Annotated in this window: 192 protein-coding genes, 1 pseudogene and 2 riboswitches (2 of these 195 running past the window's edge); of the genes and pseudogenes, 101 read left to right on the top strand and 92 right to left on the bottom strand. The window is 69.5% G+C overall.

All coding sequences use genetic code 11. The annotated features are described in order from the left end of the window. Nucleotides 1-2,754 carry the 3' portion of a vitamin B12-dependent ribonucleotide reductase gene (locus tag BJY20_RS02300; protein ID WP_185990047.1) on the top strand. 141 nt of this gene lie to the left of the window's left edge, so 2,754 of the gene's 2,895 nt are visible here — the last part of the coding sequence; its start codon lies off the left edge, out of view; its stop codon occupies nt 2,752-2,754. Between the two features lie 341 nt (nt 2,755-3,095). Here the strand turns inward: BJY20_RS02300 and BJY20_RS02295 are convergent, their stop codons facing one another. The 3 genes from BJY20_RS02295 to BJY20_RS02285 all read right to left on the bottom strand — a co-directional run bounded on the left by BJY20_RS02295 (nt 3,096) and on the right by BJY20_RS02285 (nt 6,909). After that, complete coding sequence (locus BJY20_RS02295; protein WP_185992416.1) at nt 3,096-6,179, bottom strand: DEAD/DEAH box helicase; 3,084 nt, start codon at nt 6,177-6,179, stop codon at nt 3,096-3,098. 84 nt (nt 6,180-6,263) lie between these two features. Beyond that, on the bottom strand, nt 6,264-6,656 hold the full coding sequence (locus tag BJY20_RS02290) for a (deoxy)nucleoside triphosphate pyrophosphohydrolase (RefSeq protein WP_185990046.1): 393 nt from the start codon (nt 6,654-6,656) through the stop codon (nt 6,264-6,266). Between the two features lie 49 nt (nt 6,657-6,705). Then, nucleotides 6,706-6,909: a hypothetical protein gene (locus BJY20_RS02285; RefSeq protein ID WP_185990045.1), complete on the bottom strand. Its 204-nt coding sequence runs from the start codon at nt 6,907-6,909 to the stop codon at nt 6,706-6,708. A 98-nt stretch (nt 6,910-7,007) separates the two neighbouring features. Here BJY20_RS02285 and BJY20_RS02280 point away from each other — a divergent pair, with 98 nt between their 5' ends. Continuing rightward, entirely contained in the window at nt 7,008-8,654 is a 1,647-nt protein-coding gene (locus BJY20_RS02280; protein ID WP_185990044.1) for an HNH endonuclease signature motif containing protein, read from the top strand. Between the two features lie 31 nt (nt 8,655-8,685). Here BJY20_RS02280 and BJY20_RS02275 read toward each other — a convergent pair whose 3' ends face one another. Then, the gene (locus tag BJY20_RS02275) at nt 8,686-10,143 is read right to left on the bottom strand and encodes a cellulase family glycosylhydrolase (protein ID WP_221935221.1); all 1,458 of its coding nucleotides are present in this window, start codon (nt 10,141-10,143) and stop codon (nt 8,686-8,688) included. A 101-nt stretch (nt 10,144-10,244) separates the two neighbouring features. On the opposite strand from BJY20_RS02275, the gene BJY20_RS02270 reads away from it, so the two are divergent. Further along, on the top strand, nt 10,245-10,715 hold the full coding sequence (locus BJY20_RS02270; protein ID WP_185990042.1) for a hypothetical protein: 471 nt from the start codon (nt 10,245-10,247) through the stop codon (nt 10,713-10,715). A 172-nt stretch (nt 10,716-10,887) separates the two neighbouring features. Here the strand turns inward: BJY20_RS02270 and BJY20_RS02265 are convergent, their stop codons facing one another. After that, nucleotides 10,888-11,661 carry a hypothetical protein gene (locus BJY20_RS02265; protein WP_185990041.1) on the bottom strand — a complete coding sequence of 258 codons (774 nt, stop codon included), beginning with the start codon at nt 11,659-11,661 and terminating at the stop codon, nt 10,888-10,890. Nucleotides 11,662-11,844: 183 nt separating this feature from the next. Here BJY20_RS02265 and BJY20_RS02260 point away from each other — a divergent pair, with 183 nt between their 5' ends. Both BJY20_RS02260 and BJY20_RS02255 read left to right on the top strand, forming a co-directional pair. Continuing rightward, nucleotides 11,845-13,551: an NERD domain-containing protein gene (locus tag BJY20_RS02260; protein WP_185990040.1), complete on the top strand. Its 1,707-nt coding sequence runs from the start codon at nt 11,845-11,847 to the stop codon at nt 13,549-13,551. An 8-nt stretch (nt 13,552-13,559) separates the two neighbouring features. Continuing rightward, the gene (locus BJY20_RS02255) at nt 13,560-14,015 is read left to right on the top strand and encodes a DUF2510 domain-containing protein (RefSeq protein WP_185990039.1); all 456 of its coding nucleotides are present in this window, start codon (nt 13,560-13,562) and stop codon (nt 14,013-14,015) included. Between the two features lie 12 nt (nt 14,016-14,027). Here BJY20_RS02255 and BJY20_RS02250 read toward each other — a convergent pair whose 3' ends face one another. The 3 genes from BJY20_RS02250 to BJY20_RS02240 all read right to left on the bottom strand — a co-directional run bounded on the left by BJY20_RS02250 (nt 14,028) and on the right by BJY20_RS02240 (nt 16,366). After that, a complete protein-coding gene (locus BJY20_RS02250; protein WP_185990038.1) occupies nt 14,028-15,401 on the bottom strand; it encodes an L-serine ammonia-lyase in 1,374 nt (457 codons plus the stop codon). Between the two features lie 153 nt (nt 15,402-15,554). Continuing rightward, nucleotides 15,555-15,854: a HepT-like ribonuclease domain-containing protein gene (locus tag BJY20_RS02245; RefSeq protein WP_185990037.1), complete on the bottom strand. Its 300-nt coding sequence runs from the start codon at nt 15,852-15,854 to the stop codon at nt 15,555-15,557. 53 nt (nt 15,855-15,907) lie between these two features. Next, nucleotides 15,908-16,366, bottom strand: a complete 459-nt coding sequence (locus tag BJY20_RS02240) for a helix-turn-helix domain-containing protein (protein WP_185990036.1) — start codon at nt 16,364-16,366, stop codon at nt 15,908-15,910. A 98-nt stretch (nt 16,367-16,464) separates the two neighbouring features. On the opposite strand from BJY20_RS02240, the gene BJY20_RS02235 reads away from it, so the two are divergent. After that, the gene (locus tag BJY20_RS02235; protein ID WP_185990035.1) at nt 16,465-16,896 is read left to right on the top strand and encodes a hypothetical protein; all 432 of its coding nucleotides are present in this window, start codon (nt 16,465-16,467) and stop codon (nt 16,894-16,896) included. A gap of 3 nt (nt 16,897-16,899) precedes the next feature. Here the strand turns inward: BJY20_RS02235 and BJY20_RS02230 are convergent, their stop codons facing one another. Beyond that, entirely contained in the window at nt 16,900-18,405 is a 1,506-nt protein-coding gene (locus tag BJY20_RS02230) for a carboxyl transferase domain-containing protein (protein WP_185990034.1), read from the bottom strand. 41 nt (nt 18,406-18,446) lie between these two features. Between BJY20_RS02230 and BJY20_RS02225 the strand changes: the two genes are divergently transcribed. The 8 genes from BJY20_RS02225 to BJY20_RS02190 all read left to right on the top strand — a co-directional run bounded on the left by BJY20_RS02225 (nt 18,447) and on the right by BJY20_RS02190 (nt 28,570). Next, a complete protein-coding gene (locus tag BJY20_RS02225; protein ID WP_185990033.1) occupies nt 18,447-18,815 on the top strand; it encodes a hypothetical protein in 369 nt (122 codons plus the stop codon). After that, the gene (locus BJY20_RS02220; RefSeq protein ID WP_185990032.1) at nt 18,802-19,221 is read left to right on the top strand and encodes a hypothetical protein; all 420 of its coding nucleotides are present in this window, start codon (nt 18,802-18,804) and stop codon (nt 19,219-19,221) included. Before BJY20_RS02225 ends, BJY20_RS02220 begins: the two co-directional genes overlap by 14 nt. A 75-nt stretch (nt 19,222-19,296) precedes the next feature. Beyond that, nucleotides 19,297-19,409, top strand: a riboswitch (SAM riboswitch). Nucleotides 19,410-19,424: 15 nt separating this feature from the next. Then, nucleotides 19,425-20,744: a bifunctional o-acetylhomoserine/o-acetylserine sulfhydrylase gene (locus tag BJY20_RS02215; protein WP_185990031.1), complete on the top strand. Its 1,320-nt coding sequence runs from the start codon at nt 19,425-19,427 to the stop codon at nt 20,742-20,744. A 114-nt stretch (nt 20,745-20,858) separates the two neighbouring features. Further along, nucleotides 20,859-21,155: a hypothetical protein gene (locus tag BJY20_RS02210; protein ID WP_185990030.1), complete on the top strand. Its 297-nt coding sequence runs from the start codon at nt 20,859-20,861 to the stop codon at nt 21,153-21,155. After that, complete coding sequence (locus BJY20_RS02205) at nt 21,155-22,309, top strand: hypothetical protein (RefSeq protein ID WP_185990029.1); 1,155 nt, start codon at nt 21,155-21,157, stop codon at nt 22,307-22,309. Before BJY20_RS02210 ends, BJY20_RS02205 begins: the two co-directional genes overlap by 1 nt. 139 nt (nt 22,310-22,448) lie before the next feature. Next, on the top strand, nt 22,449-23,714 hold the full coding sequence (locus BJY20_RS02200) for a GNAT family N-acetyltransferase (protein ID WP_185990028.1): 1,266 nt from the start codon (nt 22,449-22,451) through the stop codon (nt 23,712-23,714). A 31-nt stretch (nt 23,715-23,745) separates the two neighbouring features. Next, the gene (hrpA, locus tag BJY20_RS02195; RefSeq protein WP_185990027.1) at nt 23,746-27,573 is read left to right on the top strand and encodes an ATP-dependent RNA helicase HrpA; all 3,828 of its coding nucleotides are present in this window, start codon (nt 23,746-23,748) and stop codon (nt 27,571-27,573) included. 82 nt (nt 27,574-27,655) lie between these two features. After that, nucleotides 27,656-28,570: a PAC2 family protein gene (locus BJY20_RS02190; protein ID WP_185990026.1), complete on the top strand. Its 915-nt coding sequence runs from the start codon at nt 27,656-27,658 to the stop codon at nt 28,568-28,570. Here the strand turns inward: BJY20_RS02190 and BJY20_RS02185 are convergent, their stop codons facing one another. Beyond that, nucleotides 28,571-30,241, bottom strand: a complete 1,671-nt coding sequence (locus BJY20_RS02185) for a DNA polymerase (protein WP_185990025.1) — start codon at nt 30,239-30,241, stop codon at nt 28,571-28,573. It lies immediately after the preceding gene. Nucleotides 30,242-30,356: 115 nt separating this feature from the next. Between BJY20_RS02185 and BJY20_RS02180 the strand changes: the two genes are divergently transcribed. From BJY20_RS02180 to BJY20_RS02150, 7 genes are all read left to right on the top strand, one after another. Next, nucleotides 30,357-31,100 carry an EcsC family protein gene (locus BJY20_RS02180; protein ID WP_221935219.1) on the top strand — a complete coding sequence of 248 codons (744 nt, stop codon included), beginning with the start codon at nt 30,357-30,359 and terminating at the stop codon, nt 31,098-31,100. Nucleotides 31,101-31,149: 49 nt separating this feature from the next. Further along, the gene (locus BJY20_RS02175; protein WP_185990024.1) at nt 31,150-31,563 is read left to right on the top strand and encodes a YkvA family protein; all 414 of its coding nucleotides are present in this window, start codon (nt 31,150-31,152) and stop codon (nt 31,561-31,563) included. A gap of 89 nt (nt 31,564-31,652) precedes the next feature. Beyond that, nucleotides 31,653-32,771, top strand: a complete 1,119-nt coding sequence (locus BJY20_RS02170) for a ScyD/ScyE family protein (protein WP_185990023.1) — start codon at nt 31,653-31,655, stop codon at nt 32,769-32,771. Nucleotides 32,772-32,889: 118 nt separating this feature from the next. Next, entirely contained in the window at nt 32,890-34,086 is a 1,197-nt protein-coding gene (locus BJY20_RS02165; protein ID WP_185990022.1) for a DUF4192 domain-containing protein, read from the top strand. A 59-nt stretch (nt 34,087-34,145) separates the two neighbouring features. After that, nucleotides 34,146-34,255: riboswitch (SAM riboswitch) on the top strand. Nucleotides 34,256-34,270: 15 nt separating this feature from the next. Next, complete coding sequence (gene metX / locus BJY20_RS02160; protein ID WP_185990021.1) at nt 34,271-35,413, top strand: homoserine O-acetyltransferase MetX; 1,143 nt, start codon at nt 34,271-34,273, stop codon at nt 35,411-35,413. A 107-nt stretch (nt 35,414-35,520) separates the two neighbouring features. Continuing rightward, nucleotides 35,521-35,922 (top strand): universal stress protein, encoded by a 402-nt coding sequence (locus BJY20_RS02155; RefSeq protein ID WP_185990020.1) that lies wholly within the window; start codon nt 35,521-35,523, stop codon nt 35,920-35,922. 209 nt (nt 35,923-36,131) lie between these two features. After that, nucleotides 36,132-37,823 carry an RNA polymerase sigma factor gene (locus tag BJY20_RS02150; RefSeq protein ID WP_185990019.1) on the top strand — a complete coding sequence of 564 codons (1,692 nt, stop codon included), beginning with the start codon at nt 36,132-36,134 and terminating at the stop codon, nt 37,821-37,823. A gap of 87 nt (nt 37,824-37,910) precedes the next feature. Here BJY20_RS02150 and BJY20_RS02145 read toward each other — a convergent pair whose 3' ends face one another. From BJY20_RS02145 to BJY20_RS02135, 3 genes are read right to left on the bottom strand one after another with little or no spacing between them, the layout of a single operon-like run. Continuing rightward, complete coding sequence (locus BJY20_RS02145; protein ID WP_185990018.1) at nt 37,911-40,205, bottom strand: transglutaminase TgpA family protein; 2,295 nt, start codon at nt 40,203-40,205, stop codon at nt 37,911-37,913. Beyond that, nucleotides 40,202-41,410: a DUF58 domain-containing protein gene (locus tag BJY20_RS02140; protein ID WP_185990017.1), complete on the bottom strand. Its 1,209-nt coding sequence runs from the start codon at nt 41,408-41,410 to the stop codon at nt 40,202-40,204. Before BJY20_RS02140 ends, BJY20_RS02145 begins: the two co-directional genes overlap by 4 nt. A gap of 3 nt (nt 41,411-41,413) precedes the next feature. Further along, nucleotides 41,414-42,376 carry an AAA family ATPase gene (locus BJY20_RS02135; protein ID WP_343062743.1) on the bottom strand — a complete coding sequence of 321 codons (963 nt, stop codon included), beginning with the start codon at nt 42,374-42,376 and terminating at the stop codon, nt 41,414-41,416. A 357-nt stretch (nt 42,377-42,733) separates the two neighbouring features. Here BJY20_RS02135 and mraZ point away from each other — a divergent pair, with 357 nt between their 5' ends. From mraZ to BJY20_RS02030, 21 genes are all read left to right on the top strand, one after another. Further along, on the top strand, nt 42,734-43,165 hold the full coding sequence (mraZ, locus tag BJY20_RS02130) for a division/cell wall cluster transcriptional repressor MraZ (protein WP_185990016.1): 432 nt from the start codon (nt 42,734-42,736) through the stop codon (nt 43,163-43,165). A gap of 153 nt (nt 43,166-43,318) precedes the next feature. Beyond that, nucleotides 43,319-44,362, top strand: coding sequence for a 16S rRNA (cytosine(1402)-N(4))-methyltransferase RsmH (rsmH, locus tag BJY20_RS02125; RefSeq protein ID WP_185990015.1), 1,044 nt, complete (start codon nt 43,319-43,321; stop codon nt 44,360-44,362). Then, nucleotides 44,359-44,898, top strand: a complete 540-nt coding sequence (ftsL, locus tag BJY20_RS02120; protein WP_185990014.1) for a cell division protein FtsL — start codon at nt 44,359-44,361, stop codon at nt 44,896-44,898. Before rsmH ends, ftsL begins: the two co-directional genes overlap by 4 nt. A gap of 37 nt (nt 44,899-44,935) precedes the next feature. Continuing rightward, nucleotides 44,936-46,984, top strand: coding sequence for a peptidoglycan D,D-transpeptidase FtsI family protein (locus tag BJY20_RS02115; RefSeq protein WP_343062741.1), 2,049 nt, complete (start codon nt 44,936-44,938; stop codon nt 46,982-46,984). Between the two features lie 11 nt (nt 46,985-46,995). Beyond that, nucleotides 46,996-48,552 carry a UDP-N-acetylmuramoyl-L-alanyl-D-glutamate--2,6-diaminopimelate ligase gene (locus BJY20_RS02110; protein ID WP_185990013.1) on the top strand — a complete coding sequence of 519 codons (1,557 nt, stop codon included), beginning with the start codon at nt 46,996-46,998 and terminating at the stop codon, nt 48,550-48,552. Then, nucleotides 48,549-49,952 (top strand): UDP-N-acetylmuramoyl-tripeptide--D-alanyl-D-alanine ligase, encoded by a 1,404-nt coding sequence (locus BJY20_RS02105; RefSeq protein ID WP_185990012.1) that lies wholly within the window; start codon nt 48,549-48,551, stop codon nt 49,950-49,952. Before BJY20_RS02110 ends, BJY20_RS02105 begins: the two co-directional genes overlap by 4 nt. Then, nucleotides 49,949-51,034, top strand: a complete 1,086-nt coding sequence (gene mraY / locus BJY20_RS02100; RefSeq protein ID WP_185990011.1) for a phospho-N-acetylmuramoyl-pentapeptide-transferase — start codon at nt 49,949-49,951, stop codon at nt 51,032-51,034. Before BJY20_RS02105 ends, mraY begins: the two co-directional genes overlap by 4 nt. After that, entirely contained in the window at nt 51,031-52,545 is a 1,515-nt protein-coding gene (gene murD / locus BJY20_RS02095) for a UDP-N-acetylmuramoyl-L-alanine--D-glutamate ligase (RefSeq protein ID WP_185990010.1), read from the top strand. Before mraY ends, murD begins: the two co-directional genes overlap by 4 nt. A 1-nt stretch (nt 52,546) precedes the next feature. Then, the gene (gene ftsW / locus BJY20_RS02090; protein ID WP_343062740.1) at nt 52,547-53,833 is read left to right on the top strand and encodes a putative lipid II flippase FtsW; all 1,287 of its coding nucleotides are present in this window, start codon (nt 52,547-52,549) and stop codon (nt 53,831-53,833) included. Continuing rightward, nucleotides 53,830-54,942 carry an undecaprenyldiphospho-muramoylpentapeptide beta-N-acetylglucosaminyltransferase gene (murG, locus tag BJY20_RS02085; protein WP_185990008.1) on the top strand — a complete coding sequence of 371 codons (1,113 nt, stop codon included), beginning with the start codon at nt 53,830-53,832 and terminating at the stop codon, nt 54,940-54,942. The genes ftsW and murG overlap by 4 nt, the downstream gene beginning before the upstream one ends. Then, the gene (murC, locus tag BJY20_RS02080) at nt 54,935-56,383 is read left to right on the top strand and encodes a UDP-N-acetylmuramate--L-alanine ligase (protein ID WP_343062739.1); all 1,449 of its coding nucleotides are present in this window, start codon (nt 54,935-54,937) and stop codon (nt 56,381-56,383) included. The genes murG and murC overlap by 8 nt, the downstream gene beginning before the upstream one ends. A 10-nt stretch (nt 56,384-56,393) precedes the next feature. Beyond that, nucleotides 56,394-57,167 (top strand): cell division protein FtsQ/DivIB, encoded by a 774-nt coding sequence (locus BJY20_RS02075; protein ID WP_185990006.1) that lies wholly within the window; start codon nt 56,394-56,396, stop codon nt 57,165-57,167. Between the two features lie 150 nt (nt 57,168-57,317). After that, nucleotides 57,318-58,667: a cell division protein FtsZ gene (gene ftsZ / locus BJY20_RS02070; protein WP_185990005.1), complete on the top strand. Its 1,350-nt coding sequence runs from the start codon at nt 57,318-57,320 to the stop codon at nt 58,665-58,667. A gap of 33 nt (nt 58,668-58,700) precedes the next feature. Continuing rightward, nucleotides 58,701-59,432 (top strand): purine nucleoside phosphorylase YfiH/LACC1 family protein, encoded by a 732-nt coding sequence (locus BJY20_RS02065; RefSeq protein ID WP_343062738.1) that lies wholly within the window; start codon nt 58,701-58,703, stop codon nt 59,430-59,432. After that, nucleotides 59,429-60,133, top strand: coding sequence for a YggS family pyridoxal phosphate-dependent enzyme (locus BJY20_RS02060; protein WP_185990004.1), 705 nt, complete (start codon nt 59,429-59,431; stop codon nt 60,131-60,133). The genes BJY20_RS02065 and BJY20_RS02060 overlap by 4 nt, the downstream gene beginning before the upstream one ends. Nucleotides 60,134-60,178: 45 nt before the next feature. Then, nucleotides 60,179-60,652 carry a cell division protein SepF gene (locus tag BJY20_RS15825; RefSeq protein ID WP_246297086.1) on the top strand — a complete coding sequence of 158 codons (474 nt, stop codon included), beginning with the start codon at nt 60,179-60,181 and terminating at the stop codon, nt 60,650-60,652. A gap of 42 nt (nt 60,653-60,694) precedes the next feature. Then, nucleotides 60,695-60,970, top strand: a complete 276-nt coding sequence (locus BJY20_RS02050) for a YggT family protein (protein WP_185990003.1) — start codon at nt 60,695-60,697, stop codon at nt 60,968-60,970. A gap of 73 nt (nt 60,971-61,043) precedes the next feature. Then, entirely contained in the window at nt 61,044-62,129 is a 1,086-nt protein-coding gene (locus BJY20_RS16255; RefSeq protein ID WP_221935216.1) for a DivIVA domain-containing protein, read from the top strand. Between the two features lie 206 nt (nt 62,130-62,335). Continuing rightward, nucleotides 62,336-62,944, top strand: coding sequence for a TraR/DksA family transcriptional regulator (locus tag BJY20_RS02040; protein ID WP_185990002.1), 609 nt, complete (start codon nt 62,336-62,338; stop codon nt 62,942-62,944). Continuing rightward, on the top strand, nt 62,917-63,516 hold the full coding sequence (lspA, locus tag BJY20_RS02035) for a signal peptidase II (RefSeq protein WP_185990001.1): 600 nt from the start codon (nt 62,917-62,919) through the stop codon (nt 63,514-63,516). The genes BJY20_RS02040 and lspA overlap by 28 nt, the downstream gene beginning before the upstream one ends. Beyond that, complete coding sequence (locus tag BJY20_RS02030; RefSeq protein WP_185990000.1) at nt 63,509-64,444, top strand: RluA family pseudouridine synthase; 936 nt, start codon at nt 63,509-63,511, stop codon at nt 64,442-64,444. Before lspA ends, BJY20_RS02030 begins: the two co-directional genes overlap by 8 nt. A 4-nt stretch (nt 64,445-64,448) precedes the next feature. Here the strand turns inward: BJY20_RS02030 and BJY20_RS02025 are convergent, their stop codons facing one another. The 3 genes from BJY20_RS02025 to BJY20_RS02015 form a co-directional block, all read right to left on the bottom strand. Beyond that, nucleotides 64,449-64,667, bottom strand: a complete 219-nt coding sequence (locus tag BJY20_RS02025) for a helix-turn-helix domain-containing protein (RefSeq protein WP_185989999.1) — start codon at nt 64,665-64,667, stop codon at nt 64,449-64,451. Continuing rightward, nucleotides 64,667-65,218 carry a hypothetical protein gene (locus tag BJY20_RS02020; protein WP_185989998.1) on the bottom strand — a complete coding sequence of 184 codons (552 nt, stop codon included), beginning with the start codon at nt 65,216-65,218 and terminating at the stop codon, nt 64,667-64,669. Before BJY20_RS02020 ends, BJY20_RS02025 begins: the two co-directional genes overlap by 1 nt. An 89-nt stretch (nt 65,219-65,307) precedes the next feature. Continuing rightward, nucleotides 65,308-66,840, bottom strand: a complete 1,533-nt coding sequence (locus tag BJY20_RS02015) for an AMP-binding protein (RefSeq protein WP_246297085.1) — start codon at nt 66,838-66,840, stop codon at nt 65,308-65,310. A 195-nt stretch (nt 66,841-67,035) separates the two neighbouring features. Here BJY20_RS02015 and dnaE point away from each other — a divergent pair, with 195 nt between their 5' ends. Both dnaE and BJY20_RS02005 read left to right on the top strand, forming a co-directional pair. After that, entirely contained in the window at nt 67,036-70,647 is a 3,612-nt protein-coding gene (gene dnaE / locus BJY20_RS02010) for a DNA polymerase III subunit alpha (protein WP_185989996.1), read from the top strand. Next, the gene (locus BJY20_RS02005) at nt 70,644-72,836 is read left to right on the top strand and encodes a S9 family peptidase (RefSeq protein WP_425484112.1); all 2,193 of its coding nucleotides are present in this window, start codon (nt 70,644-70,646) and stop codon (nt 72,834-72,836) included. Before dnaE ends, BJY20_RS02005 begins: the two co-directional genes overlap by 4 nt. 13 nt (nt 72,837-72,849) lie before the next feature. On the opposite strand, the gene BJY20_RS02000 is transcribed toward BJY20_RS02005, so the two are convergent. The 8 genes from BJY20_RS02000 to BJY20_RS01965 are packed head-to-tail and all read right to left on the bottom strand — an operon-like array spanning nt 72,850 to nt 82,437. Then, nucleotides 72,850-73,719, bottom strand: coding sequence for an enoyl-CoA hydratase-related protein (locus tag BJY20_RS02000; RefSeq protein WP_185989995.1), 870 nt, complete (start codon nt 73,717-73,719; stop codon nt 72,850-72,852). Continuing rightward, nucleotides 73,706-74,332, bottom strand: coding sequence for a TetR family transcriptional regulator (locus BJY20_RS01995; RefSeq protein ID WP_185989994.1), 627 nt, complete (start codon nt 74,330-74,332; stop codon nt 73,706-73,708). The genes BJY20_RS02000 and BJY20_RS01995 overlap by 14 nt, the downstream gene beginning before the upstream one ends. Then, nucleotides 74,329-75,111 carry an enoyl-CoA hydratase family protein gene (locus BJY20_RS01990; protein ID WP_185989993.1) on the bottom strand — a complete coding sequence of 261 codons (783 nt, stop codon included), beginning with the start codon at nt 75,109-75,111 and terminating at the stop codon, nt 74,329-74,331. The genes BJY20_RS01995 and BJY20_RS01990 overlap by 4 nt, the downstream gene beginning before the upstream one ends. Next, on the bottom strand, nt 75,108-77,138 hold the full coding sequence (locus BJY20_RS01985; protein ID WP_185989992.1) for an ATP-binding protein: 2,031 nt from the start codon (nt 77,136-77,138) through the stop codon (nt 75,108-75,110). The genes BJY20_RS01990 and BJY20_RS01985 overlap by 4 nt, the downstream gene beginning before the upstream one ends. Nucleotides 77,139-77,145: 7 nt before the next feature. After that, nucleotides 77,146-78,744 carry an acyl-CoA carboxylase subunit beta gene (locus BJY20_RS01980; protein WP_185989991.1) on the bottom strand — a complete coding sequence of 533 codons (1,599 nt, stop codon included), beginning with the start codon at nt 78,742-78,744 and terminating at the stop codon, nt 77,146-77,148. Beyond that, nucleotides 78,741-79,910 carry an acyl-CoA dehydrogenase family protein gene (locus tag BJY20_RS01975; protein ID WP_221935215.1) on the bottom strand — a complete coding sequence of 390 codons (1,170 nt, stop codon included), beginning with the start codon at nt 79,908-79,910 and terminating at the stop codon, nt 78,741-78,743. The genes BJY20_RS01980 and BJY20_RS01975 overlap by 4 nt, the downstream gene beginning before the upstream one ends. Then, on the bottom strand, nt 79,907-81,667 hold the full coding sequence (locus tag BJY20_RS01970) for an acyclic terpene utilization AtuA family protein (protein ID WP_343062736.1): 1,761 nt from the start codon (nt 81,665-81,667) through the stop codon (nt 79,907-79,909). Before BJY20_RS01970 ends, BJY20_RS01975 begins: the two co-directional genes overlap by 4 nt. Beyond that, entirely contained in the window at nt 81,664-82,437 is a 774-nt protein-coding gene (locus BJY20_RS01965) for a TIGR03084 family metal-binding protein (protein ID WP_185989990.1), read from the bottom strand. The genes BJY20_RS01970 and BJY20_RS01965 overlap by 4 nt, the downstream gene beginning before the upstream one ends. A gap of 78 nt (nt 82,438-82,515) precedes the next feature. Between BJY20_RS01965 and BJY20_RS01960 the strand changes: the two genes are divergently transcribed. Genes BJY20_RS01960 through BJY20_RS01945 form a run of 4 tightly spaced genes read left to right on the top strand, consistent with a single transcriptional unit; the run spans nt 82,516 to nt 87,707 of the window. Then, nucleotides 82,516-83,661, top strand: a complete 1,146-nt coding sequence (locus tag BJY20_RS01960) for an acyl-CoA dehydrogenase family protein (protein WP_185989989.1) — start codon at nt 82,516-82,518, stop codon at nt 83,659-83,661. Next, entirely contained in the window at nt 83,661-85,220 is a 1,560-nt protein-coding gene (locus BJY20_RS01955) for an acyl-CoA synthetase (RefSeq protein ID WP_185989988.1), read from the top strand. The genes BJY20_RS01960 and BJY20_RS01955 overlap by 1 nt, the downstream gene beginning before the upstream one ends. A gap of 21 nt (nt 85,221-85,241) precedes the next feature. Then, entirely contained in the window at nt 85,242-86,066 is an 825-nt protein-coding gene (locus BJY20_RS01950) for an SDR family oxidoreductase (protein WP_425484111.1), read from the top strand. 36 nt (nt 86,067-86,102) lie between these two features. Further along, nucleotides 86,103-87,707, top strand: coding sequence for a class I adenylate-forming enzyme family protein (locus BJY20_RS01945; RefSeq protein ID WP_185989986.1), 1,605 nt, complete (start codon nt 86,103-86,105; stop codon nt 87,705-87,707). Between the two features lie 6 nt (nt 87,708-87,713). Here BJY20_RS01945 and BJY20_RS01940 read toward each other — a convergent pair whose 3' ends face one another. The 5 genes from BJY20_RS01940 to BJY20_RS01920 all read right to left on the bottom strand — a co-directional run bounded on the left by BJY20_RS01940 (nt 87,714) and on the right by BJY20_RS01920 (nt 92,413). Beyond that, the gene (locus BJY20_RS01940) at nt 87,714-88,796 is read right to left on the bottom strand and encodes a glycoside hydrolase family 183 protein (RefSeq protein WP_185989985.1); all 1,083 of its coding nucleotides are present in this window, start codon (nt 88,794-88,796) and stop codon (nt 87,714-87,716) included. A gap of 95 nt (nt 88,797-88,891) precedes the next feature. Next, nucleotides 88,892-89,497, bottom strand: a complete 606-nt coding sequence (locus BJY20_RS01935) for a response regulator (protein WP_185989984.1) — start codon at nt 89,495-89,497, stop codon at nt 88,892-88,894. Next, complete coding sequence (locus BJY20_RS16345) at nt 89,494-90,636, bottom strand: histidine kinase (protein ID WP_185989983.1); 1,143 nt, start codon at nt 90,634-90,636, stop codon at nt 89,494-89,496. The genes BJY20_RS01935 and BJY20_RS16345 overlap by 4 nt, the downstream gene beginning before the upstream one ends. Continuing rightward, nucleotides 90,633-91,391, bottom strand: a complete 759-nt coding sequence (locus BJY20_RS01925; RefSeq protein WP_185989982.1) for an ABC transporter permease — start codon at nt 91,389-91,391, stop codon at nt 90,633-90,635. Before BJY20_RS01925 ends, BJY20_RS16345 begins: the two co-directional genes overlap by 4 nt. Then, nucleotides 91,388-92,413 (bottom strand): ABC transporter ATP-binding protein, encoded by a 1,026-nt coding sequence (locus BJY20_RS01920; protein WP_185989981.1) that lies wholly within the window; start codon nt 92,411-92,413, stop codon nt 91,388-91,390. The genes BJY20_RS01925 and BJY20_RS01920 overlap by 4 nt, the downstream gene beginning before the upstream one ends. A gap of 165 nt (nt 92,414-92,578) precedes the next feature. Between BJY20_RS01920 and BJY20_RS01915 the strand changes: the two genes are divergently transcribed. The 3 genes from BJY20_RS01915 to BJY20_RS01905 are packed head-to-tail and all read left to right on the top strand — an operon-like array spanning nt 92,579 to nt 95,165. Next, nucleotides 92,579-92,944: a hypothetical protein gene (locus tag BJY20_RS01915; RefSeq protein WP_185989980.1), complete on the top strand. Its 366-nt coding sequence runs from the start codon at nt 92,579-92,581 to the stop codon at nt 92,942-92,944. Nucleotides 92,945-92,979: 35 nt separating this feature from the next. Further along, nucleotides 92,980-93,855 (top strand): MOSC domain-containing protein, encoded by an 876-nt coding sequence (locus BJY20_RS01910; protein WP_185989979.1) that lies wholly within the window; start codon nt 92,980-92,982, stop codon nt 93,853-93,855. Nucleotides 93,856-93,881: 26 nt separating this feature from the next. Beyond that, nucleotides 93,882-95,165: an MFS transporter gene (locus BJY20_RS01905; RefSeq protein WP_343062735.1), complete on the top strand. Its 1,284-nt coding sequence runs from the start codon at nt 93,882-93,884 to the stop codon at nt 95,163-95,165. A 9-nt stretch (nt 95,166-95,174) separates the two neighbouring features. On the opposite strand, the gene BJY20_RS15810 is transcribed toward BJY20_RS01905, so the two are convergent. Then, nucleotides 95,175-95,585, bottom strand: coding sequence for an excalibur calcium-binding domain-containing protein (locus tag BJY20_RS15810; protein WP_185989977.1), 411 nt, complete (start codon nt 95,583-95,585; stop codon nt 95,175-95,177). Beyond that, nucleotides 95,582-96,430: a GmrSD restriction endonuclease domain-containing protein gene (locus tag BJY20_RS01895; protein ID WP_185989976.1), complete on the bottom strand. Its 849-nt coding sequence runs from the start codon at nt 96,428-96,430 to the stop codon at nt 95,582-95,584. The genes BJY20_RS15810 and BJY20_RS01895 overlap by 4 nt, the downstream gene beginning before the upstream one ends. Before the next feature lie 151 nt (nt 96,431-96,581). On the opposite strand from BJY20_RS01895, the gene BJY20_RS01890 reads away from it, so the two are divergent. Then, nucleotides 96,582-97,337 carry a prolyl oligopeptidase family serine peptidase gene (locus BJY20_RS01890; RefSeq protein ID WP_185989975.1) on the top strand — a complete coding sequence of 252 codons (756 nt, stop codon included), beginning with the start codon at nt 96,582-96,584 and terminating at the stop codon, nt 97,335-97,337. A gap of 51 nt (nt 97,338-97,388) precedes the next feature. Here the strand turns inward: BJY20_RS01890 and BJY20_RS01885 are convergent, their stop codons facing one another. Beyond that, on the bottom strand, nt 97,389-99,245 hold the full coding sequence (locus BJY20_RS01885) for an endonuclease/exonuclease/phosphatase family protein (protein WP_185989974.1): 1,857 nt from the start codon (nt 99,243-99,245) through the stop codon (nt 97,389-97,391). An 81-nt stretch (nt 99,246-99,326) separates the two neighbouring features. Here BJY20_RS01885 and BJY20_RS01880 point away from each other — a divergent pair, with 81 nt between their 5' ends. Continuing rightward, entirely contained in the window at nt 99,327-100,076 is a 750-nt protein-coding gene (locus BJY20_RS01880) for an alpha/beta hydrolase (RefSeq protein ID WP_221935214.1), read from the top strand. Here the strand turns inward: BJY20_RS01880 and BJY20_RS01875 are convergent. From BJY20_RS01875 to BJY20_RS01850, 6 genes are all read right to left on the bottom strand, one after another. Beyond that, nucleotides 100,063-101,283, bottom strand: coding sequence for a kynureninase (locus BJY20_RS01875; protein ID WP_185989973.1), 1,221 nt, complete (start codon nt 101,281-101,283; stop codon nt 100,063-100,065). The two genes, BJY20_RS01880 and BJY20_RS01875, sit on opposite strands and share 14 nt — an antisense overlap. Then, a complete protein-coding gene (kynA, locus tag BJY20_RS01870) occupies nt 101,280-102,128 on the bottom strand; it encodes a tryptophan 2,3-dioxygenase (protein WP_185989972.1) in 849 nt (282 codons plus the stop codon). Before kynA ends, BJY20_RS01875 begins: the two co-directional genes overlap by 4 nt. Nucleotides 102,129-102,184: 56 nt before the next feature. After that, a complete protein-coding gene (locus tag BJY20_RS01865) occupies nt 102,185-103,513 on the bottom strand; it encodes an MFS transporter (protein ID WP_185989971.1) in 1,329 nt (442 codons plus the stop codon). A gap of 64 nt (nt 103,514-103,577) precedes the next feature. After that, nucleotides 103,578-104,417, bottom strand: a complete 840-nt coding sequence (locus tag BJY20_RS01860) for an urea carboxylase-associated family protein (RefSeq protein ID WP_185989970.1) — start codon at nt 104,415-104,417, stop codon at nt 103,578-103,580. A gap of 141 nt (nt 104,418-104,558) precedes the next feature. Next, entirely contained in the window at nt 104,559-105,122 is a 564-nt protein-coding gene (locus BJY20_RS01855; protein WP_185989969.1) for a cob(I)yrinic acid a,c-diamide adenosyltransferase, read from the bottom strand. 15 nt (nt 105,123-105,137) lie between these two features. After that, nucleotides 105,138-105,908, bottom strand: a complete 771-nt coding sequence (locus tag BJY20_RS01850) for an FAD-binding oxidoreductase (protein ID WP_185989968.1) — start codon at nt 105,906-105,908, stop codon at nt 105,138-105,140. A 71-nt stretch (nt 105,909-105,979) separates the two neighbouring features. Here BJY20_RS01850 and BJY20_RS16250 point away from each other — a divergent pair, with 71 nt between their 5' ends. The 3 genes from BJY20_RS16250 (at nt 105,980) to BJY20_RS01835 (ending at nt 110,226) form a co-directional block, all read left to right on the top strand. After that, nucleotides 105,980-108,706, top strand: a complete 2,727-nt coding sequence (locus BJY20_RS16250; protein ID WP_185989967.1) for a helix-turn-helix transcriptional regulator — start codon at nt 105,980-105,982, stop codon at nt 108,704-108,706. 59 nt (nt 108,707-108,765) lie between these two features. Further along, the gene (locus tag BJY20_RS01840; protein ID WP_185989966.1) at nt 108,766-108,957 is read left to right on the top strand and encodes a hypothetical protein; all 192 of its coding nucleotides are present in this window, start codon (nt 108,766-108,768) and stop codon (nt 108,955-108,957) included. Between the two features lie 192 nt (nt 108,958-109,149). After that, nucleotides 109,150-110,226 (top strand): NADH:flavin oxidoreductase, encoded by a 1,077-nt coding sequence (locus tag BJY20_RS01835; RefSeq protein ID WP_185989965.1) that lies wholly within the window; start codon nt 109,150-109,152, stop codon nt 110,224-110,226. Between the two features lie 15 nt (nt 110,227-110,241). On the opposite strand, the gene BJY20_RS01830 is transcribed toward BJY20_RS01835, so the two are convergent. Next, nucleotides 110,242-111,444, bottom strand: a complete 1,203-nt coding sequence (locus BJY20_RS01830; protein WP_185989964.1) for a Fic family protein — start codon at nt 111,442-111,444, stop codon at nt 110,242-110,244. A gap of 80 nt (nt 111,445-111,524) precedes the next feature. On the opposite strand from BJY20_RS01830, the gene BJY20_RS01825 reads away from it, so the two are divergent. Beyond that, entirely contained in the window at nt 111,525-112,895 is a 1,371-nt protein-coding gene (locus BJY20_RS01825; protein WP_185989963.1) for an MFS transporter, read from the top strand. Nucleotides 112,896-112,913: 18 nt separating this feature from the next. Here the strand turns inward: BJY20_RS01825 and fahA are convergent, their stop codons facing one another. The 7 genes from fahA to BJY20_RS16245 form a co-directional block, all read right to left on the bottom strand. Further along, nucleotides 112,914-114,140, bottom strand: a complete 1,227-nt coding sequence (gene fahA, locus BJY20_RS01820; RefSeq protein WP_185989962.1) for a fumarylacetoacetase — start codon at nt 114,138-114,140, stop codon at nt 112,914-112,916. A 50-nt stretch (nt 114,141-114,190) separates the two neighbouring features. Beyond that, nucleotides 114,191-115,027: a hypothetical protein gene (locus tag BJY20_RS01815; protein ID WP_185989961.1), complete on the bottom strand. Its 837-nt coding sequence runs from the start codon at nt 115,025-115,027 to the stop codon at nt 114,191-114,193. Then, complete coding sequence (locus BJY20_RS01810; protein ID WP_185989960.1) at nt 115,024-116,244, bottom strand: homogentisate 1,2-dioxygenase; 1,221 nt, start codon at nt 116,242-116,244, stop codon at nt 115,024-115,026. The genes BJY20_RS01815 and BJY20_RS01810 overlap by 4 nt, the downstream gene beginning before the upstream one ends. A 41-nt stretch (nt 116,245-116,285) precedes the next feature. After that, a complete protein-coding gene (locus BJY20_RS01805; protein ID WP_185989959.1) occupies nt 116,286-117,851 on the bottom strand; it encodes a GntP family permease in 1,566 nt (521 codons plus the stop codon). A gap of 55 nt (nt 117,852-117,906) precedes the next feature. Continuing rightward, on the bottom strand, nt 117,907-120,240 hold the full coding sequence (locus BJY20_RS01800) for a cytochrome P450/oxidoreductase (protein ID WP_185989958.1): 2,334 nt from the start codon (nt 120,238-120,240) through the stop codon (nt 117,907-117,909). A 172-nt stretch (nt 120,241-120,412) separates the two neighbouring features. Continuing rightward, nucleotides 120,413-121,093 carry an IclR family transcriptional regulator gene (locus BJY20_RS01795; protein ID WP_185989957.1) on the bottom strand — a complete coding sequence of 227 codons (681 nt, stop codon included), beginning with the start codon at nt 121,091-121,093 and terminating at the stop codon, nt 120,413-120,415. Nucleotides 121,094-121,198: 105 nt separating this feature from the next. After that, nucleotides 121,199-121,324, bottom strand: coding sequence for a hypothetical protein (locus BJY20_RS16245; RefSeq protein ID WP_281366008.1), 126 nt, complete (start codon nt 121,322-121,324; stop codon nt 121,199-121,201). Between the two features lie 169 nt (nt 121,325-121,493). Here BJY20_RS16245 and BJY20_RS01790 point away from each other — a divergent pair, with 169 nt between their 5' ends. Next, nucleotides 121,494-121,766 carry a hypothetical protein gene (locus tag BJY20_RS01790; protein ID WP_185989956.1) on the top strand — a complete coding sequence of 91 codons (273 nt, stop codon included), beginning with the start codon at nt 121,494-121,496 and terminating at the stop codon, nt 121,764-121,766. A 282-nt stretch (nt 121,767-122,048) separates the two neighbouring features. Beyond that, nucleotides 122,049-123,605, top strand: coding sequence for a M20/M25/M40 family metallo-hydrolase (locus BJY20_RS01785; RefSeq protein WP_185989955.1), 1,557 nt, complete (start codon nt 122,049-122,051; stop codon nt 123,603-123,605). A gap of 36 nt (nt 123,606-123,641) precedes the next feature. Here BJY20_RS01785 and BJY20_RS01780 read toward each other — a convergent pair whose 3' ends face one another. Further along, nucleotides 123,642-124,238, bottom strand: coding sequence for a TetR/AcrR family transcriptional regulator (locus BJY20_RS01780; protein WP_185989954.1), 597 nt, complete (start codon nt 124,236-124,238; stop codon nt 123,642-123,644). Nucleotides 124,239-124,373: 135 nt separating this feature from the next. Here BJY20_RS01780 and BJY20_RS01775 point away from each other — a divergent pair, with 135 nt between their 5' ends. Genes BJY20_RS01775 through BJY20_RS01760 form a run of 4 tightly spaced genes read left to right on the top strand, consistent with a single transcriptional unit; the run spans nt 124,374 to nt 128,498 of the window. After that, nucleotides 124,374-125,459 carry a phosphotransferase family protein gene (locus BJY20_RS01775; protein WP_185989953.1) on the top strand — a complete coding sequence of 362 codons (1,086 nt, stop codon included), beginning with the start codon at nt 124,374-124,376 and terminating at the stop codon, nt 125,457-125,459. Continuing rightward, nucleotides 125,452-126,264 (top strand): SDR family NAD(P)-dependent oxidoreductase, encoded by an 813-nt coding sequence (locus BJY20_RS01770; protein ID WP_185989952.1) that lies wholly within the window; start codon nt 125,452-125,454, stop codon nt 126,262-126,264. The genes BJY20_RS01775 and BJY20_RS01770 overlap by 8 nt, the downstream gene beginning before the upstream one ends. A gap of 36 nt (nt 126,265-126,300) precedes the next feature. Then, nucleotides 126,301-127,506, top strand: coding sequence for an acyl-CoA dehydrogenase family protein (locus BJY20_RS01765; RefSeq protein WP_185989951.1), 1,206 nt, complete (start codon nt 126,301-126,303; stop codon nt 127,504-127,506). 29 nt (nt 127,507-127,535) lie between these two features. Then, nucleotides 127,536-128,498: an ERCC4 domain-containing protein gene (locus BJY20_RS01760; protein ID WP_343062734.1), complete on the top strand. Its 963-nt coding sequence runs from the start codon at nt 127,536-127,538 to the stop codon at nt 128,496-128,498. Nucleotides 128,499-128,512: 14 nt separating this feature from the next. On the opposite strand, the gene BJY20_RS01755 is transcribed toward BJY20_RS01760, so the two are convergent. Continuing rightward, nucleotides 128,513-129,904, bottom strand: a complete 1,392-nt coding sequence (locus BJY20_RS01755) for an ATP-binding protein (RefSeq protein ID WP_185989949.1) — start codon at nt 129,902-129,904, stop codon at nt 128,513-128,515. Between the two features lie 10 nt (nt 129,905-129,914). Further along, the gene (locus BJY20_RS01750; RefSeq protein ID WP_185989948.1) at nt 129,915-131,600 is read right to left on the bottom strand and encodes an FAD-dependent oxidoreductase; all 1,686 of its coding nucleotides are present in this window, start codon (nt 131,598-131,600) and stop codon (nt 129,915-129,917) included. Nucleotides 131,601-131,727: 127 nt separating this feature from the next. Here BJY20_RS01750 and BJY20_RS01745 point away from each other — a divergent pair, with 127 nt between their 5' ends. After that, a complete protein-coding gene (locus BJY20_RS01745; protein ID WP_185989947.1) occupies nt 131,728-132,195 on the top strand; it encodes a hypothetical protein in 468 nt (155 codons plus the stop codon). Between the two features lie 119 nt (nt 132,196-132,314). Here BJY20_RS01745 and BJY20_RS01740 read toward each other — a convergent pair whose 3' ends face one another. The 3 genes from BJY20_RS01740 to BJY20_RS01730 are packed head-to-tail and all read right to left on the bottom strand — an operon-like array spanning nt 132,315 to nt 134,278. Then, a complete protein-coding gene (locus tag BJY20_RS01740; protein ID WP_185989946.1) occupies nt 132,315-132,689 on the bottom strand; it encodes a HepT-like ribonuclease domain-containing protein in 375 nt (124 codons plus the stop codon). Further along, on the bottom strand, nt 132,689-133,162 hold the full coding sequence (locus tag BJY20_RS01735; RefSeq protein ID WP_185989945.1) for a nucleotidyltransferase domain-containing protein: 474 nt from the start codon (nt 133,160-133,162) through the stop codon (nt 132,689-132,691). The genes BJY20_RS01740 and BJY20_RS01735 overlap by 1 nt, the downstream gene beginning before the upstream one ends. A gap of 42 nt (nt 133,163-133,204) precedes the next feature. Continuing rightward, a complete protein-coding gene (locus BJY20_RS01730) occupies nt 133,205-134,278 on the bottom strand; it encodes a sigma-70 family RNA polymerase sigma factor (RefSeq protein ID WP_185989944.1) in 1,074 nt (357 codons plus the stop codon). A 536-nt stretch (nt 134,279-134,814) separates the two neighbouring features. Between BJY20_RS01730 and BJY20_RS01725 the strand changes: the two genes are divergently transcribed. Next, a complete protein-coding gene (locus BJY20_RS01725; RefSeq protein ID WP_185989943.1) occupies nt 134,815-135,303 on the top strand; it encodes a hypothetical protein in 489 nt (162 codons plus the stop codon). A 79-nt stretch (nt 135,304-135,382) separates the two neighbouring features. On the opposite strand, the gene BJY20_RS01720 is transcribed toward BJY20_RS01725, so the two are convergent. Together BJY20_RS01720 and BJY20_RS16240 are read right to left on the bottom strand one after the other, a co-directional pair. Then, a complete protein-coding gene (locus BJY20_RS01720) occupies nt 135,383-136,066 on the bottom strand; it encodes an IS5 family transposase (RefSeq protein WP_281366007.1) in 684 nt (227 codons plus the stop codon). A gap of 49 nt (nt 136,067-136,115) precedes the next feature. Then, nucleotides 136,116-136,292, bottom strand: a pseudogene (locus BJY20_RS16240) (transposase); the annotation flags it as partial. 60 nt (nt 136,293-136,352) lie between these two features. On the opposite strand from BJY20_RS16240, the gene BJY20_RS01715 reads away from it, so the two are divergent. The 3 genes from BJY20_RS01715 (at nt 136,353) to BJY20_RS01705 (ending at nt 141,020) form a co-directional block, all read left to right on the top strand. Continuing rightward, nucleotides 136,353-137,588, top strand: coding sequence for a PucR family transcriptional regulator (locus tag BJY20_RS01715; protein WP_185989942.1), 1,236 nt, complete (start codon nt 136,353-136,355; stop codon nt 137,586-137,588). A gap of 124 nt (nt 137,589-137,712) precedes the next feature. Beyond that, nucleotides 137,713-139,299 (top strand): GMC family oxidoreductase, encoded by a 1,587-nt coding sequence (locus tag BJY20_RS01710; protein ID WP_185989941.1) that lies wholly within the window; start codon nt 137,713-137,715, stop codon nt 139,297-139,299. Continuing rightward, nucleotides 139,296-141,020 carry an aldehyde dehydrogenase family protein gene (locus BJY20_RS01705; RefSeq protein WP_185989940.1) on the top strand — a complete coding sequence of 575 codons (1,725 nt, stop codon included), beginning with the start codon at nt 139,296-139,298 and terminating at the stop codon, nt 141,018-141,020. The genes BJY20_RS01710 and BJY20_RS01705 overlap by 4 nt, the downstream gene beginning before the upstream one ends. A gap of 133 nt (nt 141,021-141,153) precedes the next feature. On the opposite strand, the gene BJY20_RS01700 is transcribed toward BJY20_RS01705, so the two are convergent. After that, nucleotides 141,154-142,398: a Fic family protein gene (locus BJY20_RS01700; protein ID WP_185989939.1), complete on the bottom strand. Its 1,245-nt coding sequence runs from the start codon at nt 142,396-142,398 to the stop codon at nt 141,154-141,156. A 176-nt stretch (nt 142,399-142,574) separates the two neighbouring features. Here BJY20_RS01700 and BJY20_RS01695 point away from each other — a divergent pair, with 176 nt between their 5' ends. After that, on the top strand, nt 142,575-143,219 hold the full coding sequence (locus BJY20_RS01695) for an alpha/beta hydrolase (RefSeq protein ID WP_185989938.1): 645 nt from the start codon (nt 142,575-142,577) through the stop codon (nt 143,217-143,219). A 2-nt stretch (nt 143,220-143,221) separates the two neighbouring features. On the opposite strand, the gene BJY20_RS01690 is transcribed toward BJY20_RS01695, so the two are convergent. The 3 genes from BJY20_RS01690 to BJY20_RS01680 are packed head-to-tail and all read right to left on the bottom strand — an operon-like array spanning nt 143,222 to nt 146,273. Further along, nucleotides 143,222-143,998, bottom strand: a complete 777-nt coding sequence (locus BJY20_RS01690) for a DUF1295 domain-containing protein (protein WP_185989937.1) — start codon at nt 143,996-143,998, stop codon at nt 143,222-143,224. Beyond that, nucleotides 143,995-145,251 (bottom strand): SAM-dependent methyltransferase, encoded by a 1,257-nt coding sequence (locus BJY20_RS01685; RefSeq protein ID WP_185989936.1) that lies wholly within the window; start codon nt 145,249-145,251, stop codon nt 143,995-143,997. The genes BJY20_RS01690 and BJY20_RS01685 overlap by 4 nt, the downstream gene beginning before the upstream one ends. A 23-nt stretch (nt 145,252-145,274) precedes the next feature. Beyond that, on the bottom strand, nt 145,275-146,273 hold the full coding sequence (locus BJY20_RS01680; protein ID WP_185989935.1) for an MBL fold metallo-hydrolase: 999 nt from the start codon (nt 146,271-146,273) through the stop codon (nt 145,275-145,277). A 256-nt stretch (nt 146,274-146,529) separates the two neighbouring features. Here BJY20_RS01680 and BJY20_RS01675 point away from each other — a divergent pair, with 256 nt between their 5' ends. The 3 genes from BJY20_RS01675 (at nt 146,530) to BJY20_RS01670 (ending at nt 147,888) form a co-directional block, all read left to right on the top strand. Next, nucleotides 146,530-146,910 (top strand): hypothetical protein, encoded by a 381-nt coding sequence (locus BJY20_RS01675; protein WP_185989934.1) that lies wholly within the window; start codon nt 146,530-146,532, stop codon nt 146,908-146,910. A gap of 70 nt (nt 146,911-146,980) precedes the next feature. Beyond that, nucleotides 146,981-147,112: a hypothetical protein gene (locus tag BJY20_RS16235; RefSeq protein ID WP_281366005.1), complete on the top strand. Its 132-nt coding sequence runs from the start codon at nt 146,981-146,983 to the stop codon at nt 147,110-147,112. Between the two features lie 5 nt (nt 147,113-147,117). Continuing rightward, complete coding sequence (locus BJY20_RS01670; protein WP_185989933.1) at nt 147,118-147,888, top strand: enoyl-CoA hydratase/isomerase family protein; 771 nt, start codon at nt 147,118-147,120, stop codon at nt 147,886-147,888. A gap of 41 nt (nt 147,889-147,929) precedes the next feature. Here the strand turns inward: BJY20_RS01670 and BJY20_RS01665 are convergent, their stop codons facing one another. Next, a complete protein-coding gene (locus BJY20_RS01665) occupies nt 147,930-149,057 on the bottom strand; it encodes an acyl-CoA dehydrogenase family protein (protein WP_246297084.1) in 1,128 nt (375 codons plus the stop codon). Nucleotides 149,058-149,287: 230 nt separating this feature from the next. Between BJY20_RS01665 and BJY20_RS01660 the strand changes: the two genes are divergently transcribed. Continuing rightward, entirely contained in the window at nt 149,288-149,878 is a 591-nt protein-coding gene (locus BJY20_RS01660; RefSeq protein ID WP_185989931.1) for a TetR/AcrR family transcriptional regulator, read from the top strand. 21 nt (nt 149,879-149,899) lie between these two features. Here the strand turns inward: BJY20_RS01660 and BJY20_RS01655 are convergent, their stop codons facing one another. Continuing rightward, nucleotides 149,900-150,904: an asparaginase gene (locus tag BJY20_RS01655; protein ID WP_185989930.1), complete on the bottom strand. Its 1,005-nt coding sequence runs from the start codon at nt 150,902-150,904 to the stop codon at nt 149,900-149,902. Nucleotides 150,905-150,953: 49 nt separating this feature from the next. Between BJY20_RS01655 and BJY20_RS01650 the strand changes: the two genes are divergently transcribed. After that, complete coding sequence (locus tag BJY20_RS01650) at nt 150,954-152,081, top strand: alanine racemase (protein WP_185989929.1); 1,128 nt, start codon at nt 150,954-150,956, stop codon at nt 152,079-152,081. Between the two features lie 16 nt (nt 152,082-152,097). On the opposite strand, the gene BJY20_RS01645 is transcribed toward BJY20_RS01650, so the two are convergent. After that, entirely contained in the window at nt 152,098-152,862 is a 765-nt protein-coding gene (locus BJY20_RS01645; protein WP_185989928.1) for an alpha/beta fold hydrolase, read from the bottom strand. 160 nt (nt 152,863-153,022) lie between these two features. On the opposite strand from BJY20_RS01645, the gene BJY20_RS01640 reads away from it, so the two are divergent. Then, nucleotides 153,023-153,940: an NADP-dependent oxidoreductase gene (locus BJY20_RS01640; RefSeq protein WP_185989927.1), complete on the top strand. Its 918-nt coding sequence runs from the start codon at nt 153,023-153,025 to the stop codon at nt 153,938-153,940. Between the two features lie 72 nt (nt 153,941-154,012). On the opposite strand, the gene BJY20_RS01635 is transcribed toward BJY20_RS01640, so the two are convergent. Beyond that, on the bottom strand, nt 154,013-154,600 hold the full coding sequence (locus BJY20_RS01635; RefSeq protein WP_185989926.1) for a TetR/AcrR family transcriptional regulator: 588 nt from the start codon (nt 154,598-154,600) through the stop codon (nt 154,013-154,015). Nucleotides 154,601-154,679: 79 nt separating this feature from the next. Between BJY20_RS01635 and BJY20_RS01630 the strand changes: the two genes are divergently transcribed. Then, entirely contained in the window at nt 154,680-156,236 is a 1,557-nt protein-coding gene (locus BJY20_RS01630; RefSeq protein ID WP_185989925.1) for an MFS transporter, read from the top strand. Between the two features lie 101 nt (nt 156,237-156,337). After that, nucleotides 156,338-157,726 (top strand): HNH endonuclease signature motif containing protein, encoded by a 1,389-nt coding sequence (locus BJY20_RS01625; protein ID WP_185989924.1) that lies wholly within the window; start codon nt 156,338-156,340, stop codon nt 157,724-157,726. Between the two features lie 126 nt (nt 157,727-157,852). Here BJY20_RS01625 and BJY20_RS01620 read toward each other — a convergent pair whose 3' ends face one another. The 8 genes from BJY20_RS01620 to BJY20_RS01585 form a co-directional block, all read right to left on the bottom strand. Next, a complete protein-coding gene (locus tag BJY20_RS01620; RefSeq protein ID WP_185989923.1) occupies nt 157,853-158,590 on the bottom strand; it encodes a dienelactone hydrolase family protein in 738 nt (245 codons plus the stop codon). Between the two features lie 57 nt (nt 158,591-158,647). Continuing rightward, entirely contained in the window at nt 158,648-159,763 is a 1,116-nt protein-coding gene (locus tag BJY20_RS01615) for a glycerate kinase family protein (RefSeq protein WP_185989922.1), read from the bottom strand. Nucleotides 159,764-159,766: 3 nt separating this feature from the next. Continuing rightward, complete coding sequence (locus tag BJY20_RS01610) at nt 159,767-160,792, bottom strand: ArsA family ATPase (protein WP_185992406.1); 1,026 nt, start codon at nt 160,790-160,792, stop codon at nt 159,767-159,769. Next, on the bottom strand, nt 160,783-161,040 hold the full coding sequence (locus BJY20_RS01605; RefSeq protein ID WP_185989921.1) for a cory-CC-star protein: 258 nt from the start codon (nt 161,038-161,040) through the stop codon (nt 160,783-160,785). The genes BJY20_RS01610 and BJY20_RS01605 overlap by 10 nt, the downstream gene beginning before the upstream one ends. Further along, nucleotides 161,037-162,743 (bottom strand): carbon starvation CstA family protein, encoded by a 1,707-nt coding sequence (locus BJY20_RS01600; protein ID WP_185989920.1) that lies wholly within the window; start codon nt 162,741-162,743, stop codon nt 161,037-161,039. The genes BJY20_RS01605 and BJY20_RS01600 overlap by 4 nt, the downstream gene beginning before the upstream one ends. Before the next feature lie 127 nt (nt 162,744-162,870). Further along, entirely contained in the window at nt 162,871-164,271 is a 1,401-nt protein-coding gene (locus BJY20_RS01595) for an SPFH domain-containing protein (protein ID WP_221935213.1), read from the bottom strand. Further along, complete coding sequence (locus tag BJY20_RS01590) at nt 164,268-165,944, bottom strand: SPFH domain-containing protein (RefSeq protein ID WP_246297083.1); 1,677 nt, start codon at nt 165,942-165,944, stop codon at nt 164,268-164,270. Before BJY20_RS01590 ends, BJY20_RS01595 begins: the two co-directional genes overlap by 4 nt. Nucleotides 165,945-166,268: 324 nt before the next feature. Further along, the gene (locus tag BJY20_RS01585) at nt 166,269-166,556 is read right to left on the bottom strand and encodes a sulfurtransferase TusA family protein (protein WP_185989919.1); all 288 of its coding nucleotides are present in this window, start codon (nt 166,554-166,556) and stop codon (nt 166,269-166,271) included. A 126-nt stretch (nt 166,557-166,682) separates the two neighbouring features. Here BJY20_RS01585 and BJY20_RS01580 point away from each other — a divergent pair, with 126 nt between their 5' ends. Together BJY20_RS01580 and BJY20_RS15785 are read left to right on the top strand one after the other, a co-directional pair. Beyond that, nucleotides 166,683-167,315, top strand: coding sequence for a DUF6318 family protein (locus BJY20_RS01580; protein WP_185989918.1), 633 nt, complete (start codon nt 166,683-166,685; stop codon nt 167,313-167,315). Continuing rightward, nucleotides 167,312-168,259, top strand: a complete 948-nt coding sequence (locus BJY20_RS15785; RefSeq protein ID WP_246297082.1) for a hypothetical protein — start codon at nt 167,312-167,314, stop codon at nt 168,257-168,259. The genes BJY20_RS01580 and BJY20_RS15785 overlap by 4 nt, the downstream gene beginning before the upstream one ends. 15 nt (nt 168,260-168,274) lie before the next feature. On the opposite strand, the gene BJY20_RS01570 is transcribed toward BJY20_RS15785, so the two are convergent. Further along, the gene (locus BJY20_RS01570) at nt 168,275-169,195 is read right to left on the bottom strand and encodes an NADP-dependent oxidoreductase (RefSeq protein ID WP_221935212.1); all 921 of its coding nucleotides are present in this window, start codon (nt 169,193-169,195) and stop codon (nt 168,275-168,277) included. A 127-nt stretch (nt 169,196-169,322) separates the two neighbouring features. Here BJY20_RS01570 and BJY20_RS01565 point away from each other — a divergent pair, with 127 nt between their 5' ends. Next, nucleotides 169,323-170,237, top strand: a complete 915-nt coding sequence (locus tag BJY20_RS01565) for a haloalkane dehalogenase (RefSeq protein ID WP_185989917.1) — start codon at nt 169,323-169,325, stop codon at nt 170,235-170,237. A gap of 41 nt (nt 170,238-170,278) precedes the next feature. Here the strand turns inward: BJY20_RS01565 and BJY20_RS01560 are convergent, their stop codons facing one another. Next, the gene (locus BJY20_RS01560) at nt 170,279-170,671 is read right to left on the bottom strand and encodes a nuclear transport factor 2 family protein (protein WP_221935211.1); all 393 of its coding nucleotides are present in this window, start codon (nt 170,669-170,671) and stop codon (nt 170,279-170,281) included. A 161-nt stretch (nt 170,672-170,832) separates the two neighbouring features. Here BJY20_RS01560 and BJY20_RS01555 point away from each other — a divergent pair, with 161 nt between their 5' ends. Next, nucleotides 170,833-171,684, top strand: coding sequence for a 3-hydroxyacyl-CoA dehydrogenase (locus tag BJY20_RS01555; protein ID WP_185989915.1), 852 nt, complete (start codon nt 170,833-170,835; stop codon nt 171,682-171,684). Between the two features lie 43 nt (nt 171,685-171,727). On the opposite strand, the gene putP is transcribed toward BJY20_RS01555, so the two are convergent. Beyond that, a complete protein-coding gene (gene putP / locus BJY20_RS01550; protein WP_185989914.1) occupies nt 171,728-173,251 on the bottom strand; it encodes a sodium/proline symporter PutP in 1,524 nt (507 codons plus the stop codon). A gap of 330 nt (nt 173,252-173,581) precedes the next feature. On the opposite strand from putP, the gene BJY20_RS01545 reads away from it, so the two are divergent. The 9 genes from BJY20_RS01545 to BJY20_RS01505 all read left to right on the top strand — a co-directional run bounded on the left by BJY20_RS01545 (nt 173,582) and on the right by BJY20_RS01505 (nt 183,024). Next, the gene (locus BJY20_RS01545) at nt 173,582-174,799 is read left to right on the top strand and encodes an alpha-hydroxy acid oxidase (RefSeq protein WP_185989913.1); all 1,218 of its coding nucleotides are present in this window, start codon (nt 173,582-173,584) and stop codon (nt 174,797-174,799) included. A gap of 41 nt (nt 174,800-174,840) precedes the next feature. Then, on the top strand, nt 174,841-176,013 hold the full coding sequence (locus BJY20_RS01540) for an ABC transporter substrate-binding protein (RefSeq protein WP_185989912.1): 1,173 nt from the start codon (nt 174,841-174,843) through the stop codon (nt 176,011-176,013). A gap of 39 nt (nt 176,014-176,052) precedes the next feature. Beyond that, nucleotides 176,053-176,928, top strand: coding sequence for an ABC transporter permease subunit (locus BJY20_RS01535; RefSeq protein WP_185989911.1), 876 nt, complete (start codon nt 176,053-176,055; stop codon nt 176,926-176,928). After that, nucleotides 176,929-178,623, top strand: a complete 1,695-nt coding sequence (locus BJY20_RS01530; protein WP_185989910.1) for a branched-chain amino acid ABC transporter ATP-binding protein/permease — start codon at nt 176,929-176,931, stop codon at nt 178,621-178,623. Then, nucleotides 178,620-179,327 (top strand): ABC transporter ATP-binding protein, encoded by a 708-nt coding sequence (locus BJY20_RS01525; protein WP_185989909.1) that lies wholly within the window; start codon nt 178,620-178,622, stop codon nt 179,325-179,327. Before BJY20_RS01530 ends, BJY20_RS01525 begins: the two co-directional genes overlap by 4 nt. A gap of 177 nt (nt 179,328-179,504) precedes the next feature. Continuing rightward, nucleotides 179,505-179,822, top strand: coding sequence for a hypothetical protein (locus BJY20_RS01520; protein ID WP_185989908.1), 318 nt, complete (start codon nt 179,505-179,507; stop codon nt 179,820-179,822). Between the two features lie 77 nt (nt 179,823-179,899). Then, complete coding sequence (locus BJY20_RS01515) at nt 179,900-181,297, top strand: hypothetical protein (RefSeq protein ID WP_185989907.1); 1,398 nt, start codon at nt 179,900-179,902, stop codon at nt 181,295-181,297. Between the two features lie 40 nt (nt 181,298-181,337). After that, complete coding sequence (locus BJY20_RS01510; RefSeq protein WP_185989906.1) at nt 181,338-181,730, top strand: hypothetical protein; 393 nt, start codon at nt 181,338-181,340, stop codon at nt 181,728-181,730. Between the two features lie 124 nt (nt 181,731-181,854). Further along, nucleotides 181,855-183,024, top strand: a complete 1,170-nt coding sequence (locus BJY20_RS01505) for a PD-(D/E)XK nuclease family protein (protein ID WP_185989905.1) — start codon at nt 181,855-181,857, stop codon at nt 183,022-183,024. 6 nt (nt 183,025-183,030) lie between these two features. On the opposite strand, the gene BJY20_RS01500 is transcribed toward BJY20_RS01505, so the two are convergent. The 3 genes from BJY20_RS01500 to BJY20_RS01490 all read right to left on the bottom strand — a co-directional run bounded on the left by BJY20_RS01500 (nt 183,031) and on the right by BJY20_RS01490 (nt 185,457). After that, nucleotides 183,031-183,699: a DUF6308 family protein gene (locus tag BJY20_RS01500; RefSeq protein ID WP_185989904.1), complete on the bottom strand. Its 669-nt coding sequence runs from the start codon at nt 183,697-183,699 to the stop codon at nt 183,031-183,033. Nucleotides 183,700-183,852: 153 nt separating this feature from the next. Continuing rightward, nucleotides 183,853-184,653, bottom strand: a complete 801-nt coding sequence (locus BJY20_RS01495) for a GIY-YIG nuclease family protein (protein WP_185989903.1) — start codon at nt 184,651-184,653, stop codon at nt 183,853-183,855. A gap of 96 nt (nt 184,654-184,749) precedes the next feature. Further along, on the bottom strand, nt 184,750-185,457 hold the full coding sequence (locus tag BJY20_RS01490; RefSeq protein WP_185989902.1) for an NUDIX hydrolase: 708 nt from the start codon (nt 185,455-185,457) through the stop codon (nt 184,750-184,752). Between the two features lie 75 nt (nt 185,458-185,532). On the opposite strand from BJY20_RS01490, the gene BJY20_RS01485 reads away from it, so the two are divergent. From BJY20_RS01485 to BJY20_RS01475, 3 genes are read left to right on the top strand one after another with little or no spacing between them, the layout of a single operon-like run. Then, on the top strand, nt 185,533-186,327 hold the full coding sequence (locus BJY20_RS01485) for a T3SS (YopN, CesT) and YbjN peptide-binding chaperone 1 (RefSeq protein WP_185989901.1): 795 nt from the start codon (nt 185,533-185,535) through the stop codon (nt 186,325-186,327). After that, nucleotides 186,327-187,898, top strand: coding sequence for an ADP-ribosylglycohydrolase family protein (locus BJY20_RS01480; RefSeq protein ID WP_185989900.1), 1,572 nt, complete (start codon nt 186,327-186,329; stop codon nt 187,896-187,898). Before BJY20_RS01485 ends, BJY20_RS01480 begins: the two co-directional genes overlap by 1 nt. Nucleotides 187,899-187,902: 4 nt before the next feature. Next, nucleotides 187,903-189,300 carry a hypothetical protein gene (locus BJY20_RS01475; RefSeq protein ID WP_185989899.1) on the top strand — a complete coding sequence of 466 codons (1,398 nt, stop codon included), beginning with the start codon at nt 187,903-187,905 and terminating at the stop codon, nt 189,298-189,300. Between the two features lie 162 nt (nt 189,301-189,462). Here BJY20_RS01475 and BJY20_RS01470 read toward each other — a convergent pair whose 3' ends face one another. Both BJY20_RS01470 and BJY20_RS01465 read right to left on the bottom strand, forming a co-directional pair. Continuing rightward, nucleotides 189,463-191,592 carry a hypothetical protein gene (locus BJY20_RS01470; protein ID WP_185989898.1) on the bottom strand — a complete coding sequence of 710 codons (2,130 nt, stop codon included), beginning with the start codon at nt 191,590-191,592 and terminating at the stop codon, nt 189,463-189,465. A gap of 17 nt (nt 191,593-191,609) precedes the next feature. Beyond that, nucleotides 191,610-193,115, bottom strand: a complete 1,506-nt coding sequence (locus tag BJY20_RS01465; RefSeq protein WP_221935210.1) for a sigma factor-like helix-turn-helix DNA-binding protein — start codon at nt 193,113-193,115, stop codon at nt 191,610-191,612. Between the two features lie 320 nt (nt 193,116-193,435). On the opposite strand from BJY20_RS01465, the gene BJY20_RS01460 reads away from it, so the two are divergent. Next, a complete protein-coding gene (locus BJY20_RS01460) occupies nt 193,436-194,179 on the top strand; it encodes a hypothetical protein (RefSeq protein WP_185989896.1) in 744 nt (247 codons plus the stop codon). 183 nt (nt 194,180-194,362) lie between these two features. Here BJY20_RS01460 and BJY20_RS01455 read toward each other — a convergent pair whose 3' ends face one another. From BJY20_RS01455 to BJY20_RS01425, 7 genes are all read right to left on the bottom strand, one after another. Beyond that, entirely contained in the window at nt 194,363-197,542 is a 3,180-nt protein-coding gene (locus BJY20_RS01455) for a helicase (protein WP_185989895.1), read from the bottom strand. Next, nucleotides 197,539-199,329, bottom strand: a complete 1,791-nt coding sequence (locus BJY20_RS01450) for a phospholipase D family protein (protein WP_185989894.1) — start codon at nt 199,327-199,329, stop codon at nt 197,539-197,541. Before BJY20_RS01450 ends, BJY20_RS01455 begins: the two co-directional genes overlap by 4 nt. Continuing rightward, on the bottom strand, nt 199,316-200,533 hold the full coding sequence (locus BJY20_RS01445; RefSeq protein ID WP_185989893.1) for a DUF6361 family protein: 1,218 nt from the start codon (nt 200,531-200,533) through the stop codon (nt 199,316-199,318). The genes BJY20_RS01450 and BJY20_RS01445 overlap by 14 nt, the downstream gene beginning before the upstream one ends. An 8-nt stretch (nt 200,534-200,541) precedes the next feature. Further along, nucleotides 200,542-201,327 (bottom strand): GIY-YIG nuclease family protein, encoded by a 786-nt coding sequence (locus BJY20_RS01440; protein ID WP_185989892.1) that lies wholly within the window; start codon nt 201,325-201,327, stop codon nt 200,542-200,544. Then, nucleotides 201,324-206,774, bottom strand: coding sequence for an AAA domain-containing protein (locus tag BJY20_RS01435; protein WP_185989891.1), 5,451 nt, complete (start codon nt 206,772-206,774; stop codon nt 201,324-201,326). Before BJY20_RS01435 ends, BJY20_RS01440 begins: the two co-directional genes overlap by 4 nt. A gap of 18 nt (nt 206,775-206,792) precedes the next feature. Further along, nucleotides 206,793-208,052, bottom strand: a complete 1,260-nt coding sequence (locus tag BJY20_RS01430; protein WP_185989890.1) for an exonuclease domain-containing protein — start codon at nt 208,050-208,052, stop codon at nt 206,793-206,795. Between the two features lie 575 nt (nt 208,053-208,627). Continuing rightward, nucleotides 208,628-213,445 (bottom strand): type ISP restriction/modification enzyme, encoded by a 4,818-nt coding sequence (locus tag BJY20_RS01425; RefSeq protein WP_185989889.1) that lies wholly within the window; start codon nt 213,443-213,445, stop codon nt 208,628-208,630. Nucleotides 213,446-213,585: 140 nt separating this feature from the next. Here BJY20_RS01425 and BJY20_RS01420 point away from each other — a divergent pair, with 140 nt between their 5' ends. From BJY20_RS01420 to BJY20_RS01410, 3 genes are all read left to right on the top strand, one after another. Beyond that, nucleotides 213,586-216,366 carry a hypothetical protein gene (locus tag BJY20_RS01420; protein ID WP_185989888.1) on the top strand — a complete coding sequence of 927 codons (2,781 nt, stop codon included), beginning with the start codon at nt 213,586-213,588 and terminating at the stop codon, nt 216,364-216,366. Further along, on the top strand, nt 216,366-217,868 hold the full coding sequence (locus BJY20_RS01415) for a hypothetical protein (protein WP_185989887.1): 1,503 nt from the start codon (nt 216,366-216,368) through the stop codon (nt 217,866-217,868). The genes BJY20_RS01420 and BJY20_RS01415 overlap by 1 nt, the downstream gene beginning before the upstream one ends. Before the next feature lie 827 nt (nt 217,869-218,695). Continuing rightward, the gene (locus BJY20_RS01410) at nt 218,696-219,319 is read left to right on the top strand and encodes an LON peptidase substrate-binding domain-containing protein (RefSeq protein WP_246297081.1); all 624 of its coding nucleotides are present in this window, start codon (nt 218,696-218,698) and stop codon (nt 219,317-219,319) included. A 14-nt stretch (nt 219,320-219,333) separates the two neighbouring features. Here the strand turns inward: BJY20_RS01410 and BJY20_RS01405 are convergent, their stop codons facing one another. Next, nucleotides 219,334-220,563 (bottom strand): MFS transporter, encoded by a 1,230-nt coding sequence (locus BJY20_RS01405; protein ID WP_185989886.1) that lies wholly within the window; start codon nt 220,561-220,563, stop codon nt 219,334-219,336. Nucleotides 220,564-220,743: 180 nt separating this feature from the next. Between BJY20_RS01405 and BJY20_RS15780 the strand changes: the two genes are divergently transcribed. Continuing rightward, nucleotides 220,744-222,000: a DDE-type integrase/transposase/recombinase gene (locus tag BJY20_RS15780; RefSeq protein WP_185989885.1), complete on the top strand. Its 1,257-nt coding sequence runs from the start codon at nt 220,744-220,746 to the stop codon at nt 221,998-222,000. Nucleotides 222,001-222,252: 252 nt separating this feature from the next. Next, complete coding sequence (locus BJY20_RS01395) at nt 222,253-222,561, top strand: putative quinol monooxygenase (RefSeq protein ID WP_185989884.1); 309 nt, start codon at nt 222,253-222,255, stop codon at nt 222,559-222,561. Between the two features lie 33 nt (nt 222,562-222,594). Here BJY20_RS01395 and BJY20_RS01390 read toward each other — a convergent pair whose 3' ends face one another. Beyond that, a complete protein-coding gene (locus tag BJY20_RS01390) occupies nt 222,595-223,413 on the bottom strand; it encodes a methyltransferase domain-containing protein (RefSeq protein ID WP_185989883.1) in 819 nt (272 codons plus the stop codon). 99 nt (nt 223,414-223,512) lie between these two features. On the opposite strand from BJY20_RS01390, the gene BJY20_RS01385 reads away from it, so the two are divergent. Beyond that, the gene (locus BJY20_RS01385) at nt 223,513-224,982 is read left to right on the top strand and encodes a CDP-alcohol phosphatidyltransferase family protein (RefSeq protein WP_185989882.1); all 1,470 of its coding nucleotides are present in this window, start codon (nt 223,513-223,515) and stop codon (nt 224,980-224,982) included. Here the strand turns inward: BJY20_RS01385 and BJY20_RS01380 are convergent. Genes BJY20_RS01380 through BJY20_RS01360 form a run of 5 tightly spaced genes read right to left on the bottom strand, consistent with a single transcriptional unit; the run spans nt 224,952 to nt 229,221 of the window. Beyond that, on the bottom strand, nt 224,952-225,638 hold the full coding sequence (locus BJY20_RS01380; RefSeq protein WP_185989881.1) for a RibD family protein: 687 nt from the start codon (nt 225,636-225,638) through the stop codon (nt 224,952-224,954). The two genes, BJY20_RS01385 and BJY20_RS01380, sit on opposite strands and share 31 nt — an antisense overlap. Next, on the bottom strand, nt 225,635-226,711 hold the full coding sequence (locus BJY20_RS01375) for a lysylphosphatidylglycerol synthase transmembrane domain-containing protein (protein ID WP_343062733.1): 1,077 nt from the start codon (nt 226,709-226,711) through the stop codon (nt 225,635-225,637). The genes BJY20_RS01380 and BJY20_RS01375 overlap by 4 nt, the downstream gene beginning before the upstream one ends. A gap of 55 nt (nt 226,712-226,766) precedes the next feature. After that, on the bottom strand, nt 226,767-227,816 hold the full coding sequence (locus tag BJY20_RS01370) for a glycosyltransferase (protein WP_185989879.1): 1,050 nt from the start codon (nt 227,814-227,816) through the stop codon (nt 226,767-226,769). Continuing rightward, a complete protein-coding gene (locus BJY20_RS01365) occupies nt 227,813-228,220 on the bottom strand; it encodes a 6-pyruvoyl trahydropterin synthase family protein (RefSeq protein WP_185989878.1) in 408 nt (135 codons plus the stop codon). The genes BJY20_RS01370 and BJY20_RS01365 overlap by 4 nt, the downstream gene beginning before the upstream one ends. Then, complete coding sequence (locus BJY20_RS01360; RefSeq protein WP_185989877.1) at nt 228,217-229,221, bottom strand: NAD(P)-binding protein; 1,005 nt, start codon at nt 229,219-229,221, stop codon at nt 228,217-228,219. The genes BJY20_RS01365 and BJY20_RS01360 overlap by 4 nt, the downstream gene beginning before the upstream one ends. 65 nt (nt 229,222-229,286) lie before the next feature. Between BJY20_RS01360 and BJY20_RS01355 the strand changes: the two genes are divergently transcribed. Continuing rightward, nucleotides 229,287-230,686: the 5' portion of an LTA synthase family protein gene (locus BJY20_RS01355; RefSeq protein WP_185989876.1), read on the top strand. Its footprint extends 307 nt past the window's final position; only the first 1,400 of its 1,707 coding nucleotides appear in the window; it begins with the start codon at nt 229,287-229,289; the stop codon falls past the right edge of the window.

The following is a 230,686-nucleotide window of genomic DNA, read 5'->3' as shown; positions in this document are numbered from 1 at the left end:
AACTGGAAGACCGGCGCGACGATCTTCGAGCAGCGCGGAGTCGAGTTCCCCGACTTCTGGTCGCTGAACGCCTCGACGATCGTCACGACGAAGTACTTCCGCGGCGCTCTCGACACCCCGCAGCGCGAGACCGGCCTGAAGCAGCTCATCGACCGTGTCGTGCTCACCTATGTCAAGGCCGGCAAGGACAACGGGTACTTCGCCACGGACACCGACGCCGAGATCTTCGAGCACGAGCTCACCTACGCCCTGCTCCACCAGATCTTCAGCTTCAACTCCCCGGTGTGGTTCAACGTCGGGACCAAGAGCCCGCAGCAGGTCAGCGCGTGCTTCATCCTCTCCGTCGATGACTCCATGGACTCGATCCTGGGTTGGTACAAGGAGGAGGGCTTCATCTTCAAGGGCGGCTCCGGTGCCGGCCTGAACCTCTCGCGCATCCGCTCCTCCAAGGAGCTGCTCTCCTCCGGTGGCACCGCCTCCGGCCCGGTCTCCTTCATGCGTGGTGCCGACGCCTCCGCGGGCACGATCAAGTCCGGTGGCGCGACCCGTCGCGCGGCGAAGATGGTCGTCCTGGACGTCGACCACCCGGACATCGAGGAGTTCGTCGAGACGAAGGCCAAGGAGGAGCACAAGATCCGTGCGCTGCGTGACGCCGGCTTCGACATGGACCTCGGCGGCTCGGACATCACCTCCGTGCAGTACCAGAACGCGAACAACTCGGTGCGTGTCAACGACGAGTTCATGCGCGCGGTCGACGAGGGCACCGACTTCGGTCTGAAGTCGCGCACCGACGGCTCGGTCATCGAGAGCGTCGACGCCCGCGAGCTGATGGGCAAGATCGCCCAGGCCGCGTGGGAGTGCGCCGACCCGGGCATCCAGTACGACGACACGATCAACGACTGGCACACCAACCCCGAGTCGGGCCGGATCACCGCGTCCAACCCGTGCAGCGAGTACATGTCCCTGGACAACTCCTCCTGCAACCTCGCCTCGCTGAACCTGCTGAAGTTCCTCGGTGACGACGACACCTTCGACGCCGAGCGCTTCCAGAAGGTCGCGGAGCTGGTCATCACCGCGATGGACATCTCGATCTGCTTCGCTGACTTCCCGACCGAGGCGATCGGTGACACCACGCGTGACTTCCGCCAGCTGGGCATCGGCTACGCCAACCTCGGTGCGCTGCTCATGGCGACCGGTCACGGCTACGACTCCGACGGCGGTCGCGCCCTCGCGGCGTCGATCACCTCGCTGCTGACGGGTGCCTCCTACAAGCGCTCCGCCGAGATGGCCGGCATCGTCGGGCCGTACGCCGGTTACGCCCGCAACGCCGACGCGCACAAGCGGGTCATGCGCAAGCACCAGGCGGCCAACGACGAGATCCGCACGCTGCACACGATGGACCGCTCGATCCACCAGCAGGCCACCAAGGCCTGGGATGCGGTCGTGAAGGTCGGGGAGAAGAACGGCTACCGCAACGCGCAGGCGTCGGTGCTCGCCCCGACCGGGACGATCGGCTTCATGATGGACTGCGACACCACGGGCATCGAGCCGGACTTCTCGCTGGTGAAGTTCAAGAAGCTCGTCGGTGGCGGCTCGATGCAGATCGTCAACCTGACGATCCCGCGTGCGCTGAAGTTGCTCGGTTACACCGAGGAGACCTCCGAGGCGATCGTGGAGTACATCGCCGACAAGGGCCACGTCATCGACGCCCCGGGTCTGAAGCCGGAGCACTACGAGGTCTTCGACACCGCCATGGGTCAGCGCGCCATCGCGCCGATGGGTCACGTGCGGATGATGGCTGCGGTGCAGCCCTTCCTCTCCGGCGCGATCTCCAAGACGGTCAACCTGCCGGAGAGCGCCACGGTCGAGGAGATCGCGGACGTCTACTCCCAGGGGTGGAAGCTCGGCCTGAAGGCCCTGGCGGTCTACCGCGACAACTGCAAGGTCGGTCAGCCGCTGTCTGATGGCGGGTCCACGGCGAAGGGGGCCAAGGCCGACGCGGAGGCCGCTGCGGCCGGCGCGGCGGAGAAGGTCATCGAGTACCGCCCGCTGCGTCGTCGCCTCCCGAAGCGTCGCGCCTCGCAGACCACGAGCTTCGCCGTGGGTGGGGCCGAGGGGTACCTGACCTCGGGCACCTACGAGGACGGTGAGCTGGGCGAGATCTTCCTGAAGTTCGGCAAGCAGGGCTCGACCCTGGCCGGCCTGATGGATGCCTTCTCGATCGCGATCTCGATCGCGCTGCAGCACGGTGTCCCGCTGGAGACCTACGTCGAGAAGTTCACCAACCTGCGCTTCGAGCCGGCCGGCATGACGGACGACCCGGACGTGCGGATGGCGCAGTCGATCATGGACTATGTCTTCCGTCGTCTGGCGCTGGACTACCTGGACTTCGACACCCGGTCCTTCATGGGCATCCACACCGCCGATGAGCGCTCGCGCCAGCTGGAGACCGGCTCGTACGCCCCGTCGTCCTCCGACGATGACGAGGACTACGACGACGAGTCCTACAGCCAGACCGTGGCCACCAAGGAGACCAAGCCGGTCGCCAAGGAGGAGTCGAGCGACAACTCCGGCAGCGGCAGCGCCTCCACCCGCGAGGCCGACGCCACGGTCCACTCCTCGGCCGAGCTGATGGAGAAGCTCCAGGGCAAGGCCTCGGACGCACCGATGTGCATGACCTGCGGGACCAAGATGCGCCCCGCCGGCTCCTGCTACGTCTGCGAGGGTTGCGGCTCGACCAGCGGTTGCAGCTGATCGACTGAATAGACGTCGGGCCCCGGTTTCCTACAACCGGGGCCCGACAGCAGGAGATGAGCTCCTGTCCCTCTCTGGGGTTGCCAGGATCACTCATCCCTGCTCGTCACACAAGTACGAGCGCGGAAGGAGGTGAGACTCATGGCTTACAAGAGTGCTAAGTCTGGACGCTTCATCACGAAGAAGCACGCCAAGTCCAGCCCGAACACCACGTACAAGCTCGGGAACTCCGGGAAGAAGAAGGGTAAGTAGACCCTCTGAGTGGCCGGCCTCGATGGCTCTTCGTCGAGGCCGGCCACGCTTCTGTTCTCTGTCCGCCATGACTTGCAATGGACGCAGTCCTATGAAGCGGCAGCTGCTGTGAGGTAGATGCTCTGGGGAAGCAGGTTGTGCAGTCGCCAGGTGAAAGCGATCGGTCGCTCTCCCTTGTGGCTCACATAGGAAGCCGGCCCCAGGAAGACATACGGAACGCCTCCGCCGAAGTCATTGACCTTGCTGTCCCTCGCGAACAGCAGAATATGGGTGCCCTCGGACTCGTGATTGATGTACCGCTGGCCCGTTGCTGATCGCACGGTGGTGCTGGACTGCGACTCCCAGTGGAAGAGCTCTGGACTGATCGCATAGTCCCGATACATCGTCGTCGGCGAGTAGTCCGCCTCAGACTTCTTGAGCGTGATGAAGAAGGCGTCGGAGTCGATCTCGGGGGAGTGCAGGACACCTTCACGGAAGCTGTTGGGGGCGCGTCCGCCCAAGGACGCGTACCGAAGCGCTGCGACGGCTTGCTCGCGCGTGTACCGACCGTGCACGCGCAGTGGCAGGTGGCCGATGTCTCCGATGAGTGGGCGCGTGACGTGAGTTGCGTGGTCGAGTCCAATCTCGATCACCTGCCGAAGGTCGTTGCGCACGTTCGCTTCGTCCCGCAGAGCCCGCAGCCCTGCGTCATAGGTCGTGAAGCCACCCCCTCCCGTCCAGAGCGAGAAGAAGAGCATCCGGCCGAACTCCTGCATTCGCGAGCTGGCTGCACCATAGGCAGGTGCGTCGTCACTCAGCCACGTCAGATAGGCCTGTGCACGCTCGGGGTCGTCGACGTGCGTAAACGCCCGGACGCGCTTGAGAAGCAAGTGTTCCTGGGGGCCGGCTGGCGCTGTCGGTAGGTCTGCGTCGCGTCGTAGGCGCGTCCACGACCGGTCAGCTTTGACGACATCTGCCAGATCGACGTTGGTCTCGTTGAGATAGGTCGAGAGTTCATCGGTGGGGTGCTTCTTCAGCTCGGCCGCGAGAGCCTTCCATCGAGTCGTCAGCTGACCCTTGAGGTTGTCGAGGACGACGTCCTGCGTCTGTTGGTCCAGGACGATCTGGCAGCCAGACGGCAAGAACGGGAACCCCTTGTCGACCTGGTCGGCGAGCCCCTTACGGGTACTGCCGGTCATGGCCCGGAATCGGTCTGCGAACCGGAATGACTTGTTCTGGTGACCAACGAAGTCCAGCGCAGTCAGGACCGCCTTGTCATCGGCCCGACGGAGCCCTCGGCCCAGCTGTTGCAGGAAGACCGTGGCCGACTCGGTCGGGCGGAGAAACAGCACGGTATCGACAGACGGCAGGTCGACGCCTTCGTTGAACATGTCGACGGTGAAGACAACGGCCAGTCGACCTGCACGCACGTCAGCCAAGGCCTCAGCGCGATCGGCGCTCCTGGGGTTGCTCGTCACTGCCGCTGCAGGGATGCCGGCGTCTGTGAACACTCGCGCCATGTACTCGGCATGCGCTACCGAGACGCAGAATCCGAGGGCCTTCATGGTTCGTGGGTTGACGATCTTATCGCGGACGGCTTGCAGGATCAGCGCCGCTCGGGCGTCATTGCCGGTGTAAACCCTCTCCAGCTCCTCCGTGCTGTACGCGCCTCGCTTCCAGGTAATGGCACTGAGATCGGTGCCGTCTGCAATGCCGAAGTAGTGGAACGGGGAGAGCAATTCCGAGGCCAAGGCATCCCACAACCGAAGTTCAGCGGCGATTCGGCCATCGAAGAATGTCTGGGCGACATCCGTCCCGTCGGCTCGCTCCGGTGTGGCTGTCAGGCCGAGCAACTCGGATGGCTCGAGGTGATCAAGGAGCGTGCGATAGGTGCGTGCCTGAGCGTGATGGAACTCGTCGATGACGACGACCTCGAAGTGGCCTGCAGGGATGCTGCTGACCCCGTACGAGTTGAGCGACTGCACCGAGGCGAAGACGTGCTCCCAGCGTTCGGGGCGAGCCCCGCCGACGTAGAGTTCACCGAAGTCTTGGTCGCGGAGCACCTCCCGGTAGGTCCGCAGGCTCTGCGTCAGGATCTCCTGTCGGTGAGCCACGAAGAGAAGCCGAGGAGCACGCCCTTCGCTCTGGCTCAGACGGCGATAGTCCAGTGCCGCGAGCACTGTCTTGCCTGTACCGGTGGCTGCAATGACGAGGTTGCGGTGGCGGTCGTGGACGACCCGCTCGACGTCCAGGGCCTCCAACATCTCAGCTTGGTAGGGGAAGGGCTGCACGTCGAGCCCGGAGATCGAGATCGTGACCTGATCGGGCTTCTTGCCGCTTCCCGATGCGAGGAGGAGAGCATCGTCGAGTCGGTCGCGGTCCCGGTCCGGGTCATAGTCCTCGAACGAGCTGTCGTTCCAGTAGGTCTCGAATGTGGCTTCGAACTTGTGCATCAACGCAGGGGTTGCGACCGAGGAGAGCCGGACATTCCACTCAACGCCATCGAGGAGCGCAGCCCGCGAGAGGTTAGAGGAGCCGACGTAGGCGGTGTTGAAGCCCGTTTGGCGGTTGAACAGCCAGGCCTTCGCGTGGAGGCGTGTGCGGAGCGAGTCGTACTGGATCTTCACCTCGGCGCCGAATTGGTTCACGAGACGATCGAGAGCCTGGCGTTCTGTGGCACCCATGTAGGTCGTGGTGATGACGCGAAGGGGGATCCCTCTGTCGTGCAGTCGCCGCAGTTGAGGTTCCAGCAGCCGTAGTCCGTACCACTTCACGAAGGCGATGAGTAGGTCAACCGAGTCGGCAGTCTCTAGCTCGGCGCGCAGTTCAGAACCCAGGCTGGGCTCACCGATCGAGTTTGTCAGGAGCGCTGCGTCAGAGAGGGGAGTGGACGGACGATCTGGCGCGACGTACTCCACACCGGGACCTGCTGGTCGGTGGAGGAAGTGAAGCTGGCGGCTACCGGAGCCGAGCAGATCAGTCACATTGCCCAGCTGAGCGAGGATCCGATTGACGATCTCGCGCCTTTGCGCTGGATCCTTCTCATCACGGAGGGCACGTTCGACGGCAGTGCGGACATGGCGTGCCAGAACGTGCGGCTCATCCCCACTGTCGACGTCGTAGATCAGACGGGTGTCGTCGGGACGCTCAGCGAGCAACTTCTCGAGTCGAGCAGTCAGCAGCGACTCGTACATACCCTCGGGAAGCGCATCATTGAAGGTCACGGAGTGGAGCTTGCCAGTGACGGGCGATATCCCGCTGGTGGATACCGTGATTCGTTACATGTACGTCGCCTGAATGAGTTGGACCGCCGGGACATCCGCTGGCGCCCAATCAAGTTGCGACAGGTCCGCCGCTGGCAGCCACCTCACGGCTTGGTGCTCAGTGAGCTCAGGCTCGCCTGTGAGGAGTCGGCAGTAGAAGGTCATCAGCGTGATCAGGGCGAAGTCGTACTCATATCGCGTTGTCGTGATCCGCTCATCGACAGAGATCTGACAGCCCAGCTCCTCGGTGACCTCGCGCTTCAGTGCCTCTGCTGGTGTTTCGCCGGCCTCAATCTTCCCGCCCGGAAACTCCCACATTTCGGCCAAGGGACCGGTCGCTCGCTGGGCGCAGAGGATTCGGTGGTCGGACACGATGACTGCACCGACCACGTCGATGGACTTCTTCATAGATTCCTTCCGGACGTGCGCTGTCAATGAGCTTAGAAGGTCCTGTTGATCAGGCGATGATCGGCTCAACGGTGCTGGTCTCTGACCCCTGCAATGGCCAGTTCAGCTCCTCGACCCACAGCTCAACCACGCCCCAAACTGACTGGGGCGGCTCCGCCACGGTGTATACGGATCCGTCGAAACTGAACTGATCGCCGATCTTGAGGTCGGTCATCAGCACCTCTTCATCACGAGGCGAACGTTCGGAGCTCATGGCCGTCCTTTCCCCCTTCGCCCTGCCACTGCACACCCTGGTGCCTCAGCAGGTCGGACGCCAGTGCGTTGTCACACCCCCCTGACAGACTCGATCACATGTTCGAAGAAGAGCTGGCCCTGGTGGAAGAGTCCTTCCGAGGACTCAGTAGCGCCCGCGAGGGGGTGAGCGCGCGCGGCGGCCGAGCCGACGAGCGGACGCTGACGCAGGTCCTCGAGACCACAGAGCGACTCCGACGGGCGGCCGATGCCTTGGAGCTCTCGGTGATCGGGCAAGCCGTGCGCTGGGGTGAGGAGCGCGGTCCGGACGGGATCCACCGCGCCGTCCACCTGCGCCAGGGCGAGGTCGCAGAGTTCGCTGTCGAGGCGGTCGGCGTCACCCTGCGGGCCAGCACCTTCGAAGCCCGTGATCGGTGCGACCTCGCTGCCCGCGCAGTCACCGACCTGCACGAGCTCGCCGACCTCATCGCCGACGGTCGACTTCGGGAGCGGGCCATGGGCATCGTCGCCAAGGAGACCCGTCTGGCCGAGCCGCACGCCGTCGTAGCCGTGGTCGAGCACCTCCTCGCCCCAATGCGCGGCCGCCCCGACTCGATACGCATCGTCGAGCTGGAGGAGCGCGAGATCCGCAAGGCGTGCCGCCGGATCCTCCAGCGCGCTCAACCCGACCTGCTGAGCGGCGAGAGCAAGCGCAACCGCCGCGAGCAACTGGATGCCCGCTTCAGCGCCGGCCCGGTCGGCACCACCGACCTCCACGCCACCCTCCCCAGCGAGATCGGACTGGCACTGAAGTGCGCCATCGATGAGGCCGCTGCACAACGTCTCACCGAGGACCCGGACCTCACCGCCGGAGCTGCCCGTGCATGGGGCCTGGCCGACCTCGCCCTGAGCGGCGTCGAGGTCTCCGCGCAAGTCCGCCTGGGCATCCCCGTCATCACCTCAGCGGCGTCCCGGATCGCCTTCGCCCCCTACGAAGGGGGCGAACGCGCACACGGTGACCAACTCGGAACGACGATCGGCCAGGACCTGCACGGCCCCACCGCCCGGGAAGGGCGACTCGTCACCGGCGACGGCGCTGATGCGGTCGACGTGATCGCCGAGGAGTGGGCGGGCGACGCCGTCACCTCCCAGGTCCCGGCGTCGCTCGGCCCCAACGGGTCGCCGACATGGGTCAGCGGGTGCGACATCCCCGGCGTCGGCTACATCCCGCCAGACGCAGTGGCCGCCATCGTCAGCAACCTCGAGACGAGGGTCTCCCGAGCCCTCCTCGACGCCCGTACCGGCACCCTTGTCGAGACCTCGAACCCGCGCTACGTCATCACGGACTCGATGCGCGAGTTCGTTGCCGCCCGCGACGAGGTCTGTCGCATGTGGGGCTGCCACCGACGGGTCCGCAAGAGCGGACTCGAGCACGGTGCCGACCTGGACCACGCCACCCCATGGCCCGCTGGTCCCTCCACCCCGGCCAACCTCTCCGGACTCTGCCGCCACCACCACCGGCTCAAGCACTCCGCCCGGTGGACCCACCGCCAGAGCGCGGATGGTACCTCCGAGTGGATCAGCCCGGGCGGCGTTGCTGCCATGACCTTCCCGGCCCAGTGGATCCACACGGAGGACGAAGGGGGAGAGCTGGCCTCGCCCCCTTCGCAGGGGGCGAACATCGATTGGTTGGCGGCCGTCGTCGACAGGGAGCCGTCAGAGAAGACCGATGTCTTTGCTCGGCTCCCGGAGGTGGCGCCCTTCTGAGACAGCCGGATGACCTCGAGACCCGCCAGACCTACGACCCGGCGCGGATGCTGATCTCGCTCGCCTCGGGGTCCATCATCACCTCGAGTACACGACGTGTCCCGTCCCATCCGCTGACCTCGCCACCGTCGACGGTGACCTCGGGCCGACCGGGCCCGGGGGAGAAGTCGTCAGGGAGGTAGACCTCGGCCGTCAGCCCCCCGGACGGTGAGACGTCAAAGGTGAGCTCGTGCTCGTCCGCATCGATCGCACCCACTGCCCCCGCAACCGATCGCGGATAAGGGCGGTCGAGGGCCGCCACGAGGTTGCGGGGCTCTCCCTCCGCGTCGTAGGGGCCCCAGCTGCCCGGGTCCCGGGACCAGTAGGCGACGCCGAACCCGTGGTCGTCGGCCACGTCGTAGACGGCATCGACGTACTCGAGTGCGCCCGGCTTCGTGGTGTCCAGACCGAACTCGCCCAGCACGACGGGCACGTCCCCGAGTCGCTCGGAGGTGCGCAGGGTGTTGGTCAGCCAGGTCTGCACGGTGCCGTCCACCAGCGTCTTGGTGGTGCCGGTGTAGCCACTCCCCAGGTCCATGGGCAGCGGATACAGATGCGGACAGTAGGCGATGCGAGCAGGACCATCCCGCGGGTCGTCGACCGGACCCAAACCCGTTGGGGTGGCCCAGTTGACGCCCATGGCCTGCGGCTCCAGGCACAGCCACGTCGAGTCGTCCACGGTACGGATCGCATCCGCTGCCGACTGGTAAAGCGAAGTGAGCGGACCCGCCTCGAAGGCCGGCCCCTGCAAACTGCCGCCGTACGGCTCGTTCATCAGGTCGTAGGCGATGACGGCCGGCTCGTCGGCGAACCGCTCGGCGACGGCCTCCCACGCGCCCACGTAGTGGGTACGCAGCTCTGGGTGTTCGCCGGTCGTGTTCCAGAAGTTGTCGAAGGCGCGGATGACCCCCGGGTCCAGGTAGTACAGCTCCCACATCTCGTGCTCACCGATCGGGAGCCCATCGCTGTGGGTCGCCCACCCCGGAGCCCCGTTGCCGACAGCGTGACTCGGGACGATCTCGGTGCCGTACAGGTCCTGGTGCATGTCGAGCATCACGTGATAGCCGCGCTCGGCGTACCAGTCCACCCGCTCGGCGACGCCGTCCAGGTACGCCTGGTCGTAGTGACCCGGCTCCGGCTCCACGGCCCGCCACGAGATGAGGAACCGCACGAAGTTCGTGCCCATGTCGGCGTACTCGGCTTCGATGTCGGCAGGTCGTAGGTCCGGCAGACCATCGGGGGCCTGCTTGGCGCTGCCCGCGGTGGAGAACCCGCGCAGGGTGAGGCTGCGCCCCTCCTCGTCGGTGAGAGCGGGGACGTCCTCGGTGGTCGAGAGTGAGCGGGCCCCGGCCAGCGCGCCACCGGCCACGACCAGCGCGAGCACCAGTCCGATCGACCACCAGCGCAGGCGCCGACTGCCCGGACCTCGATCGCGCCTGAGGTGTGCCACGTGGTCTCCTCTCATTCACCACAACCCGCGGATTGAGCCATAGGCTACGGCGTGTGATGGGCGAAGTTGTGGCACAGCGACGGCCGGTGTGGGCAGGCGTCGTGACCCTGCTGGCGGTGGTCGCCGTGCTCGGGGTGCCCACCATCCGGCTGTGGGCCGTCAGTCAGTTCCCGCCCCTCGCCCTGCTCGAGGGCATCCGTCTACCCGGGCCGCTGCCCACGCTCGGCCTGCCCCTGGCCGACGATCCCTCGTGGGCCCACTGGGCGATGCGTTCGCTCGGCGCCCTGGCCATCCCACTCGTCTTCGGCCTGTGGATGTCCCGCTCGCCGCGAGGCCCAGGACGGGTTGCGCTCGGGGCGTGGACGACGACGGTCGTCGCAGTTGTCTTCGGCAGCGTGGTCCACGCCGTCCTGGCGAGCATGTTGCTGGCAGGAGGGTTCCTCTCCTTCCTCCTGACGCTCGGCGGCACCCTGCTCGTCGGCACCGTGATCGGCATGGTCGTCGGGGTGGTCGTTGCCGTGGCCTGCGCGATCGTGTCGCGACGTTCACCACATGGGGTGGGATCTCAGTAATTGCCTCCGCGGCCCCGCCTCCCTCTTCGCCCCTACGAAGGGGGAGACCCTGGATCGATCATTTCGTCCCCTTGGGAGGCGGCGAACGGAGACGAATTGGAGAGAGTCGTCGATAGAGGACCGATAGAGAAGGTCGGTGGAAGCATCGGCAAGGGGACAGAGGTCCTTGGGTCTAATCGGACTCCATGTTGGTGACAGTCGCCCGGGCAGCCTTCTCCAGAGCGTCCGAGCTGGTCGCTCCGCCAACGGACGCCTGGGACAAGGTCACGATGTTGTGCCCAGCGCGAACTACGACCATGTCGAGACCGACTGGCATTCCCTCGGCTGTCCCGGCCATACGGATGGCCGCGGACTCCTCACCCAGATTTGGGAACGACAGGCTGGAGATCTTGAATGTCGTCGTCGTCCCGTCCTCGGTAGAGGTGATCTCCGAGCAGGTGGAGAGGGCATCGAGGACCTTCTTGAAGCTGTCCTCGGGAACCTCGTCTGCGAAGGAGCTGATTTCCACCCCCAGGAAGGGGCCCAGCATCCCTGCGGTGTACGTCTGGGACGCCTTTGCGGTGGGCTCCTCGTCCTGCTCATCGGAGAGATCGTCCATGATCGCCTGACACTTGGCAGGCTCGATCGTTCCCTCCGGCTCTGCGTCGGACTCGGAGTCGTCGGTGAGTGAGTTCTCGGGATCCACGCTCCACCCCGTGGGGAGCGCAGAGACAGGCGGAAGGGCCGCCTTGGCCTCCTTGTTCGTCAGTTCTTGGCCGACAGCGTCCAGCTCGACATCTTCGGTCTCCGAGCGGTCCTCCGCCGCACCCTCTCCCGTGTCGGCGGACGACTCCCCGACGGTCCCCGCTCGATCGGGTGGAGAGTCGCCACAGCCCGCAAGAGCCACTGAAGCAATCAGGGCCACGGCGCATGTGTGCAGGCGTGTCGGTCGAATGACGTCGATCATGTGGTTCGAGCTCCCCCGGGTGGCCGCCAATGGCGAATGTGTGGACGGCTTCTGCCGCCAAGGCAAAGATGCACGTCCGGCATCGCCTGATCCTATGAATAGCCGTGAACCGTGAGGCATTCGTTGTAGACACAAGGGCTGTCGTCGACCGCCCTGACCGGGGGCGCTCGGTACGTTCCTCCCATGGCACCGCAGCTGATCCCGCAGGACCCACGCTTCACGACCGAGTCCGAGCAGGTCGTGTGGGAGAAGCTGCGTGACTCCCTTCGCCCGCAGGACACGCTCATCGCCAACCTGCGGCTCACCGACACCCGCAAGGACCACGAGGCCGACCTCGTCGTCGTCATGCCGGACGTCGGTGTGGTGGTCGTCGAGGTCAAGGGCACCGGGGTGCGCATCGATGACGGCACCTGGACCATCAAGCGCAACGGCGGGAGGAGGACGATCGACCCGGTCGGCCAGGCGCGGGACTCCAAGTACGCCGTGCGCGCGTACGTCGGTTCCGACCGGCGGTGGGCACACTCGTCCCGGACCACGGTGCGGTACGCGCACGCGGTCGTCACCCCCTTCGTCGGTCTCGGTCTGGACTTCGACCTGCCCGACTGCCCTCGGTGGATGATCCACGACCGGGAGGACCTACCCCACCTCGCCGAGCGTCTGGCGGACATCCCACTCGGCTTCGAGACCCACCTGCGTGTGCCGACCGACGACGACTGCGCGGTCATCGTCGACATCCTCACCGCCCGCGGCACCGACGCCGTCCCGTCCGCCGCCGACGAAGCCGACGAGCGGCAGCAACGTGCCGACCGCCTGACCGAGGAGCAGAGCCAGATCCTGCGCGTCACCCGCCTGCTGCGGCGCGTGGAGATCCGCGGTGGTGCCGGCAGCGGCAAGACCGTCCTCGCCCTCACCCAGGCCCGCCAGCTGGCGGCCGGGCGTGACGGCCGCCCGGCCGAGCGCGTTGCCCTGCTGTGCTACTCGATCGGGCTGGCCACCCACTTCAAGCGTGAGGTCGCGACGTGGCCGCACCGCCAGCGCCCTGCCTTCGTCGGGACCTTCGAGGACCTCGCAAACCTCTGGGGCCTGCCCTCCGGCACCCGCGACGAGTCCGACTACTGGGAGCGGACCCTCCCGCTCCACATGGCCGAGCGCGCAGGGGAGCTGCCGCCGGGGGAGCGCTACGACTCCTTCGTCGTCGACGAGGCGCAGGACTTCGCCGAGTCGTGGTGGCGCCCGCTCGTCGCCGCGCTGACCGACGAGAGCGAGGGTGGCCTTTTCATCTACAGCGACGAGAACCAACGCCTGTTCAACCGCTTCGGTCGGCCGCCGGTCCCGCTCGTACCTCTCGTCCTGGACCACAACCTGCGCAACACCAAGCAGATCGCCGAGGTCTTCAAGCCCCTCGCGCCACTGCGGATGCGCCTGGAGGGCGGCGACGGTCCGGACGTCACCTTCATCCCCACCAACCCCGAGGACGCCGTCGGTGACGCCGACGACCAGGTCGACCTGCTCATCGACGAGGGGTGGGAGCCCGGGCACATCGCGCTGCTGACCACCGGTCGCCGTCACCCTGTGCAGGTCGAGCGCCAGGAGGAGCTCGGCCAGGCCGGGTACTGGCGCACCTTCTGGGAGGACGAGGACGTCTTCTTCGGGCACGTCCTCGGGGCGAAGGGGATGGAACGTCGCGTCGTCGTGCTGTGCGTCAACGAGGACGGCACGAGGGAACGCTTCCGTGAGCGGCTCTACGTCGGCCTGTCCCGGGCCACCGACCGGCTCGTCGTCGTGGGCGACCCGGCGGCCATCGCGCACGCGGGGGAGAAGGTGGCCACGACCCTGCACGAGGCGGCGGATACAGTCGACGCTGCACCGCATCAGCAGGCAGGGGAGTAGGGGAAGACGTGAACGAGCACACACCGGGTTGGTACGACCACGAGGGGGAGCGCCGCTACTGGGACGGCGAGCAGTGGACGCACGCCACGTCCGTGCCACAGACCCCCGCACCCGCTACCCCGCCGCAGGGCCAGGTGATGCCCTACGGGCAGCCGGGTGACTACGGGGGCCAGGTGCCCCCCTTCGCTCCCGGGACGATGCCGTTCCCGCGCAAGGAGCCGGCGCTGTCGCTGCTGGCCTCCGTCTTCGTCCCCGGTGTCGGACAGATGATCAACGGTGACATGGGGCCGGGCGTGGCCTTCCTCAGTGCCTACATCGGCGGCTGGGTCCTGGTCGTCTGCCTGGGATGGATCCTCATCGGGTTCATCGGCCTGCCGATCGCCCTCGGCGCCTGGATCTGGTCGATGATCGACGCCTACCAGGGGGCCGTGAAGTACAACCAGATGGCCGGGTACCCCGGCTGAGCCGACCCGCCGTCAGCACTCGATGACGTTGACGGCCAGGCCGCCACGCGCGGTCTCCTTGTACTTCACCTTCATGTCCCGGCCCGTCTCGCGCATGGTCTTCACGACCTTGTCGAGGGAGACGACGTGCGAGCCGTCCCCGCGAAGGGCGGTACGCGCCGCCGTGATCGCCTTCACCGCGGCGACGGCATTGCGCTCGATGCACGGGATCTGCACCAGCCCACCGACGGGGTCGCAGGTCAGGCCGAGGTTGTGCTCCATGCCGATCTCGGCGGCGTTCTCCACCTGGGCGGCCGAGCCACCGAGGACCGCGGCCATCGCGCCTGCGGCCATCGAGCAGGCCGAGCCGACCTCGCCCTGGCAGCCGACCTCGGCGCCGGAGATCGAGGCGTTCTCCTTGTAGACCACGCCGATCGCGGCGGCAGTGAGCAGGAAGCGGCAGATGCCGTCGTCGTCGGCGCCCGGCACGAAGTCGACGTAGTAGCGCAGCACGGCAGGAATGATCCCGGCCGCACCGTTGGTCGGTGCGGTGACCACGCGTCCACCGGCGGCGTTCTCCTCGTTGACCGCCAGCGCGTAGAGCGTCAGCCAGTCCATGCCGCGCAGCGGGTCGTCGCTCGACCCCTCCGCGCGCAGTCGGCGGGAGAGCTCCGGCGCGCGGCGACGCACCTTCAGGCCTCCGGGCAGGACGCCCTCGCTACGCACGCCGTTGTCGATGCACTCCTGCATGACCGACCAGATGTGCAGCAGCTCGGCGCGCACCTCCTCCTCGGTGCGCCAGGACCTCTCGTTCTCCAGCATCACCTGGGCGATCGACAGGCCGGTCTCCTCGCAGATCGCGAGCAGCTGGTCGCCGGTGGTGAAGGGGTGGGCGACCGGTGTCGTGTCCGCGACGACCTTCGTCGAGCCGGACGCGTCCTCACCGATGACGAAGCCGCCACCGACGGAGTAGTACGTGTGGCTGCTGATCGGCTGCTCGTCCTCGCCCCACGCGGTGAAGGTCATGCCGTTGGGGTGCAGCGGCAGGGTCTTGCGCCGGTGCAGCACGAGGTCCTCGTCGCCATCGAAATCGATCTCGTGCTCCCCGAGCAGCGAGAGACGGCCCGACTCGCGGATCTCGCTCAGCTGACCGGCGACCGAGCGCGGGTCGCAGACCTCGGGGCGCTCGCCGGACAGCCCGAGCAGGACGGCGGTGTTGGAGCCGTGACCGTGGCCGGTCGCGCCCAGCGAGCCGAACAGCTCGCCCTTGACCCGGCGGACCTGATCGAGGACACCCTCCTCGCGGAGGGTCTCGCCGAAGGTCACCGCCGCCCGCATCGGGCCGACGGTGTGCGAGCTCGACGGGCCGATGCCGATCGAGAAGAGGTCGAAGACACTGAGTGCCACGGAACGTCACTCCTGGGTGCTCGGGTGGGGGCACGGACGACAGCCGTCATGGGTGGACGACGTGCCGCACATCACACTACCTGCGCTGTCTGGGCGAGGAGGCGGTCCCTGAGGTGCTGGGTCCCACGCACCGCGTGGGCGGAAGTGCTTCCGTCAGGTCGATTTCCCCAAGGCATCGAGCAGGGCGGGGATCCGACGCTCCAAGGCGGCGAACACCAAGCGATCATCCACCTTGTCGTAGTGATGGGCGATGAGGTTGCGCATGTGGGCGAGAGCGATCCAGTCGACGGAGTCGTGAGCCTGCTTGAAGTCTGCCGGCAACTTCTCGGCCACCGTCGCCACCTGGATGAGGATGTGCCGACCGCTGTTGCGCAGCACCCGACCGTGTGGGCTGTCGGCGAGATAGGCGTCGATGCCGAGGCTCACCGTGTAGGCAGCGTCACCGCCGAACATGGACAAGTCATCGAGTCGATGCTGAACGCGTGCGCCGTCGTCCGGGGTGGCGGTCACAGTGCAACAGCCTCGATGGCTCCGCTGCCCGTGACCACGCCGCGCATCCGGGCGTCGACCAGATCCACCGGAAAGGTGAGCAGGGCCGAGAGCTCGGCCTCCAGCGTCAACAGGTCGACGATGTCGTGTCGATCAGTGAAGTCCACCATCAAGTCGATGTCGGAGTCGGTGCGATCGCAGCCACGCGCCACGGACCCGAACACCGTGGGCTCCGGAAGACCCGCACGGGCGAAGATGTCCCGAACCTGCTGGCGTCGTGCGGCCAGCGCCACCGAGGGGCGCATCGCCACAGCGCCATCGATCGCTGCCCGCGACGGTTGCGACGGGTGCCGCCGCCCCGACTCGATTGCGGCGATCAAAGGTTGCTTGACCCCGGACGCTTGGGCGAGGTCCCGTTGCGACATGCTGAGAATCGCGCGTCGCTCGCGCAGAAAGCGTGCATAGTCGTCGGCCATGACCCTATGATAACGCGCCGCGTTATCGAAGGTCGGTCCCGCAGTGGCCTGTGGAAAGCCTCGCGGCGCCCGGGCTCGATGTGGCCATGCTGAAGGGCATGACATTCGACAACCTGCCCAGTGACTGGCCCACCCGACCCCTGACCGACACCGACATCGCACCCGACGTCGTCGACCTCGTCGTGCGCGAGAGCGACCGCGAGACCGGGTGCCTGAGCATCCTGCTCTGCGGCGACGGCGATCGGTTGCTGCAACCCGTCGCGATCACCGATCTCGACGGCGAGCCATACCTGCGACGGCGCGAGGTTTTCGACACCTTCCTCGGCGGCCTCGGCGACGTGCTCAGCGGCATCGTCGTCGCCGTCGGTCGACCGCGCGGTCTGCAGCCCGACGACGAGGCGCGGGCCTGGCACGAGGCGGCGATCGCCTCCTGCCGCGAGCACGACGTCCCGTTGCTGGGCACCTACCTCGCCACCATCCACGGCGTTGTCGAGATGCCGCGGTGGGAGCAGCTGCGGACGGCCGGATGAGGCCTACAGCAACTCGTTGATCTGCTCGGTGATCGCGGCACCGATCGCCTCAGCGAAGCCCTCCGGGTCCTCGTGCGCGGCCGGCTCCTCCGGGACGATGACGTCGACCAGGCCGTCCTGCTGCATCTGGACCGCGCCGACGCGCTGACGGGCGGCGAGCAGGGGAGCGTGGTCGGTGTCCTTGAAGAGGATCGCGCTGGCACCCTCCGGCGGTAGCGGGGAGAGCCACGCGTTGCTCGAGGCGATGACCCGACGGGCGGGCAGCATCGCCAGGGCGCCACCGCCGGTGCCCTCACCGAGCAGCACCGAGACGCTCGGCACCGTCAGTGCGGTCATGTCCGCGATCGAGCGGGCGATCTCCCCGGCCAGCGCGCCCTCCTCCGCGTGCGGGGAGAGGTCCGCGCCGGGGGTGTCGATGACCGTGACCAGGGGCAGCCCCAGCTCTGTGGCCATGACCATCCCGCGCCGGGCCTCGCGCAGCGCGGCCGGGCCCATCGACTCGGCGACCTGGTAGCGCCGGTCCTGCCCGACGAGCACACACGGGCGCCCGCCGAAGGACGCCAGCGCCAGCATCACGCCCTTGTCCGACTCCCCGTACCCGGTCCCGTTGAGCGGGATCACATCGTCCGCGGCGTACCGCAGCAGCTCGCGCACGCCGGGGCGGTCCGCCCGTCGCGTCACCGTGATCGCCGACCACAGCTCGTCGATCTCCTCCTGCGTCGGTTCCGGCCGGGAGGTGAAGGGGGTGACGTGCCAGACCGGGTCCTCACCCTCCGCAGCGGGGGAGCCGGGGGAGGCGTCCCGGGCGTCCGGGTGCGTGTGCCGCTCGGTGGTCGCCGACAGCAGTGTCAGGGCACGTGCAGCGATCCCGGCGAGCTGGTCGGTGGGCACGACGGCATCGACGATGCCCTTCTCGACGAGGTTCTCCGCGAGCTGCACACCTTCGGGGAAGGGCTCGCCGTTGACCGTCTCGTAGACGACCGGACCGAGGAAACCGATGAGCGCCTCCGGCTCGGCGATCGTCATGTGCCCCAAGGACCCCCACGACGCGAAGACCCCACCGGTCGTGGGATGACGCAGGTAGACGAGGTAGGGCAGGCCCGCAGCCTTGTGCGCGACGACGGCCGCGGAGATGTCGATCATCGTCACGAAGGCGGGCGTGCCCTCCTGCATGCGTGTGCCACCGCTGGCGGTCGCGGCGATCAGCGGCAGACGCTGCGTGGTGGCCCGCCGGACCGCGGCGACGATTCGCCCGGCGGCGGCGCGACCGATGGAGCCGCCGAGGAAACGGAACTCACCGACGATCAGCGCGACGTCGTGGCCGTGGATCCGGGCCGACCCCGTGATCACGGACTCGTCGGTGCCGGCGCGCTCGGCGGCCCGCTCCAGCGAGTCCAGGTAGGTCTCGTCCAGGCCGGCGAGATCGAGGGGCCCGTCCCAGGAGAGGAAGGTGTCCTCGTCGACGACCGTGTCGATCAGTTCGTGGGCAGTCAGGCGAGCGGAACTCATGCAGTGATCCTGCCAGTCACCGCGCTGGGTACTCTTTCTCCGTGCTTGTGCCGTTGACCACTGTCGTGCTCGTCGCCGTCGGCGTGCTCGGGGTGATGGCCATGCTCTACATGCTCATCGACCGCCTCGTCGACGACGGGATGCTCCTCGTCACCGCTGTCGTCGAGCTCTCCCTCCTCGTCCTGGCGGTCACCTGCGCCTTCGCGCAGGCCAAGGTCACCGGGACCGGGCAGGGCGCGACGATGCTCGCCTACGCGCTGACCCTGCCGATCATCCCGCCGATCGTCGTCTTCATCGCGCTGAAGGAGAAGACCCGGTGGGCCATGGGCGTCGTCATCGCCGGCGCCTTCACCGTCGGCGTCATGGCCTACCGCATCCTGCAGATCTGGGACCTCCATGGCCCCGCCTGACGTGCGCACCGGCGCGGGACCGGGCCGGGTCGTCGTGGCCGTCTACGCCGTACTCGCGCTCGCCGCGACCGGTCGCTCGGTCCTGCAGCTGACCCAGTACTTCGACCGGGCGCCGCTGGCGTACGTGCTCTCCGCCCTCGCGGCCGTGATCTACATCGTCGCGACCCTGGCCCTGGCGAAGGGGGGACCCACCGGCGCCCGCATCGCCACCGGCGCGATCCTCGTCGAGGCGATCGGGGTGCTGTCCGTGGGCACCCTGTCCTACCTCGTGCCCGAGCTCTTCCCGGACAAGACCGTCTGGTCCCACTACGGGTCCGGCTACGGCTACGCGCCGCTCGTCCTCCCCTTCGTCGGGCTGTGGTGGATCCGCAGGGTCCGGATGGCCCCCCGCAGCGCGGGGGAGTGACCGGGGCCACCCCCTTCGCCCGGGAGGTGAGACGCCCTCTCGCGGACCGGAGCCGGTCTCGTATGCTCGTGGGCAGGTCCAGAGCGTCAGCGACAAGCCCCGGCTCGCTGACCGGCAACCCTCCTCCGCGGTGGGGTGCCCCGGGAGACGACCTGGCCCGTGGCGACCGCCACGGACAAGCGCGCACCACCAGGAGCACAGACATGTCCGACCCGTCCACGTGGAATTTCGAGACCAAGCAGATCCACGCCGGCCAGGCACCTGACCCGACGACCGGCTCGCGGGCGCTGCCGATCCACCAGACGACCTCGTTCGTCTTCCCGGACACCGAGACCGCGAAGAACCGCTTCGCGCTGTCCGAGCTCGGGCCGATCTACACCCGGATCACCAACCCGACCCAGGAGGCGGTCGAGAGCAAGATCGCCGCCCTCGAGGGCGGGACCGGCGCACTGCTGGTGTCCTCGGGCATGTCCGCGACCTCGATGGCGCTGATGAACGTCGCCGAGGCGGGCGACCACGTCGTGGCCAGCGCCGCGCTCTACGGCGGGACGGTCAACCTCTTCAAGTTCACGCTGCCGAAGTTCGGCATCGAGGTCTCCCTCGTGGAGGACCCGAGCGACCTCGAGCAGTGGCAGGCCGCGATCCGGCCGAACACGAAGGCCCTCTTCGGCGAGACCGTCGGCAACCCCAAGGACGTCGTGCTGGACGTTGCAGGAATTGCGGGCATCGCTCATGAGGCAGGTGTGCCGCTGATCGTCGACAACACCATCGCCACCCCCTACAACTTGCGCCCGATCGAGCACGGCGCCGACGTCGTCGTCCACTCCGCGACGAAGTTCCTCGGCGGCCACGGCACCTCGATCGCCGGGGTCATCGTGGACAGCGGGAACTTCGACTACGCCGCCGACCCGGAGAAGTTCCCCGGCTTCAACCAGCCCGACGAGAGCTACCACGGCCTGCGCTACGGCCCGGACCTGGGCGAGGGCGGCGTGCTCGGCGCGAACCTCGCCTTCATCCTCAAGGCGCGCGTGCAGCTGCTGCGCGACCTCGGCCAGGCGGTCTCGCCGTTCAACGCCTTCCTCATCGACCAGGGCATCGAGACGCTCAGCCTGCGGATGGACCGCCACCTGGCGAACACGCGCACGATCGCCGACTTCCTCGGTGGCCACGCGCAGGTCGAGAAGGTCATCTGGGCGTCCCTGCCCACCAGCGCGAGCCACGACCTGGCCCAGAAGTACACGCCGAAGGGAGCCGGTTCCGTCATCTCCTTCGAGATCGCCGGTGGCCTCGAGGCGGGCAGGAAGTTCGTCGAGGGCCTGACCCTGCACAGCCACCTGGCCAACATCGGTGACGTGCGCTCGCTGGTGATCCACCCCGCGTCGACGACCCACTCGCAGGGCCCGGAGGAGGACCGCTTGGCCGCTGGCGTCACCCCCGGGCTGGTGCGTCTGTCCGTCGGACTGGAGAGCTCCGACGACATCATCGCCGACCTCGAGCAGGGCTTCGCCGCCGCGAAGGCCTGACCCTCCCCACGTTCCCTGAGGTGTGAGGCCGTCCACGGCCGAGCCTCGAAGGGCGCCGCGGGGCCTGTGGAGAAATCCACGGGCCCCGCGGCGTTCTTCTCTAGCGTGGTCGACATGGGTGGCTACGGGATCTCGATCGACGGCGAGGGCATCGCCAATCTCGGCGATCGCCTCGGGAGCATCGCCGACCTCCTGGAGGAGGCGGCGACGCGGACGTCGGACGTGGCCGTCTACGGGTTTCCGTCCGGCACCGGCGAGCGCGCCATGGACGGCGTCCTCGGTGATCAGGAACTGGTCCGGGTCGAGGTGTGCGACCGACTGCGTGCGCTGCGCGACCTGGCCCAGGACGCCGGTGGCTGCTTCATCAGCGCCGAGCGGCAGATCGGTCTGCTCTTCCGGGGCACCTCCTGATGGCGCTGCCGCTCTTCCGCACGGAGCAGGGTGAACCGGGCCGGTTGCGCGCCGAGGCTCGCACGTTGGCAGTCCGCGCGGAGGTGATGCGCGAGGCGGCCGCGCGGTTGCACGAGGTCTCGACGAAGGGGGTGTGGGACTCGCCCTCGGGCGCGGCCTTCGCCTCGCGGGTCGGGGAGGTCCCGCAGACCCTGAACCAACTCGCGGGCACGCTGGAGGAGGCCGCACAGGCGATCGTGCCCTACGCGGACCGGCTCGCCGAGTCGCAGGACGTCATGAAGTTGGCGCGCGAGACCTACGACGCGTACGTCACCGAGTCCGACCGTCTCAGGGCGCGGCTGGAGACGATGTCGCCCGAGGACCCGGACTACGCGCGTGCCGACCGGGAGTGGCGGGACGCCGCTGACCAGCGTGAGTTCGCCAAGCGGCGGTACCAACGCGAGGGCGAGGAGGCGACGCTCGATGAGGAGGCCGTTGCCCGGCGCCTCGCGGACGTCGGGCAGGCCTCGACGGACCCGTGGGGATACGACCTCTTCGAGGGGTTGAGTTCTCTCGGTCAGAGCAGGGCCGTCGACAATGTCCTGACCGACTTCGTGCCGGCCTTTCGCCCGATCGCACTGCTGCAGTTCGCTGACCCGATCGGCAAGCTCGGGCTGCGCGCCTTCTACGACCAGGGCAGCTACGCGGGTGCGGCGAAGGCCACCAAGCAGACCCTCTTCAACGTGGTGAAGGTCCCCGTGGGAGCGGGCGCCAAGGTCGACGCCGCCGCGCGGAGAGCCAGACGCGCGAGCGAGACGGCCGCGGCGAAGGCGCGCCGGGGCAACCCCGCCGGAGCATCCGGGAGCGCGCCGACGCGCCTGCGGCACAAGGCCGGGGCCAAGGCCAAGCAGACGACGGCAGGAGCGAAGGTCGGCGCCAAGCACGCCGTCCGGGACGCCTTCGACGACGCCACCGGCATCCGGCTGATCACCAACATGACCTCCGACTGGGCCGCGATCGCCGGATCGGGCCACGTGACCAAGGGCGTGCACGTCCTGAAGTACTCGGTCGCCGCGGCGGACAAGGTGGACAGCACGGTTCGCACGGCCCGCACGACGGCGGGCACGGTCGGGCCCCGCACCACCAAACATGGTGTGTCGCGCGGCGGTTCGTGAGGCATACCTCCACGGACTCCCGGGTTTCCGGGCCTCCGCGATCGCCACGGCCGCGAACTGCCGCGCGACACCCCGTCTAGCACCCTTACCGCCGAAAATGACATTGCCCGAGCGGCCCGAGGGGCGCAGGATCGACGGCATGACCACTCGCGTGACCGTGCACCGGATCGACCCGGACGACCCTGCCCAGGTCGACGCCGTCCTCGACATGGACCAGCTCGTCTGGGCCGACGACCTGCGCACCCCGCGCGAGGTCGCCTTGGCCGACACACCGACCAGAGCGGCGTGGATCGCCCGGGTCAACGGCGAGGCCGCCGGCATCGCTGCGTCCTGGGACGTCGAGCTGTCCGTCCCCGCGGCAGGCGGGGGTGCCTCCCTTCGCCCGGTCGAGGGGCTGACCTGGGTGGGCGTGCACCCCGACCACCGACGCCGGGGCGTGCTCACCGCGCTGATCCGTGAGCACCTGCGCTGGACCCGGGACGAGCAGGGGCGCTCGATCAGCGTCCTCAAAGCCTCCGAGCCGGGGATCTACGGCCGCTTCGGCTACGGCGTGACCAGTTCGACGGTGATGTCCTCCTTCGGGCGCGGCACGACCTTCGCCGCGCCGTCCGCGGTCCGGGAGGTCGCCGACGCGACCACCCTGCGCACGACCACCGCGAGCCCAGACCAGGGGAGGCGCTGGCACGCGTTGGCGAGGGAGTGCGCCCGCACCGGGGCCGGGCACATCGTGCGCAGCCCGCAGGACAGCGAGCGGCTCCTCGCCGACAACCCCGAGAGCAGGGGGACCCGCGAGCCCGCCCGGCTGCTGTGGGCCACCCGCGAGCGCCGCGACGTCGGTGCCGCGTACTTCCACCGCACGCCGAAGTGGACCCACGGGAAACCCGACGGCACCGTCGGCGTCTTCTTCCTCGTCTCCACCGACGCGGGCGCGCGGCTGGCGCTCGCCGAGCGACTCGTCGACATCGACCTGATGGGCACCACCGAGTACTGGGTCGCTCCCGACGACGTCCTCGCCTTGTGGCTGCCCTCGCCCCGGTCGCTCGGTGGCAGCGGGGTGAGCGACAACATGTGGCTGCGGATCGTCGATCTGCCGGCCGCCGTCGCCGAGCGTGGTCACGCCGCTGACGTCGACCTCGTCGTAGAGGTCCGCGACGAGATCCTCCAGGACAACGCCGGCGCCTGGCGCTGGACCTCCACTGGCGCCGACGCTGCCGTCACGCGCACCGATGCCACTGCGGATCTGACCCTCGACATCGGCGACCTCGGCGCGGCGTGGCTCGGTGGCCAGACCCTCGGCGCGCGGGCAGCCGCGGGCTTCGTCACCGAGCACCGACCCGGTGCCGTGGCCGAGCTCGACGCCGCCCTGCGAACGGCCGTCGGCCCGGTCGGGACGATCGACTTCTGACGGGGACGGGAGCGCACGTATCCTGACCCGCATGCCCACCCCCGTCCGTGAACCCCTTGCGGCGGAGGACCTGCACTACCCCCAGGAGCTGCCGGTCGTCGCCCGCAAGGACGACATCGCCGCCGCCCTGCGCGAGCACCAGGTCGTCATCGTCGCGGGGGAGACCGGCTCCGGCAAGACCACCCAGCTGCCCAAGATCGCCCTCGAGGTCGGCCGCGGCACCACCGGCCAGATCGGGCACACCCAGCCCCGCCGCATCGCCGCTCGCTCCGTCGCCGAGCGCATCGCCCAGGAGATGCAGGTCGAGCTCGGGGAGCTGATCGGGTACCAGGTGCGCTTCGCCGACCACAGCAGCGATGCCACCGCGGTGAAGGTGATGACCGACGGCATCCTGCTCAACGAGATGCAGCGCGACCGGGATCTGCGCCGCTACGACACGATCATCATCGACGAGGCCCACGAGCGCTCGTTGAACATCGACTTCATCCTCGGCTACCTGGCGCAGCTGCTCCCGCGCCGTCCGGACCTGAAGGTCATCATCACCTCGGCGACGATCGACCCGGAGCGCTTCGCGGCCAGCTTCGCTGATGAGAGCGGCGAGCCCGCGCCGATCATCGAGGTCTCCGGGCGCACCTACCCGGTCGAGGTGCGCTACCGCCCGCTCGGCGAGCAGGACGGCGACGGCGCCGAGGACGATGATCAGGTCACCGGCATCTGCCGGGCGGTCGAGGAGCTGTGGACCGAGCCAGACCCGGGCGGGCCGCGTGACGTGCTCGTCTTCCTCTCCGGTGAGCGGGAGATCCGCGACGCGCAGGAGGCCCTGACGTCGATGCAGCTGCCCGACACCGAGATCGTCCCGCTCTTCGCCCGGCTGTCTGCGGCCGAGCAGCACCGGGTCTTCTCCTCGCACTCCGGACGCCGGATCGTGCTGGCCACCAACGTCGCCGAGACCTCGCTGACCGTGCCCGGCATCCGCTACGTCATCGACGTCGGGACCGCCCGCATCTCGCGCTACTCCCAGCGCACCAAGGTCCAGCGCCTACCGATCGAGCGCGTCTCCCAGGCCTCGGCCAACCAGCGCGCCGGTCGTTGCGGCCGCATCGCCGAGGGCATCTGTATCCGGCTGTACTCGCAGGAGGACTTCGAGGCTCGGCCCGAGTTCACCGACCCCGAGATCCTGCGCACCAACCTCGCCAGCGTCATCCTGCAGATGACCTCCCTCGGCCTCGGGGACGTCGCCCGCTTCCCCTTCGTCGAGCCGCCGGACGCCCGCCAGATCACCGACGGCGTCCGCCTCCTGCAGGAGCTGCAGGCCTTCGACACCGAGGGCGCCGCTGCCCAGGGAACGAAGGGGGCGAAGTCAGGGCGTCGCGGCGGTGGCCGGCGCCTCACGCCGACCGGCAAGACGCTGGCCCGGCTGCCCGTCGACCCGAAGCTGGGTCGGATGCTCATCGAGGCCGACCGGCTCGGCTGCACCACCGAGGTGCTCGTCATCGTCGCCGCGATGTCGATCCAGGACCCGCGTGAGCGGCCGGTCGACAAGCGCTCGCAGGCCGACCAGCAGCACGCGCGCTTCCGGCAGGAGGGATCGGACTTCGCCGGCTGGTGGAACCTGTGGACCTACGTCAAGGACCAGCAGAAGGCCCTGTCCAGCAGCGCATTCCGCCGGATGTGCAAGCGCGAGTACCTGCACTACCTGCGCATCCGTGAGTGGCAGGACCTGCACTCCCAGCTCGTCCGCGCCGCCAAGCAGCGCAAGCTCGACACCCGGCAGCGCACCGCCGCCCGCGACGGCGAGCCGGACTGGGACACCATCCACCAAGCCCTGCTGACCGGCCTGCTCAGCCACGTCGGCCTGCGCGATCCGGACAAGCGCGACTACCTCGGCGCCCGCGGCGCCCGCTTCTCCATCCAGCCGGGGACGACCAACTTCAAGCGACAGCCCCCCTTCGTCATGGCGGGGGAGCTGGTCGAGACCTCCCGGCTGTGGGCCCGCTCGAGCGCCCGGATCGACCCGGTCTGGGCCGAGCGCGCCGGCGCCCACCTGGTCAAGCGGACCTACTCCGAGCCGCGGTGGAGCAAGAAGGCCGCCTCCGTCCAGGCGAGCGAGCGGGTGACCCTCTTCGGTGTCCCGCTCGTCGTCGGCCGGCCCGTCTCCTACGGGAAGATCGACCCGGTCGTCAGCCGTGAGCTGTTCATCCGGCACGCGCTCGTCGAGGGGGACTGGGACGGCCGCCACGACTTCCTCACCGCCAACCGCAAGCTGGTGCGCACCCTCGAGCAGCTCGAGGAGCGCGCCCGCCGCCGAGACCTGCTCGTCGACGAGGAGGACATCGTCGAGTTCTACGACGAGCGACTCCCCGCGGAGATCGTCTCGGGGGCGCACTTCGACTCGTGGTGGAAGAAGGCGCGCCACGATCAGCCCGAGCTGCTGACGATGACCCAGGAGCGCCTCACCCGCGACGACGCCGAGGCAGTGAGCACGAGCGACTACCCGAAGCGCTGGCGCAGTGACGGCCTCGAGCTCGCCGTCACCTACCAGTTCGAGCCCGGCCAGGAGGACGACGGGGTGAGCGTGCACGTGCCCGTCGCGGTGCTCAACCAGCTGACCCCGGCCGGCTTCGACTGGCAGGTGCCGGGCCTGCGCGCCGAGCTCGTCGCCGCCCTGATCAAGTCCCTGCCCAAGGCCACCCGCCGCCACCTCGTGCCCGCCCCCGACCACGCCCGTGCCGCCCTGGCCGAGCTCGATCCGCACGCCGGCACGTCGATCACCAGCCAGCTCTCCGGCGTCCTGGGCCGCCGCGCCGGACTGCGCATCGACGAGGGGGAGTGGGACTTCTCGAAGGTCCCCGACCACCTGCGCGTCACCTTCGTCGTCGAGGACCAGCGCCGCCGTCGCCTGGGCCGCGGCAAGGACCTCAGCGAGCTCGCCGAGCAGATGGCCGGCCACCTGCAGCAGCGGATGTCGCGCGCAGGCGCCTCCATCGAGCGCACCGGCCTGACCGGGTGGGACATCGACGACCTGCCGCAGACCTTCAGCACCAGGGCGGGCAAGCACACCGTGCTCGGCTACCCGGCGCTGGTGGACGAAGGGAGGTCCGTCGCCCTGCGCGTGCTGCCGGACGAGCAGCAGGCCCGCGCCGCCCACCGCGACGGCGTGCGTCGCCTGCTCCTGCTGAACACGATCCCGCCGTGGAAGCGTGTGCTCGCCCGACTGACCAACGCGCAGAAGCTCGCGCTCGCGGACAACCCCCACGGCTCCGTCCCCACGCTCCTCGAGGACGCCCTCGCTGCTGCCGTCGACGACATAGTCACCCAGCACGTCGACGGGCCGGTGCGCACCGCCGCCGCCTTCGACGAGGCGCTGAAGGCCACTCGCACGCACATCGCCCAGCGGGTGCTGACGATCGTCGCCGAGGTCGAGCCCGTGCTCGCCCAGCGCAGCGAGGTGCTGCGCCTGCTTGAGCGGATGGGCTCCCCGGCCCTGACCGGGACCGTCGCCGATGCCCGCGCCCAGCTCGACGGTCTCGTGCGCCCCGACTTCATCGCGGACACCGGCGTGGCGAAACTGCCCGACCTGCGCCGCTACCTGCGCGGGATCCTCGTGCGCCTGGAGCGCGCCGCCGAGAACCCGCGCCGGGATGCGGGCCACCAGGAGGCGATCGACTCCGTGGAGTCCGCCTACGCCGACCTGCTCGAGGCGTTGGGCCCGCTGCGCCGCCGGGCCCAGGACGTCGTCGACATCGGCTGGATGATCGAGGAGCTGCGCGTCTCCCTCTTCGCCCAGTCCCTGGGGACCGCCTACTCGGTCTCCGCCAAGCGCGTGCGTGCCGCCATCGCCGCGGTCCCCACGGACTGACCGGGCCGCCGTCGGCGCGGGAATGGGTGGAACGCAGGGTTCGTTGACACAATGAGTGATGAATCGACAAGGAGGACCTGACGTGGCCGAGCGCCTCTACCGTTACGAGGTCGACACCGACCCCGCTGCTCTGGAGCCGGGGCCGATGATTGTCGCCTTCGACGGCTTCTTCGACGCCGGGATGGCCCAGCGCCTCCTGGTCGACCACCTCCTGGAGGTGAGCGAGCCGACCGTCGTCGCATCCTTCGACGTGGACGCCCTCGTGGACTACCGCTCGCGCCGGCCGGTCATCACCTTCGACGCCAACCGCTACACCGACTACAACGACCCGGCGCTGCTGCTCTACCACCTGACCGACCGCGACGAGCAGAGCTACTACATCCTCGCCGGGCCGGAGCCGGACTACCGGTGGGAGGCGATGGTCTCCTCCGTGACTGAACTCATGGACGAGGTCGGCATCTCCCTGGCGGTCCACGCCCACGGCATCCCCATGGCGGTGCCGCACACCCGGCCCGTCGGCATGACCGTCCACGGCAGCAACGAGCGCCTCATCGGCGAGCACAAGCCCGTCTTCGGCACCGTGCAGGTCCCGGCGAGCCTGGCCGCCCTGCTCGAGCTGCGGCTGGGGGAGTCCGACCGCGATGCCGTCGGCTTCAGCCTGCACGTGCCGCACTACCTCGCGCAGTCGACCTTCCACGACGCGGCGCTGACCGCGCTCAACGCGATCGTCGACGTCACCGGCCTCAACCTGGCCAACGACGCGCTCGCCGAGGCCGCCCGCGAGGGCCGGCTGCAGATCGAGCGTGAGGTCGAGGAGAACGATGAGGTCCGCGAGGCCGTCCAGGCGCTCGAGCGCCAGTACGACGTGCACCTGCGCGGGCTCGAGCGGCCCAGCCTGCTCGCCGGGGAGGGACAGGACCTGCCCTCCGCGGACCAGCTCGGTGCAGAGTTCGAGGACTTCCTGCGCACCCGGGACGACTCCTCCGACTCCCAGTAGCTACTTCGCCTCGGACCACCGCCGCACGACCGAGGTGTCGGCGACGAAGCGCACCTGCTCGCCGCCCAGCCACCGCCGCGCAGCGTCGGTGAGTGCCTGGTCGACCGTTGCCGCGGCCTGATCGGCATACTCCTGCGGGACGTGGACGAGCAGTTCGTCGTGCAGGCACAGCACGATCCGGGAGCGAAGGGGGCGCACGGCCACCCGTACGGTCGCGGCCCAGGCCTTGAACAGCTCGGCGGCCGACCCCTGGATCACGGCGTTGCGGGCGAAGCGGCCACGGGCCGAGGAGAGCGTGTCCCGCCCGTCATCATCGCTGCCATCTGAACCGGGGATGTCGGTGCGCACCCGCCGGCCACCGAAGGTGTGCACGGGCTCCCCGCGCCGGCCCGCGTCCTGCGCGCGCTGCAGGTGCGCCATCGCCACCGGGTACTCCCGCTCCAGCCCGCGCAGCGCCTGGGCGGCCGAGCCGGAACGCTGGCCGTACATCGCCGCGAGCACCGCGATCTTCGCGACCGAGCGTTCCACCCCCAGCTGCGCGGCGACGGGGGAGTAGAGGTCGTTCTCGCGGGTCGCCGCAGCGAAGGCCCGGTCCCCCGAGACCGCCGCGAGCACCCGCGGCTCGACCTGCCCGAGGTCGGCCCGCACGAAGACCCAGTCCTCGTCGGCCGCGACCGCCGGACGCAGCTCGGCCGGCAGGTTGTGCAGCCCGGCCTGGGCCGTCATCCGACCGGCAGCGCCGTCGCAGGCCGCCCACGCCCCGCGCAGCCGGTCGTCGCTGCCGACGTGCTCGCGCAGCCACCGCCAGCCGTAGGTCGTGGCGATCCGCTCCTGCCGACGCCACTCGAGCAGGGCCGGGACCACCGGGTGGGCACCCACCTGCGCCTCGAGGACCCACTTGCGTGTCGAGGGCACGTCGACGCCGGCGCGGGCGAGCATCGTCTTGACCTGGGCGGGGTTGCGCAGGTCGACGTGACCGGTGCCCGGCAGTGCTGCCAGCACCGGTGCGTCGCGTACCTGCCGGGACGCGAGCTCCTCGGCGACGTCGTGCGGCTCGGGACCGGCCGCCGCGGTGACCAGCCGGCTCGCGGCGGCCCGGTCGATGGGCAGGCCGGCACTCTCCAGCTCGACGCACAGGACCGCGGCAGCCGACTCGGCGCATGCCGTGGCGAGCGCACGAGGACCGGCGGCTCGCCTGACTTCGTGCTGGTGTCGGGCGACCTGCCGGGCCGCCTCCGCGAAGGCGGCGCAGCGCTGCGGCGTCGTCAACCACGCGCCCGAGACGGCGTCCGCGCGCAGGTGCCCGTCCGGGCGGACGAGGTCCTCGGGCGGCAGCTCGTCGGAGAGCAGGTCGAACAGGTCCCCGGTGGGCGCACTGGGCACGTCCTGGGGGTCCAGGCCGTGCGTCGCCGCCCAGGCCAGCTCGGGCCCGGCCGCCCACCCACCGTGGATGAGGCGGTGCACCTCGGCGACGTCCCACGTGCGGTCGAGGCGGGCGCCGGCGCGGATGGCCGCAGCGACGGCGTCGGCGGACCAAGTGACCCACCGCACGGTCGGGTCGAGCGCCTCGACGAGCGAGTTGAGGTCCGTGGTCGGTAGGGCAGGGGAGTGCGGGGGCAGCACGGCGCCCACCCCGTCCACGCCGACCACGACGGCCCCGAGATCCTCCACAGGCAGCGAGGCTACCGGCGTGATCCGACACTCCTTCCCGAGCACGGCTACTGCGAGCGCTGCATGGCAGGATCGACGGCGACACCACTGGCCGGCACCACACGAAGGACGTCACATGGGCCTCACCACCGACGCGCTCGGCATCGGGCGGAGCAAGGGCAAGCACGCATCCCGGGACACCCGCCCGGCCCTGGAGCAGGCCCGGGACCCGCAGGGCCGGTCCGGCGCCAACGGCGCGGTCGTGAAGCTCGTGCAGCAGCTGCTGGACATCGGCATCGACGGACACGGCCGCTTCGACTCGGCCGTCGCCGTCGGTGACGCCGCCCTGCTGAAGTCCGGCGGCAACGCCGACACGGCCATCGACCGGATCATCGCCGACCACATCCGGCTCGCCGGCGCCAGCGGCTTCGTCACCAACCTCGGCGGCTTCGCCACGATGGTCGTCGCGCTCCCGGCCAACGTCTTCGGCTTCTACGTCCTCGCCACACGGATGGCCGCGGCCGTCGCCCACGTGCGCGGCCACGACCTGGCGCGTGCCGAGGTGCGCTCGGCCGCCCTGCTCAGCCTGGTCGGCGCAGACGCCCAGGACCTGCTGGCCAAGGCCGGGATGGCCGCTCCGAGCGGTCGCCTCACATCCTTCGCGACGCAGCAGCTGTCCGGCCCCGCGTTGATGGTCGTCAACAAGGCTGTCGGCTTCCGCATCCTCAGCCAAGCGGGGAAGGGGGTCTTCGCCCGCTTCGGCAAGGCCGTCCCGGTCGTCGGCGGCGCCATCGGCGCCGGTATGGACGTGTGGCTGCTCAAGCAGCTCGCCGACCACGTGCGTGAGGAGTTCCCGCCCGCCGGCGACGCCCGGGCGTGACCACCGCAGGGGTAGCCTGATGGTGACAGTTCACCCCGGAGGTGTCCCGATGCCCGCAGGACCCAGCACGTACCGAGCCGCCCGCCTCGCCCACGCCATGCACGAGGCGTCCGCGACGCCCGGGGCCCCGAGCCTGTGGGCGCGAGCACGCGCCGTCCCGCGGATGGTCCGGGCCGTGCGGTCGGGGCAGTACACCGGCCTGACGTCGACGCGGCTGCTGATGCTGCTCGCCGGGGTCGGGTACATCGTCTCGCCGATCGACCTCGTCCCCGAGGGCCTCCTGCTCGCCTTCGGCCTCGTCGACGACGTCCTCGTCATCGGGTGGGTGGCCACCGTGCTGATGCGCGAGAGCGAGGACTTCATCGCCTGGGAACGCGACGCCGCCGCGTGGGCCGCGCAGCAGGGCCGGGGCCACGACGGCCGGGACGGGCAGACGGTGCCGTCCTACGTGGTCCCGGACTGACGCACCTCTTGCCACGTCCCCCGCAGTAGGACAATCTTGAGGGGCGGACATTCCGTGATCCGATAGTCGCTCAGCAGGGGGCGTTGACGATGGCTCACATTCGCTCAGTTCCGGTCGCACTGGCTGCGTCCGTTGGTATCGGTCTTGGTGCGATCGGCCTCGCGCCGGCGAGTGGGGCGTCATCCGATGGCCCCGTCACCGTCGCGAGTGGGCTCAACAACCCCCGTCAGCTCGCGGTGGGCCCCGGGCAGCGCCTGTATGTGGCCGAAGCGGGCACGAACGATTCCTGCAGCCCGATCTCCGGAGTTGACGAGGCCATCCAGTTCTGTGGGCTGGTGGGCTCCGTGACGCAGGTCAGGGGCGCCACACAGGAGCGGGTCGTGACCGGGCTGCCGACGTTGACCTTCAACGGCGAGCTCATGGGAGCGTCCGACGTCGACGTCCGCGGCAACTCGATCGCGGTGCTGGTGGGCGGCATGGCCATCGGCGCGAGCTCGCGTGATGGTCTGGGCGGGGACTTCGAGAGGTTCGGCACCCTGCAGACCGGGCGCCTGAGCCAGGCCGCGATCACCGGAGCGGATCTCGATGTCGCGGCCGACCTCAACGCGTACGAGGTGGCGAGCAACCCGGACGGCAACACTCCTCCCGACAGCAACGCGGTCGGCTTCGCGGCGCTGGACTCCAAGAACTGGGTCGTCACCGACGCCGGTGGCAACTACCTGCGCGAGGTCGGCAAGCGTGGGGAGAGCACCATCGCCGTCTTCCCGGACGGAGCGGCGGTGCCCAACCCGTTCGGTCCTGGCGAGATCTTGCCCCAGGCGGTCCCGACCGACGTCGCGGTCGGCCCCGACGGCGCGTACTACGTGTCGCAGTTGACCGGTTTCCCCTTCCCGACCGATGGCTCGACGATCTGGCGGGTGACGCGTGATGGGCAGGTGAGCGAGTACGCCACCGGTCTGACGACGGTCACCAGCCTGGCCTGGCAGGGTGACACGCTCTACGCCGTGCAGTACGACGACGTGAACTTCCTGGACGGACAGTTCATCGGGTCGCTGCGGCAGGTGACGCCGGGCGGCTCCGAGCACGAAGCGGTCGCATCGCACCTGTCGGCGCCGTACGGGGTCGCGATCCGTGGCAAGTCCGCCTACGTCACGACCGGCGCGACCTCCTCGGGCGGCGGCGCCGTGGTCCGGGTCGACCTGCGCTGACTCGAGCGGCCCCACCAGCACGGACGGGCATACCCACAGCCGCGATGCGTGCGCCGCGTTTCCCACAGGCCGCGAAGGGGGCCTGTCCTCGGCGGTGGTTCCTCGGCAGATTCGAGGCATGACAACGACAGTTCGCCCCCGTGACCCCGCCGAGCTCGCCGTGGTGCTCCCGTACCAGCTCGGCTACCACCCCGGACCCTCGGTCGTGGTGACCGTCCTGCACGACAAGCGGCTCGGGCTCGTCCAGCGCCATGACCTGCACACCGACCCCGACGGGTGCCGTGAGACCGCCCGGCAGGCGATGGCGATCGTCGCCCGCGAAGCGGCGACCTCGGTGATCGTCATCGCCCACGAGGACGGCGCCGGGGACTCGGCCCCCTTGTCGGAGGCGATGCTCGAGGCCGCTTTGGCCCAGGGACTCCACGTCCACGAGCGCGTCGTGGTGCGCGACGGGCGCTGGTACTCGCCCGACTGCCGGGAGAGCTGCTGCCCCGAGGATGGGCAGCCACTCCCGCGCCCGGAGGACGTGCCGGCGATCGCGGCCTTCGTCCACGCCGGCGTCGCGCCCCTGCCCAGCCGGGAGGCGATCGTCGAGGGCGTGCTGCCCGAGCGGGACGAGGAACGGGCCCGCTCGGTGGGCCTGCACCTGGCCTCGCTCGGGCGCTCGAGCAGCACGCAGACCTTCGGTGGCGGGGCCATCCGGCCACCCGTGCCCTGGACGGATCGGGGCGAGGACGTGCTCGAGTGGTGGACCCGGATCCTCGATCCGCGCCTGCAGGCCACCCCCGTCACCGACTTGGCCGACGAGGCGCTCGCGTGGGTGGCCGCATCGCTCCAGGACGTCGTCTGGCGGGACGCGCTCATGGGCATCCTCTGCCCGGGGGCGATGCCGGTGGCGGAGCAGGTGGGGCCCACCGTGGACGCGGCGGCCCTCGCCGCCCGGTGGTGCCCCTGGGTGCCGGACATCCTCTTCGAGGACGAGCTGGAGGGCCTGCCGCCGGAGGAGATCGAGCTCGCGCTCGCCGGGCCGGGCGACGTCTCGCCCCAGCAGTGGCACCAGGAGGTGCTGGCCGTGCGCTCGCGCCTGGTCGAGCTCACCCGGCTGCTTCCGGCGGGGGCGACGCCGCCGGTCCTGTCCCTGGTCGCCCACCTCGCCTGGTGGGTGGGGGACGGGACGATCGCCGGCATCTGCTTGGAGCGAGCACTCGAGATCGACCCGGACCACCGCCTCGCGGAGCTGATGCTGCGGCTGCTCTCCGCCGGGGTGCGGCCCTGGGACGGCCCCGGTGGCGCGGCTGCGGGGGAGGCTGCCTGAGGGTCCGGTGTGCGGACCCCACTCGATCCTCGTCGCTTCGATGGCTATGGTTGACCACAGGTCATGAGCGCCAGCGTCAAGCCCCGGCTTGCTGGCCGGCAACCCTCCTCGCGACGGGGTGCCCCGGGTGATGACCTGGCTGCACCGTAGGGGTGTGGCAAGGCGAGCCCCGGGAGTCATCATCATGAGCGTGACCACCAGGCCCCCGACGTCCTCGGGTTCCTGGCGAGACGGAGACCACCCCGGCCGCCGGAAGTTCGTCACCATCGGTGACCTCGATCTCGAGTCCGGCGACCGGTTGCCCGACGTGGTCCTCGCGTACGAGACGTGGGGCCGGCTCGACGAGACCGGTGACAACGCGATCCTCGTCGAGCACGCCCTCACCGGAGACAGCCACGTCGTCGGACCGGCCGGCCCCGGTCACCCGACGGCCGGTTGGTGGCCCGATCTCATCGGCTCCGGCGCGCCACTGGACACCGACGAGTTCTTCGTCGTCGCGATCAACGTCCTCGGTGGGTGCCAGGGCAGCACCGGCCCCGGCGCCCGGGCCGCCGACGGACGGGCGTGGGGGAGTCGATTCCCCCGGGTGACCATTCGCGACCAGGTCAACGCCGAGGCGCGACTGGCCGACGAGCTGGGCATTCGCACGTGGCACACCGTCATCGGCGGATCCATGGGCGGCATGCGCACCCTCGAGTGGGTCGCGAGCTTCCCCGACCGCGTCGCCACCGCCGTGGCGCTCGCGGCCAGCGGCTACGCCACGGCCGAGCAGATCGGCTGGAGCCAAGCGCAGATCCTCGCGATCCGCAACGACCCGTGGTTCGCCGACGGCGACTACTACGACCGTGCGCAGGGGCCCGAGGCCGGTCTGGGTATCGCCCGGCGCATCGCGCACATCACCTACCGCAGCGAGCCCGAGTTGCACCAGCGCTTCGACCGTGACGTGCGGGACGAGCCCGCCGGGGACAATGGCCGCCCGCGGTACGCCGTCGAGAGCTATCTCGACCACCACGGCGGCAAGCTCGCCGGGCGCTTCGACGCCAACTCCTACGCCGTGCTGTCCGAGGCGATGAACTCCCACGACATCACTCGCGGGCGCGAGGGGCTGCGCGAGGCCCTCGCCCCCTTCGCCGGCCGTCTGATCGTGGCCCCGGTCGACTCCGACCGGCTCTACCCGCCGCGCCTGTCCGAGGAGCTCGTCGAGGCCAAGCCGGGCGCCGAGCTGGTGACGATCAACTCCCTGGTGGGCCATGACGGGTTCCTCACGGAGGTCGAGCAGGTTGCGGACCTGCTGCGGTCCGTCGTGGTCGCGCCACGCCGGCACTGACCCCACGGATGCGATCGTCACCACGGCACGCGTGAGACAGGTCACGCAGTGGCGGTGTAGCGTTCGGCCAAGATCTTCCACCAGCCAGTCGTTGCGAGGAGCAGAAGATGATCGTCGTCGGTTATGTGTCGACCAAGGAGGGCGAGGCCGCACTCGAGCGGGCCTTCGAGGAGTGCAAGCTGCGCAACGAGGAGCTCACCGTCATCCACTCGGATCGCGGCGGCTCCGGTCTCAGCGGTGAGGCCGCCCGCAAGAACGACAGCGACCTGCGTCGTGTCGGTGCCCGCCTCGAGGACGCCGATGTCAAGGGTGAGGTCCGCGGGCTCGTGCGTGGCAAGGAGCCGGCCGAGGACCTCATCGCCGTCGCCGAGGAGACCGACGCGTCGCTGATCATCATCGGTCTGCGTCGCCGCACGCCCGTCGGGAAACTGATCCTCGGCTCCAACGCGCAGCGTGTCCTGCTCGACGCACCGTGCGACGTGCTCGCCGTCAAGGCAGCCCTCCGCTGAGCGCTGCACGCCACCGCGACCGGGGTGCTTCCGAGGGGGAGGCACCCCGGTCGCTTACACCCTCGGACCACCCTCGTGTGCACGTGCACGGGGGCAACGTTTTATAATGGTGACCGAGCCCAACGCAGAGCGTCCGGGCAAGTCGGGACACAGGGGAGACGCCACCTCCGAAGTGCCCCGGCGGAATCCACCGTGACGAAAGGTTGTTGGTGACTGCTGTGTCCCCACGGTCCGACGGGGCGCAGGGCTCCCTCCCCAAGGAGTTCTCGCACCCAGCGCTCCAGGAGTTGGTGCGCCAAGGACACACCGCAGGGCTGGTCACGCCAGACCAGCTTCAGATTGCATTCAGCGAAGCCAAGATCACCCCCAGCCGGGGTAAGGCCGTCTTGCGTGCGCTCGACGACCAGGGAATTGAGGTTCAGGTGCCAAAGTCCATAGCCGCGAAGAAGACGGCCAAGAAGGCCCCCGCGAAGAAGGCCGCGGCTGCCAAGACGGCGGAGACGCCGGCGGAGAAGTCCACGCCGGCGAAGAAGACGAGCGCCGCGAAGGCCACCACGACGAAGAAGGCCGCCGCGAAGAAGACCACGCCCGCCAAGGCCGCCGAGACGCCGGCGAAGAAGACGAGCGCCGCGAAGGCCACCACGACGAAGAAGGCCGCCGCGAAGAAGACCACGGCCGCGCCGCCGACGAAGAAGGCCGCGACCAAGAAGACCGCTGCGACGAAGACGACCGCGGCCGCCGCGGCAGCCCCGCCGAAGAAGGTCGCGCCCGCCAAGCAGGCTGCCGCGAAGAAGGCCGCGGCCAAGAGCGCCGCCTCCAACCCGACGACCACCACGGCCGAGGAGCCCGAAGAGGGCGAGGATGAGGTCCTGGGCGAAGAGCCCAAGGACTCGTCCAAGGGCAAGCGTGACGAGACCGACGAGAAGGGCGGCTTCGTCATCAGCAACGATGACGACGGCGACGCTCCGGCGCAGCAGGTCGTCACCGCGGGCGCCACCGCGGACCCGGTCAAGGACTACCTGAAGCAGATCGGCAAGGTCGCCCTCCTCAACGCCGAGCAGGAGGTCGAGCTCGCCAAGCGCATCGAGGCCGGTCTCTTCGCGGAGGAGAAGCTGGCCACCGCCGAGAAGATCGACATGAAGTTCAAGCGCGAGCTGTGGTGGATCTCCCAGGACGGCAAGAACGCGAAGAACCACCTCCTCGAGGCCAACCTGCGTCTCGTCGTCTCGCTCGCCAAGCGGTACACCGGTCGCGGGATGCTCTTCCTCGACCTCATCCAGGAGGGCAACCTCGGTCTGATCCGTGCGGTCGAGAAGTTCGACTACACGAAGGGATACAAGTTCTCCACGTACGCGACGTGGTGGATCCGTCAGGCGATCACCCGCGCGATGGCCGACCAGGCCCGCACCATCCGCATCCCGGTGCACATGGTCGAGGTCATCAACAAGCTCGCTCGCGTGCAGCGCCAGATGCTCCAGGACCTGGGCCGCGAGCCCACCCCGGAGGAGCTGGCCAAGGAGCTGGACATGACCCCGGAGAAGGTCGTCGAGGTCCAGAAGTACGGTCGCGAGCCGATCTCCCTGCACACCCCCCTCGGTGAGGACGGTGACTCCGAGTTCGGTGACCTCATCGAGGACTCCGAGGCGGTCGTCCCGGCCGACGCGGTCAGCTTCACCCTCCTGCAGGAGCAGCTGCACTCGGTCCTGGACACCCTCAGCGAGCGCGAGGCCGGCGTGGTCTCGATGCGCTTCGGCCTGACCGACGGCCAGCCGAAGACCCTCGACGAGATCGGCAAGGTCTACGGGGTCACCCGTGAGCGCATCCGCCAGATAGAGAGCAAGACCATGAGCAAGCTGCGCCACCCGAGCCGTTCGCAGGTCCTGCGCGACTACCTGGACTGAGCATCACCACGACGAAGGGGGCGTCCACCATCGCGGTGGGCGCCCCCTTCGCCGTGTCCGGTCGCCGTGTCCGGTCGACGCCGTGCCTCAGCGTCGGCGGACCACGTCGACCAGTCGCTGCGGCAGGGAGAGCCAGGCGTCGACACCGGCGCGGGGCCACAGGGCCGCCTTCAGGCGTGAGCCGGCCATCCGCTGCTGGCGGACCTCGCCGACGATCGAGGAGACCTCGGCGCGGATGTCGGGCAGCTGCTGGTCGGGGCGGCCGTAGCGGGCCCGCTCCACGGTCACCACGACGTGGTCGAGCTGCTCACGGGCCGGCTCGTCGAGGTAGCCGTGACGGCTGACCCAGTCGCCGGCGCGGCGGGGCGTGGCCCCGACCGGCGGGCGCAGGCCCAGGTCGTCCAGTCGTTCGAGCAGGTCCTCCCACTCCGCCTCGATCCGGGTCGGGGCGTCGCCGGCCGTGGCCCGATCACGTCGGCGGGCCAGCCATGCGCTGACCGGCATGAGACCCAGGGCGGCCACGACGAGCAGGAGGCCCAGCAGCCACCTGCGCCAGTGGAAGGTCTCGGCCTCGCCGCCGGGCTGGTCGGTCGCGGTCGGGTCGTCCAGCTGCGGGGACGCCTGCGTCGTCGTGGTCGTGGTCTCGCTCGTGGTCGTTGACTCCGGCGAAGTCGCGGCCCCTTCGCGCTCGAGGGCGATGGAGTACGACGGCACGCTCGCGGCGCGGGCACCCGGGGTCGGCTCGAAGCGCGTCCACCCGACGCCGTGGAAGTACAGCTCCGGCCAGGCGTGGGCGTCGCTCGCGCGGATGACGCGCTCGTCGGTGCCTGCTGCCGTGCCGGGCAGGAAGCCGACGACCACCCGGGCGGGGATGCCGTGGGCACGCGCCAGCAGGGTCATGGTCGAGGCGAACTGCTGGCAGTAGCCGACCTTCGTCTCGAGGAAGGAGAGGATCGGGTCGTCGGGGGAGCCCGGTGGGTCGGGGACCTCGAGGTCGTACGCGAACTGCGACCCACGCAGGTACTCCTGGAAGGCCTGGGCCGCCTTCAGGTCGTCGACGTCCTGCGGGGCGAGCGAGGCGGCCAGCTCCTGGATCGTCTCGGCCGACGCGGGGTCGAGGGCGAGGTTCTCGTCGGCGTGGGCAGCGAGGTCGATCGAGGACCGGGGGGCGCCCGTGCCGAAGTCCTCCTCCTGCGGGTCCAGCTCGAGGTAGCTGCTCGAGTAGCTGCCCGGGGTGCGCTGGACCCGGGCGGAGCCGTCGGTGCCGAGAGCCCAGGGGAGGCCACCGGTGTCGACCTCGGTGAGGTGGAGCGGCAGGGCGATCTGCGGGGCGGCCACGCCATTGGCCTCGACGTCGATGGCGCGCTCCTCCCGGGGGATGCCCTCGTCCGCGGCGGGCGCCGGGGCGGGCAGCTGGAAGCCCTCGCGGGGCTGGGGAGCATCCGAGCGCATCCGCCCGAAGCCGTCCCGGAAGTCCGTGACCACGGCGACCCGAAGCGGCTCCGGCGTCGGGTCGTCGGTCGTGTAGCGCAGCACCGGTTCCTCGCTCGGCGAGGCGAGGCTGCGTTTGAGGTCGAGCTCGGTCGACAGGCGGATGCCGTCGGTCGAGCGGGCCGATCCGGCACCTCCCGCGCCGAGCCCGTCGAGGACGTAGCGCGTGGGCAGGTGGGGCAGGGCCGGCGGGACGAGCACTGCAGCGGCGAGGCAGACCGCGGCCAGTCGGGCGGCCTGCCACCGCAACGAGCGCTCGGCGACGCCCTCGGCGTCGGAGCTGTCCCTCATCAGCGGGACGGCCGTCATCCACTCGCGCAGCTCCCGGTCGTGCTGGTTGGCGACCATCGCCAGCCACAGCACGCCGCCCACGGCGAACCAGCCCCAGGGCAGGGCGCCGCCGGAGTTCGCCGCGGAGACGAGGAAGAGGGAGAGCAGGGGCAACCCCGCAACCGACGGGGACGCGGCCGTCGCTGCCGACATGTCGACGGCCAACCCGACGACCACGACGATGATGACGAGCATGACGCTCACCCCGGGACTCTCCGGCGCGGGAGCGGCGTAGGTGGTGATCGTCTCCCGGGCGTCGTACACGTAGTCCAGCAGGCGCGGCACCGTCCGGGTGGTCGGCACGATTCCGTAGACGGTGGTCCCACCGAGCTGGGTGACCAGGACGTACGCCGTCCCGGCCAGGAGCTGGCCGAGGATGGTCACCCCGGCGCGTCGGGCGAGCCCGCGCAGCACGATGCCGGTGACCATGACGACCAGGACGCCGAGCGCTGCGGTCGGCAGCCAGGCGGATTCCCTGAAGAGCGCCGTCAGCGGCATCGCGACGACGAGGGTGGCCATGGCCGCGAGCGACGCGGCGACGCCGTGCGTCCTGGAGCTCATCGGTGCGCCGCCCGTCCGACCACCAGCTGCTCCCACAGGCGGGGGAGCTGGTCACCGGGGCGCACGACCGAGCTGCACCAGCCACCCAGGGCCAACTGCTGCGCGGTCAGGTCTGCGGCGCCGCTGCTGCCCGCATCGAAACCGCCTCGGTCGATGACCAGCGCCAGACCGTGTGCAGCGCGTGCGGCGCACAGCTCGGCGTCCTGGTGGGCGAGCGCGCCGATCACCGTGACGACGAGCCCTCCGCCGTGCTGGGCGAAGTCCTCGAGTGCCTCGACCATGCTCTGCGCCGATGTCTGCTCCGACGGCTGCACGGCGGCCAGAAGGTCGAGGGCGAGGTCGATGGTCTCCAACGGGACGGCCCGCCCCACCTCGTCGGAGGCGAGGTGGAGATGGACCTCGAAGCGCTCGCCGAGCAGCAGTGCCGTGATGGACGCGGCAGCGGTGACGGCCCATTCGAAGGAGCCGCCGTTGCCGGTCCCGGCATGCACGCGGGCGCGGTCGTCCAGGACGACCAGGGCGCGACGGCGGGCGGGTTCCTCGTCCTGGCGCACCATCGTCTCCCCGGTGCGGGCGGTGGAGCGCCAGTGGATGCGGCGCAGGTCGTCGCCGATCCGGTACTCGCGCACGCCGATGTCGTCCTCACCGTGCAGCGCCATCCGCGGCGACGACGCGGACTCGCCGCCGCTGCCTGCGGGGACGCCTCGGACGGGCAGCAGGGGCAGGGTGCGCGGCAGGACGACGAGCGCGTCCCGGCCGGGGACGGCGACCGAGCGGGTGGCCAGGCCGAAGGGGTCGCTCGTGCGAACGGTCAGCTCTCCGATCGCGTGGTGGCCGCGCACGTGGGAGCGCACCCGGTAGTGCAGCGCGCGCTCCTCGTCCCGACGCAGCCGGGGGATCAGCAGGTGGGGCCGGTCGCCGAGCGCGTAGGCCAGCCCCTCCTCGGCACGCAGCAGGGGGGAGGTGGACCGGCCGGTGTTGCGGACGCGGAGCGTGACGTCGGCGTGCCCGTCGATCGCGACGCGCGCCGGTGAGAGCGAGCGGGTGACCTCGAGTGAGACCGAGCGCCGCGCCAGGAGGGAGGCCAGCAGGGGGAGGGTGACCAGCAGCGCCCCGACCCTCGTCAGGTCGTGCAGCCCGAGGACCATGCCGGCCAGGGCGATGAGCACCCCTGCGCCGACGAAGACACGTCCACGAAGGGTCATCGCTCAGCCGTGGCCGGGCACGCGCGTGCGCGCCAGGATGTCCGCGACGACCTCGGCCGCGGAGCGGCGGGCGAGCTGGGCCTCGCTGCTGAGCAGGAGCCGGTGCTCGAGCACGACGGTGGCCAGCGACTGGACGTCGTCCGGCAGCACGTGGTCGCGGCCGGCGAGGGCGGCGTGCGCGCGAGCGGCCCGCAGCAGGTGCAGGGTTGCGCGCGGCGAGGCGCCGAGGCGGATCTGGGAGCTGGTGCGGGTGGCCGTGGCCAGGTCGACGACGTACTGCCGCACGGCGGGGGAGGCGTACACGGTGCGCACGGCACGGACGAGAGCGACGATCCCCTCGGCATCGGTCACCGGGTCGAGCCCGTCCAGTGGGGAGCGCGACCCGTGGTGGTCGAGCATGTCGACCTCCGAGGCCGCCGTCGGGTAGCCGACGGACAGGCGGGCCATGAAGCGGTCGCGCTGGGCCTCGGGGAGGGGATAGGTGCCCTCCATCTCCACAGGGTTCTGCGTGGCCATGATGATGAAGGGCTCCGGGAGCTGGTAAGTCTCCCCGTCGACGGTGACCTGCGCCTCCTCCATGCACTCCAGGAGGGCTGACTGCGCCTTGGGTGAGGCGCGATTGATCTCGTCACCGACGACGACGTTGGCGAAGACGGCCCCGGGCCGGAACTCGAAGTGGCGGGTCTGCTGGTTGTAGATGTTCACGCCGGTGATGTCGCTCGGCAGCAGGTCCGGGGTGAACTGGACGCGGCGCACCGAGGCGTCGAGGCTGCGGGCGAGGGTCTTGGCCAGCATCGTCTTGCCGACGCCGGGCACGTCCTCGATGAGCAGGTGCCCCCCCGCGAGGAGCACGGTGATCGCGGTTCGCACGACGTCCGGCTTGCCCTCGATGACGCCGTTCATCGCCTCGGCGAGGCGCGCCCCCACGGCCACGACGTGCTCGAGGTCCTCGCTCGGGCTCTGCACGGGCGCAGTGCCTTCCCTGCTCAGCGTCACCACGACTCCGATCCGTAGGGGTCCCGGACGTTCCCCCACTTCGCTCCAACTCACCCCCGAGCCTACGGGGCCACACGACGCATCCCTGCTCCCTCGGGCTCCCCACCTGCAGGTTCTGCACCCCGATCGGCCGGAGAAGATCGAGGATGACGGGCTGGTCGAAAATTCCCTCCACTTTGCCCCATCCCTTGTTTGTCAGGGAAAACTCAGGGGAATTGGTTCGGATCTGCGGGCGTGGAGGGTGTGTTTTGACGATAGGTGGAGTAAAGTGGGGGATCAAGGAAGCCGGTGGTGGCATTCGGGTCGATTCGAAGGGGAGGTGGCGCGATGTTCCTCGGGACGCACACACCTCGTCTCGACGAGAAGGGACGCCTCTTCCTCCCCGCGAAGTTTCGCGACAAGCTCGCCGGTGGCCTCGTGATGACCCGCGGCCAGGAGCGCTGCCTCTACGTCTTCCCCATGGACGAGTTCGTCAAGGTCACCCAGACGTTCCAGCAGGCCCCCACCTCCAGCAAGGCCGCCCGCGACTACATGCGTGTCTTCCTCTCCGGGGCGAGCGACGAGATCCCCGACAAGCAGGGCCGGGTCACCGTGCCGTCCGCGCTGCGCGACTACGCCGGTCTCGACCGCGACTGCACCGTCATCGGGGCCGGCTCCCGGGTCGAGGTCTGGGACACCGCCGCGTGGGACGAGTACCTGGCCAGCACCGAGCAGGCCTTCGCCGACCAGTCCGAGGAGGTGATCCCCGGACTCATGTGACCGCAGCTGCCATCCGGCCTCCAGCCGTGACGGCGCCGACCCGACTTCCCCCGGGCCGGAACGTCCCGGATGGGGACCAGGTGCCAGCTGCAGGACACGACGAGGCATCGGAGATCACCCCGCTCACCCACAGCAACCAGCACACACGACGAGATGACGAAGGGAGTGCCCGTGGACGACGCAGACGCCCGCCCCGAGCAGGGGCGAGACGCTGCCGGCCGGCACGTCCCCGTCATGCTCGAGGAGGTCCTCGATCTGCTGGCGCCCGTCCTGACAACGCCCCCTCCGGGCGCTGACAGGCTCGTCCACGTCGACGGCACCCTGGGCATGGGCGGCCACGCCGAGGCGGTCCTGGCGGCCAGTGCGGACGTGCACCTCGTCGGCATCGACCGCGACCCGCAGGCGCTGGAGCTCGCGGGGGAGCGACTCGCCCGATTCGGTGACCGCGTCACCCTCGTGCACGCGACCAACGACGAGATCGACGTGGTCCTCGACGAGCTGGGCATCGACACCGTCACCTCGGCCTTCTTCGACCTCGGCGTCTCCTCCCTGCAGCTCGACGAGACCGAGCGCGGCTTCGCCTACGCGCACGACGCCCCGCTGGACATGCGGATGGACCCGGGCGTCGGCATGACCGCCGCCGACGTGCTCAACACCTACCAGGCCCGCGACCTGGCCCGCGTCCTCTCCCAGTACGGGGAGGAGCGCTTCGCCCGCAAGATCGCCGCGGCGATCGTCCGGGAGCGGGAGATCACCCCCTTCGTCACCTCCGCACGCCTGGTGGAGCTGCTGCGCAGCACCATCCCGATGGCCACCCAGCGCGGTGGCGGTCACCCGGCCAAGCGCACCTTCCAGGCGCTGCGGATCGAGGTCAACGAGGAGCTGGCCGGCTGGAGTCGGGCCCTGCCCGTGGCGCTGCGCCGCGTGGCCATCGGCGGCCGGATCGCCGTGCTGTCCTTCCACTCCCTCGAGGACCGCATCACCAAGCGGGCCCTGGCCGCCGGTGCCACCTCCACCGCGCCCCACGACCTGCCCGTCGAGCCACCCGAGCACCAGGCCGAGCTGCGACTGCTCACCCGCGGTGCCCTCGTGCCCACGCAGGCAGAGCTCGACACCAACCCCAGATCCGCCTCGGTGCGCCTGCGCGCAGCCGAGCGCACCAAAGCACCCAGGTCGACGAAAGGCACTGCGCGATGAGCCAGATGTCCGTGGCAACCACCCTCGCCAAGCGCTCCACCTCGGGCGAGCGACGTACCTCGCTGCGCGTCGTCACCCCGCAGGAGCGGACCGGCTCTGCCTGGTTCCCCGTCCTGTGCATCGCGCTGCTGCTCGCCGGCCTGGGGGCCGTGCTGGGACTGAACACGGCGATGGCGCAGGACTCCTTCGAGGTGACGGCCCTGGAGGCCAGGACCGCCGAGCTCGCCGACACCGAAGCGGCCCTCCAGCAGTCGATCAACGACCGTTCATCCCCGCAGAACCTGGCCAGCGAGGCCCGGGCACTGGGCATGGCGCCCAGCAGCACCGCCGCCTTCATCGACATCGACAAGGGCCGGATCCTCGGCGTGGCGACGGTCGCGGAGAACCCGGAGGGATTTACCGTGGACGCAGCGGCCACGGCCACCGTGGACGAGCAGCAGTCATCTCAGAAGACGTCGTCGGACGACAAGGCCGCCGACAGCAAGGACGACGAGGCGGCCAAGGACTCGGACACCTCCGAGTCCACGATCGACTGACCCACACGACCACCCGCGACGCAGAGAGGCAGCGCCTGTGACCGAGCGTCGATCCGGCGGCAGCGGGTCCTCGCCCCGCCGCACGCCCGGAGCGAAGGGGGCGACCCCCCGGCCACGCACCGCGCCCACGGCCAAGAAGACCGCGGCGAAGAAGTCGAGCGCTCGCAAGGCGGCACCGCGTCGACCGGCCGCGGGAGGGCCGAGCGCGAAGAAGGCCACAACCAGCCGCCCGGCCCCACGGCGACAGACCCCCGCGGCAGCGTCGGTGGCGCCCGGCAACTCCAGGGCACGCATGCGGGCCCTGATGGTCGCCTCGCTGATCGTGCTCAGCCTCTTCGCGGCGCAGTTGCTGCGCATCCAGGGATTCGACTCCGAGGCCGTCGCCGCCAACGCCCTGGCCCAGCGCACCCATACCGAGACCATCCCGGCACAGCGCGGCACGATCTACGGTGTCAACGGCACCGCTCTGGCCCAGAGCCAGGAGCGGCGCACCGTCACCGTCGACCAGACGGCCGTACCCGAGTACACCAAGACCGTCGACGACGAGCTGACCGAGGTCGGCGTCGAGGGGGCGGCCCGGGACCTGGCACAGTTGCTCGACGAGTCGGCCGGGGACCTGCAGGAGATGATGACGGGGCAGGAGCGCTATGTCGTCCTCGCCAAGAACATCTCGCCCCTGACCTGGCGCAGGATCAACGACCTGGGCATCCCCGGCATCTACTCCGAGCGCACCTCCCAGCGCACCTACCCGCAATCGACGACGGCCGCCTCGCTCGTCGGTTTCGTCCAGCCCCAGGACCAGAGCGCCGGCGCCGGTCTGGAGCTGCAGTTCGACGACGTCCTGACCGGCGAACCCGGCCGGGCGACCTACCAGATCGCCCAGGACGGCTCCCGCCTGCCCAACGCGTCGGACGAGGTCAACTCCGCCCAGCCCGGGCGCGACATCCGCCTGACGATCGACAACGACATCCAGTGGTACGCGCAGAACGCGCTGGCCAACCAGGTCGAGGAGACCAAGGCGCTCTCCGGCACGATCGTCGTCGAGGACGTCAACACCGGTGAGCTCGTCTCGTTGGCCTCGTACCCGACCTTCGACCCCAACGACCTCGGTAGCGCCGACGGCGTGTACACCAACCTCGCCTTCAGCGACGTCTTCGAGCCCGGTTCGACAGCGAAGATCATGACCGTCGCCGCCGGCCTCGAGGAGGGCACGATCACCCCGAGCTCGCCGATGCTCCTCCCGGGATCGATGCGCCGCGGCAACGCCACGCTCAAGGACTCCCATCCCCACCCGGACGAGTACCGCACCGTCGCCGGTGCCCTCGCCGAGTCGAGCAACACCGGCATGATGCTCATCGGCGAGACGATGTCGCCCAAGACGCTCGAGGAGTACCTGCGCCGCTTCGGCCTGGGGTCGAAGAGCGGGTCCGGCTTCCCCGGCGAGTCCGCCGGTCTGTTGCCGCCGGCGCAGGAGTGGAGCGGCTCGCAGCGGTACACGATGACCTACGGCCAGGGTGTCTCGACGACCGCGATCCAGGCGACCAACGTCTTCCAGGCCATCGCCAATGACGGCGTGCGGCTCAGCCCGACTTTCGTCGACGCGATCAAGGACGAGGAGGGCAGATGGCAGCCGGCGCAGGAGGCCGAGAGCACGCGCGCGGTGTCGAAGAAGACCGCCAACCAGGTCTCGCGGATGCTCGAGGGGGTCGTCTCCGAGGAGGGCACCGCCCCCAAGGCGCAGATCGAGGGCTACAGCGTTGCCGGCAAGACCGGTACGGCCGACCGCTACGACCCGGACACCGGTGGCTACTCCGGCAAGACGGCCAGCTTCATCGGCTACGCGCCGGCCGACGACCCGCAGCTCGTGGTCTCGGTGATCCTGCAGCGCCCGATCAAGGGCTACTACGGCGGCACCGTCGCCGCACCGGTCTTCAAGGACGTCATGACCTACGCGCTGCAGAAGCAGAAGGTCCCGCCGACGCCGAAGGACGAGCGCACCCCGAAGGTGCGTACCGTGCCGCCCGGCGAGCCCGACATGAACGACCCCGATCTCCTGCGTGACCGGGGCGCTCCCGGTGGAGGGTAAGGTCGACGATCGTGCCATTTCCACGTCCTGAGCGGGTGCAGCCGCTGACGCTGGCCGCGGTGGCCGAGGTCCTGGGATCCGACGCGGCCCGCCTCGTCGACCCCTCGACCGAGGCGGTCGCGGTGACCGGTGTCTCCCTCGACACGGCCACCGTGCGTCCCGGCGACCTGTGGGCCGCGCTGCCCGGCGCCCGCGTCCACGGTGCCGACTTCGTGGTGGCGGCCGCCGAGGCGGGGGCGGCTGCCGTCCTCACCGACGCGGACGGCGTCTCCCGGATCGCGGCGAAGGGGGTCGACCTGCCCGTCATCGAGGTGGCCGGTCCGCGCTCGCGTCTGGGCGAGGTCTCCGCGGCGATCTACGACAGCGCGGCGGTGATGCCCACGATGTTCGGCATCACCGGCACCAACGGCAAGACGACGATCGCCTACCTGATGGTCTCGGCGCTCGAGGCACTCGGCCACACCACGGGTCTGATCGGCACCATCGAGACCCGCGTGGGCGACCAGCGGATCAAGTCGGTGCGCACGACCCCGGAGACGACGGACCTGCACGCCCTGCTGTCGGTCATGGGGGAGCGGGGCGTCGACGACTGCGTCATGGAGGTCTCCAGCCATGCGCTGACGCTCCACCGCGTCGACGAGGTCGTCTACGACGTCGCCCTCTTCTCCAACCTCAGCCAGGACCACCTGGACTTCCACCTGACGATGGAGGACTACTTCCGGGCCAAGGCGAGCCTCTTCACGCCGCAACGCTCCCGGCAGGGCGTGGTGTGCGTCGACGACGAGTGGGGCCTGCGCCTGGCGCAGGAGGCCAGCGTCCCCGTCACCACGGTGACCTCCCGTCTGGATGTCGAGGCCGACTGGGTGATCGGCGGCGATCCGCGCGAGAACGACCTGACCCTGACCGGCACCGACCGGACGCTCCACCTGCGCTCGGCACTGCCCGGCGACTTCAACCGCGTCAACACCGCGATGGCGGCCGTCGCGCTCATGCTCTCCGGCGTCGCACCCGACGCCGCCGCCGAGGCGATCCTCACCCGCCCGGACGTCCCCGGGCGGATGGAGCTGGTGCTCCCCAGTGACGTCACGCGCGCCGACGCGGACGATCTGCCGACCGCCCTGGTGGACTTCGCGCACACCCCCGACGCCGTCGGTGCGGTGCTGTCGGCGCTGCGCCTGCAGACCAACGGCCAGCTCGTCGTCGTCCTCGGCGCCGGTGGCAGCCGTGACCCGGGCAAGCGCGCGGGGATGGGCGCCGCTGCGGCCGCGCACGCCGACGTCGTCATCGTCACCGACGACAACCCCCGCGACGAGGACCCACGGGTCATCCGCGCGGCCGTCGCCGACGGTGTCTGGCCACGCTCCCGTGCCCGGTTGGAGAACGTCGCCGGGCGCACCGCGGCGATCGAGATGGCCGTCGAGTTCGCCTGCGAGGCCGGACCCGGCGCCACCGTCGCCGTCCTGGGCAAGGGCCACGAGCAGGGTCAGGAGGTCCGCGGCGAGGTTCGCGACCACGACGACCGGGTGGTCCTGCGGGCCGCCCTCGACCACCGGAGCGTCACGGGATGATCGCCACGACCTTGGGCGCCGTCGCCGACATCACCGGCGGGCGCCTGCACGGATGCAGCGCGAGCGAGGCCGACACGATCACCGTCGACGGCCCCGTCGTCACCGACTCCCGCGAGGCGGCCCGCGGCAGCCTCTACATCGCCCGTGTGGGGGAGAGCGCCGACGGCCACCAGTTCGTCCCTGCCGCGGCGAAGGGTGGCGCGGTCGCCGCCATCACCACCCGCCGGGTCGACGGCCTGCCGGCCGTCGTCGTCGAGGACGAGCAGGCAGCCTTCGTCGCCCTGGCGCGACACCTCGTCGACTCCCGCCCGGACCTGACCGTCATCGGGATCACCGGTTCCTCGGGCAAGACGAGCACCAAGGACCTGCTCGGCTCGGTCCTCGACGTCGACGGCGAGACGGTCGCCCCGCTCGGCTCCTACAACTCCGAGGTCGGGGTGCCGCTGACCGTCTGCCGGATCACCCCGGCGACCAGTCACCTCGTCGTCGAGATGGGGGCCCGCGGCATCGGGCACATCGAGTACCTCACCCACATCGCCCCGCCGCGCATCGGGATCGTGCTCAACGTCGGCCACGCCCACGTGGGTGAGTTCGGGTCGCTGGAGGCCGTCGGCCGCGCGAAGAGCGAGCTTCCCGCCGCGCTGCCCCGGGACGGGGTGGCCGTCCTCAACGCCGACGACCCGGTCGTCGCCGGCATGGCCGCCCGCACCCGGGCCCACGTCGTCCTCGTCGGCGAGTGCGAAGGGGCCACCGTGCGCGCCACGGACGTGACCCTCGACGAGGCCGGCCGCGCCACGTTCACCGTCACCGCCCCCTTCGGCACCGCGCAGGTGACCCTGGGCCTCGTCGGCCGCCACCACGTCGGCAACGCCCTGGCCGTCATCGCCGCCGCCCACGCCGCCGGGATGGACCTCGACCCGATCGTCACCGCGCTGGCCGCGGCGCGGCCGTTGAGCCGCTGGCGGATGGAGGTCACCCGTCGCCGGGACGGCGTGACCATCGTCAACGACGCCTACAACGCCAACCCCGACTCGATGTCGGCCGCCCTGCGCTCGGTGGCCGGGATGGCCACGCAGGGCCGTCGCTGGGCCGTTCTCGGGGCGATGCTCGAGCTCGGTGACGACGCGCCGGTCCTGCACGCGCAGGTCGGGACGGAGGTCGCGCAGCTGGGCTTCGACGAGCTGCTCGTCGTCGGCCGGGACGCGCAGCCACTGGCCGACGGTGCCCGTGGGGTCGCAGGTGAGGGCCCGCGCGTGCGGACCGTTCCCGATGCCGACGCCGCCGAGGACCTGCTGGACGAAGAACTCTCGAGGGATGACGTCGTGTTGTTCAAGTCCAGCCGAGACGCCGGGCTACGGTGGCTCGGAGATCGAATCGTCCAGAGGGAGGCCCGCGCATGAAGGCGGTGCTCATCGCGTCCGTCGTGTCCCTCGTCGTGGCCCTGCTGGGTACGCCGATGTTCATCAAGTACCTGGTCAAGCAGGGGTACGGACAGTTCATCCGCGACGACGGACCCGACTCGCACCACACCAAGCGTGGTACCCCGACGATGGGCGGTGCGGTCATCATCCTCTCGACCGTCGCTGCCTACGTCATCGCGCACCTGGTGCTGTGGTCGCCCCCCACCGCGAGCGGCATCCTCGTGCTCTTCCTCATGGTCGGCCTGGGTGCCGTCGGTTTCGCCGACGACTACATCAAGATCAGCAAGCAGCGCAGCCTCGGCCTGAAGTCGGGGGAGAAGCTCGTCGGGCAGGGCCTCGTCGGCGTGACCTTCGCGGTCCTGGCCCTGCAGTTCCCCAACGAGGGACTGCGCACGCCGGCCTCGACGCACGTCTCCTTCGTCCGCGACCTGCCGCTCGACCTGTACTTCGCCGGACCGGTCATCGGCATGCTGCTGTTCATCATCTGGTCCAACCTGATGATCGCGGGTACCTCCAACGGCGTGAACCTGACCGACGGCCTCGACGGCCTCGCGACCGGGTCCTCGGTGATGGTCTTCGCCGCCTACGTCGTGATCTCGATCTGGCAGTTCAACCAGAACTGCCAGATCAACCCCGGCAGCAAGTGCTACGACGTGCGCGACCCGCTCGATCTCGCGGTCGTCGCTGCAGCCGGCACCGGGGCGTGCTTCGGCTTCCTGTGGTGGAATGCCTCGCCGGCGAAGATCTTCATGGGGGACACCGGTTCGCTCGCGCTCGGTGGCGCCCTGGCCGGCCTGGCGATCCTGTCGCAGACCCAGCTGCTCATCGTCCTGCTCGGCGGCCTCTTCGTCACCATCACCCTCTCGGTGATCATCCAGGTCGCCTCCTTCAAGTCCACCGGCAAACGGGTCTTCCGGATGGCGCCGTTGCAGCACCACTTCGAGCTGCTGGGGTGGCAGGAGGTCACGATCGTCATCCGCTTCTGGATCATCGCCGGGCTCTTCGTCGGCCTCGGTCTGGCCGTCTTCTATGCCGAGTGGGTCGTGGGGGCCCCCTCGTGACCGGGGCGTCCGCCGGGACCGCCCGCAGCGCTCGACTGGCCGACCTGACCCATCGCGATGCCGATTGGTCCGGGCTGCGCGTCGTCGTCGCCGGGTTGGGGGTCTCCGGCTTCGCCGCCGCCGACTCCTTGCTCGAGCACGGCGCCCGCGTGCGCGTCGTCGACGCGGTGGCGCCCGAGCCCGGGTCCGACTCCATGCTGGCCCAGCGCGCGCAGGTCCTCGACGTGCTGGGGGCGCAGCTGCTGCTCGGGGACGGCGCGCCCGAGGCACTGCCGGGTCCCGCCGAGGAGATCGACCTCGTCGTCACCTCCCCGGGGTGGCCCCCGCACCAGCCGCTGCTGGCGGCCGCCGCGGAGGCCGGCATCCCCATCTGGGGCGACGTCGAGCTCGCCTGGCGGATGCGACCGAGCCAGGGCGGCGCGCCCTGGCTGCTCGTGACCGGCACCAACGGCAAGACGACTACCGTGCAGATGCTCACCGCGATGCTGCAGGCAGCCGGACTGCGTGCGGCCAGCGGTGGCAACGTCGGCACGCCCGTCATCGAGCTGGTGCAGGACCCGCAGCCCTTCGACGCCATCGCGGTGGAGCTGTCGAGCTTCCAGCTGCACTGGACCCACTCCCTTCGCCCCCTGGCCGCCGCCTGCCTGAACATCGCGCCCGACCACATCGACTGGCACGGCTCGTTGGCGGCCTACTCCGCCGACAAGGGCAAGGTCTTCTCGGGCGCCGAGGCCGCCTGCGTCTACAACGTCGAGGACCCGGCCACCCGCCGCCTGGTCGAGGAGGCCGACGTCGTCGAGGGCTGCCGGGCGATCGGCTTCACCCTGGGCACGCCGCAGCCGTCCATGCTCGGGGTGGTCGAGGAGGTCCTCGCCGACCGGGCCTTCGTCGAGGACCGGCAGCAGTCCGCTGCCGAGCTCGCCACCCTGGCCGATGTGCAGGGCGAGGCGCCCACGCTCGCCCCCCACCTCGTCGCCAACGCGCTTGCGGCTGCCGCCCTGGCGCGTGCCTGCGGGGTGCCACCGATCGCCGTGCGCGAGGGACTGCGCGCCTGGCAGCCCGAGCCCCACCGGATCGCCCACGTCGCCAGCTGTGACGGCGTCCAGTGGGTCGATGACTCCAAGGCGACGAACCCGCACGCCGCCCGGGCCAGCCTGCTCGCGCACGAGCACGTCGTCTGGGTCGCCGGGGGACTGCTCAAGGGCGCCGACGTGGAGGAGCTGGTGGCGGCAGCCGCCCCCCGGCTGCGCGCAGCCGTGCTCCTCGGACGGGACCGGGAGCAGATCGCCCGGGCGCTTGCCCGACACGCGCCCGAGGTCCCGGTGATCGACGTCGCCACGACGGACACTGAAGCCATGGACCTCGTCGTCCGGCACGCGGGTGCTCTCGCCCGGCCGGGTGACGTCGTGCTGCTGGCCCCGGCAGCGGCATCGATGGACATGTTCGACAACTACGGGGCCCGCGGCGATGCCTTCGCCGCAGCGGTGGATCGGTACGTGCAGGAGGGGTGACGTGAGCAGCAACGCAGCGACCGGACGTGGTCGATCTGCGACGCGCCGCGGTCGCCGGGACGGCAACCTGCTCGATCAGTGGCTGGCCCGCTTCGAGTCGCCGACGACGACCTACTACCTGCTGCTGGGCATCGTCGGGCTGCTCGTGGGCATCGGGCTGGTCATGGTGCTCTCCGCCTCGATGATCGTCTCGCTGAAGGAGAGCGACTCCTCCTTCACGATCTTCCTCAAGCAGTTCGTCTTCGCCGTCCTCGGCGCCATCGTGCTGTGGTGGGCCGCGCGACGCAGCGTGGCCTTCTGGAAGTGGTTGGCCCTGCCGGCCCTGCTGGTCTCGATCGTGCTGCTCGCCCTGGTCTTCTCGCCCCTGGGCTTCGGCTTCCAGGGCAACCGCAACTGGATCGGCGTGGGACCCTTCACCCTCCAGCCCAGCGAGATCGCCAAGCTCGGGTTGGTGCTCTCCGGCGCCCTGATCCTGGAGCGCAAGCGCGAGCTGATCGGCTCGATCAAGCACGCGCTGGTCCCCTTCGTCGTCCCGATCGCGTTCGTCCTGCTCACGCTCGTGATGCTGGGGCACGACCTCGGGACCGCGATGGTCATCGCCATCATCGTCGTGGGCATGCTCTTCGCCGCCGGTGTGCACCTGCGGTGGTTCGTCGTCGGCGCCGGCCTCTTCGCCGTCCTGGGCGTCCTCGCCGCCGGCCTGGGCAACAGCCGCATGCAGCGCATCCAGATCTGGCTCGACCCGCAGGCCTGCGCCCCGGGCAGCGAGCTCTTCTACGACATCTGCCGCCAGCCGATGCACGGGCGCTTCGCCCTGGCCGACGGCGGCTGGCTCGGCGTCGGCCTGGGGGCCAGCCGGGAGAAGTGGGGCTGGTTGTCCGAGCCCTACAACGACTTCATCTTCGCGATCATCGGTGAGGAGCTGGGGCTGCTGGGCACCCTGGCCATCCTCGGACTGTTCGCTGCCTTCGCCCTGACCGGGATGCGCCTGGTCTCACGCACCGATGACCTCTTCGTGCGGATCGTCACCGCCGGCATCTGCACGTGGGTGCTCGTCCAGGCGACGATCAACATCGGTGCCGTGATCGGCATGCTCCCCGTCATCGGTGTCCCGCTGCCCTTCGTCTCCTCGGGCGGGTCCTCGCTGGTGACCACGATGCTCGCCGTCGGCGTACTCCTCAGCTTCGCGCGCGACGAGCCGGGCTGCTCTGAGATGATCGCTGCCAAGCCGTCCGGGCTGCGTGCGTTGCGCGCCCGACTACCGATCAGGAGGACCTCCACCCGATGACTGGCTCGCGCCCCACACGCATCCTCCTGGCGGGGGGTGGCACCGCGGGGCACGTCTCGCCGCTGCTCGCGCTCGCCGACTGCCTGCGGCGTCGTGACCCCGCCGTCGACGTCGTCGCCCTCGGGACGGTCGAGGGGTTGGAGTCGCGCCTCGTGCCCGAGCGCGGCTACCAGTTCCGCACCGTCCCCAAGGTGCCGCTGCCGCGCCGGCCCACGGGTGACCTCGTCCGGCTGCCCGTCAACCTGCGCCGGGCGGTCGCCGCCGCCCAGCAGGCGATCGAGGAGATGGACGCCCAGGTCGTCGTCGGTTTCGGTGGGTACGTCTCCACGCCCGCCTACCTCGCCGCCCGCCGTCTGGGGGTGCCGATCGTCATCCACGAGCAGAACGCCCGCGCCGGCATCGCCAACAAGGTGGGCGCACGATTCACCGACCACGTCGCGATGACCTTCCCGCGGACCAAGCTGCCCGGCGGACGGGTCATCGGCATGCCCTTGCGCCCCGAGATCATCGCGCTCGACCGGTACCGCGCCCGCGCCGGCGCACGCACGCACTTCGGTCTGCGCGAGGACCTCCCGGTCCTGCTGGTCACCGGTGGCTCCCTGGGGGCCAAGCGGCTCAACGACGCCTTCGCCGCGAGCGTGGCGACGCTGCGTGACGCCGGGGTGCAGGTGCTGCACGCCACCGGCGCCGGCAAGGACTTCGAGGCCGTGGGCGGGGAGCCGTCCGTGCCCTACGTCGTCCTGCCCTACGTCGACCGGATGGACCTGGCCTACGCGGCCGCGGACGCCGTCGTCTGCCGTGCCGGCGCCAACACCGTCTGCGAGCTCACGGCCGTCGGCCTGCCGGGCGTCTACGTCCCGCTGCCCATCGGCAACGGCGAGCAGCGGCTCAACGCCGCCGACGTCGTCGAGGCGGGGGGAGGGCTGCTCGTCGAGGACGCCGACGTCGACCCGGGCTGGGTCGCCACCGAGATGGTGCCGATGCTGCGTGACGCGCAGCGGCTGGACGCGATGGCCGAGGCCGCGGCGTCCGTCGGCCACCGTCATGCGGACGAGACGCTGGCCGACCTCGTCACCACCGCCTGGGTGGAGGGCGGCAGCCGTGGCTGAGACGCTCCCGCCCGTGCCGCGCAACCCGCGCTTCGACTACCTGGCCACCCGGCTCGCGCTGACCGATCTCGGCGTCGTCCACGTCCTCGCCGCGGGCGGGGCCGGGATGTCCGCGATCGTGCGGTTGCTCCTCGATGCCGGGGTGGAGGTGCGCGGTAGCGACGCGAAGGACTCCCCGCTGCTCGAGCGACTCCGCCGGCTCGGTGCCCGCATCCACGTGGGGCACGACCCGGCCCACCTCGAGGGCGCCGACACGGTCGTCGTCTCCTCCGCGATCCGCGAGTCCAACCCCGAGCTCACCGCGGCCCGGGAGCGTGGCCTGCGCGTGATCCACCGCAGCCAGGCCCTCGCCGCCGCCATGGGTGGCCAGGAGCGGGTGGCCGTCGCCGGCGCCAACGGCAAGACGACGACGTCCTCGATGCTCACCGTCGCCCTGCTCGAGGCGGGCGAGAACCCCTCCTTCGCCCTCGGTGGGGAGCTGTCGACGCAGGGCGTCAACGCCGCCCTCGGCGACGGCGCCGCCTTCATCGCGGAGGCCGACGAGTCGGACGGCTCCTTCATCGCCTACGGCCCGCACGTGGCAGTCGTGACCAACGTCCAGCCGGACCACCTCGACTTCTATGGCGACCTCGCCACGGTGGAGGCCGCGTACCTCGAGTTCGCCGCGACGATCGAGCCCGACGGTCTGCTCATCGCCTGTGCCGATGACGAAGGGTCCACCCGGCTGGCCCGCCGGGCGGCCGGGGCGGGCCGGCACGTGCTCACCTACGGCTTCACCGAGGGCGCCGATCTGCGCCTGGCCGACCCGGTGCTCGAGGGGACCAACTCCAGAGCAACCCTGTCCACGCTGTCCACCCACGGGCCGGACCGGGAGCTGGCCATCGCGGTCCCCGGACGACACAACCTGCTGAACGCGGCAGCCGCCTACGCCGCCGCGGTGGACGGGCTGGGTCTCGACGCCGAGGCGGTTCTCGCCGGCCTCGCGGCCTACGGCGGGACCCGACGACGCTTCGAGACGAAGGGGGTGGCCCGCGGGGTCACCGTCGTCGACGACTACGCGCACAACCCCGGCAAGGTCGAAGCCGTCGTGCGCACCGCCCGTGAGATCGCGGGGGAGGCGCGCCTCGTCGTCGTCTTCCAGCCGCACCTGTACTCGCGCACCCGCGACTTCGCCGACCTCTTCGCCCAGGGGCTCGCCCCGGCGGACGAGGTGCTGCTGCTCGACGTCTTCGGTGCCCGGGAGGAGCCCTTGGCGGGTGTGACCTCGCACCTGATCGCCGACCCGCTCGCTGCATCCGGGACCGCGGCCTCGGTCGTCACCGAGCAGGAGGCCCTGGAGCGCATCGCCGCCACGACCACGCAGGGCGACCTCGTTCTCACGGTCGGCGCGGGGGACATCACCGCGCTCGGCCCGCAGATCCTGCACGCCCTCGGACGTTGAGGCGGGGTCGATGGCACAGCGGTCGATGAGCCGGCCCCCAGCACGCCAACCACGCAGCGGGACGAGGGAGGCGACGGAGCGTCGCTTCGTCGAGCGCGCTGCCCGGGCCCGCGGTCTGCGGCTGCGCCGATGGCTCGTTGCCCTGCTCGTCGTCGCCGTCCTGGTCGGGCTCGGTTGGCTCCTGGGTTTCTCCTCCGTGCTCGACGTGCGCACGGTCGAGGTCACCGGGGCGCAGAAGTCCGACGCGCCGGCGATCGAGCAGATCGCCCAGCAGGAGCAGGGCAGGCCACTCGCCCGCGTGGACGCCGGCGAGATGTCGGCCCGGATCATCGACGAGGTGCCCGGCGTGAAGGAGGTGGACGTCGATCGCGGCTGGCCGCACACCCTCAACGTAAAGGTTACGTCGAGGGTTCCGGTACTGGCGGTCCGCCAGGACGAGGGCTTCAGGTTGCTCGACGGCCACGGGGTCGTCATCCGCACCGTCGCCTCGGCGCCGAAGGATGTCCCGACGGTCACGGCGCAGGGCAACACGGAGGTCTCGGGCCACGGCGTGAAGGCCGCCCGGGGAATGCTCCGGGCACTGCCCGAGGACATGCGCGATCGGGTGCGTGACGTCACCGTCGACGGGGCGGACCAGGTCAGCTTCCGCCTCGGCAGCACGACCATCGTCTGGGGTGACGCCGAGAGTCCGGAGGTCAAGGTGAGGGTCATCCCCATCCTGCTGGAGAAGAAGCCCGAGATCATCGATGTGTCAGCCCCCGGGTCCCCCGTCACGAGGGGTTAGGCTGGGCGACACGCGGGTCATGCGTTTGCTCCCCGGGCTCGGGCCGCATAACGTCACCCGCACACCGAGCGTGATCAAACTGTAACCCTGAAGTTCACCTTGAGCTTCCGGGTCGACGGCACCACCGAGCAGCAAGCAACAGGAGTCCCCGTGGCATCAGCCCAGAACTATCTGGCCGTTATCAAGGTCGTCGGCATCGGCGGCGGTGGCGTCAACGCCATCAACCGGATGATCGAGGTCGGGCTCAAGGGCGTTGAGTTCATCGCGATCAACACCGATGCCCAGGCGCTCCTGATGTCCGACGCGGACGTGAAGCTCGATGTCGGTCGCGACCTCACGCGTGGCCTCGGTGCCGGCGCGGACCCCGAGGTCGGCAAGAAGGCCGCCGAGGACCACGCCGAGGAGATCGAGGAGGTCATCAAGGGGGCCGACATGGTCTTCGTGACCGCCGGCGAGGGAGGCGGCACGGGCACGGGCGGTGCGCCCGTCGTCGCCAAGATCGCCAAGAGCCTCGGTGCCCTGACCGTCGGTGTCGTCACGCGGCCCTTCACGTTCGAGGGGCGTCGCCGCGCCAACCAGGCCGAGTCCGGGATCGGTTCGCTGCGCGACGAGGTGGACACCCTCATCGTCATCCCCAACGACCGCCTGCTCTCGATCAGCGACCGCGCCGTGAGCATGCTCGACGCCTTCCGCTCGGCCGACCAGGTGCTCCTCTCCGGTGTCCAGGGCATCACGGACCTGATCACCACCCCGGGTCTGATCAACCTCGACTTCGCCGACGTCAAGTCGGTCATGCAGGGGGCCGGATCCGCTCTCATGGGCATCGGCTCCGCACGGGGTGAGGACCGGTCCGTCCAGGCCGCCGAGCTGGCGATCTCCTCGCCGCTGCTCGAGGCGAGCATCGACGGTGCCCACGGTGTCCTCCTGTCGGTCCAGGGTGGGAGCGACCTTGGCCTCTTCGAGATCAACGAGGCCGCCCGCCTCGTCCAGGAGGCCGCGCACCCCGAGGCCAACGTCATCTTCGGCACGGTCATCGACGACGCCCTCGGCGACGAGGTGCGTGTGACCGTCATCGCCGCCGGCTTCGACGGTGGCGCCCCGACGCCGCGCCAGGACGACCGGGCCCTGGGCCAGGTCCAGTCCGGTGGGCGCAACCAGCCGACCGCCCAGCCGCAGCAGGGCCAGCCCGCCCAGCAGGGTGGTCAGCCCCAGCAGGCGCCGGTGCAGGCGCAGCCGACCCAGCAGGCACCTGCCCAGGGTCAGCCGCAGCAGGGCCAGCCCGCCCAGCAGGGTGGCCAGCCCCAGCAGGCGCCGGCGCAGGCGCAGCCGACCCAGCAGACGCCTGCCCAGGGCCAGCCGCAGCAGGGCCAGCCCGCCCAGCAGGGTGGCCAGCCCCAGCAGGGCCAGCCCGCCCAGCCGCAACAGCCTCCGGCCGCGCCGCCGCGCCAGGTGACCTTCGACGACGGTGACGACCTGGACGTGCCGGATTTCCTGAAGTGATCCTCTCTCCGGTGGGCCGGGAGCACTGCTGACGTGTTCGCCTGGCGATCGAGCGCACCGGGACCGGTGCAGGCGTTCACCGACCGGCAGGGAGGGGCGAGCAATGCCCCCTTCGCCGGCCTGAACCTCGGTGCCCACGTGGGTGACGCGCCCGAGGACGTGGCGACCAACCGTGCCCGCCTCGAGGCGGAGATCGGCATGCCGACGGTCTGGGCAGACCAGGTGCACGGCAGGGACGTCATCCACGTCACCGACGAGGTGCTGCGGGGGCCGCGCACGCCGACCGGCGCCGTCGGGACCGCCGACGCCCTCGTCACCGACCTGGCGGGGCTCGCCCTGGGCGTCCTCGTCGCCGACTGCACCCCGGTGCTGCTCCACGACGAGGGAGCCGGTCTCGTCGGGGTCGCCCACGCCGGACGTCACGGCATGACGAAGGGGGTCATCCCCGCCGTCGTCACCGCACTGCGCGACCTCGGGGCCCGTGGGCTGCGGGCCACGGTCGGTCCTTCGGTGTGCGGCCGCTGCTACGAGGTCCCCGCCGCCCTGCGCGACGAGGCCGCAGCCGTCGCAGCGGTGTCCGCCACGCTCGCGTGGCAGGGCACCCCGGCCATCGACGTCGCCGCCGGCGTCGTCGACCAGCTGAGCGGGATGGACGTCCCCCTGACGTGGGTCCCCGGCTGCGCCCGCGAGGACGAGTCCCTCTTCTCCCACCGCCGCGACGGCACGACCGGACGCTTCGCCGGGATCGTCGGCAGGCCGGCGTGAGCGCCCGTCGGGACGAGCTCGCCGCGGGGCTGGCCGCCGTCGAGGAACGGATCGAGCGGGCCTGCCGGGATGCCGGACGCCCGCGCGAGGACGTGCACCTGATCGTGGTGACGAAGTTCTTCCCGCGCAGCGACCTCGACCTGCTCGCCGACCTCGGGGTCACCGACATCGGTGAGAACCGCGAGCAGGAGGCGAGCGCGAAGCTCGCCGACGGTGGCACGCCACGCGGGGTGCGCGCCCACTTCATCGGTCAGCTGCAGTCCAAGAAGGCCGGTGCCGTCAGCCGCTGGGCCGATGTCGTCCACTCCGTCGACCGGAGCAAGATCGTCGGGGCACTCGCCCGGGGTGCGCACACCGCCGGTCGCGAGCTGACCGCCCTCATCCAGGTCGATCTCGACCCGGACCCCGCGGGGCGTCGCGGGGGAGCGCAACCGGCCGACGTGCCTGCTCTCGCCGAGGAGATCGTGGGGAGTGACTCCCTTCGCCTCGGGGGGCTCATGGCCGTCGCGCCCCTCGGAGGCGACCCGGACGAGGCCTTCGCCCGGCTGTCGGCTCTCGCGCAGCGACTGCGGGAGGACCACCCGCGGGCCGACCGGATCTCCGCGGGCATGAGCGGTGACCTGGAGGCGGCCGTGCGCCACGGTGCGACACACCTGCGTGTCGGGACGGCAATCCTCGGAGTTCGTCCGTCCCAGCGGTAACTTCGGTACCGACGACGAGGACTACGAAGTTGTAAGGATGAGGACATGACGGCACTGCGGAGCGCGATGGTCTACCTCGGCCTCGCCGAGGACGACAAGCGTTACGACGACTACGACGAGTACGTCGACGAGTACGACGTGCCCGGTCACGAGATGGCCCCGGGGGAGCCCTCTGCCGAGGTCACCCCGATCCGTCGGGTCCAGGCCGCGCCCGCCGTCCGCGACGTGGAGGTCACCCAGATGAACCGCATCACCACGATCCACCCGAGCACGTACAACGATGCCCGGGCCATCGGGGAGAGCTTCCGCAGCAACACCCCGGTGATCATGAACCTCACGGACATGGACGACTCCGACGCCAAGCGTCTCGTCGACTTCGCCGCCGGTCTCGTCTTCGGTCTGCACGGCTCGATCGAGCGCGTGACCAACAAGGTCTTCCTGCTCTCCCCGGAGCACATCGAGGTCGACGCCGAGGGTGGCGACACCCCGCAGGCCCGAGGGCTGTTCAACCAGTCCTGACCTGCCCGGCCGCACCCTCGGTGCGGCACATAGGCTTACGTCATGTTGATCGTCCGAGAAGTGCTCGACCTCCTGCTCGGCATCTACCTGTACATCCTCATCGGACGACTCATCTTCGAGTGGATCCAGGTCTTCGCGCGCCAGTGGCGACCCCGGGGTGTGGTCCTCGTCATCGCCGAGGCGATCTACACGGCCACCGATCCGCCGCTGAAGGCAATCCGCAAGGTGGTTCCGCCCTTGCGACTGGGCGGCGTGGCGATCGACCTCGCATTCCTCATCCTCATCGTCGTGGTCTCGATCCTGCGCGCGATCGTCTAGGCTGAGTGGTGATGCCCGTGCGTGCCGCGCGCCGTACGAGCCCCGAAACTGCCCGATCGCATACGGAGGAAGTATGGCGCTCACGCCCGAGGACGTCCTCAACAAGACCTTCACCCAGACCCAGTTCCGTCGTGGGTACGACGAGCGCGAGGTCGACGACTTCCTCGACGAGGTCGTCGCCGAGATGCGGCGCATGGTCAAGGACTCGGAGGACCTGCGTTCCCGAGCCGGCGACGGTGGCACCGCTCCTGCCGCTCCTGCCGCAGCTGCAGCCGCGACTGCTGGCGCAGGCAAGCCCGACGAGGCCGCGACCCGCGACCTGCGCAGCCGCCTGGAGAAGGAGAGCGCCGCGCGCGCCGACGCGGAGAAGCGCGCCGGCGAGCTGGAGCGCCGCGTGACCGAGCTCGAGTCGGGCGCCACGTCGCGTGACGGGAAGCAGGACGGCGACTCCGCGAAGGTCTCCTCCGCCCAGGCCAGCGCCGACGAGCGAGTCGCCACGGTCAACGCCCGCGCCGACGAGGCCGAGAAGAAGGCCCAGGAGCGTATTGCGGCCGCCAACGCCGCTGCCGAGAAGGCCGAGGCCGACGCCAAGGCCGGTGCGGACGCAGCGGCTGCCGAGCCGGCCGCCGAGTCCTCCGACGCCGGTGCCGGCCAGATGGCCGCCGCCGCCGGCGGTGGCGCCGGGGCCTCCGGCCTGATCGCCCTGGCCCAGAAGCTGCACGACGAGCACGTCGCCGAGGGCCAGACCCAGCGCGACAAGATGGTCGCCGAGGCCGAGCGCCAGCACCAGGAGCTCGTCACCAAGGGTCAGAGCAAGCACGACGAGCTCTCGACCTCGGGCCAGAGCAAGCACGACGAGTTCGTCAAGTCCGGTCAGACCAAGCGTGACCAGCTCGTCGGCGAGGGCACGAGCCAGCGCGACAAGCTCGTCTCCGACGCGCAGACCAAGTCCGCGTCGCTCGTCAGCGAGGCCGAGGCGAAGCGCAAGAAGATCCTCGACGACCTCAACGCGCAGAAGGCCACCCTGGAGACCCGCATCTCCGAGCTGACCACCTATGAGCGCGACTACCGCAGCAAGCTCAAGGACTTCATCTCCGGTCAGCTGAAGGACCTCGAGTCTGCTCCCGCGCTCGCCCCCCAGGAGGGCGCGAAGCACTGATGAGGCCCTGATCGGGTCCGTCCCGGTCGCCTGACGAGAGGCGGCGGTGTCCATCCGGACACCGCCGCCTCTCGTGTTGTCCGGGCCCGGTTGGTGCCGGCGGGGAAACGCCGCAGCGTGATCCTGCTCTCACCGGCCAAAACGTCGTACTCTGCGGGCACACTAGGTCCGGGCACGGCACGGACCTCCCGACATCGAGGACGGTCATGGCGGCGAAGAAGTCGACGGCCCGCACTGCGGCCACCAAGAAGACCACGCCTGCCAAGGGCGCGGCCGGCACCACGGCGAACGGGACGACGAAGGCGGACAAGAAGGCCGCCACGAAGTCCACCTCGACCGCGGCGAAGAAGCCTGCGAAGAAGACTGCGGCGACCAGGAAGAGCACCGCGAAGAAGGCGACGGCCACTAGGGTGACCCGGGCCGAGCGCCTCGTCGTCCGTGAGGACGAGTCGCCGTGGACCCCGGCCGAGCTGAAGGAGGTCCGCGTGGAGCTCGAGGGCGAGATCGCCCGGCTGCGTGCGGATCTGCAGTCCTCGGAGAACGAGTTGAGCGTCTTCCTCAGGGAGCCGATCGACGGGGCCGGCGACGACCAGGCCGATGCCGGGGCGAAGTCCTTCGAGCGTGAGCACGAGCTGAGCCTCCTGGCGGGGGCCAGGACCGGGCTGGAGCAGAACCTCCACGCGCTCGAGCGGCTCGAGGACGGCACCTACGGGATCTGCGAGTCCTGCGGCAACCCGATCGGCAAGCTTCGACTCCAGGCCTATCCGCGTGCGACCCTGTGTATGACATGCAAGAGCACACAGGAGCGCCGCTGAGCGCCACACAGCCACCCGGGGACGGCGACGTCACCCGGACGAGACCCCGTGCGCGGGTCCTGGCCTGGTACGTCATCGCCGCGGTCGTCGTCCTGGTCGTCGACCAGGCGAGCAAGGTGTGGGCGCTCACCGCACTCGAGGGGGAGCCGGGCGTCAGCCTGGTCGGTGACCTGCTCGGCCTGCGGCTGATCCGCAACTCGGGTGCTGCGTTCTCCATCGGCGACTCGATGACGTGGGTGATGACCCTCGTCGCGATCGTCGTGACCCTGGCAATCCTCGCCGTCGCTCCGCGGATCGGCTCCGCACGATGGGGCCTGGCCCTCGGGCTGCTGCTCGGCGGATCGTTGGGCAACCTCTTCGATCGCTTCTTCCGCGAGCCGGGTCCGCTGGAGGGCCACGTCGTCGACTTCATCGACTACGGCGGCCTCTTCGTCGGGAACGTCGCCGACATCGCCATCGTCGGTGGAGCGCTCCTGCTGCTGTGGCTCGTCTTCACCAACACCGGCATGGACGGATCGCACCCGCAGCACGCGGCCGATCGGCGCCACGCCAAGGAGGACACCGATGAGTGACATCCGCAACGTCCTCGTTCCCGAGGGGCTCGAGGGGGAGCGCGTCGACGCCGCAGTGGCGCGACTGTTCGGCCTCTCCCGCACCCGGGCCGCCGAGCTCGCCACTGAGGGCAAGGTCGAGATCGACGGCGCCGGGGTGGCCAAGTCCACCCGTGTGACCACCGGCGCCCACATCGAGATCGTGCTGCCGTCGCTGGCCCCCGGCCCCACGCTGGAGGTCGTCGCGGAGCCGGTGCCGGGGATGCGGATCATCCACGACGACGACGACATCGTCGTCGTCGACAAGCCCGTGGGTGTCGCCGCGCACCCGAGCGTCGGCTGGACCGGGCCGACCGTCCTCGGCGGGCTCAAGGCCGCCGGCTACCGGATCACCACCAGCGGCGCGAGTGAGCGGCAGGGGATCGTCTCCCGGCTCGACGTCGGCACGAGCGGCCTGATGGTGGTGTGCAAGAGCGAGTACGGCTACTCCGTGCTCAAGCGCGCCTTCAAGCAGCGCACGGTCGACAAGACCTACCACGCGCTCGTCCAGGGGCTGCCCGACCCACACGTCGGCACCATCGACGCGCCGATCGGCCGGCACCCGAGCGGCGAGTACAAGTTCGCCGTCATGGACTCCGGCAAGCACGCGATCACCCACTACGAGCTGATCGAGGCATTCCGGCACGCGTCCCTGCTGGACGTCACGCTCGAAACCGGACGCACCCACCAGATCAGGGTGCACATGGCCGCCCTTCGCCATCCGTGCGTCGGGGACCCGGTGTACGGCGCGGACCCGAGCCTGGCCAGGAAACTCGGTCTGGAGCGGCAGTGGCTGCACGCGATGGGGCTGGGGTTCATCCACCCCGGCTCGGGCGAGTACGTGCGCTTCGAGAGCACCTACCCGCAGGACCTGCAGCAGGCGCTGGACCGCCTCGCCGAGCTGTCCTGAGGGGTCAGCGGCGCACCGAGAACAGGTCGCCGGGAGCGCAGTCGAGCGCGTCGCACAGGGCGGTCAGGGTCGAGAACCGGATCGCGCGACCACGGTTGTTCTTCAGCGCCGAGAGGTTGGCGTGGGTGATGCCGATCCGACGGCTGAGCTCGGTGACGGTCATGCCCTTCGCCTCGAGCAGCTCGTCGAGGTGGCAGCGCACCCGGTGGTCCTCGGGGGGCATCAGATCAGCCCCTCCTGGTCCTCCTGCAGCCGGCTCCCACGGCGTAGCACGAGGGCGAGGAAGGACACCGCCATCATCCCGACATAGAGGTACCAGAACTCGCTCGAGAGCATCCGCACGTCGAACTCCTCGCCGACCCGGGCGGCATGCAGGACCTCGCCCGAGGACACCAGGCGCAGCACGAGTGGCAGGCCGATGTAGGCGAGCAGGGTCCAGCCGGCCCATGTGGCCACGCGTGCGGTCGGGCGCGTGAAGACCTCTCCACGGACCATCCGCACGACGCACAGGGTCAGCAGGACCAGGACGAGCGCCCCGAGGATCCACTCGACGACCTGCGCTGCACGCAGGGTGGTCACCGCCCAGTCGGGCGCCTGCTCGATCGCGACGAGCGCCGTGGTGGCCTGCCCGTCGGTCGTGGTGACGTCGATCGGGACGACGTCGTCCTGCCAGGCGTCCACGACCGTGTCGGCGACGTGCACCGCCAGGGCGACCCCGGCGAGACCGAAGGCGAAGATCGAGGCGCTCGCATCGCGCTGGAAGCGTGTGGCCATGATGGTGTCCCCTCCCGCTCATACATTGTTTTTCGATGCATCGATAAGCAATGTAGCAGAGAGGTGTGCGAAGGGGGTGGGCCGTGGTGTCAGTTGACCTGGCGGTCGCGGTCCTGCCAGTAGGGGGCGCGCAACTTGAACTTCTGCAACTTGCCGGTCGCCGTGCGGGCGAGCTCGTCGCGGAACTCGACGGAGGTCGGCGACTTGTAGCCGGCGACGCGCGCCTTGCACCACGCGATGAGATCGGCCTCGGTGGCCGTGGCCCCCTCCGCGACGACGACGAGGGCCTTGATCGTCTCGCCCCACTTCTCGTCCGGGACGCCGATCACGGCGACCTCGGTGACGTCCGGGTGCGAGAACAGGACGTCCTCGACCTCGACGGAGGCGACGTTCTCGCCGCCGGTGATGATGACGTCCTTCCTGCGGTCGCTGATCGTGACGTACCCGTCGTCCTCGATGTAGCCACCGTCACCGGTGTGGAACCAGCCGCCCTCGAAGGTGCGCTCGGTCTCCTCGGGCAGATTCCAGTAGCCCTGCATGATGACGTTGCTCCTGGCCAGGACCTCGCCGGACTCGGAGACCGCCATCTCGACGCCGAGGGCAGGCATACCTGCCCGCACGAGCTTGCCGGCGCGGTCATCCGGAGACAGGTCGTCCCACTCCGCGCGGGTGGTGTTGACCGTCAGCAGGGGAGAGGTCTCGGTCAGGCCGTAGATCTGCTGGAACTCCCAGCCGAGCTCGGTCTCGACACGGGCGATGGTCTGCGTGGGCGGCGGGGCACCGGCGACGATGATCCGCACGCGGCCCCGGCCTGGGATCTCGCCCTCCCAGTCCTGCGCTGCGGTCAGGACGGCGTTGACCACGGCCGGCGCGGCACACATGACGGTGATGCCGTGATCCCGGACCCGTCGCAGGATCTCCGCCCCGTCGATCTTGCGGATGACGATGTGCTGGGCGCCGACACCCGTCATGGCGAAGGGCATGCCCCAGCCGTTGGCATGGAACATCGGCAGCGTGTGCAGGTAGACGTCCCGGTCGCCGATGCCGGCGTGCAGGCCGAAGGTGACCGCGTTGACCCAGATGTTGCGGTGGGTGATCTGCACGCCCTTGGGGCGGGCCGTCGTGCCGGAGGTGTAGTTGATCGTCGCGATCGCGTTCTCGTCCGGTTCCCAGGGGCGCGGCTGCGCGGCGGCGATCTCGTCCTGCGTCCCGAAGAGGTGCTCGTCATCGCCGAGGACGAAGGTGTGCTCGGCCTGGACCTCGTCGATGAGGGAGGTCAGCTCGGGGTCGATGTACAGCACGCGGGCGCCGGAGTGCTCGACGATGAACTTCACCTCCTCGGGGGCGAGGCGGAAGTTGATCGGCACCAACACCCGCCCGGAGCCGGAGACACCGAAGAAGCTCGTCAGGAGGCGGGCGGAGTTGTGCGAGACGACGGCGACCCGGTCGCCGACCTCGATCCCCAGGGAGTCCAGGTGGGCAGCCTGCGCCCGGGCCAGCTGTCGCATCCGGGCATAGGTCACGTCCGTCAGCGGTGCGGCCGGCTGGTCCGGCTCGTCGACGACGGCGGTGCGCTCGCCGTAGACGCTGGCGGCGCGGTCGAGGAAGTGGTTGACGGACATGGGGACGTGCATCCGGGGGGCCTCCTGTGGCTGAGCGACGGTGTCGATCCTGACGGTAGACCCACCGGCGCGAAGGGGGAAGTGTCGCCCGGGATGCGGCGCGGTGAGCGGTGCCGGGCCCGCGATCGACGGCCGGGTCGGACCACTCGTCGGGCAGGGGCCGGGTTGTCGTCGGCTCGGCCTAGACTCGGAGCGATGTCCGAGCTGCCGCGTTCCGAGAACTTCGTCCACCTGCACAACCACACCGAGTACTCCATGCTCGATGGGGCTGCCCGGATCACGGACATGTTCGCCACCGCCCAGGAGATGGGCATGCCGGCGATCGCGACGACCGACCACGGGTACCTCTTCGGTGCGCACGAGTTCTGGAAGACGGCGCAGTCCTACGACGTGAAGCCGATCATCGGCCTGGAGGCCTACGTCGCCCCCGGCCACACCAGCCGCAAGGAGAAGACCCGGGTGAAGTGGGGCGACGAGCGCACCCGCAAGGGTGACGACGTCTCCGGTGGTGGCGCCTACACCCACATGACGCTGCTGGCGCGCAACAACACCGGCATGCACAACCTCTTCCGCATGGACTCGATGGCCTCGCTGGACTCGGTGTACGCCAAGTGGCCGCGGCTGGATCGTGAGCTGCTCTCGCAGTACGGCGAGGGGCTCATCGCGACGACCGGCTGCCCGTCCGGCGAGATCCAGACGCGGCTGCGGCTGGGGCAGTACGACGAGGCGATCGAGGCCGCCAGCGAGTTCCGGGACATCTTCGGCAAGGACTACTACTTCCTTGAGCTGATGGACCACGGCAACCAGATCGAGCGTCGGGTGCGCGAGGACCTGATGCGCCTGGCCAAGGACCTGCAGCTGCCGCTCCTGGCGACGAACGACCTGCACTACGTCAAGCAGGAGGACTACATCGCCCAAGATGCCCTGCTGTGCATCAACTCCGGCTCGACGCTGCTCGACCCCGACCGGTTCTCCTTCGAGGGGGACGGCTACTACCTGAAGTCCCCGGCGGAGATGCGCCGGCTGTGGCGTGAGTTGCCGGAGGCCTGTGACAACACGCTGCGCGTCGCCGACATGTGCGAGGTCTCCTTCACGGAGGGCGAAGGGCGGTACATGCCGCGATTCGACGTCCCCGAGGGGGAGGACGAGCACTCCTGGTTCGTCAAGGAGGTCCAGACGGGTCTGTCGCGGCGCTTCCCCGATGGCATCCCGGAGTACGCGCAGCAGCAGGCGGACTACGAGGTCGGCGTCATCGCGGGCAAGGGGTACCCGGGGTACTTCCTCGTCGTCGCGGACTTCATCAACTGGGCGAAGGACAACGGCATCCGCGTCGGTCCGGGTCGTGGGTCCGGTGCGGGCTCGATGTGTGCCTACTCGATGGGGATCACCGACCTGGACCCGGTCCCGCACGGCCTGATCTTCGAGCGCTTCCTCAACCCCGAGCGACAGTCGATGCCGGACTTCGACGTCGACTTCGACGAGCGTCGGCGCTCGGAGGTCATCCAGTACGTCACCGACAAGTACGGCGACGATCGCGTGGCCATGATCGCCACCTACGGCACGATCAAGGCCAAGCAGGCGGTCAAGGACGCCGCCCGGGTCATGGGTCACCCCTTCTCGGTCGGCGAGCAGCTGACCAAGGCGATGCCCGCCGACGTCATGGGCAAGGGCGTCCCGCTGAACAAGATGTACGACCCGGAGCACGACCGCTACAACGAGGGCCAGGAGTTCCGCGACCTCGTCCAGAGCGAGAAGCACCTCGGCGAGATCGTCGAGACGGCCAAGGGCCTGGAGGGCCTGAAGCGCCAGTGGGGTGTCCACGCCGCCGGCGTGATCATGTCCAGCGAACCGCTGATCGACGTCATCCCGATCATGCGGCGGCTGCAGGACGGACAGGTCCTCACCCAGTTCGACTACCCGACGTGCGAGACGCTCGGGCTGGTCAAGATGGACTTCCTGGGCCTGCGCAACCTGACGATCCTCGACGACGCCCTGATCAACATCAAGAGCAACCGCGACGAGGAGATCGACCTCGACGCGCTGAGCAAGGACATGACCGACCAGGCCACCTACCGCCTGCTCGGCCGCGGAGACACTCTCGGCGTCTTCCAGCTCGACGGCGGCGGCATGCGCACCCTGCTGCGGCTGATGCAGCCGGACAACTTCGAGGACATCTCCGCAGCCCTCGCGCTCTACCGACCCGGCCCGATGGGCGTCAACGCGCACACGAACTTCGCGCTGCGCAAGAACGGCCGCCAGGAGGTCGTCCCGCTCGACCCGCAGCTGAAGGGCAAGCTCCAGCCGCAGATGGTCGAGGCGCTCGAGCCGATCCTGGGCACGACGCATGGCCTCTGCATATACCAGGAACAGGTGATGGAGATCGCGCAGAAGCTCGCGGGGTACAGCCTGGGCAATGCCGACCTGCTCCGCCGCGCGATGGGCAAGAAGAAGAAGGAGGTCCTCGACAAGGAGTACGTGCCCTTCTCCGAGGGGATGAAGGCCAACGGCTACAACGAGACCTCGGTCGCGGCCCTGTGGGGCGTGCTCGTCCCCTTCTCCGACTACGCCTTCAACAAGGCGCACACCGCCGCCTACGGCCTCGTCTCGTACTGGACCGCCTACCTCAAGGCCAACTACCCGGCCGAGTACATGGCGGCGCTGCTGACCTCCGTCGGTGACGACAAGGACAAGTCGGCGCTCTACCTCAACGAGTGCCGCCGCATGGGCATCAACGTGCTACCCCCCTCCGTCAACGAGTCGGAAGGCCCCTTCGCGGCCGTCGGGGAGGACATCCGATTCGGCCTGCTCGCGATCCGCAACGTCGGTCGCAACGTCGTCGAGGCGATCATCGCCACCCGCGAGGAGAAGGGGGCGTTCGTCTCCTTCGACGACTTCCTCGCCAAGTGCCCGGCGGTCGTGTGCAACAAGCGCACCATCGAGTCGCTGATCATGGCCGGCGCGTTCGACGACCTCGACCACCCCCGGCAGGGCCTGGTGATGGTCCACGAGGAGTACGTCGAGGCCTTCGTCGGCGTCAAGCGCCAGGAGGCGGTCGGCCAGGACTCGCTGTGGGACATGTTCGGCGGTGGCAGTGACGGTGACGCGGACGCTGCCCTGGGCTCCGGCATCGAGGGGATGGGCCTGCGCGCGATCCCCGACGTGGAGTGGGACAAGAAGGCCAAGCTCGCCAACGAGCGCGACATGCTCGGTCTCTACGTCTCCGACCACCCGCTCTTCGGGGTCGAGCACGTGCTCCAACGCGCTGCGGACACCTCCATCGCGACGCTGACGCAGTCCGACAACGGCGTGAAGGAGAACAGCCACGTCACCATCGCCGGGCTCGTCACCGGGCTGAGCGTCAAGCGCACCAAGAAGGGCGACCTGTGGGCCATCGCGACCGTCGAGGACCTCGAGGGCGCCATCGAGTGCCTGTTCTTCCCCAAGACGTACCTGACGGTGCAGACGATGCTCACCCAGGACATCGTCGCCGTCGTGCGTGGTCGGGTGAACGTGCGTGACGACTCCGTCTCCCTGTACGCCGAGGACCTGAAGATCCCCGAGCTGACCGACGGGCCCCGCGGTCCGGTGGTGCTCACCCTCGACCACGCCCGCGCGACGAGCGGGCGGATCGAGGAGGTCAAGCAGGTGCTCTCGCAGCACCCGGGCAGCACTGACGTGCAGATCAAGCTCGTCCAGCCGGGGCGGTCGGTGACCATGTCCGTCGACGCCAGCTACCGGGTGGAGCCGAGCGAGGCGCTCATCGGTGACCTCAAGGTCATCCTCGGTGCCCGAGCGGTCTCCGCATGAGCGACCCCACGACCGACGAAGGAGCCCGGCCCATGACGCAGCAGATGCACCCGCAGCCCACGCCGCCCACAGCGCAGAAGCGCGAGCACGTGCGCAGCCACCACGGAGACGACGTCGTCGACCCCTACGAGTGGATGCGCGACGGCGAGGACCCCGACGTGCTGGCCCACCTCGAGGCGGAGAACACCTACGCCGAGGCGTCGACGGCGCACCTGGCCCCCCTTCGCCAGCGGCTCTTTGACGAGATCAAGGAGCGCACCCTCGAGACCGACCTGTCGGTCCCGGTCGCCTCGGGTGAGTGGTGGTACTACGCCCGCACGGTCGAGGGCCAGCAGTACGCGATCCACTGCCGCGCGCCGTTGACCGATGCCGGCGCCGTGCCCGAGCTCGACCCGGGCGAGCCGCTGCCCGGTGAGGTCGTCCTCCTCGACGGCAACGCGCTCGCGCACGGGCACGAGTTCTTCTCCCTCGGGGGTCTCGAGGTCAGCCACGACCATTCCCGCCTCGCCTACGCCGTCGACGTCACCGGTGACGAGCGTTTCGACGTGCGCGTGGTGGACATCGCCTCCGGCGAGCTTCTCGACGAGGCCGTCACCGGCGCCGGGTACGGGTTGGCCTTCTCCCGCGACGGTGGCCACCTCTTCCACGTCAGCGTCGACGACGCGTGGCGCCCGCACGAGGTGTGGCGCCACGAGGTCGGCACCACCCGGGAGGACGACGTGCTCGTCCACCGCGAGGAGGACGAGCGGTTCTGGATGGGGCTGGGCACCAGCCGCGACGATCGCTGGATCGTGCTCGCACTCGGGTCCAAGACGACCTCCGAGATGCACCTCATCGACGCCACCGACCCGACCGCGCCGGCGCGGTGCGTCGCACCCCGACGCGAGGGCGTCGAGTACGACGTCGAGCCGGCTGCCGACCACCTGCTCATCGTGCACAACGAGCGCCAGAGGGAGGGCGACCTGGCCTGGGCGCCGCTCGACGCGGCGAGCCCGGACCAGTGGCAGCCGCTCCTGCAGCGCGCCGAGGGCGAGCGCTTCATCGGTGTCGACGCCTTCGACGACTTCGCCGTGCTGTCCCTGCGCGCCGGCGGTCTGCCGGCGCTGCGGATCCTGCCGCGAGTTCACGGCGCAGGGCGATCGGCACCGTTCTGCGCGAGCGACTACGGGGACCCGGTCGACGTCTCCTTCGACGACGAGCTGCACTCCGTGGCGCTCGGGCCGGTCGCCGAGGTGGGCACCGACCGCATCCGGGTGATCCACGAGTCGTGGGTCAGCCCCCGCTGCGTCCTCGACGTCGTCGTCACGACCGGCGAGCGGGTCGTGCTCAAGCGCCAGCGAGTACTCGGCGGCGTCGACCCGGCCGACTACGAGCAGCAACGCACCTGGGCCACGGCCCCGGACGGCACGCAGGTGCCCGTCTCCCTCGTCATGCGTCGCGGGACGCAGCCCGACGGCAGCAACCCCGGCCTGCTCTACGGGTACGGCAGCTACGAGATGAGCTTCGACCCCTACTTCTCCATCGCGAGACTGTCCCTGCTCGACCGGGGCGTCGTCTACGCCGTGGCGCACGTGCGCGGCGGCGGCGAGCTCGGCCGGCACTGGTACGACGACGGCAAGATGCTGGCGAAGAAGAACACCTTCACCGACTTCGTCGCGGCCGCCCAGCACCTCCACGAGACCGGCTGGGTCGCCCGCGACCGCCTGGCGGCCGAAGGGGGGTCCGCCGGCGGTCTGCTCGTCGGCGCCGCCACCAACCTGGCGCCTGACCGCTTCGCGGCCGTACTGGCGGCAGTGCCCTTCGTCGACACGCTGACCACGATCCTGCGTCCCGACCTGCCGCTGACGGTGCAGGAGTGGGACGAGTGGGGTGACCCGCTGCACGACCGAGAGGTCTACGCGTACATGCGCAGCTACACCCCGTACGAAAACGTTGCGAACGTCGCCTATCCGCCGATCCTCGCCACGACCTCGCTGCACGACACCCGCGTGTACTTCACCGAGCCGGCGAAGTGGACGGCACGCCTGCGGGAGGTCACCCTCCACGACGACGAGCGCCGGATCCTGCTGCGCACCGAGATGAGTGCGGGACACGGCGGGCGCTCGGGCCGTTACGACGCGTGGGAACAAGCCGCGTGGGAGTGGGCCTGGCTGCTCGAGAGGGTGGGGGCCGTCGACCCGGTGGAGTGAGTGCGATCGATCGTCAGTCCGGGGTGTGGGTCGGCTGATCCGCCCACGGCAGGGATGACGGCAGGTCGCGACTCACGGTGCCCGGGAAGGTCGGCGGGCGTTTCTCCAGGAAGGAGCGCACCCCCTCGATGGCGTCGGCGTTGGTGGCAAGGTTGCGGATGAGCGCGGAGTCGACCTCGTGGGCGGGGAAGGGGGAGGACCCGCCGGACAGACGGGCGAGCATCGCTCGGATGACGGCCACCGACACGGGCGCGGTGGTGTCGCGGATGTCGCGGGCCAGTGCGTGGGCTGCTTCCTCCACCTCGTGGGGCTCGTGGACCGAGGTGAGCAGGCCGGAGGCCAGCGCCTCATCCGCGCCGAAGACCCGGCCGCTGATCATCCAGTCGCTGGCCTTCGTCACCCCGACGAGGCGCGGCAGATACCAGACGGACGCCCCCTCGGGATAGATGCCACGACGAGCGAAGACGAAGCCGAAGCGCGAGTCGGTCGCGGCCAGCCGGAAGTCGCACGACAGCGTGATCGTCAGCCCACCGCCCACGGCGGCGCCGCGGATGGCGGCGATGACGGGGGTGTTCATCAGGTGGATGGTTCTCGAGCAGCGCCCGGCAGGCTCCTGCCAGTGCTCCTGACCGGAGGCTTCGTCCGCCTCGCTCACGTCGAAGCCGCCCCCGGACAGGTCCGCACCGACGCTGAAGTCCCCACCCGCACCGGTGAGGACGACCACGCGCACATCGTCGTCGCGATCCGCCCGTTGCAGCGCGTCCTCCAGTTCGTCGGACATCCGCAGCGTGTACCCGTTGCGTGCCTCCGGTCGATTCAGCCGGATGGTCGCGATCTGCTCGCACACCTCGTAGGTGATGTCGTCGTAGTCAGTGGCTGCCATGCGAATCCGCCTCCTGATCGCTCGCGCCCAGCTCGGCAGCCAGCATCTGCGACCAGGTGCGCACGATGCGGCGGCGGCGTTTGGAGTCATCGGAGAGCAGGTCCGCCAGCGCCAGACCACGGGCCAGGTCCAGCGTGGTCTGGATCAGTGTCCGGGCGTGTGGGTCGTCGTCATCGACCCCGAGGTGCTCCACCGCAGCGGCGTGCACCGATCGGGCGAAGCGCCGCTCCAGCGGCTGGATGGTCTCGAGCATCTGGGGGTCGGCCGCTGCGGCCACCCACGCCTGCAGGGCCGCCCGGAAGAGGTCGCCCATGTAGAGCTCGACGAGTGTCGCCACGACCGCGTGGACGCGCTCGGCCCCGGTCAACTGCGGTGGCGCCATGGCCTCGACCATCAGCCGCCGCTCGTCGAACATGTGCTCCAGCGCGGCGGCGACGAGCTCCTCCCGGGTGGGGAAGTGGTGCTGCAGGGCGCCGCGGCTGATCCCCGCGTCCGCCGCAATGACCGAGACGGTCGAAGCGGACCACCCGCGGCTGGCCACGCAGTGCACCGTCGACTCGAGCAGCCGAGCCCGGGTGGCGCGGCTGCGGTCCTGCTTCGGCTCGAGGCTCACGCCGACCAGCGAGGAGCTCGCCGCTGGAGGAAGGCGGTCATGCCCTCCCTGGCCTCCTCGCTGGAGAACAGGCGCGAGGACTGCGCGGCGACCCGGTCACGGTGCTCGTCCAGGTGGGCGAGCAGCTCGTGGGTGACGAGTGCCTTGCTCTCGCGCAGGCCCTGCGGCGAGCACTTCGCGAGGTCGCCGGTGAGCTTCGTCAGCGCTGCGTCCAGGTCCGTGGGCGCCTCGGTCGCCAGACCGATGCGGGCCGCTTCGGCCGCGTCGAACTTCTCACCGGTGAGGAAGACCCGAGAGGCCGCTCGCGGGTCGATCCGCGGCAGGACGGTCAGCGAGATGACGGAGGCGGCCAGCCCGAGTCGCGACTCGGTCAGGGCGAAGGTCGAGGCCTCGCCGGCGAGCACGATGTCGCAGGCGGCGACCAGACCCATACCGCCGGCGCGTACGTGCCCATCGATGACCCCGACGACCGGCTTGGGCAGCGTGACGATGAGCCGGAGCAGGTCGACGAGCTCATCCGCGCGGGCGCGGGCCGGGTCGTCCGCCGGGTCATCGGTGGCCTCGGACAGGTCCGCGCCGGCGCAGAACGTGCCGCCGGTGTGGGTGAGCACGACCGCGCGCACGGCCTCGTCCGCCGCTGCGGCGTCCAGGGCCTCGCGCAGCTGCGCCACGAGCAGACCGGACAGGGCGTTGCGGTTGTGCGGAGAGTCCAGCGCCACCGTCGCGATGCCGCCCTCGGTGGTCACGTCCACGCGTCGCTGTGTGTCCTGGGTGCTCATGCCTCGTCCTGCCCTTCGTTCTCGTCCTCGACCACGGCCAGGGTGGCGCCCTGCTCGACCTGCTGACCGACCGAGACCGAGATCTCGACGACCGTGCCGGAGGCCGGGGCGGCCACCTCGTGCTCCATCTTCATCGCCTCAAGGTAGAGCAGCGGCTGCCCCACCGTCACCTCGTCGCCGACCTCCACGGCAACGCCGATGATCGAGCCCGGCATCGGCGCGACGAGTGTGCCGGCCGGCTTCAGCGCCGCCGGGTCGACGAAGCGGGGCAGCACCCGCAGCGTCAGGTTGCCCATGGGGGAGTCAACCGCGACCTGCGTACCGGACCCGTCGCCGTTGTCGATCGTCGCGACATCGAAGCGCCGGCGCACCCCGTCCAGGTTGATGACGACGGACCCTCCGGTGGCCTCGACGAGCTCGATGCTCGTCACGTCCGCCGGGAGCGTCTCGACCTCGAGCCCCTCGCGGCCGATGCGGTATCCGACGTGGATCTCCTGGTCACCGTGACCGAAGCCGCGGCGCTGGAAGATGCTCGGTACGTTGCGGAACCCGCCGCTGACGGCCCCGAGCACCGTTCGCTCGGCGCGCTGGTGCGCGCCATCCGCGATCGAGGCCACGAGTGCGGCCAGGTCGGGGGCGAGGGCGGCACCCGCGGTCAGGGTGGTGGGGTCGTGCCGGTCGTAGAAGCTCGTGTCCGCGGTGCCGGCGAGCATCTCCGGGTGGAGCAGGCTCGCGACGAGCAGGTCCCGGTTCGTCGCCAGGCCGTGCACCCGGCCGCGCCGCAGGGCGGAGGCGAGCTCACGAGCTGCCTCGGTACGGGTCGGCGCGAAGGAGATCACCTTGGCGATCATCGCGTCGTAGTGGGTGCCGATGACCGAGCCGACCTCGACGCCGGAGTCCAGTCGCAGACCGTGGTGCGCCGGGATCTCGAAGTGCGAGGTGACCCCCGGCAGATCGAGCGCGGCGATGGTCCCCGTCTGCGGACGCCAGCCGTCGCCCGGGTCCTCGGCGTAGAGCCGGGCCTCCATCGACCACCCCCGGGGGGTCGGTTCGTCCCCGGTGAGCTGCTGCCCTTCGGCGACCTCGATCTGCAGACCGACCAGGTCGGTGCCGGTGACGCACTCGGTGACCGGGTGTTCCACCTGCAGGCGGGTGTTCATCTCGAGGAAGAAGAAGGACCCATCGGGCATGGCGAGGAACTCCACGGTCCCGGCACCGCGGTAGTCCACGGCCGCGGCCGCGTTGCGTCCGGCATCGAGCAGCGCGGTGCGCATCTGCTCCCCGACCCGGTCGACGAGAGGGGAGGGGGCCTCCTCGATGACCTTCTGGTGACGGCGTTGCAGCGAGCACTCGCGCTCACCCAGGGCCCACACGGTGCCGTGGGCGTCCGCCATGATCTGGACCTCGACGTGGTGACCGGACTCGAGGTAGCGCTCGACGAAGACGGTCGGGTCGCCGAAGGCGGACGCGGCCTCACGGGAGGCGGAGGCGACGGCGCCGTCGATCTCGTCGAGAGCCCGCACGATCCGCATCCCGCGACCACCGCCCCCGGAGGAGGCCTTGACGAGCACGGGCAGATGCTCCTGCGCAACCTCGGCCGGGTCGAGGCGGTTGAGCACCGGGACGCCGGCCTCGGCCATCCGCTGCTTCGACTCGACCTTGCTGCCCATGACCCGGATGGCCTGTGGGTCGGGTCCGATCCAGGTCAGGCCGGCTGCCTGGACCTGTTGCGCGAAGTCGGCGTTCTCCGACAGGAATCCGTACCCGGGGTGGATGGCGTCCGCACCGGCCCGCTGGGCGGCCTCGATGACGAGGTCGCCGCGCAGGTAGGTATCACCCGGCGCGTTGCCGGGCAGGTGCACCGCGGCATCCGCGTCGGTGACGTGGGGGCTGTTGGCGTCCGCGTCGGAGAAGACCGCGACGGTGCTGATGCCGCGTCGGCGGCAGGCCGCGAAGACGCGTCGAGCGATCTCGCCGCGGTTGGCGACGAGGACGCTGGTGATGGGGGTCTGGGGCTGGGTGGTCATCATTTCCTCACATCCGGAAGACGCCGAAGGACGACGTCCCCTCGACCGGTGCGGTGTGGATGGCGGACAGGGCTACGCCCAGGACATCGCGCGTGTCCCGGGGGTCGATGATGCCGTCGTCGTAGACGAGTCCCGAGAGGACCATGGGCATGGCCTCGGCGCTGATCTGCTTCTCGACGGCAGCGTGCATGGCTGCGGCGCCCTCCTCGTCGAAGGGCTTGCCCTGGCCCAGGGCGGAGGCGCGGGCGACGTTCGTGACGACATCGGCCAACTGTGTGGCCCCCATGACGGAGGAGCGCGCCGAGGGCCACGTGAAGACGAATCTCGGGTCGTAGGCGCGGCCGCACATGCCGTAGTGCCCGGCCCCGTAGGAGTTGCCCAGCAGGACCGAGATGTGCGGGACGGTCGAGTTGGACACGGCGTTGATCATCATCGAGCCGTGCTTGATGATGCCGTTCTGCTCGTACTCCTTGCCGACCATGTACCCCGTCGTGTTGTGCAGGAAGAGCAGCGGGGTGTTCGACCGGTTGGCGAGCTGGATGAACTGCGTCGCCTTCTGCGACTCCTCGCTGAAGAGCACCCCGCGGGCATTGGCGAGGATGCCGACCGGGAAGCCGTGCAGCTGGGCCCATCCGGTGACGAGGGATGAGCCGTAGAGCGGCTTGAACTCGTCGAAGTCGCTGTCGTCGACGATCCGGGCGATGACCTCGCGCGGGTCGAAGGGGGACTTCAGGTCCGGCGGGACGATCGACAGCAGCTCTTCGGCCGGGTAGCGCGGCGGCTTCGGCTCGGTGGTCGCCGGCCCCGAGGCCTTCCGGTGGCCCAGGCGGGAGACGATGTTGCGCCCGATGCGGATCGCGTCCTGCTCGTCCAGCGCGTAGTGGTCGGCCAGACCGGAGACCCGGGCGTGCATGTCGGCACCACCGAGCGACTCGTCGTCGGACTCCTCACCGGTGGCCGCCTTGACGAGCGGCGGGCCGGCGAGGAAGACCTTCGACTGCTGCTCGATCATCACGACGTGGTCGCTCATGCCCGGCAGGTAGGCGCCGCCCGCGGTGGAGTTGCCGAAGACGAGGGAGATCGTCGGGATGCCCTCCTTCGACAGGCGGGTGAGGTTGCGGAAGGTCTCCCCGCCGGGGATGAAGATGTCCTTCTGCGTCGGCAGGTCAGCGCCGCCGGACTCGACGAGGGTGATCACCGGCAGACGGTTCTCCCGCGCCACCTCGTGCATCCGCAGGGTCTTCTTCAGCCCGGGCGGGTTGCTCGTGCCGCCCTTGACCGTGGGGTCATTGGCGAGGACGAGGCACTCGACCCCGGAGACGAGCCCGATGCCGGCGACGATCGAGGCGCCGACGGTGAAGTTCGAGCCGTAGCCCGCGAGGGTGGCCAGCTCCAGGAAGGGGGACTCCAGGTCGAGCAGCAGCTCGATCCGCTCGCGGGCGGTGAGCTTGCCGCGCTTGTGGTGCCGGGCGGTGTACTTCTCCCCGCCGCCGGCGACGGACGTGGCGATCTCCACGCCGATCTCGGCGAGGGAGGCCTTCATGGCTTCGGCCGCCTCCTGCGCCTGGGGGCTGGTCGGGTCGAGGGTGCTGTCCAGGATCGTCATGCCGTCAGTCCCATCCGTCGTGCGGCCATCTGGTTGAGGATCTCGACGGTGCCGCCGCCGATGCCGATGATGCGCATGTCGCGGTACTGCCGCTCGATCTCGCACTCGGCCATGTAGCCCATCCCGCCGAAGAGCTGGAGGGCCTCGTGGGCCACCCACTCGCCGGCTCGGGTGGCGGTGTTCTTCGCGAAGCACACTGCCGGGATGAGCGAGGTCAGTTCTTCGCCGGCCTCGTGGCGGTCGACCACGGCGCGGGTGTAGGTGCGCGCGACGTCGATGCGCGAGGCCATCTCGACGAGGGTGTTCTGTACCGACTGGCGCGCGATGAGCGGCTCGCCGAAGGTCTTCCGGTCACGGCACCACGCCGTGGCCAGGTCCAGGCAGCGCTGTGCCTGCGAGTAGGCCTGCGCGGCCATGGCGATCCGCTCGGTGAGGAAGGCGCTGCCGATGAGCAGGAAGCCGGCGTTCTCCGGCCCGATGAGGTTCTCGGCCGGGACCCGCACGTCGGTGAGGGACAGCTCGGCGGTGTCCGAGCAGCGCCAACCCAGCTTCTCCAGCCGGCGGGTCACCTCGAACCCGGGAGTGCCCTTCTCGATGACGATCAGGGACAGGCCGCGACCACCGGGATGCTCCTCACCACCGGTGCGTACCGCTGTCGTGACGAAGTCGGCGCGGACCCCGGAGGTGATGTACGTCTTGGCGCCGTTGACGACGTACTCGTCGCCGTCGCGGCGCGCGGTGGTGCGCAGCCCGTTCACGTCGGATCCGCCGTCGGGCTCGGTGATCGCCAGGGCGCCGATCCGTTCGCCGGCCAGGGTCGGGGCCACCCAGCGCTCGATCTGCTCCCGGTCGCTCGCGGTGACGATGTGCGGACAGGCGATGCCGGCCGTGAAGAGGGAGGCGTAGGCGCCGCCGGCGCCCCCGGCCTCGTGGAATGCCTCGGTGACGGTGACCCCGGCCCGCTGACCGCCGCCTTCGCCACCGGCGTGCTCGGGGAAGCTCGCGCCGAGCAGTCCCTGTCGTGCGGCCACGGTGTGCAGCGAGCGGGGTAGCTCCCCTTCGCGCTCCCAGGCGTCCTGGTGCGGCAGGATCTCGCGCTCGACGAACTGACTCGTCGTGTCGCGCAGGGCGCTCATCTCGTCGGTGTACCAGTCGGCGTGACTCATCGGTGGTCCTCGGGGGTCGAAGGGAGCAGGTGGGTGGGGATGTCGACGTGCCGGGAGCGCAGCCACTCGGCCAGGCCCTTGGCCTGCGGGTCGAAGCGGGCGTTGTAGGCCACGCCTTCACCGAGGATGTTCTCGACGACGACGTTGACGGCCATCAGGTTGGGCAGGTGCGTGATCTGCACGGGCAGGTCGGCCGCCTCGGGGATCAGCTCTCGCACCCGCTCGGGGGTCAGGTGCGCGGACAGCCACGGCCAGACGCGCTCGTCGCGCACCCACACACCGATGTTGGCGTGGCCGCCCTTGTCGCCGGAGCGGGCGCCGGCGATGGTGCCCAGGGGGACGGCGCAGGTCGGGGCCGGCTCGCCGTGCGGTCCGGCCGCGGCGTGGGTCCCGTCGCCGGGCGCTGCGGGTTCGCCCAGGAGCGGCTCGAGCGGGCGGGTCTGCGAAGGGGGAGCGATGACCTCCACGGTGCCGTCGTCCAGGACGACCTCGTGCTCGGGCACCGACTGCGCGACGTACCCGGGGGTGAAGACCCCGTACGGCGATCCGGCGGACGGGGGTGCGAGGGTGTGGCAGCCCGGGTAGGTGCCCAGGGCGATCTCGATCCCTGCGCGGGTGAAGGCGCGGCCGACGACCTTGGGGTCCTTGTCGCGGGCGACCACCGTCAGCAGCGCCGCGGCCTGCTGCTGGGTCGGTGCGTTCGGGATGTCGGTGCGCGTCAGTGCCCACGTCAGCTCGGCGGGGGAGGTCGTCAGCCCGGACATGAACTGGCGCTGGGCGAGCTCGGCCTTCGCCTCGATGTCCAGGCCGGTCAGGACCATCGTCATCTCGTTGCGGAAGCCGCCGAGGGAGTTCAGCGAGACCTTGACCTCGGGCGGGGGAGCCTCGCCGCGGATCCCGGCCATGGAGACCCGGTCGGGGGCCTGGTGCTCGACGGTGATCGTGTCCAGGCGCGTCGTGACGTCCGGACCGGGATAGCGCGCGTCGGCGATCTCGTAGAGCAGCTGGGACTTCACGGTGTCGACGGTGACGGCGCCACCGGTGCCCGGGTGCTTCGTGATGACGCTGGAGCCGTCACGGTGGATCTCGGCGATGGGGAACCCCGGGTGGTCGAGGTTCTCGATCTCGGTGAAGAACGAGTAGTTCCCTCCGGTGGCCTGGGTGCCGCACTCGATGACGTGTCCGGCCGCGGTGGCTCCGGCCAGTGCGTCGTGGTCCTCACGGCCCCATCCGAAGTGGGCGATGGCCGGCCCGACGATGATCGAGGCGTCCGTGACGCGGCCGGTGACGACGATGTCGGCGCCGGAGGCGACCGCGCGCGCGATCCCGAACGCGCCGAGGTAGGCATGGGCCCCCATCGGCTCGCCCAGGCCGAGCTCGGCTGCCCGGGGGGTCAGGTCGTCGCCGCGGACGTGCGCGACCTGCGGGCTCAGGCCCTGACTCGTCGCGAGCTCGCGGATGGCGGTGACCAGGCCGGGGGTGTTGACGCCGCCGGCGTTGGCCACGATCGTCACGCCCTGCTCGAGGGCCAGGCCGAGGCAGTCGCGCAGCTGCAGCAGGAAGGTCTTGGCGTAGCCGGTGTCGGGGTCCTTGAGCCGGTCGCGCCCGAGGATCAGCATCGTCAGCTCCGCCAGCCAGTCGCCGGTGATGACGTCGACCTGACCGTCCTGGAGCATTTCGCGCATCGCGGACAGGCGGTCCCCGTAGAAGCCGGAGCAGTTGCCGACCCGCAGCACGTCCTGGTCGGCGGCCCTCACTGGCGCGCTCCTCGCGGGGCGCCCGCGAACGCCTGGGCGATCGCGAGCCACGCCTTGGCGTCGCCGGTGGCGACGACGTCGGTCTCCTCGACCTCGCGGCGCTGGGTGACGACGAGGCAGAAGTCCTGCGCGGAGCCGGTGACCCGGTCGGCACTGCGCTCGCCGTCCTCGTCGCCCCAGGTCCACAGCTCCCCGTCGGGGCCGGTCAGCTCGACGTGGAAGGGCTGCGCCGGGGGAGTGCGGTCGTTGATCAGGTAGGCGAAGTCCCGGGTGCGCACCCCCAAGTGGCAGATGTCGCGCAGCCGCGCGGTGGGAGTGCGCGTGACCCCCAGGGCGTCGGCGACGTCCTGCCCGTGCGCCCACGTCTCCATCAGTCGCGCGGTGGCCATCGAGCGGGGGCTCATCGGGGGCCCGAACCACGGCAGCTTGGTGTCGGCGGGGGCGCCGCGCAGGACGTGCGCGAGCCTTTCCCGGCCGGCGCGCCAGCGAGCGAGTACCTGCGCCGGCGTGGCGACGGCGCCCTCCTGCGTGCGCGTGTCCACGTGACCCATGGGGTCCTGCATGGCGATCTCGACCTCGGCGGCGAATCCCTGTGGATCGGTGGCCGCGACGGCCGCGATCTCATCGGTCCACGCCAGGTGCGCGATCTGATGGGCGATGGTCCACCCTTCAGCGGGCGTCGCGCGGGCCCAGGTCGGCTCGTCGAGGTCGGCGACGAGCGCGTCGAGGTCGGCGCACTCGTCGAGGAAGGAGTCCACGGTGTCACTCATGGGGGCGAGCGTCGCACGTCAACGCCTAACAATCAAGCGTGCTTGCTTGTTTATGGTTTCGTCAGTAGCGTCCATGTCATGCGCCTCACTGATGAGCACTCAGCCTTCCGCGCCAGCGTGCGCGCCTTCGTCGAGTCCGAGATCAACCCCCGCGCGGACGAATGGGAGGCAGCCGGCATCTTCCCGGCCCACGAGCTCTTCCCCAAGGCCGCCGCGCTGGGCCTCTTCGGGCTCGAGTACGACGAGGAGTTCGGCGGAGAGGGCGCCGATCACTCGTTCCAGATGATCGCTGCCGAGGAGCTCGGCCGGTGCGACTCCGGGGGCGTCTCGATGGCCATCGGCGTCCAGTCGATGATGGCCACGCCCTCCCTCGCGCGCTTCGGCTCCCCTGAGTTGAAGCAGGCCTACCTCGTCCCGGCTCTGGCCGGCCACCGCGTCGGCGCGATCGCCGTCACGGAGCCGGACACCGGCTCGGACGTGGCCCGCCTGCGCACCAGGGCGAGGCGCGACGGTGACGACTGGGTGATCACCGGGCGCAAGACCTACATCACCAACGGCACCCAGGCCGACTGGCTCTGCCTCCTGGTGCGCACCTCCGACGAGGGCGGATACCGCGGGATGTCGCAGGTGATCGTCCCGACCGACAGCCCCGGATTCTCCGTCGCCAAGAAGTTGGACAAGCTCGGCAACCGCAGCTCGGACACCGCCGAGCTGGTCCTCGATGAGGTGCGCGTGCCCGTGACGAACACGATCGGCGAGATCGGCCGGGGCTTCCAGCAGCAGATGATGCAGTTCGTCATCGAGCGGATGTTCGTCGCCTACTCCAGCGTCGGCAGCTGCGACCGCGCCCTGGAGCGCACGCGTGCCTACATCGCCGAGCGCGAGGTCTTCGGCCAGCCGCTGGCGACGAAGCAGTACGTCACCTTCCGGCTCGCGGAGCTGCAGGCCCAGGTCGAGCTGCTCCGCAACCACAACGCGGCCGTCTGCGAGGCCTACATGGCCGGCGACGACATCATCCGCGGCGCCAGCGTCGCCAAGCTCACCGCCGGTCGCCTGGTGCGCGAGGTCGCCGACACCTGCATCCAGTTCTACGGCGGCATGGGCTACATGGAGGAGACGTGGACCGCGCGCTTCCTGCGCGACACCCGGCTCGGCTCCATCGGGGGCGGCGCCGACGAGGTCATGCTCCAGGTCCTGGCACGCCTCGACGGGATGCCCGCGTGATGGACCACGGATTCGGCAACTGGGCCACCATCCACGCGCTGCGCAATGCCGACCGCGTGGCGTATGTCGACGGGCCCGAGGGGGTCGAGACCACCTATGCCCAGTTGGAGGAGCGCACCAACCGCCTGGCCGACGCATTGCGGACGAAGGGGGTCGCACCCGGGGACCGGGTGGCACTGCTGTGTCTCAACAGCCCCCAGATGATGGAGATCTACCTCGCCGTGGCCAAGCTCGGGGCCATCAGCGTGCCGGTGAACTTTCGCCTGCACCCCGATGAGATCGCTTACGTGCTGGGCGACTCCGGGGCCAGTCTGCTCTTCGTCAGCACTGCTTTCCTCCCGGCCGCGACGCAGGCACTCGAGAACGAGACCTCCGTGCGCGAGACCATCCGGGTCCCGGCCCTGGCCGAGCGGGTCGCCGGTGAGGGGGGCGACTACGAGCCCCTCCTGGCCTCGGGCGCCCCGGAGCGGGTCGTGGCAGAGGTGGGTCATGACGACGTGTGCGTGATCATGTACACCTCGGGCACGACGGGGCGTCCGAAGGGCGCCATGCTCACCCACGGCAACTTCTTCTACAACGCCATCAACGCGATGGGGTTCGCCTCGGGCATCGGACGGACGGACGTCACGATCTCGGCCGCACCCCTCTTCCACATCGGGGCGCTGGGGGTACACACCCTGCCCTTCCTCCTCGTCGGTGGCAGCGTCGTGGTGATCGAGGCCTTCGCCCCGGACCAGTGGGTCGAGGCAGCCGCGCGACACCACGTCACCCAGGCCTTCCTGGTGCCGGCGATGTGGGCGGCTGTTGCTGCGTCGCCGGCGCTGGAGACGGCGGACCTGTCCTCCCTTCGGCTGGCGATCAGTGGTGGGGCGCCGTGCCCACTGCCGGTGATCTCCGCGATGAGGGGCCACGGTGTTGCCTTCACCGAGGGCTTCGGCATGACCGAGACCTCGCCCAATGCAGCCTGCCTCCAGCCGGAGGACGTCGTCGAGCACGCCGGCTCGGTCGGACGGCCGGTCGCCTTCATGGACTTCCGGATCCTCGACGAGATGGACCAGGACGTACCCCAGGGGGAGGTGGGCGAGCTGTGCCTGCGGGGTCCGAGCATCTTCGTGGGCTACTGGAACAGGCCCGAGGCAACGCAAGAGGCGATCCGGGACGGCTGGTTCCACACCGGTGACATGGCCCGGGTCGACGCGGAGGGCTTCTACAGCCTCGTCGACCGGAAGAAGGACATGGTCATCACCGGCGGGGAGAACGTCTACCCGATCGAGGTCGAGCAGGTGCTCTACGGCCACCCCGACGTCGTCGAGGTCGCCGTCATCGGGGTCCCCGACGACACGTGGGGCGAGATCGTCACCGCTGTCGTCGTGCGCACCGATGGCTCGACCCTCACCACGGACGAGTTGCGTGACTGGGCGCGCGAACGCATCGCCCACTTCAAGGCGCCTCGCCGGGTGACCTTCATCGACGAGCTGCCACGCAATGCCACCGGCAAGATTCTCAAGCGCGAGTTGCGCGTCAGCGAGGGCGGCGGCGACGCCTCCGTCTCCCGCTGAAGACACCAGGAGCGGATGAACATGGAAAAGACACTCAAGGGACGCACCATCCTCATGTCGGGCGGCAGCCGCGGCATCGGTCTGGCCATCGCGGTGCGCGCGGCCCGGGACGGGGCGAACGTCGCCCTGCTCGCCAAGACCGACCAGCCGCACCCCACGCTCGAGGGGACCGTACACACGGCCGCGGAGGCCATCGAGGCCGCCGGCGGCACGGCGCTGCCCATCGTCGGAGACGTTCGTGACGAGGACTCGGTCCGCGCGGCGGTCGCGTCGACGGTCGAGCGCTTCGGCGGCATCGACATCGTCGTCAACAACGCGAGCGCGATCGACCTGTCGAAGACGGCCGACCTGCCGATGAAGAAGTACGACCTGATGCAGGACATCAACTGCCGCGGGTCCTTCCTGCTGGCGAAGGCGGCGCAGCCGCACCTGATCGACTCGGACCACGCCCACGTCCTCTCGCTCTCCCCGCCGATCAACCTCGCCCCGCACTGGGCAGGGGGGCACCTGGGCTACACCATCGCCAAGTACGGGATGAGCATGGTGACCCTCGGCCTGGCGCAGGAGTGGCGCGAGCACGGCATCGCGGCGAACAGCCTGTGGCCGCGCACGGCGATCGACACCGCGGCCGTGCGCACCTTCATGGGGGCGGAGACGGCGGACACCCGCAGCCGTACCCCCGAGATCATGTCCGATGCGGCGCACGCGATCCTCGTGCGCGACCCCGCCGAGTGCACCGGACAGTTCTTCATCGACGACGACGTGCTGGCGCAGGAGGGCATGACCGACTTCAGCGCCTACGGCCCCGACGTCAGCCAGCTCGTGCCGGACCTCTTCCTCGACTGACCCACACGCCCCCCTCGAAACACGCAAGGACAGCCAATGAAGCCTGACCTGTCGCTCGTCGACCCCCTGGAGCACAACCTCGCCACCCGCAACAATGCCGGTGACGTCATCGTGCGCTCCGCGGCGCTCTTCCCCGACCGGGTCGCGGTCGTCGACGGCGACCGTGAGGTGACCTACCGGGAGCTCGCCGAGACCGTGGACCGCCTGGGACACGCACTGCTCGGCCTCGGCCTACCTGCGGGCAGCCCGGTGGCCGTGACGATGATGAACTCGTGGCGGCTGCTGGCGACCTACTACGCCTGCGCCCGCGCGGGCCTGGTCTGCATGCCGCTGAACTTCCTGCTCGCCGGCGAGGACCAGGCCTGGATCCTGCACGACTCCCAGCCGCCGGTGGTCGTCACGGACTCCGCCTTCCGCCCGCTGCACGAGCAGGTGCTGCCGAAGGTGCCGGTCGTCCAGGACGTCATCGTCACCGACGAGGAGAACCCGCAGCCGGTGGCCGGCCTGGCGACGCACGGCTGGCAGGGCCTCGTCGACGGGGCGCCGTCGACGCCGCTCGAGGTCATCGTCGACGACCGGGACGTCGTGCAGTGCCTCTACACCTCCGGGACGACGTCGCGGCCGAAGGGGGTGCTCGTCAGCCACACCTCGCTGGTCACCTCATTGCTGTCGAATGCCCTGGTAACCCGCCAGTCCTGGGGCCGCAACTCACCGGTCATGCTCGTCGTGCTGCCGATGTTCCACGTCACGGCGCTGAACACGGTGACGATGCCGGTGCTGATGATGGGCGGCACGGCCGTGCTCGGGCCGATGGCCTTCGACCCCGTCGCCAGCCTCGACCTCATCGAGCACCACCGGGTGACGCACCTGATGATGCTGCCGATGATGCACCGGGCCTGCGTCGGCGTGCAGGAGCAGCAGCCGCGGGACCTCACCTCGGTCACGACCGCGATCTACGCGATGGCCCCCATGCCCTCGGACCTGCTCGACGCCGTGGAGGGGATCTACCCGAACGCCGACGTCATCCTCGGCTCCGGCCAGACCGAGGTCGTACCGACGACCGTCATGCAGTGGCCCGAGCACCGGCACAGTGCCCCCGACTCGTGGGGCCCCCAGTCGGTGTCCGTGCTGGCGAGGACGATGGGCCCGATGGGTGAGGTCCAAGGGCCCGGGGAGACCGGCGAGATCGTCTACCGCAGCCCCAACGTGTGCAGCGGGTACTGGAACAACCCGGAGGCGAACCAGGCGGCCTTCGCCCACGGTTGGTTCCACTCCAGCGACGTCGGTCACCTCGACGACGACGGTGTCGTGTGGTTCACCGACCGCCTGAAGGACATCATCAAGAGCGGCGGGGAGAACGTCTCGTCCGTCGCCGTCGAGGCCGTGCTCCTCGGTGCGCCCGGGGTGGCCGAGTGCTCCGTCATCGGCGTCCCCGACGAGCGGTGGGGCGAGGCCGTGTGTGCCGTCGTCGTCCCCGACGGCACCGTGCCGACGGCAGAGATCGAGGCCGGCGTCATCGCCCATGCGAAGGCCTCGCTGGCGGGCTTCCAGGTGCCCAAGCAGGTCCGGGTCATCGAGGAGCTGCCGAAGACCGCCACCGGGAAGATCCAGAAGCACCAGGTCCGCGACGCCGTGCGCTGAGGCCGGCTACGCCAGGTCGAGGGTGATGAACTTCGGCCGGTAGATCGTGGGGTTGTTCATCAGCTCCTGGAAGTCGAACGTGTTGACGTTGTAGGAGATGAGCAGCTCGCCGTCCTGCGACAGCTCCGGGTGACCGTGGGCGTTGTACGTGAAGTGCTGCCCCTGCGTCTCGGGGGTCTCGTAGATCGTCTGCGGCTGCACCCACGGCCCGGTGGGGGAGCAGGCGGTCCACGCGTTGATCTTCGGGCTGTACGCCTGTGAGGTGTCCGAGGAGATCATCAGGTACCCGTCGCGGAAGGGGGAGACGCTCAGCTCGTTGGCCACCCCCTTCGCCAGGCGCCCGCTCTCGTCGGGATCGTCCTCCCACTCGTCCGTGCCGAGGTACTCCCAGGTGGAACGGTCGGCGAGGGAGCCCGCCGGTGCCCGCGCCACGTGGAGGTGCTTGACCTCCTCGCGGTCCTCGATGCCGTAGATCCACGTGTGCGTCGGCGTCGTCATCAGCCCGGCACCCCACGCGACCGGCCCCTCGAAGCCCTCCTCGACCTCGGTGACCTCCAGGTCGGGCAGGGACACGTGCGCGAGAGTGTTGCGTTCCCACTCGAAGCCGTGCTCGCCCACCTGCTGGGTCAGGGAGAGGAAGACGAGCAGCTCACCGCCCTCGACCTTGGCGTCCTGCACCCAGTAGTACGTCTGCTCGTCCGGGGCCGGGAGGAACGACTCGGGCCCCTGACGCGTCAGCGTGCTCAGCTGCCCGGAGTCGTCCTCGACGACCAGCGCGTTGTGCACCATCGTCATCCCCGGATCCGGGGTACCGCCCTCGTCGACGGTACCGATGAGCGAGTCGCTGAAGAGCCACAGCGTGCGTTCCTGCGGCAACTGCACGGAGTAGGTCGAGTCGCCCCCGACCCAGCCCGGCCCGGACAGCTCGAAGCGCGCGTCGTCGGAGCGCGAGGGCTGCGCCCAGTCGAGGTCCGCCGTGATGGCCTCGCAGTCGCCCCGGTCCTGCTTCCCCTCCTCGGAGCACCCGGCGAGCAGACCGGCGCCGATCGCGAGCACGGCGCAGCCCGCGGTCAAGCGTCTGCGGCGCATTCAGGCTCCTGGCGGCGGGGATCGGTGGCCGGACTACAAACTACTGCAGGCAGCACTTCGGCTGAGGGCGAAGGGGGATCGAGCCGGTCGCGCGGTCAGAGCCAGCCGAGGTCCTGGGCCCGCCGGGCGGCTTCCACGCGCGTGCTGGAGCCGGTCTTGCCGATCGCCGAGGACAGGTGGTTGCGCACGGTGCCCGGGGAGAGGTGCACCCGGGCACCGATCGCGGCGGCCGAACCGCCGTCGAGGGCGTGGGTGAGGACCTCACGCTCACGGTTGGTCAGGGGGTTCGGCCCGCCGACGACGCTCTCGGTCGCGAGCGACGGGTCGACGACCCGGCCACCCCGGGCGACGGTGCGCACTGCCTCGGCCAGCTCCTCGGAAGGGGTGTCCTTGACGACGAAGCCACTGGCCCCGGCCTCCAGGGCCCGACGCAGGTAGCCCGGACGGCCGAAGGTGGTGACGATGAGGATCCGCGTCCCCGGTAGCTCCCGGGCCAGCTGCGCGGTCGCGGCGATGCCGTCCATCCCGGGCATCTCGATGTCCAGGACCGCGACGTCGGGGCGGGTACGGCGCGCGGCCTGGAGCACCTCGTCACCGGTCCCGACCTCGGCGACGACCTCGAGGTCCTCCTCGAAGCCGAGCAGCGCGGCCATCGCCCCGCGCACGAGGGCCTGGTCGTCGGCCAGCAGCAGGGTGATCACGGCAGATCCACCCGCACCCTCGTCCCGGGACCGGCACCACCGGCGATCCCGTCCTCGACCTCGATCCGCCCACCGGCCTGGCCGACGCGCTCGCGCAGACCGGTCAGCCCGCTGCCCTCCTTGCGCCCGCGCAGCCCGCGACCGTCATCGGTGACCTCGAGCCAGGACGGACCCCAGGCGACCTCGACCCGCTGGGCGCCGCTGTGGCGGATGACGTTGGTGACGCTCTCCCGCAGCACCCAGGCGATCGTGATCCGGTGGGCCGGGTCGACGATGTCACCGTCCTGCGGCAGGACGGCCTCGATCCCGGCATCGCGAAGGGCGGTGGCTGCCGACTCGCGCTCGTCGGCCAGGCGTGCCACCCGCAGCCCGGAGACGGTCGCGCGGATCTCGGCCAGCGACTGTCGGGTCAGCGAGCGGATGTCGGCCAGCTCCCCCTTCGCCCGCTCCGGGTCGATGTCGATCAGGCGCTCGGCCAGGTCGGCCTTGAGGGAGACGACGGTCAGGCTGTGACCCAGGACGTCGTGCACGTCCCGGGCGACCCGGTCGCGCTCGGCGGTCACGGCCAGGGAGCGTTGCACCACCTGGTGCCGCTCGTCGCTGAGGGTGATGCGGCGCAGCAGCAGACCGAAGCCGCCGATGAGCAGGGGCAGGAAGAGCAGCGGCCACACGTCCCGCAGGGCGTCGGTCTGCGCCAGGATCACGGCGGCCATGGCGACCACGGCGATCACCGACGGCAGTGGCCAACGGTCGGGGAAGCTGAAGGCGGCGACCGAGGCGAGGAAGGGGGCGAGGCCGACGGCACCCGGGCCGATGAGGGGGATCAGGGCGAGCATGATCCCGGCCGCGGCCAGGAAGCCACCGAAGACGATGAGCAGGTCCACCCGTCCCCACCCGCAGCGCAGCGCCCGCTGCCCGCGCATGAAACCCCACACGTAGAGACCGGCGAAGGCGACGAGGGCGCCGAGGGTGACTGCGCGCAGCAGCGGCCGGTCGCTCGTCTCCTCGACCACCGCGATGGCGGGGAAGACGAGGAAGACCAACCAGACGGCGGCGAGGACCCAGCCGTGCCTGGCCCACGGGTCGGCGCTGTATCCCTCGTCGGAGGGGGCCCGCGCCACGGCCTGGGAGGGGCTCACTGCCGCTCGCGTCCCCGCCGCGCCAGGAGGACCGTCGCCACGGCCATGATGATCGTCCACACCGCCACGTTAGTCAGTGGGACCCACAGCGACTCGTGGGCGAGGTTGCCCTGCATGTCCACCGAGTAGCCCTCGGTCAGCGGGTACCGGGCGAGGGAGACCATCCCGTAGAGGGGAGTGAACTTCGCGATCGTGAGCATGACCCCCGACAGCGGGATGAAGATGTTGCCGAGGAAGGCGAAGATCACCAGCGACCCGGAGGCGGCGCCGACGGCCGACTCGGACCGGAAGGCGAGCCCGAAGATCAGTCCGTAGAGGGCGAAGAGGCAGGCCCCGAAGAGCACGATGGCCGCGCTGGCGAACCAGACCCAGGTCTCTCCCTCCGCTCCGGTCGAGATGCCGATGCCGTAGATCAGCACGATCGGGATCAGGGCGATGGCCAGGGCGATGATCGCCTTGCCGGCGACGTAGGAGCTGTCGCGAAGCGGGGTCAGCCCCAGCTGTCGGCCCCACCCCTGCTGGCGCTCGACAGCGGCCTGTCCGCCGATGCTCACCGTCGCGGTGACGGCGCCGTACACGGCCATCGAGATCATGATGTACAGCGCCACGTTGCCCCGGCCGATGTCCTCCTCGCCGAAGGTCTGCGCAGCGCCGAAGACGATGTACATGAAGGCCGGCAGGACGGCGATGAAGAACAGGCCGACGTAGTCGCGGCCGATGCGCTTGAGCTCCAGGCCGATGATCGTGGGGTTCATCGCGTCTCCTCCAGGATTGCGTCGCTCGTGCCGTCGTGGCTGTCGTTCGATGGTGCGTCGGCAGCGTTGTCCGGCTCGGGCACGGCCTCGCCGGTGATCGCCAGGAAGGCCGCGTCGAGCGAGGCCGTCGTGACCTCCAGGTTGCTGCCGCCGAGGTCGACGAGCAGCAGCCGGGCGAGCGCGTCGGAGTCCTCACCGACCACCGTGACCCGCTCGCCGGCCACGGTGACCGAGCTCGTCCCGGGCCGGCCGCGCAAGCGGTCGGCGACGGCGCCGACGTCCCCCCTGCGGACGTCGGCGCTGACCGTGCGACCGCTCGCGCGGGAGCGGATCTCCTCGGTGGTGCCGTCCGCGACCACCCGACCACCGGCCATGAGCACGATCCGGTCGGCGAAGGTGTCGGCCTCCTCGAGGTAGTGCGTGGCGAAGAGGACGGTGCGCCCCTGCGCGGCGTCGTGGTGCATCGTGCGCCAGAACTCCCGGCGGGCGCGTACGTCCATCCCGGCGGTCGGCTCGTCGAGGATCAGCAGGTCCGGGTCGGGCAGCAGTGCCAGCGCGAAGCGCAGTCGCTGCTGCTCACCGCCGGAGAGCTTCGCGACCAGGCGGTCGGCCTTGTCGGCGAGCCCCGCGCGCTCGATGACCTCCTCGGTCGGGCGGCGCTCCGGGAAGGTCGAGGCGATCATCCGCACGGTCTCGCGGGCGGTGAGGTCGCGCAGCAGGCCACCGGTCTGCAGCACGGCCGAGACCCTCCCTTCGTGCACGGCGCGGCGGGGTGGGGCGCCGAAGGAGGTGATCGTCCCCGAGGTCGGCTCGGTCAGGCCCAGGACCATGTCCAGGGTGGTGGTCTTGCCGGCGCCGTTGGGCCCGAGGATCGCCACGACCTCGCCGGGCCGGATGCTCAGGTCGACGCCGGCGACGGCGCGCACGGTCTGCGAGCCGGAGCGGAAGTGCTTGGTCACCTCGTGGAGCTGGATGCCCCCGGCATCGGGCCGCGTGGCCGCGTGGGTGCTCGTGTCTGTCATGCGTCCAGCATCCTGCGTCCGGCCGCCGACCACCATCCTGCGATGTCACGACTTGGGCCTGACACATGTCATGGATGCAGACATCCGGCGTCCGAGGAGCCATGATGGAAGGAGCAAGGGCTCGGGTGTCCGACTCGGGCCAATTCGACGATGGAGGTCGACACCATGGGCGCCGCAGTTGAGATCAGCACCGGGATGATCGACCCGATCCACCTCAAGGGCAAGCACGTCATGCTCGGCACGACGTCCCTCGGTGTGCTCGACGGAACCCAGTCGGTCGTGCGCTTCGACGTCCCCTCGGGCAAGCACGTGCTCTACCTCAAGGACGGGCTGACCACCTCCGGCGCGGTCGCGTTCCGCGTCCACACGGGCCACTGCGCCCAGCTGACTCTCAAGGACGTCGACGCGGGGATGTTCGCGGCGATCTTCGGTGGCTGGTTCGCGCTGAAGCGCTCCGGCGACGCGGCCCTCGACGAGCAGACCCCGGGCGCCGAGGAGATCTCCGTCGACGAGGTGCCTGCCGACGCCTGAGCGGTGGTCGGGACCTGCGTGGCACCATCGAAGCCATGCAGGTCACCCAGATTCGCATCTATCCGGTGAAGTCCCTCGGGGGCGTGGACGTCGAGACCGCCCGCGTCGAGCCGTGGGGCCTTGAAGGGGACCGCCGCTGGGCACTCGTCGACGAGATGGGTGAGCGGGTCACCGCACGCGAGGTCAACGCGCTGCTCGGGTTGCGCGCGCAGATCATCGACGACGAGACCATCCGCATCCATGCCGGCCGGGAGAGCATCCTCGTCGACACACCGTTGGGGCTGCCGCCGGTCCCGGTGGGTATCGCGCGCCAAGGTTTCGCCCCACCGGCCGACCAGGACGTCAGCGAGTGGATCAGCGACCGGGTGGGTCGCCCGATGCGCCTGGTCTGGCAGGAGGACCCGCAGGTGCGACGAGTGTCCGGCGCCCACGGTGGGCAGGAGGGTGACACCCTCTCGCTGGCCGACGCCGGCCCCCTGCTGCTGACCTCGCAGGCCTCCCTCGCCCGGCTGGAGGAGTGGCTGGTCGCCGAGGCCGACGAACCGGACCCGCAGGACCTGGACCCCGAGGACGTCAGCGCCGCCGTGGCCGGTTCCGTCATGACGGCCGAAGGGGGAGCGAGCCTGAGCATGGCCCGCTTCCGCCCCAACCTCGTCATCGACGGCCAGGAGCCCTTCGCCGAGGACGACTGGCCGACGGTGAGGATCGGGGACGTGGAGTTCCGCACCGCCGAGACCTGCGACCGGTGCGTCATGACGACGATCGACCCGGATACCCTCGAGCGAGGGAAGGAGCCGATGCGTACCCTCGCGCGGCACCGCCGCTGGGACGGCAAGACGTGGTTCGGCACCCGGCTCGTCCCCCTGACGCAGGGCGAGCTGAGCGTCGGCGATGACGTCGTCCCCGCCTGATCCGCGAGTCGATGAGGAGGTCGAGCGTGACCACACCTGAGGTCCTGACCGGGCCGAGGGAGCCGCTGCCGAGCGAGGCGGAGCAGGCGCAGGTCCACCGACGCACCCTGACCGTCGTCGTGATCAGCCAGATCCTCGGCGGCGCCGGCCTGGCGGCAGGCATCTCCGTGGGGGCGCTGCTCGCCCAGGACATGCTGGGCTCGGAGGGGCTCTCCGGGCTGCCGACGGGACTGTTCACCCTCGGGTCGGCCCTGGCCGCGTACGCGGTGGGCCGCTCCACCCAACGCCTCGGACGACGCGTCGGTCTGGCCTACGGCTTCCTCGCGGGGGGCCTGGGGGCCTTCGGCGTGGTCCTGGCCGCGGTCGCCGACAACGTGCCCTTCCTCTTCCTCGCCCTCTTCGTCTACGGCTCCGGGACGGCCACCAACCTGCAGGCCCGGTACGCCGGGACCGACCTGGCGCCGGAGCACCGACGCGGATTCGGCACGAGCATGGCCATGGTCGCCACCACGGTCGGTGCGGTGGCCGGCCCCAACCTCATCGAGCCCATGGGTGAGGTGGCCGACGCGATGGGCGTGCCGACCCTGGCCGGCCCCTTCATCCTCTCGGGGGTGGCCTACAGCGCGGCCGGTGCGGTGCTCCTGGCCTTCCTGCGGCCCGACCCGTACCTGTTGGCCAAGCGGATCGCCGCCGCCAAGGACGCCGTGTCGACTGCGGCCGGGGCGGAGTCCGGCCGGGCCCCCACGGTCGGGACCGGTGTGTGGGTGGGCGCCACGGTGATGATCCTGACCCAGATGGTGATGGTCGCCGTCATGACGATGACGCCCGTGCACATGCGGGCCCACGGCCACGACATGGGCGCGGTCGGGGTGGTCATCGGTGCGCACATCGCGGCGATGTGGCTGCCCTCGCCCGTGACCGGTGTCCTGCTCGACAGGTTCGGGCGCACCCCGATGGTGCTGGCTTCCGGGGTGACGCTGCTGGCGGCCGGGGTGGTCGCGGCGCTCGCACCGGGGGAGTCCGTGGGCCTGCTCATCCTGGCTCTCAGCCTGCTCGGTCTCGGCTGGAACCTCGGCCTGATCACCGGCACCACGCTCGTCGTGGACGCCACCGTCCCGCAGAACAGGGCCCGTACCCAGGGGGCCATCGACGTCCTCGTCGCGCTCGCCGGCGCCGGGGGCGGGGTCACCTCCGGTCTGGTGCTGGCGACGAGCAGCTACCAGGCGCTCGCCCTGGGGGGCGGGCTGCTCGCCCTCACCCTCATCCCCGTCCTGCTCTGGGCGAGGGCGCGCCACGCCGTCCTTCCCTGAGCGATCGGGTCACTCGCAGCCGACGCCGTCACCGTCCCGGTCGAGGTGACGGCCGTATCCGGGGTCGCCCACGTGCACGGGCGCACCTCCGGCGGCTCGGGCCGCGGTGCAGTTGGCGAAGGGGGTCTGCCCGGCTCCCGACGGTGCTGCCGTGGTCGCCGGTTGCGGCTCCGGTTCCGGGGTGGGCTCGGGCTCCGCCGGAGCGGATTCCGGCTCGGGTGGCGGCGCAGGTGGCGTGGTCGTCGTCGTGCTGGTCGGGACGTCCGCGGTCTCCGTCGGGGTCGTCGTCACGGTCGTGGTGGCCGTCGTGGTGACGGTCGTCGTGGGGGCCGGCGCGGCAGCGGGGTCCCCGTCACCGCTGCACCCGCCCAGGACGAGCGCGAGGAGCACGGCCGTCAAGGCCCCCTTCGCCCTGCTCATGGGGCACCGCGCGCGGGCACACCGGTGCCGGCCGGCGTCGGCAGCGGCTGGTCGGGGCACGAGCGAAGGATCCGGGTCAGGGCGTCGCGCTCGGGCGGGGTCACCCAGAGGTGGTGGCGCTGCTTGACCGCGATCTGACGTGCGGCGTAGTCGCAGCGGAAGGCCTTGCGCGGGAGCCAGGTGGCGGCGTCGCCGGCGCCCTTCTGCGCATTGGCACTGCCCTGCACGGCGAGCAGGTTGAGCGGGTCGTTGGCCAGGTCCTCGCGCTGCTGCACCCCCAGCTGCTGCGCGCCGGTCTGCCACGCGTTGGACAGGGCCACGAGGTGGTCGATCTGCACCTCACGCGAGGTGTCCCGGCCGCGGACGAAGGAGATCGTCGTGCCCGTGAAGGGATCCTGCAGCGTCCCGGTGAGCACGACGCACCCGCCGGTGGAGGGGTCGAGCGTGATGCCGGTGAGATCCCGACGCAGCACGTCGTTGCGGGTGTCGCAGCCGTTGCGACCCCCGTCGACCTCCACCGCGTCGCTCCACGCCTGGCCGAACTGGGCCCGGTCGTACCCCGTCTTCGGCGCGCGCCCCTTGACCGGGAGGGACCCCAGCGCACCGAGCGCGGGGGAGGCCCCGCCGGGGCCACCCTCGGCCGGGGGTGTCGGTGCCGTCTCGGTGACCGTCACCGGGGACGGCGTGACCGTCGTGGGCGCGGCCGTGGCCGTGGCCGTGGCCGTGGTGCTCGCCGTCTCGGTCACCGTCACCGTCGCCGCGGTCGACCCACCCGGCGAGGTGCACGCCGATGTGACCAGGCTCGAGAGCAGGATCGCAAGCCCTCCCCGGGACCATGTGGACATGGGCCGAACAGTAGCCCGGGCTGGGGACAACCCGGTCAGCGCCCGCCGGAACGCACGTCGAGGGGCCGCTCGTCGCCCGGTGCGTTTGCGCAGTGGCCCGGACGGGACGAACATGGGCACTTCGTGCAGATCGAGGAAGGGAGGGCCGACCGTGCCGTTGCAGCCCACCCCGATCGAGGCCGTCGAGGACGAGGCACTCGCCCGCCTGCTCGAGGAGGGGCAGCGCGACGACGCGGGGACCGTGGAGCGCTACCGCACCTCCAAGGACGCGGTCTTCGAGCGATACGGGCCGGTCGAGGCCCCGGCCGCCGTGCTCGTGCACGGCGGCTACTTCCGGCCCGGCGTGGACCGGACGCACTTGCGGCCCCAGGCGCGGGCGCTCGTCGCCGCGGGGTGGCAGGTCGTGCTCCCCGAGTACCGACGGGTGCCCGGAGCGGCCTGCACCGCCACGGAGGACCTCGCCGCCCTGGACGCGCACCTGCGTGCGGAGCACGTCGACGTGCGGGTCTGGGTCGGGCACTCCGCCGGTGGTGCCCTGGCGCTCTGGCGGGCGCTGGCGGGGGATCTGCCACCGGTACGCGTGGTCGCCCTCGCGCCGGTGGCCGACTTCGACGCGGCGGTGGCACAGCGCCTCGGTGGCGACGCGGTCCGTGACTGGATCGGCGCCGGCCCGCAGGAGTCGCCCATGACCTATGCCCGGCTCGACCCGACCCGCCTGGCGGCACGCACCACCGAGGCGCTGGCGGACATCCACCTCGTCCACGGCACCCTGGACGCGAGCGTCCCCGTCGCGCAGAGCGAGGACTTCCCTGCCGCCCGGACGCTCGTGCCCGACGCGCACCACTTCGACCTCGTCGACCCGGCCTCCCCGCACTGGCCGACGGTCCTCGGGATCATCCGTGGTTGAGTCGGTCCGGGAGCCAGCGCACGCCTCGGCGACGAGCAGGCGTCGGGTTCGTCACCCCAGCGCGAGGTCGACGAGCACCGGTAGGTGATCGGACCACAGACCCTGCCGAGTTCGAGGGTTCGACGTGCTCACGCCGTCGCTGACGAAGACGTGGTCGATCTGCTGGGTCGGCGCGTCACTGCTCGAGGTGAGCAGCGGGCGCGCCTCCTCGAGGGCATCGTCCATCCCCACCCCGGTGATCGCCTCCCACGATCCGCTGCCCGGCTCGAAATTGAAGTCCCCGCCGACGGCCACGGGGAGGCCATCCCCCTTCGCCTGCTGCACCAGCCTGGCCACGTCCTGCGTCTGTCGCAGGGTCGGGTCACTGCCATCGGCGTCCGGTTGGATGTGCGTGGAGATCACCTGCAGCGCACCCGTCGGCGTCGCGACCGTGGCAGCGAGGGTCTGCGCTCCGGTGAGCGAGTCGTGGGCCGGCAACCGGGTGCTCTGCACATCGCTGACGGGCCACCGGCTGAGGATCGCGTCGCCCCACACCTGGTCGCCTGCCGGCCCGAAGGCGAGGTGGTAGTCCAGCATCCGCGCGAGGACCGTCAGCTGGTCCTGGCCGCCGTTGAGCAGCCACCCCCGGTCGACCTCGCTGAGCAGCACGACGTCGGCGCCTTCCTCGCGCAACAGGTCCGCGACCTCGTCTGGCCGTGAGGTGCCGTCGATGCCGAAGCCCATCCGCAGGTTCCACGCAGCCAACCGCACGGTCGCCTCGTCCGTGGGGGGCGACGCGGGCAGTGCTCGGACGCTGACCAGCGGCCCCACCCCCGTGAGGGCGGCCGCGACGGCGCCGGCAACGGCCGCCTGCCACGGCCCCGGCCCGCCGACCGGGCCGGTGACGCGGCGCACCGGGGGCAGGGCCACCACGGCGACGACGACCGCCAGACCCACGACGAGCAGATCGGCGCGGTAGCCGAGGTCGTACCCGGCGTAGAACCCGAAGAGCACGACCGTGAAGAGCACTGCTCCCCCCGCCACCGACGTGGCCGACCGCGTGGCCGACCGCGTGGACGGCGCCGGCGCGGACCCGCCGCCGGCAGCGAGCAGCACCGCCAGCGCCGGCATCCCCAGCGCGAAACCCACCAGCGACCACGTCGGAAGGGGATCCGGCAGCATCGTCACGGCCACTGCGACGACGACGACCACCACGGCCCCGGCCCGCGCGAACGGTCCCCGGGGTCGAGCCGACAACGCCGCGGCCACCGTCACGGCAACGGCGACGAGGACTGCACCCCACGAGCCGGCGACGAGAGCGCGCGCCGGGTTGGCCAGGGTGATCCCTGCCAGGAGGAGCGTCGGGAAGAGGAGCCAGCCGGCCCGTCGGGGAGCCGGATCCGGTGTGGTGCCCCACAGCGGCCGCAGGGAAACCGCCACGAGGACGATGAGCACGGTGTCCACCACGAGAGCGGCCGGGTCGTCCCGCCACACCGCCGCCCACGTGCCCAACGCCGCGTGGGTGACGGCCGCGAGCGCCACGCCGGTGAACAGGCCGGGGACCAGCGACCGTCCCGCTCGTCCGGCGGCCAGCGACAGCGCGAGCACCGCGGCGACCACCCCCACGGTCGCGACCACCAGGAGCGGCCTGCCCCCGACGAGGGGGAGGCCCAGGCGCGCGGTGAGGGCCACCACGAGCAGCGCGGGCACGACGGCACCCAACGCGAGGAGCCGGCGGCCGAGCACCAGCAGGACCACGAGGGGAGCGGCGGTCGCCCCGAGCGCGAAGGCGCCGATGAGCTCCGGCGGAGTCTCCGCGGCGCGGCCGACGAGCGTGATGAGCAGGGGAGTCCACCCCCTCAGCAGCTCGATGAGCAACCACACCAGCGTGGCAAGAGCGAGGGCGTGCCGACTCGACCGCTTCGTCATGGCGGGAGTCTGTCAGCCCCGCAGAGCGCCATGATGCGTCCGGCATCGCGTCATGGGCAGCGGGTCGGGGACACTGGACGGATGAAGGGGAACTCCGTCGCCGTGGGAGAGCACGATGCCCTGACCCGTCTGCTGCGGGATGGGTCGGCGGGTCCCGCCGGCCCCACCACCAGCTACGGCCCGCAGGCGGATCAGCTCTTCGAGACCGTCGGCCGACCGGGCGCACCCGTCCTGGTGCTCATCCACGGCGGCTACTTCCGACCCGAGATCGACCGGGTGCACGCCCGCCCGCAGGCGCGGGCCCTCGCGCAGTCCGGGTGGCAGGTGGTGCTCGCCGAGTACCGCCGGGTGCCGGGAGCCCCCTTCGCCACCATCGAGGACCTCACCGCGCTCGATGAGCACTTGCGGGCCGCCGGCGTCGAGGTGGCTGCCTGGGTCGGGCACTCCGCAGGGGCGACGCTCGCGCTGTGGCGGGCGCTGACTCCCGGCCTGCCTCCGGTGCGCGCGCTCGCCCTGGCGCCGGTGGCCGACCTCGATGCCGCGTTGACACAGCACCTCGGTGATGACGCGGTCCGTGACTGGCTGGGAGTCGCCCCGGGCGATGGACCCGGGGTCTACGGGCCGCTCGACCCGACGCGCTTGCTGGCCTCCCGCCCCGAGATCGCCGGGCAGCTCCACCTCGTGCACGGGGACGCCGACACGACCGTCCCGCTCGCCCAGACGCAGGGCTTCGGGGCGCGCAGCACCGTGCTGGCGGGAGCGCACCACTTCGACCTCATCGACCCGACCAGCCGGCACTGGCCGGCGGTCCTGGAGGTCATCCGCGGCTGAGCAGGCCCTCGATCGCCACGAGCGCCTCGGCGACCTCGGCGTAGGAGGTGCTCAGCGGCGACAGCCCGAGCCGGATCCCGTCGGGCTCACGGAAGTCGGGGATGACGTCCTGCGACCACAGCTCGCGGGTGACCTCACGGAAGCGCGGGTGCCCGATCGTCACGTGCGCGCCGCGACGATCGTCCTCGCGTGGCGAGACCACCCGCACCCCGTGGTCGGCCAGGATCTCGTCGACACTGTCGATGACGAACCGCCCCAGCGCGCTCGCCTTGGTGTGCACCCGGTCCAGGCCGACGCGCTCGATGAGGTCGACGGTGTCCTCGATGCCGGCCATCCCGAGCACCGACGGCGTCCCGGAGATGAAGGCACGCATGCCCGTGCCGGCCCGGTACCCCGGTCCCATGACGAAGGGCTCGGCGTGACCCATCCACCCCTGGATGGGTTGGCTCAGCTGCTCCTGGTGGCGCTCGGCGACGTACCCGAACGCGGGTGCCCCCGGGCCGCCGCCGAGGAACTTGTAGCTGCAGCCCACGGCGAGGTCGACGTCGTGGGCGTCGAGGTCGCTCGGGAGCACCCCGACCGAGTGGCACAGGTCCCACAGGACGAGCGCGCCCGCGCCGTGGACGAGGGCGGTGATCGCCGGCAGGTCGGCGACCCAGGCCGACTTGTACGCGACGTGCGAGAGGAGGACCACCCCGGTGCGCTCGGTGAGGGCGCCGGCGACGACGTCGGGGGTGACCCCCTTCGCCGGGTCCGGCTCCAGCCAGACCAGCTCGGCTCCGGTCTCGGCAGCGATGCCCTCGGCGACATAGCGGTCGGTGGGGAAGTTCTCCGTGTCGAGGACGATCTGCGGGCGCTGCGGTCCAGCGGCGGTGACGGCCGCCCGCAGCAGCTTGTAGAGCATCACCGTCGTCGAGTCGCCGACGACGCTCTGGCCGGGGGCCGCACCGAGGCAGACCTGCCCGATCCGGTCGCCCAGGCGCAGCGGCAGCTCCATCCACTGCTCGTCCCACGAGCGGATGAGCCGGGTGCCCCAGTCGTGGCGCACGAGGCGCTCGAGCCGCTGCGCGGTGGCGCGAAGGGGGCGCCCGAGCGAGTTGCCGTCGAGATAGGCGACCAGGCCCTCGGCCGGCAGGAACTCCTCCCGGCAGGCAGCCAGCGGGTCGGCGGCGTCCAGCTGCGCGGCACGGGAGCGCAGGGTGCTCATGCCCCGACCTGCGTGCGCAGCGCGAACAGCTCGGGGAAGAAGGTCAGGTCGAGGGCCTTCTGCAGGAAGCCGACGCCGGAGCTGCCGCCGGTGCCCCGCTTCATGCCGATGATGCGCTGGACCGTCTTCAGGTGGCGGAAGCGCCACAGCTGGAAGTTGTCCTCGAGGTCGACCAGCTCCTCGCAGGCCTCGTAGACGTCCCAGTTGTCCTCGGCGTACTCGTAGATGTGGGAGAAGAGGGCAGTCAGCTCCGGGTCGAGCTCGTGGGCGCGGGTGACGTCACGGGTGAGCACCCGCTCGGGGATCGCGTAGCCGCGGCGCGCCAGGCACCTCAGGAACTCGTCGTAGAGACTCGGCGCCGCAAGCAGCTCGGCGAGTACGGCCTGGGCATCCGGGTCGTCGGCGAAGACCCGGAGCATGCCGGGGTGCTTGTTGCCCAGGGCGAACTCGACGGCGCGGTACTGCCAGGACTGGAAGCCCGAGGCGTGGCCCAGGTGCGGGCGCAGCTCCTGGTACTCGTTGGGTGTCAGCGTGGCCAGCACCGACCACTGGTCGGTCAGGGTGCGCTGGATGTGCTTCACCCGGGCGACCCGCTTCAGCGCCATGCGCATCTCGTCGGCCGCGAGCAGCGCCATGGCCGAGCGGGTCTCGTGCAGGACGAGCTTGAGCCACAGCTCGGAGGTCTGGTGCTGGATGATGAAGAGCATCTCGTCGTGGTGCTCCGGGACGCTGATCGGGCGTTGCGCGTCGAGCAGGGTGTCGAGGGCCAGGTAGGAGCTGTAGGACATCTCCTCGCGGAAGTCCTGGTGGACGCCCTCCTCGATGTCCCGGGTGTTGCCGCTCATCCTTGGCTCCTTCGCCGTCGTCGGGTGCCCAAGCCTACGGGCGGGCGCAGTGCGGTCTAGCCCCGGGAGACCTCCGGCAGGCGAGCGGAGGCAACGACCCCCAGGAGGCCGAGGGCGGCGAGGAAGAGCAGCGCCCAGATGATGCCGAGGGTCGCCAGGGCGGAGCTGAGGGCGCCGACCACGAGCAGGACCAGACCCATCGCGGAGTTGGACACCGCGACGTAGGTGGTGCGCTGGTCGCCGTCGGCCATGTCGACGATGTAGGTCTTGCGGCCCACGCGGACGCCGGTGTGGGTCAGGGTGAGCAGGAAGTAGCTGCCGACGAAGAGCACGTAGGCCAGCAGCGACCCGTCGGCGATGTCCAGGACGGTGACGGCCAGCACGAGCACGATGATGATCATCGAGGCGAGGGCCGCTCCGCCGGCCATCAACCGCTTGCTGGAACGGTCGGCCAGACGGCCGAAGATACGCCCGCCGAGCAGGGCCGCCACACCCGAGGCGAGGATGAAACCCCCCAGCCCGCCGAGGCCTTCCGTGCCGGAGCGCACCGACAGCAGGACGATGAAGGGCGGGCTCAGCGCCGAGACGAGCAGGAAGCTGCGTACGGTGACGAAGGTGCGGAAGGCCTTGTCGCGGCGCAGCATCGAGAAGGTCTGGACGAACCAGTTCGGCTCGTCGTCCGTGCCGTGGAGCGCCGGTGCGTCGCTGTCGTCGGCGGGTTCGCGGATGGTGATGTACACCGCCGCGACGAGTGTCCACAGCAGCGCACCCGCCGCGAGCAGCCAGGCCAGCTGGGACGCCTCGACATCGCCGCCGCCGACGCTGCGCACCCCGAGGCCGAGGGTGATCGCGACGAACCCGGAGGCGGTCGTGGCGAGGCCGTTGATCTGGCCGCGTTCCCCCTTCGGCACGGTGCGGCCCTGCACGTCCTTGGAGGAGATCGAGCACAGGCAGCGCCCGAGGGAGAAGACGGCCAGGGCGACGATGATGACCACGCCGGCGCTGAGCCCGTGGCCGAGCGCCGCGGTCCCTGCGATGACCGCAACCGACGCGGACTGCACGAGCGCGCCCGCGACGAAGACGTGCTTGCGGCGGCGCACCCGCAGGATCAGCGGGGTCAGCAGCGCCTGGGGGAGCATCGATCCGGACTCGCGGATGGGCACGAGCACGCCCGTGAGGGCCGGGGGCACGCCCAGGACGTGGAAGAGCCAGGGCAGGACGGTCGAGGCGTTGATCGTCTGGTCGCCCGAGGACTGCAGCGCATTGGCCAGGACCAGCCGCAGACTGTTGCGGGGGACATTGCGGCGCACGGCCTCCGGCAGGGCCTGCTCGGCCTCGGCGTCGCGCCGGATCAGACGCTGGTGGATCCGCTCGGTGGTGCTCACGTGGGGAGTATCCCGCACGGTGTCACTCCCCGCGGACACCGCGCGGTAGAGGGGGCGTGGCGGCTCAGCGCCAGGGCTGCGCAGCCATGCCGTGGTCCTGGGCGTAGGCCGCCCGCTGCGGCGGCTGCCAGCCGGCCAGCGCCTCGTCCGGGACCGAGTAGACCTCGATGCCCAGCGGCCGGCAGACCGACTCGGCGTCACCGGCGTGCGGACCGAACATCGGCACGGACAGGTCACCGCCGGGGCACGTGGACAGCGCGGCCAGGACGTCGATCTCGGCGAAGAACTCGAAGTAGTCGCCCTTGCTCGCCGGGCAGGTCTTCATGAAGTACTCGTCGCGCTCGTTCAGCCCCGTGCACTGGAAGACGTTGAGCACGTCGTGCACGTCGAACTCGGTCAGGTGCCAGGGCCGCACGGCCCGGGTGAGGTTGGAGTGGCAGTGGTAGTCGAAGGGCACGTCATTCAGCATCTGGTTGACGTACGGATCGCACCGGGTGCCCAGCAGGTCGTGGACGCGCCCCCCTTCGTCGTCGACGCCGTAGTCCTGCAGGGAGTCCCCGGTGATCGTCACGAGCGGACGCAGGAAGGGCAGCGTCGACCAGAGTCGGTCGAAGGTCGACACGTGCGCCGACTGCAGCTGCCGGGTGCGCGAGGCCCACAGTCGCTCGCGGGGGTCATGGCGGTTCCACAGGTTCAGGTCGGCCACCTGCGGACCCTCGATGGTGACGATCCGGCAGACGTGGCCGGCCGGCACCTCCCACGCCCGGCCGCTGCGGATCGGGACGACGAAGGAGTCGACGAGCTCACGCCCATGGGTCATCGCCCCGATCCGGCCGTAGAGGTCACGGTCGACGTCGAGGGGACCGCCGGGCTCGCACTGGTAGGCAGCATCGGTGAGGCTCATGCACCCATCGTGGCCCACGTCGGCTTGGTTTCGAGGCTGGCACGCTCGCACCTCAACCAACCGGTGGTTTCGAGGCTGGCACGCTCGCACCTCAACCAACCGGTGGCTGAGGAGGTCGCTCCGCGACCGTCTCGAAGCCACCTACTCGTGGCTGGGTGCCTCCGCGTCGCCGGCACTGGCCCGGGCGAGCACGTAGACCAGGTCGCTCATCCGGTTCAGCGTCAGCAGCACCGGGTCGGACACCGCCTGGCCGGCGCGGGCGGCGGCCACGGCGTGGCGCTCGGCGCGGCGCACGACGCCGCGGGCGAGGTCGAAGGCGGCCGAGGCGCGCGTCGCCCCCGGCACGATGAAGACGGGCTTGAGCGGGTGCTGCTCGACGAGGGTGTCGATGTCCGCCTCGACGGCCCCGACGAGGTCGGCGTCGACGAGGGAGGTGCCCGGCTCGAGCCGGTCGCGGGCGTGCGGGTTGGCCATGAGGTCGGCGGCGACGACGAAGAGCCGCCGCTGGTTCGCCAGGGTCAGCTCCGCCAGGTCCGTCCCCGGCTCGAGCTCGGCGCGGGCGATGCCGAGGGCGCCGACGGCCTCGTCGATGTCACCGCAGGCCTGGACCAGTGGGTCGTCCTTGCCGACCCGGCCGCCGAAGAGCCGTCCGGTCGTGCCGTCGTCGCCGGTCTTGGTGTAGATGCGCGATGCGTCGCCGCTCATCGTTCCCCCTTCGTGTCAGTCGCCGTGCCACGGGATCGGCTCGGCGTAGAACTCCTCGGTGTGCAACCGTCCCGGCCGTGCCCCGAGATCCTGGGCGGCTCGGGTGCAGGCATCGACGAAACCCGGTGCGCCGGAGACGTACACGGCGTGCTCGCTCAGGTCCTCGACGAGCGAGGGGAGGACCGCCGGCACCCGGCCCAGCGGGGCCGGCGCACCGCCGTCGGCGACACGGGTGAGGGTGCGCACGTAGTCCAGGCCGGGCTGCTCGGCCGCCAGCCGGGTCAGCCGCTCGTGGTGGATGACGTCCTGATGCGTGCGTCCGCAGAAGAGCAGTGTGTGTCGTCGCGCCGGATCGGGGTCCTGGGTCGCGCCGCGCGCGACGGCCGCCTCGACCAGGGACAGCGCCGGCGCGAGGCCGGAGCCGCCGGCGAGGTACAACGTGGGCCCGGCGTGGTCGGGGTCAGCGACGAAGGTGCCGTACGGGCCGGAGACGAGCAGCCGGTCGCCGACCGCGGCGTCGCGCGCCAGCCACGTGCTCGTCGGTCCGTCCGGGACGGCGGTGACCAGGACATCCAGGGTGGCGTCCTCGCGCGGGGCATTCGCGACGGAGTAGGAACGCACCGGGACCCGACGCTCCTGGTCCTGCAGCAGCACGTACTGCCCGGGCACGAAGTTGATGCGAGCCTCGAGCGGCTGCAGGGTCAGCCCCGCGACGACCGGTGTGCACCACCGACGTCCGGTCAGGGCGAACTCGACGTCCTCGTCGGGCAGCGGGGCAAGGGGCATGTCCTGACCGTACGACCAGATGCCGAGCAGCACTAGGCTGGGTGGTGGCAAATGGTCCGGGAAGTGGTGCTATGACGCAGCATGAGGCAGGGTCACAACTTGCGCGTGCCCTGCGAGGCGAGTGGCCCTTCACCAGCCGTGACGCCGAGTTGGACCTGATCACAGCGCTGTTGGAGGAGACCCCGCACGAACCGGCCGGGCCCCGGGGGGCGGTCGTGGTGGCGCCCGCCGGCGTCGGGAAGACCCGCCTGCTGCGCGAGGTGCGCTGGTGGGCGCAGGCCCAGGGATTGCCGACGTCCTCGGTCATCGCCACCCGTGCGGCCTCGCGCACGCCCTACGGCGCGGTCCTGCACCTGCTGCCCGAGGGGGTGGCCGACCAGCCGGACACCAACGGATGGCACAGCTCGTTCTCAGCGCAGATGCGGGCCGCGGGACGCAAGACGGTGGTGCTCGTCGACGACGCGCACCACCTGGACCAGGCCACCGCCGCCCTGCTGCTGCAGCTGAGCCTGGACGGTGTTGCGACGCCGGTGGTCACGGTGCGGCGCGGGGAGAGCGTCCCGGACCCGGTCACCGCGTTGTGGAAGGAGGACCTGGCGCTGCGGGTGGACCTGCAGCCCCTGTCGACGACGGAGATGGGTGACCTGATCCGCCGGTCGCTGGGTGCTCCGGTCAGCGCCCGCACGGTCGCACGTCTGACCAAGGTCAGCGGCGGCAACGTGCTCTACGCCCGCGAGCTGGTCATGGCCGCGGCCGAGCGAGGCTCCCTGCAGACCCGGGACGGGGCGTGGATGTGGGACGAGGAGGTCGTGCTCGCGCCCCGCCTGGTGGACGCGGTGTGGGCCCGGCTCGAGACCCTGGACCCGGTCCAGCGGCACGCCCTGGCGGCGGTCGCCGTCGGGGAGCCCCTGCCGCTGACCGTGGCGGAGGTCATCGCCGCCACGGAGGTGCTCTCCTCGCTGGAGGAGATCGGCCTGGTGAGCGTGGACGACTCGGATGGTCGTGGGGTCCTGCGCCTGGGCCACCCGCTCTACGGCGAGGTGTTGGTGGCCCGGATCGGCACGATCGGACGACGTCGGCTCGTGGGCGACCTGGCGGAGGCCTTCGACGCGGCCGACTCCCGGGATGCGGAGGCCTCGCTGGTGCGGGTGGTGACCTGGCGCCTGGAGGCCGGTCGCGAGCAGAGCCGGGAGACGTTGCTGGACGCGGCGAGCCGGGCCAACCAGGTCTTCGCGCACCCACTGGCGGCACGGCTGGCGCGGGCCGCACTCGAGGCCGGGGACGCGGACCCCGCCGGGCGCGCCCCGGCCGTCATCGAGCTCGGGCGGGCACTGGTGGGCCGCAACCGGGCCGAGGAGGCCCTTCCCCTGCTGACGCAGGTCGAGGACGCCGTGCTCGCCAGCCGCGACCCACAACTGGTCGACGACTACATCGAGGTGCGGTTCCGGGCGAAGTACTTCGGCCTCGGTCACGTCGAGGACGTCGAGGCCCTGCTGGACCGCATCGGCGCCACGGTCGGCCCCACGATGGGTGGTGACCGCACGACGAGTCGCGCCGAGCGGCTGGCGCCCTACCGGGCCAGCGTCGCCATCGGCCGAGGACGCCCGCGCGAGGCGCTGGCCATCGTCGAGCCGCTGCTGGAGCGTTCGGACCTCCCCGCGCTGCATCGGCTGATGGTGCTGGAGATCGCCGGGCAGGCGCTGGGCCAGCTCGGGCTGCACCAGCGAGGAGCGCAGGTGTGGGACCGGCTTCGTCAGTTCCCCGTCGGCGCCACTGCCCGGGCCTCGGGGGCCGGGGCCGAGGCAGACCTCCAGGCGGCTTTCAGCGGCATGCTGGACGGCCGCATGACGGACGTGCTCCCGGGGGTCACCGCGGTCCACGCGGCGATGTCCGACAGCCCCGACGTGGTCAACCGCGGACTGGCGTGCCTGGCGCTGGGCCGCTGCCTCCTGCACGTCGGCCGGCTCGCGCAGGCCCGGGCCGTGCTCCTGGACGCCGTCGAGGACTTCCGCACGGTCGACCTGGGGGAGTCGCTGTCCTGGGCGCTGACCCTGCTCAGTCAGACGGCAGCGCTCAGCCACCAGCCCGAGCGGGCGCGACGGCGGCGGGACGAGGCCCGGGTGGCGCGGCGGGGGTCGGGGCCGGCCGGGCAGGCGGGCGACGCCGTCATGGCGGACGTGTGGCTGAAGGTCGCCGAGGGTGACCGCACGGCCGCTGCCGCGATCGCACTCGCCGGGGCGCAGCAGTATCCCCAGCTGGAGCTGAGCCGGGCCGGGTTGCTCCACCTGGCCTGCCGCTTGGGTGAGCGCGGCGGGGAGGTGACCACCTCCCTTCGTCGGATCGCCGATCGCGCCGAGTGCGAGTACCCGTCCCTGCTCGCCGACCACGCGGACGCGATGCGCACCGGTGACCGACAGGGGCTGGAGCAGGTGGCCGAGCGCTTTGCCGAGCGTGGGCTGGTTCCGCTGGCGGTCGAGGCCGCCACCCAGGCAGCACGCGCCCACCGTGCCGTCGGGTCGGGTGACGGGGCACGACGGATGGCCGGCCGCGCCCAGGTGCTGGCCCGGCAGATCGACGGTGGGGTCGGCCAGACGCTGGCCCCGCAGGAGCCGATCATCGAGCTGAGCCGACGCGAGCAGGAGGTGGCGCGCCTGGCTGCGACCGGCCTGAGCAATGCCGCCATCGCGCAGCAACTCGTGGTCTCGGTGCGCACGGTCGAGTCGCACCTCTACCAGGTCTTCGCGAAGCTGGGGATCGCCTCCCGGTCCGACCTCGTGCGGTACCTGCCCCCGTCCTGATCCGTCCCAGTGGCGCACTACTGAGGTGGTCATGCCCCCGGTCGTGCTGGGGTGAGGCCATGTCCAGCAGCGAGTGGGAGAGACGGGTCGACGAGATGTCGCCGGCGCACGGCGTTGCTCTCCGGCTGCGCCGCGCCGGGTACGAGGACGTCATCATCGCCGTGGCCCTGGGGGTGCCCGTGGCGTCGATCCCCGCGCTGCTGCTGGTGGCGCAGGGGAAGCTCGGGGGCGACGTCGACGGTCCGGTGTAGGCGAAACCAGTAGTCGTCCACTGAGGGGGAGTCGACGTCGCCGCCCTATCGTCGATCACTGTCGACGGGGCACAGCTCCGGGGGGAGGGAAGGGGCCCGGTCCGGTAAGGACCGGGCCCCCTCGCATGTCCCGTGGCGAGGGTCCGACATGGTTGATTGTGCTCGTATTTCCCTCCTTGCGAGGATGGACCCATGACCTCCACCTGCGACCCGCACGACGGGCTCGACCTGGCCCACGGGCCGTCCTGGACCAATCGCTTCGCCCTGGCCCCGCTGACCAACACCCAGAGCAACCCGGACGGCACCCTCTCCGAGGACGAGTACCACTGGCTGGTGGCCCGGGCCGAAGGGGGATTCGGCCTGACGATGACCTGCGCCACCTACGTCGCGCCGGCAGGACAGGCCTGGGCCGGCCAGCTCGGGATCAGTGACGAGCGGCACCTGCCGGGACTGACCCGTCTGGCCGACGGGATCCGGGCGAGCGGGAGCGTGTCCTCGGTACAGCTGCACCACGCCGGTCGTCGGGCCGACCCGCACGTGCACGGCGGGCCGAACGTCGCACCGTGGGACGACCCGGAGAAGAACACCCGGGCACTGACCACCGCCGAGGTGCAGGAGGCGGTCGAGGGGTTCGTCGTCGCCGCCCAGCGTGCCGAGCGGGCGGGCTTCGACGGGGTCGAGGTGCACGGCGCGCACGGCTACCTGCTCACGCAGTTCCTCGACGGGCGCCACAACGACCGTACCGATGGCTACGGCGGCTCGCTCGAGGGCCGCTCGCGGGCGCTCTTCGAGGTGCTGCGCGGGGTGCGGGAGGGCACCCGCGCCGACTTCCAGGTCGGGGTGCGCCTGACTCCGCGGGGAAACGGTGTCGTCCTCGAGGAGGGCGTGACCGTTGCGCAGTGGGTCCTCGACTCCGGCCTCGTCGACTACGTTGACATGTCGCTGTGGGACGCCTTCGCGAGAGTGGACGACGGGGGATCCCTCCTGATCGACCAGTTCACCTCCGTGCACCGCGGCGCCACGCGACTCGGGGTCGCCGGCGCGATCCGCACCGCCGAGCAGGCGCGCTGGTGCATGGAGCACGGCGCGGACTTCGTCGACCTGGGGCGCGCGGCGATCGTGCACCACGACTTCCCCCGCCGGGCGGCCGACGACTCCGGCTTTGCCATGGCAGGGCTGCCGGTGACCCGGGACCACCTGCGCTTCGAGCGCGTGGGGGAGGACTTCATCGACTACCTCGACGCCGGGTGGCCCGACTTCGTGGCGTGAGGGCTTTCGGGAACGTCAACCCCGACGCGCGCGCTCGGCGAAGTCGTCCAGTGCCCCAGTGACGTCAGTCGCCACCCACGTCACGTAGCGCTGTCCTGCGGAGGCCTTCGTCAGTATGCCGGCCTCGCGCAGGCGCGCGATGATCTGGTCGGCGGCGGGCTGCGACACCCCGGCCACGTGTTGGACGTGGGCCGAGGTGACTACCGGCTGGCTGAGCAGCAGTGGCAGGACGTGCCAGATCGTGGCAGTGCGGCGCGCACGGATCGACGCGGACCACGCGTCGTGGATCTCCACGAGCTGCTGTGCCAGGAGTCGTCCGTTGCCGATGGCCAGGAAGGTGGCCTCGACGAAGCGGGCGATGATCGGGTTGATGTCTCCGTCCCGGTAGGCAGTCAGTGCCGCGAAGTAGGCCGCGGTGTCCGTCAGCAGCCCTGCCGAGATCGGCACCGTCGCGCGGGTCGTGGCGCCGGCCTGCTGCAGCATGGTGTGCACGAGTGCGCGACCGACGCGACCGTTGCCGTCGCTGAAGGGGTGGATCGTCTCGAATTGCGCATGGGCGATGGCGCACTGGGCCAGCAGGGGGACGTCGGTGCGAGCGACGAAGTCGCACAGGTCGTCCATCGCGGTGCTGACCCGTGGATGCTGCGGCGGTACGAACTCCGCCCCGTGCGGCGAGATGCTCGTGCCACCGATCCACACCTGCTCGGTTCGTAGCGCTCCCGGATTCGCGTGCCTCTGACCGTGCATGAGAGCGGCATGGATAGCCAGCACGGATGACGGGTTGACCGAGTCGGCCAGGTCGATCGCGCTGGTCATCGCGGCGACGTTGGCAGTGACGAGTTGTGCGTTGCTGCCCGGCTTGGCCAGGTCCAGGGTGCCCATCGCCAGAGCACGGGCGCCCGCCGTGACCTGCTCGATCTGGGAGGACGAGGCGGACTCCGTGCGTAGCAGGACTGCGCTCAGGGGGGCCAACTCGGTACCGGGCAGCATCCTCGACAGGTCCGCGTCGAAGCGGGAGATCTCCGCCCGTGCGTCATCCGCCTGCGCGAGGACGTCAGGATCGATCGTGAGCTCCTGTGAGGCGATGGTGCTCGGGATCGCGGCCTCATACGTGGAGCGGACTCGCGCGCGCTGGCTCCGGGAGAGCGGCCGCGTGGGATCGCGATGCCACGGCAGCGACTCCCAGCCCACGGCCCACGATCCGGTGTCTGCAGTCATGATTCACATCTAACATAAGTGAAGTGCAATCCACTGATGTTAGCAGTGCACAGCATCATCCGCCTGAGACACTGACCAGCGTGACGACGGACCGGAGCAGCCCCAGCCGACTGCTCTTCACCACCCTCGTCCTGCTGACGACCATCACCGCGGTCGCCGGCAGCCTCGGCGCCCCGCTCGTGCCCGGCATCGCGCATGACTTCGACGTCCCACTCACGGCGGCCCAGTGGTCGCTGACCCTGACGATGCTGGCCGGCGCCGTCGCGACCCCGATCATCGGGCGGATGTCCGCCGGCCGTGACCGCATGCGCGCCGTGGTCCTGGGCCTGGGTGGGGCGACGCTGGGGGGCCTGCTGTGCGCCCTCCCGCTCGGTTTCGGCGCCTTCCTCACCGGCCGCACCCTGCAGGGGCTGGGCTATGGCCTCACCCCGGTCGCCATCGCCATCGCGCGCGAGGCACTCCCGCAGCAGCGACGGGCGGGCGCCATCGCGATCCTGTCCGTCACCACCGTCGCCGGCGCGGGCCTGGGGTACCCGATCGCCGCCACCATGGCCGACCTGTGGGGGATCCGGGTCGCCTTCGGCGTTGGCACCGCCCTGTGCGCGGCCACCCTGGTGCTGGCGCTGCTCACCCTCCCGCCGAACCCGGACACAGCGGGCACCACGGTCGACTGGTGGGGGACCGCCCTCCTCGCGGGCGGGACGACGGCGATCCTCGTCGCGCTGGCCGAGGTGTCGACGCTCCCGATCGGGCGGGTCGCGCTCCTGGCTGCCGTCGGCGCCGCGGCGTGCGCCGCCTGGGTGTGGTGGAGCCGCCGCGTGGCCCACCCCCTGGTCGACGTCACCCTCGCCAGTCGGCCGGTCCCGCTGCTGACGCACGTGACCTCGATGCTGCTGGGCGTGGGCGTCTACATGCTCTTCCCGCTCGTCGTCATCGTCGTGCAGGACCCGGTGTGGGGGATGGGCCACGGCGCCAGCGCGGCCGGTCTGCTGCTCGTGCCCTATGCCCTCGCCAGTGTCGTCGGCAGCCGCCTGAGCCAACGGCTCGTGCCGTGGGTCCCCGGGACGATGCTGCTGCCGCTGGGCGCGGCGACGTACCTCTCCGCCTTCGTCCTGCTGGTCATCGCCCACGAGCGCGTCTGGCAGCTGCTGCTCGCGATGGCGATCGCCGGCATCGGCAGCGGCCTGAGCTTCGCCGGCATCCCGGGCCTGCTCGTCGGCTCGGTCCCGCGCTCGGAGACCGGCAGTGCCATCGCCTTCACGATGGTCGTGCGCTACCTCGGCTTCTCCGTCGGCTCCGCCCTGGCCGTCACCGTCCTGACCTTCGGCGGCGAAGGGGGTGAGGCCGGCTTCGTCCGCGCCCTCCTCGTCGCCTGCGGCGTGGGCACGCTGACGGTCGTGCTCACCACGTGGCTGGCACTGCGGGTGCGAGGGGGCATCGGCCGGTGGTGACACCGACGTGGAGGGGGCTCAGGTCGCGGGAGTGATCGTGCCCACGCACTCGCCGAAGTCGATGACCGACCCGTTGGCCCCGGGGGCGGTGCCGCGCAGGGTGACGGTCTGGCCGTCGGTGAGGAAGGTCTGCTCGTGGCCGTTGTCGAGCGTCAGTGGCTCCTTGCCACCCCAGGACAGCTCGATGAAGGACCCGCGCTGGTCGACCTCGGTCCCGGACACGGTGCCGGAGCCGAAGAAGTCGCCCGGGCGCAGGCTCGCTCCGTTGACGCTCATGTGCGCGACCATCTGGGGTGCGGTCCAGTACAGGGTCCGTGCCGGTGGGTTGGAGACGACCTGGCCGTCGATCTCGACCTCCATCGTGATGTCCAGGCCCCACGGGCCGTCGACGCTGTCGTCGAGGTAGGCCGTGAGTTCGTGGTCGCGGGTGGGCGGCTCGACGCGGGCGTCGGTCAGCGCGTCGAAGGGCACGACCCACATGGAGATGGACGAGGCGAAGGACTTGCCCAGGTACGGGCCGAGCGGCACGTACTCGTAGGCCTGGATGTCGCGGGCGGACCAGTCGTTGAAGAGCACGACGCCGAAGAGGTGCTCGGCACCGGCGCGCGCCACGGTCACCTCACCCTCGGGCGCGGACCCACCGACGACGAAGCCCAGCTCGGCCTCGATGTCCAACCGGCGCGAGGCGCCGAAGCTCGGGGTGCCCGAGGGGTCCGGGCGCAGGCCCTTCGGGCGGGGGATGTCGGTGCCGGAGGCGATGACCGTGCCGGCGCGGCCGTGGTACCCGACGGGCAGGTGCTTCCAGTTGGGCTTCAGCGGGTCCTCGTCGGGGCGGAACATCTGCCCGATGTTGGACGCGTGGTGCTCCGAGGCGTAGTAGTCGACGTAGTCGGCGACGGTGAAGGGCAGGTGCAGCTGCACGTCGGCCACCGGGGTGGCGGCGGACTCCACCGCGGTGTCGAGCCCGTCGGTGGTCACGACCTCCTGCAGCCAGGTGCGCAGCGGCTGCCAGGCCGTGTGGCCCGCGGCGAGCAGTGCGTCCAGGTCCGGCCCGGAGACCGCATCACGGGCCGCGTCGTCGAGCCGGGGGGTCCCGACCTGCGCGGCGAGCGCGGCGATCGCGATGACCTGGTCGCCCAGGCGCACACCCAGGCGGCGGTCACCCCCGGCGACGGAGAAGGAGGCATAGGGCAGGTTCTCTGCGCCGAATCCGGTCGTGCCGAATCGCGCTGCAGCGGTGGTCAATTGATGCTCCTGGTTCGTGGTCAGGTCAGGTCAGGTCAGTGGTGGTCGGGTCAGGCCGGGAAGAGGTCGAGTCGGCGCAGGCTGTCGGCGGGCTCGCCGACGCTGCAGGTGCCGAAGGAGCGGAAGGACTCGCGCCACGAGCCGTCCGAGTCGGCCGCAGCCGTCGCGAGGACGTCCGGGTCGGTCTCCGCGAGCCACGCGGCGACGCGCTCGGCGCTCTCGTGGGCGCGCGCCGCCTGGGTGGCCAACGCGATGTTGAGGAAGCCGTGGTGGTGGAAGCCGGTCTCGGAGTTCGTGTACCGGATCGCCTCGTGCAGCCCGGCGGTCAGCTTGAACGGCACGCCGGCCGCGACCGCCTTCACGAGCACGTCACCGAGCTCCTGCGGGGTTGGGAAGAGGTGCGCCTCGATCCCACCGGTGCGGTACTTCAGCGCCAGCCCGGTGTCGACGAGCAGGTCGAGGGCGCCGTCGGCCACCTGCGCCGCGGTCAGCTCGACGAAGATCGGGATACCTTGCACCGCAGCGGCTTCGGTGATCTGCTCGGCCATCACCTCGCGGTCGCCCGGGTCGGTCTTCAGCTCGATCGTCACGACCTGCAGCTGTGGTCGCACCTCGCCGACGGCCGCCAGCGCTTCCTCGAGGGCGCCGGCCGGGGTGACGACGGAGACCTCGACGGGAGCGCTCGTCAGGTCGAAGGCGTCGGCGATCTCCCGGGCCCGCTGCAGGTCGGCCAGGGCGAGCACGGCCGGCCCCACCGCCGCGACGTTGCGGAAAGACCGTCGCTCCACGTGGTCGGCCACCGCCTGCTCGACGGGAGCCAGCCCCGGCGGGAAGGTCGCCGCGTCGTCGAAGAAGCGCAGGAACTGCTCGGGGACGCTGCTGCTCATGCGTCGGTCCGTCCGCCCAGCCAACGGCCCCCGGACCACGAGGAGGCGTACTTGCCGTCGTCGGTCGCGCGGGCGGCCGGGCCGAGGTCGAGCGGGCGGAAGGTGTCGACCATGACCGCGGTCTCGTCGAAGTACTCCACGCCCAGCGCGGCCTCGACCGCGCCCGGTTGGGGGCCGTGGTTGTGCCCGCCGGGGTGGATCGAGATCGAGCCCTTGCCGATGCCCGAGCCCTTGCGTGCCTCGTAGTCGCCGTCGACGTAGAACATGATCTCGTCGGAGTCGACGTTGGAGTGGTAGTACGGCACCGGCACGGCCAGCTCGTGGTAGTCGACCTTGCGCGGCAGGAAGTTGCAGATGACGAAGTTGTTGCCCTCGAAGACCTGGTGGACGGGCGGCGGCTGGTGCACCTTGCCGGTGATCGGCATGTAGTCGCGGATGTTGAAGGTGTACGGGTAGAGGCACCCGTCCCACCCGACGACGTCGAAGGGGTGGTCGGGCACCGTGTGCACGGTGCCGGCGATGCCCCCTTCGCCCCGGCCGCGGTGCTTGATGTAGACGTCGACGTCGCTCTCCTGGCGCAGCAGCGGCTCGGTCGGGCCGTGCAGGTCCCGCTCGCAGTAGGGCGAGTGCTCCAGGAACTGGCCGTAGCGGGAGAGGTAGCGCTTCGGCGGGGCGATGTGGCTGTTGGCCTCGATGACGTACAGGCGCGCGGTCTCGCCCTCGCGCAGCACCCAGCGGTGGATCGTGGCGCGGGGGATGATCACGTAGTCACCCTCGGCGGCCTCGAGCGCACCGAACTGGGTCTCCACCAGCGCCGACCCCCGCTCGACGTAGACGCACTCGTCGCCGATCGCGTTCTTGTACAGCGGCGAGGTCGCCCCGACAACCGCGTAGGAGATGCGCACGTCGCCGTTGCCCAGCACGAGCCGGCGGCCGGTGACCGCATCGGTCGCTGCGGCCTCCTCGTCGGTGAAGAGATCGTGCAGCTTCAGGTGGCGGGGCAGCAGCGGCTGGTTCGCCACCAGCGACTGGTCCGGCAGCACCCACTCGCGCGCCCCGACGATCGCCGAGGGGATGTGCCGGTGGTAGAGCAGCGAGGAGTCGGAGGAGAAACCCTCCTCACCCATCAGCTCCTCGGAGAGGATCGAGCCGTCCTCGTCCTTGAAGAGGGTGTGCCGTTGCTGGGGCACCGGTCCGATCTGGCGGTAGTGGGCCATGAGTCAGTCCTCCTGGTGATGGGTGCGGGAACGGCGCGTCATCAGAACGAGCCTACGGCCATGCCGAGACCGATGACGGTGAGCAGGCCGGCGAGGGGGACGAGGACAGTGACGACGAAGATGTCCTTGTAGGACTCCCGGTGTGACAGTCCGGTCACGAGCAGCAGGGTGATGATCGCGCCGTTGTGCGGCAGCGAGTCGAATCCGATCGAGGCCATCGCCGTCACCCGGTGCATCAGGCCCATCGAGATGCCCTGGTCGGTCGCCATCTGGGCCAGGTCGGTTCCGAAGGTCTGCAGGGTGATCGTCAACCCACCGGAGGCGGACCCGGTCAGTCCGGAGATGCCCGAGGTGGAGGCGGCCGCGACGATGAGCGGGTTGTCGCTGATGCCGAAGATGTTGTCGCGGATCGCCACGAAGACGGCCAGGGACGCGATGACCGCGCCGTAGCCGACCTCGCTGGCGGTGTTGAAGACCGGCAGCACGGCGTTCTTGGCACCGTCGGACAGCCCGTCGACATACTCGGAGAAGGACCCGATGCGCATGAGGAAGACCAGGACGATCCCGGCGAGCATCGCGACGGTCACCGACCAGATGCCGGTGAGGGCGTCGATGGAGGTCGCACCGAACTTCTCGTCGGCGAGGTAGCCGAAGTCCATCGCCGGGAAGAGCAGGTAGGTGCACAGCGCGTTGACCGCGACGATCGCCAGGATCGGGCTCAGACCGATCAGGCCGGCGCTCGCGCTCGGGCGAGTGGCAGTGGTCTGCCCGGTCGTGACCGTCGTGGCGGACGTGGTCGTCATCTCACGGGTGGCCACGGCCGGGCCGCGCCCGCCCTGCGTGCCGCTGCTGACGGGGCCGCCCCCGGAGTCGGCGGCCGGCAGGGAGGTGCTTGCGCCCCCCGTGTCAGGTCCGCTGGTGATGTTGCCGCGCCGGGACTGCTTGAGCTCCGCATGGGTGGGGTCCCAGAAGGACTCGCCTGCGTGGGCGAGCTGGCGTTGCCGGTGCTCGAGCCACAGCATGCCCAGGCCGAAGACGAGGACGGCGGCGAGCAGGCCGAGGCCGGGTGCGGCGAAGGTGTTGGTGCCGAAGAACTTCGTCGGGATGGTGTTGTGGATCTGCGGGGACCCCGGCAGCGCTGCCGTGGCGAAGGTGAAGATGCCCAGGGCGATGGCAGCGGGCATCAGTCGCCTGGGGATGTCCGCCTCCTCGAAGAGCGCCATCCCGATCGGGAAGATCGTGAAGACGACCACCCAGGCGCTGACGCCGCCGTAGGTCAGCAGCGCAGTGGCCAGGACCGTGACGAGGATGGCGAACCGGGGGCCGAGGATCCCGGAGATCCACCGGGCCAGGTCCTGTGCGTAGCCGCTGATCGTCATCAGCCGACCGAAGATCGCGCCGACGAGGAAGAGCGGGAAGAAGGCGATCAGGAACGAACCCAACGCCGGCATGAAGATCTGTGTGTAGCTGGCCAGCAGTGGTGCGCCGGACATGATCACCGCGATGGAGGCGGCGACGGGGGCGACGGCGATCACCGAGTGACCGCGATAGGCGAGGGTGATCAGGAGGCCCAGCGAGAGCAGGATTCCCAGGAGTGCAAGCGTCATCGGCTGCCTTTGGTGTCTGGTTGGGGGCGGCGGGCAGGGGTGGTGGCGAAGGGGGTCAGAGCCCGAGGACGATCCGGTCGCCGACCGCGCGGGAGCAGCACGACATCATCCGGTCGCCCTCGCGACGCTCGGACCCGGTCAGGACGACGTCGCGGTGGTCGACCTCTCCGTCGAGGACGGGCACCTCGCAGGTGCCGCACAGGCCCTCCTGGCAGTTGGAGGGAATCTGCCGTCCGGCATCCCGCAGGGTCTGCAGGAGGGTGCGGTCGCGGGGGACGACCAGGTCGGTGTCCGAGTCCGCCAGGTGCACGGTGAACTCGTGCTCGACCTCCGGGTCGAGCTCGCCGAGGGTGGAGGAGAAGTGCTCGAAGACCACGCTCTCCTCGGGCCAGTCGGCGCTGGCGGCGCTGAGGTCGTCGATCATCCGCTGCGGGCCGCACGCGTAGACGTGCACTCGGCCGGCGCGGCCGTCCTGCGCGTTGTCGGCCATCAGTTGCAGCAGGTCCGCGCGGGGGCCCTCGCCGGAGCAGTGGACCGAGAGCCGGTCGTCGTGCTCGGCCAGCAGCTCGTGGGCGAAGGCCATACCGGCGCGCTCGCGACCGAGGTAGTGGATCTCGTAGGGCACGTCCTCGCGAGCCGCCTGCGCGGCCATCGCCCGGATCGGGGTGATGCCGATGCCGCCGGCGACGAAGACGTAGCGCTGGGCACGCTCGGGCAGGCGGAAGTGGTTGCGCGGTCCGCGGACGGTGAGGATCTCCCCTTCGCGCACGTGGTCGTGCACCCAGGACGAGCCGCCACGGGACTCCTCCTCACGCAGGACGGCGATCTCGTAGCGCTGCGGGCGCGGGATGTGCGGGACCGGGCAACCCGCGGGCTGGACCGGTGCCGGCGGGAGACCGCACAGCGAGTACTGGCGCACGATCCCGCTGTCGCCGCACTCGACGTCGATGTGCGAGCCGGGGGTGAAGGCCGGCAGGGCGGTGCCGTCAGCGCTGCTGAGGGTGATGTGCCGGACGCCGTCGGCGGCGTCGACGACGCTCTCCACCCGCATCGGACGGCTGTGGTGGGCCGTGGTGGGCTCACCGATGTTGACCTCGACCCGCGGCTGGAGGATCGAGGGTTGCGTGCGCTCGGGGTTGGCCGCGGGGTCCCACTCGACCCACAGGTGCTCCGGCCCGCGGAAGGAGGTGTTGGGCACGTAGGTGAAGTCCTGCTCGGCCAGGCGCATGTGCGGCAGGCGGCCGGTGAGCTCCTCGAGGAAGATCTGCATCTCCATGCGAGCGAGGTTCTTGCCCAGGCACTGGTGTGCGCCGTAGCCGAAGGTGAGGTGGTCGGCGGCGTCGTCGCGGCGCACGTCCACCAGCTCGGGGTCCTCGAAGCGGCGCGGGTCGTGGTTGCCGGAGGAGGAGACCATGAGGATGCGCGCGCCCTCGGGGACGGCGACGCCGCCGATCCGGGTCGGTGCGGTCGTGATGCGGCGCCACGCGGCCTGCGACCCGTTGTGCCGCAGGCACTCCTCGACGGCGTTGGGGATGAGGGAGGGCTCGGCGCAGATCTGGTCCCAGATGGCGCGGTTCTCCAGCAGCAGCTTCACGGCGTTGGCGATGCCGTTGGCCGTCGTCTCGTGGGCGGCGACGATGCCGGCCATCATCATCGAGTGCAGGTAGGAGTCGGTGACGACCTCCGGCAGCTCGCGCTGCGTGCGGATGCCGTACTGCATCCACCCGTGGTCCTCGGGCCGCTCGCGCATCCGCTCCAGGACCCCGCCCGCGTACTGCCAGAAGTTGCCGACGGCATGGGCGACGGCGACCTGCTCCTCCGGCTCCGGCCGGCCCCACGTGTTGACGGTGTGGGCGACGGAGTACTCACGCAGCTTCGGCTTGTCGTCATCGGGGACGCCGAGGAACTCCAGCGCCACGGTCAGCGGGATCTCCCAGAACATCTGGTTGACCAGGTCCGCGCGGCCGTCGTCGATGAAGGCGTCGACGTACTCGCGCACGAGGGCGCGGACCATCGGCTCGTGGTGGGCCAGGTGCTCGGGGGAGAAGGGCTCCATCAGCGCGCGGCGGCGCTCCATGTGGGCCGGCTCGTCCTCGTTCACCAGCGTGCGGTTCATGCCGTAGTCGTAGGAGGCCAGGACGTCGTTGGCCGCCTGGCTCGTCGGCGTGATCTTCTCCAGCGCGACCGACGGGGAGAAGGTGACGTTGTCGCGGAAGATCGCCTTGATGTCCTCGTAGCGCGTGACGACCCAGTAGTCGAGCTTCGGGCTGTAGAAGACCGGCTCCGACTCACGTGACCACTCGACGTAGGCCGGCGGGTCCTGTTGGTAGCCGTCGCCGAAGGGGTCGAACTCGGCGGCTCCACGAGAGACGGGGCAGGCGGTGGACATGAACACTCCCTTGTGCGGACAACGCACAGTTGTGTGCGGACTCCGCACAAAGTAGTGCAGCCCACATCGAGGGTCAAGAGTGGTTTTGACGTGAGCGGGGTGGCGCGATGGCGACGAGCCACGATGGTGGCGGTGCGGAGAGGTCTGCGGGAGCCCCGACGCCGGCGGTCCCTCAGTACAGGCGCGCCACGGATGCTCGTGCATCGTGGACGAGGGGCAGCAGTCGGTCGATGTCCAGGTCCCCGGGCAGGCCGAGCCGGATGACACCGATCGAGGCCTCGACGTCGGACCCGGAGGAGGCCTCGCCGGTTCCGATGGCGACGCCGACGGCGCCGGGCTGGACCTCACCGTCGGAGATCGCGTACCCCTGTGCGCGGGAGCGTCGCACGGCTTCGCTGTCGCTCTCGCGCTCGGGGCGTTGGGCGAGGATCGCCAGACCATCGGCGCCCTGCTCGAGGGGGTGACGGGCGCCGACCTGGTAGCTGATCCCGATCGAGCCGCGCGCGGCCGGCTCGGCGACGGCGATCGCGATCGACTCGGACCGGTCGGCGATGGCGACGAAGGCGGTGCAGCCGCTGCGGTCGGCGAGGTCCTGCACCACCGGCTGCGCGGAGGCCCGGTACTGGCTCATGAAGCGACCGGCGACGACGAGCGTCCCGCTGCCGAGTCGGTAGCGGCCGTCGTTGCCCTTGGCGACGAGGCGTCGGTGCTCCAGCGTCGTCAGGATGCGATAGGCGCCCGCGCGGTGCACACCGAGCTCGTCGGCCAGTGCGGCGGGGGAGATGCCGCCGGTGCGCTGCGAGATGATCTCGATCGCCTCGAGACCACGATCAAGCGTCTGCAGGGTGCTCATGGTCCGGAGAGTCTACGCAGCGCGGCGGCAGCCCCGATGATGACGCGGCGGGGCGGAGGCGCTCAAGTACCCCGCCGGTGGTGCCGGCGGGGCGGGAGTCGGACGTCAGCCGGAGTGACGGTCGACGTGGGTCGGGCCGGTCATCAGGGTCTTCTCCACCCACGCCATGGCGAAGGGGAGCAGGGCCCCGGCGACCATCCCGGCCGCCGCGAGGGCGACAGTAAGTGCCATACCGGCCACGGTGTCACTCGTGGCGCGCAGTACGCGGCATCCCAGCGTCGAGACGCGCGGGACGTCACCAAATGGTGACCTTGGCCGGCATCCGTGCCGGCCGCCCGGGGGTCTCTTGACGCCAGCGTGCTGTGGGTGTGGTCTGAGTTGATCAGGAGAGGAGAGGCCCATGCAGGACTTCGAGGTCGTCTCGCAGGGTGAGGGTGAATACGAGGTGAGCGTCGAGACCGGGGAGGGCGCCGTCGCGCTCACCCTGCTGCTCGGCGAGGCCGAGGACAGCAGCGACGGACTGCTCGGCCCGGACGAGAGCACGGCCCGGGCGACGATCCAGTACCTCCTGCAGCACCAGGACGCGCAGGACCTGCCGCAGTACATCGACATCGAGGAAGTGCTGGCGGCCTACCCGGACGCAGGTGAGGAGATCGGCTCCCTGCGGGAATGAGAGCCCAGTGGCCGCGGCTCACGACCACTGGCGATCCCACACCAGCCGCCGACCTGAGAGCTGCGCCCACGAGGAGAGCCCCACGGAGGCTGGCTGCGACCCCTTCGTCACGGCTTGGTCACCTACTCACCCGTACCGCTTCACGGACTGACCAGTGCAGCGGAAGGGTGCTGCCGCCGGCCTCAGCAAGCGACCGCTCATCGAGAGCGATCCACGGACCCCGTTGTGCGACAAGGGCGCTGCGAGCAGCGTACGGAGGACCCACAAGACAAAGGAGTCGACATGGATCACCAGCTCGAACGCACGCCCACCGGGGAAGGACTGCCGCGACGGGCTGTCCTCGGTGGCATCGGTGCGGCGGCCCTGGGCTTGACGGCAGCCGGGGGCGCGACCGCCTACGCGCGACCCTCGCAGTCTGCGACGAGCCTGACCGGGGCAGCCATCCCGGCAGCCGACAAGGACCCGGTCGACCTGCTCAAGCGGATGCTGTCCTACGACACGCAGAACTACGGCGAGGGCGGCAAGACCCGTGCGCACGGCGAGTGGCTCAAGACGATCTGGGAGAACGCCGGCGTGCCCGTCGAGATCATCGAGACGCCGCAGCCGGACAACGTGCACGTCATAGCCCGTATCCCCGGTAAGGGCTCGGCCGAGCCATTGCTCCTGCTGGGTCACTCGGACGTCGTCCCGGTGGAGGAGGACAACTGGGACGTCGACCCCTTCGCCGGGAAGGTCATCGACGGCGAGATCTACGGCCGCGGTGCCCTGGACATGAAGGGCGCCAACTCGGCGTCCATCAGCGCCATGCTCCGTCACCTCGACGAGGGCGCCGAGTTCGACCGGGACATCATCGTGCTCACCGACTGCGACGAGGAGGCCGGCTCCTATGGCTCGCGGTGGTTGGCCGAGCACCACTGGGACAAGATCGACGCCGGGTCGGTCCTGACCGAGGGCGGCTGGTTCCTCGCGCAGAGCGACTCCACGACGCCGATGCTCATCACGGCCACCCGCCAGGACAACGTCTACTTCAACATCGACATCACGGCGAAGGGGGTGGCCACCCACTCCTCGAAGCCGATCCCTGACGAGACGGCTGTCGTCACGCTCTCCCGCGCCGTGAGCGAGTTGGGGGAGTGGGAGGCGCCGGTCCACCTGACCGACGTCACCCGTGAGTACTTCGAGGCGGTGCAGGACACGACGGACGACCGGCGGTTCGCCGGTGCCATTCGGTTGCTGCTCCGCACGAGGAGCGACTGGGTGCGGGAGCGGGCCGCGCGACTGGTCGTCAAGCATTCCGACTACCCGTATCTGCATCGAGCGCTGCTGCGCACCACGCATGCCTTCGTCATCGAGGAGGCGGGCTACAAGGAGAACGTCATCCCGTCCTCGGCAGAGGTGCGCGTGAACTGCCGTGGCATCCCCGGTGGGGAGAAGCCGCGCGACTTCCTCGCGAAGGTGCGCGGGCTCCTCGCCGACCGCGACGTCGAGGTCAAACTCGTCGTGCCCGACGGCGTGAGCGAGGAGGAGCAGCTCGCGTCGCTCGACGAGACGTGGGCGACCCCGCCGGCCGACCTCGACACCGACCTTTGGCGGGCCATGGAGTCGGCGACGGAAAAGACGTACGAAGGGACCCCCTTCGCGCCGGCACTCTTTGAGGCGGGCACCAGCTTGGACCCGTGGCGGGCGAAGGGGGTGCCCGGCTACGGCGTGTACCCCTACGTGCTGAGCAACGAGCAGCTGATCGGGATGCACGGCAACAACGAGCGCATCTTCGTCGAGGCGCTCAAGCAGGGCACGGACTTCATGTACGAGGTCTTCGCCGGCTTCCTCGCGAAGTGATCAAGCGCTGTGCCGGACCGCCCCCGGCACGGCTCGTCACGCTGCGCCGACGATCCGACGGGCGAAGTCCAGGTGTCGCTCGATGACCTCGTCCTCGGTCAGGGGACCGTCGGGCCGGTACCACGTGGCGATCGAGACGCACAGCGACGAGACCGCGCGTGCTGCATCGGCGGGGTAGGCGCTGACGAAGCTGCCGTCCGCGACACCGTCGGAGATGGCCGCCTCGAGCAGGCGTTGCTGCTCGTCACGTTGCGCGATGTGCCGAGCCAGCACCTGGGGATCCATGCTGCGCATCTCGGTCGAGGCGAGGAAGGCATGGTCCCGACGCTCCATGTGGAAGCGCACCAGGGCCTCGACGAGGTTGTCGAACCGGCCGCGTGCGGTGCCGTCCGAGTCGTCCTCGGCAGCGTGGCTGTGGGCGAGCATCTCGGTCATCGTCGCCGTGACTATCGCGTCGAGGATCGCCTGCTTGGAGCGGTGGTGGTGGTAGAGCCCCGGGACGGACAGGCCGGCCGCCCCGGCGATCGAGCGGATCGACGTCCCGTGGTATCCCTCCCGGACGAAGACGCCCAACGCGGCCCGCAGGGCGGGGGTGAGCATGTCCGGCCCGAAGCTGCGCCAATCCGTGGTCATGCAGTGCTCGTGAGTCATGCATGGCTCCTGTCGTCCCGCCGTCCGGCCCGGTGTCGTCACGCTTGACATCCGGTCGTGCGCTGACCAGAGTACACACCGACCGATCGATCGCTCGGTAACGCGCGAAGGGAACCCATGGCACCGGACGACACGCCAACACCCCAGGACCAGCTGGAGGACCTGCTGCGCCCGGCGGTCGTCGGGCCACGGATCGCCGCCGCCACCGGCCGCGACGCGTGGCGTGACTTCACCGCCGAGCTGATCGCCGGCGGGAAGTCGAACCTCACGTTCGTGCTGACCAAGGCCGATGGCGACCGGCTGATCCTGCGGCGTCCGCCGACCGGGGATCTGCTGCCCAGCGCCCATGACATGGGCCGCGAGGCGCGGATCCAGGTCGGGCTGGCCGGGTCCGGCGTCCCGGTCGCGCACGTCGTCGTCAACGAGACCACGGGCGATGACCTGGGCGTGCCGTACTACGTCATGGAGGAGGTCCGCGGGCACGTCATCCGGGACGAACTGCCCCCGGGGTACGCGCAGGACGAGCACAGTAAGAAGGCGATGGCGGATGCCCTCGTCGACGTCCTCGTCGCGCTGCACGCGGTCGACCCGGACGAGGCCGGTCTGGGTGACCTCTCTCGTCGCGACGGGTACCTCGAGCGGCAGCTGCGCCGGTGGCTCGGCCAGTCGGAGAAGGCCACCGTGTCGGTACAGGCCCCCCGCCTGCCGGGCCTGGTAGCGCGGCTGCGTGAGTCGATGCCGACCTCGCCGCGCTCGCGGATCGTCCACGGTGACTATCGGATGGACAACTGCGTCTACGACACCGGCGACCCGGGGCGCATCCGCGCGGTGCTCGACTGGGAGCTGTCCACCCTCGGCGACCCGATCGCCGATCTCGCGCTGACCGCGATGTACTGGGGTGATCCGGACGGCCCGGTCATCCCGCTCATCCCGAGCCTGAGCACGAAACCGGGGTGGCCCCCTTCGTCCCGCCTCGTCGAGCGCTACTGCGCGGCGACCGGGACCGACCCGGCCGCCCTGCCGTGGTACCGGGCGTTCTCGTGCTTCAAGTTCTCGGCCATCGCGCAGGGCGTGGCCACGCGCGCCGAGGCCGGCGACATGGCCGGCCAGGAGTTCGGCGACGACATCGGGGAGAGCATCCGCCACCTCGTCGACCACGGCCACACGATCCTCGACACCCACTCCGGAGCCACTGATGTCTGATCACCGCACCCCGATCGACCCCCGGACCGGCGAAGGGAGCGAAGCCCCGGTCCTCGACCGCTTCCGCCTCGACGGCCGAGTCGCGATCATCACCGGAGCCTCCTCGGGGCTGGGTGCGGGCTTCGCCAAGGCGTTGGCCTCGGCGGGCGCGACGGTCGTCCTCGCGGCTCGGCGACGGGAACGCTTGGAGGCGGTCGCCGAGGAGATCCGTGGCCACGGGGGCATCGTGTCGACGCTCTCCTGCGACGTGGTCGACCCGCAGCAGTGCGCCGACCTGGTGCGGGCCGCGATGGACGAGCACGGGCGGGTCGACGTGCTGGTCAACAATGCGGGCCTGGGTACCGCGGTGCCGGCGCTGAAGGAGTCGCCGGAGGACTTCCGCAAGGTCGTCGACATCAACCTCAACGGCGCGTACTGGATGGCCAAGGAGTGCGCCGCCGTGATGCAGCCGGGCTCGAGCATCGTCAACATCGCCAGCATCCTCGGCCTGACCGCCGGCGTCGCACCGCAGGCAGCCTACTCCTCGACCAAGGCGGCCGTCCTGGGCCTGACGCGGGATCTGGCCGCGCAGTGGGGGAGTCGGCGCGGCATCCGCGTCAACGCCGTGGCGCCGGGCTACTTCGCCTCGGAGATGACCGACGAGATCCCCGAGCAGCTGCTCGCCACGATCACCTCCCGCACGCTCTTCGACCGGCTCGGCCGGCAGGGCGAGCTCGACTCCGCGGTGCTCTTCCTCGCCTCGGATGCGTCCTCCTTCATCACCGGCACGACGCTCGCCGTCGACGGTGGGACGACCCTGCACTGACCGACCACCGACCACCCACTTCCCAGGAGCACACAGATGGACTTCACCCCCAGCCCCCGCACCCTCGAGCTGCAGGAGTCGATGTGGGAGCTGATGCGCGAGCACGTCCTCCCGGCCGAGGCGACATGGGCGCAGTACCTGCGCGAGCACGGCCCGCACGAGCACCCGCCCGTGATGGCCGAGCTGAAGGAGCAGGCGCGCCGGCGCGACCTGTGGAACCTCTTCCTCCCGGAGTGGTCGGGCGTGAGCAACCTGGAGTACGCGCCGATCGCTGAGATCTCCGGCTGGTCGCCGGTCATCGGGCCGGAGGCGATCAACTGCCAGGCCCCGGACACCGGCAACATGGAGACGCTGCACCACTTCGGCACGCCGGAGCAGAAGCAGCGCTGGCTCGAGCCGCTGAAGGAGGGCACGATCCGCTCGGCCTACGCGATGACCGAGCCGGACGCCGCGTCCTCGGACGCCACGAACATCCAGACCGTCATCCGCCGCGAGGGCGATGAGTACGTCATCAACGGCCGCAAATGGTGGATCACCGGCGTCGCCGACACCCGGTGCGAGATCTTCATCGTCATGGGCAAGACCGATCCCGACGCGGCGACCCACCGCCAGCAGTCGATGGTCCTGGTGGCGCGGGACACCCCGGGCCTGACCATCGAGCGGCACCTGCCGCTCTTCGGCTACCAGGACCAGCACGGCCACTCCGAGATCGTCTTCCACGACGTGCGGGTGCCGGTGGACAACCTCCTCGGCCAGGAGGGTGACGGGTTCATGATCGCGCAGGCGCGCCTGGGCCCGGGACGCATCCACCACGCGATGCGCGCCATCGGGATGGCCGAGCGGGCACTGGCGCTCATGGTCGACCGGGCGAAGAGCCGAGTGGCCTTCGGCTCGCGGCTGGCCGACCAGGGCGTCGTGCAGGAGCACATCGCCAACTCCCGGATCGAGATCGACCAGGCGCGGCTGCAGGTACTGCACTGCGCGTGGATGATCGACACGGTCGGCGCCAAGGACGCGCGCTTCGAGATCTCCGCGATCAAGGTGATCGCTCCCCAGGTGGCCTGCGCGGTCATCGACCGCGCGATCGAGATCTTCGGTGCTGGTGGCGTCTCCGATGACTTCCCGCTGGCGTACTTCTACGCATGGGCGCGGGCGCTGCGGATCGTCGACGGCCCCGACGCCGTGCACCGGCGGACCATCGCGCGTGGGGAGCTGAAGCGGACGCCGCCCTTCGTGGGGTGATCCCGGGACGCCTCCGGCACACTGGGGGCGTGGTGGACGACTTCCTCATCGCCCGCAACCCCGAGCCGGACAGCAGGTTGCCGTACCTGGTGCGCATCCCACTCGGGGAGGGGGTCGTGCTCAAGACCAAGGACGTGTGGCCGCGCACGTCCAAGCTCTACTGCCACCGCACGGACGAGTGGCCGCAGGACGCGGACATCATCGAGCGCGTCCCGGCCCGCTCGTGCACGTCTCGCGGTGCGGCGATCGACCTCGTCCTGGACCGTCGGCGGGAGAGCCGCTCGCAGTTCGTCATCACCCGCATCCGAGGTGGTCGCCAGGCGATCTTCTGGCAGACGGCGCGCACGAGCAAGCAGGCCCGGCCCAATGTCGACCTGCCGACGGCGCGGGCGCAGGGCGTGGCGGACCTGCAGATCCTCGTCGACAGCCACGAGCGGTACCCGTGGCGCTTCACCCACCAGCAGGCCGTGACGCAGCGAAGGGGGTTGCCCTGCGGCGACTATGCCGTCACCGACGGTGATCAGATCGTCGCTGCCGTGGAGCGCAAGTCCTTGTCCGACCTCACGTCCAGCCTGACCAGCGGCAAGCTCACCTACCTCCTGGCCGAGCTGAATGACCTGCCGCGCGCGGCGGTCGTTGTGGAGGACCGGTACTCACAGGTCTTCGCGCTCGAGCACGTGCGCCCGGCCGTCGTCGCAGAGGCGATCGCGGAGAGCCAGGCGCGATTCCCGTCCGTGCCGATCATCTTCACCGAGAACCGTCAGCTGGCCCAGGAATGGACCTACCGCTTCCTCGCGGCCGCGCGGGAGGAGCTGCGGATGGGCGGGGCCACCGACCAGGAGATCTCGACGATGGCGGCGGGAAACCCGGCACCTGCGGCCGCTGTCACGTCACGGGAGATCCGGGCGTGGGCGCGGGAGAACGGCTGGACGGTCTCCGACCGGGGGCGGATTCCTGTCGAGGTGCGCCGGGCCTTCGAGAGGAGCGCCTGAGGAGTTCCGGTGTCTCACGCGTCCGTCGGCGCGGCCGGCAGACACACCCGGAAGACCGTGTCACCCGGCCGCGACTCGATGTCGATGGTGCCGCCGTGCCGCTCGACGACGATCCGCTGGGCGATGTCCAGCCCGAGGCCGGTGCCCTGGCCGACCGGCTTGGTCGTGAAGAACGCCTCGAAGGCCCGCTCGGCGACCTCCGGCGGCATCCCGGGTCCGGTGTCGCCGATCTCGACGACGACGGCGTTGTCGGGGCCCGGGCGGGTGGTGACACGCAGCGTCCCGCTCCCGCCCATGGCGTCCAGGGCATTGCCGATGAGGTTGGTCCACACCTGGTTGAGCTCACCGGCGTAGCCCTCGATGGTCGGCACGTCGGCGTAGTCCTTGACCACCTCGACCGTGGAGTCGCGCAGCTGGTGGCCCAGCACCAGCAGCGTGCTCTCGAGGCCCTCGGCGACGTCCAGCGGCTGCAGTGCCGCGCGGTCCAGCTGGGAGTAGGAGCGCACCGCGGCGACCAGCTCGGAGATCCGCCGGGTCGACTCGGTGATCTCCGACCGCAGCACGGCGGCCTGCAGGCTCGCCACGATCCAGTCCAGACCCGCCTGCAGCGATCGCGCGTCGACCACCCCGGCGAGCCGCTCGCACCACTGCTGATCGGCGTTGGCCGAGGCCAGCACGGGGGCGGCCACCCAGCTGCGGTCGATGCCGTGGGTCTCGAGCCATCCGGCGAGCGCGTCCTCGATGTCGACGAGGTCGACGTACGCCGGTGTCGGGCGGGAGGCCAGGTCGCGGCGCAGGTCGTCCAGCGTGGTGAACTGTTCCGCGGTGATCCCCTGCGCGGCCAGTTGGCTCAGGGCGGTGAAGAGGGTGTCGTCGGCCGTCCCCAGCGCGGCCGTGGCCCGCGTGGCCGCAGCCGAGGGGTTGTTGATCTCGTGCGCCAGACCGGCCGCGAGCTTGCCCAGGGCCGCGAGGGAGTCGCGCTGGCGGGCGGTCGACTCCACGTACAGGGCCATGCCGTAGACCCCCTTGATCAGGTGGCTGCCGAAGGGGAACCACTGCGCGGTCAGGTCGCGCAGCGCGACCGACGGCACCTTGAGCATCCGGCCGGCGACGAGCCCGCGGGCGCCGGCGAGGTAGCGCCCGGTCTGCACCCAGGCCCGGAACCCGCCGGCCCACCGGCCGGGTGCATCCATGAGCCCGACCACCATGTCCTCGCGCTCGCTGCGCCGGACCAGCTCGACCACCCCGTCGATGAGCACCCACCAGTGGTCGGCGTGGCCCCCTTCGTCCCAGATGTGGTCACCGGGGGCGAAGGGGACCTCCTCGCCCGCGTCGATCAGCGCCTGGAGTTGGTCGTCGGTCAGTCCGGCGAAGAGCTCGATCGGTTGCAGGTCGGCGACGTCCACGAAGTGCTCCTCAGGTGGTGGCGAGGTAGCGGTGGACGAAGTGCACCGCCATGGCGCCCTCGCCGACGGCGGAGGCCACCCGTTTCATCGAGTCCAGCCGCACGTCGCCGGCGGCGAAGACGCCCGGCAGGCTCGTCTCGAGGGCGAAGGGTCCGCGCGGCAGTGCCCACGCCCCGTTGGTGGCCCGGAGCATCTCCGGGCCGGTGAGCACGAAGCCCTTCTCGTCACGGGCGATGGCCCCGCCCAGCCAGTCGGTGCGGGGGACGGCGCCGATGAAGACGAAGAGCCAGCTCGTGGCGACCTCCTGGGTGGCGCCGGAGTCGCGGTCGCGCAGCGTGAGGGACTGCAGGTGGCCATCACCACTGCCGGCGATCGCCTCGGTGCGGTGGCGGACGGTGATGTTGTCCGCGGCGAGGATGCGGTCGACGAGGTAGCTCGACATCCCGTCCGCGACGTCGCTCCCGCGCACGAGGAGGGTGACGTGCGAGGCGTGCCGGGAGAGGTTCAGCACGGCCTGGCCGGCCGAGTTGGCCGCGCCGACGACGTAGATCGCCTCGCCGGCGACCTGGCTCGCCTCGCTGGCAGTGGCTCCGTAGAAGACGCCGCGCCCGGTGAACTCGTCCAGGGTGCTCGCGCCGAGCCGGCGGTAGGAGACCCCGGTGGTGACGATGACCGAGCGGGCCTCGACCTCACCCTGGCGCGTACCGTCCGGTCCGTCCGTCGCCGGACCGTCGAGGAGCACGGCGCGCACCGGCCCGCGCTGCTCGAGCCCGATGACGTCCCGGGCGACGACCATCTCGGCCCCGAAGCGGATGACCTGGGCGACCGCCCGCTGGGTCAGGTCCGACCCGCTGAGGCCGCGGGGGAAGCCGAGGTAGTTCTCGATCGCGGCGCTCTGACCGGCCTGCCCGCCGGGTGCCTCGCGCTCGACGATCACGGTCCGCAGCCCCTCGGAGGCGGCGTACACGGCCGAGGCGAGACCGGCCGGTCCGCCGCCGACGATGCACACGTCGTAGAGGGTCTGCTCGGCCCGGGTGCGCAGCCCGAGGGCGCCGGCGAGCTCCACGCTCGAGGGGGAGCACAGGGACGTGCCGTCGGGCACGAGCACCAGTGGCAGCTGGTCGGTCGTGACGCCGGCCGTCTGCAGCAGGCGTGGGCCCTCCGAGCCCGCCTCGATGTCGATCCACCGGTAGGGCACGTGGTTGCGGGTGAGGAAGGTCTTGGTGGCGTGGCTGCGCTCGGACCACCGGTGCCCCACGACACGCAGGTCGGAGGAAGGGGTGGGGTTGGCTCGGTGCCAGTCGCCCAGCAGGTCGTCGACGACGGGGTAGAGACGCTCGTCCGGCGGGTCCCAAGGCTTGAGCAGGTAGTAGTCGAGTCCGACCTTGTTGATCGCGCGGATGGCCGCGTCGGTGTCGGCATAGGCGGTGAGCAGCAACTGCTTGGCGCTCGGCGCTTGCGGATGTGCTCGCTCGAGCAGCTCGATGCCGGTCATCGCCGGCATCCGCTGGTCGGCGACGATGAGCGCGACCGCCTGGTCGCGCAGGGTCAGCCTGTCGAGGAGCTGGAGTGCCTCCGCGCCGGAGGTCGCGCCCATCACCCGGTAGTCGCTGCCGTACTGCTCGCGCAGGTCACGGGTGATCGCGGCGGATACCATCGGGTCGTCGTCGACCGTCAAGATGACTGGTTTGCCCATGCCGTACCCGCCTTCTCCCCAGACGTGGTGAGCACCCTGAGTCTAGGGGCGGGCGCGCTCCGGCGGTAGGCCTCCGGAGATGCGGACGGGCCGGCGGGACGGGTGCACGAAGGAGGGTGATAGGTATGTGGCCGTGCCTTCCGACCACGCCCGCGGCCTCCGCTCGTTCGTATGGATCACCGGGATCGCGTGCCCGGTCATCCTCGTGTTCATCGTGGGCATCATCTGGGCGGGGCTGGGCAGTACAGGTGCTCGGCAGCACTTCCTCGGTCAGAGCACGCACACCCGGGCCACCGTGGTCGAGGACGTGGAAGACGGGCGTTGCAGACGGAGTGGCGGGCATTACTACCCCGAGCACCACTACACGCTGGAGTGGAGTGAAGGGGGCGAGCAGCGCACCGAGGTGATCAAGCGGTGCGGGACTCCCTACGAGATCGGTGAGGACATCGAGATCTGGTCGACCGACGGGATGCCGTACACCGAGTCCGCGGTCGCGCGCCGACTGCTCATCGGTGGCCTTGTCATCGCCTTCTCGGGGCTCTTCGCGCTGATGCTGTGGGTGCACGTCTTCGTGCGCCGCATGGCACGGAGTTGACGCGGAGGACCGTACTGCTCACGGGCATCCCGGGTGATGGCGGCGGGGACCACCGAGTCGTCGTCGACTGTCAGGATGACTGGTTTACTTGTGCCGTCCCCGCCCTCTCCCCAACTCGTTCAGTTGCTGGACTGTTCTTCAGGACGCTCCAGAGACGTGACTGCTTCTGCAATGAGCGGTTGCAGATGGTGTGCCCACTCGGGCAGATCCCGGGCGAGGGTCTGCCACGTGAGCTGACGGTTGATCTCGTCGTACTGGTGGATGATGAAGTTGCGGTTGGCGACGGCGAGCGCCCAGTCCACCCCGGCCGGGGCCAATACGTCGTGTTGTGCCAGCCGCTTCGCGGCCTCACCGATCTTCATCATGAGTGAGTCGCCAGCCTCCTGGAGGAGGTCATCCGCGAGATAGACGTCCTGGCCCCGCTCGACGATCTCGTCGACTCGACGGAACCACGCATCGATGTGGAGCAACTCCTTGGCTGCGCGGACCTCCATCACAACGCGACGGCTTGCCGGCGGATGTCGTCGTCGAGCCCCGGCTGCAGCCCGCCGACGTCGACCAGGTCGATCTCGCGCCCGAGGACGCGCTCGAGCAACTGCTTGAATCGGATGAAGTCAAAGGATGAGGCGCCCTCCGGGGAGCGGACGAGCAGATCGATGTCCGAGCCCGGATGGGCCTCGTGGCGGGCGACAGACCCGAAGACCGCGAGATCTCGGTAGCCGCACTGCTCCGCAAGTGTGGTCAGTACCGGCCGGGCAGCGTTGAGCAAGACTTCCGGGTGGACATCGTCCAGGCGAGGTGCAGCCTGCATCTGCTGGTTGATCGCCGGTTGGCTGACACCGAGCGCCTCGGCGACCTCGCGCTGACTCATGCCAGAACTCGCCATGGCTCGCAGGACGAGGCCACGCCGCATCTTGGCCAACTCTTCGGCCCGACGTGCATCTCGGTACTCAGCGACCAGATCCATAAGGCAACCTTATCGGATCGATCCTCGTCGCGATATCCGTGGTCACGCGAGCTCCCGCAGCGCCTCGAGCGACTTCTTCTCGATCTGGCGGATCCGCTCGCGCGTCACGCCGAAGTGCTGCCCGATCTGGTCGAGCGTCATCGGCGCCTGCCCGGTGAGGCCGAACCGCATCTCCAGGATGGCGACCGCGCGGCTGCCCAGACCGGTGAGCTCCTCCACGTGCTCGGACAGGTCCGCCCACGTCTTGGCGTTGGCTGCACGCTCGACAACGATGTCGACCGGCGACTCCTCGTGGTCGACGATGTCGAGCTCGTCGCTGATCTCCTCCAGGCTCAGGCAGGGGCGCAGGACGTCGCGGGCCCGCTCGATACTCGCCACATCATCATCGATCCCGAGCCGGGTGGGGTCGATGACGGCTTCCGCCCAGGTGAGTTCCGCCCTTCGTCGGGCGGTGTCGATGGGGCGGCACTTGTCGGCCATGTGAACCGGGATGCGGATCGTGCGCGACTCGTCGTCGACGGCCCGGCCGATGCTCTGCTTGATCCACCAGGTCGCGTAGGTGGAGAACTTCAGGCCGAGCGAGTGGTCGAACTTGTCGACCGCGCGCATGAGGCCCATGAGCCCGGCCTGCTGCATGTCCTCGAAGTCCATCGAGGCCGTCGCGCGGGGCAGGAACTGGCGGGTGATCTTGTTGACCAGGCGGACGTTGGCCATGATCATCCGATCGCGGGCCTCCTCGCCCTCACGGATGACATGCCATAGGCCCCGGCGCTCGGTGCGCTTGAGCTCGATGCCGGAGTCGAGACGTTCCTGAGCGAAGGCACCGGCCTCGATCCGCCGGGCGAGGACCACCTCGTCCTCGGCGGTGAGCAGGCCGACGCGGTGTGCCCGACGGGAGAAGGCGGTCGCGCCCACGGCGGGGGAGTCGTGCCAGTGGTCGCCCGTGTGATCGAGGACCCACGGCTCGGTGTCCTCGGGTGCCTTCGCGTCGCGCAGGACGTGGAGCCGCGCCAGGTGGGCTTCGAGCGACGAGATCTCCTCGTCGATGTCGATGGACGAAGGGAGCAGGGTCACCTCGGTCGGCTGCGTTGCCGGCCGCATCGCCATGTCTGTCATGAGGCATGTCTATCGGGCAGGACCGACAACCCTCCTGAGTCGAACGGTCAGACCGGACCAACCAAACGGAGGGTTCGCCCACCTCGCCATCCCGGGGACCGTTGGGGTTGACGACGTCCTCGAGGACGAACCGACAAGGAAGGCAGTGGCGCGGTGATGGTTGGACGGGATCACTTGGCATGGTGGCTGGAGCTGGCTCCGACCCTGCAGTGGACGTGGGCGAAGACGTACGCGGACAGCGCCCCGCACTGGTACGTGGTGCACGGGCGGACCGAGGGTCTGACGATGGAGGACTTCATCAGGGCGGGGCGTGTGATCCGCACTTTCGGTGAACCGGGGAAGTTCTACTCGTCGACGAACCTCTACCTCTACACCGAGGACCGGAGCCTGAAGTTCTGGGCGATGTGGGGTGACTCGCCAGAGGACTCGGATGCGGACCTGATCAATCTCGCGGCGACGGATCGGGTCTACGGTCCGCAGGGCAACCTTGATGAGGTGCGGGAACTGACGATGACCTGGGCTCGGAAGCGGCCGCCTTGCCGACCGGACCGACCGGTCGCCCTCAGCAGTGGCGCGCACGGCTGCGGCCCTGGTCCGCCACGGCCACCGTCGACCTCGAGTCGGCTCCGGGCGTCACGGAGGTCGCCCGAGCGCTGCTGCCCGAGTACGCGGATCCCGACGTGGGCTGCAAGCAGACCGTGCGCGCCGAGTACGACGAGGACGGCTTCCGGGCGGCTGCGCTGACCGCCATGGTCATCGCTGGCTCGGCACCGGAGTTCGTCGAGGTCGAGGTGGACCACGTCGAGCTGGACCTGACCGGACCGCACGCGGTCGTGGCGATCGCTCGCGGGGGAGCGTGGGAGGGCATCCCGCTCGTCAGTGCCTGGGTGAGCGAGGGAGAGCGCCGGCGCCAGCCGGACACCGACTGGGAGTCACTCGCGCTCCTCGCCGACATCGACGCGGACGAGGCAGCAGGCCTGCGGGCCCACAAGCAAGGACGGATGCGGGAACGCGGCGAACTGTAGGTAACGATGGATCGATTCGACCCGAATGTGCCAGCAGGCCCAGACCCCATTGTGGCGACGGGGGCCTAGGGCGTGTCTGCTATCTCGCTGCCCGGTGGGTCAGGATGACCATGGCCAGGAGTACGCCGCCGAGGTAGGTCACGGCGTACTTGTCGTACCGGGTGGCCAGTCCGCGCCACTGCTTGGCCCGGCTGAAGGATCGCTCGACGGTGTTGCGCTGCTTGTACGCTCCGGCGTCGAAGCCTGGCGGTCGTCCGCCTTTGCTGCCCTTGTTCTTGCGCTGAGTGATCTGGTCGCGCCGTTGAGGGATGGTGTGCTTGATCCGCTTGTCTCGCAGGTAGGCCCGGGTGCTCGGGTGTGAGTACGCCTTGTCCGCCAGCAGCCGGAAGTCCATCCCGTGCCCGGCTTCGGCCAGGGCGTCGATCAGCGGCGTGAGAATCGGGTTGTCCCCAGCCTGTCCCGCGCTCAGCAGCGCCATCACCGGAGTGCATGTCAGGTCCGACAGCGCGTGGATCTTCGTGGTCAACCCGCCACGAGAACGACCCAGCGCATGGTCAGGCGGCTCCCCGGGCACGATCCGAGAATTCGTGTAACTCGAATGACCCCCCTGTGTCCTCCTGCGCGTCCGTGACGACCGAGTCATGGCGGGCGCCGGCCGCGTGCTGGTGGGCTCGCACGCTGGTGGAGTCGATCGAGAGAATCGCTTCCAGGTCCTCGTGGCCGAGCCCCGCGTGTTCGTGGACCGCAGCGACCATCGCCTCATACGTCCCATCGATCGACCACAACCGATGCCGTTGCCACACAGACTGATACGGCCCGAACTCTGCCGGCAGATCGCGCCACGGCGACCCGGTACGGAAACGCCAGATGATGCCTTCCAGCGTCGTGCGGTGGTCATTCCACGGACGTCCCCGCCTGCCCACATTCGTCGGCAGAACCGGCTCCACCACATCCCACAACTCGTTGCTGATCACGCCATCACGAACCATGAGATCCACGCTGACGCACCCGAACGCCGATCTTTGGCAGACACGCCCTAGTCTCCCTCCATGGCCTTCTCCTCGGTGCCGGACGGCTTCACAGCGTGGCTGCAGGACTTCGCCTCGGCCGCGCAGCAGCCCGATCAGATCGATGAGTTCGTCGCCACCGTCGACTCCGCGATCATCGGCGCCATCCCCGAGATCGCACAGGACAGGACGTTGGTCGAGGAGCTGCACGCCTCGACCAGGGCCCATTGGAACGCCTTCCTCGTGACGATCGTGCAGGACTACAGGTTGGAACTGCCGCAGGAGGCGATCAACCTGAGTCTCTCGATCGCCCGGCGGCACCACGACATCGGCGTGCTGCTCAAGGTCTACCGCGTGGCGAACAAGGCCGTCTTCGACGTCCTCGCCGAACGCACCAAGGAAGGGCCGTTACCCGAAGGCCTCGGCCGTGACGAGGTCCTGATCTCCGTGTGGCTGCGCGCCGAGCAGTGGATCGACGACTCCGTCGAGGAACTCATCGACTCCTTCACCGCAGAGCGGGCCAGCCTGCTCGAGGGAGACCGGACCCGCCGCATCGAGGTCGTCGACGCGCTCCTCGCCGGCGCAGCCCCGAGCCCGGAGACCGAGCAGGTCCTCGGCCACGCACTCACCGCCTGGCAGACGGCCTTCGTGTTGTCCGCATCCGCGCAGGAGCGACCCGCGCAACCGTTGCACGAGGTGGCCGCGCGGATGTGCCTCGCTCTGGGCCTGCCCACGGCGTTCACCACGCTGCCCGGCAGTCGGGAGCTGTGGGGGTGGGTGAGTACGGTGGCCGAGCCCGACCTCGACCTGACGGCACTGGAGGAGCTGATGTCGACCACCCGCACGCGGGTGGCCATCGGGCGACCGAGCCACGGGCCGACCGGCTTCCGCACCAGCCACCTCCAGGCCGCAGCCGCCCACCGGGCCAGCTGGAACAGCACCACCCGCTGCAACGACTACCGCGACATCGAGCTGGTCAGCCTGCTCGGGGAGGGCGACCTCACCCGGGAGATGGTGCGACGGGTCGCCCTTCCGCTGCTGGGACCACGCAAGGGCGAGCAGGCACTGCGCGAGACCGTGCTGACCTGGCTGCGCTGCCGGTGCAACGCCGACGCCGCCGGGGCAGCGCTCTTCGTCCATCCCAACACCGTGCGCTACCGACTCTCCCGCGCCCAGGACCTGCTCGGGCGACCGCTCTCCGAGGACGCCACCGCCCTCGAGCTCGCCTTGCAATGGGTCGAGCTGCACGGGGCTCAGGCCCTTGACGACCCCGGCTGACCAGAACCACGCCTGATGATTTTCGTGGATCCGGACAAAAGCGGCCGGTGACTGTGGAGTTGGGCCACAAGCGCCGACGGCGGCCTCGTTGGCAGGGTGGAGGCACCCGTCACAGGAGGATGCAATGGTGCATGAGTACGACTACATCGTCGTCGGAAGTGGATCCGGCGGCGCCGTCGTCGCCGGCAGGCTCTGCGAGGACCCCGACGTCGACGTCCTGGTCGTCGAGGCCGGCGGACGCAGCCGTCCGAACATGAACGTCCAGATCCCGGCGGCCTTCGCCAAGCAGTTCCACACGAAGATGGACTGGGACTACCGCACCGAACCGGAGCCGCACCTCAACGACCGGGAGATCTACCTGCCGCGCGGCAAGATGCTCGGTGGCAGCAGCGGGATGAACGCGATGATCGTCGTGCGCGGCAACCGCAGCGACTACGACGGATGGGCCGCGTCGGGAGCCACGGGCTGGTCCTACGACGAGATGCTCCCGCTCTTCCGCCGGATGGAGACCAACAGCCGCGGCGCCGACCAGTTCCACGGCGACCGCGGTCCCCAGTACATCGAGGACGCCCCGGACCCCCGCGCGATCTCCCGGCAGATGGTCGAGGCCATGGTCGAGTCGGGGATCCCGCGCAACGAGGACTTCAACGGGGAGAAGCAGGAGGGCGCCGGACTCTTCCAGCGCTTCACCCGCAACGGCCAGCGCTGGACGACCTACGACGGCTACCTCGCCCCGCACCGCAAGCAGAAGAACCTCACGATCACCTCCGGCGCCGTGGTGCACCGGGTGCTCATCGAGGATGGACGCGCCGTCGGGGTCATGGTCCGCGTCGGCCGGGAGGTACGCACCATCCGCGCCCGCCGCGAGGTCATCCTCAGCGCCGGGGCCTACAACACCCCCCAGCTGCTCATGCTCTCCGGGATCGGTCCGGCAGAGCACCTGCTCGAGCGGGGCATCGAACCGATCATCGACAACCCGCACGTCGGTGCGCACCTGATGGATCACCCCTTCTACCTGATGAACTGGGAGACCACCAACGACGACACCCTCGTCTCGGCGGAGAAGCCGGCTCAGCTCGTGCGCTACCTGACCCGGCGCACCGGCATGCTCACCTCCAACGTGGGCGAGGTCGGTGCCTTCACCCACACCAGCGTCATCGACGACGCCCCGACGATGGAGATGATCGGTGCCCCGGCCTACTTCTGGCAGCACGGAGCCGGCACGCACGACGGCGCCGCCATCGCCATCGGACTCTCGCTCGTGGGCGCCCGCTCCGAAGGGTCGGTCCGTCTGCGCTCGCTCAACCCCGAGGACGCGCCACGCATCCAGCACAACTACTTCGACGACCCGGATGACATGACCGCCATGATCGACGGGATCGAGCAGGCACGCGAGGTCGTGGCGAGCGACCCCCTTCGCCCCTGGGTCGGACGCGAGCTGCACCCGGGACCGGGCTACGACTCCTCCCGCGCAGCCACCGAGGCGGCCGTGCGCGCAGACGTCGAGCACACCTACCACCCCTCGTGCACCGCGCGGATGGGCACGCCGGAGACCGGCGTGCTGGATGAGACCCTGCGAGTGCACGGGGTGCGCGGACTGCGCGTGGTGGATGCGTCAGCGATGCCGCGGATCACCCACGGCAACACGCACGCACCCACGATGCTGATCGGCGAGAAGGCCGCCGACATGATCCGTCAGGAGAGCGCATGAGCACGGCAACCACAGCGTCCCACCAGCAGGAGCGCGCGGAGCAGATCGTCGCCCGGGCGCGCGACGGGGCGCAGGCATGGGCCGGCGTGCCCCTGAAGCGCAGGGGCGAGATGCTGCTGGAGCTGGTGGACCTGGTGGACATGCACGCCCAGGAGTGGGTACGCATCGCCTGCGAGATCAAGGGCATCGACCCCGACTCGCCCCTCGCCGGCGAGGAGTGGACCTCGGGCCCGTGGGCCACCATGTACTACGCCCGGGCGCTCGCCGAGACGCTGGAGCGGATGGAGCAGGGGAAGGGGGCGACGGACGGGGTCGGCATGCGCACCGTCACGGGTGGCCGGGTGGCCGTCGACGTGCTGCCGCACTCGATCTGGGACCGGCTGCTGCTCTCCGGTTTCTCCGCGCAGGTGTGGTGCGAGCCGGGCGTGAGTGAGCAGCAGGTCCGGGACACGGCCGGCCTCGGTGCCCTCTCGCCACAGCAGTCCAGCGGCACCTGCGCCATCCTCGGCGCGGGCAACATCTTCTCGATCGCGCCCTTGGACGCGCTCTACGCGTTGTTTGCCGACAACCGGTCTGCCGCAGTGAAGCTCAACCCGATCACCGACCCACTGCTGCCCGTCCTCCAAGCGGTGTTCGCTCCCTTCGTCGACATCGGCGCCGTGCAGTTCTTCAGCAGCGACCTCGAGCTCGGCTCGATGGTGATCGAGCACGAGGGCATCGACGCGGTGCACATGACCGGCTCGGCGACCACCCACGACGCCATCGTCTGGGGGACCGGTGAGCAGGCCGTGGCCCACCGCGCAGCCGGCACCCCGGCGCTGACCAAGCCGGTCACGAGCGAGCTCGGCGGCGTCGCCCCGATCATCGTCGTCCCCGGCGAATGGTCCCGGGCCGACCTGGAGTTCCAGGCCCGGCACGTGGCGACGATGCGGTTGCACAACTCCGGCTGCAACTGTATCGCCGGGCAGATCCTCGTGGTCAGCTCGGACTGGGCGCAGAAGGAGGAGTTCCTCGACCTCGTCCGGGACGCGCTGGCCACCGCGCCGAAGCGGCCCGGGTGGTACCGGGGCCTCGCCGACCGGGTCGCGCAGGCCCGGGAGTCCTACGAGCAGCACGAAGCCGTCGGTGGCAGCGCCGAGCGCACGCTGATCACCGGCCTGCCCGGTGAGGGCGACTCCCAGGCCTACTCGACCGAGTACTTCGGCCCGGTCCTCGGCGTCACCGAGCTGCCCGGGTCCGCGCAGGGCTTCCTGCCCGCCGCGATCGACTTCGCCAACGAGCAGCTGTCCGGCACGCTCGGTGCGAATGTCCTCATCCACCCCGACCAGCTGCGCGACCTCGGCAGCGAGGGCTTCGACGCGCTCCTGGCAGATCTGCGCTACGGCACGATCGCGGTCAACGCGTGGTCCGGGGTCGGCTTCCTGCTGCCCCTGGCGACGTGGGGTGCCTTCCCGGGGCACACCCTCCAGGACATCCAGTCCGGCAGGGGAGTGGTGCACAACGGGCTGCTGCTCGCGCACCCGGAACGCACGGTCGTGCGGGGGCCGTGGCGACCCTTCCCCCGGTCGGTGATGGCCGGCGAGCTGTCGCTGACACCCCTGCCCCCGTGGTTCGTCCACAACAAGACCGCAGCGAGCACGGGCAAGCACCTCGTGCGCTTCCTCGCCAAGCCGGGTCTGGCCCGACTGCCCGCGGTCTTCGCCTCCGCCCTGCGGGGGTGAGATCGGGGGCACTGGGGCGGCAGTGGGGCGAACGTCGAGGTGCGCTCCATGCACGACGCGGACGGCATCCCACTCGTCAGCGCCTGGGTGCAATGAGGTCGGGCGACGCCGTCCACCGTCGCGCCTTCGCGGGTCAGCGCCAGTGCTTCGGGGGCAGGCTTCGTGCTCCGATGCGCTCGTCGAGGTCCTCGATCTCATCCATCACATCGACCGCCACCCACACCCGGTCGCGCGCCGCGCCAGTCGTCTCGCGCAGGACGCCGCACTCCGTGAGGCGCTCCAGGGCCTCGTAGGTCCGTGGTGCGCTGCGGTCGATGAGACCTTGAGCCGCAGTCGCGTCGAGGACCGGATGGGCGGTCAGCTCGTCGATCAGGAGCGCGGCGCCGGACCCGGCGCGTGGGCGCGCTTGCTCTCGCCACTGCTGCGGCATCGCTGACAGCCGTTGCGCCGACACAGCTGCCTCGGTCGTGGCATGCGCAGCGGCCCGGGTGAGGTAGGAGACCATGGCGGCTGCGTCCCCTCGGCGGTAGGCGGTCAAGGTGTCGAAGTACCGGTCCACGTCGGCCAGCATCGCGGCTGCGACCGGCACGACCACCTGGGTGGCCACGCGACGGCGACGCAGCGCCACGGCGATCAGTCCACGCCCGATGCGGCCGTTGCCGTCGACGAAGGGGTGGATGGCCTCGAACTGCGCATGGGCGAGCGCGGCCTGTGCGAGGGGTGGCACGTCATCACGATTGAGGAAGGCGGCGAGGTCGGCCATCAACGGCTCGACCTCATCCGGTGGTGGCGGCACGTGGACCGCGTTGCGTGGGCTGACGTCACTACCGCCGATCCAGTTCTGCATGTCGCGGTAGCGACCGGCGTGCGAGTGGTTCCAACGGTCGGTCTGCTGGAGGCGGTGGTGAGCTGTGAGAGCGATCTCGGGTGAGAACTCACCACCTGGCTCCTGGCCGCGGACGAGGATGTCCATGGCGCCCGCCGCCGCGACGGTCATCCGAGCCTCCTGCGTGGCCTCGTGGGCGACGGATGCTCGGGCGATGTCATCGAGGTCTGCGTGGACCTGCTCGATCCGCGAGGAGGCGACTGACTCGCTGCGCACCAGAAAGGCCGTGAGCCCGGTCAACACGTCGCCGTATCGGGCGTCCAGGCGGGCGATCGCGTCCTCGACCTCGCGGCACTGCGAGGCAAGCGCAGGCGTCAGCTGGACCTCGACGTCGGCGATGCGTGGCGGCACCTCCACCGTGATCTCGGTGAGCATCCGTTCCTTGACGTTCGGACGCCGACCATCTGAGCCGCGGACGTCCGGAGGTGTCGTCCACGGCACAACTCGGTACTCGTGCACGGGCCACGTAGAGGACGAGCTCGATCCAGACATCGGGGAACCGTAACTATGATGAGGGCTTATTTATGGTTCCTAGTGTAACCGCAAATAGCAGCAAGCGGTGTTGATGGTTGGGGGTGGCGGCGCTGAGCGAGCGAGTGGCTCGGGCCCGGGATGTGTGGGTGCTTTGGGCCACGAGGCTGAGGAGCCGCCGTGACAGACTCACGCGAGTGACCACCTCGCACGAGTCCGAGAACCTCATGGCCGCGATCCGGCAGGGTCGCGTGCGGGTGGGACCGCGCGCTCGCGCGGTGGCGCTCATCCTGCACGGCGGGCGGGCCGTCGAGCCGCGACCGCGTCGTTCGCGCGACGTCTCCTACCTGCGGATGCTGCCCTTCGCGCCCGCGGTCTCGCGGGCCTCGCGGGGGAGCGTCGCGCCGGTCCTGGTGCACAACCGGGACGGAGGCTGGATCGCGCCCACCGGAAGCGGCCTGGCCCAGACCCGTCAGCTGGTGCGCCGGCTCGCCGACGAGCACGGCCTGCCGGTCGTGCTGCTCGGGCACTCCAGCGGCGGCTGGGCTGCCCTGCGGTGCGGCGACGAGGAGGCGGTGGCCGGCAGCGTGGCACTCGCACCCTGGCTCGACGAGCAGGACCCGATCGACCACCTGCGGGAGAAGGCCGTGCGCGTCGTGCACGGTCAGGCGGACACGGTGTGCAGCCCGCAACGATCCCGCGATTTCGTCGAGCGGCTGCGCGCTGCCGGCGGCGACGCGACGTACCAGGGGGTGTCCGGTGGGCACGCCCTGCTGGAGCGTCCGCGACGCTGGCACGCTCTCGCGGCGCAGGCCGTCGTGGAGGTCGCTGAGCGGGGCTGAGGTCAGGAGCGCTTCGGTGGCAGCGGGACGAACATCGACGTGCGCTCCATGTACTCCGGGTACCCGGGGCGCTGGGCCATGCTGCGCTCCAGCAGGCGGGCACCGCTGCCGAAGGCGAGCAGGAGCGTCATCGCCAGCGGTGAGAGCACGGTGAGCACGCCCGGCCAGGCCCCCGCGGCGATGAGGAAGAGGCCCCACCACACGCAGGCATCACCGAAGTAGTTCGGGTGGCGCGTCCACGCCCACAGCCCGCGGTCCATGATCTTGCCCTTGTTCGCCGGGTCGGCCTTGAAGGACTTCAGCTGGGCGTCACCGATCGCCTCGAAGAGGATCCCGACCAGCCACACCAGCACCCCGAGCGCCGCGACGAGCCCGAGGTCGTGATCGGTCGTCGCGGCGACCATCAGCGGCAGGCCGACGAACCACGCCACCGCGCCCTGGGTGAGGAAGACCTTGCGCACCGCCAGGGCGAGACGGCGCTCGGGCGGGACCTTGGACAGCATCTCCTCGTAGCGCGGGTCCTCCCCGGCCCCGCGCAGGCGGCCGACGAGGTGCCACGCCAGGCGTCCGCCCCACACCGTGGTCAGCACGGCCAGCAACCAGGAGCGGGCGCTCCCTTCGTCCGCCGCCAGACTCGCCCAGGCGATGAGGACGAACAGCAGCGGCCATGTCGCATCGATGACCGCGACACGGCCCTGTCGCTGCGCGACGATCCCGGTGACCACGAGCGCCACGACGACGGCGCCCAGCCCGGCCAGGCCGACGATCAGGTAACTCATCGGGTCTCCTCCGGTCGGCGGGAGAGGATCTGGTGCACACCCATCCGCGCGTCGCGGAAGGCCTGGCGTCCACCGACGAGGTAGAGCCGCCAGACCCGCACGACCTCCTCACCGACGAGCTCGGTCAGCTCATCCAGGTGCTCCTCGAAGGTCGCCAGCCACGCATCGACAGTCCACACGTAGTGCTCACGCATCGTGCGCACGTGCCGCACCTCCAGGCCCCCGGACTCGAAGAACTCGACCGTCTCGCCGAGCGGGCGCATGTGCATGTCCGGCGCGATGAAGGCCTCGATGAAGGGCCCCCCGCCGGGGGCCTTGCCCCGCCGCGACATCTGCTGGATGAGCACGTGCCCACCGGGCCGCACCCGGCTGCGCAGCGCCTCGACGTAGGTGGGGTAGTTCGCCTGCCCGACGTGCTCACCCATCTCGATCGAGCCGACCGCGTCGAACTCACCCGTCACCTCGCGGTAGTCCCGAAGCTCGATGCTCACGCGGTCGGTCAGGCCGCGCTGGGCGATCTGCTCGTCGATGTAGGCCTTCTGCTCGGCGGCGATCGTCACGCCGGTCACGCGCGCGCCGTAGTGCTCCGCCGCGTGCAGGCTGAGCGAACCCCAGCCGCAGCCGACGTCCAGGAGGGTGTCGCCCTCCTGCAGCTGCAGCGCCCGGCAGATCAGGTCGAGCTTGGCCCGCTGGGCGTCGACGAGCGGGCGGCCCGGATCGAGGTCGTCCCCCTCGCCGAACCACGCACACGAGTAGGCCATCGTCTCCTCGAGCAGCAGCGCGTAGAAGTCGTTGGACAGGTCGTAGTGGTGGCTGATCGCCGACCGGTCACGGCGCAGGGTGTGCACGCGACCGCGCAACCGCGCCTGGCTCGCCGGCGGCTGCGGGGGAGCGGACAGCAGACCCAGGTCCTTCGCCTGGCTCACCAGTGCGGGAAGGGAGCGGATCGCCTCGCGGGTCGGGAAGCCGGTCAACCCCCGACCGGCAAAATCCTCCCGCACCCGGTCCAGCAGGGCGCCGACGTCACCCTCGATCTCCAGCTCGCCGGTGACGTAGGCCTGCGCCGCACCGAGCTCGCCGGGCGACCACAGCAGGCGGCGAAGGGCGTCGGGTGAGCGCAGGTGCACGGCCGGGCCATCGGAGGGCCCGGCCCGCGAGCCGTCCCACGCCGTCACCGCCACGGGCAGCGGTCCCCGCAGCAGTGGGGCCAGGGTGTCCTGCAGCCGTGGGGCGATGCCTGATGTCGTGTCCATACGCACATCCTCTCCTGCCGACGTCAGCTGTAGCGCCAGCACCCGTCGACGGTGCTCTCCCGGACCCGCTCCTGCGCGACGAGCACCTGCAGGTGGGCGAGCGTCTCGGTCGTCGCGAGCATCTGGTTCATCGCGTCCAGCTCGGACAGGTGCCGCTCGTGGCGGGTCCAGCGCAGCGCCTGCGTGACGGCGAATCCGGTGGAGGCGCCGGCACGCACGGCGGCTTCGGTCTGGGCCAGGCGCGTGTCGTGGTGCGCGAGAAGCTCCTCGACGCGGGCGTGCAGCCGGCCGCCGGCCAGTCCGTGGGCCGGCAGCAGCAGGCGGTCGCGCTCGGTGAGCATGTCGGCGAGCGACCCGAGGTAGTCCGCCAGGGGAGTGCGCACCGGCTTGGTCTGGAAGCCGATCGACGGGGTGATGTGCGGCAGCACGTGGTCCCCGGCGAAGATCAGATCGGACTCGTCGTCGAAGAAGACCACATGGCCCTGGGTGTGCCCCGGGGTCGCGCGCACCCGCAGCGAGCGCCCCGCTGCCGCAACGCTCTCCTCGTCCTGCAGCCAGCGGTCGGGGTCTTCCCAGTCCTGGGGGTCCAGCCGCTGTGAGGGCAGGGCCGCCAGGCCCTCGATGACCGAGGTGGCATCGGCGGCCAGGAGCAGATCACGCGCCCCGTTGAACCCGCCGGTGGTGGAGCGGATCGCCTCGAGCTGCTCCGCCTCCCCTTCGCCCAGACCGACGACCAACCCCGCTCGCCGCCGCAGGCCCAGCGCCATCGTGTAGTGGTCGCGGTGGTGGTGCGTCACCAGACACTGGTCGAAGTCCTGCGGAGCCAACCCGAGCTCGCCCAGAGCATCCTGAAGCGCGCGCTGCGCGATGTCGATCTCCCACCCGCCGTCGATGAGGGTGTGTGACTCCTCGCCGAGGACGGCGTAGACGTTGACCGCCTTCAACCCGTCCATCGGCAGGGGCAGCGGGATCCGATGAACCCCCGGTGCGACCTCCTCGGGCCCCGGTGTCGTCCAGTCCATCGCTGCTCCAATCCTCGCCCACGCACACGCGTCGATGGCCCGTGGCCGACGGTCCGCGCCGGCGCTGGCCACGGTAGCCGGTCCCCAACAGCGTTGGCAGGCAGGAGCGTTGTCAGTGGTCGCTGACAGTCTCTGACATGTCCGCACAAGGACACCGAAGGGGAGTGACCGGGGCGCCGGCGTCCTGCAGACGGGGAGGTCTGCCGGCCGGCGTGCAGTGACGCCCTTCGGGCACCTGATCGTCACATCCGGGGGGATGACCATGTTCTTCAAGTCCTTCATCACGTCTGCCGTCGTGGCATTCGTGACCGCTCTGGTCGCCGGCGTGGCGATCCTGCCGAGCTACGTCGCCCGGCAGGAGCGTACGGTGGAGTCCACCACCGTCGCGCCCGGCGCGACGACACCGTCCGCCCCGGTGGGGGCGCTCGAGACGGCCCGGGCCCACGCTCGCGAGCACGGCCTGACCGATTGCGTGGACCCGGCCCACGCCCGCCTGGACGACGTGATCCTCACCGTCCCCAGCGACCCGGAGGCCGCAGTGGTCATCACGCCCGTCGGCTTCGACGAGGCCCTGCGGTCGGGCTCCCTGGGCCGGTGGAACGTCCTCTCCTGCAGGGTGGCCGAGCAGACCGTGTGACCTGGGAACCGGCGTGGCAGCATGCCGGGAGAGCACGGGATGCCCCGGCGTCCTGAGGCGAAGGAGACCCATGGCACGCGCGATCCAGTTCGAGGTCGGCAAGCAGCTGGCCAGGGTCTGGTGCGACAGTGGTGCCCGGGTGAACTGCAACGAGGGGCTCACCCGGGGCAAGAACACCATCAACAGCTGCTGGAGGCTCTGACTGCCATGACCGAAGACCGCGTGCGCGACACCGCCGTCCGCGTGGACAGCTCGGGTCCGGTCGTGCGCATCACGCTCGACGGACCGGAGCAGCTCAACGCCCTCGGCCCGACCACGGTGCCGGAGCTGATCCGGGTCCTCGAGGAGGCCGGTGCGGACGAGCAGGTGCGCGCCGTGGTCCTCACCGGCGAGGGGAGGGCCTTCTGCGTCGGGGCGAACCTCGCCCCCGGTGCCATCGGGGACGCGCAGGCGGCGATGGACGCGGCGGGCCGGCTGATCACGACCATCACCGACCTGGACGTGCCGGTGATCGTGGCGGCCAACGGCCCGGCGGTCGGGTTCGGGGCGGCGATCCTCGCCGCCGCCGACCTGGCCGTCGCGGCCGAGTCCGCCTACGTCCTGCTCACCTTCACCGCCATCGGGCTCGTCCCCGACGGGGGCACGACCTACACCCTGCCGAGCACGGTGGGGCGGGCACTGGCAGGGGAGATGGCGCTGACCGGTCGGCGGCTGAGCGCCGACGAGGCCCTCGCCTCCGGACTGGTGTCGCGGGTCGTGCCCGACGCCGACCTGGCGGCGACCGCGGGCGCACTCGCCGACGAGGTCCTCGCCCGCCCGCGGCGCGCGGTGGCCCTGTCGAAGCACGCGCTCAACGCACACTCGGCTGCGCCGCTCGCCGCCGCGCTCGAGCACGAGACGCGCGCGCAGGTGGAGCTGCTCGCCTCCGAGGAGTTCGCGGAGCGCACGGAGCGCTTCCGCGCCGCTCGGGGTCGCTGACCGCAAGGAGCCGCCCCGTCGTCGTCAGGGGGAGGTGCTCATCAGAGCGTGCGGCTGATGAGCTCCTTCATGATCTCGTTGGTTCCGCCGTAGATCTTCTGCACGCGCGCGGAGGCGTACATCCGACCGATGGGGTACTCGGTCATGAAGCCGTACCCACCGAAGATCTGCAGGCACCGGTCGACGAGCTCGCACTGCTTGTCGGTGGCGTAGTACTTGGCCATCGACGCGGTCGCGGCATCGAGCTTGCCCTCCAGGTGCAGGCCGATGGCGTGGTCGACGAGGGTGCGCGCGGCCAGGGCCTCGGTCTTGCACTCGGCCAGCTCGAAGCGCAGGTTCTGGAACTTCAGGATCGGTCGGCCGAAGGCCTCGCGTTCCTTGGCGTAGTCGACGGCGAGCCGGACGGCGGTCTCGGCGGCGGCGACGGCGCCGACCGCGATGATCAGGCGCTCCTGGCCCAGCTGCATCATCAGCTGCACGAAGCCCTGCTCGAGCCCGGCCTCACCACCGAGGACGTTCGCCGCGGGGACGCGCATGTCCTCGAAGAACAGCTCCATCGTGTCCTGGTACTTCAGGCCGACCTTGTCCAGCTGGCGACCGCGGGAGAAACCGGGCAGGTCCTTCGTCTCGGCGACGATGAGGGAGAGGCCCTGGGCCCCTTCGCCGCCCGTGCGGGTCACGATGATCACCAGGTCGCAGTGCAGCCCGTTGGAGATGAAGGTCTTGGCGCCGTTGATGACGAAGTCGTCGCCGTCGCGGGTGGCGCTCGTGCGCAGCGCCTGCAGGTCCGAGCCGGCACCCGGCTCGGTCATCGCGATGGCGCCGACCATCTCGCCGGAGGCCATCTTGGGCAGCCAGCGCTGCTTCTGCTCCTCGGTGCCGTAGGCGTGGATGTAGTGGGCCACGATCGTGCTGTGGACGGAGTTGCCCCAGCCGTCGTCGACAGCCTTGGCCTGCTCCTCGGCGATGATCGCCTCATGGGCGAAGGTCCCGCCACCGCCGCCGTACTCCTCGGGGATGGAGATGCACAGCAGGCCGGCGTCGCCGGCCTTGTTCCAGAAGTCGCGGTCGACCGCGCCCTCCTTGGCCCAGCGCTCCATGTGGGGGGCGGCCTCGCGCTCCATGAAGGTCTTGGCGAGGGTGCGGACGTCGTCGAGGTCGTCGCTCATCCACGGCGAACGGTACGGGGCGGGCTCGAGCATGTGTCTTCTCCAATGGGTCGGAAAGCAACTCGGAAGAGACAATACGTTTGTATCTACTCCTATGCAACTGTATTGTCAGTCATCTCACCCCGTCCCCGCGCCCGTCGCCTTGGAGGTTCAGTCATGACCGCGACCCACGAGACGAGTGCCGGACGCGCCGATGCCCCGGTCGCCCGGATGGACGACAATTCGTGACGATGACCATCCACCACGGCCCCCAGCAGTCGGACCTCACCGCCCGGGCCCGCATCCGCAACGCCGCGCTCGAGCTGTACGCCACGCGTGGGGAGGGGCGGGTGTCGATGCGCACGGTCGCTGCCGAAGCGGGCGTGACCGTCGGCCTGATCCAGCACCACTTCGGGACGAAGGCGGGGCTGGGCCAGGCCGTCGACGACTACGTCGTCGACCACTTCGTCAGCGCCCTGGCCACGGTGGAGGAGTCCGGCTCCGCCCAGGACGTCATCGCCGCTCGCGACGATGCCGTCCGGGTGATGCTCAGGGACAGCCCGCTGGTCGTGCAGTACCTCAATCGGTCCCTGACCGAGCCCACGCACCGCGGCGCCCACCTGCTGCGAGCCCTCGTCGACCTCATGGCACACGAGATCGAGGGACTACGCCGCAGCGGTTACGCCTCGACCTCGACCTCGCGCAAGGTGCAGGTGGTGCGCATGCTCATGGACCAGATCGGACAGCTCTTCCTCGAGCCGATGGTCGACGCCGTGTGGGAGCACCTCGAGGGCGAGCCCGAGGTCCGCCCCACGGCGCGGATCACGGTCACCGAGCGCTGAGCCGCGCCGTCGTCCGTGGCCTCAGCCGGCGACGGTTCCCCGCTGTGCGAACTCGTCCCTGACCTGCTCGACGCCGGCGCCGTCTCGCAGCAGCTCGACCAGCAGCACCCGTGCCTTGCGCGGGTGCAACCACCCTGCGGCGATGACGCCACGGGCGAGCAGGTCGACCTCGGACCCGGCGTAGCCGTAGCTGGCCTCGTGCGTGGGGCCGTTGCCCGCGCGGGTCGCCACGGCGACGATCACCCCCGCGTCGATGGCGCGCTGGACCGCGTCGACCATGCGCTCCGGGACGTGCCCGACGCCGAAGCCGGCGATGACGACACCGTCGTACCCGGCTCGCACCACGAGGTCGAGCACGTGTCCGGTGTCGTCCAGGTGCGTCTCCAGCAGGGCCACTGACGGGGGTGCGGCCCCCTTCGTCACGGGCAGTGCCGGGCGGCGTCGGGCGGCGGGAGCGCGCATGTGCAGTCGCTCCTCCTCGAGGAACCCGAGCGGCCCGAAGGGCCGTGAGACGAATGCGTCCGGGTGGCTGCTGCGCCCCTTGAGCACCTCGGCGGCGGTGTGGACCGTGTCATTGAGGACGACGAGCACGCCGCGGCCACGGGCCTCCTGCGCCGACGCGGTGAGCACCGCGGCGAGGAGATTGGCCGGGCCGTCGGCCCCGGGGGTGGTGGGCGGACGCATCGCTCCGGTGACGACCAGCGGCTCGGGACGGTCCCAGTGCAGGTCCAGCCAGTAGGCGCTCTCCTCGATCGAGTCCGTCCCCTGCGTGACGACGACGCCACAGGCGCCCTGCGCCACCTGGGCCGCGGCCCACTCGATCACCGCGGCCAGATCGGCCGAGGTGACCGACGCGCTCGGTCGGGTCGCCACCGTGGTCGCCGTGACGTCGGCGAGATCGCCGAGCCGGGGCACGGCCGCGATGAGATCGTCCGCAGCGAGGGTCGGTGTCACCTCGCGCCCGGTCCGCGACGTCATCGCGATCGTGCCGCCCAGCGCTGCCACGCCGACGCGCGGTGTGCTCATTTGCTCGTCCCTCTCGTCATGTCCCGGCTGTCTGCACCATCATGCCCACATGACCACTCCCGCCGAGACCCCCTTCGCCCTCGTCGACCGCGCCAAGGTCGAACGCAACATCGCACGACTACGTGACCACCTGGGCGGGCTCGGTGTGGCGCTGCGGCCGCACGTGAAGACCACCAAGGCGCTCGAGCCGACGAGCATGGTCTTCGGCGGCGGCACCGGGCCGATCACCGTCTCCACGCTGGCGGAGGCCGAGTTCTTCGCTGATGCGGGCTACACCGACATCCTCTACGCGGTGGGTATCGCACCCGGCAAGCTCGACCGGGTCGCCCGGCTGAAGCAGCGAGGCGTGGACCTGACGATCCTGCTCGACACCGTGGCCCAGGCCCAAGCGGTGGTCGCCTTCGCCGGTGAGCACGGCACGCCCCTGCCGGCGCTCATCGAGATCGACAGCGACGGGCACCGCGGTGGGGTGCTCCCCGGCGACCCGCAACTGCTCGAGATCGCCCGGGTCCTCGCTGATGGTGGGGTGGAGGTGCGCGGGGTCATGACGCACGCGGGGGAGTCGTACTTCGCCTACACGCCGCAGGCCCTGCAGGCGGCCGCCGAGGAGGAGCGTCGGGCCACGGTCGAGGCCGCGACCCGGTTGCGCGAAGGGGGTCACTCCGCACCCGTGGTCAGCGTCGGCTCCACCCCCACCGCGCACGCCGCGAGGGACCTGAGCGGGGTCACGGAGGTGCGGGCGGGCAACTACGTCTTCTTCGACCTCGTCATGGCCGGCATCGGCGTGTGCACCGTCGACGACATCGCGCTGTCGGTGGCCGCGACCGTCATCGGCCACGGACCCGGCGCGTCCCTGCTCACCGACGCCGGGTGGATGGCCACCTCCAGCGACCGGGGCACCTCGGCCCAGCCCGTCGACCAGCACCTGGGGATCGTGACCACGAGCGAGGGGGAGGTCATCGAGGACCTGGTCATGGTCGGCGCGAGCCAGGAGCACGGGGTGCTCGCCGTGCGGCCCGGCGTCGAGCGTGAGCTGCCGGACCTCCCGGTCGGCACCCGGGTGCGGATCCTGCCGATCCACGCCTGCGCCACCGCCGCCCAGCACGACCACTACGAGGTCATGGCGGGCGAGGGTGAGCCGGTCAGCCAGCGGTGGGAGCGCGTGCACGGGTGGTGACGCCCGGGATCGCCGGTCAGGACTCCGCCGGGGCCAGCGTGGCCTCGAGCGCGGCGATCAACGACACCGGCGTCTCGAACATCGCGTAGTGCCCGGCGTTGGGGATGACTGTCAGCTCGCACCCGGACAGCTGCTCCAGCCAGGTCGCGCGCATCGTCTCCTCGCCGAGGGCGGGGTCGTGCTCGCCGACGACCGCGTGCACCGGCACGGTGACCTCCGGTAGGTCGGCGACGAAGTCGGCGCCCGTCCACGACGTGAGGTAGCCGGCCACCGCCTCGGGCCGCGAATGCTCCGCGGAGTAGGCGACCATGCCCTCGATCCAGCTCTTCGGCTGGCGGTTGCCGGTGGTCAGGTCGATGATCGCGTATCGGTTGCCGTGCTCCTGCGCAGCACCGTCGAAGAGGGCCTGCGACTCGGCATCGAGCGGGACACCGGAGGCAGGCACCGGGCTGATGCCCACAAGGGCGGTCACCCGCTCGGGGGCACGGCAGAAGGCGCGCAGCACCATGGCCCCGCCCATCGAGTGACCGACCAGGGCGAAGTGCTGCCAGCCCAGCTCGTCGGCGAGCGCGAGGACGTCGTCGGCGACCTCGTCCAGGGTGAAGTCCGCCTCGACGTCCTTGCGCGATCCGTACCCGCGCAGGTCGAAGAAGGCGTAGGTGTACGCGTCGGTGTCCACGAGGTCGGGGAGCAGCCCCCAGCCGTCCTCGCCCCCGAACCAGCCGTGCACCGTGATCACCTTGGTCGGGCCGGTGCCCACCAGTGTGTGCTTGATCGTCATTGCTCGTCGCCTCTCACTCGTTCGGGAAGTGCTCACGTGACCAGGTGTGGAGTCTACGTAGTCAGGCCCCACTGGGGATGGTGCGCGAACACCCTTCGCCGGATGACCCGTACGGTGGGACACCTGCAGGTGCACACCCTCGCGAAAGGAGCCTCGAGCCATGTCCGCAGTCTTCGCCTTCGCCGCCTATGGCGGCCCGGAGAACCAGCAACTCATCGAGCGTGAGGCGCCGCAGCCACGACCCGACGAGGTCGCGATCCGGGTGCGCGCCGCCGGGGTCAACCCGGCGGACGCCAAGCGCCGTGAGGGCGACTTCGGCACGAAGGGGACGCTGCCCGTCGCGATGGGACTGGAGGTTGCGGGTGTGGTCACCGCCGTCGGTGAGGACGTCGACGACGTCGCCGTCGGGGACGAGGTCCTCGGCCCGCCGGCGCGTGGCCAGGGCTCCTTCGCCGAGCACACGGTGCTCAAGGCGTCGAAGGTCGTGCGCAAGCCGGCCGAGGTGTCCTTCGAGGTGGCGGCCACCCTCCCCGTGGCCGGGACCACCGCCTACGACATGATCCACCAGGTACCGGCCGGGCCCGGTGGGAGTCTCGTCGTCCTCGGTGCCGGGGGCGGGGTGGGGCTGCTGGCGCTGCAGGTCGCCCGGGCCGATGGGCTCACCACGATCGGTGTCGCCTCGCCGGCCAAGCGGGAGCTCGTCGAGGGCACGGGCGCGGTCTTCGTCAGCTCGGGGCCCGGGGTGGCCGACCGGGTGCGCGAACACGTGCCCGAGGGCATCGGCCGGCTCGTCGACCTCGTCGGTGGGGACCCCCTGCGTGAGCTGGCGCCGGTGATCGTGGACCCCTCCGGCATCGTCTCGGCCGCGGACCCCGACACCGCTACCGAGCTCGGCGGAGCCGGTCGGGCCTCGTCCGACGAAGCCCTGGCACGGGTCAGCGAGATGGTGGCCGAGGGGCTCGTCAGCCCCCACATCGGCGCGTCGTACCCATTGGCGCAGGCAGCCGAAGCGATGGCCGAGGTGGAGTCCGGGCACGCCGCGGGCAAGGTCGTGATCATCCCGTCCCCGATCGACTGAGACCCGGGCTGATCCCGATCATCGCGTCCGGGTTGGCGCCCGACCATCCGGGTGTGTCCGAGGTGGGCCGGCTCAGACCCGGCCTGACCCACCTCGCATGCGGGAGACGACCCGCAGCAGTGAGTCGATGTCCGACAGGTCCGGCGCCTGTGCGTCTGCCGGTGCCTGCGTCGAGGTGCCGTGGTGCTCGCTGCCCGGGGAGTCCAGGGCCAGTGAGGCGCTGTAGTACAGCCCGTCGCCCATGAGCAGGATCGCCAGCGCGAGGTCGCCGTCGCCGACCTCGTTCGTGATCAGCTCGAGCCAGCGGGATCGGATGCCCTGGATCGCCGCTGTCACACGCGAGTCCGAACCCGGGGCCAGACGGAAGGCGGCCAGCAGGGTGTGGTCGAATGCCGAGCCCACTTCCGCGGAGGTGCGCACGTAGTAGGCGGCCGGGCCGTCCGGCGCGTCACGCATGGCCCGGACATCCAGCTCGGCGCGCTCCTGCATCCGCGCGACGAGACCGTCGACGAGCGCAGCCTTCGAGGCGAAGTGGTAGAGCAGCCCGCCCTTGGACACCCCGGCGCGAGCGGCCACGGCGTCCAGCGTCGCGGCGCGCTCTCCCTCCTCGACGAGGAGGTCTTCGAGGGCATCGAGCAGTCCTTCACGGGCAGTTGGCATGGACGCGACTGTACCGGCTGGACGGTATTGTTGTGTGGAACCACCGCTCACCGGCACACCTTTCCCACGATGGAGCACCATGTCCGCCCCTGCGCTGACCACGGCACCCCACGCATCCGCACCCAGCGTGCGTCGGCGCTGGGCGGCGCTGGGCGTCCTGATGCTCCCGGTGCTCCTCATCGCCGTCGACAACACCGTGCTGGCGTTCGCGCTGCCGGGGATCTCGGCAGCGCTCTCACCCTCCGGGGCGCAGCTGCTGTGGATCGTCGATGCCTATCCGCTGGTGCTCGCCGGACTCCTGGTCCCGATGGGGAGCCTGGGCGACGCGATCGGCAGGCGTCGACTCCTCATGGTCGGCGGACTCGGTTTCGCCGTCGTCTCCGCGTTCGCCGCGTTCGCGCCGACGGCGGAAGTCCTCATCGTCGCTCGCGCAGCGCAGGGGTTCTTCGGAGCCATGCTCATGCCGGCGACCCTGTCGATCATCCGCAACGTCTTCACCGACCCCACCGAGCGGCGCACTGCGATCGCGGTGTGGGCAGCCGGTTTCGCCGGTGGCGCGGCACTGGGGCCCATCGTGGGTGGCCTCCTGCTCGAGCACTTCTGGTGGGGGTCCGTGCTGTTGCTCGCGGTGCCCGTGCTCGTCCCGCTCCTGGTGCTCGGCCTTTGGCTCGTCCCCGAGTCCAGGGACCCGCACCCCGGTCCCATCGACCCCGTGAGCATCCTGCTGGTGATGGCGACGATGACTCCGATCGTGTGGGCCGTCAAGGAAATCTCCTACGCCGGGCTGACCGGGGCCGCAGTGGTGGCCGGGCTCGTGGGGCTGGTCAGCGGAGCGCTCTTCGTCGGTCGGCAGCTGCGACGCCCGCACCCCATGCTCGACGTGCGTCTGTTCACTGTCCCGGCCTTCAGCGGGGCGCTCGCGGCGAATCTGTTGAGCGTGTTCTCGCTGGTCGGGTTCCTGTTCTTCATCTCCCAGCACCTGCAGTTGGTGAGTGGACGAGGCCCCCTCGAATCGGCACTCTTCCTGCTGCCCGGGCTCGTGGTGACGATCATCGCGGGACTGGCCGCCGTATGGCTGGTGCGGGTCTTCACCCCTGCGACCGTCGTCGCCGGTGGCCTGCTGCTCAATGCGGTGGGGTACGGCGTGGTCCTGGTGAGCGGATGGGCAGGGTCCGACCTGGGACTCCTCGTCGCGTTCGCCATCCTCGGCGCGGGCGTCGGGATGGCCGAGACGATCTCGAACGACGTCATCCTCTCCGCCGTCCCTGCCCACAAGGCAGGGGCCGCCTCGGCCGTCTCCGAGACCGCGTACGAAGGCGGTGCGGTGCTTGGCACCGCCGTCCTCGGCAGCGTGCTCACCGCCGCCTACCGATCACAGGTGGTCGTTCCTGCGGAGGTGCCGCCCGCGGCTGCAACTGCCGCGCGCGAGACGCTCGGTGGTGCGGTCGAGGTGGCCGGCGGGCTGCCCTCGCCCCTGGCGGCGCAGCTGCTCGACTCCGCCCGCAGCGCATTCGACTCCGGCGTCGTCGTGACCTCGTCGATCGCTGCGATCCTCATGGTCACGGCCGCGGTGATCGCGGGGCTCACCCTCCGCCATCAGCCGGGCGTGGGGACCGTCGCGCCGACGCCCCAGTGAGGTGACCCCCGGCTCGTTCCGCCACCTCGGGCAACGGGATGACGAAGGGGCGGCCCGCCCAGCTGCGGAGCGTTGTCAGTGGTCGCTGACAGGGTGTCTTCATGGCGACGACGGCAGCGCAGTGGAGCGAGGGGTACGGGATGGTTCCCGGGCTGCGTGACGCATTGCGCTCGATGTCTTTCGGGGCCGCCGCCCCCGTACTGACGGCCGCCGTTGGAGCGGGCGCACTTGGTGTCGATGCGAGTGGTGGTGAGGCTGCGGACGCGGGATTGTGGCGACTTCAGGACCGTGAGGTCACCGAGGCCTTGGCCGTCGTCGGTCAATTGCGGCAGCTGTTGGAGGTCGCGGAGGTCGATCTGGTGCGTGAGGGTCTGGCGCGGGGTCTGTCGGCCGAGTCTGCGTGGTCGGCGTGTGACTGGGTCACCCGCGCGGAGGGTGAGCGGTCCCCGGATCCGAGTGTGCGGCACGTGGGTTCGGTGGTGCGGGTGGCCCAGGCCGGCACCACGATGGCCGGCCGGTACTGGACCCGAGCGGATGGTGCGGTCGGTGAGTTGCGCGAGGCCTTCACCAGGGGGGATCTGCCGTTGGGCAAGGCCGACCAGCTGGCGCGGTTCCATGCGCAGGTCGCGCCGGTGGCCGACGAGGAGGAGTTGGCCGACGACCTGTCGGCGTTGGTCGCGGCCGCGCAGGACGACATCGTGGCCACCGGCCCCGACGGTCGACGCCGCGAGCGGGTGCGGGGACTGACGGACAAGGAGCTCGCGGCCGGGATCACGCGTGCCGGGCGGCTGCTGAGGCCCGAGAAGGACCAGGACCGCGAGGACAAGCGCGCCAAGGCCGCGCGCACGTTCACCAAGTCCCCAGGCCCGGCCGGGATGAGCGCCTACAAGGTCGTCCTGGACGCCGAGGGTGCCGCGGTCATCGACTCGGCCATCGCGGCCATGTCCGGGCCGGTCAAGGGCCCCGACGGTGAGCACGACGAGCGGCCCGCGACCCGGCGTCGCGCGGACGCACTGGTGGAGATCGTCCGACGCGGGGTCTCCGCGCCCGGCGAAGCGGCCAAGAGCGAGAAGGCCCAGTTGATGGTCACCATCGGCCTGGACGACCTGCGCTCAGGCACCAACGGTGCCGGGGTGAGCGCCACTGGTGAGGTCCTGGCGCCGGCCACGGTGCGCAAGCTGGCCTGCGACGCGGGGATCATTCCCGTCATCCTGGGCTCCGACGGTGAAGTCCTCGACCTGGGCCGTACGGCGCGGTTCTTCACCCCCGGGCAGCGCAAGGCGATCTGGCTGCGCGACGGCGGCTGTACCTACCCGGGGTGCACCATGCCCCCGCAGTGGTGCGATGCCCACCACGTGGCCTGGTGGTCCCGAGGCGGAGCCACCGACACCGGCAACGCCGCCCTGCTCTGCGAACGCCACCACACGAAGGTCCACACCCACGACCTGACCGCGACCATCACGGCGACCGGCGTCACCTGGCACGTCTAGCGACCACGCCCCGCGCCCTCCCTCTCGGGAGGGCCCAGAGGCATGCCCAGGCACGAGGGCGATGGAGAGTCACCGACGATGAGCACCTTGCGAGGCCCCACCCGTCACCTGCAGCCGGCTGCACCGTCAGCTCGCGCCAGCCGTCCCGGCCAGGTGGGTGGCGAGCCAGTCGGTCGTGACCGGCCAGGCGAGTGCGGAGGCCTCGGCGTGGTGGAAGGCCGGTGACGGGTTGTCGAAGGCGTGACCCGCACCGTCGTAGCGGCAGAAGGTCGCGTCCTCGGCGGCCGTGACGGCATCTTCGACGGCAGCGACGCCCTCGGCAGGGATGAACTGGTCGGAGTTGCCCCAGTGGTGCAGCTGGGGTGAGCGGACTCGCTCGGCCAGGTCCAGCAGGGTCGGGATCTGCGAGCCGTAGTAGGCGACCAACGCCGCCGGTGCCTCGCCCTCATCGGCCAGCACGGCGGCCGTCGCCCAGGCGAGGCCACCCCCGAAGCAGAAGCCCACCAGCCCGGTCGCTCCCGTGACCTCGGAACGCTGCGTCAGGTGCCGGGTGGCCGCCACCGCGTCCGCGACGGTCTGGTCCCAGTCGAGCCGGTTGGAGGCGCCCATGGCCTCCTCGAGACCGTCCATCCCCTCGCTGATCACCGGGCTGCCCAGGCGCCAGTACGACTCCGGGACGAGGACGACATAGCCCAGGTCCGCGAGATCACGGGCACGGGAGCGGATGTATCCGGTGACTCCGAAGATCTCCTGGAAGAGCACGATCCCCGGGCCCGACCCGGCAGCGGGCAGGAAGAGCTCGACCGGGAGCTCCCCGCCCTCGACTGCGGTGGTGGAGCGCTCGTCAGGCGTGGCTGTCGTCATGCCCGCCACCCTCGCACGACCACCACGGCCCGTCGAGGGAGCGAGCGCCGGAACCGATCAGAGCAGGCGCTCGAGCTCCTGCTCGACGGCACTGCGGACGCACTGTGCCGTCTGCCCCCAGGACGCGTCCTCGCCGAACCTCTCGCTGAGGTCGACGGCCGTCACCCGCGAGGGCAGGTCGGGCACGTCCGCCCGGATCGTGCCGGCGATGACGAGCACCGGAAGGCCGTGGGGGAGCGCGGCCGCCACGACGCCGCCGACGACCTTGCCGTTGAAGGACTCGGCGTCCAGGGCGCCCTCGCCCGTGACGACCGCGTCGACGCGCTCGAGCACCTCGTCGAGACCGACCTGCTCGGCCACCAGTCGCAGTCCGGGGACGAGCTGCCCGCCGAGCACGAGCAGGCCGCCGCCGAGCCCACCGGCGGCGCCGCCGCCCGGCGTGGTCGCCAGGTCGACGCCATGGTCGGCCAGCCAGTGGCCGTAGCTGTCGTCGTAGTGGGTCTGCACCCGGCGCAACCGGTCGGTCAGCTCGACGACCTGATCGGGGTCGGCGCCCTTCTGCGGTGCGAAGACCCGTGCCGCGTCGGCGAAGAGCGTCTCGACGTCGCACGCGACGAGCAGCTCGACTCCACGATCGACCGGCCGGTCCCCGTCGAGGCGATCGACGACCGCCTCGACGGCGGCCAGTCCGCCGTCGGTCATGGCGGAGCCGCCCAGCCCGACGATGATCCGTCGGGCCCCGTCCAGGACGGCATCGGCGATGAGCTCACCGGTGCCGCGGCTGGTGGCCGCCATGGGGTCGTTGACTGAACCGCCCCCGGCCAGGTCCAGGCCCGAGGCGAGTGCGCTCTCGATGACGGCCACACCGTCCGCGTGGCGCCACCGCGCCTCCACGTGGCGTCCGTGCGGCCCGGTGACGGCGCTCGTGCGGTTGGGACCGCCGAAGGCGTCGAGCAGGCCCTCGCCACCGTCGGCCATCGGTCGGGACACGACGTCCCACCCCAGTCGGTCGGCGACGGTGGTGACCGCGGCCACCACCTCGGGTGCGGTCAGCGACCCACGGAACTTGTCCGGGGCGATGAGCAGGGTGCGTCGCCCCGTCGCCGTCGGCGGCTGGACGGTCTCGCCCGCATGTCCGCGGTCGCGGTGTCGACCGGGTCGGGGGTCGTTCATCGGTCAGGCCGACGGAGCGGCGAGGGCCTTGGCGAAGTCCGCCACGGCGTCCGGGCCGACGATGTCCGCGCCGAGCAACGGCAGCTGCACCATGGGCACGCCCGGCAGCTCCTGGCGCAGGGCGCTCAGGTGCACCTCCTCCTGGTCACGCCGGGACTCCAGGAAGCCGCCGACGTCCGCGGGGGAGCGTTTGTTGACCACGAGAGTGGCGACGTCGACGCCGGTGCGCTCCAGCTGTGCGTGCAGCTCGATCGTCTCCAGCACGGGCAGTCGCTCGGCGGTGAGTACGATGAGGAAGGCGGTGCGCTGCGCATCCTGAAGCACCTCACGCAGCCGGGCGAAGCGCTTCTGCCGGCGCACGAGGATGCGTCGGATCTCCTGGTCGCGTCGACCACGGCGGTCCCGCTTGGCGGTGGGACCCTCCCGATCGCCCAGGAGGGTGACGGCCGGGTCGTCGGGGTCCTGGGTGTCACCGCCGAGGCCCCGCAGCGCGGCGCCGAACTTCTCGGAGCGGTCCTGTCGCCGCAGCAGACCCTCGGTCCACGCCGACATCGTCTCCGGCAGGGACATCAGGCGACTCGTGTGACCCGAGGGAGCGGTGTCGAAGACGACGAGGTCGTACCTCCCTTCGGCCTCCTCCACGGTCTCGGCGACGCGCTCGAGGACGGCCGCCTCATGGGTGCCCGGGGCGTCGCGGGCCAGGTCGAGATGCTTGGTGACCTCCCCGTGCAGGTGCTCGGGCATCAACCGGCGCATCGTCGCCCCGACCGCCGCAAGGTGCTCGTCCGTGGTGCGTGCCGGGTCGATCTCGACCCCGTCGAGCCCCTCGGCGAGGGTGACGATCTCGTCACCGACGGTGCGGTCCCACAGGTGCCCGAGGTTGTGCGCAGGGTCCGTGGAGACGACGAGGGTGCGCCGCCCCCTTCGTGCTGCCGCCAGCGCGAGGGCGGAGGCGACGCTCGTCTTGCCGACCCCGCCCTTGCCGCCGACGAAGAGGACCTGCCGACCCTCGACGACGTCTAGCAGCAGCACGAGAACTGGTCCAGCGGCGAGCGGTCCAGACCCATGCGGGTGTGCCACTCGTGCACCCGGTCGTACATCACCGGCAGCAGCTCGATGGTGTAGTAACTCGCCGGGTTGGGCACCCCGAGCGCCTCGGAGAGCACGAGCATCATGAACAGGTCGTCCTCCTCCTGCTTCGCCCGGGCGAAGGTCTGCCGGTAGGGCCCGTAGTAGAACTCCTTCAGCCCCGCGGAGAAGCGCTCGAACCAAGTCATGACGACCTGTCCTGCGAGGTGGATGCCTGTTCGACCTCCTCGTCGTCGGCGCCCTCACCCTGCCGAGCCCGGTTCATCGCGCCGATCGACTCGACGATCACCCAGACGGCGGCGACGAGGATGATCAGGTCCAGCACCAGCAGCAGCCAGTTGCTGTCACGGTAGAAGGTGCCCAGCTGGACGAAGAGTGCGTAGACCGTCATGGCCAGCAGGAAGATCATCGGCAGCACGACGGGCACGATCGTCCGCTTCCGGCGCAGCAACATCACCGCGAGGATGCCCAGCGTCAGGCCGGCCATCAGCTGGTTGGTCGTACCGAAGAGCGGCCAGATGAGCAGACCGCCCGAGCCGTCCAGTCCGGCGCCGAAGGTCAGGCCCAGCGCGACCGCAACGGCGATGATCGTCGCGGCGCCCTTGCCGACCGTCAGGCGCATGGCCTCGCCCGCCTCCTGGACGACGAAGCGCTGCAGACGCACGCCCGTGTCCATCGTGGTCGCGGCGAAGAGCACTGCCATCGTGGCCAGCACGGTCGCGCTCAGGGTGGTCGACAGGCCCAGGCCGGCATTCATGATCGAGCCGCCACCGTTGACGAAGGCGGTCACGCCACCCTCGTTGAAGGCCGAGTAGACGGACTCCCAGTCGGCGAGGGTTCGGAAGCCGGCCGTGGTGGCGATGATCGCGCCGAGCGCCAGGAGCCCCTCGCCGACGGCCCCGAAGTAGCCGACGAAGCGGGCGTCGGTCTCCTTGTCCAGCTGCTTGGAGCTGGTGCCGGAGGCGACCATGCCGTGGAAGCCCGAGATGGCGCCGCAGGCGATGGTGACGAAGAGCAGCGGCACCAGGCTCGGCGTGCCCTCGGGAACGTTGCTGTTGAAAGCCGGGGCGACCATGTCGCGACCGGCCAGGAGGACCGAGCCGTAGAGCAGGCCCAGGCCGATGAAGAGCTGCAGTCCGTTGATGTAGTCCCGCGGCTGGAGCAGCAGCCACACCGGCAGGATCGAGGCGATGCCCGCGTAGACGAAGAGGATGATGATCCACACTGCGTTGTCCGGGATGCCCATGACCGTCTCGGGGAGGGAGAGCGGGACGCTGTTGCCGATGAGGATCAGGGCGTACAGGGCGACGACGCCGACGACGGACACGGCCGCGAGGTTCCACTTGAAGCGGTAGATCGCCTGCCCGATGAGCAGGGCGACGACGATCGCCCCCCAGGTGGGGATGACGGCGGTCGGGGTGCTGATCAGCAGGTTGGCGATGACCACGGCGAAGGCGGCGTTGACCATCAGCAGCAGCAGGAAGATCACGACGAGGAAGAGGTTGGCCCCGCGGGCGCCGATGTAGCGCTCGGACAGGGCACCGATGGACTTGCCCTTGTTGCGCACCGACGCCCACAGCGCACCCATGTCGTGCATGCCGGCCATGAAGATCGTGCCGATGGTGACCCAGAGGAAGGCCGGCAGCCAGCCCCAGATCACCGCGACCGCCGGCCCGACGATCGGTGCCGCGCCGGCGACGGAGGTGAAGTGGTGCCCCCACAGCACGTACTTGTTCGTCGGGACGTAGTCGACCCCGTCGGTCAGCTCGTGCGAGGGAGTCGTGAAGTTCGGCTCCAACCGGTACACGCGGTTGGCCAAGTACTTCGAGTAGAGGAAGTAGCCAGCGAGGATCATGGCCACGCCGATGACAGCGAGCAGGACCGAATTCATCATTGACTCCGATACGCCGAGGTGCGGACCTCTCGACCGTAGCGGCTACCACTTGGTAGACCCGGGACGGCGAAGGGGGGTCACACGACGGCGTGTCGTGTGACCCCCCTTCGTCATGAATGGGGAACTACTGGCCCAAGTGCTCCCGGAAGGACCGGGCGGCGAAGTCGGCAGCCTGCTGGGCGTCATCCTGCATGTCCGCGGTCGACTGGTGCTCGTCGGAGCCGGACTGCCCGATCGAGCGCCGTGGGCTGGACCCGCTCGCGCTCGTCATCTGCGGCAGCAGCTGCGCCATGAGCAGTGTCGACAGCGCGGAGGTGTCACCGCTGCCGCTGTCGGTGTGCACGATGACCGGACGCGGGGCGTGCTCGGCCAGCGAGGCACCGACCTCGAGGCGGCGCTGTGCCAGCTCGTACTCCAGGACCGCACGGTTGTCGCGGTAGGCGGTGGCCAGCTGCTCCTGTGCCTTGGCCTCACCCTGGGCGGCAACGAGGTTCGTGCGTGCCCGGGTCTCGATCTCGTAGCGGACCTTCTGCGCCTCGGTCTCGCGCTCCTCGAGCATCTGCGCGACGTCCTTGCGCGCCTTGTTCAGCGAGGCCTGGACCTCGACGACCTTGGCGTCACGGACCTTCTTCGAGCGCTCCATCTCCATCAGGAGGGTGTCGATCCGGCGCTTGCGCGTCAGGTCCCACTCCTTCTCGTAGGCGACGAGCTCCTTGGCGACCCGCTCACGTGTGGCCAGGTGCTCCCGGTAGGTGTCGGGCAGCTGCACATCGGGGATGTTGCAACCCATGATCTGCACGCCGTAGCGGGTCAGCTGACGGTTGAGGATGTCCTGCATGTCCTTCACGTCGCTGCCGCGCAGGTCGTAGGCCTGCTCGGTGTGCACCTGGCGGCTGCGCTGCCGGATGGCGTCCTGCACGGAGTTGGACAGCACCAAGTCGAAGTTGCCCGCGCCGATCGTCTGCACGAACCGGATCGCGTCGACGATGCGGAACCGCAGGAAGAACTCGATCGACTTCAGCGGCACGTTCTCGTGGGTCGGCGAGGACAGCACCGGAGCCGTATAGGGGATCTCCGTGGTCACGTCGACGACGTAGGCCACGCGCGCCCACGGGTGCCACAGGTAGTGGCGGCCGGGGGAGAGGCCCGGGCCGGAGATCGCGCCGAACTTCGTCAGCACGCCGATCGTGCCCTCCTCGATCTCCACGATCGAGGAGCGCCACCACCACAGGGCGGCCAGCAGGACCGAGACGAACGCGACGATGATCGCCAGTCCGCCCAGGACGGCGTGGTCGGTGACCGCGAGGACGACCCCGCTGATCAGGGCCCACACGGCGAACCAGATCAGCGCCGTCCAGCGCAGGCCGCGCTTGTCCTTGGGGATGACGACGGGCACGAGCGAGCCGGCGTCACCACCACGCAGGAAGCGTGCGACGTCGCTCCACGCGGAGACGACCTCCTTGATCGAGCTCATTCCCTGCCCGCGGGAGGCGCGGACGGCCTGCTCCATCATCTGGTCGCTCATGCCTGCTCACCCTCGTTCGTCACGTCGTGCTGCTGCGGGGCCGTCGGGACGTCGGAGGTGACGTCCTTGAACTGGGAGGCCACCCCTTCGTCGGTCACCGACTGGCGGATCTCGTCGAGGCGCTGATCGCCCTCGGCGTCGTACTCGGACTCCGAGGACGGCAGGATCTCCACGTCCGTCTCCTCGGGGGCCTTCAGCAGCTCCTCGATGTCGGTCTCGCGGGAGGAGACACGCTCGGAGATGTCGCTCTGGCGCGAGCGGATGGCCTCCATGGCCTCGGTGGAGAAGAGCTGCTGGTCCTGACCACCGACGAGCTGGCGAGCGATCTGGAGGTAGTCCACGCTCTCGGACTCCTCGCCGACCCGCACGATCTGCGGAAGGGAGGTGGAGACCGACTTCATCTTCTCCAGCATGTCCTGCTGGTAGCGGTAGTCGAGGATCTCCGGCGCGAGCGCCGCACTGAGCGCCCGGATGTCCAGGGCCTGCGCCTCGAGCAGTGCCGCGTTGGCGTTGGCGTCGGACTCGGACTCGACGAAGCGCTGGCGCGCCACCGCCTCGGCGCGGTTGGTCTCGCGCTCCAGTGCCGTGTCCATCTGCGCCTGGTAGCGGGCGATGTCGGCCTGGATCGCGGAGAGGTTCTCGTTGAGCGAGGCGAGGTCCTTGTTCAGGTCACCCTCGTTCTGCTCCTTCTTCAGGCTCAGCTCGTAGTCGTAGGTGTAGGCCTCCTTGGCGACCCGGATCATCTCCGGGGCAGCGAGGTCCATCCGGTACTCCTGCGCCGACGGCTCGGCGTGCGTGATGTTGGCCGTCGTCAGCTCCACCGCGGGGGCGAACTGGGAGTTGAGCTGCTCGAGCAGGCGCGAGGTGCTCTCCCCGACGAGGTCGTAGATGCCCGAGGCCTCCTGCTCGTAGATCAGTGAGCGCGTGGTCTCGGAGATCGCGTTGTTCAGCTTGTCCTGGAATCCCTGGACGGCGCCGAGGACGAAGACGAACTCGCGGGCGCTGACGATGCGGAACTGGAGGAACAGGTCGACCGATGCCTGCACGCCCGACTTCGTGGGGGCCGAGCGAATCGGGGCGTTGAAGGGGTACTCACGCGTGGTGTTGACGATGTAGGAGACCCGCTTCCACGGGTTCCACAGCGTCACCCGGCCGGGGCCGACCTCGTCCTCGACCTTGCCGAACCGGCTGATCAGGGCGGTGCAGCCCTCGGGGACCATCACCATCCCGTGGCGCCACCACCTGAAGGCTGCGGCCACCACCACGAGCAACCAGTAGTGGGGGCCGAAGACCGTCATGCTCAGGCCGAAAGGCAGCAGGAAGATCGCACCGACGATGCCGAGGAACACCAGCAGCAGCGCCGGGAGCATCGCCCTCAGGCGGCCGCCCTTGGGCATGACCATCGGGGTGATGACGTGCACGGGGCCCTCGGTGCCCATCTCGTACTGGCTGCGACTGAGCTGCTCCGCTGCCTCGTCGAGAGGGACGTGCTCGGCGTTGATCCGGGTGCCCGCGGACCCCCCTTCGCCCCGGGCTGCGGGAAAGTCCCGCGCATTGAGGTCGAATCCGGCGTTCTGGGCGCCCTCGGCCGCCTGATCGACTGCCTCGCCCATGCCGGTCGCGTCGGCGACCTGCCGGGCAGTGTCCATGAACTGTTGGGCTCGGTTGCTCAAGCCTTCATCCCCTGCGAATCGGTGTGGCTGTTGCTGATCCGATCCTGTCACACGCGCCTACACGCTGGCTGAGGTGTGAGACCGATCGTCAAACCCCACGGTCCCTGAGGTGCGAGGCCGATCGTTGACCCCCACGGTCCCTGAGGTGCGAGGCCGATCGTTGACCCCCACGGTCCCTGAGGTGCGAGGCCGATCGTTGACCCCCACGGTCCCTGAGGTGCGAGGCCGATCGTTGACCCCCATGGTCCCTGAGGTGCGAGGCCGATCGTTGACCCCCACGGTTCCTGAGGTGCGAGGCCGCCCGCGGCCGAGCCTCGAAGGGATCTAGCCCACCACACGCCAAGGGAACTGTGGATCCGTCGCCTTGGCCACGGGCGAGAGCCGGACCCCGTAGCGCGGGACGCCCTCGTCCTCGACCGGACCGAGGTAGCCGTGCCCGGTGATCCGGCACCACGCCGGCAGGTCGATCGGCGCGATGGGGTCGCTCGTCTCGAGGTGGACGACTGCACCCTCGGGGAGCTGCTTGGCCTCCTGCCGCAGCAGGACCAGTAGTCGCGCACACCCGAGGTCGCCGCCGCGCAGCAGGTGCGCGCCGTCGGGGAGTCGTTCCATACCGGTCATTGTGGCGCACGGGTTCCGGGCGGGCCTGTGGATACTCAAGATGCGGTCGGGCCAGATCTCAATACCCTTGGTCACTGATGTGGTCCCGGACGGGGCCCGAGGGAAGGATGCGAGAGCGTGGGTGTTGTCCGACGACGTCCGGTGGCCGTGGTGGCTGCGACCGTGTTGGCGATGGGTGCTTTGTCCGCCTGTGGTGGCGAGAGCGAAGGGGGGCCCTCCAGCTCGTCGACGACCGCGACTCCGCGGTCGGTCGAGTCGCCGTCGAGTAGTTCGAGTTCATCGTCCAGCTCGAGCTCGTCGTCTTCGTCGAGTGGCTCCAGCGATGCGCCCGATCTTCCTGAGGCGGCCACCAAGCACACCCAGGACGGGGCGGTGGCCTTTGCGAAGTACTACTGGAACGCGCAGAGCCGAGCTATCCATGAAGGCGATACCTCGACCCTGAAGACGCTTGTTTCCGATGATTGTGCGGTTTGCTACGAGTACATCAACGCCGTCGACACCGAGATCAGCGCCGGGCGACACGCGAACGTGCTTCCAACTGCCGTTTTGGATTCGAAGGTCACCTCTGAGACGACAGGCAAGTCCGATCAAGCGGTTACGGTCACTGCCAAGGATCGTGCCTACAAGATGGTCGACAAGTCCGGGCAATCGGACATGGCCCCGAGCGACCCCATCAAATATGACGTGATCATCTACCTCGATTGGGTGTCAGGTGCTTGGGCCGTAGTCGACAGTTACATGTTGACATGAGGTTCTTCGCTGCCATCTGCGCGTCGTGGTTGATCATCTTGGGCGCGACGTCGACTGCCGACGCGGGCACCGAGCCCAAGCCCAAGACCACTAATTTCCAGACGGGCGCTCACGTTAGTGAGAAGAGGATTACGGAAACCAATCGTCTGAAGGACAAGGACGAGCAGATCAGTGGCGGGACAAGTTCCCGCACGTCCGGCAAGGCCGAGGACGTCGCCTGGAGCACCCCGCCGGCCAAGTGGGTGACCAAGGAGCGGAACTGCTCGAGCGGTGGCCTTGACCCGGCATGCAGCGCAACGATCATTGACTGCCGCGCCAACCCCAGTGCCTCCGGACCGCCTCGTCTGGTGTGGATGAAGCAGGAGGGGAGTGACCACTGGTACGGCCCAATCCAGACGTGCCTGCCGGGGTACCCGCCTCCGCCGGACGTCGACGACCCGACGATCCCGCGGACGTCGGCACCGCCCCCGCCGGTGCCCACGATCGCTCAGATCCGTGAGGCCTTCATGGAGTTGCCCTTCGCCAAGCCGGAGGTGTCGATGCAGCCGGTCGGCAACCAGACCCTGATCAACCTGCCGACCTTCTACGAGGCCTCCTGGCCGAAGGGTGCGGGGTTGAAGCCGGGGGACGTCAGCAAGCCGGTGACGTTGTTGTCCTGGACGATCGAGTTCAAGATCGCCTCGAAGGACTATCGCTACGACTTCGGGGACGACAGCACCTCCGAGTGGACGGACAGCACCGGCGGGGTCTACCCCGACGGCGACATCACGCACACCTACGAGACCACCGGCAAGCGGTCGGTGAAGGTCGACGCCCGGCTGGTCGGCCAGTTCCGGGTCAACGGTGGCGCGTGGCAGAACCTCGGGGCGGTCGCGGACCTGCAGGACGAGCCGGTGGCTCAGCTCCAGGTCGTCGGTACCAAGACCCGCCTCGTCGACAACTGAGCCCGGATCCGCGCCCTACGGCAGGCGCAGCACGAGCTTGCCGCGGGCGTGCCGGGTCTGCACCCGGGCAAGCGCGTCCGCGGCCTCGTCGAAGGGGTAGACCCGCTCGATCTCCAGGTGGATGGCCTTGGAGACCACATCAGCCATCAGCTGGTCGAGCTCGCGGCTCACGTCCGCCTGGTACGCGATCATCCCGGCCCGGATGCCGCGCTCGACCGCCATGGAGTCGCCGGACACCGGGACGATGGTGCCGCCGTCCTTGACGGCCCGCATGGTCTCGGTGCTCGTGCCGGGATGGATCGCGATCGCGGCATCCACTCCCTCGCCCAGCCAACCCCGGACCTGCTCCGGCCAGTCGCTGTCGTGGTAGTCGACCGTCAGCTCCGCGCCCAGGGACCGCATGTAGTCGTGATTGTGCGCTGATGCCGATGCGGCCACCCGCCAGCCACGCTGGCGCGCGATCTGGATCGCCAGGGACCCGATGGCGCCGGCGCCACCGGCGACGAAGAGTGAGGAGCCGCTCTGCATGCCGGGCAGCGCGGCCAGGGTCCGCAGGATGGTGTTTCCCGCCACCGGCAACGCCGCGGCCTCGACGAAGTCGAGGCCGTCAGGCACCGGCAAGATCAGGGAGTTGGTGTTGACCACGGCGTACTCGGCCCAGGTCCCTCCCTTCGCCTCCATGGCGTTGACGAAGGCGACGCGGTCGCCGGGCCGGTGCTGCGTCACGCCCGGGCCGACCTGCTCGACGACGCCGGCGCCTTCCATGCCGATCGGGAAGGAGGGCCCGGCATCGGCCGGGAGGAAGTAGGAGTCGTGGATCCCCACCCCGACCGCGTGCATCCTCACCAATAGGTCGTCCGTGTCCACCTCAGGCGCCGGGACCTCCGTCGCCGTGATACTGGATCCGGCGGGGTCGGACTTCACGAAGGCCTTCATGGTCCACACGCTAGCCGGGAGGGGCAACTATCGACGCCCGTGGCCGACCAGGTGGTGCCGTGGGTGGGACAGAGGACGAAGGCCTGTCCGACGACATGTGTAGTGCCGCACCTCGTAGGCTCCGGGCATGGAGACTCTGCGCACGCCCGACGAGCGATTCACCGACCTGCCCGACTTCGGCTACGACCCTCACTACGCCGACGTGCCCGACCAGGACGGTGGGACGTTGCGGATGGCGTGGGTCGAGTCCGGCCCCGCGGACGGACCCACGGTGCTGCTGCTGCACGGGGAGCCGAGCTGGTCCTTCCTCTACCGGCACGTGATGCGGGTGCTCGCCGACGCGGGCATCCACGCGGTCGCGGTGGACCTGGTCGGTTTCGGTCGGTCGGACAAGCCGGTCGACACCGCCGCGCACACCTACGCCCGGCACGTGGAGTGGGTGCGCAGCCTCGTCCTCGACGTGCTCGACCTGCGCGAGGTCACCCTCGTCGGGCAGGACTGGGGTGGGCTGATCGGGTTGCGCCTGGTCGCGGAGAACCCCGACCGCTTCGCCTCGGTCGTCGCCGCCAACACCGGCCTGCCGACCGGTGACCACGACATGCCCGAGGTGTGGTGGAGCTTTCGCCGCGCGGTGGAGAACGCCGAGGTGCTCGACGTCGGTCGCTTCGTCGCCTCCGGGTGCGCGCGCGGTCTGGGCGACGAGTCACGGGCCGCCTACGACGCGCCCTTCCCGGACGAGACGTACAAGGCCGGGCCACGAGTCATGCCGGGGCTCATCCCGACCTCGACCGACGACCCGGCCACCGAGGCGAACCGTCGCGCGTGGGACGAGCTGACGCGCTGGGAGAAGCCCTTCCTCGTCGCCTTCGGCGACAGCGACCCGATCACCGGCGCGATGGCCCCGGTGCTCAAGCGCAACATCCCCGGCGCGAAGGGGGTGACCCACCCGGTCATCGACCGCGCCGGGCACTTCCTGCAGGAGGACGCGGGGGAGGAACTCGGGCGGGTGGTCGCCGACTTCGTCACCAGCGGCAAGGGGTGACGGGGCGCTCGCTCACGGGGTGACCATCGCGGCGTGGCGGTTCACTCGCCCCCGGCTGCGGCCGCCGCAGCGGCCTGGATCTGCGGGAAGCGCTCACCCATGGCCGCAGCGAGTGCCTGGGAGGCCTTGAGCGGGCGGGTCATCACCATGAACTCGCTGATCTTGCCCTCCTCGTTGAAGGTGAGGAAGTCGCACCCGGTGATCTCCATGCCGTCGACCCTTGCGGTGAAGATGTACGCCTCGTGGTCGCCGTCGCGCAGCTGGCGGACATAGGTGAAGTCCTCGAAGACCTCCACGACGGTGCGCAGGATCGCGCTGGTGATCGCCTTGCCGGGGTAGGGGGTGTACGCCACCGGGCTGAGGAAGACACAGTCCTCGGCGAGCATCTCGTCGACGGCGTCGATGTCCTTGGCTTCGACGGCTTCACGGAACATGTGCACTCCTGGGCAGATCGGCGGGGTGGGTGCACGCAGCCTACGGCCGGCTGTGACCCCCTTCGCGTGCGGGCCGGCGAAGGGGGAAGACAACCGGCCCGCCGATTGTTCTACAGATGACGAACAACAGCGACGGTACGCCCGCCGCAGAAGGAGAAGACATGCAGAACCTGACGGTCCTCGGCAGCGGAGTCCTCGGCTCCCAGATCGCCCTCCAGGCGGCCTTCCACGGCAAGAGCGTCGTGGTCTACGACATCAGCCAGGAGGTGCTGGATCAGCTCCCCGCCCGGTGGGACTACCTCACCCCGCTGTACGTGCGGGACGTCGAGGCCGCGACCCAGGAGACGATGAGCCAGGCCGTGGCCCGGATCCGTGCCAGCGCAGACCTGGCCGACGCCGTCGCCGAGGCGGACCTGATCATCGAGGCCGTCCCCGAGCGCCTGGACATCAAGCAGCAGACCTGGGCGACGGTGGGCGAGCTGGCGCCGGAGCGCACGATCTTCGCCACGAACTCCTCCACCCTCCTGCCCAGCGACATGGCCGAGTCCACGGGCCGTCCCGGGCGTTTCCTCGCGCTGCACTTCGCCAACGAGATCTGGCGCAACAACATCGGCGAGGTCATGGGCCACGCCGGCACCGACCAGGATGCCTTCGACGCGGTCGCGACCTTCGCCGACGAGATCGGGATGGTGCCGATCCCGGTGCTGAAGGAGCAGCCCGGCTACCTGCTCAACAGCCTGCTCGTGCCGTGGCTCTCGGCCGCCGGTCAGCTGCTCGTGCGTGGGGTCGGTGACATCGATACCATCGACAAGACGTGGCGGCTGTCCACCGGCGCGCCGCTGGGGCCGTTCCAGATCTTCGACGTGATCGGGATGATGACGCCCTACGCCCTGAACAAGGACAGCGAGGACCCGGACAAGCGTGCCTTCGCCGAGCTGATCAAGCGTGAGTACATCGACAAGGGCCGCCTCGGTCGGGGAGCCGGTGGTGGCTTCTACGACGACGTGGCGTGAACTGCCTGACCGCCCTGCTGGGGTAGGCGCCAGTCGGTGCGGCTCAGCGGCGACCGGCGGGTTCCGGGTCCGCCTCGGGTGAGGGGATCGCACGGAACTCGCCGCTGGGCCTGGTCAGCAGACTGACGACCACGATGGCGATGGCGGCGCACAGGAAGCCGGGGATGATCTCGTACACCCCCTCGCCGCCGAGGAAGCTGTCGCTCCACCCGATCCAGATCCAGCCGATGACCACCGCGGCCCCCGTCACCAGACCGGCCACCGCGCCGGTGCCGGTCATCCGCGACCAGGTCAGGGCGAGCAGGATCAGCGGCCCGAAGGCGGCGCCGAAGCCGGCCCAGGCATTGGCCACCAGCCCCAGGACCTGTGAGTCGGGGTCGCGGGCGAGCACGGCCGCGACCAACCCGACGAGCAGGACGCACACCCGGCCCACCAGCACCGTTTCCTTCTCGCTGGCCCGACGCCGCAGGAACAGGCGGTAGAAGTCCTCGGTCAAGGACGAGGAGGCCACCAGCAGCTGGCTGGAGACGGTGCTCATGATCGCCGCGAGCAGTGCGGCGAAGAGGAACCCGGTGACGAGCGGGTGGAAGAGCAGCTCTGCCAGCACGATGAAGATGGTCTCCGGGTCCTGGATGTCGAGGCCGTTGCGCTCGGCGTAGGCCCGGCCGAAGACCCCCACACTGATCGCGCCGATGAGGGAGATCCCCATCCACGTCATACCGATCCTGCGGGCGGCCGGGACGGCCTTGACGCTGCGCACGGCCATGAACCGCACGATGATGTGGGGCTGCCCGAAGTACCCCAGGCCCCAGGTGATGGCGGACAGGAATCCGATGACGGACAGTCCCTGGGTCAGCGACAGGAAGGAGGGGTCGATCCCGCGCAGCCGGTCGGCGGCCTGGCCGATGCCGTCACCCTCGCCGGTGGTGAGCACCAGCACGGGCATCACGATCAGGGCGATCATCATGATGCAGCCCTGCACGAAGTCGGTCAGGCTGACTGCCAGGAAGCCCCCGACGACGGTGTAGGCCAGCACGATGCCCAGGGTCAGCCACACCCCGACGGCATAGTCACTGGCTCCGCCGACGTCGACCACTCCACTGAACGCCGTGGTGAACAGCTTGCCGCCACCCACCAGGCCGGATGCGGTGTAGACGGAGAAGAAGACGACGATCACCAGCCCGGAGATCGTGCGAAGGGGGAGTGCGGTGCTCGGGAACCGCGCGGCCAGGAAGGCGGGCACGGTCAGCGAGTTGTCGTACCGCTCGGTCTGCTCGCGCAGCCGCGGCGCGACGATGATCCAGTTGAGGTAGGCGCCGATGAACAGTCCGATCCCGATCCACGCCTCGACCAGTCCCGCGGCGTAGAGGGCGCCCGGCAGTCCCAGCAGCAGCCAGCCGCTCATGTCGGAGGCACCGGCGGACAGCGCCGCGACGGCGGGAGGCAGTCGTCGGCCGCCGAGGATGTACTGCTCCGCGGTCCCGGTGGACTTGGCGTAGGCGTAGAAGCCGATGGCGAGCATGAGCACGAAGTACGCGGTCAGACTGATCCAGACCCCAGCTTCCATCCCGTCTCCTTGGTCATGGGTGGACCGGATCAATCCACTGTGGCACAGATCACGATTGGCGCAATGGGCCAGTCTGCCGAGGCGGTCGCTGCGGTCGAGACGGGGCACGGCAGCGGCAAGGTGGTCATCGTCCCGTCACGGTGAGGACTGGGCGCGCCTGCCGTCGGTCGCGCCGCGCGGGCTGGGGGCCCGGACGCCGGATGGGCCGACCAGCGTGATTGCATTTCGATCACACCACCGCGTCGTCGACTCGCTGCGGGGATGTGCGACCCTACTGTCCAGCGCAGGAATCACAGCGGGCCCGCTCCGACGCGGGGAATGAGGAAGCACATGACACGGGTGGAGCGACGTCTGCCACGACTGGACGAGTTGCGCCCACTCGTGCGGGTCGAGCGACCGACCCTCCAGCGCACCCGCCGTCACCTCGAGCGGGCCCACACCATCGACGACCTGCGCCGCATCGCCCGGCGCCGCACCCCCAGGTCCGCCTTCGACTACGTCGACGGGGCCGCCGAGAGCGAGGTCAGCCTGAGCCGGGCCCGCGCGGCCTTCGCCGCGGTCGACTTCCGACCACGGGTCCTGCGCGACGTCTCCGAGGTGGACCCCTCGATCCGGCTCCTCGATGTCACCAGCCCGATCCCGATGGTGCTGGCTCCCACGGGCTTCACCCGGATGATGCACCACGAGGGGGAGCGAGCCGTGGGACGTGCCGCCCTGGCGGCCGGTATGCCCTACGCCCTCTCGACCATGGGGACCGTGTCCGTCGAGGACCTGGCCGCGGAGGTGCCCGACCTGCAGCGGTGGTTCCAGCTCTACCTGTGGCGCGACCGGCCCGCCTCCCTGGAGCTGATGGCCCGGGCGCGGGCGGCCGGCTACACCACCCTGGTCCTCACCGTCGACACCGCCGTCGCCGGGCAGCGGCTGCGCGACGTGCGCAACGGCATGACGATCCCGCCGCAGCTGACGCCCTCGACCATGGCGGACATGGCGCTGCACCCGCGGTGGTGGGCCAATCTCCTGACGACCGAGCCGCTGACGTTCGCCTCGCTGACCCAGTCCGGTGGCACCGTCGAGCAGCTCGTCAACCGCATGTTCGACCCCTCGCTGAGCGTCGCCGATCTGGCCTGGCTGCGGGAGAACTGGTCCGGCACGATCGTCCTCAAGGGCATCCAGAGCGTCGAGGACGCCACGGAGTTCGTCGACCTCGGGGTTGACGGCTTGGTCGTCTCCAACCACGGCGGGCGCCAGCTGGACCGCTCGGTCACCCCGTTGCAGGTCCTTCCGGACATCGTCGCGGCCGTCGACGGGCGCGTCCCGGTCCTGCTCGACGGCGGCATCATGCACGGCGCCGACATCGTCGCCGCCGTGGCCAACGGGGCCGATGCCGTCATGGTCGGCCGGGCCTACCTCTACGGACTCATGGCCGGTGGCGAAGCGGGCGTCACCCGGGCCCTGCAGATCCTCACCAGCCAGGTCACCCGCACCATGCAGCTGCTCGGCGTGACCAGCGTCGACGAGCTCACCCCGCACCACGCCGTCCTGCACTGACCACCACACCCAGCATCACGACCACACTCCCTGGAGGAAACATGCGTACCAGCCTGTTCACGATGTCGGCCGCCGCAGGCGCCCTGGCCCTGACCCTGACCGCCTGCGGTTCCGACGGCGGCAGCGACGGCAGCAACGCCGCCCTCGTCGGCGAGGGCAGCGGCGACTCCTGTGTCATCGACGCCGAGGTGCCCGTGGGTGCCGCACTGTCACTGACCGGCGCCGCAGCCTCCTACGGGGAGTCCCAGCGCAACGGCCTCGAGCTGGCCGCCAAGGAGCTCAACGCCAAGGACGGCGTCACCTACGACCTGACCGTCGAGGACGACCAGACCGACCCGAAGCAGGGGATCTCGGTCTTCGAGGGCTTCGTCAACGACGGCGCCAGCGTCATCATCGGTCCGACGCTGTCCAACACCGCCTTCCAGGCGCAGCCGATCGCCCAGGAGGAGAGCGTGCCCGTGCTGGCCATCTCCAACACGGCCGACGGCATCACCGAGCAGGGCGACTACATCTTCCGTGACTCGCTGACCGAGTCCCAGGTCATCCCGCAGACCGTGACCACGGCGATCGAGGAGTACGACCTCGAGGACGTCGTGGTGATGTACTCCAACGACGACGCGTTCACCGAGTCGGGCTACGAGGTCATGTCCTCCGCCCTGGAGGACAGCGACACCGAGGTCACCGACACGTTGACGTTCTCCACCACCGACACCGACTTCCGTGCCCTGCTGACCGAGGCGAAGACCTCGAACCCGGACGCCATCTTCGTCTCCGGCCTGATCGAGGCGGCCATCCCGCTGGTCACCCAGGCGCGTGAGCTGGGCATCGACGTGCCGATCATCGGCGGCAACGGCTTCAACAACCCGCAGCTGATGGCCGATGCCGGCGACGCCGCCGAGGGCGTGGTCGTCGGCGCCGCGTGGAACTCCGCCTCCGACAACCCGCAGAACGCCGACTTCCTCGAAGCCTACGAGAAGGAGTACGACTCCCAGCCCGATCAGTTCGCGGCGCAGGCCTACACCGGCATGATGCTCATCGACACCGCGGTGCGCAGCGGTTGCTCCGCTGAGCGCGACGCCATCAAGGAGGGCCTGGGCAGCATCTCCGAGGTGGAGTCGGTGCTGGGGACCATCAGCATCAACGACGACCGCGACGCCGAGCACGAGGCCGTCGTCCAGGTCGTCAAGGACGGCGAGTTCACCGTCCTGAAGTGACCGACACCCCTCACCGACACCCCTGACGAAGGCGGACACGTGCAACAACTGCTCCTCGGGCTGTCCATCGGCTCGATCTACGCGCTCTTCGCGATCGGCTTCACGCTGGTCTTCGGCGTGCTGGACCGGCTGAATCTGGCGCACCCGTCGGTGTTCGCCGTGTCCGCCTTCATCGGGATCGAGCTGGTCGAGGTGGCCGGTCTCTCGATCTGGCTCACCCTGCCGATCGTCGCCGCGGTCGGCGGCGTGCTCGGCGTGGTCATCGAGCGAGTGGCCTTCCGGCCGCTGAAGAACAGACCCGATGCCCACTTCGCGGGGTTGATCTCCTCGATCGCCCTGGCGGGGATGTTCATCGCCCTGCTCCAGTGGAGATACGGACCGAACACGCGACGCTTCCCCGCCGAGTCCTTCCCGACGACGACCTACAGCATCCTCGGTGCGCAGGTCACCGTGCTGCAGGTGGCGATCCTGCTCATCTCGGTCCTGCTCATGGTGGCCCTGACCCTGCTCGTCGCGCGCTCGCGCCTGGGGCGGGGCATGCGCGCCATCGCCGAGAACCCGACCGCCGCGAAGGTCCTCGGGATCAACGTCGACCGGGTGACGGTCACCACCTTCGCCATCTCCTCGGCCCTGGGCGCCGTCGCCGGCGCGCTCTTCGCGATGAACGTCAACAGCGCCCAGCTGGGCATGGGCACGGCGATCGAGCTCAAGGGGCTGGCCGTGATCATCGTCGGCGGGATGGGCTCGCTGCCCGGCGCGCTCGTCGGTGGCCTGCTGCTGGGGCTCGCCGAGGTCTTCGCGGTGCAGTACGTCGGCTCCTCGTGGCGTGACCTCGTCGCCTTCGGTCTGCTCTTCCTCATCCTCCTGGTGCGACCGCAGGGTCTTTTCGGTGCCCGGAAGGTGCGTGAGGTCTGAATGTTCGTCGAATCGACCTTCGTCTTCATCGCCCTGGGCGGGATCTTCGCCTACTCCTTCTACGCCGTCCTCGTCGCCGGGCAGCTCAGCCTCGGCCAAGCCGGCTTCGCCTCGCTCGCGGCCTTCTCCGCGGTCGCCCTGGCGCCGACACCCAGTGACATCGGGGACCTGCCGGCGCTGCTCGTCGCCATCGCCATCGGCATGCTCGTCGGTGCGGTCACCGCCGTGATCCTCGGGTTGCCGACCATGCGACTGCGCGGGGTCTTCCTGGCCATCGCCACGCTCGCCTTCGCCGAGGCGGTGCGCATCCTCGTGATCAACATGGAGTGGACCGGCGGCGCCCGGGGGACGTCGGTGCCCAAGGTGCTCGAGCCGTGGATGGCGTGGGTGGCGCTGGCGCTCGTCGCCTACTGGTTCTGGCGGCAGGGCCCCTCACGGTACGGTCGGGCGCTGGACGCCATCCGCGAGGACGAGCTCGCCGCGCGGGCCATGGGTATCGACGTCAGTCGGCACCGACTGTCCGCCTTCGTCGCCGCGGGGGCGGTCGCCGGGCTCTACGGCGTGCTGTGGGCCTACTACGTGCGGCTCATCGCCCCGGAGGACTTCGGTTTCGCCAAGGCGATCGACGGGCTCGTCACGGCCGTCGTCGGCGGCTCGACGATGTTCATCGGCCCGCTCCTGGGCAGCGTCTTCCTCACGATGGTCCCCGAGGTGCAGCGCGCCATCGGCATCGAGGCCGGCTGGATCCGCCCCTTCCTCTCCAGCCTGCTGCTGCTGGTCGTCATCCTCTTCCTCCCCGGTGGCCTGGCCAGTTTCCTGCCACACCGCAGGCAGCGCCTGGCCACCGGTGCAGCCGGGGACGACGACGGGCGAAGGGGGGAGACCAGCCTCTCCCAGCGGGTCCACCCGGACCCGGGCGAGACCGTCGTCAGCCTCACCGGTCTGGGCAAGGACTACGGCGGGGTCTTCGCCAACCGGGACATCGACCTGCAGATCACCGGCGGTGAGGTACTCGGTCTCATCGGCCCCAACGGCGCGGGGAAGACCACGCTGATCAACATGATCAGCGGCCTGTCCAAGCCGACCTCCGGCACCGCGGAGGTGCTCGGTCTGCAGCCGGCCAGAGCGGCCGTGCACAAGGTCGCCGCGGCCGGGGTGAGCCGGACCTTCCAGCACTCCAAGCTCTTCGACCGGCTCTCCGCCCTGGAGAACGTCATGGTCGGTGGCCACCTGGTGAGCAAGCCGACCTTCCTGCGGCGGCTGCTCTGGCTGCCCTCGGCCCACCGGGACGAGCAGCGCGTGGCGCGGCACGCGGCGTGGTGCCTGGAGCGGGTCGGTCTGGCCGAGCAGGCCGGGACCCAGGCCTCGGCGCTGTCCTACGGCGACCAACGGCGACTGGAGATCGCGCGGGCCCTGGCCTCGGACCCGTCCCTGCTGATCCTCGACGAGCCGGCCGCGGGGATGAACCACGTCGAGGCCGATGCGCTGTCGGAGCTCATCGGGTCGTTGGCGAGCGACGGCCTGACGATCCTGCTCATCGAGCACAACGTCGGCATGGTGATGAAGACGTGCAGCCGCATCGTCGTGCTGAACTTCGGTGAGGTCATCGCCACCGGCACGCCGGAGCAGATCATCGAGAATCCTGCTGTCATCGAGGCCTACCTCGGCAGCTCCGAGTCGGAGGAGGCGTCATGACCGCACCGATCCTGACGGTGGAGGACCTCGCCGTGAGCTACGGGCGGGTCGAGGCCGTGCGTGGGGTCTCCTTCGAGGTGGCCGCCGGCGACCTCATCACGCTGGTGGGTGCCAACGGTGCGGGGAAGTCCTCGGTCATCAACGCCGTCTCCGGGGTGGTGCGCCCCTCCGGGGGGCGGATCACCTTCGAGGGCAAGGACGTCACCCGCACGCAGGCCCACACGCTCGTGGCCAACGGGCTGGTCCAGGTCCCCGAGGGGCGGCAGGTGCTTGCCACGCTGACGATCCACGAGAACCTGCAGCTCGGTGGGTGGCACAGCAACGACAAGGCCGCGATCGACGAGGTGTACGAGCGATTCCCGGTGCTCGCCGAGCGGCGAGAGCTGCCGGCCGGCGCGCTCTCCGGTGGTGAGCAGCAGATGCTCGCGATCGGGCGGGCCCTGGTGGCCCGGCCGCGGTTGATGCTGCTCGACGAGCCGTCCATGGGCCTGGCGCCGAAGATCGTCGACGAAGTCTTCACCGTCATCCGGGAGATCCGTGCCACCGGTACAACGGTGGTTCTCGTCGAGCAGAACGCCCGCCGGGCGTTGAAGGCCGCCGACCACGGGTACCTCATGGCGACCGGTGAGATCGTGCATGCCGGCCCTGCGGCCGAGCTGTTGGCTGACGAGAAGATCGTGCAGGCGTATCTGGGGGTCGAGTAGCGCCCGTTCTCCTTCGACGGCAGCGACCCGATCACGGGGCAGGTGGCGCGGGGTCCGGACCACCCGGAAGGCCGACTGAGGCTCGCTCGGTTGTCGGTGGTCCCACCTACATTGATAGTGCACGAGGGGACGTGGCACAGGCCGTGCCACCGGGGGTACGAGGGATCGGGGCTCACCATGGACACGACGTCGCACACCATGGGCGAAGGGGGACTGGCGCGCCTCGCGCAGAGGGTCCTTGCCGAGTGGCAGGAGTCGCACGGAGCTGCGGCCGAGGAGGTTGAGTTCTGCGAGGAGTGCGGTGGCTTCTGCGGCGACCTCGATCCGGAAGAGCGCGAGATGGCCGAGCAGTGGGCCGCATGGCAGCCACCTCCCGTGGGGCCCGGTGGTCGAGGCACCGGCTGGGTCTGGGACTCGGGAGGGGTCCGCGACCTGCCGCTCCCGGGGTGGGGTGCCCTCGGGTGGCCCGGCGGTGTCCGCTTCGAGGACCTGTGATGGCCCGGGGAGATCAGCCGAGCGGTCCCCGACTCGTGTGCCGTCGCTGCGGATCGGTGGCGACTCACTCGATCGTGATGGGCTTCCCGTCGCACGAGATGGCGGAGGACGTGATCGCCAGTCCGTGGCAGCGGCTGGGTGGCTGTGTCATCGCCCCCGGGATGTGGACCGCGGAGTGCCTCACCTGTGGTCAGCGGGAGACCGTGGAGGACCCAGGTCCGCACTTCGACGGGTGGACCGCGCCCGATGTCTCCGCTGCTTCCGCGGTCTCCAGGTTCGCCGCCCGGTGCCGGGGTGACCTAGACCAGGCCGAGACCTCGGTCGTGTCCCATGCCGGCCTGTGGCTGCTCCTGGCCTCGGTCTCGGAGCACGTGACCGGCGAGGACGGGGAGCGGGTCGCGCAGATCCTCGGGATGCCGACCGAGGACGCGACCGCCGCGGCCCACCGATTGCTGGCGGAGCCGCACCCGACTCTCGCCGCTACCTTCGGCGCGTGGGTGGCGGAGGGTGTCACCACGCCGCTGTCCGGCGCCGACCGCGGCATCCCGGAGCAGGCGTGGTTGGACCAGTGGGCATCCGATCGCACTCGCGGGCTCATCAATCGGTTCCCCGTGCAGGTGGACGCCTCGACCTTGTTGCTGCTGGCGACGGCGCTCGTTCTCGAGCCGCGGTGGACCGAGCCGTTGCGCTCGTCCGGCGCGTACGGTCTCGTGCTCACCGGCGGGCTCCAGACGATCGTCGACACCGAGGCCGCCGGTCTCGTGGCCGTGGCCAAGCCCCACTCCGAGGACGCGGTGGATGTCGTGAGCGTCATCGCCGACCCAAGGGTGCCCCCTTCGCAGGTCTGGAAGGGCGTCGACGAGGTGGTCGAGCTGCTCAGCAAGGGCGCGCTGTGGCACGCGGAGAAGCCGGCCGGCACCCCGGACGTAGGGCACGCGTGGAAGTGCCGGACGCGGGTGGAGTCCGTCCTCCGAGGCGAGGCGGGCGAAGGGGGCGGGCCGGTTCGCCGGTGGAGCAGCCGGCTGCGGCGATGGTCCGCGCAGGAGACCCTCGACCTCATTGCGACGCCGGGCTTGGCAGAGGTTGCTCGCGCGCTCCTGCCGGAGATCACGGACCCGGAGGTCGAGTGCGTCCAGAGCGTGCGCGGGGAGTTCGACGAGGACGGGTTCCGCGCTGCCGCGATCACTGCGGTCGCCATGGTCACGAGGATGCCGGACTTCGTGGAGACGAAGGTGGAGCGCGTCGAGCTCGACTTCTCCAGGGCGCACGCGGTCGTCGCGATCGCCCGCGGTGGAGCGTGGGAGAGCGTGCCGCTCGTCAGTGCTTGGGTGACCAAGGAGCTGAGCCGACCTCTGAGGACCATGCCGGACACGGACTGGGAGTCCTTGGAGCTCTTGGCTGAAACCGACCCCGATGAGGCGGCTGAGTTGATTTCGTACAAGCGTCGACGCATGCGCGAGCGCGGGGAGAGCTGAGCCCACCCGAGGGCATCGAAAGTTGGAGATGGAGACGAACATGAAGGCCGGACGGGACGACCTGCGCTGGTGGCTTGACCTCGCGCCCACCCTCGAGTGGACCTGGGCAAAGACTTACGCGGACAGTGCGCCGCACTGGTACGTCGTGCACGGTCGGACCGAAGGGCTCACCATGGATGACTTCGTGAGAGCGGGCCGGGTGATCCGTACGTTCGGTGAGCCCGGCAAGTTCTACCGATCGACGAATCTCTACCTCTATACGGAGGACCGCACGAGGAAGTTTTGGGCGATGTGGGGCGAGATTCCGCGGTCCGAGGATGCGGACCTGATCAACATGGCGACCACCGACCGCGTTTACGGGCCGCAGGACGACATCAACTGGGAGCGAGTCGAGGCGATAGGGATACCTACCGACCGAGGTGCTCGTGGCTGATCGCGGCACATGGGCGGCAGAAGTCCGACGTTCTGGAGTCTCAACCCGTCACGACGGGCCATGACCGCGGTACGTTGCCAACTCTGAGTATGGGTATGGAGGGGGAAGTGTGTCGGATGACTTGATGGCAGCCATGGTCCCGATCCTGGGGAGGGATCTGGAGCCAGAGTTCAACGTCTTCGACGTGATGCACCACGGACTGCACGAGAAGCAGATCAGCAATGTCTTCGGGTGGCTCCTCGAGGCGGACGGCACTCATGGGCTGGGGGACCGCTTCATCAGGATCTTCGTCGACGCTGTGAACGCGGAAACTAATCCCGATCTCCCTGCTGATGATCGCTACTGGGTACGGCAGGAGGTCAATACAGCGCGGGAAGACGGGATCGTCGACATCGCTGACCTGGTCGTCGAGGGTGACACCACGGTAATGGTGGTGGAGAACTATTTCACCTCCGACGGGCACGGACATTGCTACGACCGCTACCTCGCCTACGGTCAGCGGGACGGCAAGCGCGGGAGCGTGGTTTTGCTGTGTCGACGTGTGCAGAAGAGTTTGCTGACCAACAACTGGGACCAAGCAGCCGTGCTCACTTACGCGCAGCTGATTGATCGTCTCTGGAGCCAAGTGGGTAGCGATTCGAGTTATCGGAAACAGCACCCGGAAGCGCATTCATTTATCGAGCAGATCCACCGCAAGTTCGTAGAAGGGGGCAGGACCGTGAAGCAGGACGATGTGTTGGGGTTCGTTGTCGCCATGTGTGACGCCGGAGAAGCCCGCCGGTACCAGGCGCAGTCCCAAGCGGTTGCGGCCGACCAGTTCGCAACGGATCTGGCGGCGCAAGCACGAGAGCGATTCGGTGAAGGCCGCGAGTTGCTTATGAATCTCAAGGGTCAACTGAAGTCGTTCAGCGCAGAAGTGCTCAAGGGCCAATTGAACTCGACGCTGGGCGAGGACTTCGTCCGGGGCGTGGGCGCCAACCTGCAGGGCATCCACCAGTGGACGATCACCTTCCATGTGCCGAGGAAAGAGTCCAGCTCCGATGAGGGACGCGTGCAGCTGAAGTTTGGCCCGTCGGCATGGTTCGCCAACGAGAGAGACGAGAAGTGGCGAAAGACAGTGGAGGAGGCTGAAGCCGACTACGGGCGCATCTTCATCACGAGTTCAACGAGCAGCGAGATCCGGCAATCAGAGGTGACTCTCGAGGAGGCGCTCAACGGGTTGGACCCGAGTGACACTCGGCTGCACGACGAGATCGTGGGGCTTCTGAACGCTCCCGCAGCAGTAGCCGGGTGAAGCCTCTCAGTTCGAGGGGCTCACGCCTTGGCTGGTCCAAGCGAGGATGTCGATCAGCCGCAGATCGGTTAGCGCTGTATCCCCTAGGACCTCCTCTGTGAGGGCGTACAGTGCGTCCTGATGCTGGACGAGGTCTTCCCTCATGGCGAGCGTCACGCGAACCATGTAGTCAGCCCACGAGCGCCTTCCGGTCGGGACTGGAGCGTCGCTTCCGACGTAGCAGAGTCGGACCCAGCGGTCGTGCAACGGGAGAGACTGCGGGTGTTTGCGGTGCAGGATCTTGGAGAGCGTGGTGCCCCCTTGGCCTCGCTTGCCGTGTCGACCCCTGTCGTCGTCCAGCACCTGGTAAAGGTCACGCACCTTGGCAGTTACGGCATCAGCGGCCATCGCGACGAGCGGTCGATCTGGGTGGGCCCTGAGCGCCGCCTGAAGGTCTTCCTGCATTTCTTGGAACCGGTAGACAGCGCTGACAGATGGAGTTGAGTTGAGCAAGGCCGGCGCGAGGAGATCTCCGTCGTTCAGCTCAGTGGATGCACTCCCTGAAACGAACGCGTCGTAGGCCGGGTAGGCGTAGGGCTTCTTGCCCGCCTTCCTCATAGGGTCAGTGTATTCGCGAACCCACTGCTTCGCCTTGTCGATGGGGACGGCGACGCGACCGACGCTGATGGTTTCCATGGTCGGCACGCTACGGGGGCGATGCCCCTAAGCACGGACTTGGCGGTCCTCCATTCTTGGCGTTGAGCGGTCCGACCCGCGCATGAATCCTGTGCGCGGATTCTTGGCCGCGCACCTCTTGTGAGTGTTGTCGAACGGGTACCAGCGGGTCGATCAACCGCCGTTCAGGCCGTGTCGAACGGAGTCCAGAGCTCGCTTGTAGTGCGACTCGGCACGGTTGATGACCTGCTGCGGTGTGGAGGGGTCGAACACACGCAGCAAGGAGAACCGGAATGACGTGGGGTCGAGGTCTCGGAGCTCGACGTTATCTCCGTGGCCGTTGCTCGCGTACGTCGACCAACGCTGACAGATGTTCTCGGCGCCGTCGGCCTTGCCTACGTAGTTTCGTCCATCCCGCAGATCTGTGATGACGTAAATGCCTGCAACCGATGACAGCGCGGTACGCCAGGTCGCGTAACGACGATCTCGCATGACTGCCTGGAGGGTGGGGTAGTCGAGCCGCAGGTTCTCGAAACCGGGGAATCGCGGAGCAGCCGCGTCGGCGAGCTCACGAACCGGATAGGCCGAGGCCGTGGTTCCGTGCACATACCAAGCCAAGGGCGCTGCCCACCCGATGACGAGGCGTCCGACATACTCCTGCAGGAGATCCGTCCGCTCGAGGTTGAAGGTGCGAATCGATCCGTCGTTGGCCACCTCGCCGTGGTTTCGGATGACGCCCCAGAACCGAGCTCTTCTGCCGCTCTCGGGGAGGAATACGAGCCAACGGTCTGTTGGGGTTCGCGGAAAACTGCCCACTGCCTGCGCACTCGTGTACCTGAGGATCTCATCTTCGGTGGAGTCGGCATGGATCCCGGGGGTCCCATCCGCATGAACCACGTAGGCGTGACGGATCACCAGCGCGTTCCTCGGGTCGATGCCCTCTGCTGAGAGGACGGTTCCCAACGTGAGTGTCATTCAGTTCCTTTCGCGCTCGGTGTCGCGGACATTCGCCCGGGCACCGCAAATGGCGTCATTCTCGTACTTCACGAGCAACGAGGTGCGGCACTCCGCTCAACGACCGGTCGTAGCTCGCTGGTACAGGGTCGCCGGCCGGCCTCGATGAGCTGTCGACTTCACCACTTCGCCACGCTGCATGACCGGGGTGAGGTTGGGCTTCATCCGCCGAGCAAAGTTGTCCTTGTGTAGCTCCTCGCCGACGACCGCCTCGTGGACTTTGCGCAGCTGGTGCAGCGTGAAGGGCTCGGGCAGGAACCCGTCCGGATCAGGCAACGTGTCGTTATAGCGCTGACGAAACTCGTACCGCTCCTGCAGTGACCCCACCGCTGCAGTGATGATCTCGTCGTGGTCCCACAGCATCGACCCGCCATTCAGGAGCTTCCCTTCCGACGACACGGGGACGAGGTCCCCCTTCGCTCCTTCGAGCTCCTGCTCCGGCATCGACACCGAGTGGGCCACCGATATCGCCCAGGTCCGGTCGTCACGATCGGGCGCGTCGAACAGCCGCAGCAGCCGCGGGGGAGTGACCTCGCTCGGACTCACCCCGACCTTCTGCTCGAAGACCTCCCGCACGGTCTCCACGACCGTGTGCCGCTCCCGCAGGAACCGCCCCGGCAGCACCCGCCCGTCGGGCTCCTGACGTTCTTGCACAAGCACCCGCAGGGCGGCGTCATCGGTGCCCGCTGAGGTGACCGTGAGGATCGCCAGATCCACGGTCACTCCGGGGCGGGGATAGGCGTCGAGCGGGCGTCGTCGGGGCATGCGCCTACATTAGCGCGGATAGCGTGCTAACCTTTAGCTAGGATGACGAACTAAACAAGAGGGGAAGTGGTCACGATGACTGACATCAACCACGAAGAGCTGGCGGCGGGGGCCAAGGAGACCAACCGGGAGTGGCGAGCCTTCGAGCACCGGCTGCGGACCTTCGTCCACACGATGAAGGTCGAGGGGGACAGCCTCGTCCTCGAGGTGGGGCGAACCGGCGGACTGCACGACCTGCCGACCATGGAGTTCGTCATGGGGGACATCCTCGTGCTCGCCGTCGGGGGCAACCACCTCGACGAGCGCCACGGGGGCCGTGCGGCGCTCGTGACCCGAGCGATGATGTTGCTCCGCAACAAGTGCGCGATCCCGCACCCGCACCTGCTGACGCACCGGGCATCCGGCCCCTGCGCCCAGTGGTCCGGCGTCCTGGGTCTGGAGTGGACGAAGGGGGCTGGTCCGGGATACGCGCACCCCGCCGACCGCGACACGCTGCTCGACCTCGTCGAGCAGACCATCGGCGCCGAGATGCCTGTGGGGCGTGACGAGGACGACGACTTCTTCGTCGACCACGAGGGTCAGCGGATCTGGATCCGTGTCCTCCCCAACGTGCCGGCCATCGAGATCACGGCCCGAGCCGCGCACGGGACCACTTCACGCCGGCAGGCCGCAGTCGAGGTCGGTATTCTCAACCGATCCAACCCGTGGATCTGGTGGCAGGTGAGCGGCCGCGATGTCTTCCAGACGGCGATCATCGACACCTCGCCCTTCGCACCAGAGCACCTGACGACGACGTTGGAGATCTTTTGCCAGGCGCTGAGCGCAACCCGCGACGACCTGGCGCTGCGCGTCGGGGGAGAGGTGGCCTGATGTATCTCACCACCGCACAGAACGACCGCGCCTGCGGCGTCATCCTCGGCTCGGCCGTGGGTGACGCCCTCGGCGCCGGTTACGAGTTCGGCTGCGCACCGCTCGGCCCTGACGGACCCGAGATGATCGGCGGCGGCCTCGGCGGCTTCGCGCCGGGGGAGTGGACCGATGACACCTCCATGACCTATGCGATCGCGGAGGTCGCGGCGAAGGGGGCGGACCTTCGCTCCCCGGAGGCGCTTGACGACATCTCCCGCGGCTTCCTGCGCTGGTACGACTCGCACCCACCTGACATCGGCATGCAGACCAGCAGCGTCGTCGGCGATGTCTCACGCATGCTCCCTGAGGACCTTGCGCAGCAAGCGTCTCGAAGGGAGGGAACCGAAGCCTCGAAGCCAGGCACCCCACCGCTCCCTGAGGAGGTCGCCCCGCGACCGTCTCGAAGGGAGAACACAGGCGCTCTCGCAGCAGCCATGACTCAAGCCGCAGCCCGCCTCCACGAGCGGACTGGCCACACAGCCGGCAACGGCTCCCTCATGCGCACCAGTCCGGTCGCCCTCGCCCACCTCGGCGACCCTACGGCGATCGTCGAGGCAGCGACGGCGATATCCGCCCTGACCCACACCGACCCACGAGCCGGCGAAGCCTGCGCCCTGTGGTCGCTCGCCATCAACCACGCCGTCCTCGAGGGCGAGCTCGATCTTCGGCCCGGCCTCCAGCACCTCCCTGCAGAGGCCCAGGCCTTCTGGACTGCCCGCATCGATGAAGCCGAGTCCCAGGACCCGTCGACCTTCACCCCCAACGGCTACGTCGTCACCGCACTGCAGGCGGCCTGGTCCGCGATCCACCACACGCCGGTCCCCCATGAGATCTCCTGCCTGCACCTGCAGCACACCCTCGACACCGCGATCCGGATCGGCAACGACACCGACACCGTCGCGGCGATCGCCGGCGGCCTGCTCGGTGCCCGCTGGGGCGCCTCGGCGGTGCCCGCTGCGTGGCGTCGGATCGTCCACGGCTACCCGGGCCGTACGGCGGAGGAGCTCGTCGAGCTCGCCTTCCTCGCGACCCGCGGCGGAGAGCCCAACGGGTACGACTGGCCCGGCTGCGAGTACATCCCGTACTGGCAGGCCCACCGGCCGGTCCTCGTGCAGCACCCCTTCGACGAAGGGGTGTGGCTCGGCAACGTCAAGGCGCTCGACGACCTGCCGCAGGAGATCACCGCCGTGGTCAGCCTCTGCCTCACTGGCTCGAAGCAGGTCCCGGCGGGCGTGCTCCAGGTGCCCTTCCGCCTCATCGACGAGCCAGAGTCGGAGTCGAATCTCAACCTCGAGCACGTCATCACCGACGCGGCCCGGACCGCGGCCGAGCTGCGGGCCGACGGCCACCAGGTCCTAATCCACTGCGTGGCCGCCGAGTCGCGAACCCCCACGGTGGGCATCGCCTACGCCATGATCAGCGGTGTGGATGTGGAGACCGCGACGAAGGGGGTCTGCTCGGCACTGCCGGCAGCGTCACCGAACCCGGGGTTCCGTAGGCAGCTTGATGAATGGGAGCGACCGAATGAGTGACTTGATGGACTCCGAGGCGATGGATGCACGAGAGGAGCCGTTGGAGCCATCCCAGCAGCTCTCTGTTGCGGGATCCTCAGCCATGTTCCAGAGCCTCGCTTGGGTCTTTCGACGCGGCGGCGACCAGCAGCGTCAGGCCGCTCGCCAGCTGTTGCTGCGCGCGGGTGTCTGGATGCCGATCGAGACCTATCGAGTGTGGCCGGTGGTCCTTCCGTGGGTAGTGAGGGACAACTCCGTCGCTCCTTCGAAGGGCAAAGCAGACAAGACAGGGAAGCCCTTGATCAAGACGGCGTCCCCAGCGACGGGACTACTTCGCTCGGACAACTCTCCCGTCGGCACCCTGAAGAATGATCTGCCAGTCAGGTGGGCAGGCGGTCTCGACGAAACGTTCAAGTCGAAGGCCCTGAAGAGCGGCACACACGAATGGATGCAGTCTCACTGCTGGTCCTATCTGTCCGACACAGGTCAAAGCACGGCCACCCACCCGCTGACCAACAGCTTCGTGCCAAACCTCGTGTGGCTGCCCCACGCGATGGGCAGGCTCACGGACGACGAACGACTGGTATTCGCCGATGAGTTGCGTGCGATTGCTTGGGCGCGATATCGACACGTCGACGTCGACCCTGCGCTTCGAGACGTGGTTGAGGAGGCGTGGAGTCTCCTCGATCCACCGATCGCGGATGACCTACAGGAGGAGCTGACGCGAGCCAACGAATTCGTCGTGCCCGAGAAGTTCTATCAGTCGAAGACTGCAAAGGTTCGCAGCATCTCCGCATACTTGGAGAAGCTGCGGTGCAGGGAAGATGTCAGCGTCGTGAAACTCACGCCGGCGGTCTACAAGGACAGTCTGGCCTCGGTGAGCCCCGATGTGCGTTCACGTCTCCAACAGCACCTGCATCCATTCTCGACGGCGGCCAGGCAGTTCCTCCCACCCGCCGCAGTGACTCACCAAGTGAGTGGGCAGCCGAAGAAGAGCCACAGCGTCGGGGGGACTGGTCCCGGTAGTCTCACAAAATTCACGATCCACTCCCCGAACGGGACCGTGACGGGGTTGGCTCGAAGCCAAGTCGCTTTGCGACTGGTGCACGAGGTGATCGACGTGGGCGTCACCCCGGTCCAGGTCCATGAGGTCCTCAAGGCGAATATTCGGCACGTTCCTGGGCTCGCCCATGGAGAAGAACTCTGGCGGAGCATGTCGGAGGCTGGGGCGCCGGCCACCATGGACAAGTGGTTCGTAAATGAGCCGATCCACGACAACGGAGATACGTGGGTGCTGAAGAAGAACTCGTGGACCGAGGAGCTGGCTGACAAGGCATTTCCGGCCTTGGAGTATCTCTCCGGCGGGCTGGTACAGGTCACCAGCGATCCGGTCCCGCCTATAACGTCACCTGACGAGAAGTAGAGCGGGTCCCGCCGAAGTCGGTGCCGGATGGAATCACTCAACCCCTCCGGAAGGGCATCCGCCCTCCAGCGGGTCAGTGACTACCTACGAGAAGGCGCCAACGAAAGCTGAGCAACGGTCTAAACATGCGCCGCATGGGAGCGGCAGAGAACCTGGAGGGCTTCACGGAGTGAGGTCATCGTGGACGGCCACCCGCGACAATGCGATCCGGCCCGAGTCGTCGCGCCAGTAGCTCAACCGCCGGGCAGACGGGGTCGACTGCTGTAGTGGCGCCCGTCGGCACAACCATTCAACCCCGTCCACCATGCGGGTGACAGCCGGAGAGTTCCCACTCTTGTTCGTCCGCAAAGGGTGGTCGCCGGGCACACCCCGGCCGGTGAGCAAGCGCACCAGCACGTGCAGGACCCGGTCACGGCTCACCCCTTCGACGCCCTGGAGGGAGTCGCAGAAGTCCGGTCCCACGGCATACCCGTCTGGGAGGCGCCACTCATCCTTGTACTCGGGTCGGGTGCTCTCGACCCACGTCCGCTGGATGTCCCACCGCAACTGCTGCTCTGGGTCGGCGAATCCCAGGACCTCGCGCTGTTCGTCACCCTTGCTCTTGTTCGACTTCTGCACCGCACGTCGCCTCACCGTGCGCTCGTGCTCGAGCTGACGTTCCAGTGACGAGACCTTGCGCATGGCATCTCGGATCTCGCGGTGCATGGTGTCGATCTCGAGGTCGCGAGCCCTCAGCTCGATCTCGAGCTCGGCATTGCGTCTCGCGAGGTCATCGCTGCGGACGGACTCTGCGGACAACTCCGCCAGCCGCTGCTCGGCCTCACGCAAGGCGCTCTCGAGTCGCTCCTGATGGAGTCGCTCGTCGCCGGTCTCGTCGGCAGGCTGCACATCCTCTGGCCCCGTCTGGTCAGCGGCAGGTGCTGGGACCGCCAGCCAACTGGGTCCCTCGGGCACGAGTGCCACAGGCAGGACTGGCTCGTCGTCATCGACATCTGCCATCCCCAGCGACCATGACGCCGCCTCCAGTCCGGGACCGAGATAGCGGACGGGGACGACCTCGCCCGGGCTGAGCAACTCGGTGAGGTCGTCGAGCTCGTTGCCGGTGACGGCGTCCGCGGAGAGGGTCGAAGTCACCCCGGGATACGGGACGAGGACGACCTCGTTCGCAGTGATCTCCTTGACGGATGCGGCGATGACGACGCCCGCTGAAAGCCCAGCACGTACCTCGCTGGACGACCGCAGCACCCCACCGATGTCGACCCGGCGCGATTCCGGGTCGTACTCGCCGGAGATGGCCGTCCCCGTCTCGACGATGGCGCCGATGTCGAGACCGGGGCTGACCAACTCGGCCCAGATCGTGGCGAGTTCTCCGTCATCCAGCCGTACCAAGGCGCGTGACGGGGGCACGACCCCGGCCACTTCCCCGGTGACCTGCTTCGTCGTCACCGAGGACTCTGTCGAAAGGTGGCCCGTCCGGGCGAGGGCGCCCACGAGATCATTGATGAGGTCGGCGCACGCGCGCCTCCCCTCGACCTGGTCGTAGGCGAAACGCAGGGGCGAGAGGTATGGATTGGCCAGCCACTCCTGGCCCACGTCGTAGACGCGGCCGGCGCCCCCGTAGACACCTGCCATGCGGTTGAGGTGGGAGGTGAGCTGGAAGGTGCGTGGCCCCGTCTCGAGGAGGTGCACCTCGGCACCCGAGCCCACGGTGGTGACGATTTCCTGCGGGTCGATCCACGGTTTCGTGCGGTTCGAGGGGATGGTGACCACGGCGAGAGGACGGTCGCGGGTGGGGTCGAGCAGGTGGTGGGCGAGCGCGTCGACCTTCGCCGCGGTGTCTGCGAAGTGCAGACCGCCGCTTGGTCGTGTGCTCCCTGTCGTTTCCTTGGCTGCGCGGGTGACGACCGGTCGTCGAGGAGTCCGGCCTGGGGCGGCTTCACGCGCGGCCGCGACGATGGCCTCGTCCGCTGCCCGGCTGGTCCCTAGAACGACAGTATTCCGTAGATCGTTGCCAGCCAGTGGCGGATAGACCGCGGCCGCATCACCGAAGACCTTGTGAAGCCCGAGCCCTTCGTTCAGATCCCAGGTACACCCTGCGCTGACGACCCAGACGTCTGCGTGGATCCGCAGAGCGGCGGCGATGTCGTCCGCGTCGAAGCTCGATGTGCCCGAGTCATCCTTCGTGATCACGACGAACGGGTGTGGGCGCTGCGGGTCGGTGATCCGCTGCGCCAGCTGGCGGGCCCCCTCTGATGTCGAGACGTGGGTCGCGGTCCCTTGTGCTGCCTTCATCATGTCCCCCTGTTGTGTCAGTGCGACGGAAGCATGTCGACCAGGTCGGCCACGGCTTCGTCACCGCGACTGCGCAGAAGCTCGACGAGGGCCCCGTCACTCGCGCTGACGGCCCCGGCGAATGCCGTTTGGCTCGCGAGGTGCTGCTCGCCTAGCCCGGTGAGTCGGGCCAGCGTCTCGCCCGGCTCACCACCCGGGGAGACATGGACGACGTGGGCCGTGACGGAGTGGTCCGTCCGGTCGAAGACCAGCCGGAGCAGATCACCCTCGTGGCTTCCGGCCGCAAGAGCGAGCTCGCGGAAGGACCCGATCGATGGGCCCACGTGACTGGTCTGCGCCCACGTGAAGGCGATGTCCTTCCCGGTGTTCTTCAGCTGCAGCGAGAGCGGGGGAGCGCCGGCGAGGAAGACGCCGATCTCGTCGGGCACGGCGCGACCACTACCGCGCAGGACGTCGTGGTCGACGCGCACGTGCCAAGCCAACCGGTCCGTGTCGAGGCGATAGAGGCCAGCCACAGTCTCCGGTGCGTTGGTCGGGACGAAGGGGTCGTCAGCTGGTCGCAATTCGATCATGCCCTTGTGGGTGCGGAAGACCGGTGCCGCGCTGTACATCATCACCGAGTTGGGTGAGATCTGGAAGGCCATCGACAGGTCCTGCGCGAGGTCGGACAAGACAGCCGGACCACTTCCCAGGCGCTCGATCATCGCGGGAACGACCCCTCCGTACTCTGGCAGTTCCCATTCGCGTAGTGCGACGTGGTGGCGGCTGGATCGCATGACCCGCGGCTCGTTGAAGACCCGGTCACGGAACCCTCGCCTGTTGAAGTCCTCGTCGATGACGTCCGCGATCTCGTCAGTGGTCATCGGTCGGCGGCGCAGGGCGAGGACAGCCACCCCCTTGCGGGCGATGTTGCGGGGCCACAGGACGAGTGATCCCTCGAGACGACGGATGCCAGCAATCTGTTGGATGGCGAAGGGGAGGTGCTGGCGCGCAACACCATCCTGAGTAAGCAGTTCATCAAGTCGAGCCTCGTCGAGGATGGGGCCTTTGTCCACGAGCGGTAGAGCATCCGACTGCGGCAGCCGGAAGTCACTTCGGCGGATGGCGGCGAGCTCGGCGTCGTGGACGTAGCCGCTCACGTGGAGCAGGAGTCGGAAGGCTCCCGCGTCGGTGGAATCCCCGTCCAACGGAACCTCCGTCTCAGGAGCAAACGCGCCCAGACCCGACTCGAGCTGGAAGAGGGCCCACCGCACCGCACGGAACCGGGGTTGTGCGAGCTTCTCCCGGAAGCGCGTGAGGAGGCGCGACTCGAGCTGTCGCACCCGCTCACGGGTCACGCCATGCGCCTGACCGATCTCGTCAAGGGTCCTGCGACCTGGCCCGAGCTTGAGCAGCCGGTGGGTGAGGATGTCCGATTCCCTCGGGTCGAGACCCTGCTGCCACTCGCTCAGCAGGTCCATTGGGTCCTGTCGGTCTGCTGGAGCGATCTCGGTGTCGCGCAGACGCTCCACTGCCTCAGTCACATCAGTAGGAGCCGGCCTGGTGAGAATCTCCTCGACGCCGCGCCACGTCCCCGCACCTGCCGAGAATCGAGCCCACTCGAGGACTGTCGTGAGGTCATCGAGGGGGGCGGAACCGGTGAGCGCTGACGAGGTGGCGTACATAGTGACAAACCTACCGTTGACCACCGACAACGTCGTCCCAAAAGCCCTTCGAGATCCGATGACTGTGCCTCGGGTGGACGGGGTTTTTCGTCTTGGTTCATTGGTGGAATGACGCTAAAATGAACGTAGAAGGTGCAAGGGGAATCGCACCTTTACTCCCTTCCGGTGAAAGGCTCCTCATGAGTTCTATCTTTATTGTCAATGCCGACCTCGAGGACGGCTTCTACGTCACCGAGGAGGATGCTCGCCGCCGTGTCGACGAGCTGGCTTCCCAGGCAGGAGGGGGGCAGCGCGGCGGCTACTCGTCGATCGTCGAGATCGAGGACACGAAGTACGAGATCCACCGGGGTGGAAGCGTCCCCGACAGCGTATGGCTCTTGCTCGAGGAGGGTGAGATCTGCGACGACTGGGGCTACAGCGTGACGCGTGCCAGCGCGCGCGAGGACCTCGAGGCCTGGGACATCACCGGCTTCGAGAACTGGGAGATCTCGCAGGAGCGGGAGCAGGGCATGCGTCTGGCCGAGTACCTGCAGGAGTGCTGGGGTCCGTACGAGATCGTGCAGGTTCAACGCCACGACATCAAGGGCGAGCAGGGCCAGCCAAGCGTCGGCGCCATCCGCGCGAAGAACCTCATCCGCCACGACACCGACCTGCCGGAGCCCACGACGAGTGTCCGAGGCGAGCTCACCACCTACACGTGGGAGGTCGGGGAAGAGGTCGTCGTTGAGGTCCGCATAAACGGCGAGACGTGGGAGTCCGCGATCGCGCACAAGCCGGATGCCCGGCCCATGGTCTGGAGCCACTCAGAGGATGTTATCCGCGCCGCGCGAGGTCAGTTGGGTGTCGACCCGCGGGTCGACCTGCGCCTCTACCTCGGGTCGGACCAGACATGGATTTCGGATGTGGCGGATCTGGACGTCTGATCGAAAGAATGAGGGTGCGGGCGCGAATAATGCCTGCACCCTCATTCGACACGTAATCCGCGTGCGCTCAGGCAGGAGAGGTCGCGTTGGTATTGTATTTCGCATGTGTACATGAATGACGCGGTGATAGTCATTTGGTTGCGTTCAGCCAGAATGGTCCGTTGTCGTTGAAGAAAGCCAGAATCAGTCGATCGATTGGCCCGGCATCAGATTGATTCGTGCCGGCTTCGCGCCGGCTTCGACCTGTTTGCGCACCAAGCTGACCATGTCCTCTTGGCGCGGCTGCCCCAGAGCCAGCCGATAGAGAGCCACGTCCCGTTCCACCTTCCGATACTGCTCCTCGTCCCGGCTCATGGCGTAGGGCGCAAGGTGCCGTTGGATCTTCGCCGGTCCGGGGTAGACCCAGTCCGGTGTGAAGTGGCCGTGCTCGTTGCGTAGGTCGGTTGCCAGCTCGAAGAGGTGCGGCCACGGACTCGGGCAGTCGCTGCTCAGAGCGGTGTCACCATGCTTGGCCGCGATGTTCTTGCGGATCGCATGGCCGCGGAACCGGTCGACTCTCCCTTCGCGCTGCTCGAAGTCGACCGGGTTGGGAGGTGTGTTCCAGTGCAGGATCGCGTGGCACCACCAGTGGAAATCGATGCCCTCCTGCCCGACCGACGTCGAGACGAGGAGGAAGGGCCAGAAGGGGCTGTTGAAAGAGGCGCGAACCTCCGGCATGCGGGCGTCGTCTCCACCACGGGCGTCCCTGGCGCCGTACCGGACGGCAAAGCGCATCGGGAAGCGGATCGTCGGATCGTCGGACCCGTGGGCGCTGGCGTCAAAGGCCGTCAGTGTCGACGTGCGGAGGCCGATTGCGGCGGCCTCGTCGTTGGCGAAGGTCAGCAGTGTCGCATCCGACCACTCGCGCGCGACCTCGTTGCGGCGGTTGAAGAGCCATTCTTCGAGAGCGGCTTCCAGGTTCCCTTTGGCCGTGTAGTCGAGGATTCGACGCCACTGGGGAAGCTCGTAGCCGCCTTCACCTGCAGCACGCACGATCGCGGTGGCGTGCGGTGTGTTGAACAAAGTGCGCAAGCCACCCGCTAGGGCCGCTGCGGCGACCATGAGACCGTCCGTGGACACTCCCTCATACTGGCCGAAGAGTCGATGGAGCACACGCCAACTGATATTGGCGGGGGAGAAGGCGCCGACCTCTGCGAGGATTCGAACGTCCTCGTCCCGTAGTGATGGGCTCGCGCCCAGTTCGGATGCGTAGCGCACGTGCTCGCTCAGGTTCCGCGAGGCCTCGGTCTGCTCACGCTGGTGGTCGATGGCCGTCGCCTTCGCGGTGGGTGCCATGGCTTGGACCATGGCGTCCTGCCCCTCACGTGTCCGGGGCCATGACGAGTGATGAGCGAAGGCCGAATGCCACGTACGCTGCGCTTCCTCGAGGTCCGTGTCGGTGCCACCACTGCCGCCACCGTCAAACTCCGCGCGCACGCGTGGGATCGAGTCCGCCAGAAACACCTCGAGAGCACCCACACCGTGGTCGCGCGCGTGCTCGCGGGGATCGGTCAGCCGAGCCAGTCCCGGCATCGGCCAGAAGGTCATGAGCGTCGTCATCGATTGTGGCCGACCCGTCTCCGACATACCTCGGTAAACGAGTGTCTGACCTCGATCGGACATGCCTCCGGCCGACATCTCGTGGATCAGGCGGTCCACCTCGTAGCTGAGCAGGCTGGCCACGGACGCAGGCGTTGCTGTCCACGCCGAGAACACCAGACGTTTGGTGATCTCGGCTTCGTCGAGCCCCGCGTATGGGCCGCTCGGAGTGAGGTACGGCAGCGAAGGGGGCATCCAGAGGAGGCGCCACAATCCGCTGTCGGTGAGCTCGTCCGCCAGGCGCCTGATCCGCGCGTTACCCAAGTCGATCGGCCGACGTGCGTCGATATCGGCCCGAGTTAGGTGCCGGGCGGCACGCAGAGCCCTGGGCAGCTCCGGAGCGGTGCTGTCCTTGATCCGTTCGCGCAGACGATACCCGTCGCAGAATGTGAGAAAGTATGGCGCAGATTTCCAGTAGTCGATGCCGACGAGGCCGGCTCCCGGGCCGACGACATCGGCCAACTGCCTCAGCCGGACGTATCCGGCGAGGTCGTCGGCGGTGATGCGGTCCGCCGGCCGCAGACGCACGTCGAGCATCGACCGCTCCTCGATGAGTGGTCGTTCATTGCGGCACATGACCCGCAGGAGCGCTTCACTCGCCGCGGCGGCCGCTGCGGTCGCATCCTGACCCTTGGTCACATCCCGGCGGTAGTCCGCGAGTAGCTCGGCGACGTGGTCAGTTCTGGGGGACAACTCCTTGGGCTCCTCGTGCAGGAAGCGGATCGTGCGCAGGAAGTCAGAGGCGTGGTCCTCGGCTTCTTCCGCGTACGTGAAGGGTTTGTAGGGGGTGGCCGAGAGCAGGACGACTCTGGCCGAAGGGAAGGAGAAGAGGTCGTGGGCCAGTGCACCGGCGTCGTTGTCCCGGGAGAGCAACGGGCGGAATCTTTGGAACTCGTCGAGGATGACGAGGTCGGGCTCGAGTGTCGCGATGCCTGCTTTGGCAAGGTCGTGACGTAGCGCGCCGATGATCCTGTGCGCTCTGGAGCGTGGGACCTGGGTGACGCCGCGGTGAGTCATCACCTCATCGAGCAGTGCCCGGAACTCGTCCAACGATGCAGCCCCGGAGCTTGGTGCAGTACTTGCCTCGTGGGCGAACTCCTGGAGGACAGACGCGTCGATGCCGCGCTCAAGATCCGCTTCCATGTCGGTGACGTAGCGCCGCATCGACTTGACGCTCGAGACCGAGGCCCGCAGCAGGTTCGTCGTCCAACGCCTCTCCTTGGCCGTCATGCCAAGTACTTGCTCAAGGACCAGGACCAGCAGCGCACGCTCTCGTGCCTGCCCTGTCTGGTGCCCAGGGTCGAAAGACGTCGAGGGCGTGAAGGACACAAGGTTGACGGGTTTGCCATGGAAGGTCCGCCGTCCCTCCCTCTGGTTCAACCGTGCAGAGTGTTGCCCGAGCAGGGTCAGGCGGCTGCTGAAGGCGACCTCCTGCTCGCCCGTCACGTTGAGTCGTCCGATGTTCTGTCGGGCGAGGTCCATGTTGGAACAGACATAGACGATGTCGATGCGGTCCACTGAGGTGTCGTCCTGCAGCCGCTCGATGGTCTTCGCGACGAGGCCGCGCGCGACAATGCTCTTGCCCAGGCCGGTCTCGTCGGCGACCAGGAACCGGTCCGATCCCCCCTCGCCGTGCAGCGCGCTGAAGACGTGCTCGACGGTCTCGCGTTGAAAGCCCATGAGTCCGTCTAGTACCGGTTCGGCGGAGAATCGCTCGTCGCTCATCGACCCACCTCCAGTAGTCGGCGGGCCCGTGAGACCTCGCCCCAGAACGTGCGGAATCCTTCCGGCAGGACCTCGTCGTCCAGGACCTCGGTGATCAGGTGGTCGAGGTCCTCGATCCCGCCACCACCGCTGCTCAGCCCCCGCAGGACGAGCTCGAGGACACCGGAGGTAGTGATGTCTAGACTGCCCCCGCCGCTGCCGGAACCCCGATGGGCTGCCAGCAGTGCCGCCAGTTCGGAGGGACTGCCGAGGCTCAACATGAGCATGAGCAGTCGCATGAACTTGTCGCGGTCATTGACCTGTCGGGCGATGACGGCATCGAGCCTCCCCTCAGGAGCACCGACCAGTCGGCCCAAGACGACGGTGGACTCGGTGATGTCGCCCTCCGTCAGCGTGACGATCACGCACGGTGAGATGTCCGCGGGTGGCAAGTGGTGGACGATGTGATGGGGCCGCCCCGTGACCACGGCGGAGCTGGCGCGACGCGTCAGCAGGGCGATGCAGGCCGAGGCTTCCGTGGTGGGGTAATCAGTAGCAGCCGAGATCGTGGCGCGGTACGTGTGTCCGTCGCCCCCCATCTCCTCGACAACGATCTCGACGAGATGCTCGATGGCCGCGATCGACCGTAGTGAACGCTGCAGGCCTCGCCGCACCCGTTCCTCATCGTGGTCATTCGGCGGCTGCCGAACGTAGGGCTCGATGAGCGGACGCAAACCACCGCGGCTCTCAGCGTCGGGAGGCAGGATGCGGTCGATGCCGAGTCTGTCGCGCCGACCGATCACCTCGACGAGGAACTCGACGTTGCTGGTCAGGCCAGGAGTCGTCGTGTTGCTTGAGCCGAGCAACACTCGGGCCTTGGTCCATTTGTCGGTCGGCTCGAGCACGTAGACCTTCGCGTGGAGGCCGTGGAGCAACGGCATGTCGGGTTCAGCCTCGCCCGTGTCATCGGCTGTCGGTACGTCGACATCCGCTGCCAGCGTGTACGTTTCGACGCCCTTGAGAGCGTCGGCCGGCAGGGCGTCGAGGGTTTCCTGCCGGGAGATGAGGGTGGGCGGCTCGTTGTGGCCATGGGTCACCTTGCGCAGGCCGTCGGCCTCGACGAAGGGGGAGATGACGAGGTGACGACCGGCGTGCAACGACAGGGTGTCGTGTCCGGGCAGGCCGATGACGTGGAAGGACAGCCTCTCGACGTCCTCCGGCCGCTCCCACCTCACGTGGGCGATCTCATCGGTGAGTGTGCGAATTCGTGTCACCCGATCGGGGTCTATGTGGTGGGCGTGCTCCGGCAGCCATCGCAGGAGGGCTACGAGGGGATCGTTGATGTCGAGTGGCTCGTCAGCGGTGGACTCCGAGTCCAGTCGGACGGCGATGTCCCACGTGTTGTCGTGGGTCAGGTTGCGGCTCAGGACGAGCAGCCGGTACTTCGGTGGGGCGTTGTCGGCGACGAAGCGCATGACCCAGACCTTGGAGTGAAAGAGGCCACCCGTCGGGACGACCTGGTGGACCATCGGTTCGAGGAAGGCAACGAGGTCTGCGCTGCGTGGGACGCCGATCGATCCAGCTTGGCAGAAGATGTCGACCTTGTCGCTGGCGTGTCGCAGGGCCTGCAGGAGGGTGATCGGGTCCGGTCGTCGCCCGGTGATCCCGATATCGGCGATGGCGAAGGGAGGGAGCATCGCCGCGGTGAGGTCGAGCGTGAAGGTCGTTGCGACGGCATGGTCGATCGTGAACCCGGAGGGCGCATGCAGATCGTCCAGGAGGACCGTGCGGGCGTCAGGCGTCAGCATCGGCGACCCCCTGCGTCCCGTGACCCTGATTGACGTCCAGCACCAGCGTCTTGATCGTGTCCCAGCGGAAGGTCAGCGCCCCGCTGCCGGAATTGCCGCTCCACGTCTCGAGGGTCTTGGAGTTGTCCGTGAGGCGTGACTTGGCGCCCTTGCGGCTCTCCCTCAAGGAGATGAGCCGGCGGCCCCCGGGGGAGTCCGCGACCGTAACCGGGTCCTCGTCCCGCAGGAGGGTCACCCAGTCGACGACGAAGGCCCATGTGCGATTGCTGATCCGACGATTGCGGGCGTTGACCTCTGTGATGAAGTTGTCGAGATCCCACGAACCGGGCGGTGCGGTGCTCGTCAGCCGCTCGCCCCAGCGGGCGAGCTTGCCGCGATAAGTGGCGCCAAGGTCGCCACCATCGAGGCGGTTGAGGTCCGCGTGTTCCTCGTAACGTTCTGCGACGAGGAGGTTGTAGAGCAGGGAGGCGCCCTCCATGACGAGGCTGAACTGCCGGGCGTGTTGCACCGAGGCAAAGGTCGTCTCGGTCGCGACCTGCCACGGGGCGTCGGCCTGCGCGATGAGCTCAGGGTCGAGTGCGAGCAGGTGGGCCAGGTAGGTGTCCTCGCGATCCGTCCGCATGCGCTCGTAGAGCCACTGTGCCTCGTTGGCCGACATATCCAGGCCGCCAGGGACAATGTCCGGGAACCCCGTGGGGACTGGCGGTAGGTCCGGGTCCCAGGCCGTGGTCTGTCGGCTGGTCATCTCAGTGACCTCGCCCTCGGCATGGCCCTGCGCGCGGGGGAGATCGCTCTCGGAACGTCGGATGTCGAAAGTCACCAGACCGGTCCAGAAGAGGTCGCGAGGGAGTCCCTTGAGCGACCGTCCGGCCTGCTTGCCGATCAACCCTTCGGCCTCTTCGTGGTCACGGCGCATCGTCTCGATCATCTCCAGCTGGACCTCGCGCACCTGCTGCGCGAGGTCTCGGCCCCGGCCTCGTGCCCGCTGCTCCGCCACGAGGTGACACCAGGGGACGAGGACGAAGTACCTGGCGCGCGCCTGCAGCACTGAGGTTCCGGGAAACATCCAGTTGCTCATCACGTCTCGGATCTGTCCGATCCCGAGCTCGTCGCGGGACTCGCTCACCATGAAGAGCGAGACCATCTCCCGAGCGATGCGTTGTTGGTCGGCAGTGGTGTCCAGCCATCCAATGGTCGAGGGCATGGTTGACCTCAGTCCGTCGCCGGGTCGAGTTCGTTGACGACCTCGATCGTCAGACCCTTCTCGAGGGCCAGCCGGTCGAGGAACTTCGTCGTGGTGAGGAACCACTCTCGCCCGGCTCGCGACGAGCGGTTGCGGAGGTGGTCGGCGTCCTCGAGGAAGGTGTGGAAGTAGCGCTCGATCGCCGATGCATCCTCTGGGCTCGTCGGGTAGACGCGAAGCAGGAGCGGGTCCTCGGGAAGGGCAGTCGTTCGGCTCTGTTGGGCCGTCCTCTGGAAGACGTCCACCTGGGATCGCCCGACCTTCAAGAGCGTGTGCCCGCGCTCGGGGTCGTACGGGTTCCGCAGGTAGTGCGGCAGGGAGTACACGTAGATCCCGGGCTTGCCGCTGTCCTCGACCTGCTCGGTTCGATCACGCGCCGCATCTTCTTCGCGTGCACGAGTCACCTCGTCCGAGCCGATCGCGTCCAGCTGGAGTTCCAGTTCTTCCAGCCATGATCTGGCGGCTGGTGACCACTGCTTCGTCTTCATCAAGGTACGTGCCCGAGCAGCGGTCTGCCGGGCGAGGTGGGCACTCTTCCACGGGAGGGAGCCTTCTATGAGAGCGTCGAGCTGCTGGCCGTACGTGTACGTGAAACCCACGCTCGGGATCCCCAGCTTCTCAGCCATTTCGGTAGCGCTCAGGCCCTCCTCCCGCAGCCTATAGACGTCTCCCAGTCGCGTCTCGTCTTCCGTGAGATAAGCACGGATCTCTTGCCGGACACTCTCGGTCTGCGTATCTGAGGTGACTTCGGTCATGAGCGGCTCTCTTCCATCTCGGACAGGTGACTGGCAGCCCCGATCTCCTCACGGCGTACTAACGCGAGCACAGGGTCCATCTGATCGCGGACGGCCTGGGTCAGTGACTTCCGGCCGAAGAGCCAGAGTGTGTGGCGCATGATCTCCTCGTCGCTGATGGCACCGAAGTCTTTCTGGGCGATGTGCATCGCGGCGGCGATTTCCGCTGGAGGCACCTCGTCGAGTGTGCGGGGCCCAAGGGTCCGCAACGTCACGGCAGGCTGATCCGAGAGCCGGAAGGTCTTCGGTTTGATCCCCGGCTGCTGGAGAGGGTTGTCAGAGACGATGCGACCGGTCCGCTCGGCTCGGGTGATCGCCGAGTTGAGCTCCTTGGCGATCAGCTTGCCGACGCGCTTCCCGCCGGACGCCACGACGTAAGACCGTTGGAGGTGCTCACCGGTGATGGGGCCCTCCGCTGCGACGATCTGCTCGATACCTTCGATGATTTCCTCTGTCGTTGCGTCGCCAACCGGGACTGTCGTCCCGGCGAAGACGTCGTAGTGCGGTAGGCGACCGTCGACCGTCGAGGCTTCTCCTGCCTCGGGTAGGGCGGCGCCTTCTGCTTCCATCACCTCAGCCTGAGTGTCGGTCATCGTCTGTGGGACCGGCGCGGGCGGAGGCGGCGGGGACCCGACTGCAGCTGGCGCATGGTCTGTCAAGGGCCACGAGGCGGCGGAGGCCCACGAGTCCGACGCACCGATCGAAGAGGAGCCAAGAGCGTCATCGTCGTCGCTGTGCTCAGGGATCTGCGAGGTCCAGTGGGAGGAGTCGTCTGCTGACGCTGGTTCGGGAACGTCATCCTCAGCTGACAAGTCAGACTCCGACGTTGCCTGATCCACTGCCATCCCCTCTGCAGGAACGACGACGCCAACTTCAGATGTGAACTCGTCCTCGGCGATCGCAGATTTCGTTACCTCGTCGGCGCCGCCTTCGTCGCCCGCGTAGGCGTCGGCGGCGTCGTCGAGGAAATCGGCTGACCGGATCTCCAGCTCGTTGAGCAACTGCCACAAGGGCTCGAGGGCTGCAGCCTTGTCGACGTAGAAGGCAGATTCCCGCACCCTGAAGAAGGTCCAGCCGCATCGCTCGAGGTCACGTTGGCGCTTGAGGTCGGCTTCGTAGGCGTCTGGCCCGTGCCAACGGTCTCCATCGCACTCGATGGCCAGACGGCCATTCGCCCCAACGACGACCAAGTCGATGAGATAGCCCTGTGCCTCGAACTGCGGGATCACGGTGAACCCACGATCGACGACGCGGTTGTACACCCGCTGCTCGAAGAGCGAGTCGAAACCGTCCACCCGGTCGTCCTCAGGGACGACGGGGGACTCACCGACATCCAGGTCGCGCCCTCGCTGTTTCACGCCGTAGGCGTAGTCGAGGAGCTGGTATCGCATGTCCTGCTCGTTGCTCAGGTCTCGGGTCCCCAGCGTGTGGAAGAGCCAGACCTGGTCCTTGGCACGGCTGACGGCGACGTTGTATCGCTGCATGTACATGTCGCGCGTCAGAGCGGCAACGCGACGGCCGGGTTCGGCAGAGGACACCATGCTGAGGAAGATGACGTCGCGCTCTGAGCCCTGGAACTCCGCGGGAGAGCCGACGCGCAGCTGCCGCTGCTCCCACTCGTCGGCGTCGACCTCTTCGAGGAGCATGGACTCGATGAGCTTGCCCTGGGTTGTTCCCAGCAACGAGATGACGCCAAAGGTCCGCCCGTCGTAGCTCGGATCCTCCAGGCACTCCTTGAGCGCGTCAACGAGTGCCCGGGCCTCGTCTCGGTTGATCTTGTTGCCGCTGGGTCCCTCTTCGAAGGCCTCGGCGGTGCGGGTGATCTTGATCGGCTCGAGTCGGTCGGCGCCGAACTGCCGGACGGGGACCAGGCGAATCCCGTTGGGCTCGTATGCGATGCGGTTCGAGAAGCCGATGATCTCGGGGACGCAACGGCGGTGCTCGGTCAACGTGAGCTGACCTCCGTACCGCATGAGCGCTTCGTCGAAGAGTGATCGTGCCGGGTCGAGCCACGATGCTTTGTAGCGGTCGTCGTGGAGGTACTGATCAGCGAGGTCCCGAAGGGCTTGCTGATCGACGCCGACCGCCGTGGGGGAGACCTGCTTGTCGTCACCGATCACGACGATTTTCGGAGCGAGGTACTGGAGGAATGACGCCTCCAGGCCGGCCTGTGACGCCTCATCGATCAGGATGACGTCGAACATGTTCTCGCTCAGACGCAGCTGCTCGACGATGCGGTAGATCGGCATGATCCACACCGGGACGGACGGTCGACACCGGTCCAGCGATTCGCGGATCTCGGCGCGTTGTCGTGCCGCGTACTTGCCTGTTCCCTTGCCGAGCTTGCGGACCAGTTGCGAGTACTGCGTCAGGTCAGCACGAGAGCCGAGGCTCAGTCGCTCTGGTCCGACCGCATGGTTCCACGCGCGCATCGCGGCCACCGTCTCGGCGGCTCCTTGCAGGCGGTCCTCGACCTGCGCGATCTCGTCCTGCAATGCGTTGGCATCGAGGGCTTCCTGCTCGAGGATCCAGTGGCCGGCCGCTGCCCAGGCAACGGCCTCCTCGAGGCGCGCCAAGCGGGAGCGCCATTCGGGTGCATGCACATCAGCGGTAACGGCCTCCGCCAGGCGGGGCGTTGCCTCCTCGACCCGGGCCGTCAGCTCTTCGGTCCGGTCGCAGTCACGCGCTACTGCATCCAACTCCAACGCCCGCGTGTGAGCACGGGCATAGGCGAGGTGGTCACCGGCATCGACCGCCTGTTGCATGGGCACGATCCAGTCGGCGTGGTCATCCCACTTGGTGAGCGCCGCGAGTTGCTCGTAGATGAAGCGAAGGGGGGCGCTCGCCTGCCCGTGCTCCTCCTCGGCGGTCAGCGATCCCACCACGGTGCCGTACTCGACGACGTGGTCGAGGTCGGTCCAGTCGATGGCGGGCATGTTGTGGTCCCGGACGAAACTGTCGATCTCGTTGAGCTTCTGTCGCATTGCGAGGACTCGCCCCAGCGTCTGTACCTGCGTGCGGTGCCACGCCGCCCGCTCGCTCAACGTGTCCTCCGGAGGAACGTGCGTTCCGGCGGGCCAGCCCCGGTCCATGCGCTCGAGCGTCCACAGGGATTCCTGGTGCGCCATGAAGCGATCGATGAGATCGGTGGTAGTGGCGGCGCGGCCGTTGACCTTGACGGCGTCGAAGAAGGGCTTGCACTGCTTCACGATCGAAGGCGTGAACATGCCGGTCTTGACCGAGCCATCGACGTTGGTCTTGATCTCGGAACCGGACGCGACATGATGACGAAGCGCCTGCGCCAGCTGCATGTTCGTGTTGGGATCACCGGTCATCTCCACGCGAGTGTCGTAGCCCAGGAAACTCGTCCGTACGTCGAGGTACTCCAACTGGGCAACGATGTCGCGGTAACGGGCGTCCCAGACGTCTGTGAACCCCATCCGCACATCGGCGATGGCGTCGTCGAGCCAGGCAGCACGGAGCTGGGATGTCTCCTGGACGAGGCCCACCACTGCGTTCAGTCGGTCACGGAAGGCGCGCCGGTCCTCTGGGTGCAGGTCGGCCAGGGGCTTTCGGGCGGGGTGGTCCGCAACCGTATGGAATGTCTGCTGGTGGTTCTCCGCGCTGGCCAACGTGTCCGCCATCGCGGCGTACTCCTCGGGTAATGGCAGTGCACTGACCTCGAGCGTGCGCTTGCGTGCCTGCGCACCGTGGGCTTGCAACCGCTCGTCCTGCAGCAGGCCGAGCCACTCGAGCGCCTCGCTGTCGGAGAGGATCTGGACTGGAGTCGACGAGGCGGGGGTGAATGTCCCAACCCAGCTGTAGGCCTCCCGCTCGGCTTCGTACTGCTGGGCGATCGCGGCCAATGTGCCGGAGTACCCCGCGTGGGACAGCACGGTGGTCTCGCGCTCACGCGCATTGAGGAGGAGCTGGTTGAGGCGCTGGCGCTCCCGGCGCAGGTCCTGGACATCACCGAGGGTCTGCTCGACCATCTGCTCGGTCTGGCCGACGTCGTGCTCCGTCGCGTTGCGGGAGATCGTGTCGACGGCCGTTCGGAGTTCTGCCATGTCGCTGCGACTGGCCCCGATGACCGAGACCGCCAGCGGTTTGATCAGCTCCGGGAGCTTCCCGCGGACTTCGTAGAGCGCCCGGTCCGTGTGAGCGGTGACCAGTACGCGCTTGCCCTGGGCCAGCAGGTGCGACAGCAGCGCCGCAGCAGTGTGGGTCTTGCCGGTGCCAGGAGGACCTTGAACCAGGGTTTGGGCGTTCCGGTCGACTCGCTCGAGGATCTGTCGCTGCACAGCGTTGAGGGGCAGCGGCGAGAAGATGTCCCCACCGACGTCCAGCAATGCGCCGGAGCTCGGGTCCGGCTGCGCCGGAGGCGCCTCACTCGGGTCGAGTAGGGGACGGAGTCCGGCCGGGACGCGTCCGGTCTCGGCAATGTCTGCAGCGATCTTCTCGAAGGCCTGGGCAAGACCGATCTTCGGGCGTGGCCGCAGGATGAGCGCCGGAGACCACGCCAGCGTGGCTACATTGCTGGGGGAGTGGCTCCCCCCTTCGTCGAGGTAGCGCCCCTCGGCATCGAGCTCGTGGATGGTCCTCGAACCGAGCTCTTCCAGAGCAGCCCGGTCGAGACCGTGCGCTGAGAACGCCGCTGCCCGCTCCTCCGTCAGGATCGGCAGCTCGCGAGTGGGGAAGGCGGCCGGGTCCAGCATGTCCAGCTCGGCCTTGAGCCCGATGGCCTCCGGATCGGCTTCGACGACGAGCTGGCCGGTACGGGCGTCGACGTGGACGTCGACCTTGAGGGTGAAGAGGTGTCGACGCACCGGTTGGTGATCGAGCGGGTTCCACGCCAAGAGCCCCAGCGCGAGCACGAGCTCGCTCTCCTCAGCGTTCTGCGACGCCTCCACATGCGCACCGAAGACCTCGCGGTACACCTCACGCACGGGGACCGCTGCCTTCTCGTCCTCGGCCCACATGTCCCACAGCGCGATCCAGCGGTCGAACGCCTTCTGCACGTCAGCGCGATCCTCGATGGTGACCTGCTCGTCCACCATCGAGTCGGTCTCCTCGTCCCAGCGCTGCCCCGTGACGATGTATGGACGCAGCTTCGGTCGGTCATCGCACCGCAAACCGCCGCCGGACACCCACATGCCCATGGATGCCGGCATCTCAGGCGGGTCGATCTTGTCCAACCGATCGATGACGAGGAGGGGTTGGTCGATGGCGGTGTCCGAGTCGGTCCATCGAATGGCCGGGTTGTCGGGGAGGTCGCTGAACCAGCGCACCACGCCTTCGCGCTTGTACTTCTCGACGTCCCGTACCGGTCGCTCCTTGAGACGCTGGGCCTTGGCAAGGAAGGTGAAGAGGCGAGTGGCCTTGTCGACGAGCGGGTCGTGCTCTTGCATGCAGGTGTGTCCTTCGGATCAGACGGTCGGGGTGAGCGTAGTCCGCTCGAAGTCGGTGAGCAGGGAGTCGAAGGCGCCTTCGGAGACGATCGGAACCCCGTAGGACCTCGCCTTGTTGGCCTTCGAGCTGAGTGAGTTCGGGTCGCTCGCCACGAGGAGCTTCGCCTTCTTGGTCACCCCACCTGTGGTGAGCCCGGCAGTTTGCGCGCGGGCTTCCCACACTGGCCGGTCGACCGCCATGTCGCCAGTGAAAGACACCCGGTCGCCTGTCTCGAGAGTGATGTCAGCAGTTGATTCACGCCGCGGTGCGGAGTGCCCGGCCTCTGCCTCACGCCACGCGACCGCGAGGGCGTGCTCGAGGTCATCGGGACCGAGGCCCAGGATCTGGGAGGTACGCACCAACTCAGCGTGCTCGGCAGCTGTCACCACGTGGTCGTGGGTGGCGACCTTGGCCATGTCCAGGACGTACTGGTGGTGGATGCGCAGCACGTGCTGACGGGTGAGTCCGGACTCGACGGCCAGGCTCACCAGCGCGGCTTGCTCGTCCTCGTCCAGGACCCCGTCGAGCATCGCGGTCTCGAGAACGGCGAGGTAGCTGTCAGTGCGGGCGTCTGCGGCGCGCGGCATCTGGGAGACCACGGATCCCATCCATGCCTCCTCGACGGCGGATGGTGCGCTCCTGGACACCATCCCGACCCTTGGATACGGACGGTCGAAGGGGGGCCAAGGGTGGCTTCGACTCGATTGCAGGATCTCGTCCCACGGTGGCTGACGGTCCGACAGGGACAGGTAGTGGCCGAGCAGTTGCGCCGTGGCTGTCGCATCCGCCAATGCTGAGTGGGCATGGTCCAACTGGATACCCGAGGCGTGACAGCAGTCGATGAGCCGTCGGCTGGGCGCATCGAGATAGGCGGTGGACCACTGCATCGTGCACAACGCGGCGGGACGGTCTCCTCCGTCGATGCCGGCGCGGCGCATCTCGTGGGTCAGAAACCGCAGGTCGAAGGGGGCGTTGTGCGCCACGATCGTGCGACCGGCGACGGCACGGAGCACGTAGGGAGCCAGGTCCTCGAACCGAGGGGCGCCGAGCACGTCGCTCGCTGAGATCCCGTGGATCCGAGTGGGGCCCACATCGCGGCCGGGATTGACGAGCGTTGACCACTTGTCCTGGATGTGGCCCTCGTCGGAGACGTAGACGACCCCGATCTCCACGATGCGGTCATGCCGCTCCGGCGACAGCCCCGTGGTCTCGACGTCGATGACCGTGTACCCCGACATATGTCCATCCCTCCCTGCGACCTTCCCCGTCGCGTCGACTTCAGATCTTCCCCGACACCACCGACACCGTGATCGCGTTCGGATCGCGGTGACCGTGGTTGGCAGTCGTTACGTCCGATGCCCAAGGGATGGCGCGCCCATTGTCGTGGTCGTGTATGCGACCTTGCCATGACAGGTACCGCACTTACGAGCCTTCTTCGACCCCGGGGGTGGTCGGAAGAGACGACCGCAGCGCACGCACTCCCTGCCACCTTGCTTCCTCAGACAGCTGGCGCAGATGTTGTAGCGGCTGAATCGACGCTGTCCGCACTCCACGCAGCCCGACCTCTTCGTGGGCTCGGCCTTCGGGCCGATTCTCACCACATTGACTCCCTGCAGCACTGCGGGCAGCTTTGCCTGTTCAGCCGACGAGAACTGGCGCTCTTTCGGAGGTTTCGAGGCTCTACTGGACTTCCTGCTGGCCTTCGTTGCGTGCGCCTTCGCGGCCTTTCGGGCAGCTCTGCGTTGACGTTTCGCCAGCCCATGGGCGCATTGGGCGAATGGCAGGTCACACAGGTCGCAGTGCTTCTCCACGCCTACTGCTCCTGGAGTATGTCGAGGGCGGGGAGGGAATCGACGATGGCCATCGTCTCGAGGCTGACCGTGACGATCCGGGCCAGGAGGTCGACGATGTAGCGGGGGTCCTCAACTTCCTTGGACCAGTCATTGGGGTCGTTGACGATGCCCGATGGCTTGTCCGTCTTGACGCGGTAGCGGTCGATGATCCACTCGATCGCGGAACGGGAGCCGAGCATGTACCGGTACGCCTCTTCGGGGATGCCACTGAGGGTGATCCGGTCGTTGTAGACGACCGTCGTCTTGTCGGCGACGAGTTTCTTGCTCTCGGGGTCGCGGACCTTGGCAAACTTCATCTTCTCGACCCGGAAGTACTCGTATGGGTCGGCGTTGCCCGGATCGGTCTCCAGACCGTCGAGTGGGTACGGCGCGACGGCTTCGTATCCGAGGTGCAACTCGGAGAGCCTGCGTCCGGCCTCGACGAAGGGGGCAGCGTCCACCACGAGGGGGATGCGAGGCAACGACTTCTTCAGGTCCGCTGCGTACGTCTCGCGGTAGTCCGGGGAGTGGAGGAGCCCGTACACATAGAAGAAGATGTCGTCCTTCGTGAACGACTGCCCATATGCCGCTCGGAACCGTCCCAGCGCCTCGTCCGTAATGTTGTCGATCCGGCGATAGCCGTCGACGAGGTCATCAACGCCTGACCCGAAGAGTGATCCAGCCTCGTCGACAGGTTCGTACCGCCATCGGGGCAGGAAGTGGCTGGGGTTTCCTGCGCCAGGGATCACGATGTCTGGGAGGCCGCTCACCAGCAAACTTGTGAACGGAGCACCTGCGCCGGGTGCCGACATCGAGATCACGCTGTTGGACGCGTCGGGAGTAGGAAGGAGCGCAGACAACCGTGCTGGCCGCTCGATCAGCTCGGGGCTGAAGTAGACGAACTGGCGGAAGAAGGGCCGGTAGGTCGCCTCGCGGATCAAGTTCGGATCGAAGGATAGGTGCCTGCCGCGGCCAGCAACCGTCTGAAGGCCCCCACTCCAAGCGATGCGACCCTTGTCGTTGGTTCGGGGCGCACCATCGACCACCTCGTTAAACGTCGCTAAGGTCGTCTGGACCGTGGATTGCACGCCCCCACGAGAAGATCCGTAGACCCACCAATCTCGTCCGGTGGTCAGGCCTCGGCTCTGAAATGCGCCAATTCGCGCCGGCTCGTCGCCGACCGCCGGCATGAAACTCCCGAAGTCATCCCGCCGTTGACTCAGCCAGTCGCCATGCTCGTTTGCCTCGATCGTGACGCTCGTCTGTTCGACGATGCTCCGCGCGTCTCCGACCATCCTTAACTTGTCTTCTCGGGAAAGGTAATCGCCAATGTCCGTGTAGTGGATGGTCGCTGGTCCGGTGTGGCTGGGGTCTTTGACGAGGACCGTGATCGCGACGGTGGCTCGGCTGCCTGCGCCGAACACCTTCCCCCCTTCCTTGCGGGACTGCTCGCCGGCGGTGCGCTGGTTGCCGCGGAGGTTAAGGACGTGAACTTCACTGAACTCCTCTGCCAGGGACTTGCGAAGCCCGTCCGCACTGTTGGCGTCCAGGAACCCACCATTCGTCACATACGCGATGATTCCTCGATTCTGGATCCGAAGTGTCGCCCACTTGATCGCGCGGATGTAGGAGTCGTACAACTTCCAAGTTGACCGTGCGGTTGAAGCCGCCGCGTATGTCTCGCGGATCGCTGCGTCGAGCGTTGGGTACTTCTCGTTGGCATTGTCGTCATTGGCGCTGTCCTGGCCGGACGAGTAGGGCGGGTTGCCGACGATGACGGTGATGGGGAGTTTGCGCTGGCGGTTGATGCGCTCATTGTTCTCAGGGAAGACACCGAGGTCGTCCTCGTCGCCATGCTCGTAGGACTGGAACGTGTCGGTCAGGACCAGACCCTCGAAGGGTTCGTACTGCGCCTTGCCTGCGTCGAGGGATCCGTGGCGGAGGTCCTGGTAAGTGGTTTCGATGTTGACCGCGGCGATGTAGTAGGCCAGCAGCAGGATCTCGTTGGCGTGCAGCTCGTTGGCGTACTTGCGGGCCAGGTCGTGTGGCTCGATGAGGTGCGACTGGAGGAGGCGGGTCATGAAGGTGCCGGTGCCGGTGAATCCGTCGAGGACGTGCACCGCCTCATCCGTGAGCCCCTGCCCGAAGTGCTGGCGCAGGAGGTCATCAGCCGAACGCAGGATGAAGTCGACGATCTCCACTGGCGTGTAGACGATGCCGAGTTTGTCGACGGTCTTCTTAAAGGCGGTGGCGAAGAACTTGTCGTAGAGCTCGACGATGATCCGCTGGCGCCCTTCGGCGTTGTCGACACCGTCGACGCGGGCGCGTACGGAGTCGTAGAACTGGGTCAGCGACTCGTTCTCGTCGTCCAGTGCGTGCTCGTCGAGGACGGTGAGCATGCGCTCCATCGTCTGGGCGACGGGGTTGGACTGAGCGAAGTCATAGCCGGCGAAGAGCGCCTCGAAGACCGGGCGCGTGATGAGGTGCTGCGCAAGCATCTCGACGGCATCGTCCCGGGTGATGCCGTCATTGAGGTTGCCCCGCAGACCCTCCAGGAAGGCCTCGAACTCCTGCGCGGCAGGTGAGTCCTGATCGGCGAGCAGACCATTGATCCGGACGATGTGGGTCTGTGCGATCTCGGCGATGTCCTTGGCCCAGGTCTCCCAGTACCGGCGTTCGCCGACCTTCTTGACGATCCGGGCGTAGATCGCATCACGCCACGCCTCGATGCCGAACGGGAGGGTGAGCTGGGTGTCCTCCTTGTCGGAATCCGCCTTGCCCGGGGTCGCGTCGTCGAAGATGACGTGCGTGTCCTTGGCCTTGTTCAGGTCCAGCTGGTTTACCATCGCGTTGAAGCGGTCATCGTGGGCTCGCAGAGCCTGCAGGACCTCCCACACCGTCTGGAAGGCCTTGTTGTCCGCCAAGGCTGCCTCCGGCGGCGTGTCCCCGTCAACGACCACCGGCAGGATGATGTAGCCGGTCTTCTTCCGCCCTGTCGGGTCCTTGCGCATCACGCGCCCCACCGACTGGACGATGTCGACCTGCGACGCCCGCGGACTCAGGAAGATCACGGCATCGAGGGAGGGGACGTCCACCCCTTCGCTCAAGCACTTGACGTTGGTCAGCAACCGGCAGGTGTTGTCCCCGGAGTTACTCCCCGCCTTGAGCCACTGGAGGTCACCGCCTCGCTCCAACGCATTCATCGTGCCGTCGACGTGCCGGATGTCGACTTGGAGGTTGTTGGGGTGCTGCGCGTCGGTGTCGTCCTCATAGGTGGAGATCAGGCGATCGACGATCTGGGGGAAGGCCTGCTCGACTGCCTTTGACGACTTGATGTTGCCGGCGAAGGCGACGGCGGTCTTCATCGCGGCACGAGTGAGTGGCTGGCTGTCGGGGTCCTTGGTGTCGAAGCGCTTGGCCAGACCGTTCCAACAACCGACGAGCTTGGTCGCGTCATCGAGCTTGATGTCGCTCGAGGCTGCCAGCTCCTGGTGGAAGGACTCGGCGATGGTGCCGCGATCGACCTTGAGGACCAGGACCTTGTAGTCGGTCAGCAGGTCCTGCTCCACAGCCTGACCGAAGCCCAGCCGGTGGAACACCGGGCCGTAGACCGACTCGTCATCCATTGAAGCGAGGACGGCATCGGCGTTGTCGGCCTTCTCCTTCGTCTCCGGGTTGAAGAGTCGGGGAGTGGCGGTCATGTAGAGGCGCTTGGCCCCCTTGATGCGGGAGTTGTCGTGCACACGGACGAAGGCGGACCCATCCTCATCATCGGCGAGTGTGACGCCGGTGGTCCGGTGTGCCTCGTCGGCGACGATGAGGTCAAACTCGGGCAAGCCGTCCTTCTGCGCCTCTGCCACGACATCGATGGACTGGTAGGTGGAGAAGACGACGGTGAAGTTCTCGTCCTCGTGCTGCTCGCGGATCTGCTCGGCGAGAGCCTGGGTGTCCGTCGTTGCGGGGTGGATCAGGTCGGTGACGCTGATGTCCTCGGAGTCCGAGCGCTTGCCGACCCGGGTGTCGGAGCACACGGCAAAGGCCCGGAAGGGGATCTCGGTCTCCTGCTTCCACTCGCGCAGCGTCTGGTTCAGCAACTGGATCGAGGGCACGAGGAAGAGCACCGTCGTGGTCTTGTTCTTGTGGTCCGTGGCGAACTGCTCGGCGATCTTCAGGCTCGTGAAGGTCTTGCCGGTGCCGCAGGCCATGATGAGTTGACCACGGTCGTGCTCGAGGAGCCCGTCCATCACGGCCTGCTTGGCCTTCTTCTGGTGAGGACGCAGCTCGTGCTTCCCGGTGGTCGGCAGGTACTGCTGAGGGTCCTGCCAGTCGATCTGCGACCAGTCGACCTTCGACTCCAGGAGGTCGCTGACCCCGATGCGGGTCACCGGCACTGTCAGGCCGTCCAGCTGCTTCTCCGCGGTGGGGCCCCAGTCCTTGGCGGTGGAGAACATCATCCGGCTGGTGTACTGGCTCTTCGCTGACGCGGCGAGGAAGGAATCGATGTCCTTCTTGGACACATGGTGCTGCGGGTCGTAGAACTTGCACTGGATCGCACACCAGCCGCCGTTGTGCACGTCCCGGGCGACGATGTCGATGCCGTGATCGTGCTGGTTGCCCCGCTCCGGCCACTCCTGCCAGAGGTAGACCTCGTCGAATCGGTCGGCGTACTCCGGGGCGGTGCGCAGGTAGCTGGCCATGAGCCGCTCGAAGGCCGATCCCTTGCCGACCTTGTCCTCGCCGTATCCGTTCCAGATCTTGTCGAGCTTCTCCAGGAGCAACTCGTAGGTCGATTCAGACACGTTCAATCCTTCGTCAGCAATGCGGGTGGCGCCATTATGCGCCGCAAGGCCAGGGCCATGGGAAGGGCGTCGTCCTCACGAATTGATTGCGTTGCAGCGGAACCGCTGCGCTGACGGTGATCGGCTCTAGGGTGCGGAGGGTGGGAAATCTTGCAACGGGTGGCGGCAGCAGCGCCGTGGCAGCGTCGCAGCACGCGGGCTGCGAGAGGTTTCGGCGCACGGACCGGATGGTGCTGGGTCGAGGGCGACGAGAGATCGCCACGAAGCTGGGAAGCCCGGACACCACCGCAGGTATCCCGGAAGCCCGTTGGATGCGCGCCATGACCTTCGAGCGGCTCATCAGGCACGAGGCCTTCGTCTCGCGGCTGCTGACGACGACGGTGGGTGCGCTCGACCTCGCGCGTCCCGTCGCCGTGCGTCGGGCAGATGCACACGTGCGGGTGGACACCACGGCGACAGTCCTGGCGCAGGCACACCTCAAGGCGGTGCACGAGGGCGTCGCCACGATGATCACGTCCCTGGCCATCCCCTTCGTCGGTCTCGAGGACGTGTCAGGCGCGACACCGGTCAAGCCCGACTTCGCGGTGGTGTCACCGAGGTTCGCCATCACCGATGGACAGACCGAGGCGGACGTCGATGCCGAGGCGACCACGCCGGTCGGAAGCTGGTTGGTCATGGGCGACGCCAAGGACTATGAGCGTGTGCGCGCCTTCATCGACGACCAACGGATGCTCAAGGGGTTCCTGCAGGTGGCGCTCGGCGCGGAGTCGGTCCACGAGTGGTCCAAGTTGCCCAACGGTATGACGCTTCACCCATGGGGAACTTTGGCCGTACCTCGCAACGCCTTCCTGCAGCCGTCGGCGGTCGTCGAGCGGCTCGACGACCACCGCACGGAGGTACGGGTCCGGGCCGAGGAGCGCCACCAGCTGCGTGAAGAACTCGGTGAAGACATCTCCGATACGGAGCTCAAGGCCTACGTCGACCACCTCGAGCGGACCTTCAACCCGATGACCTGTCCGACGTGCAGTCTCTTCAACTACTGTCGCGACCAGGTCCGATCCACGGTGGACCCCGCGAGTCTCCTCACCGAGATCGGGGTCGCCCCCGAGCAGCGGCCGGCTCTTGCCCCGGTGGCTGCGGGGAAGAGTGATGTCGCCGACGTCCCGGACAGTCTGGTCAGTGCCGTGATCGCCACCCGCGACGGGCATCCCGTGATGACCGGGCAGCGCAGAACCGATCCCGTGGGCCAGCCGGCGACGATCAACCTTGTGCTGGCCAAGTCCGACGCTGCGGCTCTGGGTTGCTATGGCGTGTCCCTGCAGCGGATCGACAGTTCTGGTGCAGCGCAGGCGTGGGTGCCCGTTGTCTTCGCGGACCCGCAGTCGCTGGACACCAGGTTGGCGATCATGGGAGCGCTGGGGGCTGTGCTCTCAGAGGCATTGGCAGACCAACTCCAGGCGAACTCAGAACTGCCCGAGCCGATCCAGATGATCCTGCCGGATACAGCCACCGGAGACCTCCTCGTCTCGATTGCCGATTCGCTCGCCGGCACGGAGATCAGCAGGCTGCGGTGGGCACGCGACCTCGAGGTCGATCGCCCTCCGCTGACCTTCGACGGGGAGCCTGCCTCCGTCCCGGACTCGCTCACCGAGCAACAGCGACTCGCGGTGAGCTTCCTGCTGGATCAGGACCGCGGTCGTGCTCTGGCGCTGCGGGAGTCCTTCGTGGATCTTCGCGCGATTGTGCGGCGTCATTTCGTGCCCGGGGGAGTCCTGAGCGACGCGGGACGTCTGGACTACCTCGTGCGTTGGGCCGAGGCGGACGGGAATCTCGACCACCGCGTGGTCTCGGACAGCATCGCTGAGGAGCTGCACACTCCCGGCGCGCGACTGTCCAACGCCGGGTCGGACGCCATCCACAGCGCAGCGCCCGGGACCAAGCGAAACCGAGTCGGTCGGCCTGCTGGTGACTATGACGATCTGGTCCGTGCCGAGCTGGAATACAAGGCCGACGTCGTCAGCCGGGCCGTTGCTGCGTTGGACACCCTGCCTGTCTCGCGGTTGCGAGCCGTCTACCGGGCCATCGAGGCGCGTGCCCAGCAGGTGTGGCGCCGTCGCATGGAGTTCCGCGCGTCGGACCTCGTGCGATTCGGCAGGGTCAACTGGTTCTGGCGCAACTCGCTCGTGCCCATGATGGACACGGATGCGACATGCGCCCAGCAGTTGCGCATCCTGGGTAATCCACACGCAGCGCGAGAGGCTGCGCGGGACGCGGGCGCTCGCAATATCGCGCTGGCGGACGTCGTCGATGTGGAGCCGGTGAGGCTGAAGCCCCGATCGCGCCGGTTGGGGGCTGACGACACCGTTGCGCTCATCCTTGACGCCCGGGGGCCAATGGTTGACCACGATGGCATCACGCTGAAGATTCAGGCGGGCTCATTCAAGTTCGGGCAGTGGCCCGTCGGCCGACTCGAGGCGGATGAGCGCACCGATATCGATGGGAGCTTCGAGTGGAGTCCCAAGATCGAGCCCGACGTGGACGTGGGCGATGAGGTCGTCATCTCGGACATCAACCCGAGGTGGCTCGGTGGTCCATTCAAGTCCGGCCATGAAATAGCCGTGGGCCGTCCACCCGCCGATGACCTGAGCGGACCGAAGCCCAGCTGCACCTCGGACTCCTTCATGGAGGACCCGGACGAACACCAGTACTGCTGTCAGCCTCACGAGTTCCGGGAAGCGAACACCTCGGACTGGATCGCCGAAAGGCGAGCCGCCGGCGAGATGAATCCGGAAGTCTGGCCCCCTGTGGTCGACATGGATCAGTTCGACACACCGGCAGATGGGACCCCGACTGACTCGCAGACTGAGCCAACGACCGACATGAGCGTTCCGCTCGACCAGACACCGGATGACCTCGACTGATGACCACGTTGACCTTCACGCCCCCTTCGTCCCCGGCCGACACGACCGCCGTCCACCATGCAGCCGCCGCGATCCAGAATTTGGACGTCGTGACGCAAGCGATCGGAGCACTTCAGGAAGTGCTCGACGGCATCGAGCCCTACGAGCGGATTCTCCTCAAGGCTGCCGCAGGAGCGGGGAAGACCTTTGCCCTCAAACGCATGGTGGGCGAAGCGTTGACCCATGACAGCTGCAGCCGGGTCGGCGTCACCGCATTCGCCAACAAGCAGGTCATCCCGCTCGCCGGCCAGCTGGGGGAGCAACTCGGGCGGGACCGGGTGTGCCTGGCCGTGTCGAAGGAGTGGTACGAGCGGGTACCGGAGTGGGTCCACGAGAAGGCGTCGGTCGTCATCGGGTACAAGGAGATCCCGGAGAGCGCCGAGGTGATCATCGGGACCACGCACAAGTTCGAGGGCTCGGCGCGGTACATCCGTGACCGATTGGGCAACGCCTCCAACGAGGAAACGCTCTTCGACGTGCTCTTCGTTGACGAGGCGTGGCAGCTGCCGAATCACCGATACGCCAAAGTGTCTCGCATGGCGCCATTGACCGTTGGTGTGGGTGACGTCGGCCAGCTGCCGCCGTTGGACCCGTCGCAGAACCCGTGGCGGGGCGATCCCGGGCACAACCCCTACCGGGCTTGGCCGGAAGGGTTCGACGGGGACTCGCAGACGTGGTCCAGGGAACTTCCGGCCGTATGGCGGCCGACAGCGGCGCAACTTCCGCTCTGGAGGGCCTTCTACACCGACTGGACGTCGCTGACGTGCGTCGTGGGGCCGGGCGACCGGGAGCTGGCTGCAGAAGGCATCTCGGGGGAGTCCGCACAACTCTGGGCTCAGGTCGGTACGGGACAGCCCACACTCCTGGAGGTCGACGGCCTACCGGAAGCCGAGGCGCCGGACATCGATCAACCTCTGCTGTCAGTGCTGGAAGCGCATCTGGATGCACTCATCCAGTCGGACCTGACGATCTGGTCAACGGACTACGACGGCCACGGGGCACCCGAGGAACGAACCTCGGTCACCGCTCGGGAACGAGAAGGGGACAACCCGGTGATCGCGGTGCTCGCCACACGTAACGCGGCGGTTGACGACGCTCAGGAGATGGTCGACCGCCTCGTTGGCCGGCATGACGTGCCAGACGGCTGGATCGTGGCCTCGACGGTGGACTCGTGGCAGGGGCAGACCAACACGCTCACTGTGGCGGTGCATCCGCTGTCGGGTGCGTCGGAGCTCGATGCCTTCAACTCTGCCTTCGGACGGTTGGCCGTGACGTGTACGCGCGCGACGCACGGGCTTCTCTTGCTGAGTCGCTCCGGTCTGGATGAGCTGCTGGATAACTCGCCGGCTGTGCCGGGGACACCGCTGGGGGAGCCTGGTACGCGCGAGCTGCCTCGACAGACTCACCGTCGGATCCTGAGAACCTTTGCTAGGGCGACTCAGTCCCTGCGAGCCAATGGCTAGATTCCACCGGCGCGGCCACTGGAGGACCAGTAAGAGCGGCAACACTCATTGGGTGACTGACCACTCGGTTACTCGCGACTCATCGCGTGCGGCGACCTTCTCGCGGGATGTTGGGTCGTCCACTACAGGCAACTGGTGGGAGCGGACCCTGCCGTCAGGCGCGGCGGGTAGGTTTTACTCAACGCCGAATGCAACCTGCCCCATCTGCGGAGTCAAGTTCTTCTTCTATTCCAACTCCTATGGCGGGAAGGTGTATTTCGATTCCTTGGGGCCGCCTTGGCCCAAGCATGCTTGCATGGATGTCGAGCACGTGAGGGATGAGCTGCGGTCAGTGGCATCTCACCAGCCTTGGAAGGTCACTCAGGCGAGCTATCTTGGCTTCTGGGTTCTACAGACGTGGCATGCGCGAAATAGGGTCAAGTTCCGAATAGGCGGTGGCGGGTATAAAGGCCCAACGATTTGGACTGCGCCAAGATCCACGAATATGAGCGTCGGCATGCCCGTGTTTCTGCGAAACGTGCTTGATCGGAAAACGGTCATGTCCTTCGTAGACAACGACACGTTGGTGGTCACGAACGTGCGAGTCCGGGTGTCGTGGATAACGATGGCCGACCGGTTGCAGTTTAGGCGTGAACGGCGGCTGTCGCAGGTGAGTGATCCGACCAAGTCACCCTGAGCCGACGCATAACGCAGAGAGCCTCAAGTGAAGTCAAGTGTTCGGCACGGCAATTGTGAAGAGCCCCATTCGGTCCCAGTTGCCGGGCCGAGTGCGTCACTGCGCGATCGCGGCGAGCGCGTCTGACCCGAGACTGTGCGAGATTGGTCGGATGGACGCCCTGCCGATGTTTCCGTTGGGGTCAGTCCTGTTCCCCGGCAACCTGCTGCCCCTGCAGATCTTCGAACCGCGCTACCTGACGATGCTGCGTGACGTCGCCGGTGGTAATGGCCGCTTCGGTGTGGTGCTGATCGAGCGGGGCTTTGAGGTCGGCGGGGGAGACCAGCGGTTCCCGATCGGCACCGTGGCAACCGTCGAGCAGCTGCAGCCGACGGCGGACGGTCGCGTCCGGCTGCTGGCGCGCGGCGGGGACCGATTCGACGTCGTCAGGTGGCTGCCCGAGGATCCCTACCCATGCGCCGAGGTGCGCACCCTGCCGGCTCTGGAGTGGAGCAGCGAGCAGCTCTCGCACCTGGCGGAGACCGAGCGCACCGTGCGACGGGCCCTGGTGGTGACGAGTGAGTACCGCGCCGACCTCTGGCCGTCCGATGTCAAGCTCTCCGACGACCCGGTCACCAGGAGCTGGCAGCTGGCCTGGATCTCCCCTCTGGGCGCCCTCGACCAGCTGGCCCTCCTGCGGTCTTCCTCCGTCGGTGAGCTGCTGGAGCACACCGCGCGGTTGACCACCGAGGCGCTGGACCTGCTGCCCATGCAGTTCCCTGATGATCCGGTGTGAGCGCACGCCAAGCACTACTCGAAATGACGGCTGTCACCTCGCCGCGCCTGCACGAGGCGGGCCAGTGCGCTGGCCGCGGCGAGCCCCGCGAGCACCACCATCGGCGCCGAGGCGCCGATGGTGTCCTCGTAGGTGTTGAGGACGAAGGGCAGGGCGAAGCCCGTGTAGGTGACAACGTAGAAGATGCCGATGACCAGCCCTCGGGTGGAGCGGGGTGCGAGCCGGTCGACGTCGCGCAGGCCCTGCCCGAGGCACAGGCCGTACGCGGCCCCGAAGATGAGCGAGCACAAGACGAACGTCGCGATGCTCATCTGACCACCGGCCACGCCGGAGATGACGAAGGCGATGGCCGCCAGCCCTGCGCCGACGACCCCGAGCGGTCGCCAGCCGGCGAGTCGACGTGTCCCGAGCTGCACGAGGATCCCGGTGCCCAGAGCCAGGACGGCCGCCACCGCCGGCAGCATCGGCCCCCCGTACTGGCCACCGATCCGCTCGGTCAGCACGATCATGGCGACGGTGACGCAGGAGAAGACCCACAGCCCCATGGGCACAGCGGCGGCGAGGGCGGGGCCGATGCGCCGGTCCTCGACGAATGGGGGTGAGCTGCCGACGCGAGCCTGATGAGGTTTCGTGACGGGAACCACGACACTCGCATGGTCCGGGAACAGGCAGAGCAGCGCCGAGAGTCCGGTCAGGAGTACGGGGACGGTGAAGGCCACCACCAGACCGATCCGGCCGGGGGTGAACTGACCGATCAGCCCGGAGGCCAGCGGGCCGGCCGCGAACCCGGTGGTGAGCACGACACCAGCTCGGGCGGCTCCCTTCGTCCAGTCTTGGTCGGCTGCCCACGCAGTCCCCGCACTCGCCACCAAACCGACACCCGCGCCGACGACGAGCCTGCCGATCAGCACCCCGGCCAGCGTCGGCCAGAGCAGCATCACCACGTTGCCCGCGGCGCACAGGACCAGCCCGGTCAGCACGACCGGCCGTCGACCCCGACGATCCGACAGGCCCCCGCCGAGCAGCAGACCCGGCAGCAGACCGAGGGCGTAGAGGCCGAATGCCGCATCCAGACCCGGCTTGGAGATGTGCGCGACCTCCGCGAGCACGGGCAGGAGGGCGGCGAAGTGGTTCGTCGACCACCCCGCGGCCAGCAGGGCCGCGAGTGTGATCCAGATCGATCGAATGCGACTGGATGATGGGGTGACGACAGAGCGTGTGTGCGCCAAGCTGCCCTGCCTCATCAACCCTCCCGGACGGGTGCGATCGCCCGTGGCCCGACGCCGAGCCTAGGTGCGGCCGATCGGGTGCGCAATGCATCGACGAGACTCACGAAGGATGCCCGCGAACCGCCCTCGGTGCCTCACGAAGGAAATGCCCGCGAAATCGGTGGATGCTGCTGGGGCATGGGAAGTGAGTTGTCGATGGCCTCTCGTGCCGAGGTGACGAACAAGTACGCCAAGGCGTACGCGAAGGCGAGCAAGAAGGATCGGGGCCGAATGCTCGATGAGGTGGTCTCGGTGACCGGCTGGTCCCGGGACAACGCCCGCCGCCGGCTTGTCGCAGCCGCCACGGCGCCGCCGGGGCCGGGCCGGGTGGTCGCGGCGGCGATGCGCAAACCGCGGGCGCCGAAGTTCTCCTACGACGCGCGCAAGGTGCTGCAACGGGTGTGGGCCGCCTCTGGCGGGCAGTGCGGGAAGTACCTGGTGGTCTCGATGCGCGTGCACCTGGACGCGCTGGAGCGCCACGGCGAGCTCGTCGACGGCGTCGATCGCTACAGTCGCGCGGTACGCACCGAACTGCTGTCGATGAGCGCCGCGTCGATCGACCGGTACCTCGCCCCGGCCAAGGCCAAGGACGCCATCGGTGGGGTCGCCACGACCAAGCCCTCGCCGCTGCTTCGTTCGAGCATCGCCATCCGCCGGGCCGGGGACGAGGTCGAGGACGAGCCGGGGTTCTTCGAGGGCGACACCGTCGCGCACTGCGGACCCACCCTCAAGGGTGAGTTCGCGCGCACGGTCAACCTGACCGATGTGCACACCGGCTGGGTCTTCACCCGCACCATCCGCAACAACGCGCACACCCACATCCTGACCGCGCTGCAGGCCGCCGTGAATGAAATCCCTTGCGCGGTAACGGGACTCGACTTCGACAACGGTGGCGAGTTCCTCAACCATCCCGTCATCGACTGGGCCGCCGACCGCAAGATCTACTTCACCCGGTCCCGGCCGTACAAGAAGAACGACCAGGCCACCGTCGAGTCGAAGAACAACCACCTGGTGCGCAAGTACGCCTTCTACTACCGCTACGACACCCCCGAGGAACGCGCCGTCCTGGCCCGGCTGTGGCCGCTGGTCAACGACCGGCTGAACTACCTGACCCCGACGAAGAAGCCGATCGGGTACGGCAGCGACCACAACGGGCGCCGCACCCGCCTGTACGACCCGCCCCAGACCCCGCTGGACCGGCTCCTGACCGCCGACGTCCTCTCGCCCGCCCAGCAGGCCGAGCTGACCGCCTACCGCGACACGCTCAACCCCGCCGAGCTCGCCCGCCGGATCGGCGACCTGCAAGAGCGACTGGTCCTGCTGGCCAAGGACAAGACCGAACAGCTCTACCTGGCCAGCTTCCCCTCAGCCCTGCCCAACGTCCACAAAGGCATCCGCGTGCGAGCCAGCTGACACGCCACCCACTTTCGCGGGCACTTCCTACCTGAGGCACGGATCTCATTTCGCGGGCATCTTGACGTGAGGCACTACGTGCATCGACACACCGGGGAGGCTTGATCGCGCCCCACGTTGGCTGAGGTGTGAGGTCGTCCCCGGCCGAACCTCGAAGCCGCCCGATTCACGTTGCCGTGAACCTCACGGGTGGTGGGTGGCTGTCGCTGGAGCGGGGCTCGACCTGAGGCTGGATTCACCTATGGTGTGGACATGATCAACGTCATCGCCCGTATCTCCGTCAAGCCCGAGTTCACCGAGGACTTCGAGGCAGCCGTCGCGGCAGCTCGTGCACCCTTCCTCGCGGATGCCGGCTGCCTGCGTTACGACCTCCAGCGCGTCGTGAAGAGCGACGGGGACTACGTCCTCCTGGAGAGCTACGACTCGAAGGAGTCTCTGCGCAGGCACAGCTCGATGGACGAATTTGCTGCATTTGGCGAGGCGACCAAAACCCTCGTGCAGGGTCCGCCCGAGATCATCCTGCTCTCACCCGTGGGCGATCAGGTGGGCTTGGCGGTCTGAACCTCCCCTGAGCCATTGCCCGTTGACCAAGGATCATGGCAGGGCGAGGAGTTCCCGGTGGTGGATCATCGCCGTCAACTCACGGCTCCCGATCTGTTGGATGCGGCGACCTCGGTACTCGGAAGCATCGGCGCGGAGGGAAGGGTCCTGCTCGCAAGCAGCGTCGACCCAGCCCTTGAGCCACGCCTTCAGCAGGGCGGTATCGCTTGAGTCCAGTCGCCATGGGCTCGGGGTCAGGTGAAGGGTGTAGCCAGCCAGCCTTAGGGCGTGCGCGGCCACGTATACAGCGTCTGGGCCAGCCAGGGGCCCGTGGCCGGTGTCGCGCCTCTGGTGCGCGTTGAAGGCGACGGCGATCTGGTCGTCGAGGGGGTGCGCCGGTGCCAGGTCCACCTGGCCAATGACACTCAGCGTGATCAGTGCCGGGCACCCGGCCGCGGCGATGCTCGCGACCATGCGCTCGAGCTCCTCGCGCGTCATCATGTCGAGCAGCGCCGACGCGGTGATCAGTGACGCGCCGTCGAGGTCCTCGGTGGGGAGGTGGGTGATGTCGCGTAGGCGCGTCTCGGTGGTGACTGTGAGTCCGTCGAGTGACACCGGTGGGGGAGCAGCGGCTGCGCGGTTGAGGAGGTCCTCGTCGCGCTCGTAGCCGATCCAGCGCTGGTTGCCCGGCAGCTGTGGTGCGAGCCAGCGGGCCATCGAGCCGGTGCCGCAGCCGAGGTCGTGGATGACCAACCCATCCGTCGGCAGGTGGGGGCGGAGGGCTTCCACGAGCTCTGTCGAGCGGGCTGCTGCGTCGGCTGGTTCGCGGAGAGCGAGCCAGTCGGCATCGGCGCGGGCGACTTCGTCGGACACGGGGCCATCTTCTCGCAAGTCGCTTCGAGGCTCGCCCGCTGCGCGGACTCACACCTCAGCCAGCGTTGTGGGCGGGTGCGCCTTCCATAGACTCGGCAGATGGGTCTTCGGACGGTGCTGCTCCCGCAGGCACTCTTGCTCCTGGCCATTGGGCTGCTGGCATCGTGGGGTCCCGTCGGGTGGGGCGTGGCTCTTGCTGCGGCCGTCGCCTTGGATGTCCTCGTCGTCTTGGGGATGCGTCACTACAACGCTGATGCGCTCGACCCTGCTGATCTGGTGACGGTCACTCGAGCCACGCTCACGTGTGCGGTCGCTGCTCTGGTCGTCGGTGGCTCACCGTGGACGATCACCATCACGGCCCTCGCGGCGGTCTCGCTCTTCCTCGACCTCGTCGATGGGTGGGTAGCGCGGTGGACCGGGAGCGAGACCCCCTTCGGCGCGCGGTTCGACGGGGAGGCCGACGCCGCGCTCATGCTCGTCCTGAGCATCTGGGCCGCCCCCACCTACGGCTGGTGGGTGCTGCTGATCGGCCTGGCGCGCTACGCCTTCGGCGCCGCCGGGTGGGTCCTTCCGTGGATGCGCGCGCAGCTGCCGCCGCGGTACTGGCGCAAGGTCGTCACCGCCGTCACGAGCATCGTCCTCGTCGTCGCCACCGCCGGTGTCGTCCCATCACCCGTCATGGTCGTCGCACTGCTAGTCGCACTCGCCCTGATCGCCGAGTCCTTCGGCCGGGACGTCTGGTGGCTGTGGCGCCACCGACACCCCACCGAGAACGCACTCCAGGAGGCACGGCGCGCTGCCTACGGGTCGGGGGAGTTCGTCGACCAGCAGGGATTCATGACCGCCAGCCAGATCTGCGACCTCGCCGCCGCAGCGGGCATCGCTCCGGGCACGCGCGTGCTCGACCTCTGCTGCGGCAGAGGCGGACCCGGCCGCCTCATCGCGAGCGAGTCCGGCTGCGAGCTGCTCGGCGTAGACGCCGACGACTCCGCTGTGGCCACGGCCCGGGCCCGTGCCGGCGACGTGACCTGCCACTACGAGGTCGGGCAGATTCCGCCCCTCCCGCACGGGCTCTTCGACATAGTCCTCCTGCTGGAGACGATGCTCGCCTTCCGCGACAAGGAGACCCTGCTGCGCGAGGTCCACGCGGCACTGGCACCCGGTGGCCGGTTCGCCTTCACCGTCGAGGAGGGCCAGCCCCTCATCGAGCACGAACGTGCTGCCATGCCCGCCGCCGACACCGTCTGGCCGATCCCGTTGCCCCAGTTGCACGAGGTGCTCGAGCGGTCCGGATTCACCATCACCTCGCAGCGGGACCGCAGCGCCGCCCACCGCGAGGTCGTCGACTCGCTGCTGACCGAGTTGACTACGCGCGAGCCGGCCATCACCGCCCAGATCGGCCCAAGCCGGATCGAGCACCTGCTGACCTCCCACCGCCTCTGGAGCGAGTGGCTGCGGTCGGGCAGGATCCGCAAGTTCGCGATCGTCGCGGTCGCTCAGCCCGCGCTTCGAGGGGCGGGCGCGGACGCCCTCACACCTCAGCCCGGGCAGCGCTCGGACAGCGCATAGCGCAGCAGCACCACGTCACCGATCGCGCGCGTCTCGACCAGACGCGCGGGGGAGTCGGCCCGCCACGGGAAGTGCCCGTCGTCGATGAACCGCCGTGCCCGCGAGTCCCCGACGAGGAAGGGCGCCACCACCAGGTGCAGCTCGTCGGCCAACCCCTGCGCGGGGAACTGCGTCAACACCGTCCCGCCACCCTCGACGAGCAGGCGCTCGACACCCCGCTCGGCCAGGTCGGCGCACACCCATCCCATGGCCACCGGTCGGCCTGCGTCGACGACCGTCGCTGCCGACCCGATCCGGGCACGAGCGTCAGAGAACCCATCCCGCCCGCAGTAGACGAGCTTGTCGACATCGCCTCGGGTGAAGAACCTCGCGCCCGGGTCGAAGTCGGCCCGCTCGCTCACCGTCACCTTCACCGGCGAGGACGTACGTCCGGCCGTGAGCCGCTCGCGCACCCGCGCCTCGCTGCGCACGAGCAGCCGAGGGTCGTCCTGGCGCAGGGTGCAGGCGCCCACGAGGATCGCGTCGCTGTCCGCGCGGACCTGGTCGACCCGATCGAAGTCCGCGTCGTTGGAGAGCAACAGCCGCTGCGGTGACGTGTCGTCGAGATAGCCGTCGAGGGAGACGGCGCAGCTGAGGGTGGTGTAGGGGCGGGTCATGTTTGGGCTCTGTCGCTTCGAGGTTCGCGCCCTAGCGGGCGCTCACACCTCAGCGAGCGGGGGGTTGGGGCGGACTCGCGCCTTAACCACCGGGAGAGACGCTGCGGGCGCTCATACCTCAGCGAGCGTGGGGTTGGGTTGGAGTCGCGTGTCAGCCACCGGGGTCGAGGAGTCACCAGGAGGAGCGCGCCGGGCAGCGTGGCCACGAGCGCGAGCACCCCGTAGAGCACGGCGACGCTCACCCCGGTTGCCGCGCCCAGACCGGCCGCTTCGAAGGCGTACGCGGCCACCCCTTCGCGCGGGCCCCACCCGGCGAGGCTCGCCGGGATCGCCGCCCCCAGCAGCACGATCAGCGCCAACGCCACCCGCCGACCCAACGAGACCTCGACACCCGCCGCGGACATCGCCACGAGCAGGACCGTGACGTGACCGAGCACGGCCAGGACGGAGGTGAGGATGACGACGGTTGTGGCTTCGAGGGTCGCGCCCGGGGGCGCTCCCACCTCAGCCACCGGAGGCGCTCCCGCCTCAGCCACCGGGGGGCGCTCGCGCCTCAGCGACCGGATGACTCCGGCCGCGAGACCCACGGCCACCAGACCGACGACTGCGACCACCGCAATCGCGCGCACCGGCGAGGGCAGCACGACCAGCACGACCACGGTCAGCACCACCTGGACCACCTGCCCGAGGACGCGCTCCCAGACCACCGAGCGGACCCCCCGTCCCATCCGGTCCACGTCGTGGCCGTGGCGCACCGCGCGGTGGACGTCGCCGAGGACCCCGCCCGGCAGCACCGAGTTGAGGAACTGCGAGCGGTAGTACGCGGTGACCGCGGCGGGAGGTGCGATCCGCACGCCCAGACCGGTCGCGACCACGCTCCACCGCCACGCGGCGCACACCGTCGTCACGACCGTGATCGCCAGCGCGGCCAGCAGCGCCGGCCACGTGACCTCGGTCAGCGCGGTGACGAAGGGTTCGGCGCCCACCTGCCACAGCAGCACCGCGAGGATGGCTGCGCCGACGGCGGGGCGGAGCCACCTCGCGTAGTGCGCTCGGGTCCCTTCGAGGCTCACGCCCGGGGGGCGCTCGCACCTCAGGGAGCGTGTGGGGCTCGGGGAGCGTGGGGGGTCAGGGACTGCGCGGGCCATCCGCCACCTCACTCAGCACCTGCGCCACGCGGGTGACCGTTTCCCGCCAGGGCGTCAGCTCCCGCCGCCGCGCACCGGCGGCACTGCGCAACCGGGCACGGGTGTCCGCGTCGTCGAGCCACAGCCGCAGCGCCTCGGCCAGGGCGTGCGGGTCCCCGGGAGGCACGAGCATCCCCGGCCGGTGGCTCTCGGCGTGCCCCAGCGCCAGCGGCACCCCGCCGACGTCGGAGGCCAGGACCGGCACCGCATGGGCGAGGGCCTCGGTGACGACCATCCCGTAGGCCTCGGCTCGGGTGGGGTGGACCAGCAGGTCGGTGTCGGCGTACTGCTCGGACAGGTCGGGCAGCGCCCCGGTGAGGGTGACCCGGTCGGTCAGGCCGAGCTGCTCGACACGATCGCGCAGCGTGCCCACCAGGACCGGGTCCCGGTCGAGCGGCCCGACGCACGTGCACGTCCACGGCAGGTCGGCGACGTCCGCGAGGGCCTCGAGGAGCACGTCGTGACCCTTGGCCCGGGAGATCGGCCCGACGCACAACAGCCGACCGCCGGCCTCGCTGCCGACGGTGGCCTCGGCGTGGTGAGCGCCCGGTTCGGCGACGTGCACCCGCTCGGCCGGCAGGGCGTGCCGCTCCACCAGCTGGTCCCGCGTCCACGCACTCGTCGTCACGACCCCGGCCGCGGACAGCAGCGCGACCCGCTCCGCCGGGGCGTCCTCGTCCGGGCCCACCATGTGCGCGAGCACGACCACCCGCAGCCGCTCGCTCGCCACGGCCGTCTGCGTCGGCGCCGCGAGCGCGACCAGTCCATCCAGCAGCACCACCGCGCCGTCAGGCAGTCCCGCGAAGGTCGTCGCCAACCCCGCCCGTGACTCCGGCTCCGGGTGCGGCCACGACCCGGCCACCGGGTGCTCGCGCACGCTCCACCCGAGCGCCGCCAGGCCGGTGCACACCTCCCGGTCGTAGGCGTTCCCCCCGCTGGGATGGAGGGGGTCGTCGATGTCGCCCGGCAGCACGACGTGCACGGTGCTCACAACACCACCTCGCAGCTCGCGGAGGCGATGTGCGACTCGTGCAGGGTGACCGTGATCCGGCTCAGGTGCTCGCCCGGCCCCAGACGGCCCTCGGCCACCCGCCGGGCGAGCTGCTCGGCGACGGCGAAGGCCAGCGCCTCGGTCGTCGTGTTGCGACCGGCGAAGTCCGGCTCCTCGTCCAGGTTGCGGTAGTTCAACCCGGCGAGCGAGTCCTTCAGCTCCTCGGCCGCCCGGCCGATGTCGACGACGATCCCGTCCGGTGTCAGCGTCGCGCTGTGGAAGGTCGCGTCCACGACGTACGTCGCGCCGTGCAGCCGCTGCGCCGGACCGAAGACCTCACCGCCCAGGCTGTGCGCGATCATCATGTGGTCGCGCACCGTCGCGGAGAACTTCGCGTGTTTCATCCGGGCCTCTCACTCTCTCCCTCGTAGGTGACGACGTGGCAGATGGCCGGGCGCCGCCCTTCGCACACCTCGGTCATGACCTGCGGCAGCTGCGCGAAGGGGGTCGCCCCCGTCAGCAGCACGTCGAAGGCGTTGTCCCGCAACAGCTGGAGCGAGACCGCCGTGCGCTCGGTCGGGGAGCGGTGCCCGCGCCGGGCGTCGGCGACCGTGCCGACCTGGCTGGAGCGGATCCGCAGCCGCCCGGAGTGGTAGCTGCCGCCGAGGGCGAGCTCGACGCCGCGGGTGCCGTACCAGCTGAGGTCGAGCACGGTGCCCTCACTGCGCAGCAGGTCCAGCGACGTCTGCAGGCCGGCCGAGGACGCGCTGGTGTGGATGACGAGGTCCTGGCCCCCCTTCGCCTGCTCCGGTCGGGCGAAGCCCACCCCCAGCGCCTCTGCCACCGACCCGCGGGCGTCGTCCACGTCGACGAGGGTGACCTCGACCCCGGGGAAACGCGCGAGCAGCCGTGCGGCACAACACCCCACCATCCCGCCACCGACGACGCTGATCCGGTCACCGATCAGCGGCGGGACGTCCCACAGACCGTTGACCGCCGTCTCGAGCGCGCCCGTGAGCACCGCTCGCTGCGCGGGAACGTCGTCGGGGACGGGGACGACCGCGTCGGCCGGGACGACGTAGCGCGTCTGGTGCGGGTGCAGGCAGAAGACGGTCCGGTCGAGCAGGTGCGCCGGCCCGTCCTCGACGACCCCGACGGACAGGTAGCCGTACTTCACCGGGCCCGGGAAGTCCCCCTGCTGCAACGGCGCCCGCATCACCTCGTACTGGTCCGGCGGGACCTCCCCGCGCAGGACGAGGGCCTCGGTGCCGCGACTGATCCCCGAGAAGAGCGCCCGCACGAGGACCTCGTCGGGACCGGGGGAGGGCAGTGGCGCGGAGCGGATCTCACCGCGTCCGGGCTCGACCACCCAGTAGGCGCGCGCGTGGCGGGCCGGGGCACTCACCTCCGACACCTCCTGACGCGACGGCGCTGCCGCTGTCCTCCCTATCGTAGGACCACGGAGGCGTCATGGTTCGGGACAGAGCAGGTCGGCTCGCGGCCGCGGGCTGGAGCGTGCTCGCCGCTGCCCTCGTGTGGGGTGCGCTGGTGCTGCCGTCGTCGGTGGCGCAGCTGACGTGGGTCTCGCTGGTGAGCCTGCCGTTGACGCTCCTGGTGGGGCTCGCGGTGCTGATCGTCGTGCCGCGGGTGGCCCGGCCGGCGGTGGCGATGACCTTGGGGGCACTGCTCGCGCTCGTCGTGGTCCTCAAGGCACTGGACATCGGCTTCTCCGTCGTGGCGGACCGCCGGTTCCACGTCTACTACGACCTGACCAACCTCGTCCGGGGGTATGAGGTGCTCTCCGGGTGGGCCGGGCCGGGCTGGGCGGTGCTCGCCGTCGTCGCGTCGGTCGTGGCGACGCTGCTCCTGGCGGCCCTGCTGGTGCTCGCGATGGCGCGGCTGGCGCGCCTGGTGACCGTCCACCGCACCCGGGCCGTCGTGGTGCTGCTCGTCGGGACACTCGCCGGCGGCACGCTCGCGGCCACGGGTGCGCAGGTGGCCGGCGAGCCGGTGACCTCCCGAGCCACGGCGCAGCTCGTCCACGACCACGTCGCCGACGGCGTGAACGACTACCGCGACGAGGGGGTCTTCGCCGAAGCCATCGCCACCGACCCCGTCGCGGCGCGAGCCGGGTCGCTGCGGGGACTGGCGGGCAAGGACGTCCTCGTCGTCTTCGTCGAGAGCTACGGCCGGGCGGCGCTGAGAGACCCGGAGCTGGCGAAGGGGGTCACCCCCGTCCTGACCGCCGGCGAGCAGTCCTTGGGCGAGGTGGGGTTCACGGCGCGCAGCGCCTGGCTGACGTCGCCGACCTTCGGCGCGGGGTCGTGGCTGGCGCACGCGAGCCTGCAGTCGGGGCTGTGGGTGGACAGCGACCGCCGCCACGATCAGCTGCTCTCCTCGGACCGGCTGACCTTGACCCGGGCGTTCGACGACGCAGGGTGGCGCACGAGCTTCGTGCAGCCGGCGGTGCAGGAGCAGTGGCCGCAGGGGCAGGCGTTCTACGGGTTCGACGAGCTGTACGCCGCCGACGACCTGGACTACCGGGGGCCACCGCTGGGGTGGGGTGGCGTGCCCGACCAGTACACGCTGTCGTGGTTCCAGCGGGAGGTGCTCTCGCAGGGCGATGGGCCCGTCATGGCGGAGATCGACCTCGTCACCAGCCACAACCCGTGGCCGCAACCACCGCCCCAGGTGCCGTGGGAGGGCGTCGGCGACGGGTCGGTGTACGCGTGCATGCCCGGCTGCGCCGACGAGGGTGATGACGACGTGCGCTCGCGCTACGCCGCGTCGATCGGGTACTCGCTGGAGTCGGTGATCTCCTTCGTCGTCGAGCACCCGGACCCCGATCTCGTCGTGCTGCTCGTGGGGGA

The organism is Janibacter cremeus, from assembly GCF_013409205.1.
Classification (GTDB): domain Bacteria; phylum Actinomycetota; class Actinomycetes; order Actinomycetales; family Dermatophilaceae; genus Janibacter; species Janibacter cremeus.
The sequence above is the reverse complement of the archived record's forward strand: the minus strand, read 5'-3'. Positions and strand labels throughout refer to the sequence as shown.

Bases quoted from the DNA above. Each gene is read 5' to 3' on its own strand.
- BJY20_RS02295 (WP_185992416.1), bottom strand. From the start codon at position 6,179: ATGTACGAGTCGCTGCTGACTGCTCGACTCGAGAAGTTGCTCGCTGAG.
- BJY20_RS02290 (WP_185990046.1), bottom strand. From the start codon at position 6,656: ATGAAGAAGTCCATCGACGTGGTCGGTGCAGTCATCGTGTCCGACCAC.
- BJY20_RS02285 (WP_185990045.1), bottom strand. From the start codon at position 6,909: ATGAGCTCCGAACGTTCGCCTCGTGATGAAGAGGTGCTGATGACCGAC.
- BJY20_RS02280 (WP_185990044.1), top strand. From the start codon at position 7,008: ATGTTCGAAGAAGAGCTGGCCCTGGTGGAAGAGTCCTTCCGAGGACTC.
- BJY20_RS02265 (WP_185990041.1), bottom strand. From the start codon at position 11,661: ATGATCGACGTCATTCGACCGACACGCCTGCACACATGCGCCGTGGCC.
- BJY20_RS02260 (WP_185990040.1), top strand. From the start codon at position 11,845: ATGGCACCGCAGCTGATCCCGCAGGACCCACGCTTCACGACCGAGTCC.
- BJY20_RS02245 (WP_185990037.1), bottom strand. From the start codon at position 15,854: ATGTTCGGCGGTGACGCTGCCTACACGGTGAGCCTCGGCATCGACGCC.
- BJY20_RS02240 (WP_185990036.1), bottom strand. From the start codon at position 16,366: ATGGCCGACGACTATGCACGCTTTCTGCGCGAGCGACGCGCGATTCTC.
- BJY20_RS02235 (WP_185990035.1), top strand. From the start codon at position 16,465: ATGACATTCGACAACCTGCCCAGTGACTGGCCCACCCGACCCCTGACC.
- BJY20_RS02230 (WP_185990034.1), bottom strand. From the start codon at position 18,405: ATGAGTTCCGCTCGCCTGACTGCCCACGAACTGATCGACACGGTCGTC.
- BJY20_RS02220 (WP_185990032.1), top strand. From the start codon at position 18,802: ATGGCCCCGCCTGACGTGCGCACCGGCGCGGGACCGGGCCGGGTCGTC.
- BJY20_RS02215 (WP_185990031.1), top strand. From the start codon at position 19,425: ATGTCCGACCCGTCCACGTGGAATTTCGAGACCAAGCAGATCCACGCC.
- BJY20_RS02210 (WP_185990030.1), top strand. From the start codon at position 20,859: ATGGGTGGCTACGGGATCTCGATCGACGGCGAGGGCATCGCCAATCTC.
- BJY20_RS02205 (WP_185990029.1), top strand. From the start codon at position 21,155: ATGGCGCTGCCGCTCTTCCGCACGGAGCAGGGTGAACCGGGCCGGTTG.
- BJY20_RS02200 (WP_185990028.1), top strand. From the start codon at position 22,449: ATGACCACTCGCGTGACCGTGCACCGGATCGACCCGGACGACCCTGCC.
- hrpA (WP_185990027.1), top strand. From the start codon at position 23,746: ATGCCCACCCCCGTCCGTGAACCCCTTGCGGCGGAGGACCTGCACTAC.
- BJY20_RS02180 (WP_221935219.1), top strand. From the start codon at position 30,357: ATGGGCCTCACCACCGACGCGCTCGGCATCGGGCGGAGCAAGGGCAAG.
- BJY20_RS02175 (WP_185990024.1), top strand. From the start codon at position 31,150: ATGCCCGCAGGACCCAGCACGTACCGAGCCGCCCGCCTCGCCCACGCC.
- BJY20_RS02170 (WP_185990023.1), top strand. From the start codon at position 31,653: ATGGCTCACATTCGCTCAGTTCCGGTCGCACTGGCTGCGTCCGTTGGT.
- BJY20_RS02165 (WP_185990022.1), top strand. From the start codon at position 32,890: ATGACAACGACAGTTCGCCCCCGTGACCCCGCCGAGCTCGCCGTGGTG.
- metX (WP_185990021.1), top strand. From the start codon at position 34,271: ATGAGCGTGACCACCAGGCCCCCGACGTCCTCGGGTTCCTGGCGAGAC.
- BJY20_RS02155 (WP_185990020.1), top strand. From the start codon at position 35,521: ATGATCGTCGTCGGTTATGTGTCGACCAAGGAGGGCGAGGCCGCACTC.
- BJY20_RS02145 (WP_185990018.1), bottom strand. From the start codon at position 40,205: ATGAGCTCCAGGACGCACGGCGTCGCCGCGTCGCTCGCGGCCATGGCC.
- BJY20_RS02140 (WP_185990017.1), bottom strand. From the start codon at position 41,410: ATGACCCTTCGTGGACGTGTCTTCGTCGGCGCAGGGGTGCTCATCGCC.
- mraZ (WP_185990016.1), top strand. From the start codon at position 42,734: ATGTTCCTCGGGACGCACACACCTCGTCTCGACGAGAAGGGACGCCTC.
- rsmH (WP_185990015.1), top strand. From the start codon at position 43,319: ATGACGAAGGGAGTGCCCGTGGACGACGCAGACGCCCGCCCCGAGCAG.
- ftsL (WP_185990014.1), top strand. From the start codon at position 44,359: ATGAGCCAGATGTCCGTGGCAACCACCCTCGCCAAGCGCTCCACCTCG.
- BJY20_RS02105 (WP_185990012.1), top strand. From the start codon at position 48,549: ATGATCGCCACGACCTTGGGCGCCGTCGCCGACATCACCGGCGGGCGC.
- mraY (WP_185990011.1), top strand. From the start codon at position 49,949: ATGAAGGCGGTGCTCATCGCGTCCGTCGTGTCCCTCGTCGTGGCCCTG.
- murG (WP_185990008.1), top strand. From the start codon at position 53,830: ATGACTGGCTCGCGCCCCACACGCATCCTCCTGGCGGGGGGTGGCACC.
- BJY20_RS02075 (WP_185990006.1), top strand. From the start codon at position 56,394: ATGGCACAGCGGTCGATGAGCCGGCCCCCAGCACGCCAACCACGCAGC.
- BJY20_RS15825 (WP_246297086.1), top strand. From the start codon at position 60,179: ATGACGGCACTGCGGAGCGCGATGGTCTACCTCGGCCTCGCCGAGGAC.
- BJY20_RS02050 (WP_185990003.1), top strand. From the start codon at position 60,695: ATGTTGATCGTCCGAGAAGTGCTCGACCTCCTGCTCGGCATCTACCTG.
- BJY20_RS16255 (WP_221935216.1), top strand. From the start codon at position 61,044: ATGGCGCTCACGCCCGAGGACGTCCTCAACAAGACCTTCACCCAGACC.
- BJY20_RS02040 (WP_185990002.1), top strand. From the start codon at position 62,336: ATGGCGGCGAAGAAGTCGACGGCCCGCACTGCGGCCACCAAGAAGACC.
- lspA (WP_185990001.1), top strand. From the start codon at position 62,917: ATGCAAGAGCACACAGGAGCGCCGCTGAGCGCCACACAGCCACCCGGG.
- BJY20_RS02030 (WP_185990000.1), top strand. From the start codon at position 63,509: ATGAGTGACATCCGCAACGTCCTCGTTCCCGAGGGGCTCGAGGGGGAG.
- BJY20_RS02025 (WP_185989999.1), bottom strand. From the start codon at position 64,667: ATGCCCCCCGAGGACCACCGGGTGCGCTGCCACCTCGACGAGCTGCTC.
- BJY20_RS02020 (WP_185989998.1), bottom strand. From the start codon at position 65,218: ATGGCCACACGCTTCCAGCGCGATGCGAGCGCCTCGATCTTCGCCTTC.
- BJY20_RS02015 (WP_246297085.1), bottom strand. From the start codon at position 66,840: ATGTCCGTCAACCACTTCCTCGACCGCGCCGCCAGCGTCTACGGCGAG.
- dnaE (WP_185989996.1), top strand. From the start codon at position 67,036: ATGTCCGAGCTGCCGCGTTCCGAGAACTTCGTCCACCTGCACAACCAC.
- BJY20_RS02005 (WP_425484112.1), top strand. From the start codon at position 70,644: ATGAGCGACCCCACGACCGACGAAGGAGCCCGGCCCATGACGCAGCAG.
- BJY20_RS02000 (WP_185989995.1), bottom strand. From the start codon at position 73,719: ATGGCAGCCACTGACTACGACGACATCACCTACGAGGTGTGCGAGCAG.
- BJY20_RS01990 (WP_185989993.1), bottom strand. From the start codon at position 75,111: ATGAGCACCCAGGACACACAGCGACGCGTGGACGTGACCACCGAGGGC.
- BJY20_RS01985 (WP_185989992.1), bottom strand. From the start codon at position 77,138: ATGACCACCCAGCCCCAGACCCCCATCACCAGCGTCCTCGTCGCCAAC.
- BJY20_RS01980 (WP_185989991.1), bottom strand. From the start codon at position 78,744: ATGACGATCCTGGACAGCACCCTCGACCCGACCAGCCCCCAGGCGCAG.
- BJY20_RS01975 (WP_221935215.1), bottom strand. From the start codon at position 79,910: ATGAGTCACGCCGACTGGTACACCGACGAGATGAGCGCCCTGCGCGAC.
- BJY20_RS01965 (WP_185989990.1), bottom strand. From the start codon at position 82,437: ATGAGTGACACCGTGGACTCCTTCCTCGACGAGTGCGCCGACCTCGAC.
- BJY20_RS01960 (WP_185989989.1), top strand. From the start codon at position 82,516: ATGCGCCTCACTGATGAGCACTCAGCCTTCCGCGCCAGCGTGCGCGCC.
- BJY20_RS01955 (WP_185989988.1), top strand. From the start codon at position 83,661: ATGGACCACGGATTCGGCAACTGGGCCACCATCCACGCGCTGCGCAAT.
- BJY20_RS01950 (WP_425484111.1), top strand. From the start codon at position 85,242: ATGGAAAAGACACTCAAGGGACGCACCATCCTCATGTCGGGCGGCAGC.
- BJY20_RS01945 (WP_185989986.1), top strand. From the start codon at position 86,103: ATGAAGCCTGACCTGTCGCTCGTCGACCCCCTGGAGCACAACCTCGCC.
- BJY20_RS01940 (WP_185989985.1), bottom strand. From the start codon at position 88,796: ATGCGCCGCAGACGCTTGACCGCGGGCTGCGCCGTGCTCGCGATCGGC.
- BJY20_RS01925 (WP_185989982.1), bottom strand. From the start codon at position 91,391: ATGAACCCCACGATCATCGGCCTGGAGCTCAAGCGCATCGGCCGCGAC.
- BJY20_RS01920 (WP_185989981.1), bottom strand. From the start codon at position 92,413: ATGACAGACACGAGCACCCACGCGGCCACGCGGCCCGATGCCGGGGGC.
- BJY20_RS01915 (WP_185989980.1), top strand. From the start codon at position 92,579: ATGGGCGCCGCAGTTGAGATCAGCACCGGGATGATCGACCCGATCCAC.
- BJY20_RS01910 (WP_185989979.1), top strand. From the start codon at position 92,980: ATGCAGGTCACCCAGATTCGCATCTATCCGGTGAAGTCCCTCGGGGGC.
- BJY20_RS15810 (WP_185989977.1), bottom strand. From the start codon at position 95,585: ATGAGCAGGGCGAAGGGGGCCTTGACGGCCGTGCTCCTCGCGCTCGTC.
- BJY20_RS01895 (WP_185989976.1), bottom strand. From the start codon at position 96,430: ATGTCCACATGGTCCCGGGGAGGGCTTGCGATCCTGCTCTCGAGCCTG.
- BJY20_RS01885 (WP_185989974.1), bottom strand. From the start codon at position 99,245: ATGACGAAGCGGTCGAGTCGGCACGCCCTCGCTCTTGCCACGCTGGTG.
- BJY20_RS01880 (WP_221935214.1), top strand. From the start codon at position 99,327: ATGAAGGGGAACTCCGTCGCCGTGGGAGAGCACGATGCCCTGACCCGT.
- BJY20_RS01875 (WP_185989973.1), bottom strand. From the start codon at position 101,283: ATGAGCACCCTGCGCTCCCGTGCCGCGCAGCTGGACGCCGCCGACCCG.
- kynA (WP_185989972.1), bottom strand. From the start codon at position 102,128: ATGAGCGGCAACACCCGGGACATCGAGGAGGGCGTCCACCAGGACTTC.
- BJY20_RS01860 (WP_185989970.1), bottom strand. From the start codon at position 104,417: ATGAGCCTCACCGATGCTGCCTACCAGTGCGAGCCCGGCGGTCCCCTC.
- BJY20_RS01855 (WP_185989969.1), bottom strand. From the start codon at position 105,122: ATGAGCGGCGACGCATCGCGCATCTACACCAAGACCGGCGACGACGGC.
- BJY20_RS01850 (WP_185989968.1), bottom strand. From the start codon at position 105,908: ATGCCCCTTGCCCCGCTGCCCGACGAGGACGTCGAGTTCGCCCTGACC.
- BJY20_RS16250 (WP_185989967.1), top strand. From the start codon at position 105,980: ATGACGCAGCATGAGGCAGGGTCACAACTTGCGCGTGCCCTGCGAGGC.
- BJY20_RS01840 (WP_185989966.1), top strand. From the start codon at position 108,766: ATGTCCAGCAGCGAGTGGGAGAGACGGGTCGACGAGATGTCGCCGGCG.
- BJY20_RS01835 (WP_185989965.1), top strand. From the start codon at position 109,150: ATGACCTCCACCTGCGACCCGCACGACGGGCTCGACCTGGCCCACGGG.
- BJY20_RS01830 (WP_185989964.1), bottom strand. From the start codon at position 111,444: ATGACTGCAGACACCGGATCGTGGGCCGTGGGCTGGGAGTCGCTGCCG.
- BJY20_RS01815 (WP_185989961.1), bottom strand. From the start codon at position 115,027: ATGAGCAGCAGCGTCCCCGAGCAGTTCCTGCGCTTCTTCGACGACGCG.
- BJY20_RS01810 (WP_185989960.1), bottom strand. From the start codon at position 116,244: ATGGCCCACTACCGCCAGATCGGACCGGTGCCCCAGCAACGGCACACC.
- BJY20_RS01805 (WP_185989959.1), bottom strand. From the start codon at position 117,851: ATGACGCTTGCACTCCTGGGAATCCTGCTCTCGCTGGGCCTCCTGATC.
- BJY20_RS01800 (WP_185989958.1), bottom strand. From the start codon at position 120,240: ATGTCCACCGCCTGCCCCGTCTCTCGTGGAGCCGCCGAGTTCGACCCC.
- BJY20_RS01795 (WP_185989957.1), bottom strand. From the start codon at position 121,093: ATGAGCACCCTGCAGACGCTTGATCGTGGTCTCGAGGCGATCGAGATC.
- BJY20_RS16245 (WP_281366008.1), bottom strand. From the start codon at position 121,324: ATGGCACTTACTGTCGCCCTCGCGGCGGCCGGGATGGTCGCCGGGGCC.
- BJY20_RS01790 (WP_185989956.1), top strand. From the start codon at position 121,494: ATGCAGGACTTCGAGGTCGTCTCGCAGGGTGAGGGTGAATACGAGGTG.
- BJY20_RS01785 (WP_185989955.1), top strand. From the start codon at position 122,049: ATGGATCACCAGCTCGAACGCACGCCCACCGGGGAAGGACTGCCGCGA.
- BJY20_RS01780 (WP_185989954.1), bottom strand. From the start codon at position 124,238: ATGACCACGGATTGGCGCAGCTTCGGGCCGGACATGCTCACCCCCGCC.
- BJY20_RS01775 (WP_185989953.1), top strand. From the start codon at position 124,374: ATGGCACCGGACGACACGCCAACACCCCAGGACCAGCTGGAGGACCTG.
- BJY20_RS01770 (WP_185989952.1), top strand. From the start codon at position 125,452: ATGTCTGATCACCGCACCCCGATCGACCCCCGGACCGGCGAAGGGAGC.
- BJY20_RS01765 (WP_185989951.1), top strand. From the start codon at position 126,301: ATGGACTTCACCCCCAGCCCCCGCACCCTCGAGCTGCAGGAGTCGATG.
- BJY20_RS01750 (WP_185989948.1), bottom strand. From the start codon at position 131,600: ATGGGCAAACCAGTCATCTTGACGGTCGACGACGACCCGATGGTATCC.
- BJY20_RS01740 (WP_185989946.1), bottom strand. From the start codon at position 132,689: ATGGAGGTCCGCGCAGCCAAGGAGTTGCTCCACATCGATGCGTGGTTC.
- BJY20_RS01735 (WP_185989945.1), bottom strand. From the start codon at position 133,162: ATGGATCTGGTCGCTGAGTACCGAGATGCACGTCGGGCCGAAGAGTTG.
- BJY20_RS01730 (WP_185989944.1), bottom strand. From the start codon at position 134,278: ATGACAGACATGGCGATGCGGCCGGCAACGCAGCCGACCGAGGTGACC.
- BJY20_RS01720 (WP_281366007.1), bottom strand. From the start codon at position 136,066: ATGAGGCGATGGTCGCTGCGGTCCACGAACACGCGGGGCTCGGCCACG.
- BJY20_RS01715 (WP_185989942.1), top strand. From the start codon at position 136,353: ATGGCCTTCTCCTCGGTGCCGGACGGCTTCACAGCGTGGCTGCAGGAC.
- BJY20_RS01710 (WP_185989941.1), top strand. From the start codon at position 137,713: ATGGTGCATGAGTACGACTACATCGTCGTCGGAAGTGGATCCGGCGGC.
- BJY20_RS01705 (WP_185989940.1), top strand. From the start codon at position 139,296: ATGAGCACGGCAACCACAGCGTCCCACCAGCAGGAGCGCGCGGAGCAG.
- BJY20_RS01700 (WP_185989939.1), bottom strand. From the start codon at position 142,398: ATGTCTGGATCGAGCTCGTCCTCTACGTGGCCCGTGCACGAGTACCGA.
- BJY20_RS01690 (WP_185989937.1), bottom strand. From the start codon at position 143,998: ATGAGTTACCTGATCGTCGGCCTGGCCGGGCTGGGCGCCGTCGTCGTG.
- BJY20_RS01685 (WP_185989936.1), bottom strand. From the start codon at position 145,251: ATGGACACGACATCAGGCATCGCCCCACGGCTGCAGGACACCCTGGCC.
- BJY20_RS01680 (WP_185989935.1), bottom strand. From the start codon at position 146,273: ATGGACTGGACGACACCGGGGCCCGAGGAGGTCGCACCGGGGGTTCAT.
- BJY20_RS01675 (WP_185989934.1), top strand. From the start codon at position 146,530: ATGACCATGTTCTTCAAGTCCTTCATCACGTCTGCCGTCGTGGCATTC.
- BJY20_RS16235 (WP_281366005.1), top strand. From the start codon at position 146,981: ATGGCACGCGCGATCCAGTTCGAGGTCGGCAAGCAGCTGGCCAGGGTC.
- BJY20_RS01670 (WP_185989933.1), top strand. From the start codon at position 147,118: ATGACCGAAGACCGCGTGCGCGACACCGCCGTCCGCGTGGACAGCTCG.
- BJY20_RS01665 (WP_246297084.1), bottom strand. From the start codon at position 149,057: ATGAGCGACGACCTCGACGACGTCCGCACCCTCGCCAAGACCTTCATG.
- BJY20_RS01660 (WP_185989931.1), top strand. From the start codon at position 149,288: ATGACCATCCACCACGGCCCCCAGCAGTCGGACCTCACCGCCCGGGCC.
- BJY20_RS01655 (WP_185989930.1), bottom strand. From the start codon at position 150,904: ATGAGCACACCGCGCGTCGGCGTGGCAGCGCTGGGCGGCACGATCGCG.
- BJY20_RS01650 (WP_185989929.1), top strand. From the start codon at position 150,954: ATGACCACTCCCGCCGAGACCCCCTTCGCCCTCGTCGACCGCGCCAAG.
- BJY20_RS01645 (WP_185989928.1), bottom strand. From the start codon at position 152,862: ATGACGATCAAGCACACACTGGTGGGCACCGGCCCGACCAAGGTGATC.
- BJY20_RS01640 (WP_185989927.1), top strand. From the start codon at position 153,023: ATGTCCGCAGTCTTCGCCTTCGCCGCCTATGGCGGCCCGGAGAACCAG.
- BJY20_RS01635 (WP_185989926.1), bottom strand. From the start codon at position 154,600: ATGCCAACTGCCCGTGAAGGACTGCTCGATGCCCTCGAAGACCTCCTC.
- BJY20_RS01630 (WP_185989925.1), top strand. From the start codon at position 154,680: ATGTCCGCCCCTGCGCTGACCACGGCACCCCACGCATCCGCACCCAGC.
- BJY20_RS01625 (WP_185989924.1), top strand. From the start codon at position 156,338: ATGGCGACGACGGCAGCGCAGTGGAGCGAGGGGTACGGGATGGTTCCC.
- BJY20_RS01620 (WP_185989923.1), bottom strand. From the start codon at position 158,590: ATGACGACAGCCACGCCTGACGAGCGCTCCACCACCGCAGTCGAGGGC.
- BJY20_RS01615 (WP_185989922.1), bottom strand. From the start codon at position 159,763: ATGAACGACCCCCGACCCGGTCGACACCGCGACCGCGGACATGCGGGC.
- BJY20_RS01605 (WP_185989921.1), bottom strand. From the start codon at position 161,040: ATGACTTGGTTCGAGCGCTTCTCCGCGGGGCTGAAGGAGTTCTACTAC.
- BJY20_RS01600 (WP_185989920.1), bottom strand. From the start codon at position 162,743: ATGAATTCGGTCCTGCTCGCTGTCATCGGCGTGGCCATGATCCTCGCT.
- BJY20_RS01595 (WP_221935213.1), bottom strand. From the start codon at position 164,271: ATGAGCGACCAGATGATGGAGCAGGCCGTCCGCGCCTCCCGCGGGCAG.
- BJY20_RS01585 (WP_185989919.1), bottom strand. From the start codon at position 166,556: ATGGAACGACTCCCCGACGGCGCGCACCTGCTGCGCGGCGGCGACCTC.
- BJY20_RS15785 (WP_246297082.1), top strand. From the start codon at position 167,312: ATGAGGTTCTTCGCTGCCATCTGCGCGTCGTGGTTGATCATCTTGGGC.
- BJY20_RS01570 (WP_221935212.1), bottom strand. From the start codon at position 169,195: ATGAAGGCCTTCGTGAAGTCCGACCCCGCCGGATCCAGTATCACGGCG.
- BJY20_RS01565 (WP_185989917.1), top strand. From the start codon at position 169,323: ATGGAGACTCTGCGCACGCCCGACGAGCGATTCACCGACCTGCCCGAC.
- BJY20_RS01560 (WP_221935211.1), bottom strand. From the start codon at position 170,671: ATGTTCCGTGAAGCCGTCGAAGCCAAGGACATCGACGCCGTCGACGAG.
- BJY20_RS01555 (WP_185989915.1), top strand. From the start codon at position 170,833: ATGCAGAACCTGACGGTCCTCGGCAGCGGAGTCCTCGGCTCCCAGATC.
- putP (WP_185989914.1), bottom strand. From the start codon at position 173,251: ATGGAAGCTGGGGTCTGGATCAGTCTGACCGCGTACTTCGTGCTCATG.
- BJY20_RS01545 (WP_185989913.1), top strand. From the start codon at position 173,582: ATGACACGGGTGGAGCGACGTCTGCCACGACTGGACGAGTTGCGCCCA.
- BJY20_RS01540 (WP_185989912.1), top strand. From the start codon at position 174,841: ATGCGTACCAGCCTGTTCACGATGTCGGCCGCCGCAGGCGCCCTGGCC.
- BJY20_RS01530 (WP_185989910.1), top strand. From the start codon at position 176,929: ATGTTCGTCGAATCGACCTTCGTCTTCATCGCCCTGGGCGGGATCTTC.
- BJY20_RS01525 (WP_185989909.1), top strand. From the start codon at position 178,620: ATGACCGCACCGATCCTGACGGTGGAGGACCTCGCCGTGAGCTACGGG.
- BJY20_RS01520 (WP_185989908.1), top strand. From the start codon at position 179,505: ATGGACACGACGTCGCACACCATGGGCGAAGGGGGACTGGCGCGCCTC.
- BJY20_RS01515 (WP_185989907.1), top strand. From the start codon at position 179,900: ATGGGCTTCCCGTCGCACGAGATGGCGGAGGACGTGATCGCCAGTCCG.
- BJY20_RS01510 (WP_185989906.1), top strand. From the start codon at position 181,338: ATGAAGGCCGGACGGGACGACCTGCGCTGGTGGCTTGACCTCGCGCCC.
- BJY20_RS01505 (WP_185989905.1), top strand. From the start codon at position 181,855: ATGGCAGCCATGGTCCCGATCCTGGGGAGGGATCTGGAGCCAGAGTTC.
- BJY20_RS01500 (WP_185989904.1), bottom strand. From the start codon at position 183,699: ATGGAAACCATCAGCGTCGGTCGCGTCGCCGTCCCCATCGACAAGGCG.
- BJY20_RS01495 (WP_185989903.1), bottom strand. From the start codon at position 184,653: ATGACACTCACGTTGGGAACCGTCCTCTCAGCAGAGGGCATCGACCCG.
- BJY20_RS01490 (WP_185989902.1), bottom strand. From the start codon at position 185,457: ATGCCCCGACGACGCCCGCTCGACGCCTATCCCCGCCCCGGAGTGACC.
- BJY20_RS01485 (WP_185989901.1), top strand. From the start codon at position 185,533: ATGACTGACATCAACCACGAAGAGCTGGCGGCGGGGGCCAAGGAGACC.
- BJY20_RS01480 (WP_185989900.1), top strand. From the start codon at position 186,327: ATGTATCTCACCACCGCACAGAACGACCGCGCCTGCGGCGTCATCCTC.
- BJY20_RS01475 (WP_185989899.1), top strand. From the start codon at position 187,903: ATGGACTCCGAGGCGATGGATGCACGAGAGGAGCCGTTGGAGCCATCC.
- BJY20_RS01470 (WP_185989898.1), bottom strand. From the start codon at position 191,592: ATGAAGGCAGCACAAGGGACCGCGACCCACGTCTCGACATCAGAGGGG.
- BJY20_RS01460 (WP_185989896.1), top strand. From the start codon at position 193,436: ATGAGTTCTATCTTTATTGTCAATGCCGACCTCGAGGACGGCTTCTAC.
- BJY20_RS01455 (WP_185989895.1), bottom strand. From the start codon at position 197,542: ATGAGCGACGAGCGATTCTCCGCCGAACCGGTACTAGACGGACTCATG.
- BJY20_RS01450 (WP_185989894.1), bottom strand. From the start codon at position 199,329: ATGCTGACGCCTGACGCCCGCACGGTCCTCCTGGACGATCTGCATGCG.
- BJY20_RS01445 (WP_185989893.1), bottom strand. From the start codon at position 200,533: ATGCCCTCGACCATTGGATGGCTGGACACCACTGCCGACCAACAACGC.
- BJY20_RS01440 (WP_185989892.1), bottom strand. From the start codon at position 201,327: ATGACCGAAGTCACCTCAGATACGCAGACCGAGAGTGTCCGGCAAGAG.
- BJY20_RS01435 (WP_185989891.1), bottom strand. From the start codon at position 206,774: ATGCAAGAGCACGACCCGCTCGTCGACAAGGCCACTCGCCTCTTCACC.
- BJY20_RS01430 (WP_185989890.1), bottom strand. From the start codon at position 208,052: ATGTCGGGGTACACGGTCATCGACGTCGAGACCACGGGGCTGTCGCCG.
- BJY20_RS01415 (WP_185989887.1), top strand. From the start codon at position 216,366: ATGACCACGTTGACCTTCACGCCCCCTTCGTCCCCGGCCGACACGACC.
- BJY20_RS01410 (WP_246297081.1), top strand. From the start codon at position 218,696: ATGGACGCCCTGCCGATGTTTCCGTTGGGGTCAGTCCTGTTCCCCGGC.
- BJY20_RS01405 (WP_185989886.1), bottom strand. From the start codon at position 220,563: ATGAGGCAGGGCAGCTTGGCGCACACACGCTCTGTCGTCACCCCATCA.
- BJY20_RS15780 (WP_185989885.1), top strand. From the start codon at position 220,744: ATGGCCTCTCGTGCCGAGGTGACGAACAAGTACGCCAAGGCGTACGCG.
- BJY20_RS01395 (WP_185989884.1), top strand. From the start codon at position 222,253: ATGATCAACGTCATCGCCCGTATCTCCGTCAAGCCCGAGTTCACCGAG.
- BJY20_RS01385 (WP_185989882.1), top strand. From the start codon at position 223,513: ATGGGTCTTCGGACGGTGCTGCTCCCGCAGGCACTCTTGCTCCTGGCC.
- BJY20_RS01380 (WP_185989881.1), bottom strand. From the start codon at position 225,638: ATGACCCGCCCCTACACCACCCTCAGCTGCGCCGTCTCCCTCGACGGC.
- BJY20_RS01365 (WP_185989878.1), bottom strand. From the start codon at position 228,220: ATGAAACACGCGAAGTTCTCCGCGACGGTGCGCGACCACATGATGATC.